Source organism: Kribbella pratensis (genome assembly GCF_004366075.1).
GTDB lineage: Bacteria > Actinomycetota > Actinomycetes > Propionibacteriales > Kribbellaceae > Kribbella > Kribbella pratensis.
The window spans coordinates 510,360-737,107 of the sequence record NZ_SODU01000003.1; the positions used below are offsets into that span (position 1 = coordinate 510,360).

Annotated in this window: 223 protein-coding genes, 2 tRNA genes and 3 pseudogenes (2 of these 228 cut by a window edge); 97 read left to right on the top strand and 131 right to left on the bottom strand. The window is 68.5% G+C overall.

Annotated features, from left to right (window positions below; genetic code table 11):
- A protein-coding gene (locus tag EV137_RS26520) for an aromatic ring-hydroxylating oxygenase subunit alpha (protein WP_134131213.1) crosses the window boundary here: on the top strand, positions 1-487 show its 3' end. Its footprint begins 629 nt before the window's first position; only the last 487 of its 1,116 coding nucleotides appear in the window; the start codon falls outside the window, past its left edge; it ends in the stop codon at positions 485-487.
- A gap of 69 nt (positions 488-556) precedes the next feature.
- Here the strand turns inward: EV137_RS26520 and EV137_RS26525 are convergent, their stop codons facing one another.
- The gene (locus EV137_RS26525; RefSeq protein WP_134131214.1) at positions 557-1,165 is read right to left on the bottom strand and encodes an NAD(P)-dependent oxidoreductase; all 609 of its coding nucleotides are present in this window, start codon (positions 1,163-1,165) and stop codon (positions 557-559) included.
- Between the two features lie 77 nt (positions 1,166-1,242).
- Between EV137_RS26525 and EV137_RS26530 the strand changes: the two genes are divergently transcribed.
- The 3 genes from EV137_RS26530 to EV137_RS26540 all read left to right on the top strand — a co-directional run bounded on the left by EV137_RS26530 (position 1,243) and on the right by EV137_RS26540 (position 3,021).
- The gene (locus EV137_RS26530) at positions 1,243-1,605 is read left to right on the top strand and encodes a winged helix-turn-helix transcriptional regulator (protein WP_134006705.1); all 363 of its coding nucleotides are present in this window, start codon (positions 1,243-1,245) and stop codon (positions 1,603-1,605) included.
- Between the two features lie 81 nt (positions 1,606-1,686).
- A complete protein-coding gene (locus EV137_RS26535; RefSeq protein ID WP_134006703.1) occupies positions 1,687-2,205 on the top strand; it encodes a SigE family RNA polymerase sigma factor in 519 nt (172 codons plus the stop codon).
- A gap of 3 nt (positions 2,206-2,208) precedes the next feature.
- Positions 2,209-3,021, top strand: coding sequence for a hypothetical protein (locus EV137_RS26540; RefSeq protein WP_134131215.1), 813 nt, complete (start codon positions 2,209-2,211; stop codon positions 3,019-3,021).
- Here the strand turns inward: EV137_RS26540 and EV137_RS26545 are convergent.
- Together EV137_RS26545 and EV137_RS26550 are read right to left on the bottom strand one after the other, a co-directional pair.
- The gene (locus EV137_RS26545; protein WP_134131937.1) at positions 3,014-4,054 is read right to left on the bottom strand and encodes a 4-hydroxy-3-methylbut-2-enyl diphosphate reductase; all 1,041 of its coding nucleotides are present in this window, start codon (positions 4,052-4,054) and stop codon (positions 3,014-3,016) included. The genes EV137_RS26540 and EV137_RS26545 overlap by 8 nt on opposite strands.
- Before the next feature lie 120 nt (positions 4,055-4,174).
- The gene (locus EV137_RS26550; protein ID WP_134131216.1) at positions 4,175-4,681 is read right to left on the bottom strand and encodes an HAD domain-containing protein; all 507 of its coding nucleotides are present in this window, start codon (positions 4,679-4,681) and stop codon (positions 4,175-4,177) included.
- Positions 4,682-4,726: 45 nt separating this feature from the next.
- Between EV137_RS26550 and xseA the strand changes: the two genes are divergently transcribed.
- The 3 genes from xseA (at position 4,727) to EV137_RS26565 (ending at position 6,767) form a co-directional block, all read left to right on the top strand.
- A complete protein-coding gene (xseA, locus tag EV137_RS26555) occupies positions 4,727-5,941 on the top strand; it encodes an exodeoxyribonuclease VII large subunit (protein ID WP_134006697.1) in 1,215 nt (404 codons plus the stop codon).
- A 17-nt stretch (positions 5,942-5,958) separates the two neighbouring features.
- Positions 5,959-6,153, top strand: coding sequence for an exodeoxyribonuclease VII small subunit (locus EV137_RS26560; RefSeq protein ID WP_133783368.1), 195 nt, complete (start codon positions 5,959-5,961; stop codon positions 6,151-6,153).
- Between the two features lie 92 nt (positions 6,154-6,245).
- Positions 6,246-6,767 (top strand): GNAT family N-acetyltransferase, encoded by a 522-nt coding sequence (locus EV137_RS26565; protein ID WP_166680024.1) that lies wholly within the window; start codon positions 6,246-6,248, stop codon positions 6,765-6,767.
- Between the two features lie 93 nt (positions 6,768-6,860).
- On the opposite strand, the gene EV137_RS26570 is transcribed toward EV137_RS26565, so the two are convergent.
- Positions 6,861-7,436 carry a TetR/AcrR family transcriptional regulator gene (locus EV137_RS26570; protein ID WP_238175566.1) on the bottom strand — a complete coding sequence of 192 codons (576 nt, stop codon included), beginning with the start codon at positions 7,434-7,436 and terminating at the stop codon, positions 6,861-6,863.
- Positions 7,437-7,529: 93 nt separating this feature from the next.
- On the opposite strand from EV137_RS26570, the gene EV137_RS26575 reads away from it, so the two are divergent.
- Complete coding sequence (locus EV137_RS26575) at positions 7,530-8,123, top strand: flavodoxin family protein (RefSeq protein ID WP_133783117.1); 594 nt, start codon at positions 7,530-7,532, stop codon at positions 8,121-8,123.
- Positions 8,123-8,443, top strand: coding sequence for a DMT family transporter (locus EV137_RS26580; RefSeq protein ID WP_134006692.1), 321 nt, complete (start codon positions 8,123-8,125; stop codon positions 8,441-8,443). The genes EV137_RS26575 and EV137_RS26580 overlap by 1 nt, the downstream gene beginning before the upstream one ends.
- 31 nt (positions 8,444-8,474) lie before the next feature.
- Here EV137_RS26580 and EV137_RS26585 read toward each other — a convergent pair whose 3' ends face one another.
- Together EV137_RS26585 and EV137_RS26590 are read right to left on the bottom strand one after the other, a co-directional pair.
- Positions 8,475-9,128 carry a nucleotidyltransferase family protein gene (locus tag EV137_RS26585; RefSeq protein ID WP_134006690.1) on the bottom strand — a complete coding sequence of 218 codons (654 nt, stop codon included), beginning with the start codon at positions 9,126-9,128 and terminating at the stop codon, positions 8,475-8,477.
- Between the two features lie 188 nt (positions 9,129-9,316).
- Positions 9,317-9,967: a DUF4245 domain-containing protein gene (locus EV137_RS26590; protein WP_134131218.1), complete on the bottom strand. Its 651-nt coding sequence runs from the start codon at positions 9,965-9,967 to the stop codon at positions 9,317-9,319.
- A gap of 98 nt (positions 9,968-10,065) precedes the next feature.
- Between EV137_RS26590 and glpX the strand changes: the two genes are divergently transcribed.
- From glpX to EV137_RS26605, 3 genes are read left to right on the top strand one after another with little or no spacing between them, the layout of a single operon-like run.
- Positions 10,066-11,100, top strand: coding sequence for a class II fructose-bisphosphatase (gene glpX, locus EV137_RS26595; protein ID WP_134131219.1), 1,035 nt, complete (start codon positions 10,066-10,068; stop codon positions 11,098-11,100).
- Positions 11,097-12,044 carry a carbohydrate kinase family protein gene (locus EV137_RS26600; RefSeq protein ID WP_134131220.1) on the top strand — a complete coding sequence of 316 codons (948 nt, stop codon included), beginning with the start codon at positions 11,097-11,099 and terminating at the stop codon, positions 12,042-12,044. Before glpX ends, EV137_RS26600 begins: the two co-directional genes overlap by 4 nt.
- Entirely contained in the window at positions 12,032-12,517 is a 486-nt protein-coding gene (locus EV137_RS26605) for a hypothetical protein (protein ID WP_134131221.1), read from the top strand. The genes EV137_RS26600 and EV137_RS26605 overlap by 13 nt, the downstream gene beginning before the upstream one ends.
- Here EV137_RS26605 and EV137_RS26610 read toward each other — a convergent pair.
- Positions 12,514-13,182 carry a FadR/GntR family transcriptional regulator gene (locus EV137_RS26610; protein WP_238175567.1) on the bottom strand — a complete coding sequence of 223 codons (669 nt, stop codon included), beginning with the start codon at positions 13,180-13,182 and terminating at the stop codon, positions 12,514-12,516. The genes EV137_RS26605 and EV137_RS26610 overlap by 4 nt on opposite strands.
- 183 nt (positions 13,183-13,365) lie before the next feature.
- Between EV137_RS26610 and EV137_RS26615 the strand changes: the two genes are divergently transcribed.
- Both EV137_RS26615 and EV137_RS26620 read left to right on the top strand, forming a co-directional pair.
- Positions 13,366-14,694, top strand: coding sequence for a 2-isopropylmalate synthase (locus tag EV137_RS26615; RefSeq protein WP_238175568.1), 1,329 nt, complete (start codon positions 13,366-13,368; stop codon positions 14,692-14,694).
- A complete protein-coding gene (locus EV137_RS26620; protein ID WP_134006678.1) occupies positions 14,682-15,470 on the top strand; it encodes an ABC transporter ATP-binding protein in 789 nt (262 codons plus the stop codon). The genes EV137_RS26615 and EV137_RS26620 overlap by 13 nt, the downstream gene beginning before the upstream one ends.
- On the opposite strand, the gene EV137_RS26625 is transcribed toward EV137_RS26620, so the two are convergent.
- Positions 15,412-16,221 (bottom strand): DUF3592 domain-containing protein, encoded by an 810-nt coding sequence (locus EV137_RS26625; RefSeq protein WP_134006676.1) that lies wholly within the window; start codon positions 16,219-16,221, stop codon positions 15,412-15,414. The two genes, EV137_RS26620 and EV137_RS26625, sit on opposite strands and share 59 nt — an antisense overlap.
- 63 nt (positions 16,222-16,284) lie before the next feature.
- Between EV137_RS26625 and EV137_RS26630 the strand changes: the two genes are divergently transcribed.
- Both EV137_RS26630 and EV137_RS26635 read left to right on the top strand, forming a co-directional pair.
- Positions 16,285-16,818, top strand: coding sequence for a hypothetical protein (locus EV137_RS26630; protein WP_134131222.1), 534 nt, complete (start codon positions 16,285-16,287; stop codon positions 16,816-16,818).
- The gene (locus EV137_RS26635) at positions 16,790-17,293 is read left to right on the top strand and encodes a hypothetical protein (RefSeq protein ID WP_134006672.1); all 504 of its coding nucleotides are present in this window, start codon (positions 16,790-16,792) and stop codon (positions 17,291-17,293) included. The genes EV137_RS26630 and EV137_RS26635 overlap by 29 nt, the downstream gene beginning before the upstream one ends.
- A 92-nt stretch (positions 17,294-17,385) precedes the next feature.
- On the opposite strand, the gene EV137_RS26640 is transcribed toward EV137_RS26635, so the two are convergent.
- Entirely contained in the window at positions 17,386-18,075 is a 690-nt protein-coding gene (locus EV137_RS26640; protein WP_134131223.1) for a DUF1707 SHOCT-like domain-containing protein, read from the bottom strand.
- A 288-nt stretch (positions 18,076-18,363) separates the two neighbouring features.
- Here EV137_RS26640 and EV137_RS26645 point away from each other — a divergent pair, with 288 nt between their 5' ends.
- Together EV137_RS26645 and EV137_RS26650 are read left to right on the top strand one after the other, a co-directional pair.
- Entirely contained in the window at positions 18,364-20,028 is a 1,665-nt protein-coding gene (locus EV137_RS26645) for a fumarate hydratase (protein ID WP_134131224.1), read from the top strand.
- A gap of 132 nt (positions 20,029-20,160) precedes the next feature.
- Positions 20,161-20,583, top strand: a complete 423-nt coding sequence (locus EV137_RS26650) for a nitroreductase/quinone reductase family protein (protein WP_134131225.1) — start codon at positions 20,161-20,163, stop codon at positions 20,581-20,583.
- Positions 20,584-20,586: 3 nt separating this feature from the next.
- On the opposite strand, the gene EV137_RS40745 is transcribed toward EV137_RS26650, so the two are convergent.
- The 6 genes from EV137_RS40745 to EV137_RS26675 are packed head-to-tail and all read right to left on the bottom strand — an operon-like array spanning position 20,587 to position 25,463.
- A complete protein-coding gene (locus tag EV137_RS40745) occupies positions 20,587-20,745 on the bottom strand; it encodes a hypothetical protein (RefSeq protein WP_166658517.1) in 159 nt (52 codons plus the stop codon).
- Between the two features lie 57 nt (positions 20,746-20,802).
- Complete coding sequence (locus EV137_RS26655; protein ID WP_134131226.1) at positions 20,803-21,489, bottom strand: ribonuclease FAU-1 family protein; 687 nt, start codon at positions 21,487-21,489, stop codon at positions 20,803-20,805.
- Positions 21,490-21,497: 8 nt separating this feature from the next.
- Positions 21,498-22,901, bottom strand: coding sequence for a class II fumarate hydratase (locus EV137_RS26660; RefSeq protein WP_134131227.1), 1,404 nt, complete (start codon positions 22,899-22,901; stop codon positions 21,498-21,500).
- A gap of 45 nt (positions 22,902-22,946) precedes the next feature.
- Entirely contained in the window at positions 22,947-23,600 is a 654-nt protein-coding gene (locus EV137_RS26665) for a spermine/spermidine synthase domain-containing protein (protein ID WP_238175569.1), read from the bottom strand.
- Between the two features lie 2 nt (positions 23,601-23,602).
- Positions 23,603-24,271 (bottom strand): response regulator, encoded by a 669-nt coding sequence (locus tag EV137_RS26670; protein ID WP_134006660.1) that lies wholly within the window; start codon positions 24,269-24,271, stop codon positions 23,603-23,605.
- A complete protein-coding gene (locus EV137_RS26675) occupies positions 24,255-25,463 on the bottom strand; it encodes a sensor histidine kinase (protein ID WP_134131229.1) in 1,209 nt (402 codons plus the stop codon). Before EV137_RS26675 ends, EV137_RS26670 begins: the two co-directional genes overlap by 17 nt.
- Before the next feature lie 131 nt (positions 25,464-25,594).
- Between EV137_RS26675 and EV137_RS26680 the strand changes: the two genes are divergently transcribed.
- Positions 25,595-27,172, top strand: coding sequence for an alpha-L-fucosidase (locus tag EV137_RS26680; RefSeq protein ID WP_166680025.1), 1,578 nt, complete (start codon positions 25,595-25,597; stop codon positions 27,170-27,172).
- A 4-nt stretch (positions 27,173-27,176) separates the two neighbouring features.
- Here EV137_RS26680 and EV137_RS26685 read toward each other — a convergent pair whose 3' ends face one another.
- The 3 genes from EV137_RS26685 to EV137_RS26700 all read right to left on the bottom strand — a co-directional run bounded on the left by EV137_RS26685 (position 27,177) and on the right by EV137_RS26700 (position 31,613).
- Positions 27,177-27,878: an aggregation-promoting factor C-terminal-like domain-containing protein gene (locus EV137_RS26685; RefSeq protein ID WP_134006654.1), complete on the bottom strand. Its 702-nt coding sequence runs from the start codon at positions 27,876-27,878 to the stop codon at positions 27,177-27,179.
- Between the two features lie 172 nt (positions 27,879-28,050).
- Positions 28,051-29,382, bottom strand: coding sequence for an RNA 5'-3' helicase PhoH2 (phoH2, locus tag EV137_RS26690; protein WP_134006652.1), 1,332 nt, complete (start codon positions 29,380-29,382; stop codon positions 28,051-28,053).
- A 1,451-nt stretch (positions 29,383-30,833) separates the two neighbouring features.
- Entirely contained in the window at positions 30,834-31,613 is a 780-nt protein-coding gene (locus EV137_RS26700) for an isoprenyl transferase (protein WP_134131231.1), read from the bottom strand.
- A gap of 258 nt (positions 31,614-31,871) precedes the next feature.
- Here EV137_RS26700 and trhA point away from each other — a divergent pair, with 258 nt between their 5' ends.
- Positions 31,872-32,567: a PAQR family membrane homeostasis protein TrhA gene (gene trhA / locus EV137_RS26705; RefSeq protein WP_134131232.1), complete on the top strand. Its 696-nt coding sequence runs from the start codon at positions 31,872-31,874 to the stop codon at positions 32,565-32,567.
- Positions 32,568-33,233: 666 nt separating this feature from the next.
- Here the strand turns inward: trhA and EV137_RS26710 are convergent.
- Positions 33,234-33,677 carry a MarR family winged helix-turn-helix transcriptional regulator gene (locus tag EV137_RS26710; RefSeq protein WP_134131233.1) on the bottom strand — a complete coding sequence of 148 codons (444 nt, stop codon included), beginning with the start codon at positions 33,675-33,677 and terminating at the stop codon, positions 33,234-33,236.
- Between the two features lie 53 nt (positions 33,678-33,730).
- Here EV137_RS26710 and EV137_RS26715 point away from each other — a divergent pair, with 53 nt between their 5' ends.
- Both EV137_RS26715 and EV137_RS26720 read left to right on the top strand, forming a co-directional pair.
- Positions 33,731-34,885: a phosphotransferase gene (locus EV137_RS26715; protein WP_134131234.1), complete on the top strand. Its 1,155-nt coding sequence runs from the start codon at positions 33,731-33,733 to the stop codon at positions 34,883-34,885.
- 64 nt (positions 34,886-34,949) lie between these two features.
- The gene (locus EV137_RS26720) at positions 34,950-35,462 is read left to right on the top strand and encodes a hypothetical protein (protein WP_238175570.1); all 513 of its coding nucleotides are present in this window, start codon (positions 34,950-34,952) and stop codon (positions 35,460-35,462) included.
- On the opposite strand, the gene EV137_RS26725 is transcribed toward EV137_RS26720, so the two are convergent.
- The 3 genes from EV137_RS26725 to EV137_RS26735 all read right to left on the bottom strand — a co-directional run bounded on the left by EV137_RS26725 (position 35,459) and on the right by EV137_RS26735 (position 41,251).
- Positions 35,459-36,874, bottom strand: a complete 1,416-nt coding sequence (locus EV137_RS26725; protein ID WP_134131235.1) for a M28 family metallopeptidase — start codon at positions 36,872-36,874, stop codon at positions 35,459-35,461. The two genes, EV137_RS26720 and EV137_RS26725, sit on opposite strands and share 4 nt — an antisense overlap.
- Positions 36,875-36,958: 84 nt before the next feature.
- On the bottom strand, positions 36,959-39,043 hold the full coding sequence (locus EV137_RS26730) for a M4 family metallopeptidase (protein WP_238175571.1): 2,085 nt from the start codon (positions 39,041-39,043) through the stop codon (positions 36,959-36,961).
- A 225-nt stretch (positions 39,044-39,268) separates the two neighbouring features.
- Positions 39,269-41,251: a thioredoxin domain-containing protein gene (locus EV137_RS26735; protein WP_134131236.1), complete on the bottom strand. Its 1,983-nt coding sequence runs from the start codon at positions 41,249-41,251 to the stop codon at positions 39,269-39,271.
- Between the two features lie 58 nt (positions 41,252-41,309).
- Between EV137_RS26735 and EV137_RS26740 the strand changes: the two genes are divergently transcribed.
- Positions 41,310-41,837: a nitroreductase family protein gene (locus tag EV137_RS26740; protein ID WP_134131237.1), complete on the top strand. Its 528-nt coding sequence runs from the start codon at positions 41,310-41,312 to the stop codon at positions 41,835-41,837.
- On the opposite strand, the gene EV137_RS26745 is transcribed toward EV137_RS26740, so the two are convergent.
- The 5 genes from EV137_RS26745 to mca form a co-directional block, all read right to left on the bottom strand.
- A complete protein-coding gene (locus tag EV137_RS26745) occupies positions 41,834-42,712 on the bottom strand; it encodes a nucleotidyl transferase AbiEii/AbiGii toxin family protein (RefSeq protein WP_134131238.1) in 879 nt (292 codons plus the stop codon). The genes EV137_RS26740 and EV137_RS26745 overlap by 4 nt on opposite strands.
- Entirely contained in the window at positions 42,709-43,266 is a 558-nt protein-coding gene (locus tag EV137_RS26750; protein ID WP_134131239.1) for a type IV toxin-antitoxin system AbiEi family antitoxin domain-containing protein, read from the bottom strand. Before EV137_RS26750 ends, EV137_RS26745 begins: the two co-directional genes overlap by 4 nt.
- A 77-nt stretch (positions 43,267-43,343) precedes the next feature.
- The gene (locus EV137_RS26755; RefSeq protein WP_238175572.1) at positions 43,344-44,339 is read right to left on the bottom strand and encodes a CopD family protein; all 996 of its coding nucleotides are present in this window, start codon (positions 44,337-44,339) and stop codon (positions 43,344-43,346) included.
- A gap of 168 nt (positions 44,340-44,507) precedes the next feature.
- On the bottom strand, positions 44,508-44,810 hold the full coding sequence (locus EV137_RS26760) for a hypothetical protein (RefSeq protein ID WP_134006634.1): 303 nt from the start codon (positions 44,808-44,810) through the stop codon (positions 44,508-44,510).
- Between the two features lie 31 nt (positions 44,811-44,841).
- On the bottom strand, positions 44,842-45,705 hold the full coding sequence (gene mca / locus EV137_RS26765; protein ID WP_134006632.1) for a mycothiol conjugate amidase Mca: 864 nt from the start codon (positions 45,703-45,705) through the stop codon (positions 44,842-44,844).
- A gap of 59 nt (positions 45,706-45,764) precedes the next feature.
- Between mca and EV137_RS26770 the strand changes: the two genes are divergently transcribed.
- Positions 45,765-46,193: a DUF4307 domain-containing protein gene (locus tag EV137_RS26770; RefSeq protein ID WP_238175573.1), complete on the top strand. Its 429-nt coding sequence runs from the start codon at positions 45,765-45,767 to the stop codon at positions 46,191-46,193.
- Here EV137_RS26770 and EV137_RS26775 read toward each other — a convergent pair.
- Entirely contained in the window at positions 46,190-47,509 is a 1,320-nt protein-coding gene (locus tag EV137_RS26775) for a hypothetical protein (protein WP_238175574.1), read from the bottom strand. The genes EV137_RS26770 and EV137_RS26775 overlap by 4 nt on opposite strands.
- Positions 47,510-47,779: 270 nt before the next feature.
- Here EV137_RS26775 and greA point away from each other — a divergent pair, with 270 nt between their 5' ends.
- Positions 47,780-48,292 carry a transcription elongation factor GreA gene (gene greA, locus EV137_RS26780; protein ID WP_130384156.1) on the top strand — a complete coding sequence of 171 codons (513 nt, stop codon included), beginning with the start codon at positions 47,780-47,782 and terminating at the stop codon, positions 48,290-48,292.
- Positions 48,293-48,346: 54 nt separating this feature from the next.
- On the opposite strand, the gene EV137_RS26785 is transcribed toward greA, so the two are convergent.
- Genes EV137_RS26785 through EV137_RS26800 form a run of 4 tightly spaced genes read right to left on the bottom strand, consistent with a single transcriptional unit; the run spans position 48,347 to position 51,236 of the window.
- A complete protein-coding gene (locus tag EV137_RS26785) occupies positions 48,347-48,781 on the bottom strand; it encodes a VOC family protein (protein WP_134131241.1) in 435 nt (144 codons plus the stop codon).
- Complete coding sequence (locus EV137_RS26790; protein WP_238175575.1) at positions 48,778-49,392, bottom strand: TetR/AcrR family transcriptional regulator; 615 nt, start codon at positions 49,390-49,392, stop codon at positions 48,778-48,780. Before EV137_RS26790 ends, EV137_RS26785 begins: the two co-directional genes overlap by 4 nt.
- Before the next feature lie 33 nt (positions 49,393-49,425).
- Positions 49,426-50,262 (bottom strand): ABC transporter permease, encoded by an 837-nt coding sequence (locus tag EV137_RS26795; RefSeq protein ID WP_134131242.1) that lies wholly within the window; start codon positions 50,260-50,262, stop codon positions 49,426-49,428.
- Positions 50,259-51,236 (bottom strand): ATP-binding cassette domain-containing protein, encoded by a 978-nt coding sequence (locus tag EV137_RS26800; RefSeq protein ID WP_134131243.1) that lies wholly within the window; start codon positions 51,234-51,236, stop codon positions 50,259-50,261. The genes EV137_RS26795 and EV137_RS26800 overlap by 4 nt, the downstream gene beginning before the upstream one ends.
- A 149-nt stretch (positions 51,237-51,385) precedes the next feature.
- Between EV137_RS26800 and EV137_RS26805 the strand changes: the two genes are divergently transcribed.
- Positions 51,386-52,618 (top strand): MFS transporter, encoded by a 1,233-nt coding sequence (locus tag EV137_RS26805; RefSeq protein ID WP_134131244.1) that lies wholly within the window; start codon positions 51,386-51,388, stop codon positions 52,616-52,618.
- A 140-nt stretch (positions 52,619-52,758) separates the two neighbouring features.
- On the opposite strand, the gene EV137_RS26810 is transcribed toward EV137_RS26805, so the two are convergent.
- A complete protein-coding gene (locus EV137_RS26810; RefSeq protein WP_134131245.1) occupies positions 52,759-53,892 on the bottom strand; it encodes a PT domain-containing protein in 1,134 nt (377 codons plus the stop codon).
- Between the two features lie 181 nt (positions 53,893-54,073).
- Positions 54,074-55,537 (bottom strand): MFS transporter, encoded by a 1,464-nt coding sequence (locus tag EV137_RS26815; protein WP_134006618.1) that lies wholly within the window; start codon positions 55,535-55,537, stop codon positions 54,074-54,076.
- Positions 55,538-55,655: 118 nt separating this feature from the next.
- Here EV137_RS26815 and EV137_RS26820 point away from each other — a divergent pair, with 118 nt between their 5' ends.
- Together EV137_RS26820 and EV137_RS26825 are read left to right on the top strand one after the other, a co-directional pair.
- The gene (locus EV137_RS26820) at positions 55,656-56,117 is read left to right on the top strand and encodes a MarR family winged helix-turn-helix transcriptional regulator (RefSeq protein ID WP_134006616.1); all 462 of its coding nucleotides are present in this window, start codon (positions 55,656-55,658) and stop codon (positions 56,115-56,117) included.
- A gap of 31 nt (positions 56,118-56,148) precedes the next feature.
- Complete coding sequence (locus EV137_RS26825) at positions 56,149-57,354, top strand: phosphotransferase family protein (protein ID WP_134131246.1); 1,206 nt, start codon at positions 56,149-56,151, stop codon at positions 57,352-57,354.
- A 379-nt stretch (positions 57,355-57,733) separates the two neighbouring features.
- Here the strand turns inward: EV137_RS26825 and EV137_RS26830 are convergent, their stop codons facing one another.
- From EV137_RS26830 to EV137_RS26860, 7 genes are all read right to left on the bottom strand, one after another.
- Positions 57,734-58,480: a hypothetical protein gene (locus EV137_RS26830; RefSeq protein WP_134131247.1), complete on the bottom strand. Its 747-nt coding sequence runs from the start codon at positions 58,478-58,480 to the stop codon at positions 57,734-57,736.
- 68 nt (positions 58,481-58,548) lie between these two features.
- Positions 58,549-59,592 (bottom strand): hypothetical protein, encoded by a 1,044-nt coding sequence (locus EV137_RS26835; protein WP_134131248.1) that lies wholly within the window; start codon positions 59,590-59,592, stop codon positions 58,549-58,551.
- A 76-nt stretch (positions 59,593-59,668) separates the two neighbouring features.
- Positions 59,669-60,745 carry a hypothetical protein gene (locus EV137_RS26840; protein WP_134131249.1) on the bottom strand — a complete coding sequence of 359 codons (1,077 nt, stop codon included), beginning with the start codon at positions 60,743-60,745 and terminating at the stop codon, positions 59,669-59,671.
- Positions 60,746-60,902: 157 nt separating this feature from the next.
- On the bottom strand, positions 60,903-61,706 hold the full coding sequence (locus EV137_RS26845; protein WP_134131250.1) for an ABC transporter permease: 804 nt from the start codon (positions 61,704-61,706) through the stop codon (positions 60,903-60,905).
- A 118-nt stretch (positions 61,707-61,824) separates the two neighbouring features.
- Entirely contained in the window at positions 61,825-62,607 is a 783-nt protein-coding gene (locus tag EV137_RS26850; protein WP_134131251.1) for an ABC transporter permease, read from the bottom strand.
- A gap of 120 nt (positions 62,608-62,727) precedes the next feature.
- On the bottom strand, positions 62,728-63,675 hold the full coding sequence (locus tag EV137_RS26855) for an ABC transporter ATP-binding protein (RefSeq protein WP_134006602.1): 948 nt from the start codon (positions 63,673-63,675) through the stop codon (positions 62,728-62,730).
- Between the two features lie 22 nt (positions 63,676-63,697).
- Positions 63,698-64,483, bottom strand: a complete 786-nt coding sequence (locus EV137_RS26860) for a MerR family transcriptional regulator (RefSeq protein ID WP_166680026.1) — start codon at positions 64,481-64,483, stop codon at positions 63,698-63,700.
- 58 nt (positions 64,484-64,541) lie between these two features.
- On the opposite strand from EV137_RS26860, the gene EV137_RS26865 reads away from it, so the two are divergent.
- A complete protein-coding gene (locus tag EV137_RS26865) occupies positions 64,542-66,131 on the top strand; it encodes an amidohydrolase family protein (protein ID WP_134131252.1) in 1,590 nt (529 codons plus the stop codon).
- Here EV137_RS26865 and EV137_RS26870 read toward each other — a convergent pair.
- On the bottom strand, positions 66,113-66,841 hold the full coding sequence (locus EV137_RS26870; RefSeq protein WP_134006597.1) for an SDR family oxidoreductase: 729 nt from the start codon (positions 66,839-66,841) through the stop codon (positions 66,113-66,115). The genes EV137_RS26865 and EV137_RS26870 overlap by 19 nt on opposite strands.
- Before the next feature lie 154 nt (positions 66,842-66,995).
- On the opposite strand from EV137_RS26870, the gene EV137_RS26875 reads away from it, so the two are divergent.
- The 9 genes from EV137_RS26875 (at position 66,996) to EV137_RS26915 (ending at position 73,490) form a co-directional block, all read left to right on the top strand.
- A complete protein-coding gene (locus EV137_RS26875) occupies positions 66,996-67,598 on the top strand; it encodes a MarR family winged helix-turn-helix transcriptional regulator (RefSeq protein ID WP_134006595.1) in 603 nt (200 codons plus the stop codon).
- Positions 67,595-69,205 carry an MDR family MFS transporter gene (locus EV137_RS26880; RefSeq protein ID WP_134131253.1) on the top strand — a complete coding sequence of 537 codons (1,611 nt, stop codon included), beginning with the start codon at positions 67,595-67,597 and terminating at the stop codon, positions 69,203-69,205. The genes EV137_RS26875 and EV137_RS26880 overlap by 4 nt, the downstream gene beginning before the upstream one ends.
- 168 nt (positions 69,206-69,373) lie before the next feature.
- Entirely contained in the window at positions 69,374-69,967 is a 594-nt protein-coding gene (locus tag EV137_RS26885) for a hypothetical protein (protein ID WP_134131254.1), read from the top strand.
- Positions 69,964-70,281 (top strand): hypothetical protein, encoded by a 318-nt coding sequence (locus EV137_RS26890; RefSeq protein WP_134006589.1) that lies wholly within the window; start codon positions 69,964-69,966, stop codon positions 70,279-70,281. Before EV137_RS26885 ends, EV137_RS26890 begins: the two co-directional genes overlap by 4 nt.
- Positions 70,282-70,387: 106 nt before the next feature.
- Positions 70,388-70,960, top strand: coding sequence for a hypothetical protein (locus EV137_RS40750; RefSeq protein ID WP_238175576.1), 573 nt, complete (start codon positions 70,388-70,390; stop codon positions 70,958-70,960).
- 8 nt (positions 70,961-70,968) lie between these two features.
- Positions 70,969-72,147, top strand: a complete 1,179-nt coding sequence (locus EV137_RS26900; RefSeq protein ID WP_134131255.1) for a hypothetical protein — start codon at positions 70,969-70,971, stop codon at positions 72,145-72,147.
- A gap of 73 nt (positions 72,148-72,220) precedes the next feature.
- A complete protein-coding gene (locus EV137_RS26905; RefSeq protein ID WP_134131256.1) occupies positions 72,221-72,883 on the top strand; it encodes a nucleotidyl transferase AbiEii/AbiGii toxin family protein in 663 nt (220 codons plus the stop codon).
- Positions 72,880-73,236, top strand: a complete 357-nt coding sequence (locus EV137_RS26910) for a hypothetical protein (protein WP_134131257.1) — start codon at positions 72,880-72,882, stop codon at positions 73,234-73,236. The genes EV137_RS26905 and EV137_RS26910 overlap by 4 nt, the downstream gene beginning before the upstream one ends.
- Positions 73,236-73,490, top strand: coding sequence for a hypothetical protein (locus EV137_RS26915; protein ID WP_134006581.1), 255 nt, complete (start codon positions 73,236-73,238; stop codon positions 73,488-73,490). The genes EV137_RS26910 and EV137_RS26915 overlap by 1 nt, the downstream gene beginning before the upstream one ends.
- On the opposite strand, the gene EV137_RS26920 is transcribed toward EV137_RS26915, so the two are convergent.
- From EV137_RS26920 to EV137_RS26930, 3 genes are all read right to left on the bottom strand, one after another.
- Positions 73,487-74,779 carry an AI-2E family transporter gene (locus EV137_RS26920; RefSeq protein WP_134131258.1) on the bottom strand — a complete coding sequence of 431 codons (1,293 nt, stop codon included), beginning with the start codon at positions 74,777-74,779 and terminating at the stop codon, positions 73,487-73,489. The genes EV137_RS26915 and EV137_RS26920 overlap by 4 nt on opposite strands.
- 31 nt (positions 74,780-74,810) lie before the next feature.
- Positions 74,811-76,181, bottom strand: coding sequence for a glutamate mutase L (locus EV137_RS26925; RefSeq protein WP_134131259.1), 1,371 nt, complete (start codon positions 76,179-76,181; stop codon positions 74,811-74,813).
- A 309-nt stretch (positions 76,182-76,490) separates the two neighbouring features.
- Positions 76,491-77,645, bottom strand: a complete 1,155-nt coding sequence (locus EV137_RS26930) for a cystathionine gamma-synthase (protein ID WP_134131260.1) — start codon at positions 77,643-77,645, stop codon at positions 76,491-76,493.
- A 161-nt stretch (positions 77,646-77,806) separates the two neighbouring features.
- Between EV137_RS26930 and EV137_RS26935 the strand changes: the two genes are divergently transcribed.
- Positions 77,807-78,421 carry a hypothetical protein gene (locus EV137_RS26935; RefSeq protein WP_238175577.1) on the top strand — a complete coding sequence of 205 codons (615 nt, stop codon included), beginning with the start codon at positions 77,807-77,809 and terminating at the stop codon, positions 78,419-78,421.
- Between the two features lie 11 nt (positions 78,422-78,432).
- Positions 78,433-80,139, top strand: a complete 1,707-nt coding sequence (locus EV137_RS26940; RefSeq protein WP_134131261.1) for a hypothetical protein — start codon at positions 78,433-78,435, stop codon at positions 80,137-80,139.
- A gap of 54 nt (positions 80,140-80,193) precedes the next feature.
- On the opposite strand, the gene EV137_RS26945 is transcribed toward EV137_RS26940, so the two are convergent.
- Entirely contained in the window at positions 80,194-80,490 is a 297-nt protein-coding gene (locus EV137_RS26945) for a DUF1905 domain-containing protein (RefSeq protein ID WP_134006571.1), read from the bottom strand.
- The gene (locus tag EV137_RS26950; protein WP_134131262.1) at positions 80,487-81,068 is read right to left on the bottom strand and encodes a TetR/AcrR family transcriptional regulator; all 582 of its coding nucleotides are present in this window, start codon (positions 81,066-81,068) and stop codon (positions 80,487-80,489) included. The genes EV137_RS26945 and EV137_RS26950 overlap by 4 nt, the downstream gene beginning before the upstream one ends.
- Positions 81,069-81,162: 94 nt before the next feature.
- Between EV137_RS26950 and EV137_RS26955 the strand changes: the two genes are divergently transcribed.
- The gene (locus EV137_RS26955) at positions 81,163-83,322 is read left to right on the top strand and encodes an MMPL family transporter (RefSeq protein ID WP_134131263.1); all 2,160 of its coding nucleotides are present in this window, start codon (positions 81,163-81,165) and stop codon (positions 83,320-83,322) included.
- 70 nt (positions 83,323-83,392) lie between these two features.
- On the opposite strand, the gene EV137_RS26960 is transcribed toward EV137_RS26955, so the two are convergent.
- Together EV137_RS26960 and yczE are read right to left on the bottom strand one after the other, a co-directional pair.
- Positions 83,393-83,809 carry a YbjN domain-containing protein gene (locus tag EV137_RS26960; protein ID WP_202871163.1) on the bottom strand — a complete coding sequence of 139 codons (417 nt, stop codon included), beginning with the start codon at positions 83,807-83,809 and terminating at the stop codon, positions 83,393-83,395.
- A 31-nt stretch (positions 83,810-83,840) separates the two neighbouring features.
- Positions 83,841-84,515 carry a membrane protein YczE gene (gene yczE / locus EV137_RS26965; protein WP_134131264.1) on the bottom strand — a complete coding sequence of 225 codons (675 nt, stop codon included), beginning with the start codon at positions 84,513-84,515 and terminating at the stop codon, positions 83,841-83,843.
- A gap of 63 nt (positions 84,516-84,578) precedes the next feature.
- Here yczE and yczR point away from each other — a divergent pair, with 63 nt between their 5' ends.
- Together yczR and msrA are read left to right on the top strand one after the other, a co-directional pair.
- Positions 84,579-86,021 carry a MocR-like transcription factor YczR gene (yczR, locus tag EV137_RS26970; RefSeq protein ID WP_134131265.1) on the top strand — a complete coding sequence of 481 codons (1,443 nt, stop codon included), beginning with the start codon at positions 84,579-84,581 and terminating at the stop codon, positions 86,019-86,021.
- Between the two features lie 299 nt (positions 86,022-86,320).
- Entirely contained in the window at positions 86,321-86,959 is a 639-nt protein-coding gene (gene msrA / locus EV137_RS26975; RefSeq protein ID WP_134006561.1) for a peptide-methionine (S)-S-oxide reductase MsrA, read from the top strand.
- A gap of 71 nt (positions 86,960-87,030) precedes the next feature.
- On the opposite strand, the gene EV137_RS26980 is transcribed toward msrA, so the two are convergent.
- Entirely contained in the window at positions 87,031-87,654 is a 624-nt protein-coding gene (locus tag EV137_RS26980) for a lysylphosphatidylglycerol synthase domain-containing protein (RefSeq protein WP_202871164.1), read from the bottom strand.
- A gap of 70 nt (positions 87,655-87,724) precedes the next feature.
- Positions 87,725-88,009, bottom strand: a pseudogene (locus tag EV137_RS42060) (hypothetical protein); the annotation flags it as partial.
- A 125-nt stretch (positions 88,010-88,134) separates the two neighbouring features.
- On the opposite strand from EV137_RS42060, the gene EV137_RS26985 reads away from it, so the two are divergent.
- Positions 88,135-90,417 carry a CDP-alcohol phosphatidyltransferase family protein gene (locus tag EV137_RS26985; RefSeq protein ID WP_238175578.1) on the top strand — a complete coding sequence of 761 codons (2,283 nt, stop codon included), beginning with the start codon at positions 88,135-88,137 and terminating at the stop codon, positions 90,415-90,417.
- Here the strand turns inward: EV137_RS26985 and EV137_RS42065 are convergent.
- The 7 genes and pseudogenes from EV137_RS42065 to EV137_RS27020 form a co-directional block, all read right to left on the bottom strand.
- Positions 90,414-91,067 carry an alpha/beta fold hydrolase gene (locus EV137_RS42065; RefSeq protein WP_134131266.1) on the bottom strand — a complete coding sequence of 218 codons (654 nt, stop codon included), beginning with the start codon at positions 91,065-91,067 and terminating at the stop codon, positions 90,414-90,416. The genes EV137_RS26985 and EV137_RS42065 overlap by 4 nt on opposite strands.
- A 133-nt stretch (positions 91,068-91,200) precedes the next feature.
- Positions 91,201-91,653: pseudogene (locus EV137_RS42070) on the bottom strand (class I SAM-dependent methyltransferase); the annotation flags it as partial.
- 13 nt (positions 91,654-91,666) lie between these two features.
- Positions 91,667-92,104 carry a VOC family protein gene (locus EV137_RS27000; protein ID WP_134006557.1) on the bottom strand — a complete coding sequence of 146 codons (438 nt, stop codon included), beginning with the start codon at positions 92,102-92,104 and terminating at the stop codon, positions 91,667-91,669.
- Between the two features lie 135 nt (positions 92,105-92,239).
- The gene (locus tag EV137_RS27005; protein WP_134131268.1) at positions 92,240-93,001 is read right to left on the bottom strand and encodes a class I SAM-dependent methyltransferase; all 762 of its coding nucleotides are present in this window, start codon (positions 92,999-93,001) and stop codon (positions 92,240-92,242) included.
- Between the two features lie 68 nt (positions 93,002-93,069).
- Complete coding sequence (locus EV137_RS27010; RefSeq protein ID WP_134131269.1) at positions 93,070-93,363, bottom strand: hypothetical protein; 294 nt, start codon at positions 93,361-93,363, stop codon at positions 93,070-93,072.
- A gap of 250 nt (positions 93,364-93,613) precedes the next feature.
- Positions 93,614-95,464, bottom strand: a complete 1,851-nt coding sequence (locus EV137_RS27015; protein WP_238175579.1) for a heparinase II/III domain-containing protein — start codon at positions 95,462-95,464, stop codon at positions 93,614-93,616.
- Positions 95,465-95,813: 349 nt separating this feature from the next.
- Positions 95,814-96,338: a DinB family protein gene (locus tag EV137_RS27020; RefSeq protein ID WP_134131271.1), complete on the bottom strand. Its 525-nt coding sequence runs from the start codon at positions 96,336-96,338 to the stop codon at positions 95,814-95,816.
- Between the two features lie 200 nt (positions 96,339-96,538).
- Here EV137_RS27020 and EV137_RS27025 point away from each other — a divergent pair, with 200 nt between their 5' ends.
- The 4 genes from EV137_RS27025 to EV137_RS27040 all read left to right on the top strand — a co-directional run bounded on the left by EV137_RS27025 (position 96,539) and on the right by EV137_RS27040 (position 100,342).
- Positions 96,539-97,363, top strand: coding sequence for an alpha/beta fold hydrolase (locus tag EV137_RS27025; protein ID WP_134006548.1), 825 nt, complete (start codon positions 96,539-96,541; stop codon positions 97,361-97,363).
- Positions 97,364-97,434: 71 nt separating this feature from the next.
- Positions 97,435-98,247, top strand: a complete 813-nt coding sequence (locus EV137_RS27030) for an alpha/beta fold hydrolase (RefSeq protein WP_134131272.1) — start codon at positions 97,435-97,437, stop codon at positions 98,245-98,247.
- Between the two features lie 468 nt (positions 98,248-98,715).
- Complete coding sequence (locus EV137_RS27035) at positions 98,716-99,309, top strand: GNAT family N-acetyltransferase (RefSeq protein WP_238175580.1); 594 nt, start codon at positions 98,716-98,718, stop codon at positions 99,307-99,309.
- Between the two features lie 10 nt (positions 99,310-99,319).
- Positions 99,320-100,342, top strand: a complete 1,023-nt coding sequence (locus EV137_RS27040) for an NADPH:quinone reductase (RefSeq protein WP_134006542.1) — start codon at positions 99,320-99,322, stop codon at positions 100,340-100,342.
- Here the strand turns inward: EV137_RS27040 and EV137_RS27045 are convergent.
- Positions 100,339-101,187: an AAC(3) family N-acetyltransferase gene (locus tag EV137_RS27045; protein WP_134131273.1), complete on the bottom strand. Its 849-nt coding sequence runs from the start codon at positions 101,185-101,187 to the stop codon at positions 100,339-100,341. The genes EV137_RS27040 and EV137_RS27045 overlap by 4 nt on opposite strands.
- 100 nt (positions 101,188-101,287) lie before the next feature.
- Here EV137_RS27045 and EV137_RS27050 point away from each other — a divergent pair, with 100 nt between their 5' ends.
- Positions 101,288-102,184, top strand: a complete 897-nt coding sequence (locus tag EV137_RS27050; RefSeq protein WP_134131274.1) for an SDR family oxidoreductase — start codon at positions 101,288-101,290, stop codon at positions 102,182-102,184.
- Positions 102,185-102,197: 13 nt separating this feature from the next.
- On the opposite strand, the gene EV137_RS27055 is transcribed toward EV137_RS27050, so the two are convergent.
- From EV137_RS27055 to EV137_RS27065, 3 genes are all read right to left on the bottom strand, one after another.
- A complete protein-coding gene (locus EV137_RS27055) occupies positions 102,198-102,593 on the bottom strand; it encodes a nuclear transport factor 2 family protein (protein WP_134131275.1) in 396 nt (131 codons plus the stop codon).
- Positions 102,590-103,840 carry an MFS transporter gene (locus EV137_RS27060; RefSeq protein WP_238175581.1) on the bottom strand — a complete coding sequence of 417 codons (1,251 nt, stop codon included), beginning with the start codon at positions 103,838-103,840 and terminating at the stop codon, positions 102,590-102,592. Before EV137_RS27060 ends, EV137_RS27055 begins: the two co-directional genes overlap by 4 nt.
- A 91-nt stretch (positions 103,841-103,931) precedes the next feature.
- Positions 103,932-104,411: an NUDIX domain-containing protein gene (locus tag EV137_RS27065; RefSeq protein WP_134131277.1), complete on the bottom strand. Its 480-nt coding sequence runs from the start codon at positions 104,409-104,411 to the stop codon at positions 103,932-103,934.
- A gap of 18 nt (positions 104,412-104,429) precedes the next feature.
- Here EV137_RS27065 and EV137_RS27070 point away from each other — a divergent pair, with 18 nt between their 5' ends.
- Complete coding sequence (locus EV137_RS27070) at positions 104,430-105,176, top strand: hypothetical protein (protein WP_134131278.1); 747 nt, start codon at positions 104,430-104,432, stop codon at positions 105,174-105,176.
- Here the strand turns inward: EV137_RS27070 and EV137_RS27075 are convergent, their stop codons facing one another.
- On the bottom strand, positions 105,177-106,556 hold the full coding sequence (locus EV137_RS27075) for an FAD-binding oxidoreductase (RefSeq protein ID WP_134131279.1): 1,380 nt from the start codon (positions 106,554-106,556) through the stop codon (positions 105,177-105,179). It abuts the gene before it with no gap.
- A 184-nt stretch (positions 106,557-106,740) separates the two neighbouring features.
- Between EV137_RS27075 and EV137_RS27080 the strand changes: the two genes are divergently transcribed.
- Together EV137_RS27080 and EV137_RS27085 are read left to right on the top strand one after the other, a co-directional pair.
- The gene (locus tag EV137_RS27080) at positions 106,741-107,967 is read left to right on the top strand and encodes a lactate racemase domain-containing protein (RefSeq protein WP_238175582.1); all 1,227 of its coding nucleotides are present in this window, start codon (positions 106,741-106,743) and stop codon (positions 107,965-107,967) included.
- Positions 107,968-108,115: 148 nt separating this feature from the next.
- Entirely contained in the window at positions 108,116-109,567 is a 1,452-nt protein-coding gene (locus EV137_RS27085) for a flavin-containing monooxygenase (protein ID WP_134131281.1), read from the top strand.
- A 216-nt stretch (positions 109,568-109,783) separates the two neighbouring features.
- Here EV137_RS27085 and EV137_RS27090 read toward each other — a convergent pair whose 3' ends face one another.
- Complete coding sequence (locus EV137_RS27090; RefSeq protein WP_134006521.1) at positions 109,784-111,157, bottom strand: cystathionine beta-synthase; 1,374 nt, start codon at positions 111,155-111,157, stop codon at positions 109,784-109,786.
- Between the two features lie 76 nt (positions 111,158-111,233).
- Between EV137_RS27090 and EV137_RS27095 the strand changes: the two genes are divergently transcribed.
- Positions 111,234-112,262: an SGNH/GDSL hydrolase family protein gene (locus EV137_RS27095; protein ID WP_134131282.1), complete on the top strand. Its 1,029-nt coding sequence runs from the start codon at positions 111,234-111,236 to the stop codon at positions 112,260-112,262.
- 114 nt (positions 112,263-112,376) lie between these two features.
- Positions 112,377-112,607, top strand: a complete 231-nt coding sequence (locus EV137_RS27100; protein ID WP_130384213.1) for a DUF4287 domain-containing protein — start codon at positions 112,377-112,379, stop codon at positions 112,605-112,607.
- A 33-nt stretch (positions 112,608-112,640) separates the two neighbouring features.
- Here EV137_RS27100 and EV137_RS27105 read toward each other — a convergent pair whose 3' ends face one another.
- From EV137_RS27105 to EV137_RS27115, 3 genes are all read right to left on the bottom strand, one after another.
- On the bottom strand, positions 112,641-113,744 hold the full coding sequence (locus tag EV137_RS27105; RefSeq protein ID WP_134131283.1) for a VOC family protein: 1,104 nt from the start codon (positions 113,742-113,744) through the stop codon (positions 112,641-112,643).
- Between the two features lie 96 nt (positions 113,745-113,840).
- Positions 113,841-114,671: a Bax inhibitor-1/YccA family protein gene (locus EV137_RS27110; protein WP_134006515.1), complete on the bottom strand. Its 831-nt coding sequence runs from the start codon at positions 114,669-114,671 to the stop codon at positions 113,841-113,843.
- Positions 114,672-114,816: 145 nt separating this feature from the next.
- Entirely contained in the window at positions 114,817-115,584 is a 768-nt protein-coding gene (locus EV137_RS27115) for a DUF4118 domain-containing protein (RefSeq protein WP_238175583.1), read from the bottom strand.
- Between the two features lie 56 nt (positions 115,585-115,640).
- Between EV137_RS27115 and EV137_RS27120 the strand changes: the two genes are divergently transcribed.
- The 4 genes from EV137_RS27120 to EV137_RS27135 all read left to right on the top strand — a co-directional run bounded on the left by EV137_RS27120 (position 115,641) and on the right by EV137_RS27135 (position 119,547).
- Positions 115,641-116,141, top strand: coding sequence for a DinB family protein (locus tag EV137_RS27120; RefSeq protein ID WP_134131284.1), 501 nt, complete (start codon positions 115,641-115,643; stop codon positions 116,139-116,141).
- 164 nt (positions 116,142-116,305) lie between these two features.
- On the top strand, positions 116,306-117,499 hold the full coding sequence (locus EV137_RS27125) for a GNAT family N-acetyltransferase (RefSeq protein WP_134131285.1): 1,194 nt from the start codon (positions 116,306-116,308) through the stop codon (positions 117,497-117,499).
- 194 nt (positions 117,500-117,693) lie between these two features.
- A complete protein-coding gene (locus tag EV137_RS27130; RefSeq protein WP_133782922.1) occupies positions 117,694-119,001 on the top strand; it encodes an NAD(P)/FAD-dependent oxidoreductase in 1,308 nt (435 codons plus the stop codon).
- Positions 119,002-119,100: 99 nt separating this feature from the next.
- The gene (locus tag EV137_RS27135) at positions 119,101-119,547 is read left to right on the top strand and encodes a nitroreductase/quinone reductase family protein (RefSeq protein ID WP_134131286.1); all 447 of its coding nucleotides are present in this window, start codon (positions 119,101-119,103) and stop codon (positions 119,545-119,547) included.
- Here EV137_RS27135 and EV137_RS27140 read toward each other — a convergent pair.
- Positions 119,544-120,203, bottom strand: a complete 660-nt coding sequence (locus tag EV137_RS27140; protein ID WP_134006507.1) for a response regulator — start codon at positions 120,201-120,203, stop codon at positions 119,544-119,546. The two genes, EV137_RS27135 and EV137_RS27140, sit on opposite strands and share 4 nt — an antisense overlap.
- A 43-nt stretch (positions 120,204-120,246) precedes the next feature.
- Complete coding sequence (locus EV137_RS27145) at positions 120,247-121,368, bottom strand: sensor histidine kinase (RefSeq protein ID WP_134131287.1); 1,122 nt, start codon at positions 121,366-121,368, stop codon at positions 120,247-120,249.
- A 104-nt stretch (positions 121,369-121,472) separates the two neighbouring features.
- Here EV137_RS27145 and EV137_RS27150 point away from each other — a divergent pair, with 104 nt between their 5' ends.
- The 3 genes from EV137_RS27150 to EV137_RS27160 all read left to right on the top strand — a co-directional run bounded on the left by EV137_RS27150 (position 121,473) and on the right by EV137_RS27160 (position 122,622).
- Positions 121,473-121,979: a glycine cleavage system transcriptional repressor gene (locus EV137_RS27150; protein ID WP_134131288.1), complete on the top strand. Its 507-nt coding sequence runs from the start codon at positions 121,473-121,475 to the stop codon at positions 121,977-121,979.
- Positions 121,976-122,518: a peptide deformylase gene (gene def / locus EV137_RS27155; protein ID WP_134131289.1), complete on the top strand. Its 543-nt coding sequence runs from the start codon at positions 121,976-121,978 to the stop codon at positions 122,516-122,518. The genes EV137_RS27150 and def overlap by 4 nt, the downstream gene beginning before the upstream one ends.
- 18 nt (positions 122,519-122,536) lie before the next feature.
- A tRNA-Leu gene (locus tag EV137_RS27160) sits at positions 122,537-122,622 on the top strand.
- Positions 122,623-122,716: 94 nt separating this feature from the next.
- On the opposite strand, the gene EV137_RS27165 is transcribed toward EV137_RS27160, so the two are convergent.
- Positions 122,717-122,926, bottom strand: coding sequence for a tyrosine-type recombinase/integrase (locus tag EV137_RS27165; protein ID WP_134131290.1), 210 nt, complete (start codon positions 122,924-122,926; stop codon positions 122,717-122,719).
- 37 nt (positions 122,927-122,963) lie between these two features.
- Positions 122,964-124,043, bottom strand: coding sequence for a hypothetical protein (locus EV137_RS27170; RefSeq protein WP_134131291.1), 1,080 nt, complete (start codon positions 124,041-124,043; stop codon positions 122,964-122,966).
- 626 nt (positions 124,044-124,669) lie between these two features.
- Here EV137_RS27170 and EV137_RS27175 point away from each other — a divergent pair.
- On the top strand, positions 124,670-125,254 hold the full coding sequence (locus tag EV137_RS27175; RefSeq protein ID WP_134131292.1) for a hypothetical protein: 585 nt from the start codon (positions 124,670-124,672) through the stop codon (positions 125,252-125,254).
- 301 nt (positions 125,255-125,555) lie between these two features.
- Here the strand turns inward: EV137_RS27175 and EV137_RS27180 are convergent, their stop codons facing one another.
- The gene (locus EV137_RS27180; RefSeq protein ID WP_134006473.1) at positions 125,556-126,149 is read right to left on the bottom strand and encodes a TetR/AcrR family transcriptional regulator; all 594 of its coding nucleotides are present in this window, start codon (positions 126,147-126,149) and stop codon (positions 125,556-125,558) included.
- Between the two features lie 75 nt (positions 126,150-126,224).
- Here EV137_RS27180 and EV137_RS27185 point away from each other — a divergent pair, with 75 nt between their 5' ends.
- On the top strand, positions 126,225-126,740 hold the full coding sequence (locus EV137_RS27185) for a P-loop nucleotide/nucleoside kinase family protein (RefSeq protein WP_134131293.1): 516 nt from the start codon (positions 126,225-126,227) through the stop codon (positions 126,738-126,740).
- A 24-nt stretch (positions 126,741-126,764) separates the two neighbouring features.
- On the opposite strand, the gene EV137_RS27190 is transcribed toward EV137_RS27185, so the two are convergent.
- Positions 126,765-127,439 (bottom strand): J domain-containing protein, encoded by a 675-nt coding sequence (locus EV137_RS27190; RefSeq protein ID WP_134131294.1) that lies wholly within the window; start codon positions 127,437-127,439, stop codon positions 126,765-126,767.
- Positions 127,436-128,113 carry a hypothetical protein gene (locus tag EV137_RS27195; protein ID WP_134131295.1) on the bottom strand — a complete coding sequence of 226 codons (678 nt, stop codon included), beginning with the start codon at positions 128,111-128,113 and terminating at the stop codon, positions 127,436-127,438. The genes EV137_RS27190 and EV137_RS27195 overlap by 4 nt, the downstream gene beginning before the upstream one ends.
- A gap of 176 nt (positions 128,114-128,289) precedes the next feature.
- On the opposite strand from EV137_RS27195, the gene EV137_RS27200 reads away from it, so the two are divergent.
- Positions 128,290-128,691, top strand: a complete 402-nt coding sequence (locus tag EV137_RS27200) for an ester cyclase (RefSeq protein WP_134131296.1) — start codon at positions 128,290-128,292, stop codon at positions 128,689-128,691.
- On the opposite strand, the gene EV137_RS27205 is transcribed toward EV137_RS27200, so the two are convergent.
- Positions 128,662-129,489: a uracil-DNA glycosylase gene (locus EV137_RS27205; RefSeq protein WP_134131297.1), complete on the bottom strand. Its 828-nt coding sequence runs from the start codon at positions 129,487-129,489 to the stop codon at positions 128,662-128,664. The genes EV137_RS27200 and EV137_RS27205 overlap by 30 nt on opposite strands.
- Before the next feature lie 73 nt (positions 129,490-129,562).
- Entirely contained in the window at positions 129,563-130,990 is a 1,428-nt protein-coding gene (locus tag EV137_RS27210) for an MFS transporter (RefSeq protein WP_134006461.1), read from the bottom strand.
- Between the two features lie 130 nt (positions 130,991-131,120).
- Here EV137_RS27210 and EV137_RS27215 point away from each other — a divergent pair, with 130 nt between their 5' ends.
- Positions 131,121-131,696: a TetR/AcrR family transcriptional regulator gene (locus EV137_RS27215; protein ID WP_130384234.1), complete on the top strand. Its 576-nt coding sequence runs from the start codon at positions 131,121-131,123 to the stop codon at positions 131,694-131,696.
- Between the two features lie 170 nt (positions 131,697-131,866).
- Here EV137_RS27215 and EV137_RS27220 read toward each other — a convergent pair whose 3' ends face one another.
- From EV137_RS27220 to EV137_RS27245, 6 genes are read right to left on the bottom strand one after another with little or no spacing between them, the layout of a single operon-like run.
- Positions 131,867-132,799 carry a Ppx/GppA phosphatase family protein gene (locus EV137_RS27220; protein ID WP_238175584.1) on the bottom strand — a complete coding sequence of 311 codons (933 nt, stop codon included), beginning with the start codon at positions 132,797-132,799 and terminating at the stop codon, positions 131,867-131,869.
- The gene (locus EV137_RS27225; RefSeq protein ID WP_134131298.1) at positions 132,792-133,274 is read right to left on the bottom strand and encodes a DUF501 domain-containing protein; all 483 of its coding nucleotides are present in this window, start codon (positions 133,272-133,274) and stop codon (positions 132,792-132,794) included. Before EV137_RS27225 ends, EV137_RS27220 begins: the two co-directional genes overlap by 8 nt.
- Before the next feature lie 41 nt (positions 133,275-133,315).
- Positions 133,316-133,924: an FtsB family cell division protein gene (locus EV137_RS27230; protein ID WP_134131299.1), complete on the bottom strand. Its 609-nt coding sequence runs from the start codon at positions 133,922-133,924 to the stop codon at positions 133,316-133,318.
- A 27-nt stretch (positions 133,925-133,951) separates the two neighbouring features.
- Positions 133,952-135,232, bottom strand: coding sequence for a phosphopyruvate hydratase (eno, locus tag EV137_RS27235; protein ID WP_134006455.1), 1,281 nt, complete (start codon positions 135,230-135,232; stop codon positions 133,952-133,954).
- Between the two features lie 60 nt (positions 135,233-135,292).
- Positions 135,293-135,817, bottom strand: coding sequence for an RNA 2'-phosphotransferase (locus tag EV137_RS27240; protein WP_134006453.1), 525 nt, complete (start codon positions 135,815-135,817; stop codon positions 135,293-135,295).
- Positions 135,814-136,656, bottom strand: coding sequence for a LysR family transcriptional regulator (locus EV137_RS27245; RefSeq protein WP_202871168.1), 843 nt, complete (start codon positions 136,654-136,656; stop codon positions 135,814-135,816). The genes EV137_RS27240 and EV137_RS27245 overlap by 4 nt, the downstream gene beginning before the upstream one ends.
- Positions 136,657-136,726: 70 nt before the next feature.
- Here EV137_RS27245 and EV137_RS27250 point away from each other — a divergent pair, with 70 nt between their 5' ends.
- Positions 136,727-137,191: a hypothetical protein gene (locus EV137_RS27250; RefSeq protein WP_134131301.1), complete on the top strand. Its 465-nt coding sequence runs from the start codon at positions 136,727-136,729 to the stop codon at positions 137,189-137,191.
- Here the strand turns inward: EV137_RS27250 and EV137_RS40755 are convergent.
- The 10 genes from EV137_RS40755 to EV137_RS27295 all read right to left on the bottom strand — a co-directional run bounded on the left by EV137_RS40755 (position 137,159) and on the right by EV137_RS27295 (position 159,046).
- On the bottom strand, positions 137,159-137,992 hold the full coding sequence (locus EV137_RS40755) for a phosphotransferase enzyme family protein (RefSeq protein WP_166680028.1): 834 nt from the start codon (positions 137,990-137,992) through the stop codon (positions 137,159-137,161). The two genes, EV137_RS27250 and EV137_RS40755, sit on opposite strands and share 33 nt — an antisense overlap.
- 43 nt (positions 137,993-138,035) lie before the next feature.
- On the bottom strand, positions 138,036-148,670 hold the full coding sequence (locus EV137_RS27255; protein ID WP_134131302.1) for a calcium-binding protein: 10,635 nt from the start codon (positions 148,668-148,670) through the stop codon (positions 138,036-138,038).
- A gap of 130 nt (positions 148,671-148,800) precedes the next feature.
- Complete coding sequence (locus EV137_RS27260; RefSeq protein ID WP_134131303.1) at positions 148,801-149,811, bottom strand: nucleoside triphosphate pyrophosphohydrolase; 1,011 nt, start codon at positions 149,809-149,811, stop codon at positions 148,801-148,803.
- Between the two features lie 14 nt (positions 149,812-149,825).
- Positions 149,826-150,446 (bottom strand): SurA N-terminal domain-containing protein, encoded by a 621-nt coding sequence (locus tag EV137_RS27265; protein ID WP_134006442.1) that lies wholly within the window; start codon positions 150,444-150,446, stop codon positions 149,826-149,828.
- Positions 150,447-150,506: 60 nt separating this feature from the next.
- A complete protein-coding gene (gene mfd / locus EV137_RS27270) occupies positions 150,507-154,136 on the bottom strand; it encodes a transcription-repair coupling factor (RefSeq protein WP_134006440.1) in 3,630 nt (1,209 codons plus the stop codon).
- Positions 154,133-154,708, bottom strand: coding sequence for an aminoacyl-tRNA hydrolase (gene pth, locus EV137_RS27275; RefSeq protein WP_131468239.1), 576 nt, complete (start codon positions 154,706-154,708; stop codon positions 154,133-154,135). The genes mfd and pth overlap by 4 nt, the downstream gene beginning before the upstream one ends.
- Before the next feature lie 45 nt (positions 154,709-154,753).
- Positions 154,754-155,398 carry a 50S ribosomal protein L25/general stress protein Ctc gene (locus EV137_RS27280; RefSeq protein WP_133782881.1) on the bottom strand — a complete coding sequence of 215 codons (645 nt, stop codon included), beginning with the start codon at positions 155,396-155,398 and terminating at the stop codon, positions 154,754-154,756.
- A gap of 267 nt (positions 155,399-155,665) precedes the next feature.
- On the bottom strand, positions 155,666-156,427 hold the full coding sequence (locus EV137_RS27285; protein WP_134131304.1) for a DUF1932 domain-containing protein: 762 nt from the start codon (positions 156,425-156,427) through the stop codon (positions 155,666-155,668).
- Positions 156,428-156,451: 24 nt separating this feature from the next.
- Entirely contained in the window at positions 156,452-156,880 is a 429-nt protein-coding gene (locus tag EV137_RS27290) for a response regulator transcription factor (RefSeq protein ID WP_445991796.1), read from the bottom strand.
- 198 nt (positions 156,881-157,078) lie between these two features.
- Complete coding sequence (locus EV137_RS27295) at positions 157,079-159,046, bottom strand: sensor histidine kinase (protein WP_134131305.1); 1,968 nt, start codon at positions 159,044-159,046, stop codon at positions 157,079-157,081.
- Between the two features lie 138 nt (positions 159,047-159,184).
- Between EV137_RS27295 and EV137_RS27300 the strand changes: the two genes are divergently transcribed.
- Positions 159,185-159,865 (top strand): hypothetical protein, encoded by a 681-nt coding sequence (locus EV137_RS27300; protein ID WP_134006432.1) that lies wholly within the window; start codon positions 159,185-159,187, stop codon positions 159,863-159,865.
- Here the strand turns inward: EV137_RS27300 and EV137_RS27305 are convergent.
- On the bottom strand, positions 159,862-160,842 hold the full coding sequence (locus EV137_RS27305) for a ribose-phosphate diphosphokinase (protein ID WP_130384252.1): 981 nt from the start codon (positions 160,840-160,842) through the stop codon (positions 159,862-159,864). The two genes, EV137_RS27300 and EV137_RS27305, sit on opposite strands and share 4 nt — an antisense overlap.
- Before the next feature lie 30 nt (positions 160,843-160,872).
- On the bottom strand, positions 160,873-162,336 hold the full coding sequence (gene glmU / locus EV137_RS27310; protein WP_134131306.1) for a bifunctional UDP-N-acetylglucosamine diphosphorylase/glucosamine-1-phosphate N-acetyltransferase GlmU: 1,464 nt from the start codon (positions 162,334-162,336) through the stop codon (positions 160,873-160,875).
- Positions 162,337-162,552: 216 nt separating this feature from the next.
- Here glmU and EV137_RS27315 point away from each other — a divergent pair, with 216 nt between their 5' ends.
- Complete coding sequence (locus tag EV137_RS27315; RefSeq protein ID WP_134131307.1) at positions 162,553-162,888, top strand: VOC family protein; 336 nt, start codon at positions 162,553-162,555, stop codon at positions 162,886-162,888.
- Here the strand turns inward: EV137_RS27315 and EV137_RS40760 are convergent.
- Both EV137_RS40760 and EV137_RS27320 read right to left on the bottom strand, forming a co-directional pair.
- Complete coding sequence (locus tag EV137_RS40760; RefSeq protein WP_166680029.1) at positions 162,878-163,036, bottom strand: hypothetical protein; 159 nt, start codon at positions 163,034-163,036, stop codon at positions 162,878-162,880. The two genes, EV137_RS27315 and EV137_RS40760, sit on opposite strands and share 11 nt — an antisense overlap.
- Before the next feature lie 28 nt (positions 163,037-163,064).
- Positions 163,065-163,535 carry a hypothetical protein gene (locus EV137_RS27320; protein WP_134131308.1) on the bottom strand — a complete coding sequence of 157 codons (471 nt, stop codon included), beginning with the start codon at positions 163,533-163,535 and terminating at the stop codon, positions 163,065-163,067.
- 39 nt (positions 163,536-163,574) lie between these two features.
- On the opposite strand from EV137_RS27320, the gene EV137_RS27325 reads away from it, so the two are divergent.
- The 7 genes and pseudogenes from EV137_RS27325 to EV137_RS27355 all read left to right on the top strand — a co-directional run bounded on the left by EV137_RS27325 (position 163,575) and on the right by EV137_RS27355 (position 168,320).
- Positions 163,575-164,393: an alpha/beta fold hydrolase gene (locus EV137_RS27325; RefSeq protein WP_134131309.1), complete on the top strand. Its 819-nt coding sequence runs from the start codon at positions 163,575-163,577 to the stop codon at positions 164,391-164,393.
- Between the two features lie 172 nt (positions 164,394-164,565).
- Positions 164,566-164,727, top strand: a pseudogene (locus tag EV137_RS42075) (nucleotidyltransferase domain-containing protein); the annotation flags it as partial.
- 511 nt (positions 164,728-165,238) lie between these two features.
- Complete coding sequence (locus tag EV137_RS27335; protein WP_134131311.1) at positions 165,239-166,207, top strand: threonine ammonia-lyase; 969 nt, start codon at positions 165,239-165,241, stop codon at positions 166,205-166,207.
- Positions 166,207-166,644, top strand: a complete 438-nt coding sequence (locus tag EV137_RS27340; protein WP_134131312.1) for an NUDIX domain-containing protein — start codon at positions 166,207-166,209, stop codon at positions 166,642-166,644. The genes EV137_RS27335 and EV137_RS27340 overlap by 1 nt, the downstream gene beginning before the upstream one ends.
- Positions 166,645-167,082 (top strand): GNAT family N-acetyltransferase, encoded by a 438-nt coding sequence (locus EV137_RS27345; RefSeq protein ID WP_134131313.1) that lies wholly within the window; start codon positions 166,645-166,647, stop codon positions 167,080-167,082.
- A 126-nt stretch (positions 167,083-167,208) separates the two neighbouring features.
- Complete coding sequence (locus EV137_RS27350) at positions 167,209-167,529, top strand: hypothetical protein (RefSeq protein WP_134131314.1); 321 nt, start codon at positions 167,209-167,211, stop codon at positions 167,527-167,529.
- A gap of 32 nt (positions 167,530-167,561) precedes the next feature.
- Positions 167,562-168,320 carry an MBL fold metallo-hydrolase gene (locus EV137_RS27355; protein WP_134131315.1) on the top strand — a complete coding sequence of 253 codons (759 nt, stop codon included), beginning with the start codon at positions 167,562-167,564 and terminating at the stop codon, positions 168,318-168,320.
- 249 nt (positions 168,321-168,569) lie between these two features.
- Here the strand turns inward: EV137_RS27355 and EV137_RS40765 are convergent.
- Positions 168,570-168,641, bottom strand: a tRNA-Gln gene (locus EV137_RS40765).
- A 123-nt stretch (positions 168,642-168,764) separates the two neighbouring features.
- On the opposite strand from EV137_RS40765, the gene EV137_RS27360 reads away from it, so the two are divergent.
- The 6 genes from EV137_RS27360 to EV137_RS27385 all read left to right on the top strand — a co-directional run bounded on the left by EV137_RS27360 (position 168,765) and on the right by EV137_RS27385 (position 175,726).
- Positions 168,765-169,763 carry an acyl-CoA desaturase gene (locus EV137_RS27360; RefSeq protein ID WP_134131316.1) on the top strand — a complete coding sequence of 333 codons (999 nt, stop codon included), beginning with the start codon at positions 168,765-168,767 and terminating at the stop codon, positions 169,761-169,763.
- 58 nt (positions 169,764-169,821) lie between these two features.
- Complete coding sequence (locus EV137_RS27365) at positions 169,822-170,463, top strand: TetR/AcrR family transcriptional regulator (protein ID WP_133782853.1); 642 nt, start codon at positions 169,822-169,824, stop codon at positions 170,461-170,463.
- Between the two features lie 74 nt (positions 170,464-170,537).
- Positions 170,538-171,716, top strand: coding sequence for a sensor histidine kinase (locus EV137_RS27370; RefSeq protein ID WP_238175585.1), 1,179 nt, complete (start codon positions 170,538-170,540; stop codon positions 171,714-171,716).
- Positions 171,716-172,384: a response regulator gene (locus EV137_RS27375; protein WP_134131318.1), complete on the top strand. Its 669-nt coding sequence runs from the start codon at positions 171,716-171,718 to the stop codon at positions 172,382-172,384. Before EV137_RS27370 ends, EV137_RS27375 begins: the two co-directional genes overlap by 1 nt.
- Positions 172,385-172,482: 98 nt before the next feature.
- Positions 172,483-173,262 carry an ABC transporter ATP-binding protein gene (locus tag EV137_RS27380; protein WP_134131319.1) on the top strand — a complete coding sequence of 260 codons (780 nt, stop codon included), beginning with the start codon at positions 172,483-172,485 and terminating at the stop codon, positions 173,260-173,262.
- A gap of 1 nt (position 173,263) precedes the next feature.
- On the top strand, positions 173,264-175,726 hold the full coding sequence (locus EV137_RS27385; RefSeq protein ID WP_134131320.1) for an ABC transporter permease: 2,463 nt from the start codon (positions 173,264-173,266) through the stop codon (positions 175,724-175,726).
- Positions 175,727-175,770: 44 nt separating this feature from the next.
- Here the strand turns inward: EV137_RS27385 and EV137_RS27390 are convergent, their stop codons facing one another.
- On the bottom strand, positions 175,771-176,118 hold the full coding sequence (locus EV137_RS27390) for a VOC family protein (RefSeq protein WP_202871169.1): 348 nt from the start codon (positions 176,116-176,118) through the stop codon (positions 175,771-175,773).
- A gap of 2 nt (positions 176,119-176,120) precedes the next feature.
- Positions 176,121-176,906 carry a methyltransferase domain-containing protein gene (locus tag EV137_RS27395; RefSeq protein ID WP_134131322.1) on the bottom strand — a complete coding sequence of 262 codons (786 nt, stop codon included), beginning with the start codon at positions 176,904-176,906 and terminating at the stop codon, positions 176,121-176,123.
- 97 nt (positions 176,907-177,003) lie between these two features.
- Between EV137_RS27395 and EV137_RS27400 the strand changes: the two genes are divergently transcribed.
- Positions 177,004-177,501 carry a MarR family winged helix-turn-helix transcriptional regulator gene (locus EV137_RS27400; RefSeq protein ID WP_134006396.1) on the top strand — a complete coding sequence of 166 codons (498 nt, stop codon included), beginning with the start codon at positions 177,004-177,006 and terminating at the stop codon, positions 177,499-177,501.
- Positions 177,502-177,895: 394 nt separating this feature from the next.
- Here the strand turns inward: EV137_RS27400 and EV137_RS27405 are convergent, their stop codons facing one another.
- Positions 177,896-179,716 carry an ABC-F family ATP-binding cassette domain-containing protein gene (locus EV137_RS27405; protein ID WP_134131323.1) on the bottom strand — a complete coding sequence of 607 codons (1,821 nt, stop codon included), beginning with the start codon at positions 179,714-179,716 and terminating at the stop codon, positions 177,896-177,898.
- 60 nt (positions 179,717-179,776) lie between these two features.
- On the opposite strand from EV137_RS27405, the gene EV137_RS27410 reads away from it, so the two are divergent.
- The gene (locus EV137_RS27410) at positions 179,777-180,625 is read left to right on the top strand and encodes a fructosamine kinase family protein (RefSeq protein ID WP_166680031.1); all 849 of its coding nucleotides are present in this window, start codon (positions 179,777-179,779) and stop codon (positions 180,623-180,625) included.
- Here the strand turns inward: EV137_RS27410 and EV137_RS27415 are convergent.
- The 7 genes from EV137_RS27415 to EV137_RS27445 form a co-directional block, all read right to left on the bottom strand.
- A complete protein-coding gene (locus tag EV137_RS27415; protein WP_202871170.1) occupies positions 180,609-182,498 on the bottom strand; it encodes an elongation factor G in 1,890 nt (629 codons plus the stop codon). The two genes, EV137_RS27410 and EV137_RS27415, sit on opposite strands and share 17 nt — an antisense overlap.
- 160 nt (positions 182,499-182,658) lie before the next feature.
- Positions 182,659-183,591: a 4-(cytidine 5'-diphospho)-2-C-methyl-D-erythritol kinase gene (locus tag EV137_RS27420; protein ID WP_238175586.1), complete on the bottom strand. Its 933-nt coding sequence runs from the start codon at positions 183,589-183,591 to the stop codon at positions 182,659-182,661.
- Positions 183,592-183,774: 183 nt separating this feature from the next.
- On the bottom strand, positions 183,775-184,653 hold the full coding sequence (gene rsmA, locus EV137_RS27425) for a 16S rRNA (adenine(1518)-N(6)/adenine(1519)-N(6))-dimethyltransferase RsmA (protein WP_134131326.1): 879 nt from the start codon (positions 184,651-184,653) through the stop codon (positions 183,775-183,777).
- A 15-nt stretch (positions 184,654-184,668) separates the two neighbouring features.
- Complete coding sequence (locus tag EV137_RS41550; RefSeq protein ID WP_134131327.1) at positions 184,669-185,802, bottom strand: resuscitation-promoting factor; 1,134 nt, start codon at positions 185,800-185,802, stop codon at positions 184,669-184,671.
- 215 nt (positions 185,803-186,017) lie between these two features.
- Complete coding sequence (locus tag EV137_RS27435; RefSeq protein WP_134131328.1) at positions 186,018-186,632, bottom strand: nitroreductase family protein; 615 nt, start codon at positions 186,630-186,632, stop codon at positions 186,018-186,020.
- A gap of 9 nt (positions 186,633-186,641) precedes the next feature.
- The gene (locus EV137_RS27440; RefSeq protein WP_134131329.1) at positions 186,642-187,553 is read right to left on the bottom strand and encodes a TatD family hydrolase; all 912 of its coding nucleotides are present in this window, start codon (positions 187,551-187,553) and stop codon (positions 186,642-186,644) included.
- Positions 187,554-187,723: 170 nt separating this feature from the next.
- A complete protein-coding gene (locus tag EV137_RS27445) occupies positions 187,724-188,146 on the bottom strand; it encodes an SRPBCC family protein (RefSeq protein ID WP_134131330.1) in 423 nt (140 codons plus the stop codon).
- Between the two features lie 165 nt (positions 188,147-188,311).
- Between EV137_RS27445 and EV137_RS27450 the strand changes: the two genes are divergently transcribed.
- A complete protein-coding gene (locus EV137_RS27450; RefSeq protein ID WP_134131331.1) occupies positions 188,312-190,459 on the top strand; it encodes a discoidin domain-containing protein in 2,148 nt (715 codons plus the stop codon).
- On the opposite strand, the gene EV137_RS27455 is transcribed toward EV137_RS27450, so the two are convergent.
- Entirely contained in the window at positions 190,431-191,348 is a 918-nt protein-coding gene (locus tag EV137_RS27455; RefSeq protein ID WP_134006378.1) for a helix-turn-helix domain-containing protein, read from the bottom strand. The two genes, EV137_RS27450 and EV137_RS27455, sit on opposite strands and share 29 nt — an antisense overlap.
- Before the next feature lie 76 nt (positions 191,349-191,424).
- On the opposite strand from EV137_RS27455, the gene EV137_RS27460 reads away from it, so the two are divergent.
- The 5 genes from EV137_RS27460 to EV137_RS27480 are packed head-to-tail and all read left to right on the top strand — an operon-like array spanning position 191,425 to position 196,647.
- Complete coding sequence (locus EV137_RS27460; protein ID WP_202871171.1) at positions 191,425-192,741, top strand: glycoside hydrolase family 36 protein; 1,317 nt, start codon at positions 191,425-191,427, stop codon at positions 192,739-192,741.
- On the top strand, positions 192,734-193,648 hold the full coding sequence (locus tag EV137_RS27465; RefSeq protein ID WP_238175587.1) for a carbohydrate ABC transporter permease: 915 nt from the start codon (positions 192,734-192,736) through the stop codon (positions 193,646-193,648). Before EV137_RS27460 ends, EV137_RS27465 begins: the two co-directional genes overlap by 8 nt.
- Positions 193,645-194,454 (top strand): carbohydrate ABC transporter permease, encoded by an 810-nt coding sequence (locus tag EV137_RS27470; RefSeq protein ID WP_134006376.1) that lies wholly within the window; start codon positions 193,645-193,647, stop codon positions 194,452-194,454. The genes EV137_RS27465 and EV137_RS27470 overlap by 4 nt, the downstream gene beginning before the upstream one ends.
- 13 nt (positions 194,455-194,467) lie before the next feature.
- Positions 194,468-195,739, top strand: coding sequence for an ABC transporter substrate-binding protein (locus EV137_RS27475; protein ID WP_134131333.1), 1,272 nt, complete (start codon positions 194,468-194,470; stop codon positions 195,737-195,739).
- Positions 195,736-196,647, top strand: coding sequence for a phytanoyl-CoA dioxygenase family protein (locus EV137_RS27480; RefSeq protein WP_134131334.1), 912 nt, complete (start codon positions 195,736-195,738; stop codon positions 196,645-196,647). Before EV137_RS27475 ends, EV137_RS27480 begins: the two co-directional genes overlap by 4 nt.
- 107 nt (positions 196,648-196,754) lie before the next feature.
- On the opposite strand, the gene EV137_RS27485 is transcribed toward EV137_RS27480, so the two are convergent.
- The 7 genes from EV137_RS27485 to rsmI all read right to left on the bottom strand — a co-directional run bounded on the left by EV137_RS27485 (position 196,755) and on the right by rsmI (position 202,695).
- On the bottom strand, positions 196,755-197,654 hold the full coding sequence (locus EV137_RS27485) for an NADP-dependent oxidoreductase (protein ID WP_134131335.1): 900 nt from the start codon (positions 197,652-197,654) through the stop codon (positions 196,755-196,757).
- Positions 197,655-197,683: 29 nt separating this feature from the next.
- Complete coding sequence (locus EV137_RS27490) at positions 197,684-198,973, bottom strand: RNA polymerase sigma factor (RefSeq protein WP_202871172.1); 1,290 nt, start codon at positions 198,971-198,973, stop codon at positions 197,684-197,686.
- A complete protein-coding gene (locus EV137_RS27495; protein WP_238175698.1) occupies positions 198,970-199,350 on the bottom strand; it encodes a YciI family protein in 381 nt (126 codons plus the stop codon). The genes EV137_RS27490 and EV137_RS27495 overlap by 4 nt, the downstream gene beginning before the upstream one ends.
- A 16-nt stretch (positions 199,351-199,366) precedes the next feature.
- Positions 199,367-199,777, bottom strand: coding sequence for a hypothetical protein (locus EV137_RS27500; RefSeq protein WP_134131337.1), 411 nt, complete (start codon positions 199,775-199,777; stop codon positions 199,367-199,369).
- On the bottom strand, positions 199,770-200,174 hold the full coding sequence (locus EV137_RS27505) for a DoxX family protein (protein ID WP_134006370.1): 405 nt from the start codon (positions 200,172-200,174) through the stop codon (positions 199,770-199,772). Before EV137_RS27505 ends, EV137_RS27500 begins: the two co-directional genes overlap by 8 nt.
- An 83-nt stretch (positions 200,175-200,257) precedes the next feature.
- Positions 200,258-201,823, bottom strand: coding sequence for a methionine--tRNA ligase (gene metG, locus EV137_RS27510; RefSeq protein ID WP_134131338.1), 1,566 nt, complete (start codon positions 201,821-201,823; stop codon positions 200,258-200,260).
- A gap of 29 nt (positions 201,824-201,852) precedes the next feature.
- Positions 201,853-202,695 (bottom strand): 16S rRNA (cytidine(1402)-2'-O)-methyltransferase, encoded by an 843-nt coding sequence (gene rsmI, locus EV137_RS27515; RefSeq protein WP_134131339.1) that lies wholly within the window; start codon positions 202,693-202,695, stop codon positions 201,853-201,855.
- A 195-nt stretch (positions 202,696-202,890) separates the two neighbouring features.
- On the opposite strand from rsmI, the gene EV137_RS27520 reads away from it, so the two are divergent.
- Positions 202,891-204,441: a dolichyl-phosphate-mannose--protein mannosyltransferase gene (locus EV137_RS27520; RefSeq protein ID WP_311136391.1), complete on the top strand. Its 1,551-nt coding sequence runs from the start codon at positions 202,891-202,893 to the stop codon at positions 204,439-204,441.
- On the opposite strand, the gene EV137_RS27525 is transcribed toward EV137_RS27520, so the two are convergent.
- From EV137_RS27525 to EV137_RS27570, 10 genes are all read right to left on the bottom strand, one after another.
- Entirely contained in the window at positions 204,425-204,895 is a 471-nt protein-coding gene (locus tag EV137_RS27525; RefSeq protein WP_134131341.1) for a GNAT family N-acetyltransferase, read from the bottom strand. The two genes, EV137_RS27520 and EV137_RS27525, sit on opposite strands and share 17 nt — an antisense overlap.
- Before the next feature lie 45 nt (positions 204,896-204,940).
- Positions 204,941-205,612 (bottom strand): DUF1707 SHOCT-like domain-containing protein, encoded by a 672-nt coding sequence (locus EV137_RS27530; RefSeq protein ID WP_134006365.1) that lies wholly within the window; start codon positions 205,610-205,612, stop codon positions 204,941-204,943.
- 137 nt (positions 205,613-205,749) lie between these two features.
- A complete protein-coding gene (locus EV137_RS27535; protein WP_238175588.1) occupies positions 205,750-206,970 on the bottom strand; it encodes an MFS transporter in 1,221 nt (406 codons plus the stop codon).
- Complete coding sequence (locus tag EV137_RS27540; RefSeq protein ID WP_134131342.1) at positions 206,967-207,776, bottom strand: Rossmann-like domain-containing protein; 810 nt, start codon at positions 207,774-207,776, stop codon at positions 206,967-206,969. The genes EV137_RS27535 and EV137_RS27540 overlap by 4 nt, the downstream gene beginning before the upstream one ends.
- 156 nt (positions 207,777-207,932) lie before the next feature.
- Positions 207,933-208,991 (bottom strand): pyridoxal-phosphate dependent enzyme, encoded by a 1,059-nt coding sequence (locus EV137_RS27545; protein ID WP_202871173.1) that lies wholly within the window; start codon positions 208,989-208,991, stop codon positions 207,933-207,935.
- Positions 208,988-210,535: an ABC transporter ATP-binding protein gene (locus EV137_RS27550; protein ID WP_134131343.1), complete on the bottom strand. Its 1,548-nt coding sequence runs from the start codon at positions 210,533-210,535 to the stop codon at positions 208,988-208,990. Before EV137_RS27550 ends, EV137_RS27545 begins: the two co-directional genes overlap by 4 nt.
- Positions 210,532-211,371, bottom strand: coding sequence for an ABC transporter permease (locus EV137_RS27555; protein ID WP_238175590.1), 840 nt, complete (start codon positions 211,369-211,371; stop codon positions 210,532-210,534). The genes EV137_RS27550 and EV137_RS27555 overlap by 4 nt, the downstream gene beginning before the upstream one ends.
- Positions 211,368-212,306, bottom strand: coding sequence for an ABC transporter permease (locus EV137_RS27560; RefSeq protein WP_134006359.1), 939 nt, complete (start codon positions 212,304-212,306; stop codon positions 211,368-211,370). Before EV137_RS27560 ends, EV137_RS27555 begins: the two co-directional genes overlap by 4 nt.
- Positions 212,307-213,839: an ABC transporter substrate-binding protein gene (locus EV137_RS27565; RefSeq protein WP_202871174.1), complete on the bottom strand. Its 1,533-nt coding sequence runs from the start codon at positions 213,837-213,839 to the stop codon at positions 212,307-212,309.
- A 219-nt stretch (positions 213,840-214,058) separates the two neighbouring features.
- On the bottom strand, positions 214,059-214,940 hold the full coding sequence (locus EV137_RS27570) for an RNA polymerase sigma-70 factor (RefSeq protein WP_202871228.1): 882 nt from the start codon (positions 214,938-214,940) through the stop codon (positions 214,059-214,061).
- Positions 214,941-215,173: 233 nt separating this feature from the next.
- Here EV137_RS27570 and EV137_RS27575 point away from each other — a divergent pair, with 233 nt between their 5' ends.
- Complete coding sequence (locus tag EV137_RS27575) at positions 215,174-216,028, top strand: SDR family NAD(P)-dependent oxidoreductase (protein ID WP_134006353.1); 855 nt, start codon at positions 215,174-215,176, stop codon at positions 216,026-216,028.
- A 91-nt stretch (positions 216,029-216,119) separates the two neighbouring features.
- Here the strand turns inward: EV137_RS27575 and EV137_RS27580 are convergent, their stop codons facing one another.
- From EV137_RS27580 to EV137_RS27605, 6 genes are read right to left on the bottom strand one after another with little or no spacing between them, the layout of a single operon-like run.
- Positions 216,120-216,602, bottom strand: a complete 483-nt coding sequence (locus tag EV137_RS27580) for a MarR family winged helix-turn-helix transcriptional regulator (RefSeq protein WP_134131346.1) — start codon at positions 216,600-216,602, stop codon at positions 216,120-216,122.
- 43 nt (positions 216,603-216,645) lie between these two features.
- On the bottom strand, positions 216,646-217,632 hold the full coding sequence (locus tag EV137_RS27585; protein ID WP_238175591.1) for a CopD family protein: 987 nt from the start codon (positions 217,630-217,632) through the stop codon (positions 216,646-216,648).
- The gene (locus EV137_RS27590; protein ID WP_134006349.1) at positions 217,629-218,135 is read right to left on the bottom strand and encodes a copper resistance CopC family protein; all 507 of its coding nucleotides are present in this window, start codon (positions 218,133-218,135) and stop codon (positions 217,629-217,631) included. Before EV137_RS27590 ends, EV137_RS27585 begins: the two co-directional genes overlap by 4 nt.
- A 2-nt stretch (positions 218,136-218,137) precedes the next feature.
- Positions 218,138-218,821, bottom strand: a complete 684-nt coding sequence (locus EV137_RS27595; protein WP_134131347.1) for a YcnI family copper-binding membrane protein — start codon at positions 218,819-218,821, stop codon at positions 218,138-218,140.
- Between the two features lie 47 nt (positions 218,822-218,868).
- Positions 218,869-219,384 carry a hypothetical protein gene (locus EV137_RS27600; protein WP_134131348.1) on the bottom strand — a complete coding sequence of 172 codons (516 nt, stop codon included), beginning with the start codon at positions 219,382-219,384 and terminating at the stop codon, positions 218,869-218,871.
- Between the two features lie 52 nt (positions 219,385-219,436).
- Positions 219,437-220,270 carry an alpha/beta fold hydrolase gene (locus EV137_RS27605; protein ID WP_202871176.1) on the bottom strand — a complete coding sequence of 278 codons (834 nt, stop codon included), beginning with the start codon at positions 220,268-220,270 and terminating at the stop codon, positions 219,437-219,439.
- Positions 220,271-220,348: 78 nt separating this feature from the next.
- Here EV137_RS27605 and EV137_RS27610 point away from each other — a divergent pair, with 78 nt between their 5' ends.
- The 6 genes from EV137_RS27610 to proS form a co-directional block, all read left to right on the top strand.
- Positions 220,349-220,870, top strand: coding sequence for a SigE family RNA polymerase sigma factor (locus EV137_RS27610; RefSeq protein WP_134131349.1), 522 nt, complete (start codon positions 220,349-220,351; stop codon positions 220,868-220,870).
- Positions 220,867-221,640: a hypothetical protein gene (locus tag EV137_RS27615; protein ID WP_134131350.1), complete on the top strand. Its 774-nt coding sequence runs from the start codon at positions 220,867-220,869 to the stop codon at positions 221,638-221,640. Before EV137_RS27610 ends, EV137_RS27615 begins: the two co-directional genes overlap by 4 nt.
- Positions 221,641-221,660: 20 nt before the next feature.
- Positions 221,661-222,497 carry an ROK family protein gene (locus EV137_RS27620; protein WP_134131351.1) on the top strand — a complete coding sequence of 279 codons (837 nt, stop codon included), beginning with the start codon at positions 221,661-221,663 and terminating at the stop codon, positions 222,495-222,497.
- 123 nt (positions 222,498-222,620) lie between these two features.
- Positions 222,621-223,301: a pentapeptide repeat-containing protein gene (locus EV137_RS27625; RefSeq protein ID WP_134131352.1), complete on the top strand. Its 681-nt coding sequence runs from the start codon at positions 222,621-222,623 to the stop codon at positions 223,299-223,301.
- A gap of 58 nt (positions 223,302-223,359) precedes the next feature.
- Complete coding sequence (locus EV137_RS27630) at positions 223,360-225,576, top strand: NADP-dependent isocitrate dehydrogenase (RefSeq protein ID WP_134006340.1); 2,217 nt, start codon at positions 223,360-223,362, stop codon at positions 225,574-225,576.
- Between the two features lie 166 nt (positions 225,577-225,742).
- Positions 225,743-226,748 carry the 5' portion of a proline--tRNA ligase gene (gene proS / locus EV137_RS27635; protein WP_134131353.1) on the top strand. 407 nt of this gene lie beyond the right edge of the window, so 1,006 of the gene's 1,413 nt are visible here — the first part of the coding sequence; it begins with the start codon at positions 225,743-225,745; its stop codon lies beyond the right edge, outside the window.

The following is a 226,748-nucleotide window of genomic DNA, read 5'->3' on the forward strand; positions in this document are numbered from 1 at the left end:
CCATCCCGAGCTGTGCAAGGTGTCGCCGCCGACCTCGGGCGACAACTGGAACCTGCCCGGCGCGTGGGTCGGCGGACTGATGGACCTGCGACCGGACGCCGAGACGATGTCGCTCGACGGCCGGTCACTCGGGGTCCCGATTGCCGGCGTAGACCCGCGCCAGGTCAACTACCTCGGCCTGTTCCCGAACCTGCTGATCTCACTGCACCCCGACTATGTGATGACCCATCGCCTCGAACCGCGCACCCCGGGCCTGACCGCGATCGAGTGCTCCTGGTACTTCCGGCCCGAGGTGACGGACCCGTCGTACGCCGTGGAGTTCTGGGACATCACGAACCGCGAGGACTGGGCCGCCTGCGAGTCGGTCCAACGCGGCGCCGAGTCCCCGCACTTCCGCCCCGGCCCGCTCGCACCCGCCGAGGACGCCGTCTACCAATGGGTCACGATGCTCGCCCGCGGCTACCTCGGCAAGTCGCTCAGCACCTGAAGCGGGAACACCCTCCGGTGACTGGGCATAGGCAATAGCCAGTTCCCAGTCCCCAACGCCTATCCCCAGTCAGTAGCCGAGCGTGAAGCGGCGGCCGTTGTGGGCGGGGGTTTCCACCTCGTTGATCAGGGCTACCGCGTAGTCCTCGGCGGAGATGTGGTCGCCGACGGGCTCGTCCTGGCCCAGGCGGAAGACGCCGGTGCGCTCGCCGGGGGCGATCACGAAGGCCGGGGACAGCATGGTCCAGTTCACGTCGCTCGCGCGCAGGTTCTCGAGCGCCTGCGAGACGGTCAACGACTCGCCCTTGTACTCGGCCGGGAAGTCCGGGCCGTCCACCACCCGGTTGCCGTTGACAACCAGGCTGCCGGCGCCACCAACCACGAGCAGCCGGGTCGCCGTCCCCCGCACCGCGGCGATCAGGTTGTCGACCGCGTCCAGGTACTCCTGGTGGTCGCCGCCGGTCCGGCTCGGCCCGATCGCCGCAACCAGCACGTCCGAGTCCACCGCCAGCTCCTTGACCACCGCGGCGTCGTTCGCACTCCCCTGCACCGCGCGGACGCCGTCCGGCAGTTCGCCGCCGGAGCGGGTCACGCCGGCCACCTCGTGCCCACGGCTGACCGCCTCGGCCGCCACCCGGCTGCCGACCATCCCACTCGCGCCGAACACCGCGATCTTCATCTCTGCTCCTTGTCTCTTGACCTGACCTCGACGGTATCCATTGGTAACTGGCTACTTCAACGTGCTATAAGTACCTTGTGGTAACCAAAGGCAACGCGTTCGACCCGAACTGCCCGACCCGCACGATCCTGGACCGGATCGGCGACAAGTGGACGGTGCTCGTCGTCCTGAGCCTGCGCAGCGGCCCGCTCCGCTTCACCGAGCTCCGCGACGGCATCGGCCGGGTCGCACCCAAGGTCCTCACCCAGACCCTGCGCCGGATGGAGCGCGACGGCCTGATCACCCGCGAGGTCTACCCGGAGATCCCGCCACGGGTCGTCTACACCCTGACCCCAATGGGCGCGTCCCTGATCGAGCCGATCAGCGTGATCACCGACTGGGCGGAGACCCATGTGCCCGCGATCACCAAGGCCCAAGCGGCGTACGACGAACTCGCCTGAGATCATCCAGCTCACTGCTCAACCTTTCCTTCGGGTCACGCCATCTCAAGGCTGACCGAGTTGAGTGAGATGGGGGTTGGAATGGATCCAGGACGCGACCACGAATTCGCTGAGTTCGTGGACGGGCGATTCACCGCACTGCAGAAGTTCGGCTACCTGCTGACCGGTGAATGGCACCTGGCCGAGGACCTGGTGCAAACCGCACTGACGAAGGTGTGGTTCCACCGGAACTCGTTGCGCAGCAGCAGCGCGCTGGAGAGCTACACCCGGACTGTGATGGTGAACACCAGCACGCAGTGGTGGCGCCGGAAGTGGCGCGGGGAGACGCCGACCGAACAGTTGCCGGAGCCGCAGGCGCGCGAGCAGTACGGCTCGGTCGACGACCGTGACCTGTTGCTGCGGGCACTCGCCGGACTCCCCCGCAGGACGCGCGCGACGCTGGTCCTGCGGTACTTCGAGGACCTTCCGGAGGCCGAGATCGCCCAGATCATGGGCTGCTCGGTCGGCACCGTGAAGTCGAACGTCTCCCGCGGACTGGCCAAGCTCCGCGAACACCACCTGGTCGCCGCCGTTTCCGCTCCGGCCCAGAAGGAGGGCTGACCAATGACCGACGATCTCAAGCAGCAGTTCGAGCGACTGGTCGCCGACCCGCCGCCGCCCACCGCGATGCCGAGCGAGTCCGTGTTCGCCCGGGTCCGGACCGCCCGGCGCCGTCGTACGGCCGGCGCACTGACCCTGGCCGCGGCCGCGGTGGTCGCCGTCGCTGTTGCCGCTGGCAACCTCGCGGACGTCAACAGCAGTCCGCCGATCACGAACACCCCGAGCGCACCCGTGACGATCGTCACCGGCCCGCCGACCAGTACGCCGTCAGCGACGCCACCGGCCTCGACCGGCGCGACCAGCACCACGACGGGCACCACAACCGGCACGACAACCGGGACGACCACCGGGACGACCACGGGGACAACCACCGGGACGCCGAGAAGCACTGAGCGGCCGACCGGTACGACGACAACGGGAGGCACCAAGAACACGCCTCCGCCGGTTCGGCCGATTGCGGTCGACGTCGTACTCAAGCCGACCGTCACCGGCCGCACGGTCTCGGTGAAGGTGACGCTCTCGGGCACCGTCATCGTTCCCACGGAGAACGGACGGAACCTGCCCGCCGACACCTCGTTCCTCAACCTCTCCGGCGGAACGAACTACTACTGGGGCGACGGCACGCAGGGCGGTTCGGACGGCGGTTCGCCTGGGTGTGGAGGCACGACGCGGAAGACCGGTCGTGAGACGTACTCGATCGAGACGCATACCTACGCGCAGCCGGGCACGTACACACTGCGCTATGAAGTGCGGTACTGCAACGCCAAGAACAGTGCGTTCACGACCACCAAGACCGTGAAGGTGACGGTCAAATAGTCCAGGCGTGGTCGGAGGTGCCGGTGGTGGGGAGGCCGGCTGCCTTCAGGTCGGTGCGGAGGTCGCGCGGGAGGGCGAACGTCAGGCTCTCCTCCGCGGTGGTGACCTCCTGTACGTCGCCGTACCCGCGCTCGGCGAGCCAGCGCAGGACGTCGCGGACCAGCACCTCCGGCACGCTCGCGCCACTGCTGACACCGACCGAGTCGACGCCCTCCAGCCAGGCCTCGTCGATCTCCTCGGCGTAGTCGACCAGGTAGCCGGCCCTCGCGCCGTGCTCGATCGCGACCTCGACCAGGCGCACCGAGTTCGACGAGTTCCGGGAGCCGACCACGAGCATCAGGTCGGCTTCCGCGGCGAGCTTCTTGACCGCGGCCTGGCGGTTCTGGGTGGCGTAGCAGATATCGTCGCTCGGCGGGTCCTGGAGGTGCGGGAACCGCTCGCGCAACCGCCGTACCGTCTCCATCGTCTCGTCGACCGACAGCGTGGTCTGGGACAGCCAGACGACCTTCTCCGGGTCACGGACGGTGACATTCGGTACGTCGTCCGGACCGTCGACGAGCGTGACGTGCTCCGGGGCCTCGCCGGAGGTGCCGATGACCTCCTCGTGGCCCTCGTGGCCGATCAGCAGGATGTCGTAGTCGGTCGCGGCGAACCGCTTCGCCTCGTGGTGCACCTTGGTGACCAGCGGGCAGGTCGCGTCGATGGTCTTCAGCTGCCGCGCGGCCGCCTCCTCGTGCACCACCGGGGCGACGCCGTGCGCGGAGAAGATGACCGTCTCGCCCTCGGGTACTTCGTCGGTCTCGTCGACGAAGATCGCACCACGCTTCTGCAGCGTCTGTACGACGTACTTGTTGTGCACGATCTCCTTGCGCACGTACACCGGCGGCCCGTACAGGTCGAGCGCCTTCTCCACCGCCACCACGGCCCGGTCGACACCCGCGCAGTACCCACGGGGCGCCGCAAGCAGCACCCGCTTCGTCTTCGTCGCGGTCGTCGCACCGGTGTCGTCAGGCTGAGAGGTCACGGTCCCCATGGTACGGGCCGCCGTGCACACGCCCGGATCCAGCACCGTGAGCCATGTCACGACGAACGTACATCGGGGAGCCGTCCGCCCTGTCCGGACGGCTCCTCCGTGGGAGGTGTTACCAGCACGTCAAGAATCACCTGGAAACGCCTTGTGCGCAAAGGATTTTCCGGACGCCCACGCCCGCAGCGTCCCGAAGTCCGCAGCGGTCAGACCGACCCGCGCGTCGGCCGGATGAATCAGCTGATGCGCACCGGGGAACCGGGTTCGCTCGGTCTCCCCCACCTCGTCGTCCACCCAGGCAAACGGACGATCACCGACCCAGTCCGCGACGTACGGCGATTTCCAGGAACCCCGGCGTACCGGCGTGCGATCGGGCCAGAGAATCGTCGGCAGCTCAGGCAGCCCGAGTAGGGGCCCGAGCAGACGATTGGCGCCGTGCTCCCAGCTACTGGCCCACACCAGCTCGAAACTGTCCGCGAGCGCGTTGAGCTCCACCCCGTGCAGCGGATTGAGCAGAACCCGCCAGGTCCTCGCACCCTCAACGATCTCGTGCCGCTCGTACCCCGGCGGCACCCCCACGGCCCGGTGCGGGTTGAGCGGACCGTCGAAATCCAGCAGCAGGAGCAGGCGCATTACTCAACGTTAGGGAATGTCGGTGCGGGGTCGTAGGGTCTGGGGGTGGCTTTGGAGACCTCGCCGGAAGCGCCTGCGGCCGTGCGGACGATCGCGAACGGGATCGCGAGCTGGATCAACCAGCTCGGTGCCGTGTGGGTCGAGGGGCAACTGACGGACGTCTCGATCGGGCGCGGTACGACGACGGTCTTCGGGACCCTGCGCGACACCGACGCGGACATCTCGTTGCGATTCACCTGCAACCGGCGGGTGTTCGAGGCGGTCGAGGTCCGCGACGGCTCGCGGGTGCTGGTGCACGCCAAACCGAACTTCTTCGCCCGCCGCGGCACGCTCGCCCTGGCCGTCAACGAGATCCGCCACGTCGGGATCGGCGAGCTGCTGGCCCGGATCGAGCGGCTGAAGCAGCTGCTCGCGGCCGAGGGCCTCTTCGAGCCCTACCGGAAGAAGAAGCTGCCATTCCTCCCGCACACGATCGGGCTGATCTGCGGACGCGACTCCGCGGCTGAGCGCGACGTACTGGAGAACGCGAAGCGGCGCTGGCCGGCGGTCGCGTTCCGGATCGAGTACGCGTCGGTGCAGGGCCCGTCGGCGGCCGGTGAGGTGATGACCGCGCTGCGGAAGCTGGACGCCGACGACGCGGTCGAGGTGATCGTGATCGCGCGCGGCGGCGGGTCGCTGGAGGATCTGCTGCCGTTCTCCGACGAGGGTCTGATCCGGGCGGTGTCCAAGACGGGTACGCCGGTGGTGAGCGCGATCGGGCACGAGCCGGACTCGCCGCTGCTCGACCTGGTCGCGGACCTCCGGGCGTCGACACCGACCGACGCGGCGAAGCGGATCGTGCCGGACGTCCGCGAGGAGCTGGACGGCGTACGGCAGTTGCGCGAGCGCGGCCTACGAGCGATCCGGTCCTGGCTGGATCGCGAGGCGCACGCACTGGCGGCGATCCGTTCGCGGCCGGCACTGGCGGCGCCGGTGTCGGACCTGCAGCGGCGGTCCGACGAGATCACGGCGCTGGTCGAGCGCAGCCGGCGTACGCTCACGCATCGGCTCGACCGGGCGAGCGACGACATCGCGCACCGGTTGGCGAGCGTGCGGGCGTTGTCCCCGAAGGCGACGCTCGAGCGCGGGTACTCCGTACTCCAGTTGGCCGACGGCACCGCCGTACGGGAAGTGGCGCAGGTGGCGCCGGGTGACCTGCTGCAGGCGCGGGTCAGTGACGGCCGCTTCGCGGTCGAAGTCAAGTCCGAGGAGGACAAGTGAGCGGCGACCGACCCGAGATGACCTACGAGCAGGCCCGCGAGGAGCTCGTCGACGTGGTCCGCAAACTCGAGGCCGGCGGCACCAGCCTCGAGGAATCCCTCGCCCTGTGGGAACGCGGCGAAGAACTCGCCGGCACCTGCCAACGCTGGCTGGACGGCGCCCGCGAACGCCTCGCCAAGGCCCAAGCCGCCCACGAGGAAAAGCCCAACTGACCACCGCGGAACCGATGCCCGGCCCGCCCGGACCGCCTGCCCAGCCCGGACCGCCTATCCAGCCCGGACCGCTCGTCCCGCCCGGCAGCCTCGTGACTCGACCGGCGCGGCCGGAGGATCTGCTCGGGGCCGCCGAAGCCCGCGTGGCAAGCTGGCGAGCCGCGTTCACCGGCCTGGTCCCGCAGGACTTCCTGGACTCCATGGACCCGGCCTCGATCGCCTCCTCCTGGGCGGACAGCATCGCTGCCGGACGGTCCCGCCTGTACGTCGCAATCGCGGATGAGCACGTGATCGGGTACGCCGGGGTGGGCCCGGAGCGTGACGCCGAAGCACCACCGAACACAGGCGAGCTGTATGCGCTCTTCGTCCACCCCGACCACTGGGGAACCGGCGCCGGCCGCGCCCTGACCGACGCCGCCTGCACCGACCTCCGCGACGCCGGCTGCACCACAGTCCGCCTTTGGGTGCTCGAGGCAAACATCCGCGCGCGCCGCTTCTACACCCGCTACGGCTTCACGGAAACGCCCGACCGCACCCACTCCTCGCTCGGCAACCTCCCCGAGATCAGGCTGACCGCACCCCTGGCAGGTGTGCGTAAGAACAGGAGGTACTAGAGCCGGCCCTAGTGCACCTGAGCGTGGCGGGGTTCGCGCGTACGGCGTCTCACCGGTGCACTACCTGTCCTTCTGCACATCCACCACGGTCAATCACGCGGACAACAGGCTTGTCGCTACCGCTCGGAGGCCGGTTTTCATGCGGTTGAGGTCGTACCCCTGTTCGCAGAGGGCGTTGTGCAGGTCGGCTGCTAGCGGTGCCAGTAACACGTGAGCCGTGTAGTCCGCGTCCAGATCAGGGCGCGCGGCTTCGAGCAGGTGGGACAGGTGGCGGTGCCAGAGGTGGTACGAGCCGATGCGGTAGCGCGCGCCGTCCGAGGCGTTCTCACTGTCCATGAACAGGGCGACGTGCCGATCGAGTAGGTCGAGGTACGCGTCGAGGAACGCCAGCACCCGTACGTCGGGCGGCGCACCCGGCCCGAGCGGCGGAGGCCCGCTGATGATCTTCGCCTGGAGCTCCTGCTCGCGCTCGTCGAGCAGCGCGACCGCCAGGCCGGCGCGATCGCCGAACCGCCGGAACACGGTCCCCTTCCCGACGCCCGCCTCCGCGGCGATCGCATCCAGCGAGACGTTCTTCACGCCGCGCTCGGTGAACAGCCGGTCGGCAGCCTCCAGCACCCGGAGCCGATTGCGTCGCGCATCCGCCCGCTCCGGCCGCGGCTCCCCCACGACCGGAAGACTCCGTTGTAAAGCGGACCGTGGTCCGGTACTGTCGTTCATAAGACGGACTGTAGTCCGCTAAAGACTCTGGAGGAAGAAGACATGAGCAACGCTCGGATCGCGATCGCCTACCACTCGGGCTACGGGCACACCGCGAAGCAGGCCGAGGCGGTGGCCGCAGGCGCCGCGTCGGTACCGGAGACGACGACCGATCTGGTGCCGCTGGACGAGCTGACCGAGGACGTGTGGGAGCGGCTGACGGCCGCCGACGCGATCATCTTCGGCGCACCGACGTACATGGGGAGCCCGAGTTGGGTGTTCAAGAAGTTCGCTGAGGAGAGCGTGCGGATCTGGGCGGCCGACCTCGGCTGGCGCGACAAGATCGCGGCCGGGTTCACCAACTCGAAGGCGATGTCCGGCGACAAGCTGAACAGCCTGGTCGACCTGGCCGTGTTCGCCGCGCAGCACGGGATGATCTGGGTCGGCCTGGACATCTACCCGGGCTGGGCGGACAGTACGGCGAGCATCGAGGACCTCAACCGGCTCGGCAGCTGGCTCGGCGCGATGGCGCAGTCCGACGCGGACCTGTCCGCGGAGAAGGCGCCGCCGGCCACCGACCTGCGGACCGCGGCCGCGCTCGGCGCGCGGGTCGCGACCGTCACGCACCGGCACCTGAGAGGAGCACTGGCGGCCTGATGGCATGGCTCATCCTGCTCGCCGCGGCGGCGTTCGAGATCGCGTTCGCGCTCAGCCTGAAACCGAGCGAGGGCTTCAGCCGGCTGTGGCCGACGCTCGGAGTACTGGTGTTCGGCGTGATCTCGGTCGCCCTGCTCGCGAAGACACTCGATCGCCTCCCGGTCGGTACGGCGTACGCGATCTGGACCGGCATCGGCTCGGTCGGCGTGGTCATCCTCGGCATCGTCCTGTTCCACGAGCCGATCACCCCGATCCGCCTCGCCTGTATCGCCCTGATCGTCATCGGCGTCATCGGCCTCCGCCTGGCCGGCGCCGAGTAGGCGAACTGGTGGCGGTCGCGCGGGGATGAGGTCAGGTGGAGGTGCGGCGTCGGCCGCGGGCGTGGGGGCCGGTGGGGAGGTGGGTGCCCAGGGGGAGATCGTGGGTCGAGGCGGGGTCGCCGGCCAGGAGCTGGTGGTAGGCGGACCAGGTGGTGGCGCGCGGCGGGATGTTGCCGATGGCATCCACTCGGGTGACGGGGTGGGTGCCTTCGCGGATCGGGTCCCAGAGGTCGGCGTCGCTGCGGAGGCCGCGGAGTTCGCCGAAGAGCTCGCGGCCGAACCAGCACGGGTAGCTCTCGCCGTCGTCGTACCGGCTGACACCGATCGGGGTGGAGGCCTCGGCGACGAGCGACCAGACGCTCGCCGACGTGATCCCGGGCTGATCACCGAGCAGTACGACGATCCCGTCGGCCCGCCGGTCGACCGCGTCCAGGGCCGGCACGATCGACGAACTACCGGTGTCGGAGTGCGGCGACTCGACCACCCGCACCCCGTCGAGATCGATCCGGTCGTGGACCTGCTCCGACGCGCTGCCGAGCGTCACGACCAACTGGTCGAACGAGCATTCCCGCGCGCTCTGCAGCGCGGCGCCGAGCAATGTGCCGCCGCGATAGGCCAGCAATTGCCAAGGAGATCCGAGATGCGGCGAACTGTCCGCGCCCAGCAACAGCCCCGTGATGAACATCTGCGGGTCAACTCCCTGCCCGGGACGGCGTGACCATTCGACGACCCTTCTGCTGGTCCCCGAGCGTACGCAAGCCGAGCCTCGATCGAACCCCTTGCCGTGGGCAGGTGTCAACGACCGTCCGGAAAGTGGTCGGAATTGACCGGAAAATGGGCAGTCCGGTGGTTACCGCAGGTCAGCACAAATGTTCAGCGCAGCACCGAAGCGAACGCTTCAAGCGCCGGATATCCGGCATTTCCGGCGACGATCGTCGTCACCCCGGAACCCACCAGGAGCAAGGCGTTCTCGTTCTTCCGGTCGAGCAGCACCTTGCGATGCCAGGTCACGCCACCGACCGACGCCGTACCGTCGTCCGAGGTCCGGCCGAGCTTCTCGGCGACGTATTTCCCGCCGGTGACATTGGACTGCTCGAGGCCGACGTATTTCTTCTCGTTCGTCACGACTCCGAGATGCCAGGTGATCGGCTCCTGCTGCGGGGTGCGGAATTCCACGCTGGTCGCGGTCCACCCGGACGGCATCGGCTCCGGCCCGCGGACCCAGGCGGCGGCCTTCCGGGCGTCCTGCAACTGGGCGGTGTACTCGACCGGGTTGGGCTGCGCCTCCTTCTTCGGGCGCCACGTGACGGTGATCAGGAACGCGACCACGGCCAGGCAGATCACCAGCGCGAACACCATGTTCCCGACGGTCTGCGACCTGCGCTTGTCCCGCCGGTACGCCTGCCGGTACTCGTTCGCCTCCGCCTGAACCTGCGCCCGCTCCCGCGCCCGCTGCTGTGCCTTCACGTCCGCCTTCTCCTGGGCGGCGGCGTCGCCGGAAGCGTCCTGACCTGTGGAACTCATGACCACAGTGTCTCGCGAGGTGCAATCCGCCCGAACAGCGGCCAAGGCCGTTGGCTACGATCCGTTGGCATGAGCGAGCGCAGCGAGCGAACAAAAGCATGACCGACCCGACCACGCCACCTGCCCATCTCGAGGTCGATGCGCACGCGCCCGACCGTAACCTCGCCCTCGAACTGGTCCGGGTCACCGAGGCCGCGGCGATGGCGGCGGGCCGCTGGGTCGGCCGCGGCGACAAGAACGGCGCCGACGGCGCGGCGGTGAACGCGATGCGGACGCTGATCGGCACGGTCGGCATGGACGGCGTGGTGGTGATCGGCGAGGGCGAGAAGGACAACGCCCCGATGCTGTACAACGGCGAGCAGGTCGGTTCCGGCGAGGGCCCGGAGTGTGACGTCGCGGTCGACCCGGTCGACGGTACGACGCTGGTCGCGAAGGGCATGAACAACGGCATCGCGGTGATGGCCGTCTCCGCTCGGAACTCGATGTACGACCCGTCCGCGGTCTTCTACATGGAGAAGCTCGTCGTCGGCCCGGAGGCCGCCGAGGTGGTCGACATCCGGCTCCCGGTCGCGGAGAACATCCGCCGCGTCGCGAAGGCGAAGGGCAGCTCGGTCGACGACGTCACCGTCGTACTGCTGGACCGGCCGCGGCACGACGAGCTCGCCACCCAGATCCGGGCCACCGGCGCGCGGATCAAGTTCATCTCCGACGGCGACGTGGCGGGCGCGGTCGAGGCTGCCCGCCCGGACACCGGTCTGGACATGTTGCTCGGCATCGGCGGTACGCCGGAGGGCATCATCGCCGCCTGCGCGATGAAGTGCCTGGGCGGGAAGATCCAGGGCAAGCTCTGGCCCCGGGACGACGCGGAACGGCAGAAGGCGCTCGACGCCGGGCACGACCTGGACCAGGTGCTCGACACCGACGACCTGGTGAGCGGTGACGACTGCTTCTTCGTCGCGACCGGCATCACCGACGGCGAACTGCTCCGCGGGGTCCGCTACGGCCGCTCCACGGCCCGCACCCACTCGCTCGTCATGCGCTCCCGCAGCGGCACGATCCGCTCCATCGAGAGCGTCCACCAGCTGGAGAAGCTCCGCGCGTACTCCGCCATCGACTTCGAGCACGCCCGATGAGTACACCTGTCCTCGTCATCGGCGAGGCTCTCGTGGACATCGTCGGGCCGGCAGCGAAGACCGCCCGCAACGGCAATGGCAAGGCCAAGGCGATCCCCGGCGGATTCGCCGCCAACGTCGCGGTCGGCCTGGCCCGGATGGGTCTGCCGACCGAGCTGGTGGCCCGTTTCGGCACCGATCCGTACGGCGATCTCCTCGGGTCCCACCTGTTCGGGAACGGCGTCCAGCTCGCGCCCGGGACAGTGGACCCGGGGTTCCGGACCAGCACCGCCACCGCGACCCTGGATTCCGACGGGGTCGCGACGTACAAGTTCGACATGACCTGGGATCCGCCGGAGCTGTCGCTGCCCCGGGGCTGCCCGGCGATCCATACCGGGTCGATCGCGATGATGCTCGAGCCCGGGGCGACCGCGATTCGCGAGTTCCTGAAGTCAGTGGCCGACCAGCCGGTGACGGTCACGCTCGACCCGAACGCGCGGCCGGCGATCACCCCCGATCCGGTGGTGGCATGGTCCGCCGTTCGAGAGCTTGCCGCCCTTTCTGACCTGGTGAAGTTGAGCGACGAGGACTGCGAATTCTTCCGGCCCGGGGTGTCGCTCGACGACATCGCGGAGGAGCTGCTGACCGCCGACCGGACGCAGTGCGTGGTGATCACACGCGGCGGACACGGCGCGCTCGGCGTCGGCCGGGGCGTCCGGGTAGAGGTGCCGGCGCCGGCGATCGAGGTGGTCGACACCGTGGGCGCCGGCGACTCGCTGATGGCGGCGCTGATCGCGGGGCTGCTGGCGCGCGGGTTGCTCGGCGAGCGGCGGCTGGCCGGACTCACCTCCGAGGAACTGCGGGACGTCGTGGACTACGCGGTGAAGGCGGCGGCGATCACCTGTACCCGGCACGGCGCCGACCCGCCGACCGCGGCCGAGCACACGGAGAAATGGGGTTCCTGAGGGTGTCGGCCGAAACATGGACCTCCGAACTGGAGTCCAACGGCAGCGTGAACTTCCGGCCGCGCCGCAGCAGGCTCGCGGTGCGGCTGGTCGGGTTCGGTCTGCTGATGGTGTTGTCGGCCTGGACCAACGTCGAGCATCTGCGCACGGACGGGATCTCGGGCGCTCTCGGCGTCCTGCGGCTGACCGCCCTCGCGGCGTTCGTCTACGGCACCGGCTGGACCGCGTGGCAGCTGATCACGAACCGCCCGGTCATCACCGTGGACGCCGAGGGCGTGACCCGGGGCCGCAGCCTGCAGTGGTCGGGCATCACCAGCATCGACGAGCCGGCCGGATGGCCGCTGGCTCGCGCGGTACAGATCAACCCGGCAGACCGTCGTACCCGACCGATCTCGATTCCGCAGGACCACGTCGGCGACCTGGACGCCCTCGCCCCCTGGCTGCGCTCACTCCACGAACAGCACCGGGACTAGTTCATCGAACTGCGTACTGCGCTGAGGTGCTCTCGGGAGCGCGCTGCGGCCAGGTCCGGGTCCTTGGCGCGGATGGCGTCCGCGATCGCCTCGTGGGCGGCCTGGTCGTGGCGATGCCGGTGCTCCTCGTCGAGCTTGAGCATGTCGATCATCGCCCGCCGGATCCGCGGCACGAACGTGTCGAACAACTCCGTGAGTACGGCGTTGTGCGCGGCCGTCACCACCGCGCGGTGGAACGCGAGATCGGCCTCGATGTACCAGTCGTCGGGCGCCTTCACGGCGGCCCGTCGGCGATCCGCGAGCGTGTAGCGGAAGTTCTTCAGGTCGGCCGGCGTACGACGGGTCGCCGCCAGCCGGGCGCCCTCGGTCTCGATCGCCAGCCGGCCTTCCAGTACGTCGGTGATGTCGGCCTTCCGCAGCACCTTGTCCCAGTCCTCGGCGGCCTGTAGCGCGATCACGAACACGCCCGCGCCCTGGCGGCTCTCCAGCACCCGCCGGCCGGCCAGTTCGCGCACGGCCTCGCGGATCGTGGACCGGCCGACGCCCAGCTGCGCGGCCAGCGTGGTCTCACCGGGAAGCTTCGCGCCGAGGGCCCATTCACCGCTCCCGATCCGGCGCAGCAACTCCTCGGCTGCCTGCTCGGCGAGCGGATGACGGCGAATCATGGAGGACAGTCTAGAGGTGGTCAGGTTGTCAGCTTGTCTGAGGAGTTGATACGGTGCTCGGCATGCGCAAGCTCTCGGGTCTCCTCCTTCTTGGCCGCCACGGCGGGAGCTGATTCGACCGGCGCTCCCTCCGTGGAGTGCAGTCGTCCGCCGGTCCTCCCCCGCTCCCCGGAAGGACCAGTCATGAATCGTCAGCAGCCCTCCCCCATGCCCAGCCACCGCTATCGCGACATCTTCGCCAGGGTCCCGGTCGCACCCGTCGACCGCACCTGGCCGGACCGCCGGATCACGACAGCCCCGCTCTGGGTACCGGTCGACCTCCGGGACGGCAACCAGGCGCTCGCCGACCCGATGGACCCCGAACGCAAGCGCCGGTTCTTCGAGCTGATGGTTGCCATCGGCTACAAAGAGATCGAGGTCGGCTACCCGTCGGCGTCCCAGACCGACTTCGACTTCGTGCGACTGCTGGCCACGTCCGACCTGGTCCCGGACGACGTCACGATCGTGGTGTTCACACCGGCCCGCCGCGACCTGATCGAGCGGACCGTGGAGTCGGTCGCGGGGATGCGCGGCGACGTGGTGATCCACATGTACGCCGCGACCGCGCCGGTCTGGCGGGACGTCGTACTGCGTCGTACCCGGGACGAACTGGCGTCGATGATCTACGCCGGCTCCGAGGAGATCCTGCGACTGGCCGGGGACTCGGTGCGGTTCCAGTTCTCGCCCGAGGTCTACAACCTGACCGAGCCGGACTACGTACTCGAGCTGGCGGATCACCTCACCAAGCAATGGGACGCGACGCCGGAGCGGCCGGTGATCCTGAACCTGCCCGCGACGATCGAGGCCGCCACGCCGAACGTGTACGCCGACCAGATCGAGTACATGCACCAGAACCTGCCGCGCCGCGACGGCGTCATCCTCTCGGTGCATCCGCACAACGATCGCGGTACGGGCGTCGCCTGCGCGGAGCTAGCAGTGCTAGCGGGAGCGCAGCGCGTCGAGGGCTGCGTCTTCGGCAACGGCGAACGCACCGGCAACGTCGACATCGCCACCCTCGCGCTCAACCTGCACGCGCAGGGCGTCGACCCGATGATCGACTTCTCGGACATCGACGGGATCCGTGAAGTGGTCGAGTACTGCACGCGGATGCCGATCCATCCGCGGCATCCGTACGTCGGGGAGCTCGTCTACACCGCCTTCTCGGGAACCCACCAGGACGCAATCCGGAAGGGTTTCGCCGTACAGGGGCCCGGTGTCTGGGAAGTGCCTTATCTGCCGATCGATCCGGCGGACGTCGGACGCGGGTACGAGGCCGTCGTACGGGTGAACAGCCAGTCCGGTAAGGGCGGGATCGCGCATGTGCTGGAGTCTGTGTACGGCATTCGGCTCGCTCCGGAGCAGGAGCGGGAGTTCGCGGGGCACGTGCAGCGGCATACGGATGCGACCGGGCGGGAAGCGAGTGCGGAGGAGTTGAAGGCGTTGTACGAGGAGGTTTACGGGTGCTCGAACTGAAGGACGTCGACTTCGTCCGGGACGGCAAGGCGTTGCTGTCCGGGGTGTCGCTGACCGCGGGCGAGGGTGAGCGGTGGGCGCTGCTCGGGCCGAACGGCGCGGGGAAGAGCACACTGCTCGGGTTGTGCGGCGCGGTCGCGCATCCCACCCGCGGTACGGTCGAGATCCTCGGACGCCGGCTCGGTACGGTCGACATTCGCACCCTGCGGGAGTCCATCGGGCACGTGAATCCGCGGCACCCGCTGCGGTCGCCGTTGAGCATCCGGGACGTCGTACTGACCGGTCTGACCGGGACGATCGAGCGCATGCCGCGTTGGGAGCCGACTCCTGCGCAGGAGGCTCGCGCTCTCGAGCTGATCGACCTGCTCGGGATCGGCGGGTTGGCCGGCGCGCACTGGACCACGCTGTCCCAGGGTGAACGGGGACGCGCGTTGATCGCGCGGGCGCTGATCTCGGACCCGCAACTGCTTCTACTGGACGAGCCGTCGACCGGCCTGGACGTCGCGGCGCGCGAGCAACTGCTGGAGACGCTCGACCAGATCCACCTGAGCCACCCGCACCTGGCGTGGGTCCTCGTCACCCATCACCTCGAGGAGCTCCCCACCTGCACCACCCACGCCGCCCTCCTCCGCGAAGGCCGCGTGCTGTCCGCCGGCCCGGTCGACGACGTGATCACCACCGAGCTGATCTCGGCGACGTTCGACCATCCGATCGAGATCAACCGCCACGCCGGCCGCTGGACCGCAACCGCCCACCGAGCCACCCCGCACCACTGAGCAGTCCCAGTACGCCGCACCCGCCGCCGAGCCACAACCAGAACGTGGCGTCCGACCGCGCGGACTCGACAGCCCAGGTACTGCGGGCCTTCGCCGGCTCGGCGACGTCGTACTCGACGGGTACGACCTCGCCGAGCGCGAGCACGTGCTCACCGGGATCCCTGCCGGTCTCGATCACGTGCTCCACTCCCGCGACGGTGTACCGGATGTCGACCGACCCACTGCCCTTCTCGAACCATGCCGGCTCGTGCACACTGACGACCGTCCCGCTGGTCGTTGCCGTCGGCCCGTCCCACGGTCTCGACACCTGTCGCGCGTGCAGCCCGAGACTGCCGAACGCCAAGGTCATCAGTGCGAAGAACAGCACGAGACTTCCTGGCACCAGTGGTTCCCCGGGCCGCCGCCATCCGTAGCCTCGCGCGGCATGCCGCCCGGCTAGCTTCTCGCCGCTCGCCGCGTCGGCCGGGCTGAGGCCGCGGACCCAGAGAACAGCCACGACAACCACCATCAGCACCAGCCACGCCATGAAGATGCCGATCCCGATCATCCCACCGACGAAGACCGCGTCGCCGACCGGACGGTGAGCGATGAGGCCGACCAGAGCACCGATGCCGGAGCCGAGCGCGGCGAGCACGACCAGGACGAGCACGCCCCCGATCCCGAACAGCGACGAGCCGGAGTCGGCCAGCTCGTACGCCGCTGCCGGACCACGTACGAACGCCCAGCTCAGCACCACACGAAGCCGCCCCATGCGCTAAGTGTCGTCTACAGTGAGTCCAGCTCCGGGGGTGGAGTCGTGAGGGCTGGGGGCGACATGACTGTGATGGGCGAACGACTGCCCGAGGCCTGGATGGTCGAGTGGCATCGCAACAGCCGCGTCGAGTTCCCGCTACGCCGCTGGTCGTTCCTGCAGTTCCCGGGGTTTTTGCTGGTGGGGTACTCGGCTTTGACGCTTGGCCGGCTGCCGGACATGCTCGACGACGGCGGCTGGCGCTTCCTCGCCTATCTGCTGATCGCGACGTACGTCGGCATTGTCGCCATGTTCGCCTGGCAGTTCGTCACCCAGCGCCCGATCCTCGTCGTCGACCACCGAGGCATCCACCAAGGCCGCCGCCGCTTCATGCCCTGGACCGAGATCGGCTCCATCGGCCCCGTCTCCGGCCCCAAACTGGCCCGCCAACTCCATGTCTACCCGAAGAACATCTGGGCCAAGCACCTCATCCTCACCCAGCAACACGTCAACGACCTACAAACCTTCCAAACCTGGCTCCAAGAGGTGCTCGACGAGCAGCGCCGTACGGAATCCCCGCGGGACGACAATGACAGCGACCGGCGACGGACCCACTGAGCTGTGGACCGCGGACCTGCGGCGCACCGGCCGAGTCGCGTTTCCGCTGCGGCGCCAACCGCTTCTGCGGCAGACCTGGTCTACCTTCGGTCTACTGGGCTTGCTGGCCGTCGCCGGACTACCCCACGCGCTGAAGATCAGCGGCGTGCAGCTCATCGTGGTCATCGTCGTCACGACGGCGGTCGTGATCGGATTGTGCTTCAGCATCTGGCAGCTGCTCACCCGGGGTCCGGTACTGACGATCGACACGGGCGGCGTCCGGCTTGGGCGCAGGCGGTTCATGGCTTGGAGCGAGATCGACGCCATCACCGAGCTGGACGGTCCGCCCGGCGACCGCCGGTTCGCCGTCGTATCAAAGGTCCACCGGAGGAAGCTCTGGATCGGCCCGGAGTACGTACGCAATGTGGTGGCGTTCAGGTACTGGCTGCTCGACCTACTCGAGGAACACCGCCGCACAGTAGCCTCCCCCGGCTAGGCCAAGGGAGTCGTCCCACAGACCGTGGATGCTTCCAACCTGGGGAGGGTTCTGCACCCGGATCGGGCAGTTATCCTCCCCAGCCCGGCCCGTCAGGTGAGGCCGAGGCGTTTGGTGAGGCGGGGGCCTCGTTTGATTTTGATTTCGCCGAGGATGGCGGTGCCTCGGATGTGGAAGCGTTTGGGAGTGGCGGGCTGGGTGTTCGGGTCGGGGACGGCTTTGAGGCCGGTTTCCTGTTCGGAGACGGAGCCGAGGATCGGGTTGCTGTCGAGGAGGACGATCGCGTTCTGCGGGACCCGGATCTTCACGTCCGCGAGGATCGACTTCACGTCGATCGTGATCTCGTCGAACGGGATCTGCGCCTCGGTGTAGTCGAGCGTGACGTCGCCGAGGACCGCGTTCACCTCCTGGCGCTGCGGGACCAGCCAGTTCCCCATCCGCTTGGAGTCGGACAGGAACACGTTGATCACCGGCCCGGTTTCCACCAGTGCGCCGCCGTACGGCGGGGTGGTGGTCGGCACGCTCTGCGTGCGCGGGCCGTTCGGCAGGTCGGCGGTCAGCTCGACCAGTTCGCCGTACGTCTTGGAGCTGTACAGCGTCTCGAGCCGGTCCTCGAGCTCGGTGTACGACAGCCGGCCCTCGCCCGCGGCGTCGCGGAGGATGTCGGCGACCTCCTCCCGCTCGAGATCGGACACCCGGCGCCGCAGCACCGGATCGTCACCGCCCTGCGCGGGCACGACATCCTGCGGGCGGTTCTCCTGGGGAACGTCATCCTGAGCCACCCCAAAACCATACGCGCGCCCACCCCCGCCCGCAGACCCGTTTCCTCCCCGATTCACCCCTGATCCCGCCCCTGAGCCGCGTACTGTCCGCCATGAACTGGGGTGGGGCACCGAGCGGAGACTGCTGGCAGGCCTGGCGCGCCATGCGAGGGTGAGTCGCGGGGAAACTATTCGTCACCGGGCGACGATTTCTTTCCCCGCCGCGATGAGACGGAGGTCCCGTCCGCGGGCGGGGCGGGGAGAACTAGGCTTTGGGGGTCCAGTCCAGCTTGTGTGGAGGTATGCCCGGTGTCTGCCGACTTCAACTACTCCGATCTGTTGCCGTTGGGTGCCGACGAGACGGAGTACCGGCTGCTGACGACGGAGGGTGTCAGCACGTTCACCGCGGGCGACCGGACGTTCCTGCAGGTCCAGCCGGACGTGCTGCAGGCGCTCACCGCGGAGGCGATGCACGACATCTCGCACTATCTGCGGACCGCGCACCTCGCGCAGCTGCGGCGGATCATCGACGACCCGGAGGCGTCCGGGAACGACCGGTTCGTCGCGCTCGACCTGCTGAAGAACGCGAACATCTCGGCCGGCGGCGTACTCCCGATGTGCCAGGACACCGGCACCGCGATCGTGATGGGCAAGAAGTCCGAGGGCGTCCTCACCGGCGCGGTCGACGAGGAGTGGATCAGCCGCGGCGTGTACGACGCCTACACCAAGCTGAACCTGCGCTACTCGCAGATGGCCCCGCTGACCATGTGGGACGAGAAGAACACCGGCTCCAACCTGCCCGCCCAGATCGAGCTGTACTCCACGCCGGCCAAGGGCGACCCGGCGTACAAGTTCCTGTTCATGGCCAAGGGCGGCGGCTCCGCCAACAAGTCGTTCCTCTACCAGGAGACGAAGGCGGTCCTGAACCCGTCGCGGATGATGGAGTTCCTCGACGAGAAGATCAGGTCGTTGGGTACGGCGGCCTGCCCGCCGTACCACCTGGCCATCGTGGTCGGCGGCACGTCGGCCGAGTTCGCGCTGAAGACCGCGAAGTACGCCTCCGCGCACTACCTCGACACGCTGCCGACCGCGGGATCGCCGGTGGGGCACGGGTTCCGGGACGTGGAACTGGAGGAGGAGGTCTTCAAGCTCACGCAGGAGTTCGGGATCGGGGCACAGTTCGGCGGGAAGTACTTCTGCCACGACGTCCGGGTGATCCGACTGCCGCGGCACGGCGCGTCCTGCCCGGTCGCGATCGCGGTGTCCTGCTCGGCGGATCGGCAGGCGCTGGCGAAGATCACGCCGGAGGGCGTGTTCCTGGAGCAGCTCGAGCGCGACCCGGCGCGATTCCTGCCGGACACCACCGACGAACACCTGGCCGACGACACCGAGGTCGTGCGGATCGACCTGAACCGGCCGATGAGCGAGATCCGCGACGAGCTGTCCAAGCTGCCGGTGAAGACGCGGCTGTCGCTGACCGGTCCGCTGGTGGTGGCGCGGGACATCGCGCACGCGAAGATCAAGGAGCGGCTGGACGCGGGCGAGCCGATGCCGTCGTACTTGCGGGATCACGCGGTGTACTACGCGGGGCCGGCGAAGACGCCTGAGGGTTATGCGTCCGGATCGTTCGGGCCGACGACGGCGGGGCGGATGGACGCGTACGTCGATCAGTTCCAGGCGGCCGGTGGATCGTTCGTGATGCTTGCCAAGGGCAACCGGTCGGCGAAGGTGACGGCGGCGTGCAAGGAGCACGGCGGGTTCTACCTCGGGTCGATCGGGGGGCCGGCAGCGCGGCTGGCGCAGGACTGCATCAAGTCGGTCGACGTGATCGAGTACCCGGAGCTCGGCATGGAGGCGATCTGGAAGATCCAGGTCGAGGACTTCCCGGCCTTCATCGTCGTCGACGACAAAGGCAACGACTTCTTCACCGACACCAAGAAGCCAGTCCCCCTCACAGTCCGCCCGCGCAGCTGAAGCGGTGGGTTGCCCGCTGAAGTGCAGTGTCGCCCACTGAGATTTTGAGTGGGCAAGCCTGCAGCTCAGGGGGCATCTGCCACTTGACGTGGCTGATCGGCCGCCCGACCCTCTGAGGTGGGGGTGGTGGCGATGGGCAAGCGGATGTTGCGGGTCGGCGGCCGGATCGGCGTGTGGATGTACAAGACGCTCAACGGGCGCCTGGCCAGTGGGAGCAAGGACGTGCATGTCCTGATGCTCACCACCCCGGGCCGCCGCACCGGCGTACTGCGGTCTACGTGTGTGCGGTACGTCGAGACTCCCGACGGACTGCTCGTCTGGGGCACGGGATCGGGCTCCCGCCGGGACCCGGACTGGTTCCGCAACCTCCGCGCCGCGCAGACCACCGACGTACAGATCGGCGCCGTGCACACAACCATGCACGCACGGGAGCTGACCGGTCCCGAGCGGCACACGGTGTGGACCGATATCATCCTGCGCGAGGATCTAGGGATCGGCCGGTACGCGACGAAGGCCCAGCGGACGATCCCCGTCGCCGTACTGAAACCGGACTGACTCTCAGCCGGCCTTGCTGTCGACGACTTCAGGCAGTTTGAGCATGAGAGTCTTCGCGGCCTGGACGAGATCGGCTTCGTTGTGGCCGAACGCCTGGAGGTAGCTCCTGAGTGCGGATCGCAGTAGCTGGAGCTCCTCTGCCTGCAACTCGATGGTGTACATACTTCCAAGCTAAGTCCAAACCGGTCAGTTGCAACCGCTCGTGACCCACCTGTGTTGTCAGCCGCTGTGGAGCTCCTCCGCGATCAGGTCGGGCTGGTGGGTCGTCGGCGCGACGGGCAGTCGCCAGGCCGCCGGCGCGGACCAGGTCTGCCAGTCGTCGGAGAACGGTGTAGTCCAGGCCTCGATGTCGCGGATCGCCGCATGCGCGTCGGCGACGATCTGCTCCGCCTCAGCGGCGGTGAAGCGCCCCGCGGTGACGGCACCCTCCAGCTCGTCCTCGTCCTTCCACTCGATGCTGCGGTCCGGATTGATCCAGAGGTCGAGCACATGATCGACAGTGCTGGTACGGCGGGAAGCCCAGTCGCGCACATGCTCCCGCTCGAGGTTCACGTACCACCCGCGGAAGGTCCCGTCGGCGCCCCAGAAATACCAGACCGACCACGGCTTCCCGGGCGGTGACACCTTGAGGATCCCGGTCCCGTGCCACACGTCGAGCTTCAGCGCCCGGTCCGCGGTGAACATCGCCACCGGTCCGGCGTGCCGCATCTCACGTCCGTCGGTGAGCACCGGTCTGAGCAGCGGCGTACCCGGCGCGAGCCAGGCGACCAGCCCGTCCGCGTCGTCACGCACCACTGTCATCGGCCGCACGTTCGGCTTGTCCGCATGCTTCCCGGTGCCCTGGTACACCCACTCGATCGTCGTACCCGGCTCCCAGTACCGCGTCACGCCATCGCCATCGGTCATGCCTTCTGTCACGACTGCGCCGGCCGGGTCATGGACAGTACGTCGAGGGCCGCGTCCAGCTGCTCCTCGGTCAGGTCTCCCTTCTCGACGTGACCGTTCTCGATCACGACCTCGCGGATCGTTTTCCCTTGTTTCAAGGCACTCTTGGCGACGGCGGCCGCGTTCTCGTACCCGATGTAGCGGTTCAGCGGCGTCACGATCGACGGCGACGACTCGGCCAGCGCGCGGGCGTGGTCGACGTTCGCCGTGATGCCGTCGACGCAGCGATCGGCGAGCAGGCGCGAGCTGTTCGCCAGCAGGCTGATGGACTCGAGCAGGTTGCGCGCGATCACCGGCAGCATCACGTTCAGCTCGAAGTTGCCCCCGGCACCGGCCACGGTGATCGCGGCGTCGTTGCCGATCACCTGGGCGGCGACCATCAGCGTCGCCTCGCAGATCACCGGGTTCACCTTGCCCGGCATGATGCTCGATCCGGGTTGCAGGTCCGGCAGCGCGATCTCGCCGAGCCCGGCGCGCGGCCCGGAGCCCATCCAGCGCAGATCGTTGCAGATCTTCGTCAGGCTGACAGCGATCGTCTTCAGCTGCCCGGACAGCTCGACCAGCCCGTCACGAGCACCCTGGGCCTCGAAGTGGTCCTCGGCCTCGGTCAGCTCCAGCCCGGTTCGGCGGTTCAGCTCGGTGATCACCGCGGCCGCGAACCCGGGTGGCGTGTTGATCCCGGTCCCGACCGCGGTCCCGCCCAGCGGCAACTCGGCGACCCTCGGGAGCGTCGCCCGGACGCGCGCGGCACCGCGCCTGATCTGCTGCGCGTAGCCGTTGAACTCCTGGCCGAGCGTCACCGGGGTCGCGTCCATCAGGTGTGTCCGCCCGGACTTCACCACCTCCGCGAACTCGGATCCCTTACGGGACAGGGAATCCGCGAGGTGCTCCAACGCCGGCAGCAGCTCCTGCACCACGCCGGCCGTGGCCGCGACGTGGATCGCCGACGGGAAGGTGTCGTTACTGGACTGCGACGCGTTGACGTGATCGTTCGGATGCACGTCCGCGCCGAGCGAGCGGGTGGCGAGGGTGGCCAGAACCTCGTTGGCGTTCATGTTGGTCGACGTACCCGAACCGGTCTGGAAGACGTCGATCGGGAACTCCGCGTCGAACTCCCCCGCCGCCACCTGGTCCGCGGCGGCCACGATCGCGGCCGACCGCTCCGCGTCGAGCACTCCGAGCGAGGCGTTCACGACCGCGGCGGATGCCTTGATCTGCGCGAGCGCGTGCACGAGCGCCGGCGCCAGCGGCCGCCCGGAGATCGGGAAGTTCTCCACCGCACGCTGCGTCTGCGCCCGCCACAACGCGTCGCGAGGCACCTTGACCTCGCCCATCGTGTCGTGCTCGATCCTGAATTCCACGTCGTCACCCATACCAAAAGAGTACGTCGCTGAGCGTTGCCGGATCAGGCCGATCGCCTACCTGTGGACAACGCCACAGCCCTGATAGACGAAGTACGTCTCGGCGCGGCCCTGGAGCTCGACGGGCACCGGTTTGACGACACAGGCACCGAACACCGAGGCGACGGCGGACTCGAGCGCCTCCGAGGACGACGATGACCAGACGGTCAGTACGCCGTCGGCGCGCAGCTTCGCGCGACAGGTGCTGAAGAAGTCCGACGAGTAGATGGCCGAATTCTCGTTGTAGACAAGGAAGTCCGGGCCGTTGTCGACGTCGAGCAGGATCGCGTCGACGGACGCGTCGGGCAGATCCGCGACGACAGCCCGCACGTCACCGACCACCACACCGACGCGAGGGTCGTCGAGGACCGATGGGACGAGGCCGGAGCGCATCCAGGACACCACATCCGGCTCGATCTCCGCGACGATCACCTGCCCTAGGCGGGAATCGGCCAGCAGCGCGCGGACCGTGTACCCAAGTCCGAGCCCACCGACAAGCACCCGATCCGGATGCCGCACCGCCTCCAGCGCAGCTGACGCCAGCAGCTCCTCGCTCGACGTCTCCTGATCGTCCATCACGAAGACCCCGTTGACCCGCAGCTCCAACGCCCCGTCGTCGCGTCGGCGCAGCACCAACTCACCGCGCTCACTCACTGCCCGTGCCAACTCCACCGTCACACCAGTCCGGCGTCGTGAGCCAGCAAAGCGAGCTGCACGCGGTTGGTGAGCTGGAGCTTCGCGAGCGAGTTCGTCAGATGCGTCTTCACCGTGGCGACCCCGACCTCCAGCACAGCGGCCGCTTCCGCATTGCTCCTGCCTTCGGCCACGGCCAGTACGACGTCCCGCTCCCGCTCCGTCAACTGCGCCAGCGCCGCGAGAGCCGTCGTACGGCGGCTGTGCTGGTCGACCGCGCCTACATGGTCCATCAGCTGTCGCGTGGACTGTGGTGACAGCACAGACTCACCAGATGCCGCCTTCACCACAGCGGCAACGATCTCAACCGGTGCAGCGTCCTTGAGCAGGTAACCCGACGCACCGGCCCGCAGCGCGCGTAGCAGAGCCTCATCCGACCCGAACGTGGTCAGCATGACCACCTCCGGCGCGCCGGCCCGCCTACGGATCGCAGCAGTCGCAGCAACCCCGTCCAGCACCGGCATCCCGATGTCCATCAGTACGACGTCCGGCCGCAGGTCACGCACCGCATCGACCGCCTGCTGCCCGTCGGAGGCCGCACCGACCAGCTCCAACTCCGGGGCACCGGACAGCATGCTGGACAGCCCTGCCCGCACGAGTGGGTCGTCGTCGACCAACAGCAGTCGGACCGGTTCACTCACGCCCGTCATCGTAGGCCACCCACGGCAACCAGCACGCGAGCCGGAACTCACCGTCCGCCGTCGGCCCGTGCTCGAACCGCCCACCAGCCAGGGACGCCCGCTCGGCCAGCCCAATCAGCCCCACGCGCGAACCGGGACCCTCCGCACCAGGCTCCAACCGGTTCGAGACCTCCACCGACAGGCCGGTGCCTACCGCACCGCTCACCGCCACCCGAACCGCCTGGTGAGGAGCGTGTTTCCGCGCATTCGTCAGCCCCTCCTGGATAATCCGGTACGCGTGCCGCCCGATCGAGTCCGGCACCGCACTGAGCTCAGCCGCCACCTCTAGCTCGATCTGCGTGCCGGCAGCCCGTGACTCGGCCACTAGTTCGTCCACCTCGGCTATGCCTCGTCCCAACTCGTCAGCGGTGTGCTGAGACCGCAGTACGCCGACAATCTCGCGCAGGTCGTCCACGCAGTCGCGTGCGCTGGACCGGATCACGCCAGCGGCACGTGACAGGTCGGCGGACGGCATGTCCGGCCGGAACTCCAACGCACCCGCATGCATGCTCAGCAACGACAAGCGATGCCCGAGCGCGTCATGCATCTCCCGGGCGATCCGCTCCCGCTCCCGCCGCTTCCCCTGCTCAACACGCAACTGCTGCTCCGACTCGGCCCGGACCGCACGCTCGGTCAGTGACGCCATCAGCTGCCGCCTGGTCCGAATCACGATCCCCCAGGCGACCAGCACCAGACGGGCGAGCGCTGTGAGCGTCACAGCGATCCAGTAGCCGTTCGGGACGTCAGCAACCGGATAGAGCCAGAACTGAACCATGCAGGACGCCATCGCCACCGCACCCAGCGAGAGGCTGACAGCAGGCCGACGGTGCACAGCAACGTTGAACAGCGCCAGACCGCCCGCTGCACCCACTGACGGCACCAGAGTGGACGCCAGGATCATCAACACGGCCAGACCGGTCGGCCAGCGCCTACGGAGCAGCAGCGACAGGGCACCGGCGATGCACAGCGACACGTCCAGCCAGTGCGGCAGCGGACCGATCCGGGGCGGCGGCTCCACATCCCCCACCGCGATCAGCCCGAGCAGGAGCGCGATCAGCACGCAGGCGACGTCCACCACCCGGTCCCGCGGGGTCAACCGTCCGTAGCCCGGCGCGGTCCGCGAACCGGGCGCGATCAGCGCGGCGAAGATCCCCGTGTCCACTCGACCGACGGTAGCGCCTGAACGGCCCACAGCAACGATACTTTCGGTGGAGGCGCAGGTCCCCCGAACGACGGCAACGACGTACGGCGGGCTGATCCGCGGGATCGCCGTACGACGGCAGGATGGCCGGCATGATCCTTGCCAAAAGCACCCTCCGAGGGATCGGCAGGTTCCTGCTGCGGCTCGCCGTGGTGGCCGTCGTACTGGTGCTGGTCTTCGCCGGCGGTTCCGTGGTCTGGAGGTGGCAGGACGACCGCAAGGCCGAGATGACGACCGACGGGCCGTACGAGGCCACGGTGGAGTCGCTGAACAAGCATCCGCTGCCGAAATGGTTCGCCGACGCGAAGTTCGGGATCATGATCCACTGGGGCCTCTACTCGGTCCCCGGCTTCGCGCCGAAGGGCACCACGTTCAGCAAGCTGCTCGAGACGCAGTACGGGCACGCGATGACCCACAACCCGTACGCCGAGGATTACGCGAACGCGATGAAGGACCCGAAGTCGCCGACCGCGAGCTATCACCGCGAGCACTACGGCGACGCGCCGTACAGCGACTTCACCAAGCAGTTCGACGCCGGTCTGGCCAACTGGAACCCGGACCGGTGGGCTGCGCAGTTCAAGGCGGCCGGAGCGTCGTACATCGTGGTGACGGCCAAGTACGCCGACGGGTACTCGCTGTGGCCCACGAAGGTCCGCAACCCGCACGCACCGGACTTCCACGCCCAGCGGGACCTGATGGGTGAGCTGGCCGCGGCCGTCCGAAAGCAGGGCCTCAAGTTCGGCGTCTACTACTCCGGTGGGGTCGACTGGACGTTCCAGCGCAAGACCGTGAAGACGTTGGGCGACTACGCCTATCTGCACTACGGCGAGGACTACCGCGAGTACGCCGTGGCGCAGGTGCGCGAGCTGATCACGCGGTACAAGCCGGACATCCTGTGGAACGACATCGCCTGGCCGACCGGCTCCAAACGGCTCTACTCGGTGCTGGCGGACTACTACAACACCGTCCCGGAGGGAGTCGTCGACGACCGCTGGAGTACGGCGTCCTTCGGCCGGCAGGTGATGAGCCCGAAGCCGATGCGTTGGGGGTTCGACCAGTTGATGAAGGGCCTGTTCAAGCTGCCTGGTGTGGCGGACAGCATCAACACCCAGAAGCCCGCTCCGCACAGTGACTTCCGGACGCCGGAGTACACGGACTTCGACACCGTCCAGGACAAGTTCTGGCAGCAGGACCGCGGTATCGGCGGCTCGTTCGGCTACAACCGCGAGGAGAACGACCAGGACTACGCCAAGTCGACCGATCTGATCGCTTCACTCGCCAAGGCGGCAGCCAACAACGGTGCGCTGCTACTGAACGTCGGACCGAGCGGTGGCGACGGTGTGATCGTCCCGGAGCAGCTGAGCAGACTCACCGACATCGGAGCCTGGCTGAAGGTTAACCGGGAGGCACTGGACGGCACCCGGCCGTGGATGCGCTCGTCAGCGACCACTACCGCCGGAGACCAGGTGATGTTCACCCAGAAGGGCGAGACGGTGTACGCCGTCGTACTGGGCCGGCCGAAGGGGGACATCGTCATCAAGGACGTCCGGCTGAGCGGTCCGGCAGCACGTCTGGGCGGCGACCCGATCACGCTGACAACTGCCGGTCAGGGCACCCTGCTGAAGAGAGCCGGTGACGGGAGCTACGGTCCGGTGTTCCGCGTCGGGTGACGGGTCAGTACCAGCCCTTGGCCTGGGAGTGGCCCCAAGCGCTGCAGGGGGAGCCATAGGTGGCTTCGATGTAGTCCAGGCCCCACTTGATCTGGGTGACCGGGTTGGTCCGCCAGTCCTTGCCGTACGCCGCCATGCGGTTACCGGGGAGCGCCTGCGGGATGCCGTAGGCCGTGGACGTCGGGTTGTCGGCGCTGACCTTCCAGCGGGACTCCTTGTTCCAGAGCTTCTCCAGGCAGCTGAACTGGCTCTGGCTCCAGCCGTGGTCGGGGAGGAGGTTCATCGCGACCTCCTTCGGCGTGCCCTCGTACTTCTTCCGCTCGGCGTCCCGGCTGGCCCGCTCCTCGCTCGACGAGCGCTGGGCCTCCCGAAGCGCCTCATAGCGCTTCAGAGCGGCGTTCTTGGCCTTCATCTTCACCGCGGCCGCGTCCTGCAGAGCGGTGCGCTGCTGCTCGATGGCCTCGACCTGGTTCCGCATCCGGACCGCCTCGGCGGCGAGCTCGGCGGCCGACTGCGGATTGACCGACGGCGTGGTCGCGGAAGGGATCGCCTTCCCACTGTTCAGCACGGCCATCTCGGCCCGCCCGGACACCTTCTCCGACGCACTGCTGCTCCCAGGAGAGCTGAAGAGGTCGATACCGGCGACAACGGAAACCACGGCGATTCCGGTCACTGCGAGAATCGCGACGGAGCGCTTCGCTTTCATCTGTCCTTCCGAGAAAACCCGACCCCCGTCGGCTGCAACGAGAACATACTCTGACGTAAACCGTCCGTGATCACAAGCAGGTCACGGACGAACGGTGCGGTCGCCGCGTGGCGACCGCACCGTTCTTACCTCTGCTTTACAGACGTTTATTACCTAACTGTATGAACGCTCCTTACAACTGCAGGTCATCGAGCATCTCGGTGACCAGCGCCGCGATCGGCGACCGCTCCGAGCGGGTCAGCGTGACGTGCGCGAACAGCGGGTGCCCCTTCAACTGCTCGACCACCGCGACCACACCGTCGTGCCGGCCGACCCGCAGGTTGTCCCGCTGCGCCACGTCGTGGGTGAGCACCACCCGCGAGTTGGCACCGACCCGGGACAGCACCGTGAGCAGCACGTTCCGCTCCAGCGACTGCGCCTCGTCGACGATCACGAACGCGTCGTGCAGCGACCGCCCGCGGATGTGGGTCAGCGGCAGGACCTCGAGCATGCCCCGGTCGATCACCTCGTCGATCACGTCACCGCTGGTCAGCGCGCCGAGCGTGTCGTACACGGCCTGGGCCCACGGCTGCATCTTCTCCGACTCGCTGCCCGGCAGGTACCCGAGCTCCTGGCCGCCGACCGCGAACAGCGGCCGGAACACGACCACCTTCTTGTGCTGCCGGCGTTCCATCACCGATTCGAGGCCGGCGCACAGCGCGAGCGCGGACTTACCCGTACCGGCCCGGCCGCCGAGCGAGATGATCCCGACATCAGGATCCAGCAGCAGATCGAGCGCGACCCGCTGCTCGGCGGAACGACCGCGGATCCCGAACGCCTCCCGGTCGCCCCGGACCAGCCGGATCCGCTTGTCCGGCATCACCCGGCCGAGCGCGCTGCCCCGGTCGGACAGCATCACCAGCCCGGTGTGGGTCGGGAACTCACCGGCCTCCGTCAGCTCGACCGCGCCGTTCTCGTACAGGTCGTCGACGACGTGCGTCTCGACCTCGAGCTCCGCCATACCGGTCCAACCGGACTCCAGCGTCAGCTCGGCGCGGTACTCCTCGGCGATCAGACCGCACGCCGACGCCTTGACCCGCATCGGCAGGTCCTTCGAGACCAGCGTGACGTCCTTGCCCTCGGCCATGAAGTTGCAGGCCACGGCCAGGATCCGGCTGTCGTTGTCGCCGAGCCGGAAACCGGCCGGCAAGGTCTCCGGGTCGGTGTGGTTCAGTTCGACCCGAAGAGTTCCACCCTTCTCCCCCACTGGCAGGGGCGCGTCCAGTCGTCCGTGCAGTATCCGGAGCTCGTCGAGCAGGCGGAGCGCCGTCCGCGCGAAATAGCCGAGTTCCGGGTGATGCCGTTTGGCCTCCAATTCGGTGACGACGACCACCGGGACGACCACCTCGTGCTCGTCGAACCGCAGCATCGCGTGCGGGTCCGAGAGAAGCACCGAGGTGTCCAGCACGAAGGTGCGCTGGTCCGGTGTGGATGAGGTACTTGACGCCTTGGCGTGGATGGCCATGTCGCACGTCCTCTTCTAGGCCGTGACGTACACCCTCGCCCCGGCCCGCCAGTGGTTAGGTGATGGGTCGGGTGCCGCCCTCGGGGCCTGGTGTTGGCCCCTTCCGCGCCGCCGCGCGAGCGGCAACGGCGATCAGTGAGCTCGAGACCCTAGGTCTCGGGTACTCCGTTCGGCCCCTCATGGGGCAACCGGCTGGAACGAGATTCTCAAACTGATCGGGCCTCCCGTGACAGCCGGCTTCCCCTCCGACCGTCAATGTCAGGGTAGGAGGCTCCTGCAAACGGCGCAGCCCGACACGCCCGGCCACGGGGTTAACACGGTGTTACGCCTTCCCCACCCACGCGGGGGAGCCGTGTCACTCCGCAGGGTGATCCGGTACGCCGGGCCGCCGGGCGAGGCTCGGTGCATGACGAAGAACTGGCCGACGTGGACCGGGTACGCCACCGCGCTCTGGTCCCTTGTGTACGGCGTACTAGGGCTCTACTGGACCCTTGGCGGCGCCGGATATCCGTTCGCGCGGGTCGCCGACGATCAGGCCTCGTCATCGATCCTCGAAGGTACGCCGGTATACGTCGTCGCTCCCCTGATGGCGGCGATCGGGCACGGCGGCGCCGTACTCGCGCTCGTCATGACCCGGATGCGACCGCGCGGATCGATCCTGCAGGCGGTCGCCGCCGTACTCGCGGTCGGTCTGGCGCTCGTCGTCCCCGACTACACGCTGATCGCGGTGGTCGCGATGGCCCCGGCGCTGATTGTCTTCGCATTCACCGGCGTACCGGGACCGCAGGACGGCGTCGGCGACATCCTGTACTGGCACCGGGTGAACCTGATCATCCTGTTCGTCGGCGGCATCCTCTGGGCGGCGACGGCGCTCGCGTACCACCGGCGCAGCCGCAACGCCTGCGTCTCCTGCGGCCGGGGCTCCCACGATCCGGCCTGGATCCGACCGGAGGCTGCGCTCCGCTGGGGCAAGTGGGCGGTCGCGGTCGCGGTGGTGGCGAACCTGCCGTACGAGTTCACCCGGATCGCCTGGTACCTCGGCTGGCCGGTCGGCATCACCGACGAGTTCCACCAGATGATGGCCGACACACCCGGAATGCTCGAGATGGGCCTCGGCCTGGCTGTGATGGGCCTTGGCGGAGGCGTGCTCACGCACGGCCTGGTGCACCGGTGGGGCGAGGTCTACCCGCGCTGGATCTGGTTCAAGGCCGGCCGGCGCGTGCCACCGCTGCTCGCGATCATCCCGGCCTCGATCGTCGCCGTCGTACTGATCCCAGCCGGTCTGATGAACACCCAGGCCCCACTCGGCGGCGACATGTGGGCAGCCAACGCCCCGGGCATCCTCTGGATCCTGTGGGGTACAGCGCTGGGCGTGGCGACGTACGGGTACTACCTCAGGCGCCGTACCACCTGCACACGCTGCGGCCGAGGAGCCCCGCCGGTCGTGCAGATCAGGTCCCGAAGCGGCGCTCGCGTTGGGCGTAGCTTCGGATGGCGCGGAGGAAGTCGACGTGGCGGAAGTCCGGCCAGAGCGCCTCGCAGAAGTAGAACTCGCTCAGCGCGCTCTGCCAGAGCAGGAAGCCGCCCAGGCGCTGCTCACCCGACGTCCGGATGACCAGATCGGGGTCAGGCTGGCCCTTGGTGTAGAGGTGCCGCGCGATGTGTTCGACGTCCACGCGGTCGGCCAGCTCCTCGATCGAGATGCCCTTCGCGGCCTCCTCGAGGAGCAGGGAACGGACCGCGTCGGCGAGCTCGCGACGTCCGCCGTACCCGACCGCGACGTTGACCAGCATCCCGTCGACGTCATGGGTCGCTGTCTCCGCCGCTTTCAGCGCCTCGGCGGTGGTGCCGGGCAGCAGGTCGAGCGCGCCGACCGGATGGATCCGGTAGCGGCCGATCGCGGTCAGCTCCTCGACCGTCTGCTCGATGATCCGCAGCAGCGGCTCCAGCTCGTCGGCCGGGCGGCTCAGGTTGTCGGTGGACAGCATCCACACCGTGACGACCTTGACGCCGACGTCGTCGCACCACTCCAGGAACTCGGAGATCTTGTTCGCCCCGGCCTCGTGACCGCGCGACACCGGGTCGCCGACCTGCCGGGCCCAGCGCCGGTTGCCGTCGATGATGACGCCGATGTGCCGCGGGATCCGGTCCGGCGACAGGGACCGGCGGACCCGGCGCTCGTACAGGCTGTAGAGGGCGTTGCGCAGCTTCTGCTTGCCAGGTGTCCGCATGGGTAGGGTGCTCTCCTCGAAGACTCTCGGTCACGAGGCTAGCCCAGAAACGCCAGGCACGAGAGGCTCCGGAGCGGCTTACAGAAACCTGCCGGAAAGGTCGAACTTTCTGCGAAGTTCGTGCATCGTAAACGTGGGCGTGCTGCATCACCCGGGTGACTTCGCCTACATTTCATCCTTCTGAACCATTGAACCTACGGTTGCGTAGGTTACGGTTGCGTAGGTATGGACCGCCCGGACACCCCCGAAAGGACGGCGATGACCGTTTCCAGCGCACAACCCCAGGAAGCCGGTCACCGGCTCTCCGGGCGACTCGGGCCACTCAAGCCCAAGCTCCGTGGATGGTTGCACGCCGGAACGTTCCCGTTCGCCACCGCCGCCGGCATCGTACTGATCTGCCTGGCACCGCACGCGAACGCGCGCTGGGCGGCCGCGGTCTACACCGTCGGTTCGATGCTGCTGTTCGGCATCTCCGCGCTGTACCACCGGTTCTACTGGGGCCCGAAGGGCGAGGCGATCCTGCGCCGGCTCGACCACAGCAACATCTTCCTGCTGATCGCCGGCACCTACACGCCGCTCGGCATGGTGCTGCTGCACGGCAACGACCGGCTGCTGATGCTCGGCCTGGCCTGGGGCGGCGCGGTGCTCGGCATCCTGTTCCGGATCTTCTGGCTCAGCGCGCCGCGCTGGATCTACACGCCGCTCTACCTGGCGCTGGGCTGGGTCGCGATCTTCTGGATGGGCGACATCTACCACGCCGGCGGCGCGGCAGTCGTCACCCTGATCGCCGTCGGCGGCGGCCTTTACTCGATCGGCGCGGTCGTCTACGGCACCAAGCGCCCGAACCCGTCCCCCCGCTGGTTCGGCTTCCACGAAATCTTCCACGCCTTCACCGTCGCCGCCTTCATCTGCCACTACATCGCCGTAAGCATCGCGACCTACCGCGCCGGCTAACCCTCCTCACCCGGGGCCCGAACCACGCCAGCGGGGCCAGCGGGGCCAGCGGGGCCAGCGGGACCAGCGACACCTTGTCGCCAGCCCATCGCCCGCCCCAGCCCGGTACTGCGGAACTCTTCTGCAACATTTCTTCCGCAAAGCGGCCGGTCGATCCCCAGGCGCCGAGCGCACATCCACCCACCAAGCACCTCCGCTCGCCCCCACGCCCGCGCACGCCGGCGAAGCCGGCCAACAAGCAGCCACGCCGAAGGCGTGACCGCTGCGTATCCCCACCACCACACGCTCACCGAGCGCATGAACCCCGCACGCCGTTCGCGCACCGCGCACACCCGCCGGGGACTGGGAATAGGCAATTGCCTATCCCCACACCCCATCGGCTAACCCCACTCAAGTCCAGTAGCCCGAGCGCACATCCGCTCGCCAAGCACCCCCGAGCGCCTACACCCCGCGCGCGCCGGCGGAGTCGGTCGACAAGCTGGCGCGGCGGAGGCGTGACCGCTCTGCATTCACCACCCCACGCTCGCCGAGTGCGTGAACCCCGCACGTTCGCGCACTGGGCACACCCGGCGGGGACTGGGGACAGGCAATTGCCTGTCGCCACACCCCATCGCCTATCCCCAGTCTGATCCGGTCGAGTAGGTCGGACTCGTCGCGTCGGGGCGGTTAGGGCTCGTTGCCTAGTTCGTGGAGGGTTTGGCGGAGGTGGGTGTAGCGGGTGGGGCCTAGTTGGGTGGACCAGGATTGTTCTACGCGGGCTATGGCGGCTCGGCTGAAGGCGACTGCCTGGTCGCCCAGCGGCGTACGGCGGACCAGGCGGACTCGGCGGTCGGTGGGGAGGCGGGCGGACTCGGTGTAGCCGAGTTTCTGCAGGTAGTCGACGTGCTGCCCGAGGCCCTGTTTCGTCATTGCTGCGACCTCCGCCAGGTCGGTGATCCGGGCGCCGTCGGGCGGGATCAGTTCGAGCAGGCGGTAGTGCGAGACCCGGAGTCCGGGGTACTGCTCCTCGGACGTGGCCAGGATCTCCGACCGGATCCGTTCCAGCGCCGACCCGAGCAGTGCGGCGATGTGATCGGTCCCGACCCGGGGATCGTCGTTGACGGAAGTCATAAAGCAACTTTACTATCACATCAGTAAGGTGACTTTACTTCCGTGGGGGGAACATGATCACCGGACTCGAACCGTTGGGCCGGGACGCGTTGGGGGAGGAGGACCTGACCGCGCTCGTGCGGACGATCACCGGGGAACCGGCGGCCGTCGCGGGCGCGGTCCGGGTCGAACCTGTCGACTACCCGATCGGTACGCCGAGCACCGAGTCGCTGCACCGCGTCTTCGGTACGACGCTCGACGGCGCCGACTGGTCGTGCTTCGTGAAGAAACTCCAGTCCGTCCGGCACTCGCCGATCATCGAGTTCGTGCCCATGGAGTACCGGCAGAGCTTCATCGACTACATGCCCTGGCAGTTGGAGATCGCCGTCCACCGCAGCGGCGTCGGCGACCTGATGCCGCCGGGCCTGCGACTGGCGCACGCCTATCGCATCGACGTGTACGACGACGACCGCGCGACCCTGTGGATGGAGAACGTCGTCCAGGAATGGGGCCCGTGGCCGATGGACCGCTTCGAGCGGGCGGCGTACCTGCTCGGACGATTGTCGGCTCGCCGGCAACCGCATCTCGTACAGCCCCTGCTCGACCGGGTCGTCTCCAGCACACCCGGTACGGCGCTGCGGTACTACGCAGACGGCCGCGTCATGAAGTCTGCGCTACCCGTGCTCGCTGATCCGCAGACCTGGCGGCACCCCCTGTTGAGCGCAGCGGTCTGCCACCTCGGCGACCACGCACTACGGGACGACCTGCTCGCACTGGGCGAGCGCGTCCCTGCCGTACTCGATGCGCTCGAGGCGTTGCCGCAGTGCTACCAGCACGGGGATGCGAGCCCGCAGAACCTGCTGGTGCCGCACGACAGCCCGAACGAGTTCGTGGCGATCGACTGGGGTTTCGACTGCCCGCAGGCGGTTGGGTTCGATCTGGGGCAGTTGCTGATCGGACTGGCGCACGCGGGCGAGTTGGCGCCGGAGGCGTTGCCCGCAGTACACAAGGTGATCTTGAAAGGGTTCCGGGAAGGGCTTGCGGAGGACGGCCTGCAAGTGACCGAGGAGGAGGTCCTCTACGGGTACCTGGGCTCGCTGCTGATCCGGGCCGCGTTCACCGCACTGCCGCTGGAGATGTTCGGCACGCACAACGCTCCACTGGAGCTGTTCGAGCAGCGGGTCCAGCTGACCCGTGCGCTGATCGACCTGGTCTCCCCTGTCGTTTGACGCGATCACATTTCAGTCGTGTCACAGCTGCAACGAACGGCACCCCTGCGTGTATCCATGATGCGTGAGGAACCTGAGCAGATACGCAGCAGCAACCGTCATCGCAGGCTTCGTGCTGACCGGATGCGGAAGCGAATCCGGCACCGGAAGCCCAAGCACACCGTCGACCAGTGCGCCGACCCTGCCGACGGCGTCGGTGACGCAGTCGACGCCGGTGGGCACCGGTCTGCCGCTCACCGTGTCGAGGACCGGTGGGTTCGCGGGCTTCGACGACCAGGTGCAGATCGGCACCGACGGTGTCGCGACCGTGAGCAAGAGCGGCAAGGGAACCATCCGGTGCAAGCTCGACCCGAGCCTGCTGACGACCATCACCACGGCCGCGCAGCAGGTCGACTGGGCGAGCCTGACGGCGACCAAGCCGGCCACGAAGCACCCCGACGACATGATCGTCGCGGTGAGTGCGAACGGCCGGACGGCGCGCATCGAGGACCCGAAGGTGAAGCCGCTGGCGGCCCCGGTGACCCAACTGCTCACCGAGGCCGCCATCCCACCGGGCAAGCTCTGCAAGCAGATCTAACCCGCGGTCAGGGCTACGTCGTCGATCACGAAGCTGGTCTGCAGGGAGGAATCCTCCTGGCCGACGAACTTCACAGTGACCGTCTTTCCCTTGTACTGCGTGACATCCAGCGTTTTCTGCACGTACGACGTGCTCTTGTTCAGGTTCGAGTACGTCGCCAGCGTGGTCGTGGTCGACCCGTCGACGATCTGCACCTTGACCGTGTCGTACACCGTGGAGCCCGTGGTCTCCGCGGTGTCGATCCGGATCCACAACGACAACGACGCCGCTGTCGCCGTACCAGGGATCGCGACCGACTGCCCGAGGTTCTCGGTGCTGCTCCGGCCGTTCCCCTGCAGCCACGCCTTGTACGAGCCGGTGTGCGCCGGGCGTGAGGTGCTGTTCGTGATCACGCCGGTGTTCCCGGTCCAGTTCGCAGTACCAGACTCGAAGTCTGGATTTTGCAGGAGGTTGTCGCCGGTCGGGGGCGGTCCGCCGGCGTAGTCCTTCTGCGCGTACATCCAGATCATGTGGCCGATGGCATCGATCTGGCGGTCCAGCGAGGTCAGGTCCAGGTTGTTGATGGTGTCGCAGGACCGGTGGTAGCACGGGTCGAACGCGCTCCCCGCCGTACCTCCCCACCTCGTCGCCTGGGCGGACGTCTTGGTGCCCTCGGCACCGGAGAACGTACCGGCCGTTGGGATCCCCAACGAACGGAACGCCGCGTGGTCCGAGCGGCCCTGGACGTCGATGAACTCGGTCTGCACGCTCTTGCCGGTGAAGTACGCCACCAGGTCGTCACGGGCGCCGTTGCCGGCCGGGTTGTCGTCGTACACGAAGTACCCCGGGTTCGGCGACGCGATCATGTCGAAGTTCAGGTACAGCTCGACCTTGTCCCGCTCGGCGGCGGGCAGGTTGTTCACGTAGTACTTCGAGCCGAGCAGCCCGAGCTCCTCGGCCCCCCAGAATCCGAACCGCAAGCGATTCTTGGGGGTCTGACCACTGGCAGCGTAGGCGAGGGCGGTTTCGAGTACGCCGGCGCTACCAGAGCCGTTGTCGTTGATCCCCGGACCGGAACTGACGCTGTCCAGGTGCGAGCCGGCCATCACCACGTGGTTCGCGTCGCCGTGCGGCCATTCCGCGATCACGTTGTACGACGTACCCGCCGAGGTGCTGAACGACTGCAGGGTCGTGGTGTACCCGGCCGCGTCCAGCTTGGCCTTCACGTAGTCGGCCGAGGCCTTGTACCCGGCCCGGCCGGTGTACCGGTCACCACCGTTGCTGGTGGCGATGGACTGCAACTTGTCCAGATGGGCCTTCGTGTTGGTGACTGAGATATCGGGTGAATCGGCCGCTTCCGCACTGTTGCCAGTAGCAAACAATGCGCCCGCGGCGAGCACTACGCCGAGCCCTGGGACGAGGGACTTGCGCATGGTGGATCTCCTTCAGGCAAAGGAATCCGGGGCGCGCGGGCCTGGGCGGGAGGCCGCGCACGCCCCGGACGATTCACCGTGAGCTCAGCTCGCGGTCAGAGAGGTGTCGTCGATGACGAAGCTGGTCTGCAGGGAGGAGTCCTCCTGGCCGACGAACTTCACCGTGACGGTCTTCCCCTTGTACGCCGTGACGTTCAGGGTCTTCTGGACGTACGACGTGTTCTTGTTCAGGTTCGAGTACGTCGCCAGCGTGGTCGTGGTCGACCCGTCGACGATCTGCACCTTCGCCGTGTCGTACACCGTCGAGGCAGTCGTCTCGGCGGTGTCGATCCGGATCCAGAACGACAGGGTGGCGCTGGTCGCCGAGGCCGGGATCGCGACCGACTGGCCGACGTTCTCGGTGGTGGCGCGACCGTTGCCCTGCAGCCACAGCTTCCAGGTGCCGGTCCGCGCCGGGCGATCGGCGTTGTTGGTGATCGGGCCCGAGGTGCCGGTCCAGTTCACCGCACCGGACTCGAAGCCCGGGTTCAGCAGCAGGTTGTCACCCGTCGGCGGCTGCGGGTCGGTGCCACCGCCACAGGCGGCCGCGCCGGCCGGGACCGAGATGCCGCTGAACGCGGCCTCGATGCCCTTGCACTGCGCCGAGTCCGCGCCGTACAGCTCCTTCGCGGAGTTGATCGCACCCTCACGGGCGTCCTTGTACGTGCTGCCCGAGCTCAGCTTGGTGCTCAGCGTGCGGTACCAGACCTTCGCGGCCACGTCGCGGCCGACGCCGGTGATGGTGGCGCCGTTGCAGGCGGTGCTGCTGTGCGTCACGCCGCCGATGACCTTGCTCCCGGTGCCTTCCGACGCCAGGTAGAACCAGTGGTTCAGCGGGCCGGACGAGTAGTGCGGGTCCAGGCCGCCGGTGCTGGTCGACCAGCAGTCCACGCTGCGGCCGTCCTTCGAGGGCTTGTCCATGTAGCGCAGCGGCGTGCCGTTGCCGTTGATGTTGATCTTCTCGCCGATCAGGTAGTCACCCGGGTCGGACGAGTTGTTGGCGGAGAACTCCACCGCAGTACCGAAGATGTCGGAGGTCGCCTCGTTGAGGCCGCCCGCGTCACCGGAGTAGTCCAGGTTCGCGGTCGCCTCGGTGACACCGTGGCTCATCTCGTGACCGGCCACGTCGATCGACGTCAGCGGATGCGTGTTGCTGCTGCCGTCGCCGTACGTCATCTGGGTGCCGTCCCAGAACGCGTTCACGTAGGCGTTGCCGTAGTGCGTGCGCGAGCGGGCGCCCTGGCCGTTGTTGAAGATGCCGTTGCGGCCGTGGACGTTCTTGTAGTAGTCCCAGGTCAGCTGGGCTCCGTAGTGCGCGTCCACACCGGCGGTCTGGCGGTTCGACGCGGCGCCGGTCCCCCAGGTGTCGTCGGCGTCGGTGAACGTCGTGCCGTTACCGGAGGTCGAGCCGTTCAGGTCCGTGGTGTAGTTGCCGCCGCGGTTCGGGTCGGTCATCGTGTAGCTGCCCGACGTACCGATGCTGACAGTGCCGGAGTACATCGAGTTGCCGGTACCGGTCTTGACCTCGTCGTCCTGCGCGAGCACCGCACCGGACTTGGCGTCGACGAACGAGTGCAGCACCGACGGGGTCTGGTCGGGCTTCACACCGGTGGTCACCACCTCGTACGCGAGAACGGGCTTGGCCGGCGTCACAAAGACCACCAACTCGCCCTTGTTGCCGGTCGCCTTGAACTTGGCCGCCTGCGCGCCCTTGGTGAGCGCCGCCGACTGGGACAGGGTCGGCTTGGTGCCGACGGCAACCACCTTCGCGCCGCGGTTGTACGTGACCTGCCCGATCGTTTCGCCCTTGCGCTTGACGATCAGGTCACCTCCGACGACCTTGAGGCCGTTGAAGGTACGGTCGTAGCGGACGTACTCCGTACCGTCCGGGTCCTTGACCACGTCGCGGACCTTGAGCTGCTCTCCGGTGCCGAGACCGAGAGCGGCGGCCGTCTGCGCGGTCAGCGCCTGCTCGGCCTGGACGGCGGCCGGCTGGTTGAAGCCGGATGCCGGGAGCGGAGCCGTCCGGTCGGCGGCACCCGCGTTCGAAGCGGTGAGCCCCGTCATACCAGCGGCAAGACCCGCTGCCGCGACGACGGCCACCGCCCCTGCTGATGTCAGTCGTTTCAAGACAACATCTCCTCACGGTGTGGTCGCTGTTTGGGCGCAGCGACCGAATTCAGTTGGGGACGCGCCGGATGCTGACGCAACAGTGCCACTGCCTCATTTGTGACACTTCGTGTCGATGCATGCGAGTTCTGTTACATCCAGCTGAGGATCGACTGTCGCCGTCCGCTCGCCGCGCGTCAAGGGATCCGGCCGAAAGCGCAGGGAAAACCCGCACCCGGCGCGGCCTCAGTCCGTGGGGTGCAACTCCCGGCGAAGGTGTTCCGGCAACGTCACGGGTAGCCGGCAGGTGAATTTCTGACACACATAGGCCGCGGGCAGCCCGCCTATGAGCTCCCGTCCCGCCATCAGCGGTACGGCGGAACCGGGCACGCCGGACGCGATCGGCGTACCCCAAGGCGCGTCAGTAAAAGCAACTCGCAGCAAATCCCCCGCGCCGGTCTGAGTGGCGGGGCCGGTGACGATCGCGATCTCCAGGGGGCCGGTGGCAATGGTTTCGGCGACCGCGAGGGCACGGCCGGCGAAGCGGGGCGCGCGGTGGGCGATGGCGGACGACGCCTGCAGCGCCTTTTTGGCCGCGGTCTCATACCGGTCTGATCCCGTCAGGCTCGCGAGCGTGGCGAAGGCCTCGGCGGCGAGGCTCACCCCCGACGGGGTCGCGTTGTCCGTCGCGTCCTGCGGCCGCCACACCAGCTGCTCGGCGTCCGCGGCCGTGTCGAAGTAGGAGCCATCAGCAACAAACTGCTCCAGAACCCTGTCCAGCAAGGCCTCCGCGACCTGGTACCACTCGACGTCACCGGTTGCACCCAGCAACGTCAAGCATCCTTGGGCGACCGCCGCATAGTCCTCGAGTACGCCGTCCGCACTCCCCCGCACACCGTCCCGCGACGTCCGGTACAACCGCGCGCCATCCAGATGCAGGTCCCGGACCAAGCGGGCGGCTGCCTCCGCGGCCTCGACGTACGGCGGCTTCTCGAGCACGATCCCGGCGCGAGTGAGTGCCGTGATCGCCAGACCGTTCCACGCGGCCACCACCTTGTCGTCGCGCCCGGGGTAGGTACGATTGCTCCGCGCCTGCTTGAGCGTTTCGCGGACCCGGCTCCATCGGTGCAAGTCATCCGGGTCCTGCCGAAGCTGGAGGACCGACGTACCGTGCTCGAAGGTTCCGGTCACGTCGCAGAGGTCGATGAGCCAGTCGGCGTCGTCCCCGACGGCTTCACGGAGTTGCTCCGGCGTCCAGGCGTAGTACTTGCCTTCCTCTCCGTCGGTGTCGGCGTCGAGGGCGGAGGCGAACCCACCTTCCGGTGTCCGGAGCTCGGCGAGCAGGAAGTCGGCGGTCTCCTCGGCGATGCGCTTCGCGAGGGGGTCGCCGCTGATCGTCCACCAGTGCGTGTAGACGTCCAGGAGCAGCGCGTTGTCGTACAGCATCTTCTCGAAGTGCGGGACGATCCACTGGCCGTCGACGGAGTACCGCGCGAAACCGCCGGCGAGCTGGTCGTACATCCCGCCTCGGGCCATCCGGTCGCAAGTATGGGCGACCATCGCGAGCGCGTCCTGGTCGCCGGTACGGCGGTGATGGCGGAGCAGGAAGTCGAGCACCATCGACGGTGGGAACTTCGGAGCTCGCCCGAACCCGGCGTCGACCGGATCGAAATCGACCTTGAGCAGCTGGACCGCCTGCGCCAGGTCGAACGCCTCCTGGCCCGCGGGTTGCTGCGCGCCGAGCTGCTCGACGACCCGCTTCCCGATCCCGTCGAGCTGCTCACGCCGGTTCTCCCAGGCGTCGGTGATTGCCTCCAGCACCTGCCGGAACGACGCCATCCCGCCGCGGGCGTCCTTCGGGAAGTACGTCCCGCAGAAGAACGGCTCCCCCGCCGGCGTCAGGAACACCGACATCGGCCAGCCGCCCTGCCCGGTCATCGCGACTGTCGCCGCCATGTAGATGGCGTCGACGTCCGGCCGCTCCTCCCGGTCCACCTTCACGCTCACGAAATGCTCAGCCAGGTACGCCGCCGTCTCGGCGTCCTCGAACGACTCGTGCGCCATCACATGACACCAGTGACAAGCGGAGTACCCCACTGACAGGAAGAGCGGCACGTCCCGCTCCCGGGCCTCGACGAACGCCCGCTCAGACCACTCCCGCCACGCCACCGGGTTGCCCGCGTGTTGTCGCAGGTACGGACTGGTCGACTGTCCGAGCTCGTTCGCCATGCCCCCACCGTATGCGTCCCGCGGAATGACCCCGCACGGGCGGCAGTTGAATGGGAACATGCCCGTCCATCCACTGCTCGCCAGCCGCTTCAGCCCCTTGCAGTTCGATCCCGGCTGGACGGTCACCGAGGAGGACGTCGAACTGCTCCTCGACGCGGCCCGCTGGGCACCGTCCGCGGGCAACTCGCAACCGTGGGCGTACTTCGTAGCCCGCCGCGACGAGCCTGACCACAAACGCGTCGTCCGGCACCTCGCCCGCAGTTCGGCCCGCTGGGCACCGAGCGCCTCGCTGCTGATCGTGACGATGGCCCATCGGTACGTCGAGGACACCGACTGGGCCTACTCCGACTTCGCGGACTACGACCTCGGGCAGTCGGTCGCGCACCTCACCCTGCAGGCCCACGCCATGGACCTCGCCTGCCGCCAGTTCCGCGCCTTCGACCTCGAAACCCTCACCACCGACCTGAACCCCAGCCCCGGCTGGGGCATCGTCTCGATGATCGCCGTAGGCCGCCCCGCCGAACCACCCCCACCAGCCCGCGACCGCCGCACCACCACCGACCTACAAACAGCCCCCTGGTCCTAGGCCGGGCCGAGCGGCCGGGCATCTGTCGCCTCGTGCACAAACACCGGATCGAGCACCGCGACAACCTTTGCCATTTGGTCGTCAAGGTCGGGTTCGCTGATCGCTTCGACGCGTTCTTTGCGTCGCCATGCTGCCCACTTGGCCTGCGCGACGGCGCCGTACCCCGCGACCACGGGCGCAACTGGGCCAAGTTCGACCTTGCGATAGCTGGCGACGGCGCTGACTGCCTCCAGGAGTTGCCGCTCGTCGATATCATGCTGACGGGCGAGCTGAACGATGTCGACGTAATCGCGCCAGCGCGTGCTGGTGATACCACGCTCCAGGATCGTGACGCCCTTCTCGGCGATCGTCGTCTCCGGCGCGTAGCCGAGGATCTCGATCTCGCCGCCGAGCAGACGGCGGACCTTTACGGACCGCGGAGGCGGAACGATCGGGTCTCCTGCCGAGATGTCCCAGGCGACCACGACTTTCTGCGGGCCGATGTAGCTGTCGACACGCATCCGCAGCCCCGGGTATTCGGCCTCGTCGCGAATCTCCTGGAAGCTGATCGTCCCGAGGTCGAACCGGAGCCCGTCCGCGACGTCGACCGCAGCGATGTCGCGTACCACCTGAGCGATTCGCTCTGCGGTCAGGTCGCCGCCGACCACCTCGGCGTCGACATCCTTGGTCGGCCGCCGTACGCCGTAGGTCGCCAGCAGGAAGCCTCCCTTCAGCACGAAGCCGTCCTTGTGCTCGGTACGCGTCAGCCGATCCAGGAACGAGTCCAGCGCATGCCGTGTCAGATACTCGGCCGTCGGTGTCGGCCGGCCCTCCTTGGCGCCATCCGAGCGCGCCTTGTTCTGGATCTGCCGGAACACCGCCTCACCTTCGGTCATGCGAGGAGCTCCAGTGCTTGCAGGATTGGGCCTTTGGCCCGGGGAAGACGGGCAGCGATCACCATGAGTTGGGCCGGTTTGCCGCCTCGGCGAAGCCACTCCCGCAGCGCCTCGCGGCCGAGTTCGTGTCCGACATCGCCGCGCAGGCGGAAGGCGTCCACGATGCATCGCTCGGGAGAGTAGAGCCCGATCTGAAGCTCAGCGCCGGGAATCGGGACCTGCGTTCGGCCGAGATCGAAGGTCTCCTTGGCGAACAGATGCCAACTGATGGCAGCCTGCGTCGCTGGGACACGGGCACCTCGCGGGATCGCGACGTCGAGCGTCTCGGGAATCGTGTCGGTGAGGTCGTGGATCGCGAGCGCGGAGGTGAGGCAGATCGTCGCATCTGCGCGGCGGGCTGCTGCCTCGATCCAGTCCCAATCGGCGGCCGGGGCATCCGCCGGACGGTAGATGCCGCGAGCGATCCGGTCATACTCTCCCGCGCGAACCGCGCGGTAGAGAGCGCTCTTGGACAGGCCGGCGTCAGGCGCACCTTTGGGTCGCAGCGCCTCCATGACTCACATCCGATCCGATTCGTCTACAGATAACTCTACCTGTATACGCTTTCTTCCGTCGGATATCCAGCGGGACGTCAGGCGGTCTGGGAGAGGGCTACTGAGAGGCCGAGGGTCAGGGCCATGACGAGGAGTTCTACGCCTACGACGCGCCAGAAGGGGCGGCTCGAGTCGAGTAGGTCGGTGTCGGAGCGGCTGCGGTGGACGGCGGCGAGGATGACGAGGAGCAGGAAGGCGGCCACCTTCACCAGCAGCAGAACGCCGTACGCGTCCTCGGTGGCGGCGTCGATGATCGAGTCCCAGCCGCCACCCATCGCGGCCAGGCGGCTCGCTGCGCTGAGCAGGCCGCTGACCAGGACGGCGATCGCCGAGATGAGTGCGACCTGGCCGTACCGTTCCAGCACGATCGGCAGCCCGGTCCGGCTCGCCCGCCCGTAGCGGACAAGGCCCGCGAGCCCGCCGACCCAGGTCGTGGCCGCGATCACGTGGATCACCAGGGCCGCTCCGGCAAGTACGACGTACGCCTCGTTCCTCGGGTACGCCGTGACCGCGGTCGGGACCAGTGCGGCGATGGCGACGAGTACGCCGAGCCCTGCCGCCGAGGAGGTCTGCACCCGGCGGATGCCGATCGCCAGTGCGACGACGAGGATCCCGGTGATCAGCAGCGCCTTCACCTCGGGTACGCCGAGTGCGTCGTCGAGCCGTAGCCGCAGCAGCAGCACCGGGGTGTTGAGTATGAGCGCCGCCGTCACGACCGCGCCCGCGAACGCGCACACCGCCCAGATGATCGCCGAGTTGCTCGCGTCCCGGACCGCCCGCCGGCCCTGCACTCCGAGCGGTCCGCCCTCGATCCGCAGCAGCACGACCGCCGCGAGCAGCGCGCCCGCGCAGCCGACCGTGGCCAGCGTGGAGATCAACCGGAACAGCGGCAGCAGCCAGGACACGAAGGCACCCGGCCCGCCGATCCCACCGACGTCATGCGGCTCGCTGTCGGCGGCGTACAGCGCCACTACCAGCGCCGCCGAGGCGATGAGGACAGCACCGACCCCACCCGCTACCAGGCGTCCGGGCATGCGGTGCCTGGCCGCGCGGGTCGCGGTCACCGGAGGGACAGGTCGTGGGCACCATTCAGCACGCGGCTCACTATAGGGTCAGCCGAAGGTGGGCAGCCCAGTCCGACACCATCTCGTGACCAGGGTGTTTCCGAGTTCCCGGGAATCAGTTACAGCACCGACATGGACTCAGTGCTCTAAGTGTTCCTTGTGTTCCTTGGCGTCACTCGGAGTCTGGCTCGGGGCCGAAGTCTTCGGCTCCGCATCGCCAGCCGGGGACTGCGAGTCGGCCGGACTCGCTGGGCCGGCGGACGGTGCTGGGTCGTCCGCACCAGCGTGGTCCACGTCGATCCGCTTCAACTGCTTGCCCATGTTGCGCCACAGCAGCACCGTGGCGGCACCGAGAGCGAGCACGATGAGCAGCGCGACCCATCCCGGCTTCACGACGTTGGGGTCGATCTCGGCCGTCTGAAGGGAGATCATCGCTGTCACGCCACCATTCTCTCATTGTCCGCAGCCCCCGTCAGCGCAGCCCCGCGAACAGATCGTTCTCGGGCAGCTCGGACTCGACCAGACTCCGCGCCAGCTCGTAGTCCTCGGTCGGCCAGACCGCCTGATGCACCTCCAGCGGTACGGCGAACCACGCACCGTCCGGGTCGATCTGCGTGGCGTGCGCGAGCAGCGCCCTGTCCCGCACCTCGAAGTACTGCGCGCACTCGACCCGCGTGGTGATGCGGCGCTCGTTCTCCGGGTCAGGCTTCCAGTCCTTCAGGCGCTCGGCGTACGGCGACTCCAGGCCGCGCGCCAGCATCCCGTCGTGCAGCGCCTTCATCCGCTCGTAGTGGAACGTGTGGTGGTAGTACAGCTTGAGCGGCTGCCACGGCTCGCCGAGCTCCGGGTAGGCATCCTTGTCCCCCGCAGCCTCGAACGCGGCGACGGTGATCGTGTGGCACATGACGTGGTCCGGGTGCGGGTAGCCGCCGTTCTCGTCGTACGTCGTGACGACCTGCGGGCGGAACTCGCGGATCAGTTTCACCAGCGGGGCGGCGGCGTCCTCGACCTTCTGCGCCGCGAAGCAGCCCTCCGGGAGCGGTGGCAGCGGATCGCCCTCCGGGAAACCGGAGTCCACCCAACCCAGCCACTCCTGCCGGATCCCGAGGATCTCGCGCGCCGCGTCCATCTCCTTGCGGCGGATCTCGGTGATGTTCGCCAGCACCTCCGGGCGGTCCATCTTCGGATTCAGGATCGATCCGCGTTCCCCACCGGTACAGGTGGCGACCATCACTTCCACGCCTTCAGCGACGTACCGGGCGGTCGAAGCGGCGCCCTTGCTCGACTCGTCGTCCGGGTGGGCGTGCACATGCAACAACCGAAGATCTCCACTCACAAGACACAATGGTCCTCCAACGCCCGCGAAAACCCACGACCGACCCCCTGGACACGCTTGTGACCGAGTCTTCTGCCGCCACTCCGGCCTCCGACCTGAACGCCCGCTACGGCCGCGGCGGGCGGTCCCGGCGGCCGCTGCTGATCGGCGCCGTGGGAGTGGTCGTCCTGGCCGGACTGACCTGGCTGATCTGGGTGGCCTGGGTGCAGTCGAACCCGCCGGTGACCTCGCAACTGCAGGGATTCGAGATCGTCTCGCCGACCAGCGCGAAGGCGACGCTGAAGGTGGACCGCAGCAAGTCGGTGGAGGCGAACTGCCGCCTGCAGGCGAAGTCCGCGGACTTCTCGATCGTCGGCGAGGTGACGGTCACAGTCCAGGCAGACGCACCCCGTCACCAGGTCCTCCCGGTAACCCTGACAACGCAACGGTCGGCAACCTCGGTCGTCCTCGTCGGCTGTACGACGGCAGACCAGCACCGCCCGCGCTAGGCCGGGCCGTCGTACTTCTTGAGCGCCGCAACCAGAGCCGTCTCGCTCACCTTCAGATGCTTGCGCAGTACCTGCTCCCGAACGGCGGGCGCATCCGGTCCGCGCGCGAGATCGGCGTACAGCGAGTTCACGGCCGCCTGCCCATAGGTCGTCACCAGGTACTCGACGATGATCCAGCTGACGCCGTAGCTGTCCTCGTCGTAGTCGCCGTGGAAGACGCCGTCGATCGGGAGCACCACCAGCGCCGGGATCTTCTCGCGCAGCAACTCACGGCGCTCGTCGGCGAGCTCCCGCTGGTACCCGCTCTGCGCGGCGAGCCGGTACTCGACGTACCTGGCGAATCCTTCGACCAACCAGATCGGCGCACGACCGCCCAGCGGCCCCATCGCCGCATGAGTGAACTCGTGCGCGAGCAGCAGCCGTCCGGCCTGGGTGCGCTGGTCGGGGTTGATCACCACCCGGCTCCCGGTGACCTTGAACTCGCTCGCCTCCGGATTCGCCGGAGCGTAGTTCTGCGCGGCGACAGCGGCCGCCGGATGCCCGCCGGTTCGCCACTCGGGATCCATCGAACGGCTGTCGGCCATCGCGATCACCGCGATCCCTGCCTGGGCACGCCGGGTGACGGAGCGCACCATCGGGATCGCCGACTGCGACTCTCGCGCAAGTCGTTCACCGTTGCGTCGTTCGCCCGCCGGGACGATGACGAGTACGCCGGGCCGGCGAGCCACCTCGATCGCGCCGAGGTCCCAGGGTTCGCGGTACGCCTTGAGGTCCGTCTCGGCCGCGAGATCGTCGTCGTCGACCAGCAGCCAGTGACCGTCACGCTCGGCAAACGTGTAGCCGAGCGCGGTGGCGCGCGGAGTCGAGTCGATGCCTGCGATCTGCACCAGCATCAGAACGCGGACCGCGCGTGCACTCGGTCCATGCTGCGCTTGCACTTCCGGGGCCCAATTGGCATCTACCTGATAGCTCAGCCGGGAGAGGCCGAGCTTGCGCAGGTTGGCGAACACCTGCTGGTCGCGTTGCCGGAGCTTCCGGTTCGCCGGGTCGACGTACTGAAGGTACTGCGCCAGGTGCCCGGACAGCACGGCCGAGGCCCGAGTCTTCAGGATGGCGCCGGCACCGGCCAGTATCCGCTCCTCGACCGACGGTCCGGCCGACGTCTGCGTGGGAGTGGCCACTGATGGACTGGGTGGGTCCCCCCGACCGGCGACCGCCCAGGTCGCCGCAGCCGCTGCGATCGCGAGTACGACGGCGCCCGCGATCCACAGCCGCATGCGCCGGCCGCGGGTCGCGCGCTCGCCATCCGTTGTCACGTCCACCACATCCCCCCAAACCCCCGTCGGTCTCCGGGAGCGTAGGAAAGTCCAGGTCAGCGGTCAATCGAGGGCTTGATGGCAACCGATTGCCGGGAATCTGCTCAGAGCGGACGAAAAGCCGTGCAGCAAGCGTTTTCCAAGCGCTTGTGACCGGTGAGAGCCCCTGCGTGATCGGCGGTCTCTTGCTACGCTCGTTTGATTGGTCGCCGTCGACGACGGCGGCCAGCAGTATTTTCCTGCCCATCCCACCGACACAAGGAGCAGCCCGTGACGCAGAAGATCGACGAGGACAGCGTTGTCTGGCTGACGCAGGACGGTTACGACCAGCTGAAGTCCGAGCTCGAGCACCTCAAGGGCCCTGCCCGTGCCGAGATCACGCAGCGGATCAGCGAGGCCAGGGACGAGGGCGATCTCAAGGAGAACGGCGGCTACCACGCCGCCAAGGACGAGCAGGGCAAGATCGAGGCGCGGATCCGGCAGTTGGAGGACATGCTCCGCCGGGCCCGGGTCGGCGAGACCCCGAAGGCCGGCGGCAAGATCGAGCCCGGCATGAAGGTGTCCATCAAGTTCGCCGGTGACGACGACGTCGAGACGTTCCTGCTCGGCTCCCGCGAGCTGCTCGCCCTGGACGCGTCGGTCGACATCGACGTCTACTCGCCGCAGTCTCCCCTGGGCGCCGCGATCCTCGGCAAGAAGAAGGGCGACAAGGCCAAGTACGAGGCCCCGAACGGCAAGGACGTGACCGTCGAGATCGTCGCCGCGGAACCCTTCACCGGCTGACCCACCAAGCTTCCGAAGCGCCCCGGTGGACAGCCACCGGGGCGCTTCGTCGCTTCAGTGCGCGGCGGGAGCGAAGAGCTCGAGCTGGATGTTGTCCTGGTCGCGGAACACCAGGACCGACGCGTACGGCTCGTCGGCGATCGGCGACTGGGTGAGCGGCTTGTCGGCGGTGCCGGCACGGATCACGCCGTGCGCCTCCAGATGGTCCTGCCACTGTTCGAGGTCGGCACGCGAGCCGACCGCGAAGCCGGCATGGTCGAGCCCGGTGACGGTCTCGTCGGACAAGGCACCGTCGTTGGTCTCGTGGCGGTGCAGCGCGATCATCAGCTGATGGTCCGCGTCGGCGAGGATCCGTCCGACACCGCCGGGATGCGGTACGTCGATCACCGGGTGGACCCCGAAGACCTCGCCGTACCACTGGACGCTCGACTCCAGGTCGGTCACGGTCAGGGCCAGATGGTGAAGCTTGAGCTGGGTGACTGCGGTCATGATTCCCCCTTGCTGTGCGTGGATCCCCTGCCCGCGTACTGGGCGAGGAACATCCGGGTCACGTCCTCGACGAGCCGGGTCCACCGGTCGCCGTCCGGGTCGTTGGAGATCTGCTGGCCGACCAGGCCGACGGTGATGGCGGTCCAGATGTCGAGGTGCCGTGGATCGCGCACGCCGTTGCGTGCGAGGAGCTCACGCGTCACCGCCAGGGCGCTGACCGCGAGCTCGTACGACTCGGGCGACGGCGTGAAGCCGGGCACCGAGTGCTGGAAGAGCAGCTGGTACCGCGGGACGTCGGACACGCAGAACGTGACGAACGCCCGGGCTTCGGTCAGCAGGTCCTCTTGTGGGTCGTCCGTCGCCGGCAGTGACGCCTTCAGCTCGACGAACGACTGTGCGGCCTGCGCGAACATCGCGTCCAGGATGGCGTTCTTGGATTCGAAGTACGCGTACAGGGTCGGCGTGGTGATGCCCGCCCGGCGAGCCAGCTCGCGTAAGGACAGGGCGGCCAACCCGTCCTCGCGCACCAACTCCCACGCGGCGGTGAGCACGTTCGCCCGCGCACTCTCCCGTCGCGCCTCACGCCAGTTGCCAGCCGGCTTCTTTAACACAGTTCGAATTATTTGCACGCCGTATAAGCCTTGTCAATGCCCAGTGGCACTCCGGTATTTGCGGACCGCGAGCGGCGCGAACACGACGATGATCGCCACGCACCAGATCAGCGACAGCCAGACCGGATGCTGGGCCGGGAAGCCGTCCGGGCTGGCGAACGGGGACGGGTTGCCGAACAGGTGCCTGCAGGCCGCGACGATCGACGAGATCGGGTTCCACTCGGCGACCGGTTGCAGCGCGCTCGGCAACTGCGGGGTCGGCACGAACGCGTTCGAGAGGAACGTCAGCGGGAACAACCAGATCAGTCCCGCCGACGAGGCCACCTCGGGTCCGCCCACGGACAATCCGATCAGCGCGCCGACCCACAGCATCGCGAACGCGAACAGCAGCAGGATCGCGAACGCCGCGAGCGCCTGGCCGAATCCGTTGTGCCAGCGCCAGCCGACGATGAAGCCGCAGAGCACCATGATCAGCATGACGAACGCGTTGAACACCAGGTCTCCGACCACCCGGCCGGCGATCACCCCGGACCTTGCCATCGGCAACGACCGGAACCGGTCGATGAGGCCCTTGGACATGTCGTCGGCCAGCCCCACGCTCGCCGACGCGACCGCGAACGCCATCGTCTGCGCGAAGATCCCGGACATCAGGAACTCCCGGTACGCGCGCGGCCCGGGGAAGCCCGGGATCGGGATCGCGTTCCCGAACACGTACGCGAACAGCAGCACGAACATGATCGGCTGGATGGTCGCGTAGATCAGCATGTCCGGCGTCCGCGGGATCCGTTTCAGGCTCCGCCACGCGAGCACCCCAGCGTCCGACAACGCCCGGCCGATCGGGTTCACCCGGGCCGGCAGCTCCGCACTCACAGCGACTCCTTCTGTTCGGCCTCGTGCCCGGTCAGGGTGAGGAAGACGTCGTCCAGCGTCGGGCGCCGCAGCCCGATGTCGGCGATCCGGATGTCCGCGGCGTCGAGCGTCCGGATCACGTCGACCAGCGCACTCGAGCCGCCGGGCGCCGGCACGGTGATCCGCCGGGTGTGCTCCTCGAGCGTCGTCGACTCCGGATCCGCGATCCTGAGCGCGCCGGTCAGCAGCTCCAGCGCCCGCACGGTGTCGCCCGGATCGTGGACGACGACCTCGATCCGCTCGCCGCCGACCTTCGCCTTGAGCTCGTCCGCCGTACCGCGAGCGATCACCGAGCCGTGATCGACGACCGCGATGCTGTCGGCCAGCTCGTCGGCCTCTTCCAGGTACTGCGTGGTGAGCAGGATCGTGACGCCCTCGCGGACCCGGTCGCGGATGATCTGCCACAGGTCGAGCCGCGAGCGCGGGTCGAGACCCGTGGTCGGCTCGTCGAGGAACAGCACCTTCGGGTGCGCGATCAGCGACCCGGCGAGGTCCAGCCTGCGCCGCATGCCACCGGAGTACGTCTTCAGGATCCGGTCCGCCGCCTCGGTCAGGTCGAACGTCGCGAGCAGTTCCTCCGCCCGCTGCTTGGCCTGCTGACTGCTCAGCCGGTACAGCCGGCCGAACATCCACAGGTTCTCCCGGCCGGTGAGCAGCTCGTCGACCGCGGCGTACTGCCCCGACAGCCCGACCAGCGACCGGACCGTGTCCGCCTCGGTGACCACGTCGTGGCCGAGCACGCGGGCGGTGCCGGCGTCCGGCTTCATCAGTGTGGTGAGCACCCGGACCGTGGTGGTCTTGCCCGCCCCGTTCGGCCCGAGGAGGCCGAGGACGGTCCCTTCCGGTACGTCGAGATCGATGCCGTCGAGCGCCTTGACGGTGGTTTTCCTGCCCTTGAACGTCTTCACGAGGCCGGTCGCCTCGATTGCAGCCATCCGCACTTCCCCCTTCTGGATGTGACGCAGGCCACCCATCCTGCCCGAGAACGCCGACAATTTCACCCGCAAATTATATTGAGTCCATTGGACTCAACTTTCTTGATAGTTGAGTCGACATGACTCAACTCGGGGTTTACGGTCGCGGAATGGGCATCCTCCGTCACCCCGATTTCCGCCGGCTGTGGGCCGCCGACCTGCTCAGTCAGCTCGGGTCCCGCCTGAGCATGGGCGCGATCCCGCTGCTCGCCGTACTCACCCTCAACGCGTCGACGCTCCAGGTGTCGCTGCTCCGGACCTGCGAGACCGCCGCCTGGCTCGTCCTCGGCCTGTTCGCAGGCGCCTGGGCCGACCGGATCCGCTGCCGCCCGGTCCTCGTGTACGCCGACCTGCTCCGGGCGCTCCTCTTCGCGTCGATCCCGATCGCCTGGTGGTTCGACGTACTCACCCTGACGCAGGTGTACGCCGTACTCGTGCCGGCCGGGATCCTCACGGTCCTGTTCGACGTCGCGCACACGTCGTACCTGCCGAGGGTCCTCGAGCGGGACCGTCTCCTGCCGGGCAACGCCAAACTGGCCGCGAACCAATCGATCGCCGCGGTCATCGGCGCCGGCGCGAGCGGACTGCTCGTCCAATGGCTCGGCGCGGCGCTGACGATCGGCCTGGACGCACTCAGCTTCCTGTGGTCAGCGCTCTGGCTCCGCTCGATCCGGACGCCCGAGGCTGAACCGGTGCGGCCCGAGCTGCCCAATCTGCGCCGCGAGATCGGCGAGGGCATGCGCTACGTCTTCCGGCATCCGGTGCTCCGGCCGCTCGCCCTCAACACGATGACGACCATGCTCTTCCAGGCCGCGGCCGGCGCGATCATGGTCGTCTACCTGGTGCGCGGCGTCCATCTGCAGCCGGCCACCATCGGCGTACTCGGCATGATCGGCCTCCTCGGCGCGATCGTCGCCTCCGCGGTCACCGAGAAGCTCAGCAGCCGGTACGGCGATGCGCGCACGCTGCTGCTCTCGTCGACGGGTATCGGCGTCGCGTTCACCGTGCAGGCGCTGACCGCACCGGGCTGGATGGTGAGCTGGTTCGTCGTCGGCACACTGCTGGCCGGCTTCTGCATCATCGTCAGCTACATCCTGCAGGTCAGCACCCAGCAACGCCTCTGCCCGCCGGAGCTGCAGGGCCGGATGAGCGCCACCATGAGCTTCGTCAGCTGGGGAGCCGCCCCGGTCGGCAGCCTGTTGGGCGGCGCGCTGGGTACGGCGTTCGGCCTGCACACCACCTTGTGGATAGCAGGCCTAGGCACCTTGGCCGGAAACGCCTTCCTCTACCTCTCCCCCATCCGCACGCTGCACACGATCCCCGCCGAGGAGGTTGCCCACTGACCTGGAGGGTTGCCCACCGAGCTAGAGGGTTGCCCACCGAGCTGGAGGCTTGCCCACCGAGCTGGAGGCTTGCCCACCGAGCTGGAGGGTTGCCCACTGCGATTTTCAGTGGGCAACCCTTCAGGTGCGCGGGCAAGCGGTCAGTCCGAGGTGATCTGGGCGGTGCCTACGAGGACCTCTACGTCGAGGGCGGCACGGCCGCGGCCGATTTCCACGTCCTTGGACTGGCCGGAGACGGCGCCGCTCCAGGTGACGCGGCCGAGCTGGGACTCGGTGTGGACATGGACGTCGGAGCCGCGGCGGAGCGAGACCTGCGCCGTACCGGACTCGACGCGGACGCGGGAGCGGCCCTTGGTGATCTGCGCGTCGAGGCTGGCCGAACCGGCCTGCACGAGTACGTCGATCGGCCCGTCGACGTCGGCGACCTTCGCCGTACCGGCGGTGACGCGGACCCGGGTCAGGCCGGGCAGCCGCTCGGCGTTCACGCTGCCGCCGGTGACCTCGACCTCGACCTGGAGGTTCGGGTTGACGCGGATCGACAGCTCCCTGGCGAGGCCGTTGACGTGAGCCTTCAGGTCGGTCGGGTTGCGCAGCATGCTGAACCCATCGATCGAGACGCCCATGTCGCCTTCACTGCTGATCGCGAGGGTGTCGCCGTCCCGCTTGATCACGTGCGGGCCGTCGACCGCGACACCGTTCACGGCAGGCTCACCGATCAGCCGGACCCGCCGCCCGATCGCGCGCACGGTCACCCGCTGCACCCCGGACGGGATCGGCACGTTGCTGTGCTCCTCCTCGACCGGCTCCGCAGCGTCGCCGACCACGTCATCGACCACGTCATCGACCACGTCATCGACCACACTGTCCCGCACCACCGACGGCTCGCCGGCAGCGCCGGCCACCGGCTCAGCAGTCGGCTCAGCGGTCGGCTCAGCGGTCGGCTCAGCGGTCGGCTCCCCGGTCGGCTCCCCGGTCGGCTCAGCAGTAGGTGAGTCGACGGCGTCCGCCCAGACGGTCGTGGACGGGACGTCGTCGCCGGACGGCCACGGCCAGGGCGGCTTGCCTTCGGACCCTGCGCCCGCGTCATCGGCAACCGGCTCCTGCGCGCCCGGCCCGTCAGTGGCCGTGTCAGCAGCAGTGCCGGCGGCGTCCGCGGCCGCGGTCGGCTTGAGGGCCGCGATCAGGGTGGTGGCTTCCTCGGTCGAGAGGTGCCCCTTGGCGACCCGGTCGAGGATGTCCTTGACCCGCCGGTCGTAGTCGCTCTGGTTGCTCATGCCCCCAGTCCAGCACCCCGATGGGCCGAAACCAATCGGGGAATCCCCCCAACCCCCGCCCCCGGCACCCTGACCCCGGCTGACACGAGCGCCGCGAGCGCCAGCAGCGCGGGTCCCGAGAGTAGTCCGGGACCCGCGCTGCGTTCTCATATCCGAACAGCTCCAGTGGAGCTGGTTGTTGTCAGGCGGCCGGCGTCATCTCCTCCGCCGCCAGCTCGTCCTGTACGGCGGCCAACTCGGCAGCCTCTGCTTCTTCGGCGGCCCGGCGGGCCCGCAGGCCGTAGAGACCGGTCAGTGCGATGACCAGGCCGAGAGCCGCGATCCCCGTCACGACGCCGAGGCCCGACTTGTACGCCGACAGCACGCCGCTGGATGCGGTGACGCCGACGGTCTGGCCGCTGATCACCGCGGTCACGATCGCGAGGACGACCGCGCCGCCCACCTGGTTGGAGGTGTTGAACAGCCCGGAGGCAAGCCCCTGCTCGTGGTCCGGGACCCCGGACACCGCCTGGATGTTCAGCGACGGGAACCCGATCGCGAACCCGAGACCGAGCAGCATGATGGTCGGGAACACGGTCGAGAAGTACGCCGACTCCGGGCCGATCCGCAGCGACAGCGCGTACCCGGCGACGAACAGCGCCATCGCGACGATGATCATCTTCTCGGTGCCCACCCGGTCGACGATCTTGCCGACGTTCGGGGACAGCGTGGCGACCAGCAGTCCGGCCGGGAGGAACCCGAGCGCGGTCTCGAACGACGACCAGCCCAGCAGGTTCTGCAGGTACATGGTGCCGATCAGCTGGAAGGCGACGTACGAACCGAAGACGGTCAGGATGGCCAGGTTCGCCCGCCGCAGCGACGCGTTGCGCAGGATGCCGAGCCGGACCAGCGGGTGCTTGGTGCGCAGCTCGATCGCGACGAAGCCGGCCAGCAGGACGGCGGCGAGCACGAACAGGCCGATGGTCTGCACCGAGGCCCAGCCGGCGTGCTCGGCGCCGACGACCGCGTAGACGAGAGACAGCATGCCGGCGGTGACGGTGATCGCCCCCGGCACGTCGTACCCGCCGGCGGCGTTGTCCCGCGGGCTGTTCGGGATCAGCTTGATCGCGAACAGCAACACGATCAGGGCGACCGGGCCGGGCATCAGGAAGGTCCAGCGCCAGCCGACCTCGGTCAGCGCGCCGCCGAGAATCAGGCCCATCGAGAAGCCGCTGGCGGCGCAGGTGGTGAAGATGCTGAGGGCGCGGTTGCGATCCGGGCCCTCGTGGAAGGTGGTGGTGATGATCGAGAGTGCGGCCGGGGCGGTGAACGCCGCGGCGACACCCTTCACGAACCGCGCGGCGATGAGCAGTTCGGGGTTGCTCGCCAGTGAGCTCAGCATCGAGACCACGGCGAAGACGGCGAGGGCGATCAGGAAGACCCGGCGCCGGCCGAGCAGGTCGGCGGTCCGTCCGCCGAGCAGCAGCAGACCGCCGTACCCGAGCACATAGCCGGTCACGACCCACTGGAGAGAGGCAAGGGAGACGCCCAGGTCGGCGCCGATGGACGGCAGGGACATGCCGACCATGGACACGTCCAGGCCGTCGAGGAAGATCACGCCGCAGACCACCAGGAGCGCTCCCCAGAGGCGCGCGTCCCAAGTCATGCGAGCTGGCGATGTGGTTTGCGTAGTCACGAGAAGAGACTATTGCATGCGTGTGCATCTAATGTCTAGGCATTAAATGCGCTTGCATTGAATGCGCATGCATGCTATGGTCGGTGACATGACCGTGACGAAGGTCAGCGCTGGACCTGGTGAGACCAGCGCCGATGTGCGCGAATGGCGCGAGCTATTGGCTCGCCACGCCGATCTGACCTGCGCCTTGGACCGGGCGCTGCAGGCCGGTCATGCACTCGGGATGAGTGAGTACGAGGTGCTCGAGCGGCTCGCGGAGCTGCCGGAGCACTCCGCGAAGGTGGCGACGATCGCCAAGTCCGTGCATCTGAGCCAGAGTGCGCTGTCCCGCGTGATCGGCCGTCTGGAGGTCGCCGGCCTGGTCGAGCGGCACATGTGCCCCGAGGACCGTCGCGCCGTGAACGTCCGGCTGACCGACGAAGGCCTGCGACGCCAGACCGAGGCGCAGCCGACCCAGCGCCAGGTCCTCGCGCAGCGACTCCACGCACCACTGGTGAAGTCCTGCGAACCTGCACCTTCTGTGGATAGCGGGCAGTTCCCGGTCAGTTAAAGCAGTTGCACGGTTACATACGCTTCAGCACGTGAAGGTTACGGCTGTCGTAGTGCGCCCGTCCGACCAAGCGGTCCTGATGCTGCCTTCGGGGCTCCCCCAGGTCGAGCAATCGGACGACGTCTGGTTCCCGGACGTCGAGCCGGTGCTGCGGGCGCTGCGGGACCAGCACGGCATCGAGGCCGTCGTACTCACGTGTGTGTCCGACGATCCGCGCACCTACCTGATGCTTCCGAGCGGTGAGCCGCCGGCCGATGCGCGCTGGGTCCACGACCGTCCCGTCAGCTCGTCCGATCTGCCCGATTGGACACGTCCGGAGTGGTACGGCGAGGCGCCGCAGTGGATCGCTCATCGTCTGAAGGCGACCGGCCCGTGGACGCAGGTGAAGTCGTGGGGGCTGTCGAACGTCCTGCGCATCCCGACCGCCGACGGTGACGTGTACTTCAAGGCGCTCCCACAGGCGTCGATCGAGCCGGCCGCGTTGCCGTTCCTGTTCGCCAACGAACCGCTGTTCCTGCAGCGCGCCTCCACCGACCGTCCCGGCGCGGTACCGGCGCCGTTGGCGATCGACGAGCAGCGGGCGTGGATGCTGCTGCCAGACCTCGGTACGCCGTTGGAGGGCGAGAGCGACGTCGCGGTGTGGATCGATGCCGTGCGCAACCATGCCCGGTTGCAGCGCAGCTATGTCACCGAACCCGAACTGCTGCTGGAGTACAGCTGCGCCGACCGGCGGCTCGCCGTCCTCGACGCGGAGCTGGATCGCCTGCTCGAACCGAACTCGTTGACGGCACGGCACGACCCGAACGAGCTGTCCCGGTTGCCGGAGCGCGCGAAGCAGTTGCGCGAGGCAATCGTCGAGCTGGCGGAGATCGGCGTACCGGAGACCTTGCTGCACGGTGATCTGCACCCGCGGAACCTGGCGGTACGCGACGGTCAGGTGCTCGCCTTCGATTGGACCGATGCGGCGCTCGCGCATCCTTTCCTGGACCTGGTGACGTTCGTGGAGAAGCAGTCGACGCTGTCGAGCGACCCACGCGTGCTGGACGCGTATCTGCACGAGTGGGAGGAATACGCCGACCCGTCCGACTTGCGCCGCGCGCTGACGCTCGCCGAAGAACTAGGCGCCCTCTACCAGACGATCACCTACCTGCACCTCGTCGACCACCTGACCGGCCCGAGCAAAGCGTCCATGCTCCGCGGCGGCACAAGCTGGCTGCAGAGGTTGCTCGAGCCCTAACGGTCGAACGGCCGCCAGAAGGCGGAGGAACTTGCCGGCCAACTGCCGCCGTGTCCGTCACAAACCCCAGTACTTCCTTCGCCACCCGAACTACCTCGTCCAGGTTGAACAGATCCTCCGCACCCGAAGCTCCCCCCTCGGTACACCCAGGTTCTCCTAGTGCAGCAGCACCCTTGGCCCGAGTTCGTTCAGCCGAGAGGTACGGGGGTCCGGCAGCCGTGCACCAGTGCGCGTCACCACGGTCCGCTCGGTGACATGGGCTGATGTGCGCAGTCACTCGCGCGCCAAGCGCCTAGAGTGCGGGCGGCAGCCCGCAACTCGCCGGCGGTAGCCGTGGGCGCGTGGGGCTTCCACAGTCCGTTTCACCACTCATGACTGATCAGCGGTGCAGGATTGCTAGTTGGTTGTGGAGGCCGCGGCGGACGGGTGGGTCGAGGTAGCGAACCCATTCCGGATGCCGCTCGCCGCGGAGTTTCGCGTAGTGCGCGAGTGCTTCGGCAAGTGCGGCCTCGCGGAGGTATCCGCGGGCCAGCGGCTGCTTGCCGCGGCCGCTCGGCCGGGGGCGGCGCTCGTACGCCGCGTTCGCGGTGAAGATCCCGAGTCCGTAGAAGACCGTGATGAGGTCGGTGAGCGGCTCGTGGTCGGGCCGGCGCGCGAGCGAGATCCGGCCGCTGCCGAGCAGCAACTCGTGGCCGGCCTCATGGGCGTAGATCGCGATCAGCGCGACCGGGTCGGTCGTCAGCGCCGGCGCGAGCTGGATCTGGTTGCCACCGTTCCCGCGGATCCACCGCCCGGACTGTTCCTTCACCATCATGCTGTTCACCGAACGCCGTACGCCGTTCAGCTCGAAGCTCAGCCCGCACTGACCGGGGCGGAGATCCATCCGCTCGGCGACCCGGTCGCACAGCTCGGTCGCGGCGGCGATGCTGCCGTCGTACCCGTCCGGGATCAGGTCGGCCGGCAGCGCGATCGGGCGCAGTAGGACATCCCGGCCGAACTCGGCCACCAGCCAGTCCATCGATGTACGGATCCAGCGCCGGCTGCCGCCTGGCAACCGTTCGCGGGGCGCCTTCAGCTGGGAGCGCAGCTGCTGACTTCGGCGGATCATTCCGATCGGATTCCTCACCCGCCGGATCATGCCTGTCGGACGCCGCCGCAAACCTCTCGGTTCCACTGCGTCACCGCAGGTTGACATCAGGTCAGCGGTGCACCCTCTTGGATCGACGCGATCTCGGCGTCCTTCACCAGCGACGCAAGCCGGGCGAAGGTCCGGATCCGGACCGCGGGGTCGATCTCGGTCGGCATCACCGGGAGGATCGATTCCGGAAACAGCAGATGCCGCCGGAAGCAGTACGCCGCCAGCGCGTCGGAGGCACCGCGCTCGCCCAGGTACCCGAGCGTCTGCAACGCCGAACGCCGTCCGGGGACCCGCTCGACCGCCTGATTGGCGAGAAAGATCCCGAACCCGTGGAACACCGCGAACAGGTCGGTCAGCGCCTCGGCGTCCGGGCGGGTCCGGTCGATCAGGTGATACCCCCAGAGCACCTCGTGACCGAGTTCATGGGCGGTGGCGGCGACCACAGCGGCCGGGTCGGCCAAAGTGCTTGCCGACAGCATCACCGCGCTGCCCTCGAGGCCGCCGGACCGCAGATCCAGCCAGGCCGCCCGCGACCCGCTGCCGGCCGGCGAGGACCAGATTGCCTCGGCGCGGCCGCAGAGCTCGGCCCGGCGGTCCGGATCAGTCTCCTGGAGGATCGCCGTACTGCGTTTCACCTCGGCCCGCAGCTCGCGCTCGGCGAGCACGTTGATCTCCGGCGCGAACCCGGTCGCGGCCAGCGCGTCCACCTCGGCCGCCGTCATCGTTGCCCGCAGCCCCGAGATCGCGATCAGGTCCCTGCCCTGCTCGGCGTTCAGCCGGTGCACGGCCGCGCTGCGGGCAGCAGCTCGGACGTCTTCCATCCGGAAGCTGAACCGGATCCGGTCGTCGGGGACCTCCATCCACGCACACACCTGCAGACAGAGTTCGCGTGCTGCACGCTCGGAACCGTCGTACCCGGCAGGCACGAACTCGCTGGGCAGCACCGGCCGCCGGCGCAGCGGCTCGACACCGAACCGGCCGATGAGCCAGTCCAGCGAGTCCTCGATCCACTGCTCCGGTCCACCGGGCAGCAGGACCTTCGGTCCGTACAGCAGCTCTCGATGTCGTTGCCGGCGGCGCCAAGCACCGATCAGATTCATACCGAAACTGACGCCATCGACGGCCGGACCGTTCCACCATGAACGTTGCAGTTGGCCCGCAACCATTTCGGTCGGATCACCACCCGAGCACGGTTGGCGGCCCACCGACCAACTCGTCCAACCGGGCCAGGAACCTGGCACGTGGTTCGGGGTCGAGAGCCTGATGCCACTCGGGGAGGAGCGGCCCATCCCGGATGAGCCGGTGCTGCCGGACGCGGTACACAGCAAGGGCTTCGGCGACGGCACGTTCGCCGAGGTAGCCGAAGGTTTCCACGGTCGGTGTGCCGAGCGTGGTCTCGTCCAGAGCAGCGTTGGCGTGGGCGATCCCGAATCCGTGCAGTACGGCGTACAGGTCGGTCAACGGCTCGCGGAGCGGACCGGTGCCGCCGGGCATGTCGGAGGACATGAGGACCTGGTGGCCGAGTTCGTGCGACGCCGCCGCGATCAGCACAGTCGGGTCGGTGAGGATGTCGGAGCCGAGCATCACCGCGGTGTACCCGGGGAGCAGCTCGACACCCGGCAGGCAGTAAGTGAGGTCCGTCCAGCGACCGGCCGAGGACGCCTCGCTTCCGGCAGTCCGAGGTTCCGGACGATCCGGCTGCTGTTCGAGCTCGGCCTGCCGCGCCGGGTCCGGCTCGGCCGCGATCTCCCGGCAGCGAACCAGCTCGGTGAGGAAGTCGAGGAAGGCGAACCGCTGGATCTCGGGCAGCAGCCCGTCGTCCTCCAGCAGCTCTTCGAGCCGGTCGTCGGACGTGGCGCCGAGCAACCTCGAGTGCTTCCGTACGGCGGCGATATCCTCCGGTGCCGCGCCGCGGAGCGCGGGATGGGTCTGCGCGACGTACGCGTCGACGATCGTGGCGCCGAGCAACTGACCGGCCTCGACGACCTTCTCCAGCTGAAAGCTGAACCGGATCCGCTCGGACGGGATGCCCATCCGCTCACTCACCTTCAGGCACACGTCGCGAGCAGCCGCCTCCGACCCGTCGTACCCGGCCGGCACGAACTCCCCTGGTACGACGGCCGGCCGCCGCAGCGGGTCGGTTCCGAAATGACCGATGAGCAGCCGCAACGACTCGTCGACCCACCGCACCGACCCACCGGGCAACTCAACCCTCGGCGCACGTACCAGATCACGGAAGGACAAGCCGGTCATGGGGCCTCCCGTCCTGGACTGAGGAGCGGAGGGAGCGAAGCGACCGGAGCGACGAGGGAAGGACGGGAGTTACAGCCCCATGACCCGCCGCGCCGGAGGCGTGGCATCAATACCGTCATGCCAGGTCCGACGAGTCCGCGGTCCTCTGCGGTTCCGCCTACTTGAGGAGGAGTTTGCCGAGGCGGCGGGAGGCGATGTACATGCCGAGGGTCCCCATGGCGGCCAGGTAGAGGGCGTGGACGATGAGGAGCCAGCTGACGTTGCCGGTGCTGAAGGCACGTTCGAGTACGACGCCCTGGTAGAGCGGGGTGATCTCGACCAGCCACCGGATCGCGCCGGGATACGTCTCGACCGGGTAGAACGTGGCCGAGAACAGGAACATCGGCATGATCGCCAGCTGCACGAACTCGAAGTCCTGCCAGCTGCGCATGAACGTGGTCAGCGCCATCCCCGCGCCCGCGAACGCGAACCCGATCAGCACCGCGGCGGGCAGCGCGAGCAGCGCCCACCACGACGAGATCAGCCCCAGGATCAGCATCACCACGATGAACATCGCCGAGTAGATGCCCCCGCGCAGCAGCGCCCAGGTGATCTCGCCGGTCGCGACGTCCCACGGCCGCAGCGGTGTCGCGAGCATCGAGTCGTAGAGCTTGGCGTACTTCATCCGGAAGAAGATGTTGTACGTCGAGTCGAAGATCGCACCGTTCATCGCGGAACTGGCGAGCATCGCCGGCGCGACGAACGCGGCGTACGCGATCTTCGTGCCGTCGGACAGGGTGAAGTCGCCGACCAGGTGGGCGACGCCGATGCCGATCGAGAGCAGGTAGAACACCGGCTCGAAGAAGCCGGACAGGAACACCACCCACGACCGCCGGTAGAGCAGGAAGTTCCGCTCGACGATGTGCCGCCCACCACGGAGCCGCACCGGGACGGGGACAACCCGCGCTGCGATCGTGGTCATGGGGCCTCCCGGCCTGGACTGAGGAGCGGAGGGAGCGAAGCGACCGGAGCGACGAGGGAAGGACGGGAGTCACAGCCCCATGACCCGCCGCGCCGGAGGCGTGGCATTAGTAGAGCCATCAGCCGATCAGCCTCTTCGTGAAGCCGCGGACGGCGAGGTGGGTGCCGACGAGGAACCAGGCCAGCAGGTAGGCGAGGTTGCCGAGGGCCAGCAACGGGTCGACCGTGCCGAGACTGAGGTTGCGGGACAGGTCGACCGCGTGCCACAGCGGACTCACGTACGCCAGCCACTCGATCCAGTCCGGCAGTTGCGAGACCGGGAAGAACGCCCCGGAGAACAAGAACGCCGGCACGACGCCGAACCGGAACACCATCGCGAAACCGGAGTCGTTGTCCAGGATCGTCGCGTACGCCGCGATCGGGCCGGCGACCGCCATCCCGACGAGCAGCGCGACCGGCAACCCGAGCACGCCGAGCGGAGACTTCAGCCCGCCGAACAGCGTGATGATCACCAGGAACACCGCGCACGAGGTGAACACCCGGAACGCGATGAAACCGAGCTGCCCGTAGACCACGTCCGCCGGCCGCAGCGGCGTCGCGATCATCGAGTGGTAGAACTTCTGCCACTTCAGCCCACTCATCACCGGGTACGTCGCCTCGCCGACCGCGATCTGCATCGCGGTGGACGCCAGCAGCCCCGGCGCGATGAACTGCAGGTAGCTGACCCCGCCGAGCGCACCGGTCCCGTTGCTGTCCACGAACGACCCGAGCCCGATCCCCATCGCGGCCAGGTAGAGCATCGGCAGCAGGAAGCTGCTGATCATCGTGCCCTTCCAGGTCCGCTTGTAGACGGTCAACCAGTAGTCGAACATCCGCCGACCGTTCTCCACCGCGATGGTCATCGGGCCTCCCGTCCTGGACTGAGGAGCGGAGGGAGCGAAGCGACCGGAACGACGAGGGAAGGACGGGAGTTACAGCCCGATGACCCGCCGCGACGGAGTCGCGGCATCAGTACTGCCATGTCAGTCCACCAGCGTTCGGCCGGTCAATCTCAAGAAGACATCTTCGAGAGTGGAGCGGCGTACGAGGACGGCGGCCGGTTCCAGGCCGCGCTCGTGGACGGCGGCGACTGCGCGCTCGCCGTCGTCGGTGTAGAGCAGCAGCCGGTCCGGCAGTACTTCGATGCGCTGGGCGAGGTCCTCGACCTTGCCGGCCAGGGCGTCGTGGTCCGCGAGCATCACGTCCGGCCCGAACCGCAGCTCGGTCACCTCACGCGTCGAGTAGTCGCGGATCAGGTCGGCCGGGGATCCCTCGGCCGCGATCAGGCCGCCGTCCATCACCACGAGCCGGTCGCACAACTGCTCGGCCTCGTCCATGTAGTGCGTGGTGATGATCAGCGTGACGCCGGCCTGTTTGAGCCGGAACAGCTTGTCCCACAGCAGGTGCCGGGCCTGCGGGTCGAGTCCGGTGGTCGGCTCGTCCAGCAGCAACAGGTCGGGTTTGCTGACCAGGGAGCGCGCGATGGTCAGCCGGCGCTTCATCCCGCCGGACAGCTCGTCGACCTTGACCTTCGCCTTCTCGGTCAGCGCGACGAACTCGAGCAGCTCGTCCGCGCGCTCGCGGCACTCGGCCCGGCTGAGACCGAAGTACCGCCCGTAGATCGTCAGGTTCTCCCGGACGCTGAGCTCGGTGTCGAGGGTGTCGTCCTGCGGGCAGACGCCGAGCCGCGCGCGGATCGACGGCCCGTCGGTGGCAGGGTCTAGACCGAGGATCTTCAGGGTGCCGCCGCTGACCGGTGAGACCGCGCCGATCATCCGCATCGTCGACGACTTGCCCGCACCGTTCGGCCCGAGGAACCCGAAGGCCTCACCCCGCCATACGTCCAGGTCGATGCCACGAACCGCCTCGAAGTCGCCGTACGACTTGCGCAGCCCGCGGACGTGAACCAAAGACTCCCGCTGCTCACTCACCTGACAGACACTAGACGGACCGTCAGACAGTTTCCTCTGTGTTTGGGCAGAAACCGAGCCGCTGGACCGCGTACGCCCGGACTCCGGCTGCCAGCCACTCGGGCAGGTCCCGGTCCACCATTTCGATGATCGCCCGCTGGTCCGCGTTCTCCACCAGGAGATCCCCGAGCGCGTAGTAGGACGAAGGTGTGGCCGGCCACAGTTCCAGCACGCCCTGGTGGTGTTGTTCGATCAGCTCGAACCCCTCCGGAGAGTCCGGCCGTACGCCGCGATCCCGCGAGGCCGCCATCCGCAGCAGCAGCCGACGGCCCTCGTCGCCCAGCCGCTCGTAGTCCTCGCGGGTCCAGCCGTCGGTCTCCCGGACGGCCTTCTCGAACCCTTCCGCGGTGGCCTCGCCGAACCGCTCGGCCAGGTCCTCCCGCAGCCGTGCCCGCGCCTCCGACAGTCCGCTGAAGAACTCGTCGTCGGTCACCGTGTCGTCGCCGGACAGCCCTGCGATGGTCCGCTCGATCGCGCCGAGCATCACGTCGAGCCGCTTCCGCTCCTGCAGCAGTTGCTCGCGGTGTCCCTGCAGCGCGGTCACCTCGTCGTCCTGCTCGTCCAGGATCCGCGCGATCGACGGCAGCGGTACGCCGAGCTCACGGAGCAGCAGGATCCGTTGCAGGCGGAGCAGTTCGGGCCGGCCGTAGTACCGGTAGCCGTTCGTGGCGACGCGGCCGGGCGGAAGCAGACCGATGGCGTCGTAGTGCCGCAGCGTCCGCACCGAGACACCGGCGAGCCGGGACACCTCGCTGACCGTGCGCTCCACGATACCTCCGGAAAAGGGATTGGAGTATGACGTTACGTCAGCCTTTAGCGTCCACGACATGGCATTTACGATCCTGCACACCCGTCTGGCCGACCGAGGCGCGGCGCTGCCCGCGGACTGCCTACGGGTCGCGAACGGTCGCATCACGGCGATCGGCGGCCCGGAGATCGCGCAGCCGGGAGACACCCTCGTCGACGGATCCGGTACGACGCTGCTTCCCGGCCTGATCGACTCGCATGTCCACCTGGCGCCGGGGTGCACCCAGCTCGCGGCGACGTACGGCGTGACCACGCAACTCGACCAGTTCAGCATGCCCGAGGTGATCGATCAGGAGACACCGCGGTCTTCGTTCTTCACGTCAGGTATCGGAGCCACTGCGCCGGGCGGTCACCCGACGATCGCATTCCCGCCGATCCCTTACGTCACAGGGCCGGAGGACGCGAAGCAGTTCGTCGCGGACCGGCTCGCCGAGGGCACCGATCACCTGAAGTTGATCTACGACGACGGCTCCGGCGCGCGGCTGAACCTCCCGACGCTAGAGCCGCGCACCGTGCAGGCCTTGACCGACGAGGCACACGCTCACGGGCTCACGGTGGTAGCGCACGTGTCGACGGCAGCTGGTGCGGTGACGGTCGTCGAGTGCGGCGTCGACGTACTCGCGCACGTACCGGCTGACCTCATGTCCCCGGAGGACATCGCAGCCCTGGCGGACGTCGCTGTCATCGCGACGCTTGGCGTTGTCGTAGACGGGTTCAACGGTCCGTCTGGTCGTTTGCCGTTGCTGGACGAGCCAGAGCTGATGGCACGCATGCCCGCGCGCTGGCGGCGGCTGCTGGACCAGCAGTCCCGTCGTTGGATGCCCCCGGTGCCGCCAGACGGTACGACGGCTCGCGCCAACACGCTGGCGTTGCACCGGGCCGGCGTACGCGTGCTGGCCGGGACAGACGCACCGAACCCGGGTCTGGTGTTCGGAGCTTCGCTACACCGGGAGCTGGTTCACCTGGTGCGTGCTGGGCTCACGCCGGCCGAGGCGGTTGTGGCTGCAACCAGTGCGCCCGCTGAGGTGTTCGGACTGGCGGACCGGGGCCGGCTGACGGTCGGTGCGCGTGCTGACCTGTTGCTGGTCGAAGGGGATCCGCTGGTCGATATCACTGCCACACAGCGGATTCGTCACACCTGGGTCGGCGGCGAGCAGGTCAGGCCGGACGAGTACGCAGGTAGCGAGCGGGAGCTGGCCAGCATTCGCTTCCTGGGTGAAACGACAGGCCGGATCGTCGCTGCGTTGAAGGAGATGTTCCCAGGGTTCCCGTCGCCGGAGGACGTGGTGCGGGAGGACGGGGAGGTCCTGGGTCGCGTGGTGCCGGTCACCGGCGGATGGTTGCCGACCACCGTTTTCGGAGCACCACTCGGCCCAGTGAGTGACCGCGACGAGGCGGTCGAGACGGTTGAGCAGGAAGGGCTGGCAAGCCTGGCCGAGACCTGGTGGGCGCGGACGGACGGTCCGGACTGGCAAGAGGTCGTGCTGATGGAGGCGCAGCCGGAACGCGTCCGACTGCGCTGGAACGACCCGCTGCGGGACCAGCCGCCGTCAGGTCGCTGGTACGACCTCACGGACATCGACCTGTCTCGTCAGCCTCTTCCTACATAAGGCATCCCGGCGGCCATGACCGTCAGGGTCGGGACTGCGACGGACGTCGGCAGTTCCGCGATCCGCACCACGAAGTCGGCCACGATCTTCGGATCGAACGTCGGCTCGACCGCGATCGAACCGTCCGGCTGCAGCACGCCCTGCTCCATCCGGGCGGTCATCGCGGTCGATGCGTTCCCGATGTCTATCTGGCAGGCGGTGATGCCGTGCGCGCGCCCCTCCAGCTCGAGGCCCTTCGTCAGACCAGTGATGGCGTGCTTGCTCGCGGTGTAGGCGATCCCCTGCGGCCGCGGTACGTGCGCCGAGATCGACCCGTTGTTGATGATCCGCCCACCCTTCGGGTCCTGCCGCAGCATCACGTCGTACGCCGCCTGCGCGCAGAGGAACGACCCGGTCAGGTTGGTGTCGACCACCTGCCGCCAGTCCTCCTCCCGCACGTCCTGTACCGCCACGGCCGGGGACCCGGTGCCCGCGTTGTTCACGAGGACGTCGACCCGCTCGAGCCCTCCGAAGAACCGCCGTACCGCTTTCCCGTCGGCAACATCCAGTACGGCGAGATCGACGCGGCCCTCGCCGAGCGCGACCGTCTCGCGCAGCTTGTCCTCCGTCCGCCCGGTCACCCACACCTGGAACCCGGCCTCCGCCAACGCCAGCGCCATCTCCCGCCCCAGCCCTGACCCACCACCGGTAACCACCGCAACCCGCGTCACAAATCGCACCCTTCCGCCGTCGAAGACATGAGGCAGATTCTCCTCCACTGCGGACAGTGACCATCCGGCGACTGAGAGCAAATGAGTGGCGGCGCACTTGAAGATCTTGGAAACTCATTTGCGTGTATCACGCAAGCATGTATATGCTTGCAGCATGCAAGTAAACGACGCGTACACCCCACAGACCCCCATCGAGGGCGTCATGCACGCGTTCACCCGGATCGGGCGCCGCCTGAAGGCCAAGCAGCCCGGCGACCAACTCGACCACAGCGCGCACGTCGTGCTGTTCGCGCTGCGGTGCAACGGCGCCCTGCGGCTGTCCGACCTGGCCGGCAAGCTGGAGCTCGACGCCTCCACCGCGAGCCGCCATGTGCGCTCCCTGGAGCAGCTCGGACTGATCCGCCGCTCCCCCGACCCGGATGACGGACGCGCGTTCCGCGTCGAGCTCACCGAGCAGGGCATCGAGCAGTGGGAGGCCAGTGCCCGGCACCGGATGGAGCTGCTCAGCGCGGCCATGGAGGGCTGGTCCGAGGAGGACGTGCAGACCTTCGAGCGGCTGATGACCCGCTTCGCGGACGGCGTCGCCGCCCGCACCGAGGCCCCCAGCAGCTCTGCCTGGGCCGACAAGGGCTGGGCCGCGGTCGCCCCGCGACTGCAGTCCGCCGCGGCACAGCGCCGTACCGAACCAGACTCCGCGACCGGCAGCGACCCTGCCGCCCGCGAGAACAACGACGACAACCTGGAGAGCACCAGATGAGCACCACAGAACCCGCCACCGCCGGCGGGGCTGCACCGACCGACGGTGGTCCCAACTACCTGTCCCACAAGCAGATCCTGGTCGTCCTCGGTGGACTGATGGCCGGGATGTTCCTCGCCGCCCTGGACCAGAGCATCGTGGGTACGGCGCTGCCGCGGATCGTCAGTGAGTTCAACAGCCTGGACAAGCTGTCCTGGGTGGTCACGGCGTACCTGCTGACGTCGACCGCCTCCACGCCGCTGTGGGGCAAGGTCTCCGACCTCTACGGCCGGCGGCCGCTGTTCATCGCGGCGATCGTCACCTTCCTGGCCGGTTCGGTGCTGGCCGCGCTGTCGCAGAACATCGAGATGCTGATCGGCTTCCGGGCCGTCCAGGGCCTGGGTGCCGGCGGTCTGATGTCGCTCGCGTTCGCCACCATCGGCGACGTGATCCCGCCGCGCGAGCGCGGTAAGTACATGGGGTACTTCGGTGCCGTCTTCGGCCTGTCCTCGGTGGCCGGCCCGCTGCTCGGCGGTCTGCTCACCGACGGTCCCGGCTGGCGCTGGATCTTCTGGATCAACCTGCCGATCGGTCTGGTTGCCCTGGGCATCGTCGGCGCGGTCCTGAAGCTGCCGCACGTGAAGCGCTCGCACAAGATCGACTACCTCGGCGCTTCCACGGTCGCCGCCGCCGTCACCTCGCTGCTGCTGGCCGTCTCCTGGAGCGGCCCGACCAACGGCTGGGGCACCGCCACCACGATCGGTCTGCTGGTCGCGGCCGTCGTACTGGCCGTCGCGTTCGTGCTGATCGAGCTGCGGGTGGCCGAGCCGATCATCCCGATGGACCTGTTCAAGGGCCGGATCTTCTCCGGGTACGCCGGGTTCGCGTTCCTGCTCGGCTTCGCGATGTTCGGTGCGCTGATCTTCCTGCCGCTGTACCTGCAGGCGGTCAAGGACATGTCCCCGACCCGCTCCGGCCTGGCACTGCTGCCGATGATCGTCGGTATCTTCTCCGCGTCCATCCCGAGCGGTCAGCTGATGAGCAAGACCGGCCGGTACAAGATCTACCCGATCATCTCCGCGGTCATGGTCGGCGCCGCGATGGTGCTGCTGTCCACGCTGAGCCTGAACACGCCGTACTGGCAGCTGGCGATCTACATGTTCGTGATGGGCGCCGGCCTGGGCCTGTCGATGCAGATCACCGTCACCGCGGCGCAGAACAGCGTGCCCCGGCAGCACATGGGCACCGCGACCTCGTCGATGACCTTCTTCCGCTCCATGGGCGGCGCGATCGGTACGGCGGTCTACGGCGCCGTACTGACCACCCGGCTGAAGGACCACCTGACCGACATCGTCCCGAACGCCACGCAGGGCATGGTCGACGGACTGGCGAAGGCAGCCAACTCCGTCCAGGCCCTGCACGGGCTGAAGGAGCCGATGAAGGGCTGGGCGCTGCACGGTCTGGTCGACGCGATGGGCGACGTGTTCCTGGTCTCGCTGCCGTTCCTGGCGATCGCGCTGATCCTCGCGATCATCACGCCGGAGCAGCGGCTGGCCGGCCGCAACGACGGCCCGAAGGCCGAGGGCGAGGCCTCGGTGGAGTCCTCCGCCGCAGCAGCGATGCACTGAGTCGCGTCACCGAACTGAGACCGAACGACGGTTGACCTACCCGACAGCCGCCCTGGGAAGCTTCCCAGGGCGGCTGTTCTTTTGTGCCGTCCACGAGCAGGACGTCCGCCTGACCCCACCGGGGACTTAGTTTCGACACGTACCGCAACGACAGGGACTGCCGCACGGATGAAGACACTTGACCGGCCGCTGGACGACGACGACCGCGCGATGGCCGACATCGCCGAGGTCCGCGACTGGCGGCGCCTTGCCGGCCCGCAGGCGGGCGAGACCGGGCCGCTCCCGGTCCGCCGCCTGATCCGTCGCGTGAAGTCGGGGACGAGCTGGAAGCCGTGGCCGATCAACCGCCGTACGGTGATCGACGACCAGCTCGACGGCTGGGGCTTCCTGACCCGCCGCAACACCGAGCTCGCGGTGTACGACGACCAGGTGCTGCCGCACAGCCCGTTCAGCGGCTGGGTCGCGTTCGCGATCGAGCCGGACGACGTGGACGCCGCGGCCGCCGGCCTCGACGAGCACTGGCCCGCGAAATTCGACCTCGCCTGCCGGCACTGGGGACAGCCGTCGTACGTCGGAATCGAGACCAAGACCGGTTTCGAGGACGACTGGGCCCCCGGCGCCGGCACCGACCGCCGCCACCTGGCGGTCTGGACGCCTCCGGGCGCCGAGATCCACCTGTACAGCAACAAACCAACAGCGAAACCACTGTCGGTATCGGTCGGAATCAACTACGTGGTGTACCTCAACGAGGAGGGCTCATGACAGCACTCGACGGGCGCCGGGCCGCCCGGCTCACGCTCCGCGACCAGATGGTGAACGGCGACACACCGCCGCCCGCCGGAGCGCAGAGCAGCGTGTCGCAGGAGGCGCTGACGCAGACCTCCCGTCAAGTCACGGCGATGGTCGGGAACGGGCCGGCCGGCCTGTCTTCCGACCTGACGAAGAGCGTCCAGGCCGCGACGCTCCCTCCGGTCGCCCCGGGGCAGGCGCGCGCCGCGGACACCTCCGGCGTACGGAACGAGTCCAGCCGGTTCGAGCGCGGCACCGGCACCGGCAAGAACACGCCGGAACGCTAGACCAGAACACCCGAATCAGCAGGTCGGCAGACTGACCTCGTCGCGCCCTACGGTGGCCGACGACGGCTTGAGCACTGACGGAAGGAACAAGCCCGGAATGAAAACCATGGACAGGCCACTCGACGAGGACGAGGCGGCATTCGCCGACTTCGCCGAGATCAGCGACTGGCGTGCCATCGCGGGCCCCAACAACGACGCCAGCGGGCCGGACGTCGTCCGGGCGATCGTGCAGCGCGTCACCGCCGCGACCGACTGGAAGCCGTGGCCGCTCGCGCCGGGCGAGCAGATCGACCGGGCGGTCGCATCGTGGGGCTTCACGACCAAGCGCAACAGCACGATCATCGTGTTCCCGGGCTTGGCGTTCGCCGATGCCCCGAACAGCGGATGGTGCGCGTACGACCTGGGGCCGAACGACGTGGCGGAGGCCGCGGCCGGGCTCGACGCCCACTGGCCGGGCCATGTGGCACTGGCCCGCAAGTACTTCGGTGAGCCGGTCTACGTCAGTGACGACAGCAACCCGAACTTCCTCGACGAATGGGGGCCGGGAGCGGGCGCGGACAAGCGTCACCTGGCCACCTGGATGCTCAACGGCGCACATCTCCGGCTGTTCAGTACCAAGCCGAGCCGGGACCCACTGACCGCAGCGGTCGGTGTCAACTACGCGGTCTACATCGACTAGGAGACACGATGACGACACCATCAGAAGGCCGCCCCGGTTGGGAGCAGGGCAGCTGGGGCCAGTCCATGGACTGGCTGAGCAACCTGTCGCCGGAACAGCAGCAGAACCTCCAGGCATTCGTCGGGATGACGCCGCAGCAGCGCGAGACCGCAATGGCCTTCGTGAACCTCGACGACCGCCAGCAGACGAACCTGATGCGGGCGGCGAACACCGACCCGTTGCGGGACCGTGTGAACAACGCGATCCGAGGCGCGGTCGCACGAGTGCACCTGGCGTACGACAACACGCGCGGCCGGATCAGCGAGATGGCCACCTCGCTGGCCTCACAGGCGCGGGACTATCGCGACGTCGCAGTTCAGGGTGCGCGCGACGCCCGGGACACGGTGGTGCAGGGTGCGCGGGATGCGCGTGACACGGTGGTGCAGGGTGCGCGCGACGCACGGGACACCGTCGTACAGGGCGCCCGGGACACCCGCGACGCGGTGGTGCAGGGCGCACGCAACGTCGGCGACCGGGCGACCGAGCTCGGCCAGCAGGCCGTCGGTGCATACGAGACCGGCCGGGACCGGGTTGTGGACGCGGCCCAGCGCGGGCAGGTCCGGCTCGACCAGGCCTGGCAGAGCGGCGCCGACCGCGTCGGCGAGATGCGCGACTCGGTTGTCCAGGGTGCCCGGGGCGCGCGGGACACCGTGGTGCAGGGCGGGCGTGACGCGCGTGACGCGGTCGTCGGCGGTGTCAGGAACGCCGCCGCTGCCGGACGGGACGCGATGAACCGAGCCGGCCGATGGTTCGAGGGCAAGTTCAACGGGACGATGCTCAAGGCCGAGAGCGCGCTCGCCAACTACAACGCCGGGCGAAACAACCCGTCCTTGCAGGCGGACATGAAGCAGATCATGCCCGACAAGAGCCGGCTGGAGATGATCCAGCAGGTGAGCGAGAACCTGACCAGTGGCAACGGCCCGGTCACAGCAGCGGAGAACGAGGCCATCCAGAACCTCGCCAAGGCGTCCCAGACCAGGCTGGAAACTCAGACCGCGATGCGGGCCGGCCTGACCGGCGTCGCGCCGTTGGGCCAGCCCGTCCAGTCTCAGGGTGCGACCGGCCAGCAGGCCGGTGAGCAGGGTGCCCAGGAGAAGCCGGCACTCAACGTCACCAAGAACAACGACAAGGGCGGCCTCAAGCGCTGACCCCGATCACCTGAGGACGCCGCCGAGCCTGGCTCGGCGGCGTCTTGTGTTCGCAACCCGGCAGACTGACCCCATGAACCCGCTGCAGACCAGAATGGCCACCCTCGGTCTACAGGCCCTTGCCCCGCGGGGCTTCGTGCTGGCCGGTGGCTACGCACTGCAGGCACACGGCTTCGGGAACCGCGAGTCCGACGACATCGACCTGTTCACCAACGACCTCGACACCACCAACTTCACTGAGTCCGTCGACCAGTTGCTCACCGCCTACCGATCCGCCGGCCTCCGCACCGACGTGACCAGGCAGGTCGCCAGCTTCGCCCGGATCGTGGTGAGCGACGTCGACGGAGTTTCCGCGAAGGCAGACCTGGGGACGGACCATCGGCAGTTGCCCCCGGCTACGACCGAGGTCGGGCCGGTGCTCTCCGAGGAGGATGCGATCGGGAGCAAGGTCGGCGCCCTCTACTCACGGCTCGAGCCGCGCGACCTCATCGACGTACAGGCGGTACTGGACAGCGGCCGGTACGACGCCGACGCGTTGCTCGCGCTGGCGGACCAGCGTGAGGTCACCCCGCTGGACCGGGAGATGTTCGCCGGCCAACTGCGCGCCGGCGCCCGGCTGCCGGATTCGGGCTTTCTGCAGTACGGCGCGACGCCCGAACAGACCGCCCACATCCGGGACACGGCACACCACTGGGCCGACCGGCTGGACCGGTCGTCAGGGAATATGGACGAATGAACGAGCCGCGCTACACCCAGCCCGGGGACTCCTATGCCTCCCGGATCCCCTACGTCGTCCCGGTGTCGCTGGACCAGCTGACCGGGCCGCGCAGCGGGATGGTGGAACTGCCCGTCTCGATCGTCTGGGGCGCGCAGCGGGTCTTCGATCTCGGCAACGCCGACGACCGGCTGTCCCTGTACAAAACCGTGCTCAGCGAGGCCTCGACGATCGACCAGCTCACCAGCCTGGTGAACAAGGACCTGCTGATCGAGCTCTGGCCCCAACTGCACCTGCCGCGGTACTGCGTCCGCCGCTGGCACACGGCGTTTCCGCAGTTGGCCGAGATCGGCGCCGGCGGAATCTGGCAGTGATGGACGCCGAACACGCTCAGGTAGCCCGGATCGGGCTCGCCGCGACCCGCGAAGACGGGTTCGCACTGGCCGGCGGTCAGGCTCAGCAGCTCCGGACCCGCGCGGCGAACCCGGACATGGACCAGGCGATGCGGCTCACCGAAGCCGGGCAGTCTCGGGCCGGCTCCGGGCCTGCCGGTCTGACGCAAGGCGCGGCCGGCCGGACGGGAAAGTCGTTGAGCCAGGAACGGACGAAAGGCGAGCGGGGTAGCTAGTCGGTAGTTGTTGCCGGTGTGGGGGCGTCCTCGGTCGGCGTTGGATGTTGGGGGCGGCGTCTGGGGAGGGGTCTGGGGAGGGGTCTGGGGGGTTCGGGGTCTACGTCGTGACCGGCCAGGTGGTTCACGATGGCGTTCAGGACGGCGGCGGTGGGGACCGCGACCAGGGCGCCGACGATGCCCGCGATCACCACGCCGGTGGCGATCGAGAGGATGATCGCCAGCGGGTGGACGCTGACCGCGCGGCCGAGCAGGAACGGCTGCAGGACGTGCGCCTCCAGCTGCTGTACGCCGATCACGACGGCGAGCATGATGATCGCGACGAGGGGGCCCTTGGCAACCAACGCGACGAGGACCGCGACGGCGCCGCTGATCAGCGCGCCGACGACCGGGATGAACGAGCCGACGAACACCAGGATCCCGATCGCGCTCACCAGCGGCAGACCGAGGATCGCGGCGCCGAGCGAGATGCCGACGGCATCGACCGCGGCGACGATCACGGTGGCGCGGACGAACGCCGTCAGCGAGACCCACGCCTTCCGGCCCGACGAGTCGGCCTTGTCGCGGGCCCGGCGCGGGAACAGCCGGACCAGCCACGACCAGATCTGCTCGCCCTGGTACAGGAAGAAGAACAGGCAGAACAGCGAGATGAACAGCCCGGCCACCACATGCGTCGCCGTCGTACCGACCGCTGCCGCCTGCTGACCGAGCGCGCCGCCGGCCGTGACCAGCTCCCGCAGCTGCTTGTAAAGGTTGGTGATGTCCGCGTCGGTGAGGCCGAAGTTGATCCGGGCCATGTCGCGCAGCTTCTGCACACCTTCGCCGACCTGGTTGGACAGGTCCTCGAACTGACCGGCGATCTGTGTCCCGACCAGTGTCAGCAGACCCGCGATCACCACGAGCGTCGCGAGCACGGTGACGCCGGCCGCTGGACCACGCGGCAGGCGGAGCTTCTGCAGGCCGGTGGTGATGGGGATCAGGAGGGCGGTGAGGAGTACGCCGACGGTGACCGGTACGACGACCTCGGACAGATACCGCATCCCGTAGCCGATGACGGCGATGGCCGCGACGATCACCAGGAACCGCCAGGCCCACGCACTGGCGATCTCCATCGCCGGCGTCACGCCGTGGTCCACCTTCCTAGGCGCGCCGCCTGCCGCGGGCTCCGCGACCGCGGGTTCGGCCGCCGCCTCGGCTACCGGCGCGCTGGACGACTCAAGCACGTCGTTGTCCGCAACCGGGCTCTGCTCATCGTGCTCTCCGGTCTCGTCCCGCCCCGACTCGCTCATCCCACCTCCGCAAGCTGATGTGCTGATGAGACTAGTGCCCGCCGCGGCTCGTTCCATGAATATGGGCGGCCAGGCCTTCGGCAGCCTTCGGGGCGTCGTCGGCGAGCAGCCCGACCGCGGCGAGCACGTAGTCCGCGTCGACACACACCTCAGCGCGCTGCGGGACGAGCCAGCCCTCCTCCTGCGCGTTGGTCCCGATCGAACCGAGGATCCGCGCCGCGACGTCCGGCGGGTTGTGCCGCAGCACTCCCCCGGACCCGACCAGCAGATCGACCTCGCGCAGATCCTTCCCGGAACGCTCGATCACCCGCCCACCGGGCCCGAACACGATCCGCTGCCGCCCCGCATGCCGCCGGAGCGCGACCGTCGCGGCAACGGTCGCCAACGTCTCGTCGTACGACGCCTCACGTCCACTGTCCGGAAGGTACGACGGGTCCACTCGCCGGCGTTCGGCCGCCGCACGCACCTCGTCGACGTCCGCGATCAGCCCCGCCTCGGCGCCGGCCGCCACAACAGGTACGGCGCTCCAGCGCATCCCGAGATCGCCTTCGACGGTCCGGGTCACGGGATGCGGCGCGACCACTTCGCGGCCGAGGTTCGCGTCCTCGGGGTCGAGCTCGATCACCGAGTGGACGTCGGTGGTGGCGCCGCCGATGTCCACGACCGCCACGTCACCGTGGAGCGCGGCGAGTACCTCGACACCGCGCAGTACGACGTCCGGCGTCGCGGCGCGGACCATCCGCGCGAAGGACGGGTCCCGTGACAGGTTCTTCCCGCCGATCACGTGCTCCAGGAACATCTCGCGGATCGCGGCCCGGGCACTGTCCGGCGCGAACACGCCGATCTCCGGTACGACGTTTTCCGCCAGCACATGCGGTACATCCGCCGCGGTCAGTGTTTCCGTGATTTCCGTCTGCGCATCGATGTTGCCTGCGACAACGACCGGTTTCCGCCACTTGTACTTCGCCAGCGTCTCCGCGGCCTTGAGCAGTACGGCGGAGTTCCCGCCGTCGGTACCGCCGAGCAGCAGCACGACGTCCGGGCGATCCTTGCGCAGCTCCTTCTGGCTCGTCGCGCTCAGCCCACCGCTGACGACCGCCACGACGCGCCCGCCGCTCGACAACGCCACCCGCTTCCCCGCCTCCGCGGTCACGAGCTCTTCGTTGCCCACGACACCGATCCGCAGGCCGCCGCCCGCACTCGAACAGGCGAGCACCTCGGCGTTCCGCACGCCCCGGTCGGCCGCTTCGAGTACGACGCGACAGGCCTGCCACCCGTCCATGACGTCGGTGTCGATCGTCGTACGGTGCTCGGCCCGGGCCACGAGCTCGCCCGAACCGGAATCCACCGCAACCGCCTTCGTGAAGGTCGACCCGAAGTCAACGGCAACCACCAGGCTCACCAACACTCACCCCACTCGCCCCATCGTCCACCGCCATATCCCCCGCCCGTCCTCCACAACCCGTTCCCGCCCGCGCCGGCCCGTTCCCGCCCGCCGGCCAGTCTCCGCCCGCGCCGGCCCGTTCCCGCCCGCCGGTCAGTCTCCGCCCGCGCCGGCCCGTTCCCGCCCGCCGGTCAGTGCGCATTTGGTGGGTCGACCCAGCAAGTTGGGGGTTCGTCACCCTGGTTGTGGGTCACAAACCCCCGAGTTCGCTGGCCGACCCAGCAATTTGCCTGGCCGGCCAGGCAAATGCGCGGGGTGGTGGGTGGGTCAGGCGAGGGCGCGATCGAGGTCGAGCAGGAGGTCGTCGATGGTCTCGATGCCGACGCTCAAGCGGATCAGGTCCGCCGGCACCTCGAGTGGGGTGCCGGCGACCGAGGCGTGGGTCATCTTGCCGGGGTGCTCGATCAGGGACTCGACGCCGCCGAGTGACTCACCGAGAGTGAAGACCTCTGCCTTGTTGCAGATGTCCAGTGCCTGCGCCTCGCCACCTGTGACGCGGAAGCTGACGATCCCGCCGAACCGCTTCATCTGCTTGGCGGCGGTCTCGTGACCCGGGTGCCCGTCGACGCCCGGATACAGCACCTGGCTGACGGACTTGTGCCGCTGCAGGAACTCGACGACCTTCTCGGCATTGTCGCTGTGCCGGTCCATCCGGACGCCGAGCGTCTTGATGCCACGCAGCACCAGCCACGAGTCGAACGGCCCGGCGACGGCGCCGATCGCGTTCTGGTGGAAGGCGATCTTCTCCGCCAGCTCGGCGTCCCGCACGATCAGCGCGCCGCCGACCACGTCGGAGTGCCCGCCCATGTACTTCGTCGTCGAGTGCACGACCACGTCCGCGCCGAGCTCCAGCGGCTGCTGCAGGTACGGCGAGGCGAACGTGTTGTCGACCACCAGCAGGGCGCCGGCGTCGTGGGCGATCTGGGCCACGATCGCGATGTCCGCGACGTTCAGCAGCGGGTTGGTCGGGGTCTCCAACCAGACGACCTTCGTCTTCCCGGGCTGGATCGCGGCCCGGATCGCGTCCGGGTGCGTGACCGCGGCCGGCGTCATCTCCACACCCCAGGTGCCGAGAACGCGGGCGAACAGGCGGAACGTGCCGCCGTACGCGTCGTCAGGGAAGACCACGTGATCACCCGGCACGCACAGCGAGCGGATCAGGGTGTCCTCGGCGGCGAGACCGCTGGCGAAGGCGAAGCCGCGGGTGCCGGCCTCGATCGCGGCCAGACACTCCTCGAGCGCCGTCCGGGTCGGGTTCGCCGAGCGGGAGTACTCGTACCCGTTGCGCAGCCCGCCGACGCCGTCCTGCTTGTAGGTGCTGGTCGCGTAGATCGGCGGCACGACCGAGCCGGTCGTCGGGTCGGGCTCGTTCCCGGCGTGGATCGCGAGCGTTTCGAAGCCGTAGTGGTGTTCCGTGTTCACCGGACCAGCGTACGGCCTGGTCTGCTCAGGTCCCGCAGGACGTCCGCTACTGGGATGATCCGGCGGATCCTGGTTGTCCACAGGCACGTCGTACTGGCTGGCGAATGACCCGTTGGGCCGCCTACGGTTGCGCACAGAGGGTCATCTAGAGGGTTGCGGTCATGGAACCGGGCAAGGAAGGACGACGGCGCCGGATGAAGACGCAGGACAGGCCGCTCGACCAGGACGACCTGGCGATGGCGGATCTCGCCGAGATTCCGGACTGGACCGTGATCGCGGGACCGGACGGCGACGAGGCCGGGCCGGAGGTGGTGCGCGCCCTGGTGCACCGGGTGATGGGTCAGACCTCCTGGCAGCCGTGGCCGCTGCAGGCCGGCGAGGTGATCGGCGCCGACATGGTCTCGTGGGGGTTCACCACGCGCCGCGGGACCACGATGATCGTGTTCGACGGCCTGGCGTTCCCGGACTGCCCGGACAGCGGCTGGTCGGCGTACGAGATCGGTCCGGACGACATCGCCGCCGCGGAGTCCGGGCTCGACGAGCACTGGCCGGACCACCTCGCGCTCGCGACCAGGCACTGGGGACAGCCTGACTACGTCGGTGACGAGAGCAGTCCGACGTTCGCCGACGAGTGGGAGCCCGGCGCCGGGACCGGCCGCCGGCACCTGGCCGTCTGGCTACGTCCGGGCGCCCAGATCCACCTGTACAGCACGAAGCCCAGCAAGGACCCGCTGACGACGTCTGTCGGGGTCAACTACGCCGTGTACATCGACTAGGAGACCCCGCCGTGAGCGATTCCTACCCGGAGAATCCGCGGGGCGTTCGTCAGCGTGTCTCCCGCTGGAGCACGACCCATCGTGGCACGAAGACGCTGAAGGCGGCGTACGCGCAGGCAGCCCGCGACGTGAAGCGGATGGATCCTGCCGTCCGCGAGGCCATCGGCCGCTCGAACATGACCCGCTCCGACCTGCAGCAGATCGCGAGTCGGCACGTCGACGCCCAGTTCCGCCCGGACCGGTACGCGGGCGTCTCGCGGAACCTGGGCCAGGAGGTGCAGGGTCGGCTGGCGGAGTCCGGGCCGGCGCCGAGCAGGGGCTGGATCGCCCGGAAGAACCCGTTCTCGCGGTGGAACAGAAACCAGCGGCAAGGGACGAAGGCGCTCAAGGCCGCGTTGACGCAGGCGGCGCGGGACGTGAAACGCACGGATCCGCGGGTTCGGTGGGAGATCGGCCGGTCGCACGTCAACAGCGCGGACCTCGCGGCGCTGGCGTCGAGCCGGATGGATCATCTGTTCCGGCCGGAGGGCCGGTTCCAGGGGGTGCCGGGGCAGCAGCAGAACGGCGCTGGGCGGCAGGGGCAGGGGCAGGGTATTCAGTCTCGGGACGCGGTTCTGCAGGCGCCGTCGCCGCAGCAGTCCGAGCAGTTGAACCAGCGGATTGCGACGCTGCAGCAGGCGATTCTGGAGGCGCAGCAGCAGACGCTCACGCTGATGGAGGAGAACAACCGCCTCCAGGGTGAGATGCGACAGTTGCTCGAGGCCCGCGTTCAGCAGCTGCAGCAGGAGAACGCCGCGGACCCGGCTCAGGAGCCCGCTCAGCAACGAGAAGGCGACAACCAGCTGGTGGCAGGCGACCAGCAACCAGACGAACGCCGCACCGAAGGCGAAGCCCAGCGCGGCGAAGCCCAGACCGGCGAACCCCGCGCCACAGGCGAAGCCGAGGTCGGCGAACCCCGCGCCGATGGTGAAGCCGAGGTCGGCGAAGCCGGTGAACCTCGTGCCACGGGTGAGGCCGAAGTCGGCGAGGCTGGCGAGCCTCGTACGGCGGGTGAAGCCGAGGTCGGTGAAGCGGGTGAGCCTCGTGCCACGGGTGAAGCCGAAGTCGGCGAGGTCGGCGAGCCTCGTACGGCGGGTGAAGCCGAGGTCGGTGAGCCTCGGGCTGTGGGTGGGGCCGAGGTGGGCCCGGAGGTCGAGGGTGCGGGGGTGCAGGCGCCCGCCGGGGGCTGGGCTGACTCGGCCGCAACCCAGGGTCAGTCCGTCAGGGATGCCGAGGCACTGGCGAGCCGGCAGTCCACCGGCGAACTGGACGCACCGGCAGCCACCACCCAAGATCCCGCAGCGACCCCAGCGACAACTGTCGACCCCCAGCAATCCGGCACCAACCCCCAGCAGCCCAGCACCAACCCACAACAACCCGGCACCAACACCCAGCAAGCGGGTGCCAGCCCGCAGCAACCTCGGTTCGACGTGCAGCCGCAGCGGGGGCCGGCTGCTGGGGAGAAAACGTCGGCGGAGCTAGATTCCAAGTTCGCGCGGGACATCGCGTTCAACGGCAGCACGCCGCTCAACAGCGTGTCGTCTCAGAAGACCGAAGAGGCCGTCAAGGCAGGCGGCGACAATGACGCCACCAAGCGGCAGCAACGTGGCGGCCAGGCACCCCAGAAGCCCGCGACCGGGAATACCCAGAAGCCCCCGACCAAGAGAGACGGTCGCTGACCTCCAACTACACGTACGCCGTCGCTCCCCGCGGCGGCGAACGTCGTACCGGGGCTAGAAGTCGACGAGCTCCAGCTGTGTCTCGACGGGGCTGCCCTCGAGGAGGTCTTCGGCAGTCCGGATCGCTTTCTTGACCGGGAGCATGTAGGTCCCGTTCTTGGTCGGGAAGACCGAGGTCTGCCACGTGCTGCCGCCGACCGTGACCGAGACCCGCACCGACCCGAAGCCCTTCCGCCGTCCTTCGGTCAGATCGGTGATCTCGTCGCTGATGTCCTCCGGCACCGTGACGAAGTACCAACTGCCTTCGCCCGGGTAAAGCCACAGCGGCGCCGTGAACCGGTAACCGGTCACTCGACGACCGGGCTGCCGCGGCGAGCAAGAACCGCGGTGGCAGCGTCCAGCAGCACCGCGCGGATCTCCGCATCGCCGGCCTGGAGATCGAGCTCGATGGACATCGCGGCCCCGACCGCCTCGACCGCGGCCGCGGCACGCAGCCGGTCGGCGGCCGTCGGATCGGGGCCGGCCAGCCACAGCTGGAAACGGCGGCTCTGCGCGATCAGCTCGTCGAGGTCGTCCCCGAAGGCCGCGAGTACGGCGGCGATGTCGCGGAGAAGCGTCGGCCCGGTCGCCCGGTGCGCGATGATCACGTCGACGTACGCACCGAGGACCTCGCGCTCCGTCTCCGGCGACCACGGCAGCGTCTCCGGGAGCCGCAGTACCTGGAAGATGTCGTCCAGGAAGGTGCCGACGATCGCGCGCAGCAGCTGCTGCTTCGACGAGTAGTGGTAGTACAGGGACGCCTTGGTGATGCCGACCTGCTCCGCGATCTCGCGCAGGCTGGTCTTGTCGTACCCCTGGGTCGAGAACAGCTCGACCGCGGCGCGATGGATCTCCGCCTTGGTGTCCCGGGAACTCGTCGCGTGCTGCACGTCACCACCCTCTCACCTTCACCAGCCTACCGGTCGGCAGGTAGGCTACCTACCGACCGGCAGGTAAAGACAACCCGCAGAGAGGGGTCTCGGGGTGTTCACCAAACTCGGACGCTTCGTCGTTCACAACCCGTGGAAGGTGATCGCCGCCTGGGTGGTCGCGGCGGTGGCCGTGATCGCGTTCGCGCCGACGCTCGCGGACGTCACCACCAAGGATCAGGCGGCGCTGCTGCCTGACAAGTACGAGTCGGTACAGGCGCAGAAGCTGGCCGCCGACGCCTTCGGGCAGACCAACGATGCGACCGCCAGCATCGTCGTCAAGCGGAACGCGGGCGGCGAGCTGACCGCGGCCGACCAGGCCAAGGTCACCGAGGTGGCGGCCAAGATCACCGCGGCGAAGATCGACCGGGTCACCGCCGCGATCACCGGCCCGCAGGCGGTCTCGCCGAACAAACAGGTTCAGATCATCAGCGTCGGCCTCAAGGGCGCGCCGGACGAGCAGGCCGTGCTGGACGCCGTACAGAAGATCCGTGACGTGACCGGCTCCACGCTCACCGGCGCCGATCTCGAGTACGGCGTGACCGGCGACGCGGCGCTGATGCTCGACAACCAGGACGCGTTCAACAACGCCTTCATCGTGGTCGGGATCGCGACCGTCGTGCTGATCATCGGCCTGCTGCTGGTGATCTACCGCAGCCCGGTCGCCGCGTTCCTGCCGATCCTGACGGTCGGTCTGGTGTCGGCGATCGCGCCCGGCCTGATCGCGCTGGTCGCAAAGGCGACCGATCTGCAGGTCACACAGGACCTGCAGACGATCCTGACGGTTGTGCTGTACGGCGTCGGCACCGACTACATCCTGTTCCTGCTGTTCCGGTTCCGCGAGCGCCTGCGCGCCGGCGAGGCGCCGAAGGAAGCGCTCGTGAACGCGGTCGCCCGGGTCGCCGAGGTGATCGTGTCGGCGGCGGGCGCGATCGTCGTCGCGTTCAGCGCCCTGCTGCTCGCGGTGTTCGGCGGGTTCAAGAGCCTCGGCCCGGGGCTCGCGATCGCGGTCGCGGTGATGGCGTTCGCCGCGATCACCCTGGTCCCGGCGGTCGTCTCGCTGCTCGGGCCGAAGGTGTTCTGGCCGTCGAAGTCGTGGCAGAAGACGCCGAAGGGCGCGATGTTCAAGCGGTTCGGCACGTTCACTGCGCGGCGCCCGGCGGTGGTCGCCGCGATCTCCGGCGGCGTGATGGTCGTGCTCGCGCTCGGCTCGCTCGGGATGAAGGTCGACTACGACGCGTTCAGCCAACTGCCGGACGGCACCGAGTCGTCCCGCGCGATCAAGGACCTGCAGGCGGGCTTCCCGGCCGGCGCGCTGAACCCAACCACGGTCTACGTCAAGAGCACCGACGGTACGCCGCTGGATCCGGCCGAGCTCACGGCGTACGCCGGGAAGCTGGCAAAGGTCGACGGTGTCGGCGGAGTGCTTCCGGCCGGCGCGGACGGCAGCATGGCATTGCTGAGCAAGGACAAGACCGTTGCCCAGCTCAACGTCGTACTCAAGGATGCGCCGTACGCGAACGCCTCGCTGGATCTGGTCGACGGGAAGCTCCGGGAGGCCGCGCACGCCGAGGCGCCGGCCGGGACGACCACGCTGCTCGGCGGCGTGACCGCCAGCTACACCGACATCCGGGACGCCAACAGCCGGGACCTCTCGGTGATCTTCCCGGTCGCGGGCGGGCTGATCGCGATCATCCTCGCGCTGCTGCTGCGGTCGCTGATCGCGCCGCTGGTGCTGATGCTCGCGGTGGTGCTGAGCTTCTTCAGCTCGATCGGCGCGACGGTGTTCGTGTTCCAGGGCGCCGCCGGGCATGCGGGCGTCACGTTCTCGCTGCCGATCATGCTGTACCTGTTCGTCGTTGCCATCGGCACCGACTACAACATCCTGATGATCGCCCGGTTGCGTGAGGAGGCCGAACGCGGGACGGATCCACGGACCGCGGCCGACCGCGCGATCGAGCACGGTGGCCCGTCGGTGGCAGCGGCCGGACTGATCCTGGCCGGCACGTTCTCGTCACTGATGCTGGCCGGTATGGCGCTGCTCACCGAGATGGGGTTCTCGGTCGCGGCCGGCATCGTGATCTCGGCGTTCGTGATGTCGAGCTTCCTGGTGCCGAGCGTGATCGCCCTGCTCGGCCGCCGCGCCTGGTGGCCGCGCCGGATGAAGGTCGGCTCGCCTGCCCCCGAGGAGCGCGAACTCGAACCGGTCGGCTGACAAGACCCGCAGGCTGAGGGGTCCTGCGAGAATGACGGGTCCCGGACCACCTGGTCCGGGACCCGTTGTTCTAGGGCTGGTCCGCCAGCCAGTTGTTGAAGTCGACACCGGCACGGACCCAGCTGACCATCGAGTGCGCGAACGCCTCGGGTGAGATCGCGACACCGACCAGGTAGTGGCTCTCGGCGACGACGTGCACGGTCCCGTCGTCGCTCGTCTCGCTGTACGCCTTGGGCCAGAGCGTGCCGCGGTTCCAGTCGTCGAGAATCTCGAGCAATCGCGGCTTCTGTTCGACGGAGTACCGCCGCTCGTAGAAGCTCCGCACGGAGAAGACCCGCTGGTCCCCTTCACCGCGGAACACGAAGTACATCCGCAGCGACTCCCACGGCACGACAACATCGCCCTGGTCCTCGACGTACTTCAGCTCCATCTGCTCCAGGAGCTGTTTCACCAGGTCGTAGCCGATCTCGGGTGCTTCGAGAGCCAACGTCGTACTCCTAGCCGGGCGCAGGGTCGGCTCATCGTACGGCGTGGTTCGGGTCCTTCAGGCGGACGGTGAAGATCGGTAGGAGGACGTGGACGAGGGGGCCGATCGAGAGGGCGTAGACGACGGTGCCGACGCCGATCGAGCCGCCGAGCAGGAAGCCGGTGGCGAGGACGGTCAGCTCGAGCGACGTCCGGACGAGGCGGACGCTCAGACCGGTACGGCGTACCAGGCCGGTCATCAGGCCGTCGCGGGGACCGGGGCCGAACTGGGCGCCGATGTAGAGGGCGCCGGCCAGCGCGTTGAGGACGACACCGGACAGCATGAACGCGATCCGCAGCCAGAGCGCGTCCGGGCGGTCGACCGTCGCCAGGGTCAGGTCGGTGACCAGGCCGATCACGATCGCGTTGCTGATCGTGCCGAGGCCGGGCCACTGGCGCAGCGGGATCCAGGCGAGCAGTACGACGAAGCTCATCGCGATCACCACGGTCCCGAAGCTGAGCGGGAGATGCTTGGTGATGCCGGAGTGGAACACGTCCCACGGGTCGAGGCCGAGGTTGCCCTGGATCATCAGGCCCATCGAGGCGCCGTACAGGGTCAGGCCCACGTACAGCTGCACCAGGCGGCGCGGGAGGTGGCCTGCCTTCAGCTGCTGGATCGGGTTGAGGGGCGCGAGCTGACGCGGCGGGGCATCGGAGGTGGCGGTCACGAGATCCAGTGTGCGGCGTAAGTGGCCTGGCATTCGATAGCCAGTTGCGCGATAGTGGACTGCATGCGAGCCCGTTACCTTCCCGCCAGCACGTTAAGCGGCCTGCTCGGCGAGTGGGCCGACGGGACCGGCCCGGCGTACCGGGTCCTGGCCGAGCGGCTCCGGCTGCTGATCGCGGACGGGCGGATCATGCCCGGGTCGCGGCTGCCGAGCGAGCGCGAACTGACCGAGGCTCTGGGGGTCAGCCGGACGACGGTGGCCTCCGCTTATCGCTCGTTGCGCGACAGTGGCTATCTGACGAGCCGGCGTGGTTCAGGGAGCGTCACGGCACTGCCGTCGAAGATCGAGCCGGAGCTCGGGCGGCACCACGCGCCCGGGATCGACACCGAGGGTTTGTACGACTTCACCTGCGCGGCGCCGGCCGCGGTCCCGGGAATCAGTACGGCGGTCGCGTCGGCGGCCGGTGAGCTGCCGATGCACCTCGCGACGCCCGGGTACCACCCGCAGGGCCTGCCGGTACTGCGTTCCGAGATCGCGGCGGCGTACCGCGCACGGGGGTTGCCGACGTCGGCGGATCAGATCATCGTCACCGCCGGGGCGCTCGCCGCGACGTCGATCGCGGTACGGGCGATCACGCAGATCGGCGACCGCGTCCTCACCGAGAGTCCGACGCATCCGAACTCTGTGGATGCGATCCGGCGCAGCGGTTGCCGCGTGGTCGCCGTACCGATGTCGCCCGGCGGGTGGGACCTGCCTTTGCTGGAGGCAACGATTCGGCAGACTGCGCCGCGGGCGGCGTGGATGGTGGTGGACTTCCAGAATCCCACCGGTTTCCTGATGTCCGCGGCGGATCGGCAACGGCTGGCGCGGGCGTTCGCACGGTCGCGGACGACGGCGATCGTGGACGAGACGCTGTTCGAGCTGTCGCTGGACGGGCAGGAGATGCCGCCGCCGTTCGCGTCGTACGACCCGGACGGCGTGATCACGGTCGGGTCGGTGAGCAAGTCGTTCTGGGGCGGGTTGCGGATCGGGTGGATGCGCGTGCCGGAGGCGCTGGTCGCTCGCGTGCTGGACGCGCGGGCGTCGATGGACCTCGGCGCGCCGGTGCTGGAGCAGTTGGTGGTCGCGGACCTGCTGCGGCGGCGCTCCACCTTGCTGCCGGAGCGCCGGGTGTCGCTGGCACAGCGGCGGGATGCTTTGGCCGCCGCGTTGTCCGCCGAGCTTCCGTCGTGGAGGTTCCGGCTGCCTTCGGGTGGGTTGTCGCTGTGGTGCGAGCTGCCCGAACCGGTCGGCTCCAGCCTTGTTGGTGTCGCCCAGCGCAACGGCGCGCTCCTGGTCGCCGGGTCCCGCTTCTCCCCCGACGGCGGCCTCGAGTCCTTCATCCGCCTCCCGTTCACCCTCGACGAGGACTCCCTCCGCGACGGCATCACCCGCCTAGCCGCGTCCTACGCCTCCCTGACCACCGGCGCCGCCTCGACCCGGCGGACTGGGGTGATGATCGCGTAGGGCGGACGCGTGCCACTCACCAACCTCCCGCGGACGGGCCGGCTCGCGCTCAACCGCTCGCTCCGATCAGCCCGGGACGGCCTTTGATGAGTGGCTCAGGTCCGCGTCTCCGCGGCAGGCGGACGCCCAGGCCATCACAATTGGCCCCGACCGCCGCGCGCCAGCGGGGAGCCGTCGGAATCGCGCGATTGTGATGGCGTGGCGGTCCGCACGTCATCGCGCCGTAAGGGGTGTGGGGAAGGTTCACCTGGGCGGGGGCGTTGGGAGACTATGAGAGTCACACTGCGAGAGGCGTGAGAATGTCGTTCTTCACCCGCAACACCGCCATGGTCGAGCCGGAGGCCGCGCTGCCCGGCCGGCCCACCCCTGGCTTCGCCGTACCGGACGAGAACATCGTCCTGCACACGCCGCAGACCGCTGCCGCCCCCGAGGGCTTCGAGGAGGTCTGGTTCGGCACCGGATGCTTCTGGGGCACCGAGGAGATCTTCTGGCAGCAGCCAGGCGTGTACACCACGGCCGTCGGGTACGCGGGCGGTTACAGCCCCAACCCGTCGTACGAGGAAGTCTGCACCGGGCGCACCGGTCACGCGGAGGCCGTCCGGGTCGTCTACGACCCGACCAAGACCACCTTCACGGACCTGCTCAAGGTTTTCTGGGAGACCCACGACCCGACCCAGGGCATGCGGCAGGGCAACGACCTCGGTTCGCAGTACCGCTCGGCGATCTACTACACCACCGACGCCCAGCGCGCCGAAGCCGAACGCACCCGCGACCTCTACGCCCCCGTCATCAAGCCCCTCGGCTACGACGACATCACCACTGAAATAGCCCCCGCCACCACGTTCTACTACGCCGAGGGCTACCACCAGCAGTACCTCCACAAGAACCCCAACGGCTACCGCTGCCACAGCAACACCGGCGTACCGTTCCCGGCCTGAAGCTCTCCTGAAGGCGGCCTCCACCGTTTGGTGGGGGCCGCTTTCCTGGCTGTACGGCGAATAGCCTTGGCCTAGGAGCACGCACCTCGCCACACGCGCCGCCGGTGCGTGACCACGAGGACGACGGCTCCGGGCAGGGTTGCGAACAGCGCTAGTACGCCGTACACCACCGCGACGGTGAGGCCGAGTGTCGCGCCCAGGCCGACCGAGCTGAACGCCCACGCGGCTGCGCCCTCGCGCGGGCCCCAGCCTGCGATGTTCGTCGGCACCGCCGAGGCCGTCAGCACGACCAGTGCCAGAGGCAACAGTCGAGCCGGCGACACGTCCGCTCCGGTCGCTCGCACTGCGATCAGGAAGACGGCGGCGTGGCCGAGTACGGCGACGGTGGAGGCGAGCAGGATGCCAGGCCAGGCCCGCGGCGCGAGGACCGCGTCGCGGAGGTCGCTGGTGAAGGCGCGTCCGATCCGCGTGGAGAGGCGGCGTCGGTTCAGGCAGAGCGGTACGGCGATCAGCGCCGTACAGGCGACGACCACGACCGTCACGGCGATCGAGGGCACACGGAAGCCAGCGGGCCGGGGCAGCAGGAACAGCACGCCAAGCGTCAGCACGATCTGTACCGCAAATCCCGACGCCCGCTCCCACGCGACGGCCCGCAGGCTCCGCCCCAGGTCGCCGACCTCGCGCCCATGGCGCACGGCGTGGGTGTACGTCGCCCACCACTCCGCCGGGCAGCGTGGCGTTGAGGAACTGGGACCGGTAGTACGCAGCCACCGCGGTCCTCAGCGGCATCTCGACGCCGAGCCCGCCGGCGACGAGCCTCCACCGCCAGGCACAGCACAACGTGGTCAGCGCCGTGATGGCGAGGGCGGCGGCGAGCGGCCAACAGGTTGTCAGTCGGAGCCCGTCCACCAATGGGCCCGTGCCCACCCGCCACACCAGAACGGCGAGGATCGCGGCGCCGCCGGCGACTCGCGCCCAGGTCCAGATGCTTCGGCTGATGGCAGTTCCGATCTCTTGGTTGGGGCCTCGCACCACTAACACGGCTGCCACCTACCGCTGGTTCATCCGGCGACTTCCGACAGTACGGCGGATACTCGCCCTCTCCCGCCCGGATGAACCGGTGCGACGCTGTCCTCGTATGACTGTCGTACCCGCAGATAAGGAGGCATTGTCGAGTGCGCAGCCGCATCCTGACCGGCCCGCTCGTCGGATTCGCTTGTCTGCTCGTGCTCCTCGGTGTCCTCGCAGCAGCCACCGGCCTCGATGTCGCCGGCTGGGCGACCGGCATCGCCTCCGGAGCCGGCCTTGCCACGCTGGTCGCTCGCGCGATGACGCATCATCGTCGTGACGGGCTGGGGCCCGCGGACAGAGTGACACTGGCTCGCGCGATCCTCGCCTGCGGGGTCGCGGCGCTCACGGCGGACTCGTTCGGCGGCCACGCGCCGGTGGCGATCCTCGTCGCGATCTCGACGGTCGCGCTGATCCTCGACGGGGTCGACGGTAAGGTCGCTCGGCGTACCGGCACCGCTTCGGCGTTCGGGGCGCGCTTCGACATGGAAGTCGACTCGTTCCTGGTCCTGGTCCTGAGCGTGTACGTCGCCGCTCACACGAGGGACTGGTGGGTACTCGCGATCGGTGCGGCCCGCTATGTGTTCGTGGCCGCCAGCTGGGCGTTGCCGTGGCTGCGCGGTTCGCTTCCGCCTCGCTACTGGGCCAAAGTGGTCGCCGCGATCCAGGGCATCACCCTGACCGTCGCGGTGGCCGGCATCCTGCCCGAGGCCGTGACCACAGTGGTGCTGCTGATCGCGCTGGGGCTGCTGGCCGAGTCGTTCGGCCGTCATACCTGGGGACTGTGGCGCCAGGCCGGAAGCCCGCCCGGCACTCGTGCCACCGTGACGTCGGCGCTGGCGGTGCTCCTGGTCTGGACTGCGCTCCTCGTGCCGGACCACACCGGCGACCTGTCCCCGGCCGCCTTCCTCCGGATCCCGCTCGAGGGCCTGGTGTTCGTCGTCCTCGTCTGCGTGCTGCCATCGAGGCTGGCGCGGGTCCTCGCACTGATCGGCGGTCTCCTCGCCGGGGTGCTGATGATCATGCGGCTGCTCGACAGAGGCTTCTACTTCGCCTTCGACCGCCCCTTCCACCCGGTGTACGACGCGGCGTACGCGGGCTCCGCGCTGGACCTGCTCGGCGACTCGATCGGCCGCATCGGCGCCCTCGCAGTCTTCATCGGAGCCGGAGTCCTCTGCCTGGCCCTGCTCGCCCTGCTGCCGCTGTCGGCAGTCCGGGTGACCCGGCTCGTGGCGAGACACCGGCGACCGGCGATCCGGATCGTGGCCGTCCTTGCCGCGATCTCGATCGTGCCTGCGCTGACCGGTATCGGGCCGAAGCCTGTACGACAGCTCGCCTCATCCTCCGCGGCTCGGCTCGCCACACAGGTCCGTGACGACCTCCGCGACCAGCGCGAGTTCGTACGAGCGCTCGAGCAGGATCCCTTCCGCGACACCCCAGGCAACGACTTGCTGACCGGCCTGAGGGGCAAGGACGTGCTCCTGGTCTTCGTCGAGAGCTACGGACGTACGGCGCTCGACTCTCCAGTCGTCACGTCGGCTCTCGAGGCCGGAGACCGGCGGCTGCAGCAGGCCGGCTTCTCCTCGCGCAGCGGCTTCCTCACCTCTCCGACCTTCGGCGGCATCAGCTGGCTGGCGCACTCCACCCTGCAGTCCGGGCTGTGGGTGGACAACCAAGCGAGGTACGACCACCTCGTCACCCTCGACCGGCTCACTCTCACCGATGCCTTCGGCCACGCGGGCTGGCGGACCGTCGCCGACGTACCGTCCAACGACAAGGACTGGTCGGTGGCGAAGACCTACTACCACTACGACATGGTCTACGACCGCCGGAATGTTGGGTACGCCGGGCCGTCCTTCAGCTTTGCCTCCATGCCTGACCAGTACACGCTGGCCGCCCTCCAGCGGCTGGAGTTGGACAAGCCGAACCGCGCTCCCGTCATGGCCGAGGTCGACCTGGTTTCCAGCCACACGCCCTGGGCACCGCTCCCCCGGCTCGTCGACTGGAACCGGGTGGGTGACGGCTCGATCTTCGACCCGATGCCGGTCGAAGGCGACTCGCCGGAAGACGTATGGCGGCAGCCGGACCGTGTGAAGGCCGCGTACGCGCAGTCGATCGCCTACTCGCTCGACGCCCTCACTTCGTTCGTACAGCAACTCCACGACCGCAACCTGGTGCTCGTCGTCCTCGGCGACCATCAGCCGGCCAGCATCGTCTCGGGCAACGGGGCGAGCCACGACGTGCCGGTGAGTATCATCGCCGCCGACCCAGCCGTGACGGATCGGGTAGCGGACTGGGGCTGGCGGAACGGCCTCCGGCCGGACACCGGCGCACCGATCTGGCCGATGGACGCCTTCCGAGACCGCTTCCTCACCACCTACGGCCGCTAGTGTCGCTGAGGTGCGGGTGGGTCCGCCGGTGGCAGTGCATGGAGAACAGCCGCGAGGCTCTGGGGATCTCGGCGGGCGATGTTGTGACCAACGGGAATCTCGTGAACCTGCCAGCCTGAGTCGTTGCGTAGCCGTTCGGTCAGGGTCAGGAACGGACTACCCGGCCACGCACCACCGCTGATGAACGTTCGGCGAGGTGCGCCGCTGGGATTGGCTTGCAGCCTGATCGACTGGACGAAGCTCGCCAGTGGGTGCGGTCGCGCGCGAGGGTCGAGTCCATCGGGGACCGCGACCCATCGGCCGTCGGCACGAGCGCCGGCTATGAACATCTCACGGAAGCTGTCGCTGGTCAGCGACCAGCACGAATCGCCGTCGTCCGGAACGTAGGCATCAATGAAGACGAGCTGATCGAGGCGGTCGCCGAGCCGAGCCGCGACACCGGCGATCACCATCCCGCCGTAGCTGTGCCCACACAGCGCGAGGGGTGTTTCGTTGCTTCGGTCAATGATCTCGGCGACCTGGTCGATATGGGTGTCGAGGTTCGGTGGACGGTCTCCATCGGCTGGGCCGTCCAACTCCAGCCCTGACAGGGTCACCGCCTCGACGAGATGACCGTTGCGACGGAGCTCGGCGGCCACCGCGTCGAACACCCATCCGCCTTGCCGCTGCGCACCGAAACATGTTCGGTCCGTCCGGGTCGGGCGGGGCCAGCACCGCCTCGGTCGCGATGGCCTGCATGGCGATCGCCGTCCACGGGTTCTCGTCGGGCTTGACCCAGACCGACGAGCAGAGGCGTCCGCCCGGCTTGAGCACGCGCGTGAACTCGGCCGTCGCCTTGGCCACGTCGGGGAAGAACATGTACCCGAAACGCACAGAGACGCTGTCGAACGTGGCGTCGTCGAACGGCAGATCGTCGGCGCTGCACACCTTCGTCTCGATGTTGGTGACGCCTTGCACCCTGGCTCGCCGTACGGCGATGTCCAGCATCTCCGGCGCGAGGTCGGTGAGTACGACGCGTCCCTTCGGCACCAGTCTCGCGATGGTGAGACCTGGCTCGCCCGTGCCCGAGGCGATGTCGAGGTGCCGCTGATCTTCAGCGAGGTCGAGTCGCTCGATCATCGCTGCGCCGACCGGGCCGAGCTGATCCATGATGACCGAGTCCCACTTCTCCCAGCCCGCGGAGAGTCCTGCCCACGTCGCTCGCTGACCGTCCCGGACGTCATCGGCACTCGGCATTACCCCTCCCCCGCTACACCGTGTGGGCGTGGCCCGGCTGGTTGGTGCGATCCTCCGCGTCGTCCCCTGTGCTGTACAGGCGAACGGTCAGCCCATCCGGGTCGTAGACGTCGACCACCCAGCCGCGGGTGCCGGCCTTGATTCCGGAGTGTCGTACGTCGAGCGCGTCGAAGTGCGCGATCCACGCCTCAGCCGCCGTACGATCGGCAATCGCGAAGCTCACCGGGTCGAATCCAGCGTTGCCGACCGCAGCCTGCGCGTTCTGCCGCAGGGCTACCGGAACGCCTGCACCGGGCAGACGTCCGCCGACGCCGCGTACGACACCATCGTCGTCGGGAAACTCCAGCTCGACGGTGTAGCCAAGCACCCGTTCGTACCACTCGCGGCTGCGGGCCAGATCGCTGACCGGCAGCTTGAGGTGATGGATACCGGTGAACCGCACGTCTGCCATCGCTACCCCCACTCGTTTGCCCCCGAACATCGAGAGCCCCTGTCGTCGTACCGACCATCGTCTCCTGGCTCCGACGAACCCACCTCGAGCGTAGCAACTGCAACTGCGGCTGGCGTGGGGCTGCTCGCGGGCCGGCTAGGGGATGCGGCGGGCGAGGTGGGCGGTGATCTGGGCGTCGATCTCCACGGTTTCGGTGAGGACCTGGAGGGTTCGACGGAAGACCTCGGCTCGGTCGGCGGGCGGGAGCATGACGTACGCCGAGACCGTCGAGAGCTGTCCGACGTAGTCGTCGGCGCTCATCATCAGGCGCCGTTCGATCACCGCCTGCCGTACGTCGGTGAACCACTCGGACTGCTCGAGTTCCGTGCCGGGCCATTGCATCGGGCGATCCGCCGGAGTGCCGTCGGGTGACGGTACGCCGTCGTCGTCGAGGTACGGCGTACGGGCTGCGCGCACGGCCTCCCTGAGGGCCAGGTCTGCGAGCTGGATCGGCACACCGAACGAGGCGAACACCCCACCCGGTCGGACGAGTTCGGCCATGCGCGCCCACCGGCCGTCCGGGTTGGTCCAATGGAGCGCAGCGGCCGAATACACCAGGTCGTACGACGAATCCAGCGGCAGGTCCTCGAATGCGGCCTGCACAGTTGAGACGTTTGCCGGCAGGTGTTTGCGCAACTCCGCGAGCATGGCCGCGTCGGGCTCTGTCGCCGTGACCGCGATCCCGCCCTGCGCGAACAGGCGTGTCGCCTTGCCTGTCCCGGCGCCGATCTCGAGGGCGGTCCCGATCGGCCCACCGGCGTACGCCGTCACCAACTCGAGAACTTCCACTGGATACCCAGGCCTGAACCGCTCGTAGGCCTCCGCCACCGTCCCAAAGCTCAACGCACGCTCAACCATCCCGGCATCCTGACACCTTCCCCGCCACACTGCTCGCCATTTTCGGTAGATCACCTGCGGTCAACCTGTCAGCGGATGCCCGTCCAGACGCGCAGTGCGTCGAGGTACTCGTCGCCCAGCATGCTCTCGTTCACCCATCGGCTCGTGCTCGCGCCGTGCACATTCTCCGCCCAGGCCAGTGCCTGTTCGGGGTCCTCGAAGCTCCGGACCGAAGGATCCTCCCCTCGATAGTTGCCATCGTCATCCATCGGATCCCACTCCTCGACGTCAGGGAACTCACCGAGGTCAGCGAACCGGCCGTCACCGATGTCGAACTTGTAACTCAGAAAGACCTTCACCGGCCGTACGCCGTATACCTCCACGTACCGCAGGGTGCGAGGACATTCGCTCCACGAACCCTCCTGATTCGCGGTTCGGTCCTCGAAACCGAGGAACTGTCCGACTCCGGCCCCCCGCCGAACCGCCGCCAGCGCTTCGCCCCGAGTCAAATACCTACGCATACCGCGAGTATCCCCGACCGCCGCAGCACGCGCAGCGATTCGCCAGCTTTTCGAGCGGCTCCGAGTGGGCTGAGCGAGGGCGCCTCCGGAGGATGGAGGCGCCCTTTCGAGTTCAGCCGGCTCGGTAGAGGGAGCCGCCGGCGGAGATGGCTATGGCGGTGGCTGTGCCGCCGACCTTGAGCGACACGATGAAGGTTGTGCCTGACCAGTACGTCTTGTAGGTCACGCTTCCCGAAGCGCGGACCGGGACGACGAACGACAGGATCGAGGCTGACTTGCCGGAGCGGGCCAGCATCAGGGTCGGGGCGGACTTGCGGACGAAGCTGCTCGGGTACTGCCAGCCCTGGATCGGGTTGGTCTGGGCCTGCTTGACCAGGATCGCCCCGGCGGGCAGAGCTTGTTTGAACGGGACCTGGAACAGGATCGTCTTCGTCGTGTCCCCTGGCGCCATCGCGACCGCGGTGGTCCGCGAGTACACGCTCGCCCGCTGGTCGGCCGGCAGGTGCCACAAGGTCTGGAACGCCTGCGCAGTCGTCGCCGAGGCAGTGTCCCAGGTGACGAGCAGATCCGGGTCCTTCAGCACCAGGACCCGCCGTACCCGGCTGATCCCCGAGCCCGGTGCGTCGGCGAACACGTACGACTCCGCGTTCGACTTCACCGACGACGCGGTCAGCCGGGTCACCGGATTCAGGTACGGCGACAGCGGCGTCGTCATCACACTGTGCGCGCTCGGACTGACGGCCCACGTGCGATAGGCGCCGGCGTTGTACGCCGCGTACCCGCCGTCGACGATGATGTCCCGGCCACGTGACGTGTACGTGATGCTGGTGTGGTCGAGATGCCCGTGGAACGCCCGCACCGGACCGTACCTGATGCTGTACGACGACTCGCCCGTGAAGCCCCTGACGGGATCAGTTCCCCACCCGGTGCGACCGAAGATATATCCGGCCGAGTAGGCCCCGACCCGCCACAGCGGCGCCGTGCCCGACGTACCCTTCGAACCGGCGTACTCCAACGGCGTGCCTGTCCACGGATACGTCGACTGCACCTCGGTGTCACCGAGCTGGTGGAGCTTGCCTAGCGAGTTCGTTGCCAGCGTCAAGAACTTTGCCAGCAACGCGCGCCGGGTGGCGATCGTCGTACCGGGGTTGACGCCGCAGTTCTGCATCACGGCGATCGCGCGGCCCCAGAGCGAGTAGTTGAAGGACGCGTACCCGGTCGACTGTTCGTTGGTGCCACCCTCGGCGTCGATCGAGGTCGTGATACCGGCCGCGAATCGTTGCTGTGCGAGGTTCTTGTAGTCGGTCCGGCCGAGAACGCAGCCGACTCCGAACAGCGCGATGCTCTCGTCGGTGCCGTGGTTCCAGGCACCACTCCAGTTGTACGTCAGGAATCGCGCGTGACTCAGCAGCGCCGCGTCCACCCACGCATACCGGGCCGGCACGGTGCTCACGTGCAGTCCGGTCAGGATCGCCTGACGCAGGCAGTTCAGCACGTTGGTCCGGTGCATGGTGGACTCCCACGCGCCGACGTTGCCCTTCCACGAGTACGGGTTGTCGCGGTACCAGTCGTACGCGATCGTGTTCACCCGCGTCATCGCGGTCAGATCACCCTTGCCTGCGGCAATGATTCCCTGCCCGAGCCAACGGAGCGAATGGAACCACATGTACCAACTGGCGTTCTTGTACGGATTCGACGCCCAGTTGATGTTGCCCGCACCGCTGCCGACCTTGTACGCCGCGTACGGTCCCCACTGGAACGTGTCGGCGTACAGGTTCGCCAACGGGTTCGTCTTCTCGATCCCGCTGAACCCCGGACACGCGTAGAACGGCGCCACGAGCGACTGGCTCTTGTTCGTGGCCGTACCGACGTCCGTCGCCGGCGCGGCTGTCGGCGGTACGACGTTGCTCGCGCCCGGCACGAATTGGGACTCGCTCGGATCCTCCGGCCCCGGGACGATCAAGATGCCCGGTTCCTCCGCCGATGTACGAGTTTCTCCTGCAGCCGTTCCAGCCCCCAGAACCAGAACAACGATTCCCACGGCAGTACCTGCCGTTCCCCTGAATCGCATGAAGTTGTACCTCTCCCCCACCGTCTCCGGACACCGGCGACGGTCTTCTGACCAGCCTGGCGCACCGGCGGTACGCCGTACCTCGGGCGGCCCGCGAGATCCGCGGGGGCGGTCAGCTCACCGAGGTGTAATTCCCCTTACCTGCCTTGATGCGCCAATACCCCGAAATGTTTCGTTTCCTGGGCACAAGAAAGCGCCAGGACCCCCTGGGGGGAGGAGTCCTGGCGCTCAGGTAATTGGTTCAGCCCATGGTTTTCTGGCCGTCGATCGCTTCCCGGATGATGTCGGCGTGACCGGCGTGCTGGGCGGTCTCGGCCCCGATGTGCAGGAAGACCCGGCGGACGGACCAGAACACACCCGGCGGCTGCCAGGGCGCGGCCGGGAGCTCGTAGGCGGTGTCCAGGTCGAGAGTGCGGACGAGCTCGTCGGTGGCGGCGGCGACCTTCTCGTACTCCGCGAGTACGCCGGCCAGCGTCTCCCCCTCGGTGAGACGGAACTCGTCCCGCCGCGCCGCGATCATCTCCGGGGTGAACTCGGTGATCGGCTCGGTGGCCCCCTTGCCCTGGGCGAACTCGGCCCAGTGCCGCTCGACCGCCGACACGTGCTTGATCAGGCCGCCGACCGTCAGTTCGCTGACGGTGGGGCTGGCGCTCGCCTGCTCGTCGGTCAGGCCCTGGGCTGTGTACCGCAGGAAGAACCGGTGCTTTCCCAGGAGGTCCAGGATGTCAGCCCGCTCACCGGTCAAGCTCTGCTCGTTTGTCGTCATGCCAGGAACTCTAGAAGCTGTAGCGGTCAGATACTGACCTCTATCGACAGTTGTACCGGAGGGCCGTGGTCAGCGCGTGGTTCGTGCGTAGTTCTGCAGTAGTTGGCTGAGATACGGCTTCTCACGGCAGACGCGGGCGGCTAGCGTGACGCGGGGGGCGGCGCCAAGGCCGGACCCCGTTGCGGACCTAGGGGGTTCACGTGGGAACGATCACGACCAACGACGGTACGGAGATCTTCTACAAGGACTGGGGGACGGGCCAGCCGATCGTCTTCAGCCACGGATGGCCGCTGTCGGCCGACGACTGGGACAACCAGCTGCTGTACTTCTTGTCGAAGGGGTACCGCGTCGTCGCGCACGACCGCCGTGGACACGGCCGGTCGACGCAGACCGGTGACGGACACGACATGGACCACTACGCAGACGACCTGAAGGCAGTCGTCGACCACCTCGACCTGCGCGACTGCATCCATGTCGGCCACTCGACCGGCGGTGGCGAGGTGGTGCACTACCTGGCCCGGCACGGTGAGGACCGGGCCGCCAAGGCCGCGCTGCTCTGCGCGGTCCCGCCGCTCATGGTGAAGACCGACGCGAATCCCGAGGGCTTGCCCAAGGAGGTCTTCGACGACCTGCAGAACCAGCTCGCCGCGAACCGTTCGGCTTTCTACCGGGCGCTCCCGGAGGGACCGTTCTACGGTTTCAACCGGCCCGGCGTGGAGCCGGTCGAGGCGATGATCGCGAACTGGTGGCGGCAGGGCATGATGGGCGGCGCGAAGGCGCACTACGACGGCATCGTCGCCTTCTCCCAGACCGACTTCACCGAGGACCTGCGGTCGATCACGATCCCGGTCCTGGTCGTGCACAGCGAGGACGACCAGATCGTCCCGTACGCCGACTCCGGCCCGAAGGCGGCCGCGCTGCTCAAGAACGGGGTCCTGAAGACCTACAAGGACCTTCCGCACGGCCTGCCCACGACGCACGCCGACGTGGTCAACGCCGACCTCCTCGAGTTCTTCCAGTCGTAGCCCACATCCCTGGCTTCGTCACGCATCAGCGCGCCCTCCCGGCGACAGCCGCCTGACGAAAGGCACCACCGATGCAGCACTACAGAACACGTTTTCTGGCGGTACTGGGGGCCGTCCTCGCCGTCCTGCTCGCGGCCGTGACACCCGCTGCCGCGTCGTACTCGAGCGGCCCGAGGCCCACCGTCGTGCTGGTTCACGGCGCGTGGGCCGACGGATCCGGCTGGGCGAAGGTCACCAACCGGCTGCTCGACGACGGGTATCAGGTCCGCGTACCACCGAACCCGTTGCGCAGCCTCCCCACCGACGCCGCGACCATCCGCAACTTCCTCTCCACCCTGTCCGGGCCGATCGTCCTGGTTGGGCATTCGTACGGCGGCGCGGTGATCACCAACGCCGCCACCGGCAACCCGAACGTCAAGGCGCTCGTGTACGTCGACGCGTTCGCACCTGCGGAAGGCGAAGCCGTCCTCCAGTTGGCGGGTGCGGGCTCCGCTCTCGCCGTCCCGCCGGAAACCGTTTTCGACTTCGTTCCGTATCCCGGAGCGCCGACCGATGACGTCGATCTCTACCTGAAGCACGACACCTTCGTGACGTCGTTCGCGTCCGGCATGCCACGCTCGCAGGCCGAGCGGCTCTACCCGGCGCAGCGCCCGCTCGCCCTGGGCGCGGGCCTCAACCCGTCCGGACCACCTGCCTGGGCGACGATCCCGTCCTGGTACGTACTCGGCACGAAGGACCTGATCATCACCCCGACCGCCCAGGAGTTCATGGCCACCCGGGCCCACTCCACGATCACCCGCATCCCGACCGGCCACCTCGGCCTGATCACCGCTCCCGATCCGATCACGTCGGTGATCGAGAAGGCGATCCGCGCTACCAGATGAGCTGCGTGACGGCTTGCGTACGACGGTACGCAAGCCGTCATGACCTGCTGCGAGGTGTTGTGCGGGCGCAGGTGCTAGGTCGGTTACGTCCAGGCGGGCCGGGAAACACGCGGCCTGGTCGGCGAGGTCCGGCACGCGAACGTGGCGGGCGGCGTACCGTCCGGCTGGACCACGCTCGAACGGACTCTGGGCGGTGACCCACGGGGCAGCAGTGCGAACGCGCTGACCTCGGAGTTCCTCGGCGACTACGTGTACGCCGCCGCGACCAACGACCGCGCCGTCGCGGTTGGAACGACGCCGGCAACGCGGGCGTCTGCCCGGCGATCAACAGCTACCGGGCGTCGCTCTACACCGCGGCTCCCGGCGCACCGGCGAACGTCCTGGCCGCCTGCCCGGCGACCTTCGGCAACACCGACATCCTCGGAGGCAGTTACGCGGACCCGACCCCGTGACCCGAGGTGACCCGAGGTGACCCGAGGTGAGGGCGTCGTCCGCGTGGCGGCGCCCTCGCCGGTAAAACGTTTGCGCCCCCGCGGGCGCTCCAGCCAGGCTGACCTCGTGGTGGACCTGGCGATTCGGCCGTTGCGCGACGGCGACCCTGAAATCATCTCCGCAGCGATGGCTGCGCTCGGCTGGAACAAGCCGGTGTCGCAGTACGAGAACTACCTTGCCGAGCAACGGGCCGGCGTGCGGAGCGTGCTCGTGGCGACGGTCGACGGCGAGTACGCCGGGTACGTCACGGTGCGCTGGGAGTCGCCGTACGAGCCGTTCGAGGGCATCCCGGAGATCCAGGACTTCAATGTGCTGCCGAAGCTCCGTCGGCGCGGGATCGGCGGCGCGTTGATGGACGCCGCCGAGGCGCTGGTCGCGGAACGGTCCCCGGTCGTGGGGATCGGAGTCGGGCTGTACCCGGACTACGGTCAGGCGCAGCGGATGTACGTCCGCCGCGGCTACCTCCCGGACGGGCGCGGCCTGATCTATGACGGTCGCCAGGTGCCGCCGATGGAGACGATCCGCAACGACGACTCCGCGACGCTGATGTTCACCAAGCAACTGAGGTAGCGTCGATCGCGTGCGTGCCATCCAGTACTCCGTGACCGGTGAGCCCGATGTCCTGACCCTCGTGGACAGGCCGATGACCGAGGTAGGTCCCGGAGAGGTGCGGGTGCGGATCCACCGGTCTGGCGTCAATCCGACCGACTGGAAGTCGCGCCGCGGCAGTGAGGCCGGTACGCCGGTACACCCGGCGCAGGTGCCGAACCAGGACGGATCCGGTGTCGTGGACGCCGTCGGCCAGGGCGTCGACGCGGCCCTCACCGGCCGCCGGGTCTGGCTCTGGGAAGCCGCCTACCAGCGGCCTGCGGGAGGTACGGCGCAGGAGTACGCCGTGGTCCCGGTGCGTCATGCGGTGCCGCTGCCCGACGACGCGTCGTACGACCTCGGCGCCGCGCTCGGCGTACCGTTCCTGACCGCTCATCGATGCCTGACAGTGACCGAGGACGGCCCTGATCGCCTCGGTCCAGGCAAGCTCGCCGGCCGCACCGTGCTGGTGGCCGGCGGCGCCGGAGCGGTCGGCAACGCGGCGATCCAGTTGGCCCGGTGGTCCGACGCGACCGTGATCACCACCGTGAGCAGTCCGGAGAAGGCCAACCTGGCGGCCCTGGCCGGCGCCGATCACGTCATCGACTACAAGCAGCAGGACGTGGTCGGGGAGGTACGCGCGATCGCACCGCACGGCGTGCACACGATCGTCGAGGTGTCGCCGGCGGCGAACGCGGCCATCGACGCCGCCGTGATCGCGCCGCACGGCTCGGTGGCGGTCTACGCGACCGACGGGGGCGCGACGATGGAGCTTCCGGTGCGCGCCTCGATGGTGCCCAACGCCCGCTGGCAGTTCGTCCTGCTCTACACGGCTCCGGAGTCCTGGCGCCCGCGCGGGCTGGCCGATGTCTCGGCCGCGGTCGAGGCCGGCGCCGTCCGCATCGGTCCCGACGCCGGTCTCCCGCTCCACCACTACCCACTCGACCAGGCCGCGGACGCTCACGCCGCCGTTGAGGACGCCGTGGTCGGCAAGGTTCTGATCGACGTGATCTAGGCCTTGCCTGCGAGGGAAGCCAACCGCTGCTGCAGGGCTGCGGCGCATCGGCAGGTGGGGTCGTCGGTGCAGAGGAGGGCGGCCGGGTCGCCTTCGACGAGCTGACTGGTCGCTGCTAGCACCGCCTGCTTGGGGATCCTGCGGATGCGGGCGTTTCCGATCTGGATTTGCTTGGTCGCAGAGCGCAGTACCGGTTCGATCAGGTCGAACTGGTGGCTTTCGCCGGGAATGTTGGGGAGCTCGACCCACAGGCCGTCGGCGGACTTCGCGTAGCGGTAGAAGCGCGAGCGGCCGAGGTACTGCTCGGCGAGGTGGATCGTGGTGTTCGAGGTGTGGGTGACGCCGAGCAGCAGGACGTCGCCGTCGAGGGCCTCGAGCGGGCCGAGCGGCCAGTCGGGGCGCTGGGCCTCCAGGAGGCGTTCGGCCGCGGGACCGGCGGCCTGGTAGGAAAACAGCGGATGCTCGGTGCGGAACGGCGAGCAGGTCAGGCGGAAAGTTTCCGGAATCGTTCCGAGCCAGCGATCGATCGGCAGCTCGGGGCGGAAACTGGTTGCCTCCGACACCCGTTTGTCGAAGTCCGGCCAGCTTTCCGCGTTCCAGTAGGCGTTGTGCGGCCGGACCAGTCCGGGCGGTGCCGGGATCCCGGTGAGGTCCCAGGTGCCGGCGGGCATCAGCACGGTCCCGCAGACCTCGGTCAACGCCGAGCACACCGCCTCCGCGCCGCCGTCGACGTACCCGAAGGAACTGAGCGACGAGTGCACGATCACCTCGGACGTCCGGTCCAGCCCGAGTTTCCGCAGGCCGTCGACGAGGTCCGCTCCGGTCACGACATCCGTTCCGCGCATCCGGGCAATATGCCATCCGCAGCCTGAGCCCGCCTCGCATTTCGCCGCTTCTTGCGCGAAACGGCGGCAAGGAGGACCGTCGGAGACGGGGGTGGCTCCGATGATTCTGGTCGTTGGTGGAACCGGGGAGTTGGGTGGGCGGGTTGTCCGGCTGCTGCTGGAGCGAGGGCTCGGGGTACGGTGCCTGGTCCGGCCGGCGAGTGACGCAGCCGGGCTCGAGAAGGCTGGTGCGGAGGTCGCGCGGGGCGATCTGACGGACGCCGCGAGTCTCCGCGCGGCGTGTCAGGACGTGGACACGGTTGTCTCGACCGCGACAGCGATCACGCGGCTGCTCGGCGGCGCACGTGGTCCCTCGATCCACGAGATCGACGAACTCGGGACGGCCGCGCTCGTCGACGCCGCCGAGGAGGCCGGCGTACGGCGGTTCGTCTACGTCTCGTACGCCGGGATCAGCTCGACGGTCGGGACACCGCTGGAGCACGCCAAGCGGGCGATCGAGGACAGGCTGCGGCGATCGGCGATGCGCAGTGTGATCGTCCGGCCGGACGCGTTCCAGGAGGTTCACCTTGCCCCGTTGGGCCGCTTCGATGTTGCCAACGGCAAAGTTGCGCTGATCGGGTCCGGCGACGCAAAGGTGCGCTGGGTGAGCACGGACGACGCCGCGGCCCTGATCGCCGCGGTCGCGGTGGAGCCCGATCCGCCCGCCGTGATCGAGTTCGGCGGCCCGGAGGCGCTCAGCCGGAAGGAGGCGGTCGCCGTCGCCGAGGACCTCACCCATCGCCGGATGAAAGTACAGCGGATGCCGGCACCGGTCGCCCGCCTCGCGGTCCGACTGCTGAGCCGGCGCAACGACGCGCTCGCATCGGTCTTCGGCGGCGGCCTCCTCCAGTCCGGGCCGGACGCCACCTGGACCGACGAACCGCTCCGCAGCCGCGGCATCACGCCCCGCTCCGCCACCGACTACCTCCGCGACCAGGTGAACCACCTGCCCCGATAGGCGATGGCAGGACCTAATCCATCCGGTCGGCGTGGCGGTGGAAGACCTTCCAGCTGCCGTTTTCGCGTCGGTAGAGCTGCGTGACACGCAACGTGTAGGAGGTCGATTCGGCCTGCCAGGTCGTGGACGTGTGCTCGTAGCCGATCGTGTAGGCCAGGTCGTGGTCGACGTCGGCCGAGACCAGCTCGAACTTGTACGACGTGCAGTCGGAGAAGTTCTCCTCGAGCCGTCGGAAGACGATCTCCGCGTCGGCGGCCGTCGTAGCGGTCAGCCAGGCTCCGAAGACGGTGACCGGATCACGCGTCGACCAGATGGCTCGTCGCGGATCGGCATCACCGTTGTGGATTGCCAGCTCGGCATCCCGGAGCTCGGTCTCGACCCACCGTAGGAAGTCTGTTCGTTCGCTCATGATTCCCTCCCTTCCTCCGAGGGAACCTCGCTGAGCGCCGCTCCGCCAGGGTTCGTGTTCCCGCCGGCCCGGGAAATCGCCGCGTAGACCGGGAGCCAGGAGATTGCGATCAGCCCGCCGGCGATCAGGAGGGTCGTCCGGGCGCCGAACGCCGTACCGAGGACGCCGCCGAGCAGTGCGCCCACCGGGAACAAGCCCATCAGCAGGAAGCGCATCGTCGCGTTGACGCGGCCGAGCAGTTCCTGCGGTACGACGCGCTGCCGAAGCGTCACGCTGGTGATCGCGTAGATGAGCTGACCGAACTCGCCGGCCGCGAGCCCGATCACCGCCAGGACCGTCAACCCGCCGGGCTGGGCGAACGGAGTCAGCAGGCCCAGTACGCCGGCGAAGACGAGCGACACCCAGATGATCCGCTCCGGACCGAACCACCGCGCCAGCCGTGGCGTCGCCGCGGCCCCGAGCATCGCCGCCACCGACCCGATCGCCAGTACGATCCCGACCCACGTGGGGGTCAACCGCAACGTGCGGACCAGGAAGACCAGGTTCACCGCCGACGCGATCGCGAAAGCGAAGTTGTTCACCGCGCTCGTGACCGCGATCGCCCGGATCGTACGGTGCCGCGCGACGTACGCCAGCCCCTCCCGGATCTCAGGCCACAGCCCGCGCGACTCACGCCGTACGACGTGCTCCTCCGAGCGGATCGCCAGCAGCGACACCGCCGACACGACGAACGAGACGGCTTGGATCAGTACGACGTTCGCCGCGCCGATCGCGGACACCAGCCACCCGCCGGCGCCCGGACCCGCGACCTGGCCCGAGGCACGGATCGTCTCCAGCGCAGCGTTCCCGGCCAGCAGCCGGTCCTTGCCGACCACCGCGGGCAGATAACTCTGGTAGCCCACATCGAAGAACACCCGTGCGAACCCGGCCAGCAGCGACACCACCATCAGCTGGAGCAGCGACAGTACGCCGAACGCCGCGGCGACCGGGATCGAGACGAGCAGCCCGGCGCGGACCAGATCGCTCGCCACCAGGATCGGGCGCCGACGGCAACGATCCACCCAGGCCCCGGCCGGCAACCCGATCAGCGCGAAGCCGATCGTGCTCGACGCCGACACCATCCCGAGCTCGAACGGCGTGGCGCCCAGACCCAGCACCGCCAGCAGCGGAATCGCCACGCCACTGACCTGCGCCCCGAACTGACTGGTCGTCTGTCCGACCAGCAACCACCGAAAATCCCTCGTCACGACAACCTCCACAGAACCGGATGGGAATCCCACCCGCCTGCAGAAATTCGTCGCTAGGGGTGGGGCACATTACCGGCCCCGCAGCACGAGGTCAATGAGCCTGGAACAAGCCGGTCTCCCGGAACGCGCCGTACAGTCGCAGGACGACCTCGGTCGGCGGATGCATCGGTCCAGGCGGAGCCGCGAAGAATCCGGCCTCGACGACCTCGTCCTCGCCAGGTCGCAGCGTGCCGGTCCAGCTGCGCGCCTCGAAGCAGAGCGCGAAGCACTGGACGACATCGCCGTTCGGATAGGTCAGCGTGTGTACGTCGGCACGCGACAGGCTCGCGAACGGGACCAGCTCCTCCTCCGCAACAGTCAGCCCGGTCTCCTCGGAGAACTCGCGGGCCGCCGTACGTCGGAAGCTGTCGCCTGGTTCTGCTCCGCCTGCTGGGAGCTCCCACAGACCGGAGTCGCGACTCCTCTGGAACAGGATGCGATCGTCCGCATCGATCGCGAGGACCTGCGCCCCAGGCAGCAACAGCAGGCGGGAGCCGACGTCGCGGCGGAGCTGGGCGAGGTAGGAGTCCACGGGTGAGAGGGTAGAGCCGTGGACTGGGTGAGGCGGCGGGCGGGATCGCTGCTGGGGTTGGGTTTGGTCGGCGGGCTGGTGTGGACGACGGTCGTCACATTGTCGATGCCCGGCTGGTACGCCCCGGGTGAGGACTGCGCACGCAAGGTCGGCGCGGTGGACGCGGTCGCGCGCACCAGCTGGTTCCCGCCGTCGGCGAGCTGCGTGTCCGGCGACGAGGTCCGCCAGTACATGTCGACCACCCGCTCCGTGGTCCTGTCCGTCGTCGGCGTACTGCTGCTGCTCCTGATCGCGACCGGCCTGATTCTCACCGTACGACGACTCACCGGCGAGCCCGGCCCGATCAGGACCGGCGACAACGTCAAGCGCCGTAGGCGGTCGCACCTGACGTTCGGAGCACTGGACGTGGGTGTCGCGTTCGCGTTCGTCACGTTCCTGAACGCGGTCGCGATCGTGTTCGGCGGACTCCCCGGCGCGATCCTGTTCATCCTCACCGCACTCGTCGGCCTGAGCGCGTTCGGCACGATGCTCGACCGGCACATGGGTCCGCTCCCGAGCAGTGCGCTCGAGTCCCGCCGCCGCGGCACGGTCGCCGGTCTCGTGACGTTCGGCATCGTCTTCGCCGCAACCGCCGTCTCAGGCCAACTTCCCTTCTTCCGCTTCTGGGCAGTCCCCCTCAGCGCCATCGCGTACGCCGCGATCGCCGCAGCCCAATGGTCGCGCGCCACACGCCCCGCCGAGGTCGCGCAGCGCGAGGACGTGTGATCAACAAGGCCAGCCGGGCTCGATGTTCTGGTTCAGGTGGAAGACGTTCTCGGGGTCGTACTGGCACTTGACCCGTGACAGCCGCCGGTAGTTCTCCTCACCGAAGCCCGCGATCACCCGGTTCTGTCCCTCGTTGCCGATGAAGTTCAGGTACACGTACCCGGTCGCCCACTCGTCCAGGTCCGAACACACGTCCCGCGCCCACCTGATGCCGCGTGCATCGTCGGCCGGATCGGACCACATCCCGAACGGGTGCACGACCCACGCCGCCTGGCGATGCGGCTGCGGCCACTTCTCCGCACCCCGCTGTACGGCGCCACCCCACGGCACGATCGCCTGTTGCGACGGTGACGGCGAGATCATGTCCGCCGCGCGGCCGGCGAACGCCTCGACCGCGGGATCGGGCAACGACGCCAGATGTTCCGCGGACCAGTAGTTCCGGAACCCCGGCGGATCGTCGAGCGCCGATTGAATGTCGGCGTACGGCATCTCGGCGACCAACTCGGCCTCCGGTTCCAGCGCGAAGAGCGGTGCGAACACGTCACGCAACTCCGCTTCACTGCCGGCGTACACCGCCGCCGCACCCACGATCAACTGCCCCTGCAGGTGCGCGGGCACGAACTCCTCCGGCGGCCCGGTCAGGTAGATCACGCCACCACCGAGCTCTTCGGGCGCGCCCGACTCGATCAGGTCCCGGTACGCGCGCAGTACCGTGGGACCCGCCGACGCCGGCCACATCAGCAGCGCCAACGTTGTCGAGGGCAACTGCTGGAGATGGAACGTCAGCGACGTCGCGACCCCGAAGTTCCCGCCGCCGCCGTGCAGCGCCCAGAACAGCTCGGTGTTCTTCGTCTCGTCCGCGATCAGCAGCCGTCCGTCCGCGGTGACGAGCTCCACCGAGATCAGCGCATCACAGGCGAGCCCGTACTTGCGTTCCAGCCAGCCGGACCCGCCGCCGAGCGTCAGGCCCGCGACACCGGTCGTGGACGCCCGCCCACCGGTCGTCGCCAGCAGGTACTTCTGGCAGGCCCGATCGAGGTCGCCCCAGGTCGCGCCCCCGCCGACCCGCGCGATCCGGGCGAACGGATCGATCTGAACGCTGTTCATCCGCCGCAGGTCGACGACCAGGCCGCCGTCGGTGACCGCCGTCCCGGCCACCCCGTGACCGCCGCCCCGGACCGCGATCTCCAGCCCCTGATCGGCGCCGTACCGCACCGCCGCCTGGACGTCGCCCACCGATTCGCACTGGGCGATCATCGCGGGCCGCTTGTCGATCATCCCGTTGAAGACCGTGCGCGCCTCGTCGTACGCCGGGTCGGTGTCGCGCAGCAGCAGTCCGCCGAAACCCGGTGGCCGCAGCTGTTGGACGAGTTCGGACATGGTGGATCTCCCCCCTGCTCACTCCCCCAGGCGATCCACCGATAGTCCACCGCGACACCCGCCGGGTCAACGTCCGGCCGGTTACCGCGTCATCACACGATTCGGCTGTCCACCAAGGGCTTTCGCGCGATCACGCCCCGAGACGATCTGGGCTCACTCGCCGTACCTCGGTAGGGTGCGAGATGTGACTGATGCGGCGGTGATCGGTGGTGTGGGTCAGGTCCTGACCGAGGACGAGGTGACGGCGTTCGTCGGCGGTGTCCTGGCCGGCGCGGGTCTGGAGGGCCGCAGCGTCTGTGTGATCGTCCCGGACGCCACCCGCAGCTGCCCACTTCCCCTGCTCCTGAAGGCGGTCACCGAGGCCCTGAAGGACAGTCAGGTCACGATCCTGGTTGCCCTGGGCACTCATGCGGAGATGACGCCGGATCAGCTCCGCGAGCACCTGGGCGGCGACTACCCGAACGTGATCAACCACGAGTGGTGGAAGCCCGACACGTTCGCCGATCTCGGCACGATCGGTCCCGACCGGGTCGGTGAGATCTCCGACGAGATGCTCCGCGACGAGGTCCCGGTCCGGCTCAACCGCGCCGTCGTCGAGCACGACGTTGCCCTGGTCGTCGGGCCGGTCTTCCCGCACGAGGTGGTCGGCTTCTCCGGCGGCAACAAGTACTTCTTCCCAGGGGTCGCGGGGCAGGAGGTCATCGACTTCTCGCACTGGCTCGGCGCCCTGATCACCAGCGCGAACATCATCGGTACGCCGGGACTCACCCCGGTCCGCGCTCTCATCGACGAGGCCGCCGCACTCATCCCGGCCGAGAAGCTCGCCCTGTCGGTGGTCGCCCAGTCCGGGACGGGCGCGCTGCACGCGGTCGCGTTCGGCGACACGATCTCGTCCTGGCGCGCGGCTGCCGAGATCTCCGCGCAGACCCACGTCCGCTACCTGGAGCATCCCGTCCGGCGGGTCGTCTCGGTGATGCCACCGAAGTACGCCGACATCTGGACCGCGGCCAAGGGCTTCTACAAGGTCGAGCCGATCGTCGCGGACGGCGGCGAGGTGATCCTCTACGCGCCGCACGTCACCGAGCTGGCCGCGATGCACCCCGAGATCGCGGAGATCGGCTACCACTGCCGCGACTACTTCATCGGCCAGTGGGACAAGTTCCGCGACCTGCACTGGGGCGTCCTCGCGCACTCCACGCACCTGCGCGGCGCGGGCACCTGGGACCCGGTGAACGGCGAGCACCTCCGTGTCCGGGTCACGCTCGCCACCGGCATCCCCGAGGACGTCGTACGCCGGGCCAACCTCGCCTACCTCGACCCCGCGACGGTCGACCTGGCCGCGTACGAGTCCGACCCGGAGACCTTCGTCGTACCCAACGCCGGCGAGACCCTGTACCGGCTCAAGGTCTAGGCGGACGCCAGACACTCACCAACCGCTCCAATCACGCTCCGGCATCGCCGCTCCACGCTCGTCCGCTGCTCGCGGATCGGGTTGGTGAGTGGCACAGGTCCGCGGACATCTTCCGCCGCGGGGTGACTCGCCGGTAACCTGACCCGCTATGGCTGAGGTCGTGATCATCGGGTCCGGGTTCGCCGGGCTGTGCATGGGTATCAAGCTGCAGCAGGCCGGGTGTGAGGACTTCGTCATCCTCGAGAAGGCGGACGACCTCGGCGGCACCTGGCGGGACAACACCTATCCCGGCTGCGCCTGCGACATCCCGTCGTACCTGTACTCGTTCTCGTTCGAGCAGAACCCGCGCTGGACGCGGATGTTCGCGCCCTGGGACGAGATCCTCGCGTACCTGCGGCACTGCGCGGACAAGTACGGCATCGCGGACAAGATCCGGTACGGCGCCGAGGTCACCGAAGCCGTCTTCGACGAGGCGACCGGCCAGTGGACCGTCACGGTCAACGGCGACGAGACGATCGAGACCCAGTCGCTGGTGGCCGGCGTCGGCAGCCTGCACCGGCCCAAGCTCCCGGACTTCCCAGGCGTCGACTCGTTCGCCGGTACGACGTTCCACTCGGCCGTCTGGGATCACTCGGTGGACCTGCGCGGCCGCAACGTCGCGGTGATCGGGACCGGTGCGTCGGCGATCCAGTTCGTGCCGCAGATCGCTCCACAGGTCGCCCAGCTGGACGTGTACCAGCGGACGCCACCGTGGGTGACGCCGAAGCCGGACCGCGCGATCGGCGGCTGGGAACGCAGGCTGCACCAACGATTCCCGGCCGGCCAGCGGGCGATCCGCAACGCCATCTACTGGGGTCTCGAGGGTCGCGGCGCCGGCTTCGCGGGGAGTCCGAAGTTGATGAAAGGCCTTGAACTACAGGCGAAACGGCACCTGCACAAGCAGGTCACCGATCCCGAGCTGCGGGCGAAACTGACCCCGGACTACCAGATCGGCTGCAAGCGGATCCTGATCTCGAACGACTACTACCCCGCGCTCGCCCGGCCGAACGTCGACCTCGTCACCACCCCGATCACGCGGGTCACCCCGACCGGCGTGGTCACCGCCGACGGCACCGAACGGGCCTGCGACACGATCGTGCTCGGCACCGGGTTCGACGTCTCGGCGAACCTGACCCGGATGCCGATCCTCGGCAAGGACGGCGTCGACCTCGCCGACCACTGGAAGCGCAACGGCATCGGCGCGCACCTCGGCATCACGGTCGCCGGGTACCCGAACCTGTTCCTGCTGGTCGGCCCGAACACGCTCCTCGGCCACTCCTCGATGGTCTTCATGATCGAGGCCCAGGTCCGGTACGTCATGCAGGCCCTGCACCTGCTGCGACGGCGCAACGCGTCGTACGTCGAGGTCCGCGAGGAGGTCCAGGAGCGGTTCGTCGACACCGTCCAGGGCGAGCTCGGCTCCACGGTCTGGCAGTCCGGCTGCACGAGCTGGTACCTGGACGCGGCCGGGCGGAACTCCACGATCTGGCCGGAGTGGACGATGTCGTACTGGCGCCGCACCCGGCGGCTCGATCCGTCGGACTTCGCCGTAGTCCACTAAGGGAGAACCCGGACTCCTTCAGTAGGAGTCCGGGCAGTCCGGCGTACGACCTTGGGATGAAGGAAAGACCGATCCGGAGGCCGATGTCCACCGGCCGGTGCTGAAGGACTCTTGAGACATGGAAATCCTTCAGATCGCCGGAGCGGCAGCCATCGTGATCGGCATCGTGATCACGGCGCTGATCGCCATCATCCCATCAGTTGTGGACCGATAAGGTCAGTCGGCGGACAGATGGACCAGTAGGTCCTGCCGGGTCAGCACGCCCACCGGCTTGCCGTCGTCCAGCACCATCAGGGCGTCCCTACCCTCGAGCAGCTCGACCGCCTTCGTGACCGGTTCGCCGGCGCCCAGCGACGGGAGCGCCGCGTCCATGTGCTGCTCGACCATGTCGGCCAGCCGGGCCTTGCCGGAGTACAGGGCGTCCATCAACGTCCGCTCCGACACCGCGCCGGCCACCTCGGCCGCCATCACCGGCGGCTCCGCACGGACGACAGGCATCTGCGAGACGCCGTACTCACGCAGGATCGCGACCGCCTCGGCGATCGTCTCGTGCGGGTGGGTGTGCACCAGCGGCGGCAGGCTGCCGTCCTTGCCGGCCAGCACGTCACCGAGCGTGGTGCCCTGCCGGCTGTTCGCCAGGAAGCCGTACTGCGCGAGCCAGTCGTCGTTGAACACCTTCGTCAGGTAGCCGCGGCCGCCGTCCGGCAGCAGGACCACGATGACAGCGTCGGGGTCGTCGAGCTCCTTCGCCAGCTTGATGGCCGCCGCGGCTGCCATCCCGGCCGAGCCGCCGACCAGCATCGCCTCCTCGCGCGCGAGCCGCCGGGTGAGCGCGAACGAGTCCGCGTCCGACACCTCGATGACGCGGTCACAGATGTCGCGGTCGTACGTCTCCGGCCAGAAGTCCTCGCCGACACCCTCGACCAGGTACGGCCGGCCGGTGCCCCCGGAGTACACCGAGCCCTCCGGGTCGGCGCCGATGATCTGCACCCGGCCGCCGGAGACCTCCTTCAGGTACTTCCCGGTGCCACTGATCGTGCCGCCGGTGCCGACGCCCGCGACGAAGTGCGTGATCTTGCCCTCGGTCTGCTCCCAGAGCTCCGGGCCGGTGGTCTCGTAGTGCGAGCGCGGGTTGTTCTGGTTCGCGTACTGGTTCGGCTTCCAGGCGCCCTCGATCTCGCGGACCAGGCGGTCGGAGACGTTGTAGTACGAGTCCGGGTGCTCGGGGGCGACCGCAGTCGGGCAGACCACGACGTCGGCGCCGTACGCCTTGAGCACGTTGCGCTTGTCCTCGCTGACCTTGTCCGGGCAGACGAAGACACACTTGTAGCCCTTCTGCTGGGCGACCATCGCGAGCCCGACACCGGTGTTGCCGGACGTCGGCTCGACGATCGTGCCGCCGGGCTTGAGCTCGCCGGAGGCCTCCGCGGCTTCGATCATCCGGACCGCGATCCGGTCCTTCACCGAGCCGCCCGGGTTGAAGTACTCGACCTTGGCGAGCACGAGGGGCTTGGCACCGTCAGTGGTCTTGGACAGCCTCACCAGCGGGGTGTTGCCGACGAGGTCCAGGAGAGAGTCTGCGTAGCGCACATCTTTACTGTAGTGATGCTCGTGTCTTTCCCCTATTTTCACTTGCGTCGTCGTAACGCCGTGTAATGCTTAACTCATGAGTAGAGCCCGGGCAGCCAAGAAACTGGCCCAGGCCGCAGCCTACGGGGGCGGGGGACTCGGACTCATCGGTGCCACGTTGTACGGCGTACTGACCGCGGAGGCCGAGTACGCCAAGCGCGTGATCGGACCGACGAGGTACTACCCCACTCCGGGCAACGGCCTGTACGGCCGGTATCCAGGACATCCGATCACCTTCGCCATGATCGGCGACTCCAGTGCCGCCGGATACGGCACCGAGACGCCGGACGAGACTCCCGGGGTGCTGCTCGCCTCCGGCCTGGCCGAGCTGGCGGAACGGCCGGTGCGGTTGGTCGACGTGTCGAAGACCGGGGCGAAGTCGACGGATCTGGCCGGCCAGGTCGACGCCGCGTTACAGGCCGGTCCGCACATCGCCGTCATCCTGATCGGCGTCAACGACGTGAAGGCGAAGATGCCGCCGTCGACCTCGGTCCGGTTGCTGTCGGCCGCCGTACGCCGGTTGCGCGCCGCGAACTGTGAGGTGGTGGTGGGCACCTGCCCCGACCTCGGAGTGGTCCGGACGATCATGCCGCCGCTGCGACAGGTCGCCCGGTCCTGGAGCCACCGGCTGGCCGCCGCTCAGACCATCGCAGTCGTCGAAGCAGGCGGCCGCTCCGTGTCGTTGGGCTCGTTGCTCGGCGAGGTGTTCGCCTCCAACCCGTCGATGTGGGGCCGGGACAACTTCCACCCGTCGGCCACCGGATACACCGCCGCGTCGGCCGCCCTGCTGCCGTCGGTGGCTGCCGCGATGGGCGTCGGGACCGAGTCGTTCGTGCACCCGGAGCAGTTCCGCGGCGAGGCGATCCTGCCGATCGCGGAAGCCGCCGTACAGGCTGCTCGCCAGGCCGGCACCGAGGTCGCGGCCACTGAGGTCGCCGGGCGTTCGCGTGGTCCCAGCGGCCGGTGGGCCGCGTTGCGCCACCGCCGCCGGCACCCGAAGGCCGAGGTCGATCGGGTGGACGAACCGACCGAGGGCAGTCCCGACGCCGTGCCGGTGTGCCAATAGTTGCTGGCTTGTGCGTCCGCTGAGCGGCGACTTTCATGTCGGGAGTCTTGCCTCCGGGCGGCCACGTGGTGCACAGTCGATAACTACGCGGTACCCCGATAACGGGAGGCGAAGATGGGCTTGAACCACTCCGAGGAGACGCATCAGCGTTTGGTGGAGGCCGTGCCCAGATGCACCGGACGCGCAATGACCGAGTGGTTCCAGCTGATGAACGACGGACCGTCGTTCCTGCGCTTCGACGACAGAGTGAGATGGCTGGCCGGCGAGTACGCACTCGCGCACGGGCACGCTACCGCCATCGTCCATGAGTTCGATCTCGTCAAGGCGCATCGGCGAATGGGCTGAGCCGCAAAGGAGACAACTCGAAGACCTGCCCTTTCAGGTGGAGGGGCAGGTCTTTCGCGCTCCGATGACCACCTCGTTGCCCTCCGGATCGGCAACCAGGTAAGGCTTCTCGTCCAGCAGCCGCCCACCCGCTCGCAACGCTGCCTCGACCCGTTCCGGCACCGCGTCCTGCAGTACGTCGAGCTCGAAGTGGATCCGGTTCCGCTGCCGCCGGGGCTCCTCCATCTGCTGGAAGAACAGCACCGGGTTCAAGCGCCGCGGGTCGTAGATGTCCGTGAGGTGCGGCCGGTCGTCCTCGGCGTAGCCCAGCAGCGTCAACCAGAACGCCCGGACCGCCGGTACGTCGACCGCGTCGATCCCGAACTGCACGAACCGCAACCGCGCGGGGTCCGCGCGCAACCCGAGATCCTTCGCCGCGGCCTCGACCTGCGTGGCCAGAGCGACGAAGTTCGGATCCGCGCTGTCGCCGTCCTCCCACTGGTCCTTGCCGCTGTCGAGCACGACACCTTCCGCTCGTACGTCGATCATCAGCGGAATGCCCGCGGCGTCTGCCAACTCGGCCACCTTCGTCACCAGCTGCGCCGGTGACGAGGTCGGGTAGAACGTCATCGCGGCGAACAACGCCAGCCAATCGGTCGTCCCCGGCAGCGGATCCCCCGGCACCAGATCGACCTCGTTCCCCTCGTCGTCGGGCAGCATCACGCCGTACGCCCCGGACGGTTCACGCCCCGTCACCGCGCGCGCCTCGTCCACCGCCGCCGACGGCCGGACCACGTCGACGTGGATCCGGTTGCGGAGCGGCCGAGGTTCTTCGAGGCGTCGTACGGCGAATTTCGGATCCCGCCGCAGCGGATCGTCGAGACCGTCCGGTCGTTCGTAGCCCAGTGCGGTCTGCCAGAACGTCCGCACCGCGGCCGGTTCGGCCGCCTCAATCACCACGCCGAGGGACTGCGCACCAGCAGGATTCGCCACCAACCCGAGCTCTCGGGCCACACCGGCGATCCCCTCCGCCGTCGGCACCCGCACCCCACGGGCCCGCAGGTCGACATCGGGCGTCCCGCCCGGAAACTCAGCCAGCCGGGCCACGAGTGCGGCGCCTGCGGCGTGCGAGGGAGCGTCGTACCAAGCAGTGGTCATGGGACCACCGTAGAGCGGGAACCGGACGACCAGCGTCCGGAAAGCCGGAAGGGCCGGCCCACCTGGACCGGCCCTTCCGTTGTTCGGTACCCGCTGTCAGTCGCCGCCGCGCAGGATGGCGAGGATCCGCAGGATGTTCCAGTACAGCCAGACCAGGGTGACGGTCAGGCCGAACGCGGCCCGCCAGGCCTCGTTCTGCGGGGCGCCCTGGCGGACGCCCTGCTCGACCATGTCGAAGTCGAGGATCAGGTTGAACACCGCGAGGCCGGCGCCGAGCGCGGCGAACAGCAGGCCCATCGGGCCCATACCGCTGATGCCGGTGCTGATCCCGAACAGGCTCAGCACCAGGTTGATCAGCAGCACGCCGGCAAAGCCCGCCGTACCGATGATCACCATCTTGGTGAACTTCGGCGTCACCTTGATCGCGAAGTACTTGTACGTCGCCAGCGTCAGGCCGGCCGTCACCATAGTGGCCAGCACGGCCTGCACGATGATGCCGGAGTCACCGACCCAGGCGGCGATGAACTTGCTGCCGATCCCGAGGAACACACCCTCGGCCGCGGCGTACAGCATCACCAGCGCCGGGCTCACCTTGCGGGAGAACGACAGCACCATGGCCAGCGCGAACCCGACCAGCGCGCCGGCCAGGAACGCCGGCTTGACGAACTCGACCGGGATCCGCCACCACGCCAGCGCGGCGGCCAGCACGACCACGCCGAGCGTCACCGCGGTCTTGACGATCACGTCGTCCAACGTCATGGGGCGGCTCGAGGCCGGAGCCCCTGGGTACTGCTGCTGCGGCGGCATACCCGATCCGCCGTAGCCGTATGGGCTCTGCTGACCGTACGGAGCGGCCCCCGGATAGGCCTGGCCGTGGCCAGGCGCGAACGCACTCGACCGGTTCAGCACCGGGTTACTGCTCTGCATCTCTTCCTCCTGATGACCCACATCCGGGGCCGTATCGAGATACTACGGTCCCACCCTTAACAACATCTGAGAATCCATCGACCATTCCGCACCAAAAAAGGCGAATATCCATCGCTCCCCGATGTATTCGCCTGCAATACAAGGCTCAGACGTGCGGGCGGACGGGGTCCTGGGTGGTGAGGGCGGCGCCTACCTGGTCGGCGAGGGCTACGGCTACCAGGCGTTGTTCGAGGTCGGGGCGGGCGATCCGGCTGGCGGCGGTGAGGAGGAAATGGCCGCGGGTCTCGCCGGCGTGCTGGACGGTGAGCTCGATCTCGGCGTTCGTCGGCAGGCCGTCGCGTTCGACCTTCAGGACGTGCGGTCCGCGCGTCACGGAGCCGTCCGGATTCAACCGCGGCGCCTGGGTCTGCTTGCTGCCGGCAACGAACTTGGCGCCGTCGATGCCCAGTACGGCGGTCAGTTCGGCGCGCACCTGCTCGATCAGATCGTCGGTGGACCCACCGGTCGCGACCGCCTGCGAGACCGTGATCACGCCGTCCAGGTAGCCACCCCGCCGGGACGCTTTCGCTTGTTGCTCACGGCCCCAGATCGCGATCTGCGTGACCGCGATCCCGATCACCAGCAGCAGTACGGCCTGCTCCACGTCGTTGCTGCTGTCGATGGTGAAGCTGTCGTACGGCACGGTCAGGAAGAAGTCGAACCACACCGCGCTCGACACCGCCGCGATCACCCCGGCGAGCCGGATCCCGAACACGGTGACCGCCACGATCACGACAACGAGCAGCAACGCCGCGTTCGCGTTGTCGAAGTGCTCCCGGAACGGCGTCAGCAGCAAACACACCACCGGAGGGACCAGCACCGACGCCGTCAGGACCGGAGTCCGATAGTTCTCCACCTCTCCATTGATGCGCATGACCCCCACCGGATCAACAGTTCTCACAAGGTCTGTTCATCCGTACCGTGGGTCGCATGCCCGAGATCGCCCGCATCCGGCCTGCCGAGGACACCGACGAACGCGGCACGCTGACCGGCTTGCTCGACTTCCTCCGTGCAACCGTCGAACTCAAAGCCACCGGCCTGACCGACGAGCAGGCGTTCGCCCACCCGGTCCACCCGTCCGCGCTCACTCCGGGCGGAATCGTCAAGCACCTGACCGGGGTGGAGCGCTTCTGGTTCGCGATCGACTTCGCCGGACAGGACGTTGAATGGCCCTGGACGGAGGAGGATCCGCACGGCTGCTTCCCCATCGAGCCTGGAGACACGATCGACGGTGTGCTGGCGGCGTACCGCGCCGAATGCGCGCGTTCCCGCGAGATCACCGCGGCTGCCTCGCTCGACGAGCGGGCGCACTCGGAAGGGATGACGTTCACCCTGCGCTACGCGCTCGCGCACCTGATCGAGGAAACCGCCCGCCACCTCGGCCACCTCGACCTTCTCCGCGAGTCCACCGACGGCCTGGTCGGCGAATAGTTGAGGTGTGCTTTTGGACAGGAGGTGTCGGGTGGCTGGGTAGTGCACCTGAGCGTGATTGTGGTCCTGCGTACGGTGTCTCGGTGGTGCTCTACCTGTCGAGCCGGCACACCAGCTGAATAACCGGTGGCTGGTCGGATATTCGTCTGCGTAAGTTGCTTCGCATGCACCGGATCCGACTGGCTACCGACGCTGACATCATCTTTCTGGCCGACGTGACGCTGGCCGCTACCGGCGCGCAGGGGCGTCTGCCGGCCGACTTCGACGAGGCTGCTTGGCGGGCCCGGTTCGCCGAGTGGAGCCGGGAGTCGATCGAGGATCCCGCGACCGAGCTGTACGTCGTCGAGGTCGACGGGCGTCGCGCCGGTCGCCTGCGGGTCAGCCGTACGCCGGAATTCGTCGAGGTGAACGGCATCCAGCTCCACCCGGACGTCCAGAACCGCGGCGTCGGTACGGCGATCCTCACCGCGTTGCAGTCCGAGGCCGCGAGGTCCGGCGTACCGCTGAAGCTGAACGTCGAGCGGGACAATCCGGACGCGCGCCGCCTGTACGAGCGCCTCGGTTTCACGAAGACCGGCGAGGACAAGGGCGAGGATGTGCTGCAGTGGTCGAAGGCCGCGGAGCAGAATCGGTTGTGGAACGCGGACGTCGCGGAGCGGTACGACACTCCCGGCGACGGGATGTTCTCGGCGGATGTGCTCGGGCCGACAGTGGAGCGCCTGGCTGAGCTCGCCGACGGTGGGCGGGCGCTCGAGTTCGCGATCGGCACCGGGCGGGTCGCCGTACCGCTGTCGGAGTACGGCGTACCTGTGAGCGGGATCGAACTGTCGGACGCGATGCTCCAACAGCTGCGGAAGAAGGCCGACGCCGAGACGATCCCGGTCGTCGCGGGCGACATGGCGACGGCTCGTGCACCTGGCGAGTTCACCCTCGTCTACTTGGTCTTCAACACGATCTCGAACCTGCTCACGCAGGAGGAACAGGTCGAGTGCTTCCGGAACGCCGCCCGCCACCTCACCCCCGGCGGCCGTTTCGTGATCGAGCTCTGGGTCCCCGAACTGCGCCGCCTCCCACCCGGCGTCCCCGCCACCGTCGGCGTCGCCGATCCCGGCTACATCCTGCTGGACACGTACGACGTACTGAAGCAACACGTCGTCTCGCACCACTTCCACTTCGGCGAAGGCACCGAGGCACGCCTGGGACGAACCCCGCACCGCTACATCTGGCCCGCCGAACTGGACCTGATGGCCCAACTGGCCGGCTTCACCCTCGAGTCCCGCCACGCCGACTGGACCAACACCGAGTTCACCGCCGACTCCCCCTCCCACGTCTCCGTCTACCGCCTGTCCACCGCGTAGGACTGAGCTTGCGGTTGTGGGTCGGGGGTGGTGGGTACTGGCCGCGGGATCCACCATGAGGGGATGAGAGCTCCCTCGGGTGGGGGATGTTCGGTGGGTGAGATCACTCGCGAGAGGGTTTGTGAAATCTTTCACGAGCGTTTAGCGTTGAAGTGAACATGAAGTCGGAGATCCACTCAGGGAGAGTGAACCCCATGACAGCCCAGGTGCCGCACATCCTCGTCGTCGGAGGCGGTTACGTCGGGATGTACACCGCGTACGGCCTGCGCCGCGCCGCCCGTAAGGGCCGGATCCGGGTGACTGTGGTCGACCCGCGGTCGGTGATGACCTACCAGCCGTTCCTGCCGGAAGCCGCGGCCGGTTCGGTGGAGCCGCGGCACGTCGTGGTGCCGCTGCGCAAGACCCTCAAGGGCTGCCGGGTGGTGACGGGTCGCGTGACGGGGATCGATCACGCGAACAAGGTCGCCAAGGTGATGCCCGAGGAGGGCCCGGAGTACGAGCTCGCCTACGACCAGATCGTGGTCGCGCTCGGCTCGATCGCCCGCACGCTGCCCATCCCCGGCCTGGCCGAGGAAGCGACCGGGTTCAAGAACGTCGAAGAGGCCATCGCCCTGCGCAACAAGGTCCTGGACCGGCTCGACGTCGCGTCGTCGCAGCCCGACCCCGCGCTGCGCAAGTCCGCGCTCACGTTCGTCTTCATCGGCGGCGGGTACGCCGGTGTGGAGGCGTTCGCCGAGCTCGAGGACATGGCCCGCTACGCCACCCGCTACTACGACAACATCAAGCCCGAGGACATGCGCTGGGTCCTGGTCGAGGCCACCAACCGGATCCTCCCCGAGGTCGGCACGGATCTCGGCAAGTACACCGTGGACCAGCTCCGCAAGCGGAACATGGACATCCGGCTGGAGACCCGGCTGGAGTCCTGCGAGAAGGGCCATGTGATCCTCAGTGACGGCGAGGAGTTCGACGCCGACACGATCGTCTGGACCGCGGGCGTGAAGGCGAATCCGGCGCTTGCCGCGACCGACTTCCCGCTGGACGAGAAGGGCCGGGTCAAGACGCTGCCGAACCTGCGGATCGAGGGTGTCGACGACGCCTGGACCGCCGGCGACAACGCCGCCGTACCGGACCTGACGAGTGAGACCGGTGCGTACTGCGCCCCGAACGCGCAGCACGCCGTACGGCAGGCGCGTCGGCTCGCGGCGAACATCCTCCGGGTGGTCGACGGGCAGCCGCCGCAGGACTACGAGCACAAGTACGTCGGCTCGGTCGCGAGCCTCGGCCTGCACAAGGGCGTCGCGCAGCTGTACGGCGTGAAGGTGAAGGGCTGGCTGGCCTGGTTCCTGCACCGGACCTACCACGTGTCCCGCGTACCCACCTTCAACCGGAAGGCCCGCGTGATCCTGGACTGGACCCTGGCGCTGTTCTTCCGCCGCGAGGTCACCAGCCTCGGCAGCCTGCAGACCCCGAACGAAGAGTTCCGCCGGGCAACGCAGTCGTAGCGAAACACCTGATCGGCCGGGCCCCCAACTCGCCGGGGGCCCGGCCTTCTTTTCGCCGTCCCGCTCTGCGACGCTGTGCGCGAGTGTCTGGAGGGGGACATGAGTAAAGCGATGCTGCCACCGCGCTGGTTCGTCCGCGCGGCCTGGAAGTTCCATCGAGGTCTCTACAACGCCAGCAAGGGCCGCAAAGGTCTCTCACGACCGCGGGACAAGAAGTACGGCCTGTTGCGGCTCACCGTGATCGGCCGGCGGACCGGGGAACCGCGGAGCGTGATTCTCGGGTACGTCGAGGACGGGCCGAACCTGGTCACCCTCGCGATGAACGGCTGGGGCGCACCCGAACCGGCCTGGTGGCTGAACCTGCTGGCGCACCCGGACGCCGAGGCGGTCCTCGTCGACGGGCAACGACCGGTCCGCGGCCGCGCTGCGGAGGGCCCGGAACGCACGCGGCTGTGGGGCCGCTGGCAGGAGCTCGACAAGAACCTCGACGAGTACGCCGATCGCCGCCCGAGAACGACCGCGGTGGTGGTGCTCGAACCGCGTTAGTCGCGCAGCAGGTCCGCGTCGTGGACGAGGAGGGCGATCTGGACTCGGTTGTTCAGGTCGAGTTTCGTGAGGATGCGGGAGACGTGCGTCTTCACGGTCGGGACGCTGAGGTAGAGCGTCGCGCTGATCTCGGCGTTCGACTTCCCCTCGCCGACGGCGACAGCGATCTCGCGTTCACGGTCGTTCAGGTCCGCGAGGCGGGCGGCGGCCTTGGTCTTGCGGTTGTCCTGGCCGGAGTCGGCGACGCGGGTGATGAGGCGTTTGGTGACGGCCGGCGAGAGGACGGGATGTCCGGCCGCGATCCGGCGTACCGACTCGACGATCTCGGCGGGCGGGGTGTCCTTCAGGATGAACCCGGCGGCGCCGGCGCGGAGGGCGCGCAGGACGTGCTCGTCGGCGTCGAAGGTGGTGAGGATGACGACCTCAGGCGCGCCCGGGCGGCGCCGTACCGCTTCCGTCGCGGTCAGGCCGTCGGTGCCGGGCATCCGGATGTCCATCAGGATCACGTCCGGAGCGAGCCGGTCGATCAGGCCCTGTACGCCGGACCCGTCACCAGCCTCCCCGACCACACGGATGTCCTCTGCGCCGCCCAGCATCAACTTCAGCCCGGCCCGCAACAACGGATCGTCATCCACGATCAACACCCGAATGGTCATGAGCCACAGCCTCCTGACCCTGGAGGCGCGCCATTCAACACCGTCATGCGGGCCACGGTAGCCAGGCGTGGAGGCGGAAGTCGCCTTCGGGGGTGCGGCCGTGTTCGACGCGGCCTTCGACCAAGGCGGCGCGTTCGCTGAGGCCCTTCAAACCTTGGCCGTCGCCGCGCCGGCGGTTCGGCGCCGGGTTGCGCAGCTCGACCGACAGTCCGTTGCCTGGGGCACCGGTCACGCTGATCGTCACCGGCTCCCCCGGCGCATGCTTGACCGCGTTCGTCAGACCTTCCTGCACGACCCGGTACGCCGTACGCCCGACGTGCTCCGGCATCGCGCCCGGAGCATCCAGCGTCAACTCGACCGGAATGCCCGCCTCCCGCGAACCCTCCACGAGCGCAGGCAAGTCAGCGAACGCAGGCTGCGGGAGCTCGCCGACAGGAGCGCGCAGTACGCCGATCACCTCGCGGAGATCCTGCAGCGCCTGGTGTGCGCTCGCCCGGATGATCTCCGCGGCACCCGCGACCTCGGCCGTGGACACGTCCGGGCGGTACGCCAACGCACCGGCATGCACGCTGAGCAACGACAGCCGATGCCCGAGTACGTCGTGCATCTCGCGAGCGATCTCCTCGCGCGCCCGCAGCTGCGCCTGCTCGGCCTGCAGTGTCGCCACGGTCTCGGCCCGATCCGCCCGGTCCCGCAGCGTCTGCAGGAGCTGCCGCCGGGACCGGATGTAGAACCCCCAGCCCGCCATGGCGGCGTACAGAGTGATGCCGATGAGGAGCTGAGTTTTCCAGTCCTCCTTGTGCCGCACCTGGAGATAGCTGAGCGTGGCGACGAAGTTCAGCGCGAAGACCCAGATCGAGGTCCGCCACGGCTTGTGGACGGCGACGGTCATGACCAGCACGAGCGTCGGCCCGGCCGCGGCGTCGGAGTACACCGAGACGGCGGCCGCGATAATCGCCAGTGGGACGGGCCAGCGGCGCCGGAACCACAGGGTCAGGCACAGCGCCATGCCCGACCAGAAGTCGATCGCGATCAGCGTCCGCGGCACCGCATCGCCCTCACCCTCGCTGTAGGCGAGCAGCGCGAGGCACACCGCGAGCACGAACGACACACTGTCCACGACCCAGTTCATGGCCGTACGACGCGGACGCTTGCGCTCACTCATGACTTGAATGTAGCGGTGGGTAAGCGATCTCCGGGGTGGATGCGGGTGTCCGGATACCGAAGTCGGTGCGATCAGGTACTTAGGTCGGCGGTAGGTTGCCGGGCATGAGTCAGCTCGCTGTCACCGTCATCGGCCCGGACCGCCCGGGGATCATCGCCGACGTCACCGAGGCCCTGGTCGGTATCGGGGTCAACCTCGAGGACTCGACCATGACGCTGCTGCGCGGCCACTTCGCGATGATGATCGTCTGCGCCGGACCGTTCGACGAGGTGAAGTCGGCGCTCGAGCCGCTGCGCGGCGAGCTGGTCATCACGGTCCGCAAGATGGGCCCCGAGCACGAGCATGCGCCGATCGGTGCGCCGTACATGCTGAGCGTCCACGGCGCGGACCGGCCGGGGATCGTGGCGGCGGTGACGCGGATGATCGCGGCCGCCGGAGGCACGATCACGGACCTGGCGACGCGGCTGAGCGGCGGGCTGTACGTACTGACCGCGGAGGTCGAGCTGCCGCCGACCGCGGAGCTGGAGATGCTGGACCGGGCGCTCGAGATCACCGCCGAGGAACTCGGAGTGGGTGTCACGCTGCGCCCGGCCGAGAGCGACGAACTGTGATCACGGACTGGTCCCCTGCACGTCTGGATGTCCAGGGCGCCGTACTCGAGGTCGTCCGCGCACCGCACCCGGTGCTCGCGACGGAAAGCGCGGAGGTGGACCCGCTCGATCCGGACATGATCCAGCTCGCCGCTGACCTCGTGGCGACCATGCGGGTCTCCCCCGGGTGCGTCGGACTCGCGGCGCCGCAGGTTGGTGTCGCTGCGCAGATGTTCTCGCTCGACGTGACCAATCACCCGAAGACGCGTACCTGTCACGGCGTCTTCGTTCTGTGCAACGCGGTCGTCGTCGAGGCCTCACGCAACGAGAAGGCTCGCGAAGGGTGCATGTCGGTGCCGGACTTCACCGGCGACGTCAAACGTGCGACCCGGCTCACGGTCGCCGGCGTCCTGCCCGGTACGACGGACCAGGTCACGATCACCACCGACGCGTTCGAGGCCCGCGCACTCCAGCACGAGATCGACCACTGCAGCGGAAAGCTGTTCCTGGACCGAGTAGCCGGCGCCCACGCCGTGTACCCCCGAAAGACCTACCTGTAACGAGTACCCTCGTCCCGAGCCCGGGTGGCGGAACGGCAGACGCAGCGAGCTTAAACCTCGCGGCCCTAACAGGCATACGGGTTCGAATCCCGTCCCGGGCACCATGAACTGACCTGCAAAGATAACCAAGTAGGAATATAAGCAGCGGTTGCAGCAGTCGTGCGATGGTTGCACTAGCGGTTGCAGTTGCCTGCCCGATCATGCCCACAGCGCCTTTCCGATCTTGGCCGCAGCGTCCTCAGCCAGCTTGCTCGTCACATGCGTGTAGCGCTTGGTCACTGCCAATGTCGAATGTCCGAGGATCTCCTGCACCACGCGGATGTCGACACCCTGCTCCAACAGCAGCGTCGCCGCCGTATGCCGTGCATCGTGAGGACGAGCATCCCGAAGGCCGGCCGCTTGAAGCATGCTCTTGAACTGGCCCAGTCGCGCCGCGGCATCGGTCCTACTGTCGACCGTTGATTACCTTGCTCCACAGCCCCTGAGCGACGTCGTCTTCATTGGGCGCGTCGTCAGCGCCTCGGTCGGCCGTGTAGACCAACAGACCGAACTTGTGCAGGACTTCGTCTGCCATCTCTGCGGGCAATCGCTGCACAAACGCATCGATCGAGCTTGATCGAAGGAAAGCGAGTTCTGACCATTCAGCGAGAGATCGATTCCGACTTGCTTGCCGCCCTGCATATCCGGTTAGGGCAAGCAGGGGAATAACCAGCGCCCACTTAGAGATCTCGGCCGAGACGCTAACCTGTGCCTCACTGTTCAGCCCGGTATAACTCGCCCCGATGGTCGCCAGCAGAGAACATGCTACGACTAGAGACCACAATCGGTAAGACCATCGGCGACTCTTCGCGTATGAGTCAAAGAACAATGATATCTCAACATCGGCGACGCGCCCTGCCGCCTTTTCTGTCGCCTCTTGAACTTCTAGTACCTCGCGCTGCACTTTCTCTGCATTCTGGCGAACCGCTTTAATTTCCTGCAGCTGCTCGTAGCTCTCGATGATGGGGATTATCGAATTCACTTTGGTCCGAGTCGCCCTCACCACACCTTGGAAATTCTGCGACATCCCTGGCCGAGCAAACGTTCGGATGATCGGCGAAGCGTCTTCGAGCGAAATGACCATGTTATCTAATGCGCGCCCCGCAATTTGCCAAGGCGCGGCCTCTACTACCGCAGCGAACGCCCCAGCGGTCGCTGAAATCGAAGCTAGATCGATCGCCTCCCACGGGATCTTTCCAGTCTCTCTAACTTCTTCGTACCACTTCGACGATTTTGGATATCGAGCCGCCACATCGGGCCCAACGGGAAGAATCCGAGCGAGAGCACGAAGGATATCTCGACCCGCCTCCAGGATCGACTGTCTGACCTCCGGCTCACCAGCCGAGAATTGAACGGAAGCGACCTGCTCAATCGACTCCATCAACTCTCGGATCGCCTTGGCCGTCTCTATCGTTTCGGAAGAGTACCTTGAGTCCGGCGAGTCGGCCGGTTCGGACTCCCCCGCTTCCCCTTGTGCTGAACTCACAACCGCCCCCTTGCGCGCCCCGTTCGACCTTGAACCGATCAGCTACTTTGCCGCCGGTTGCAACCGTGGAGGCAATCGTGCCCTAAAGATAGCGGCAGCGCCATCCGCCGCAATCCGGTCTGACAACTTTCTCTACGTCTTCAAGACGGGCCCCTCCAGGCCCGAAAGCGCGCCGCCACCGCAGGGCGGGACGCCTGCCTCCCACTCCGCTGCGCTGCGCTCCCGGCGCGTCCCTTGGCTTGGCGCGCACGCGCCAAAGGGTGCCGGGCCGAAGACAGCAGAACTCGCATCAACGCTCGGCACCCTGTCGGTGGTACTGCCCGAAACGGGCCAGCTGCGCGCCGCCCGCGCTTGATGCAAGCTCCCGTCTGCCGGTGGGCTCCCGCATCGCCCCGTTAGCAATCATCGAAGGGATGGCCCGGCGCGGCACGCGTCAAGGGCGCCTGGGGCGTCCCTTCGGGACCTTCGGCCCTTGACTCGCACCGCACCGCACCTAAAGTCGCAGCTATCGGGGCGATGCGGGAGGACTGCCCGTCCGCTTCTCACGTAATCGTCAACTATGGCCTTCGCACAAATCGCGAGGTAACGCTCGCTGGGGGGCGCGATCTACATACAAGGGGGGAACCATGCGAGTGAAGAAGTTCCTAGCAACACTGTCCCTGGCAGCACTTGCTGTCGCGGGATGCGGCTCTACAGGAGGCAGTCCTTCTGCTTCAACACCTACTGGGACCAACGCAGCAACACCAACCGAGACGTCGTCGCAACCAACTACATCGAACGAGACAGAAACAGAGGCACCGACACCTACATCGACAGAGCCAGCCACGTTGAAGTGGAACGAGACCAATGAGTGGGAGGACCATCTCTCAGTAACTGTCAGTGCACCCAAGGCGGCGAAGCGAAGCGAGTATGCATCGGGTGGCGAGAAGTTCAAGTACGCCGTGCAGTTCACTATCACGATCGTGAACAAGACAGGGAAGGCATTTGATCCTTCATCCTTCTACATGACCATTCAGAGCGCAGACGTTGAAGGTGACCAGATCTTCGACGAAGGCTTCACGGGAGGCCCCGAGACCAAGCTCCTCAACGGTCGACAGGCCAAGTTCAAGGTGGCCTTCGGTGTCGCCAACCCGAAGGACATTGTCCTCGAGGTCTCTCCTGGGTACGCCAGCGACGACTCAACGTACGACCCCGCAATCTGGACCAGCTAAGTCTGGCAACCCAGTGCTCGACGCGGTCCAGGAGCGTCCAACCTGCGGGTCCTGACGAGCTGACCGACGCCCATGGGGTTGAAGTAGTCAGCCCGCGGTCGTAGTTGCACCGGTAGTTGCAGTTCACCCCGATCCGCGCACGTTCCCAGGGATACAACAACCAGGTGACGAGCGCGGTCCGGACCGTGACGAACCACTCCGGACAGAGGCTGGTCGAACCTAAACCTCGCGGCCCTAACAGGCATACGGGTTCGAATCCCGTCCCGGGCACACCCTGGTCGCCCCCCGCGTCGGGCGGAGGTCAGCCGGTTAGGCTGATTACCAGGTGGTTGATGACTTTTGCGGCCGCGGCCGGGTCGTCTGCCAGGTCGCCCAGGGCGTCGTACGTGGGGAAGGAGGTCACCGCGACGACTCCGTCGAGCAGGGTTGGGCGGTCGAACGGCTTGATGGTCGGCGCCTCCTCGACCAGCCTGTCGATGAGGCGCTGCCACTGGTTGCGCCGCCACTGCTCGCGTTCCGCAAGCATCCCCGCCACTTCCCGATCGATGGCAGCCAGGCCGAAGAGCGGGCGAAGCACGTCGCGCTCGACGTGCCAGAAGCGACAGGTCTGTTCGACGATCGCCAGGCGGGCCGCCGCGGCGTCCAGCTCGCTGGTGTTGGTGAGCAGCTGGTCCATGCCGGCGCGTTCGCTGAGTTCGGTCAGTACCGCGTCCAGGAGTCCGTACTTCGACTGCATCTGGTTGTAGACCGTCACTCGGGTCACGCCGGCGCTGGTGGCCACAGCCTCCAAGGTGAAGTTCCGCCACTCGCGCGTCGCCAGCAGTTCGCGACCGGCCTCGATGATTGCGTGCCGGGTGGCGGCAGTCGATGCCGCCCGCCTGCCGTCAGTCTTCATGCGGATCCCCTTCGCTTGACACGCTGTAAAGTGAGTCGGTATACATACTGTCAACCGAAACCTTAGGCGGTCATCATGCGCAAGGGAACACTGATCGAGTTCGGCGGCCTCCCCGGAACCGGTAAGTCGACGCTGGCCAGGCACCTGGCCGATCGCACCGACGCGATCTGGCTTCGCATCGACGAGATCGAGGGCGCCATGCGCCGCAACGGTCTGACGGCCGAACAGACCGGCATCACGGCATACAGCGTGGCCCACGACATCGCGGGCGGTCACCTACGCCGGGGGCTGACCGTGATCGCCGATGCGGTGAATCCGGTCACCGAGGCCCGCGACGGCTGGCACCACCTCGCCGATGCCAGCGATGCCCGGCACGTGGTGATCGAGACGGCCTGTCCCGATACCGAGGAACACCGTCGGCGTGTGCTCAGCCGGGTGAGCGACCTGCCCGGGTGGACATATCCGGACTGGGAGCAGGTGGAGCAGTCAGCCGGCGACTACCAGCCGCGCACCGACGTCCGCCTCGTGGTGGACACCACCCGGCCGATCGAGGACTGCCACCGTGAGATTGCGGCGTACCTCGCGCGCTGAGCCAAGAGCCCGTTGCATCTCCGGTCAGGTGCCGCGTAGTAGGCCGCCGAAGATCGAGAAGCCGAGAAGGCCTACGTTGATCAGGATTGCGAGCCAGGCGAGGGGTCTGCCGGGGCGGTTGTTGCGGAGGACTGAGATTGCCAGGTAGATCGAGATCGGCGAGCAGATGAACGCGGTGAGCAGCGCGCCGACTGCCTGCCCGCTCACGCCGCCGCGACGCTGGGTGCGGTACGTCGGAGCCGTGTAGGAATCGCCGTCCGGCGGGGTGGTGTACGAATCACGGTGGGGCGGGTCGGCGTACGGCGACTCGGTGTACGGATCCCGATATGCCTGGTCGTACGTGTCCTGCCGCGGCGGGGTGCTGGTGGGGCCGGGGCCGGATGCCCAGTCGAAGGGGTCGGCGCTGGGCTCGTCGGGTTCGGGCTCGGTGGGGCGCGTCGGGCGGACGAAGTCCTGGGGGCGCTCCTTGCGCTGCAGCAGGAGCGCATAGTCGGCGCGCCGGGTCGGGTCGGTCAGGATCTCGTAGGCGCGGTTCAGCTTGACCTGTTGCGTGGAGTCGCCGCCGACGTCGGTGTGGTGGCTGCGGGACAGGCGGCGATAGCTGCGCTTGATCTCCTCGGCGCCGGCCGACCGTGTAACCCCGAGCAGCTTCCAGGGATCGGCTCCGTCGAGGTCCCGGAAGTCCCGGCTCGAGCTCATCGAGCGACGTCCGCCTGGTAGCAGGTCAGGCGCCAGGAGGCGTGCTGCGGATCGACACCGTTGGGCAGCGTGCGATGCCCGGTTGCGAACGTGAGTGTCTTGTCGCCCGCGAGGTAGCACCACAGGTCGAGCTCTTCGTCGTTCCCGTAGTAGTAGAACCGGTAGTGCGTGATGGCCTGTGCACCGAGGAACGGTGTCTGCAGGCGCTGCTGCGCCTCCAGCGGCAGGTTGCCCAGGACGCCGCGCATCTCCTGCGTGAGGTTCAGTTGCGGCGGGACCGGCTGCTGGGACTGCTCGTCCTTGCCACGCGAGACGAGCGAACGCAGACCACCGCGCGGCTTCGTGGCCTGCTGCAGTACGACGGCGTGCTTGATGCTCGCCGGCACGAACGGATCGAGCCGCACACTCTGCGTCCGCTGACCCTGGTTGTTGACCCGTGGCGTCGTCACAGCGAGCCCGTTCGGCCCGAGTACGACGGCGTACGGCCGGTCGCGCTCGCGCTCGTGGAGGTCGGCCCACCACTCGATCGCCGGTCCGACCTTGCGCTCGACGTATGCCTTCACGTCGTCGTGGAGCTCGCCCCACCAGTGGAACCGGTCCGGGCTGGAAACGAACCCCAGCGGTGCGGCCTCGTGCGCGGCAGGCATCGACGGCGCGGCCGGTGCGCGCTCCACGCCACCACTTGCGGGCCGTTGCGCGGCCGGGCGCCCCCGAGATTGCTCGGGCAGGTTGTCACGAGCCATTGGGGCGGCGGCAGCGTGGGGCGGCGGCATGCATAGTGGGCAGCTTCCAATACCTCGCGCGTCCAGGTCAACTCCGGTGCCGCGAGCCTGTGGACGACAATGGGCCAATGGGGCATGCGGAGTTCTACCGGCACTACATCGAGCGGTGCAACGAGCGTCGGTGGGAGGAGCTCGGTGCGTTCGTCGCGGAGAACGTGCAGGTCAACGGCACCGTTGAAGGCCTCGAGAGCTACATCGCAGGCCTGCGCGCGGTGATCCAGGCGTTTCCCGATTTCCGTTGGGAGATCCAGGAGCTTGTGGTCGACGGCGACGTACTCGCGGCTCGTTTGACCAACGTGGGCACGCACCATGGCACGTTCCTCGATGTACCGGCGACCGGGCGGCGGATCTCGACCACCGAGCTGGCGATGTACCACGTCGACGGTGGGAAGATCAGCGCCTGCTGGGGCGACCTTGGCTCCACCGTCCGCAACGAGTTGCTATCCGGAGAGGGTCTTCGCGCGGAGTAGAACGGCGTCGAGCATCCGCTCGGTGAGCTTGCCGGTGAACGTGTTCTGCTGGCTGGGGTGGAAACAGCCGAGGACGGTGACCTCGCCGTACGGGGTCGGGATCCGGTACTCGACCGCGTGGCCGAACTTCGGGCGCGGTCGCGGTACGTCGGCCCCGAGGGCGGTCAGCGCTGCGAGCAGAGCGTCGTACGCGAACTTGCCGAGGCAGACGATCGAGCTGGCGCTGGGGAGGGTGAGTTCGAGTTCGCGGCGGTACCAGGGAGCGCAGGTGTCGCGCTCCTCCGGGGTGGGTTTGTTGGCGGGCGGGGCGCAGCGGACGGCGGCGATCATTCGGGTGCCGATCAGGTGCAGGCCGTCGCCGGCGTGCTCGCTGGTTGCCTGGTTGGCGAGGCCGACGCGGTGCAGGCTCGCGAACAGCCAGTCGCCGGAGCGGTCGCCGGTGAACACGCGCCCGGTGCGGTTCCCGCCGTTCGCCGCGGGCGCCAGCCCGACGATCAGGATCCGCGGCTCGGCGACGCCCCATCCCGGGATCGGCCGTCCCCAGTACGGCTGATCCGCGAAGGACTTTCGCTTGCCGACAGCAACGTCTTCCCGCCATTCGACGAGCCGCGGACAGGCGCGGCAGACGGACACGCGGGCTTCCAGCTCCGCCAGCTCACCGGTCGCCGCGAGTTCGACCACCTCGCCCGCATCCCGCGCCACCGGAGTACGCCGTACCGCCGGGTCCTCGGGCCACCCGGCCCCTGGCGGCACCGGACTCTCGAACAACTCCCCGGTCAGCGGATGCGGAAGCTTCACCCACCCAGCCTAGACGTGAGGTTGGGGAGGGTTGTTGCCCGATTCGGCACAAAACCCTCCCCAAGCCCGCTGGTCAGGCGGCGAGCTGCTCCTCGGACGGTTGGGTGATGGGAGCTACCGACGTACGACGTGTGCCTGGGATGGCCAGGGCTAGTACGACGGCCGCGGCGGCGAACGCGGACAGGAGGAGGAACGTGTCCGTGAAGCCGGCCTCCGCGGGGAGCCCCGACGGCTGGATGTGGCCGGTGATGATGGAGCTGGCGAGGGCGGTGCCGATGGAGCCGCCGATGGTGCGGATGTTGGCGTTCATGCCGGTGGCCGCGCCGGTTTGCTCGCGCGGGACGTTCTGCACGATCAGGCTGGTCATCGCCGCGTAGGCGAGACCGAGTCCGACACCGAACAGGGCCGTCGAGAGCGCGACCTGCCACTGCGCATCGTGGAACTCGGCGAAGATCAGCGCCGCGACCAGGCTCAACGCCGACCCCGAAACGACCTGCGCCTTGGCGCCGAACCGCGGCGCGAGCGGGCCGCTCAAGGACCCGACGACCGCCATCGTCACCAGCATCGGCAACATCAGCAGCCCGGCCTTCGTCACGCTCGCACCGAACCCGAACCCGGCAGCCTTCGGGATCTGCAGGAACTGCGGAACGAACGCGTACACCGCGAACATCGCCGCCCCGAACAGCAGCGCCACGAGGTTCGTCGTCCACACCGCCGGACGGCGCATCATCCGCATGTCGATCAGCGGGTTCCGCGAGCGCAGTTCGACCGTGATCCAGCCGGCGAACAGTACGACGGCCAGCCCGAAGAGCCCCGTCGTACGCAACGAGCCCCAGCCCCACGACCGGCCCGTGCTCAGCGGGAGCAGCAGTGCGATCAGCCAGCCGGACAGGAACGCGGCGGCCAGCCAGTCGATCCGGCCGGGGACGCGGTTCGGTGACTCCGGGACATAGCGCCGTACCATCGCCGTCGACACCGCGACGACCGCCATCGGGATCCAGAACAGCCAGCGCCAGCCGAGCAATTCCACGATCGGGCCGGCCAGGACGATCCCCAGGCCGCCGCCGGCCGCGATGATGGCCGACACCACGCCGACCACGGACGGGACGCGCTCGGCCGGGAACTCGTCCCGGATGATCCCGAACGCCAATGGGAACACGGCTCCGCCGACACCCTGGAAGATGCGGGCGGCAATCAGTACGCCGATGTTCGGCGCGAGCGCGGCGACCAGGCAGCCGATCGCCAGGGCGGCCAGCGCGATGAACAGCGTGCGCTCCTTGCCGACCATGTCGCCGATCCGGCCGAGCAGCGGGGTCGCGACCGACACCGACAGCAGGAGTGCGGTGAACACCCAGGTGACCGTGCCGGGGGTGGTGTGCAGGTCGTGCTGGATGACGGGCAGCGCCGGGCTGACCAGCGACTGCAACATGGAGAAGGAGGCGACGACCGTGGCGAGGACCGCCAGGGTCACGCGAGGGTTTCCAGACCTGATGGCAGGCATGCAGAAGTCCTTCGAAAGGGGTTGGGACGCGCCAGAGCTTTGGGCGCGGATTCCCCGGCCTGGTAAAGTCGAGGTATGCCTCCACTATAGCGGAGGGCTGCCTCCGCTATCAACTGGCTAAGGTGAGCGAATGGTGACCGGTGAGAGCAGGCCCGCGTTGCGGGTCGACGTACGGCGGCCGCAGCGGGCGGATGCGCGGCGGAACTTCGACGCCCTGCTCGGCGCCGCCCGGGATGCGTTCGCGAGCAAAGGGGTCGACGCCTCGCTGGAGGACATCGCGCGCCAGGCCGGCGTCGGGATCGGGACGCTGTACCGGAACTTCCCGCACCGCCAGGACCTGCTGAACGCGGTCTACTTCGGCGAGATCGAGGAGCTGTGCATCGCGGCGGAGGAGGCGGCCGACCTGCCGCCGTGGGAGGCACTGACCACGTGGCTGCACCGCTTCGTCGGGTACGCCGCGACGAAGCGCGCGATCTGGGAGTCGCTGAACCGGGAGGCCGACAGCTTCAAGGCGGCCCGAGAGGCGATGTACGCCGCCGGTACGCCGCTGTTCGAACGTGCCCAGGCCGCGGGCGAGGCACGCAAGGACGTCTCCTTCGACGACCTGCTCCGCATGGTCAGCGGCCTCACCGCCGCCGGCTTCGTAGACCAGGCCCAACGCGACCGAGTCCTCACCATCGCCCTCGACGGCGTCCGCGCGCACTAACCGCCCGAACGGCGCGCCTGAGTTGCTCCGCGCCGTTAGCTCATCGGGGGGTGTTGTCGGCCGCCTTGGTGGTATGGGGAGCCGGCAAGCGGGGTAACTATGCGTCGCTGGGTGACGATTTCTTTCCCCGCCGAGGGTTGCGTCGGCCATTTGCGCACACGATTGGCGCCTCAGGCCAGGCTTGCTGCGACTCCGTCGAGGATGTCGTGTTCGGAGACTGTTAGTTCGGTGACGGGTAGGCGGTTGTAGAGGCGTTGGAGGATCAGGGCGCCGGCGCCGATCACGTCTACTCGGCCGGGGTGGATCGACGGTACGGCGGAGCGTTCTGCGCGGGTGGTGGTTGTCAGCCAGGTTGTCGCGGAGCGCAGTTGGTCCGTGGTGAGGCGAGCGTGGTGTACGGCGGTGCGGTCGTACTCGGCGAGGTTCAGCGCCACCGCGGCGACGGTGGTACAGGTGCCGGCGACTCCGATGAACGCGCGGGCCTCGTCCAGCGGGACCGTGGTCGCGTCCAGCAGGGCGTCGATGTCCTTGGCGATCGCCGCGAGTTCTGTTTCGGACGTTGGGTCGGTGGTGACGTGGCGTTCCGTGAGGCGGACGGAGCCGATGTCGAGGGATTCGGCCGCGATGACACCGGTTGCGTCGCCGAGGACCAGTTCGGTGGAGCCGCCGCCGATGTCGGCCACCAGGTACGGCGCCGGCAGGTCGAGCGAGGTGGTGGCGCCGCGGAAGCTGAGCTCGGCTTCTTCCGCACCGGAGATGATTTCCGGACGTACGCCGAGGCGCTCCTGGACGCCCGCGAAGAACGCATCCCGGTTGCTGACGTCGCGGGCGGCGGAGGTGGCGACGAAGCGGAGTCTGGTGACGTCGCTCGACTGGATGACGGAGGCGAAGTCCTCACAGGCGCTGAAGACGCGGGCGAGCGCCTCGGGGGCGAAGGCGCCGGTGGCGTCGACGCCCTGGCCGAGGCGCACGATGGTCATCCGGCGGTCTATCTCGACGAGGTGAGCGTCGACCAGATCCGCGATCAGCAGCCGAATCGAGTTAGTGCCACAGTCGATCGCAGCGACCCGCACCGCGCCGCCGGACGCGCTGCCCTCAGACACACGGGCCTCGGCGACCCCAGTCGTCCAACGCCTCCAGGGCCTCGTCGCCGAGCGGGTTCACGCCGGGCCCGGCCGCCAGCGAGTGGCCGGCCAGGACGTGCAGGCATTTGACCCGCGTCGGCATGCCGCCGGCGGTGATCCCGGCGATCTCCTCGACGTGCTCGATCGACTCCCGGTGCGCGAGGTACGACTCGTGGGCGGCGCGATACCGAGCAGCCAGGTCCTCGTCGTCAGCCAGACGGTCCGTCATTTCCTTCATCATGCCGGAGGCCTCGAGCGTGCCGATCGCGGACGCGAGCCGCGGGCACGTCACGTAGTACGTCGTGGGGAACGGCGTACCGTCCGGCAGTCGGGGCTCGGTCTCGACCACGTCGGGGAGGCCGCAACTGCACCGGTGCGCGATCGACCGGATGCCGCGGGCCGTCCGGCCGAGTTGTTTACTGACTGCTTCTTGGTCGGAAGGGCTGACGCTCACCTGGTCACCTTAGAGGTCGGGCGGCGCGCAGCAGGCGCCACCTATCCGCCCGACCTCTCGGGTGACGGTGTGATGATCGGCTTCGGGGTGGGCTTGGCGGGGGTCGGTGCCGCGGTCACCGGCGGCGTGCCGGCACCTTCGACGCTCCCCCACAGCTTCGTGTACCAGGTCGGCTTCTGCGTGTCCGTCGTACCGTCCGCCGGCGCCGACGGCTCGGGCGGGGCACCCACCGGCTTCCCGTCCGCGCCGATCACGCGGTACCCGACCTCACCGGGCATCACCCAGCCGAGCCGCTGCCGTGCCTGCGCCTTCACGTACGCGTCGTCGTCCCAGCGGGTGATCTCGTCGTTGAGCTCCGCGACCCGTTTCTCCCGGTCGCGGATCTCCTGCTGCAGCGCGTTGACCTGCTGGTGCTGGTCGAACCACACCCGCAGGCTCTGCGCGTAGGACACGATCAAGGCCCCGAGCACCAGCAGTACGACGGCCGCCCGTCCGGTCAGGTTGCGGGACCCGCGGGTCCGCGCCGGGTCCGCCTGGGTTCCCGTCGTACGCCGTTTCGGCTGGTCGCCCCGCCGGGCCGGTGGACGCGACTGGGTCCGGCTCGACGGACGCGAGCCGGGGCGTGCACCGGAATCCCGACGGGACGGCATACAGACGACCTCCTGATCAGGCCAGCGTCAGCCCTGGAAGCGCGGGAAGGCCGAGCGACCGGCGTACGTCGCCGCGTCGTCGAGCTCCTCCTCGATCCGGAGCAGCTGGTTGTACTTGGCGGTGCGGTCGGACCGGGCCGGGGCGCCGGACTTGATCTGGCCGCAGTTGGTCGCGACCGCGAGGTCGGCGATCGTGGTGTCCTCGGTCTCGCCGGAGCGGTGGCTCATCATGCAGGTGAAGCCGCTGCGGTGCGCCAGGTCGACGGCGTCCAGGGTCTCGGTCAGCGAGCCGATCTGGTTCACCTTGACCAGCAGGCTGTTCGCCGACTTCTCGTCGATACCGCGCTGCAGCCGCTCGACGTTGGTGACGAACAGGTCGTCGCCGACCAGCTGGATCTTGCTGCCGAGCTCACCGGTGATGGCCTTCCAGCCGTCCCAGTCCTCCTCGTTCAGCGGGTCCTCGATCGACACGATCGGGTACGACGCCACCAGGTCGGCGTAGTAGGCGATCATCTCGTCGGCCGACTTCTTGCCGCCCTCGAACGCGTACACGCCGTCGGTGAAGAACTCGCTCGCGGCCACGTCCATCGCCAGCGCGATGTCCTTGCCGAGCTGCAGGCCGGCCTTCTCGACCGCGACCGCGATCAGGTCCAGGGCGGCCCGGTTGCTGTCCAGGCTCGGCGCGAAACCGCCCTCGTCGCCGAGGCCGGTGGACAGGCCCCGCTCCTTCAGCACCGCCTTCAGGGCGTGGTAGACGCCCGCACCCTGCATGACGGCTTCGGCGTACGTCGCGGCGCCGATCGGGGCGATCATGAACTCCTGGACGTCGACGTTGCTGTCCGCGTGCGCGCCGCCGTTCAGGATGTTCATCATCGGCACCGGCAGGACGTGCGCGTTCGGGCCGCCGACGTACCGGAACAGCGGCAGGCCGGAACTCTCCGCGGCCGCCTTCGCGACGGCGAGGCTGACGCCGAGGATCGCGTTCGCGCCCAGCTTGGCCTTGTTCGGGGTGCCGTCCAGGTCGAGGAGCGCGCGGTCGATCAGGCGCTGCTCGTGGACGTCGTACCCGACGATCTCCTTGTCGATGTCCTCGAGGATCGCGGTGACGGCCTTCTGCACGCCCTTGCCGCCGTACCGGTCCTTGTCCCCGTCACGCAGTTCCACGGCCTCGAACTGGCCGGTGGAGGCACCGGACGGGACGGCTGCGCGGGCGATGGTGTCGTCGTCGAGCAGAACCTCGACCTCGACAGTGGGGTTGCCGCGCGAGTCGAGGATCTCGCGCGCGCCGACGGCCTCGATGGTGGCCACATTGACTCCCAAGTTCTCGATGACGAATCGCTGCTGAGCCTAGTCCCCAGACCAGCAAGCTCAGTGGACCGCGTCACACCTAACGATCGCATCCGCAGGTACCTCCCGCGTCAGTAACACTCCGTTGGGCGCCCGATACACCGCCAAATCCGCGCAATCCACGCCCAGCAAGACTTCTACGGAGGTACGACGACCCACGCGACTGTCCTTCGCCGGCGCCAGATGGACATGCGTACGCCGTCCCGCGCGCAAACCTTCCCGTTGAATCGCAGGCAATGCCTCGCGACTCGTCCCGTGCCACAGCAGATCGTCGGGGTACACGCGTTCCCAACTGTTCTCCAACGCTTCACGTGTCACGGGCATCCCCTCGAGGGAATGCCCCTGACACGCGCGGATCCGCTCCCCGTCGACCTGGAGCCGTTGCTTGTCGTTCTCCCGCACCGCGGCGTCCAGCCGCTCGCGGGTCAGTCCGAGAACCCGCAGTACGTCGGGGATCGCAGCCCACCCGTCAGCACTCATCGTGAGGCCGCGCTCACCCGCCGTATGGCGCAGCAGTTTGGAGAGCGTCCTGCTGTCGCGGCTCACGTCAGCGCCCTCCTCAGCCCATCCACCCTGTCGTCGCGTCCCGGTCGTGTGACGACGTAGTACCGGACCGGCGGCAGGTCCTTGACCGGGATCTTCCGGACGGCGCTCGTCGTACGGACCGAACCGTTCACGACCGCCGGCCCGATACCGAGACGCACGAACTGGACCAGCAGTTCCCACCCTTCCGCTTCCACCGCGACGGACCACCGGAGGCCCTGGTCGAGCATGCTCCGCTCCAACTGCTGCCGATGCGGACGATCCTTCGGCGGTACGACGAGCGCCTCGTCCTGCAGGTCCCTCAACCGGACGGTACGACGTCCCGCGAGGCGGTGATCGCTGCGCACGATGAGCGTTTGCGGGAACTGTGCGAGTAGTTCGCAGTCGAGATCGTCGGGCGGGATGCCCAGTGCGGTCACGCCGACGTCCGCCGTACCGCCCCGGACTGCAGTCAGCGTCTCGGCTGCGTCGCCGGTGAGCAGGCGGAGTTGGCGGCCGCGGGTGAGGTAGCGGCGGAGCGGATCAGCCAGTAGATAGAGGTACGACCCGGAGCCGGCGATCAGCACGAGCGGCCGCGGTGGAGCGGTATCCAGCGTGCGGAGGAAGTCAGCCGTGCGGTCGCGGGTGTCGTTGGCGAAGGCAGCCAGCCGTTCGCCCGCGTCGGTCAAGTGCAGCTGTCGTCCGTGCTTCACGTAGAGCTGCGTTCCGAGGCGGGCCTCCAACTTGCGGATGCGGGCGTGCAGCGCGGGCTGACTGACGTGCAACTCCTCGGCCGCACGCGTGAAGTTGCGGTGCCCAGCGAACACCGCGAACGCCTGCAGATCCTCCGCCACGAGATCCATCACCAGAAACTATAGCTATGTCGACAAGAACTAGTTCTGCTGGATAGTTGGTCGTGTCGACGATGGAGACATGAACAGATTGGGAATCGATATCGGACGCGTGATCATCGCCGGAGGGTCCGGCCCGGGCGACACGTCGTTCTTCTCCGGCGACACCACGGCCATGCTGCGAACCCCCGCCGTACCTGGTGCCTTTGCGGCGATCACGCGGCTCGTGCCTTTGTTCGGGGACGCGTGGCTGGTTTCGAAGTGTGGGCCGCGGGTGCAGGAGCGGTCGCTGGATTGGTTGCGCCATCACCGCTTCTTCGAGCGGACCGGAATCCCCGCGGCGAACGTGCGCTTCTGCCTTCGGCGGCCGGAGAAGGCGATCCACTGTGCTGAGCTCGGGATCACGCACTTCATCGATGACAAGGCGGACGTGATCGCCGCAATGACGTCGGTGGTGCCGTATCGCTATCTCTTCAAGGAGTGGGGGACGACGGAGGCCGCCGTACTGCGTGACCTACAGGTCGAACGAGCGGCGGGCGTCGGCTAGGCCCTTCAGGTTTTCGGTGGGGTCGGAGATGCCGGTCAGGATGTTGTTGGTGATGCGCCAGGCGAAGTAGCCGGCCTGGAGGGCGTAGCGCACGCGCAGGAACGTTGGCAGGCCGCGCTCGAGTTCGTCGGCCAGGTCGGGGCGTCGACGCAGGTACGCCGGGACCACCGGGTCGCCGTTGTACATCACGGCGGACGCGACGTCGTACAGGATCGGACCCTGCATCGCGCTGCCCCAGTCGATGAGGGCAACCTCGCCGTCATCCTGCTGCCGGAACGCTTCCGCGGCCGGATCCCCGTGCAGCCAGGCCCATGACACCGGCCCGAGCGCGACTGCGTCAGCGACGGCGCCCTCGACCACCGGGCGAATCCACGGCTCGAGATCCAGGCAATCCTCGAACGGCAGCAGGAACTGCAGCCAGTCGGCGACATCACCGCTGCCGACGGCGGCGGCCGAGTGCACGCGCCCGAGGAGGTCACCGATGGTCGCGTGATCCGCTACGGTCAACTGCACGCCGTCGATGTACTCCAGTACGGCGACCTGCCGCCCGTCGACGCGCTCGACCAACCGGCCGTGCTTGCTGGGACGCGGGCACCCGGTACGGATGCCGGCCTCATCAAGACGGAAAGCCAGCCCCAGACCGGGCTCGAACGCCGCGTCCGACGCGTCGACCGACTTGAGCACCAGCCTCCACTCACCACCGGACGCCAGCCAGACAGCCGAATTCATCCCACCCGTCAGCACCTCCAGGCGTGACGGCTTCAGGTTCCAGTGCTCCCGTAGTACCTCGGCGACGTCCACCCCGACCACCCTGCCAGTTGGGTGGTCGGGGTTGCAGCCGGTTTTACGGCGCGCAGGCGTTCGGGTCGTCGAAGTGGCCTGGGGTGGACGGGAAGGCCGGTCCGGAACCGTGTACCTGCAGGTCCGCCTGGTAGACGAGGGCGAGCTCGTCGTACGCCGACGTGCCCGCTGTGGTGACGTCCGTGGTGATCTGGCCCGCGCCGAGCGAGCCGGCCCAGCGCTGCAGGAAGTCCTGCATCGACGGGCTCCACTGCCGGACGTCGTTGTAGCCCCCGTACGCCGCGTTGCAGTGCGTGTAGAGGTTGTACGCGCCGGTCCAGTCGAGCATCCGGTCGCCCAGGTTCGGGCCGTTGTCCGCGACATCGCCTTGCAGGACGTCGCGGTCCCAGCCGCCGTACATCCAGTCGATACCTTGGTGGTGCTGGTTGTCCGCGACTCCAGCATCGGTCAGGTTCGTCATCTCGAACCACGAGCACGGATCCACGGTCACCGCGTTCTTGCCGTTGCCGAATGTCTGCGGCCACGGGTTCGCCGTACAGGTCGTCGACCCCGGTACACCGTACGTCCCGCGCGGGTGCCAGTCGATGATGTCCGACCCCAGTGCGCCGGTGTCAGGTGTCACCGACGGACCCGACGTGGCGCCCTTGCCACCGAGCAGGTAGTCGACCATGCGATCGTTCGTACCCCGGGCGTTCGGGTCGAAGACACCGCTTGTCCGGCAGTCCGGGGTAGCTGCGTCCACCGAAGCGTCGCATCCCTTGCCACCCCAGAGCAGGTCGGCCCCGTCGTCGCCGAAGACAATGTCGCCGCCGCTGTCACCGTTCGCCAGGTCGTCGCCGAACCCGCCGTGCACCGAGTCGTGGTCGTCCCCACCACGCAGGCGGTCGTCGCCGCCCTCGAGGTCGCCCCGGTGCGGCATTGCGGTCGCGGTGCCGCTCGCTGCGAAGACGTCGCCGTTGACGTCGTGCTGCAGGTCGACCTTGCGGGTCACCGAGCCGGCCAGGAATCCCTCGTAGTGGATCTGCGGGACCTGGTTCTGATCGACGACGAAGTGGTTCGAGCCGTTCTGGAACGTGTCGACGACGCCACCGCGGTCGCCGAGCATCGCGTCCTCGCCCGATTCGCCCCACAGCCGGTCGTTACCCAGCTCGCCGTACATGTCGTCGTCGTTGCGGGCGCCGGCGCTCAACGTCCCGCCGTCGCCGGCACCGGCCGTGGAGCCGGTGTCGCCGTACATCAGGTCGTCGCCGTCCTGGCCGTACATGGTGTCCTCGCCGATACCGCCCCAGAGCTGATCGTTGCCCGAGGCACCGGCTGCTTCGCAGGTGGCCTGCGCCGTCGTACAGAACCTGGTCGACGCGCCACCCACTCCGTGCCGGACGTACGCCGCGTCCGCCGGGATCTGCGACGGGTTGTAGCGGCCCGTGTAGATCCGGTTCGTCAGCGGCAGGCTGACCGTGGCGAGATCGTCGCCAAGGGCAACCGGTTTGCCGGTCTGGTCGACCACGTCGCGGACCGCGGTGCCGTTGTCACCGAGCACGAAGTCCGCCGCGCCGTCGCCGTGCACGTCGTCGCCGGTGTCCCGGAACGTCGCCAGCGAACTGCCGCCGATCAGGTCGTCCTGCCCGTGCGGCGCGCCGAGGTCGCCGAGCGCCGCCGGACCCGACGCACTGCCGGGCCAGGCCGGTACGGCCCCGGGGATCGCGATACCGGCCTCGGCCAGCGTGCGGTCGCCGTACTCCGTGTCGTGCCCGCCGTTGCCCTCCGCGTAGTCGTCGCCGGCGCCGCCGGAGATCGCGTCGTCGCCGTCCTGGCCGAACGCCACGTCCACGCCACCGCCGCCCGACAACTGGTCGCCGCCGGCCACCGCGCGCGTCGGCGCGCCGAGGAACCCGTTGCTCCACGACAGGTCGAGCAACCGCAGCGATCGCTGCGCCTCGAACCTCCCGTCGCTGCCGACCCGCAGCAGGTACGGCGACGGCGTACCGACCCGGGTGGTCACCGCGTTGTCTCCGGTGATCACGTCGTCGCCGAGACCACCGAAGACCGCGTCGCTGACGTCGGGCTGGCCCTGCGTGGTATTCGCGGTGTCCGCGCCGAAGATCGTCGAACTGCCGCCGATCAGGTCGTCGGACCCGGCGTTGCCCTCGACCCAGTCGCGGCCGGGCCCGCCCTCGGAGTAGTCGGCGTCGTCGTTGCCCTTCAGGCGGTCGTTGCCGCCCTGACCGAGGATCGCGTCGCATCCCCCGTCACCCGTGACGTCGTCGCCGCCCGAGGTGTTCGCCACCGGGCTGTCACCGAGGTCGTACGGCTGGATGCTGCGCTCGGCCATCTGGCCGGCCGCGTCGGTGTTCGCCCGGCCCTGCGTGATCGGGCTCTTCGCGATCCCGGCGTCTCGGGTCAGCAGGCCGTTGTCACCGAGTACGACGTCGGCGTCGTCACCACCGGAGATCGTGTCGCCGGAGTCCAGCTGGCCGGCGGTCGCCTGCCCGCTGCCGCTCTCGACGTACGACGAACCACCGGCCAGATCGTCCTGCCCGGCGTCGCCGTACACGAAGTCCGCGGCCTGGTCACCTTCCGCGTAATCGTTGCCTGCGGCGCCGTGAATGGTGTCGCCACCGTCCTGTCCGTAGACGACGTCGTTCTCGGCGCCACCGTCGACGGCGTCCGCACCCGAGTTGGCCGCGGCCGGGCTGTACCCGAGATCGAACAGTACGACGTGCCGCCCGAACGACAGGCCCCGCCCGCGAGTGACCGGGTCGCCGCTGTCCGGCCCGACAGTGTCGGTGATGGACGCGTTGTCGCCGGCGATCACGTCGTCGTTGCCACCACCTGAGATCGCGTCCCCGGTGTCCGGGTAGCCGGCCGCGTGCTTCGCAGCCGGGTCACCCGGAGTCTGGTGGCTGCCGCCGATCAGGTCGTCGGCACCCGCCTCGCCGTACACGTGGTCGGCACCCGGGTTGCCTTCGGCATCGTCGTTGCCGGTGCCGCCGAAGACCTGGTCGTCGTCCAGGCCGCCGAACAGCGTGTCGTCGTCGGTGCCGCCGTACACCGTGTCCGGACCGCCCCGCGACGCATCGCTGCTGCCCAGGTCGAACACCGGTCCGCTCGTCGCGGACGGGTCGCCGTTGTCGCCGATGATCTTGTCGGTGCCGATGTCGCCCCGAATGATGTCGCCGCGCGCCGCGGACTCACCGGCGGGGGTGGCCGCCGCATCGTTGCGACCGGCCGTGGTGGTACCGCCGATCAGTACGTCGTTGTCCTCGCCGCCGAACAGGGTGTCCGCGCCCGCGTTGCCCTGCACGTGGTCGGCCCCGCCGTTCCCGTACGCCGTGTCGTTCCCGAGGTTCCCGTACAGGTGGTCGTCCTCGGAGTCACCCTGGAGAACATCGTTGCCGCTGCCACCGAGAACGGTGTCCGGGCCGGAACCGCCGTACGCGTGGTCGTCGCCGCCCTCGGCGCAGACCAGGTCACCGGAACCCGCCGTGAACGCCCAGTCGTTGCCGCCACCGGCCTGGACCGTGTCGACCCCGTTGCCGCCGAGGATCAGGTCGGCGTCGTCGTAGTTGGCCGGGTCCGTCTCGTTGCCCGCGTCGCGCGGATGCTCCGCGGGCGGGTCGGACGGATCGGGTCCCGGACTCGCGCAGGTGTCCGGCGTCGCCGTACCCGGGATGGTCGAGTGGTCGCCGTAGATCGTCGATTCACCGTCACCGCCGTAGATGCGGTCCCGGCCACCGCCGCCGACCAGCGTCTTCTTCGACGCCGGGTTCGGATCCGGCAGCGGGGTCACCCGGTAGGCGCCCGCGCCCAGCTGGTCGGTCACGGTGTTGCCGGTGTCCACGGACGACGGCTGCGCGATCACGTAGTCGTCGCCGCGGCCACCGTAGATCTCGTCGGCACCGTCCGCGCCGACCAGGACGTCGTTGCCGCCCAGGCCGAACAGGTGGTCGACCGTTCCAGTAGCGGAGTGACCGATGACGAAGTCGGTGGAGTTCGAACCCCAGACCCAGTCGGTGCCCTTTCCGGTGTCGACGTGGTTGACGTCGGTGTGCCGGACATGCGGGTCCTCGGTCGCCTCCTTCTTGTTCAACGGGTCGTTCGGGTCGTACTTGTCCCCTGCTCCGGCGTTGTCCTGGTCGTGCGCACTCGGTACGTCGCCGGTGTAGATGGTGTCGTTGCCGCTGCCACCGGACACCGAGTCAGCTCCGGCGCCGCCGACCATCAGAACGCCCGCGGAGCTGAGGCCCTTGGGGTCCTGGCCCGGCGTACCCAGCAGCGGGCTGTCCGCCGCGACCGCGAGGTTGTCGTCTCCGGCACCGCCGTACGCCTCGCTCTTGCCCAGCCCGAGGACGACGGTGTCGTTGCCCGCCTCCGACTCCGACGGCGTGACCTTCTCGGCCAGCTTCGCGGACTGGACCGCGGCGACGTCGACCACGTCGGCGAACGGGACCGGGTCGACCTGGCCCTTGCCGGTCGCCGGCGAGGCGAGCGCGAGTGAGGTCTTGGCCGCGCTCAGATGACCGTCGCCCGCCACCACGTCGATGTCGTTGCCGACCGTGATGCGGTCCGCGCCACCGTTGCCGGCCACCACAACACCCGGTACGGCGGCGTTGCCGAGCTTCGGCCGGTCGCCGGTCGTGATGGTGTCGTCGCCGCCACCGCCGTCCACGAACGCCGGCCCGCTGCCGGTCCGGATCACGTCGGCGTTGCTGCCGCCGTACACGATCGCCTTCGCGGTGAAGTCGGTATTCGCGTCCTTGCCCTGCAGCAGGACCTTGAGCTGACCGCCGTACTTGCGTCCGTCCAGGACGACCGTGGTGATGCCCCCGAACGTCTGGGTGATGCCCAGTGCCTGCACGGTCATCGTCGTACCGGCCTGGCGGACGACCCAGGTCTCGTCGGCGTTGCCGGCGTTCCACAGGTCGTCGCCGCGGGCGGTCCCGGTGCCCAGCTTGCCGGCGAACAGGTACAGCACGCCGTCCTTCGTACCGCCGAGCCGTGGTGGTGGCGGTGTGCAGTTCGGGCTGATCGAGAAGTCGAGCAACTTGATGTTCACCAGAGTGAAGTCGAACGACACCGAGAACGGCGAGAAGCCGATCGTGATGAACACCTTGAGGAACAGCGACAGCTCGCCGCCCACGTTGAACAGGCAGATCGGATTCTTCAGGGCCGTGGCGAGGAACTCGCTGAACCGGAACTTCCCGTCGTTGTTCGGATCGTTCCAGGTGAAGTTCACGGTCAGCGCGATACCGCCGACCACACCGGCCTTGATGATGACCGCGCTGACCTCCGCACCGGCCGCCAGCTCGCCGCGGAAGGTGATCACCGGGATCGGCGCGCCCTTCTCGTCGACCGTGACGAAGAACAGGCTGTTCAGGATCTGCACCGGCTTGCCGGTCTCGACCGCCTGCCGGATGCCGTACGTGTCGAAGCCGGCCACCACGTGCAGGCTCACCGACGCGCTGCCAGAGATCACCACAAGCACCGGCGGCGGCGCATACACCGGGCCGAACGACTCGCTCATCGAGAAGTTCACCGACAGGGTGCTGCTGTCGAACTGCGCCAGCGTCGCATCACCACCGGCGATCAGGCTGAACAGCTGCCGCGGGTCCTTCAGTGCGGGGAAGGTGATGCCCGGACCGCTGTCCTTGTCCGACAGCTGCGCCTTGTCCGGATCGAGGCTCTTGTTCAGGTCACCGATGATCGAGGCCGGTTTGCCGTTGCCGATCACGGCGCCGTCCTTGTCCTTGACCTCGCCGATCAGTCCGTCTGCCGACGCCGGGGAGGTCGCTGTGTTCTGCACCTTGTCCCCGAGCAGCTTGAACGAGCCGAGCTTGATGCCGCCGGCACTGCTCAGCGATTGCAGCGCGTCGGACAGGCGCTTCACCGTCGTGATGATGTCGGTGACGGTCTTGACGCTCTGGTAGCCGGAGCCGAACGCCTGCGCGAGGGTGAGGATCGTGACGTCGCCGCCGCCGGCCAGGTGGGACAGGTCGCTGAGCACCGGGATCGGTGCGGTGATCGTGTCCAGGATCGGCTGGACCGGCTTCAGCGTGCTGACGATGTCGTCGACGATCGGCTTGATCGTGCTGGACAGGAACGCGCCCGGATCCACCGTGACGTCGTCGAACTCGAGCGTGCTGATCCCGATCTGGTCGGGCGCCGAACCGTTCCACGCCGCGGCGAACTTGAAGGTCGCCGTCAGCCCCGGCAGGAGGCGGGTGGTGTCACCGGCCAGGCCGGTGTCGACACCGATGTCGAGGTCGAGCTTGGCCTTGAGCGACGGGTGGAACAGGCTCGCCGGATTCGATCCGAGCAGGCTCGCCAACGGCAGGTGTCCGCCCGGGCCGCCCTGGAGATCGATCGAGAACAGCGCCGCCAGCTGACTCGCGCCCGGCTTGTTGTTCGTCAGCTTCACCTGCAGGAAGGCCAACTGGGCGTCCAGCTCGGCCGGCAGCTTGATCGCCGCACCGACCTGAAGCTCATCCTTCGGCGCGGTCTCCAGCAAGACGCCCTTGGTCTTGTCCAAGGTGATCGTCAGGTTGAGCTTCCAGCCCACCTTCGCCTGGATGCCCTTGGCGATGCTGCCGTCGTCGTTCTTCTTGGCGTGCAGGGCGAGGCCGGGCAGGCCGAGGTCCAGCGGCAGGTCGGCCGTCGGGCACACGTCGGAGCCGTCGTCGGCGCATCCGTCGTCTCCGACCTTTCCGGTGGAGCCGAAGTTCGCGTTCAGCGTGACGCTCTGGATCTCGCTCGCGGTCTCCGGGCCGGCGCAAGGTCCTCCGGAGCACTCGCCCGTCACCCCGACCGGTCCCTTTGTCAGCGACTTCAGCGGCTCGGCCGCGAACGCGTTCTGCAGCGCCGTCTTGAGTTCGGCGAACGTCGTGTAGCCGCCGACACCGTTGACGCCGTCGGACAGGCTCTTCTGCAGCTGACCGAGGAAGTCCTTGCCTGCCTGCAGGTCCTTGCCGATCAGCGGCACCTTGCCACCGGCACTGGCCAGGTCGAGCGCGCTCTTGGAGTTGTCGAGGTACTTCGTCAGACCGTCGGCGAGCGGTTTCAGGCTGATGGTGTTGGCGGCCAGTGCTGCGTCGAGGCCTGGCAGCGCGGACAGTCGCGGTCCGCCGCCGAAGTCCGGGGTGAGCGCCAGCGCCTCGGCCGGGCTCGAAGCACTCTGCGGAAGCCGGAGCGTCATGGTGTCGAGGACGGCAGCGTCGCCGTGCTTGTGCAGCGGGATCCGCGCGCACAGCGACATCGGTTCCGAACTCGAAACGCCCGTACACGTCTGCGCCGCCGTGCCGCCGTTCAGCGTCGTCGCACTGAGACCCGTCCACCAGGCACCGAGCGGGCCCGCCGGGCCCTTGGCGGCCAGCGCCAGGTCGCCCGCAACCTGCAGGCCGGTGTCGTCGCCGGCGTTCCCGAGGTCAACCGGCAGCGCGCCGACGGAACCGGTGAGCTGCGCGGGCGGCGTACTGACCTTGGCGCGTGCCGACACCGTCGAGCTCGGGTCGATCGTCAGCTCGGTGGCCGGGCCGGCGAGACCGGCCTCGTCGAGCGGGATGTTCAGCTTCGCGACGGTTTCGCCGCTCGCGTCGATGTCGAGGGCGCCGCCAACGGTGTTGCCGGACAGGTCGACCGCTCCGCTGCCCGGCAGCGTGACGTGCAGACTCGCCGGAGCTCGGGTGTGGAACGCGCGCTTCCAGTCGATCGTCAGGTGCAGGATCTTGGTGGCGGTGTCGACGGTGAACGACACGTCGCTGCCGTTGCCGAGCCGCTTCTCCAGATCGGCGAGCAGCGCGCCGAGGTCGGGCGGCTGCAACGCGGTCAGGGCGTCGACAGCCCACAGCAGCTCGTCGCCGATCCGGTATTCCGTACCGGTCGCCGGCGCGGCGGCCGGTGGCGCCGCCAGCTTCAGGGTGTGCCCGTCCGGGGTGACACCGGCGACCGGGAACTGGGCGCTGCCGACGAACACGCGGCGGCCGACGTAGCGGTTCGCGTCGAACGTCCGCGTCGCGTCGGTCAGCTCCAGGAAGCCGGCGTCGATCGCGTACGCCGCGGTGCCCCGCTCGCGGTCGACCATCAACTGGCCGAAACTCGTTCCCAGCAAGGGGATCTGGGTATCGAGACCGCCCGCGGCCGGTGCCGTCGACATCTGGGTCGACAGCGCAGACAGGTCCGCCAGCAGGATGCCGAACAGTGCGTTCGCGTAGGCGTCCTTGGCGTCCGGCTTGACGTCCAGCGGCACCAGCTTCGCGAGATCGCCCGCGGCGTCGGTCACCGTCGGCGTCGCCGGAGTACTGGCCACGTCGGCGTCCAGCGTCGCCACTCCCGGCGTACCGTCGTCGTGGAAGTACGTCGTCGTACCGGCGACGTCGAGCAGCTTCAGGTCACCGTGAGCGCGGGCGATCGTCGCGGCGGGCAGGCCGGTGAGTACCTGGTCGGGATTGTCGCGGGCGCCGTCGAACAACTGGCCGACCGGGACCGGCGTGCCCGTTCCCTTCAGCGTGAGCTGCTGGATCGGACCCGGCGTACCGGTCTTCGCGCACGCGGCGTCGTACCCGGTCGTCGGGCAGAGCGCGATCGTGCCGCCGATGCGCACCGGTACGTAGCCGACCGCGGCGGTCAGGTCTACCGGTGTGCGGAGCTTCGTCGACGCGGTCAGGATCTGGCCGCCGGTGGCGAGCATGATCCGGTCGGCGCGCACCGGGAGCTCGGTCACGACCCGCTGCGGGCCGTTGCCGTCGGCACCGGTCTTCTCGACGTACGGGCAGGCCTTGCCGTCGGTGTTCAACGGCTTGCAGGCGTCCAGGGTCGCGGCCGGCTGCAGGTCGAGGACGACCGGGAGCGTCAGGTTGTAGTCGGACGTGATGGTGGCCTGCGGGCGGACCGCGTTGGCGTCACGGAGGTGGGACTTGTCCTTCAGCACGTTCGCGAGCTCGACGTTGCCGGCCTTGGAGTTGCCGGCCGCGATCGAGTACCCGGTCTTGCCGTCACCGTTCGTCGGCGTACCGCCTGTCCACCACGAGGCGGGGACCGGCGTACCCAGCGGTGCCGGGTCGAGGACGATCGCGTGTTTGTCGGCGCCGCCGACGCTCTTGATCGCGGCCGTGTGGCTGCCGACCGTGATCTGCCGTCCGGTCAGGCCGTCGACGAACGCCGGGTCCTTCGTACGCAGCGCGTTCCAGTCCTTGCTGCTGTCCGTCAGCTGCGTGGGTCCGTACGTCACGCCGTCCGGGCCGCCGGACAACAGGTCCGCGACCGGATCCGCCGGTTGGTCGGACGGCTTGCGCTGCACGCCGATGGTGAACTCGAGCCGCGGGTGCAGAGGATCGGTGGCGCTGAACGCCGCACCGCTGATCGCCACCGTGTAGACGGAATTCGACTGGCCCGCCAGCTTCTCGAGGAACTGCTGCACCGACGCGAAGTCCGGTACGCCGGTCGCGCCCGGCGTCGACGGCTTCGTCACGTGGTCGATGAGGAACTGCTGCAACGCCTCGGTGGCCGGCACGACGTCGGCGACCGTGCCGTGCAGGAAGGGCAGGTCGACGTCGACCGTGGACCCGGTCGGGCGCGCGTGCTGGAGCTTCGTCAGCGTGCTGATCAGCTGGTTGACGCCCTGCGCGAGGTCGAACGGTGTGAGCATCTCGAACGCCGCCACCGGATCCAGCTCGTGATCGGGGTACTCCACGGCCGGTTCGCCCGCGGCCGGGTCACTCGGGCCGACCGTGACGTCCACCTCGACACCGGGCAGCCCGGTGATCGCCGACGAGGGCCGGGGCACGATGTGCAGCACGCCGGACAGGCTGCCGCCCGGTACCAGCGCCACCGTCGTCAGGCCCGCGGCGGCACCCTGGGCACCGAGCTCGCTGTTCTGCTGCCCGACGGAGAGCCGCCCGTCGTTGTTCGGGTCGCGGATCGTGGCCTTGATCGTCACGTCTTCCGCGTAGGTGCTGGTGTCCTTCAACGTGACACCGAGGATGCCGATCGCGGCGTCCACCGCGGGCAGGGTTCCCTCCGCGTTCGGCGGCGCCGGCTTGACCAGCTGTACGCCGTTCACGCGCAGGGTGACGGCCGGGTCCGCGTCCAGCCATGACGACTTCGCGGTGTCGTCGTAGTTGACGACAAAGGTCGCGGTGAACGTCAGCGTGGCCTGCAGACCCGACGCCGACGTGAAGTCGAACGGCTTCGTCTTGCTCGACACCCGGATGCCGGTCGTGACCGTGCGGGTGACCAGCGCGGTCAGCTTCACCCGCGTGATCGAATCGTCCGGCAACTGCGCAGCAGTCCACTTCACGTGCCGCTTGGGCCCACTGTCCGTTGCGTAGTCGGAGTCGGTCGCGTTGAACGCGTCCACGAGGGCGCCGACGGACGCCGCCCCGGCGTACCCGTCGACCTCACCGAGCCCGCCCTGCAGGAGGTTGCGCAGCCCGATCGCGGCGTCGCTGCCCGGTTCGAGCGTCAGGCCGTTCAGCTGCTTGCCGAAGGCACCGACCGTGGCGAGGTCGGTGACCAGGTCCTCCAGTCCCCGCGCGCCCGGCCCGCCGGTGAGCGCCGCGCGGATCCCGTCGACCGCGGGATCGGCGAGCGGACCGGCGGACGCCGGCGGCGCGACCAGCACGGAGGTGCCGAGAACGAGTGTCGTCACCGCTGCGACGGCGCGCCTGCCCTGACGTGTACGCATCACGAAGCCCCCACCCCTCGCGATCTGGATGGCGCGGCACCCCCGCCGCGCTGCTCGACCCCCCAGTCGCGTCGCTACCAGACGGTAGACCTAGGTACGTGTCTGTGGCAACAAGTTCACGGTGTGTAATTCAGCTGGGAGTCTCGGCCGCGCGGATCTCGGTCATCAACTGGTTGAGGGCGGCGCGGAGGGCCTGTTCGGCGTCGACGTTCAGGGCGCGGGCCTCGTGCACGAGGCCGAGGAGTTGCTGCCCGATCCGGTCGGCGTCGCTCGAGGGCTCGGGCAGGGCGGGCTCGGCGGGGAGGACCTTGCCGGCGCGGCCGAGGACCTTGTCGGCGAGGGCGAGGGCGGGCAGGGCGAGCGGGATGCCTTCGAGGACCGAGGAGCGCTGCTTCTCGGTGGCCTTGATCGCTTCCCAGTTGGCCTCGACCGCGGCGACGTCCGTGGCGTCCACAGTGCCGAAAACGTGCGGGTGGCGGCGAATCAGCTTCTCGACGATGCCGCCGGCCACGTCGTCGATCGTGAACCCTTCGTCGGGGTCCTCCTCGGCGATCCGCGAGTTCAGCGCGACCTGAAGGAGCAGGTCGCCCAGTTCCTCACGGAGATGGCTGCGATCGCCGGTGTCGAGCGCCTCGAGGGTCTCGTACGTCTCTTCGAGCAGGTACTTGGCCAGGCTCTCGTGCGTCTCCTGCTGCGTCCACGGGCAGTCCCGCCGGATCCGGTCCATCACGCGGACCAGGTCGATCAGCCTGGCTCCGGGTACGTCGTACGAGCCGTGCTGGATCTCCACCTCGTACGCCGGGCGCGGGTCACGCGCCACCTGATCGGCGACGACGCGCAGCAGACCCGGCTCGCCGTCGTCGCCGACGAGCCAAGCGACGTCGCGGCCGGCCTCGACCGCGGACGACAACCAGGTCCAGTGCTCGCCGATACCGCCCTCGACCTGAGTGACAGCAAGCCCGGACCCGACAACCGCCTGTACGTCGGAGCGCAACACGTGGCCGTCAGCGCCCGACGCGGCGCCGATCTCGTCGGCGTCGGTCAGGGACTGCCAGGCCGCCCGCGTGAGCAGGCCCGGCGCCACCCGTGGGCTGGTCAGCAGGACAGTGATCCGGCCGGAGCCCTCACGTACGTCGGTCACCGGGCTCGGCTGTCTCAGCCCTGGCCTTGCTGCTGGGCGGCCTCGGCTGCCTTGCGCTTGGCCTCGGTCTGGTCGGACTCCTTGGACAGCGACCCGGAGATCGCCGTGTCGAGCCGGCCGTCGCTCCACTGACCGAAGCGCGGCGCGACCGTGACCTTGATGTCCTTGGAGGCGGCGTTCAGGGCCTGCAGGCCCTCCTGCGCCTTCTGCTGACCGTCCGTGTCGTGGATGCCCTTACCGCCGGCGAGCTTGATCGTGACGATCAGTGTCGCGGCGAGGTTGTCCAGGAAGGCGCGGGACGCCGGATCGGCCTGCAGCTTCTGGTACGCCTCGGGGCTCGGCGCGACGGCATTCTTGGCCGCGTCGGCGATCTCCGCGTCGGTGACCGGGATCGCCTTCTGCTTCCCGACCTGCGCCGCCAGCTCGTTGCTGACCATCCCGTTCAGCGCGGCCTGGTCCGGGTAGGCCTCACCCAGCGCCGCGCCGACAGCGCGCGAGGTCTTGTCGACGTCGCCGATGCTGATCTCGGTGTCACCGATCACCGCCGCCGCGCCCGGGTGGGTACCCGCCGCACAGCCGCCGGTCAGCAGCACCGTCGCCACCACCGCACCGAGAGCCCGAAGCCGTGTGCTCACCGAATCTCCTCGCAAATCGCCATGTTGTTCTGCCCGCCCCGCCGCCCCGGTCGGGCCTTTTCACGCCGGCACCACAATAGGTTCGGCGATCACGTCGTCGATCAACCGGGTGCACCATTGCAGCAGCTCCTGGTCGCGGAGCGGCTGACCGCCGACCGGCCTGGTGGCTGGTCTCGGCACCAGAATGGTATGCAGTTGCGGCTTCACCAGACTCTTCGGGTACAGCCTGTTCAGCCGGAGGACCTTCGAGTCGGGCAGTTCGACCGGCCCGAACCGGATCAGGTTCCCTTGCAGCGTGACGTCGTGCAGCCCCGCCCGGCGGGCGTGGTTGCGGAACTTCGCCACCTCGATCAGGTTCAGCACCGGCTGCGGAATGTCGCCGTACCGGTCGTGCAGTTCCTCGACCAGTTCGGCGATTCCGTCGGCGTCCCGTACGGCGGCCAACCGCTGGTACATCTCCAGGCGCAACCGCTGGGACGGGATGTAGTCGTGCGGCAGGTGCGCGTCGATCGGCAGCTCGATCTTGACCTCGGGCTCCTCGGCCTGGGTGTCGCCGCGGTACTCCGCGACCGCCTCGCCGACCAGCCGGACGTACAGGTCGAAGCCGACGTCCGCGATGTGCCCGGACTGCTCGCCGCCCAGCAGGTTGCCGGCACCGCGGATCTCCAGGTCCTTCATCGCGACCGCCATACCGCCGCCCAGGTCGGAGTGCTGCGCGATGGTGGCCAGCCGGTCGTGCGCCGTCTCGGTCAGCGGCTTCTCCGGCGGGAAGAAGAAGTACGCGTACGCACGCTCCCGGCCGCGACCGACCCGGCCGCGGAGCTGGTGCAGCTGGGACAGGCCGAGCAGGTCGGCGCGCTCGACGATCATCGTGTTCGCGTTCGAGATGTCGATCCCGGACTCGACGATCGTCGTACACACGATCACGTCGAACTGCTTCTCCCAGAAGCCCTGGATGACGTTCTCGAGGGTGTGCTCGTTCATCTGGCCGTGCGCGACGCTGACGCGCGCCTCGGGCACCAGCTGGCGGATCCGCGCGGCCGCCTTCTCGATCGTGTTCACCCGGTTGTGGACGACGAAGACCTGGCCCTCGCGGAGCAGCTCGCGCCGGATCGCGGCGGTCACCTGGCCTTCCTCGTAGGCACCGACGAAGGTCAGCACCGGGTGCCGCTCCTCCGGCGGGGTGGCGATCGTGGACATCTCGCGGATGCCGGTGATCGACATCTCCAGCGTCCGCGGGATCGGGGTCGCGGACATCGTCAGTACGTCGACCGCGGTCCGCAGCCGCTTCAGCTGCTCCTTGTGCTCGACGCCGAACCGCTGCTCCTCGTCGACCACGACCAACCCGAGGTCCTTGAACGCGACCTCGCCGCTGAACAGCCGGTGCGTCCCGATCACCACGTCGACCGACCCGTCGGCGAGACCGTCGATCGTCGCCTTGGCCTCCTTGTCGGTCTGGAACCGCGACAGTGGGGCGACGTTCACCGGGAAGGCGGCGTACCGCTCGGCGAAGGTCGCGTAGTGCTGCTGCACGAGCAGCGTCGTCGGGACGAGTACGGCGACCTGCTTGCCGTCCTGCACCGCCTTGAAGGCCGCGCGTACGGCGATCTCCGTCTTGCCGTAGCCGACGTCGCCGCAGACGATCCGGTCCATCGGCATGACCCGTTCCATGTCGTGCTTGACGTCGTCGATGGTGGCGAGCTGGTCGGGCGTCTCCACGAACGGGAACGCGTCCTCCAGCTCCCGCTGCCACGGGGTGTCCTTGGCGAACGCGTGGCCCTTGGTCGCCTGGCGCGCGGCGTACAGCTTGATGAGCTCGCCGGCGATCTGCCGGACCGCCTTGCGGGCGCGGCCCTTGCGCTTGGCCCAGTCGCCGCCGCCCATCTTGTCCAGGCTCGGCTGCTCGCCACCGACGTACCGGGTGACCTGGTCGAGCTGGTCGGTCGGCACGTACAGCCGGTCGCCGGGTTGTCCGCGCTTGCTCGGCGCGAACTCGATCACGACGTACTCGCGGGTGGCCTTCTGCGAGCCGGAGCCGACGGTCCGCTGCATCATCTCGACGTACCGGCCGACGCCGTGCTGCTCGTGCACGACGAAGTCGCCCGGCTGCAGCTCGAGCGGGTCGATCGTCTTCTTGCGGCGCGACGGCATCCGTTGCTGGGAACGGCGTTCGGCCGCCGAGCGCTGGCCGGCCAGGTCGTTCTCGGTGAGCACCGCGAACTTGATGCCGTCGGCAATGAACCCGTGCTCGAGCTGCCCCTGTGAGATCAGTACGACGCCGGGCTCGGGGATCTCCTCGATCCCTTCGACCGCCCGCGCCGGCAACTCGGCCTCGGAGAACACTTCGGCCAGGCGCTGTGCGGGACCGTGACCCTCGGTGACGCAGACGACCCGCCAGCCGTCCCGCAGCCAGCCGCGGATGTCCTCGGCCGCCGCCGCGGTCTCACCGCGGTACGGGGTGACCTCGTGCGCGGCGAGGATCCTGCTGGTGACAGCACCGGCCTCGGTGTCGATGTCGAACGCGACCCGCTCCCCCATCGAGTCCCGGAGCTCGGGCGCGTCGGTCGGCGCGGCCGCGAACGGCGACAGGCTCCACCAGGCCAGGCCTCTGCCCAGGGCCTGCGACCGAACGTCGCCGAGCGACATGTACGCCGCCGCACCCAAGTCGATCGGGGCTTCGCCACCACCGGCAGCCGCGGCCCACGACGCCTCCAGGAACTCCTGGCTGGTCGCCACCAGGTCGTGCGCCCGTGCCCGCACCCGCTCGGGGTCGCTCACAACCACGTGCGTACCGGCCGGCATCAGGTCGACCAGCAGCTCCATCTCGTCGACGAGCACCGGCGCCAGCGACTCCATGCCCTCGACGGCATGCCCTTCGGCGAGCTTCTCGAACAGCTCGGCCAGCTCGGGGTGGTCCTTCGCCAGTTCGGCGGCCCGCGCGCGGACCTCGTCGGTCAGCAGCAGCTCGCGGCACGGCGGGGCCCACAGACCGTGCTCGGCGATCTCGAGCGAGCGCTGGTCGGCGACCGCGAAGTACCGGATCTCCTCGACGTCGTCGCCGAAGAAGTCCACCCGCAGCGGGTGCTCCTCGGTCGGCGGGAAGACGTCGATGATGCCGCCGCGGACCGCGAACTCACCGCGCCGCTCGACCAGGTCCACCCGGTGGTACGCCGCGGCAGCGAGCCGCTCGACGACGTCCTCGAGCTCGACCGTGTCGCCGACGTGCAGCTGCACCGGCCGCAGGTCCGCGAGTCCGGCGACCTGCGGCTGCAGCACGGACCGCACCGGCGCGACCAGGATCCGGATCGGACCGGTCGTCTCGTCGGACGGATCCGGATGCACGAGACGACGCAGTACGGCGAGCCGCCGGCCGACCGTGTCCGAGCGGGGCGACAGGCGCTCGTGCGGGAGCGTCTCCCAGGCCGGGTAGTAGGCGACGGTGCCGGGCTCCTCGACGAGGCACTGGAGGGCCTCGGTGAGCTCCTCGGCCTCGCGGAAGGTGGCGGTGACGGCGAGCACCGGGCGGCCGGCGCCGTTCTGGGCCGCGGCCAGCGCGGCGAGCAGGACCGGGCGCACCGGTGTGGGTGCGCTCAGGTCGAGGGTCGTGACGCTGTCGCCGCGGGCATCACGAACGGCCTCGGCCACCACCGGATCGGTGATCAGGGTGTCGACCAGACCGCTGAGCTTCACGAGTTGTACTTCCCTTGAGTTGCTTCGAGGCCGTCGGTGAGCAGGGACTCGACAGCGTCCGCGGTCCGGTCGACGGCGAACGGGAGGTCCTTGCGTTCGGTCGAGGAGAACTCGTTCAGGACGAAGTCGGCGGGCGCCTGCCGGCCCGGCGGACGACCCACACCGAACCGAACTCGATAGTACTCACCGGTGCCAAGCGATTTCCGCAGCGATTTCAGCCCGTTGTGGCCGTTGTCGCCGCCGCCGAACTTGCACCGCAGCACCCCGAAGTCGATGTCCAGCTCGTCGTGCAGCACGACCAGGTTGGCCGGGTCGAGCTTGAAGAACTTCAGCAACCCGGAGACGGGCCCGCCGGACTCGTTCATGTACGAGCGGGGCTTGGCCAGGACCGTCCGCAGGCCACTGATCCGGGTCTCGATCACCTCGGACTTGACCTGCTTGCTCTGCTTCCACTTCGCACCGGTCCGGGCCGCCAGCTCGTCGGCGACCAGGTGCCCGATGTTGTGCCGGGTGCGGGCATACGAAGGGCCGGGATTCCCCAGTCCGACGACCAACCACACGTCGTCCGCCACGGATCCCGGCCCTCCTGAAGTTCAGCTGCTGCTGCCGAGTGCAGACTACTCGGCCGCGGCGGCCACCGGCTCCTCGGCGGCGGTCGGCTCGTCCCGCTGCACGCCCGCCTCGGCCTCGGCCTCGGCCATCTCCGCGTCGACCTGCTCGGCGGTCGGCTGCGCGGTGACGTTCACGACCAGGGTGTCCGGCTCGATGGCCAGCGTCGTACCGGTCGGCAGCTGCAGATCCGACGCGTGGATCTGGGCGCCGACCTCCAGGCCCTCGATCGAGACGGTGACACCGTCGGGGATGTGCGTCGCCTCGGCCTCGACCAGGATGCTCTGCGCCTCCAGGACGACCAGGGCGTCGCTGACGGCCTCGCCCTCGAGGTGCACCGCGATGTCGACCTGGACCTTCTCGCCGCGGCGGACGATGACCAGGTCCACGTGCTCGATGAAGCCCTTGATCGGGTCGCGCTGGACCTGCTTCGGCAGCGCCAGGTGGGACTCGCTGCCCTCGACCTCGATCAGCAGCAGGGCGTTGGCGGTCTTCAGGGCCAGCATGGTGTCGTGACCGGGCAGCGTGATGTGCACCGGGTCCGTGCCGTGGCCGTAGAGGACGGCGGGCACCTTGTTGTCCCGGCGGATTCGGCGGGCAGCTCCCTTACCGAACTCCGTACGCGATTCGGCGTGGATCTTGACCTCGGCCACGAGATGAACTCCTCAAAAGCGTTGCGGTGATCTGTTGGCTGGATGGAACTCGGCTGCGGCCTCAGCGGGCGCCTGCTGACCCCGAGAAGGCGTCAGGCAACGAACCACCGCGTCGATCACGGAGCCGCGCCCAACAGTTCCGGGGGGCGTCCCTCGCCGAGGCAACCAAAACAGTCTACCCACGAGCCCGGCCAGACGGGAAATCCGTCCGCCCGAGGCACTTTGCTCCCGGTACGACAGGCTTGCGGTGACCGCTTTTCCGGAGGTTCAGCTGAGTCTGGTCCAGACCTGTCGGAGGGCTCGGGCCGCGTCGCCTTCGAGTCCTGCGGCGTCCAAGGTCTCGGCCAGTTCGTCGAACTCGGGGCCCCAGCGCCAGGCGACGCTGCGGAGTTGTTCCGGGAGGGCCGGGTCCTTCAGGGAGCCGGCATCGGCGCGGGTCTGCTGGGCGATCAGCGCCTCGGTGACACCGTGCTTCTCGGCCAACTGGAAGGCGAGCACGGCCAGCGCCGCTTTGCCCTTGTTGTACAGCGCGTACGACGATTTCGCCGCGCTGGCCGCACCTGGTTCGGAGCCGACCACCATCGGGGTGACCGCGGTACCGGCCCACAACGTGGCGACCTGGTCGGCCGCCGTACCGGACAGCATCAGATGCGTCGGGCTAGGGCCACCAGTCGGCGGCGGCCCGACCACGCCGGCGTCGACGAACGTCGCATCAGGTACGGCGGACTGGGCCTCACGCAGCGATGCCGGGGACAGCGGATTCGCCTCGACGTACAAGCCGGCGAAGCCCGCAGCGCCGACCTGCTTGGCGATGTCGACCGCCCCCTGCGGCGCACAAGAACAGAGCACCGCCTCGGCGCCACCGACCGCATCGGCGAACGATGCACCGATCAGCCCGGCCTCCTCGGCCCGCGCCTTCGACGCGGCACTGCGACCGTCCGGCACCCAGCGCACCTCGCGGCCGGCGGCGACCAACTGCGCCGCGAGCTTCGAGCCCATCGCTCCTGGGTGGAAGACAGCGATTCGCATGGCGCCAGTCCTTCGGGAGAGCGGTCAGTGCCCTCCAAGATAGGCGAGGACCGCGAGCACCCGGCGGTGCTGTTCGTCGTTGGTGAGCAGGCCGAGCTTCGCCAGGATGCTGCCGACGTGCGTTTCGACGGTCCGCTCGGTCAGGAACAGCCGCCGGCCGATGCCGACGTTGGTGCAACCCTCGGCCATCAGCGCGAGTACCTCGCGCTCACGCGGGGTCAGCGGCGCGAGGCGGTCGTCGGCCTGCCGCCGGCCGATCAACCGGCTGACGACCTCCGGATCGAGGGCCGACCCACCGGCCGCGACCCGGTCCAGCGCGTCCAGGAACTCGTCGACCGCCAGCACGCGGTCCTTGAGCAGGTAGCCGAAGCGGCCGGTCGCGACCAGTTCGACGGAGTGCCGGGTCTCTACGTGCTGGGAGAGCAGGACGATCCCGAGCTCTGGGTTCAGCACCCGCAGCCGGCGCGGCCCGTGCGCCGTCGTCGGTCCCGTCGGGCGGCATCCGGACGTCGATGACGGCCAGGTCCGGACGGGTCTCCGCCACCACGGTCACCAGGCTCGTGGCATCCGCGGCCAGGCCTGCGATCTCGTGCCCCGCATCGGCCAGGAGACGCGCGAGCCCCTCCCGGAACAACGCCGAGTCCTCGCCGATCACGATTCGCACGGCAGCACCGCCTCCACCGTCGTACCGCGGCCGGCCGGACTCCTCAGCTCCAGCGCACCGCCGACCGCCGCAACCCGATCCAGCAGTCCGCTCAGGCCGGAACCCGGCCGCGGTACGGCTCCCCCGCACCCGTCGTCCTCGATCCGGACCCGCATCGCATCGGCCGACCGCGCCACCCGGACCACGATCGACGTGGCATTGGCGTACTTCGCCGCGTTCGTCACCGCCTCGGCGGCCACGAAGTACGCCGTCGTCGCCAACTCGTCGGGAAGATCGGCCGGGATCTGCAACTGGACCGGTATCGGCAGCGACTGGGTGATCGCGCTCAACGCGGCGTGCAGCCCGTCGTCCAGGCTGGTCGGGCGCAGGCCGTGGGCGATCTGCCGCAACTCGGCGACCGCCGTACCGAGCTCGGCGACGCCTTGGTCGAGCAGCCCGTTCACGTCGACCGTCCCGTCGTCCAGATGCCGCTGAGCAAGCCGTAGCGCCATACCCAACGCGACCAGCCGCTGCTGCGCGCCGTCGTGCAGATCACGCTCCAGCCGCCGCCGCTCCTCGTCACCGGCCTGCACCAGCCGCGCGCGGCTCGCGGCCACCTCGCGCAATGCACCGGCCAGCTCCGCGCGCAACCGGGTCACCTCCACCAGACTGGCCGCCGCGGCGGCCACAGCCTTCAGTACGGCGGGAGACGTCGTGCCGGATGCGAGTACGCCGATCTGCTCGCCGCCCAACAGCACCGGGACCAGCCGCGGCCCGGCCACCGGTGCACCTGCTGCGTCGACGAAGCCGGACGCGCCCGGGACCAGCAGACCGACGCGAAGAGCCGGATCGCGAAGCGCGCCCCGCAACGCGGACTCGAGGTCCTCCGGCTGGGCCTGCTCGGTGTGGATCCGCCGCTGCAGATCCTCGATCGCCAGCAGGGCAGCCCGTCGCGGCGGGTAGAGCCGCCGATCGACTGCGCGCTGCAGCCGGGTTCGCAACGGCGCCAGGATCAACGCGCAGACGGCAGTCGCTGCGGCGGCGACCAGGGCCGAGTCGCGCCCCAGTACCAATCCGAGTGAGACGGCTGCGACGGCGTACGTGCCCAGCAGGACGACCATCACGATGCTGTAGCTGACGGTGTCAGCCAGCACCCGGTCGACGTCGTACAGATCGTGCCGGAGCATGGCCACGGCGACGGAGGCCGGGATGGACACCAGTGCGAGGATCCCGAAGGCGGTTGCCACGATGCCGCTGCGACCGGTGACCAGGATCTCGGCCAGGCACACGAGCGGGTAGACGACGGCGGCCAGGCCCGCGAGCAGCAGCCATTTCAGCTGCGCACGGACTGCGCCGGTCGAGCCGCGGTACCGGATCGCCACGGGAACGACCGCGGTGAGACAGAGCGCCAGGAATCCGAAGAACACGACCTCGCTCAGCACGGCAAGGACGCCGGACAGCGGGAGGTACGGCCGAGGCACATCCTGGAGTGGCGACAGGAACGGTTCCGAGGCGAACGCACCGAAGGCCTGCTGGCCTACGCCGAGCACCAGCAGCGCCAGGGGAACCGCTCGCCACCGACGACTCACCAGCTGACCCGTCGGGAAGTAGAGCAGCAGGAACGCGACCGCGACCAGCAGCCACCAGCCGCTTTCGTCGAGCCAGGCGACCACCCGGCTGTCGAGTGGCAAGCGCCCCGGATCGTGTACGACGGCGTTGTAGTAGACATCGCGCGCGGTCAGGAACACGGCGATCGCGCCGATCCAGCCGAGGATCGCCCCGACCGGGTTGGCCGGCTGCCGGCGGGTGACCGCGAGCCCGATTGCCGCGATCGCGGTTCCGATCGCGGCCAGGCCGATGAAGTTCCGCAGCGTGTGCGGGCCGGTGCGGTACGCGACCAGCAGCCAGGAGCTTCCCGCTACCAGCGTCAAAGCCAGCAGGAAGGAACCGAGCGCGACCCACCGCGGCCACCGCATGTCGTCAGGGTAAGGCCGGTTTCGGCCGGATCGACTCCGAGCTGGCACGGAGATCCGGGTCCGTGCTCCCTGCGATGTGCCGACCGGCCCTGAGGACGTTCGCTGGAGCTGTCCGAATTACTCGCGGGAGGGGTCCCGATGTCCACCACAACTGTCCGGCCGAACGTCGTACCTGCCGATCCTGTCACCCGCCGGCGCATCGGCGCGATCGGCCTCGTACTCACCATCAGCAACGTCATCGCGACGCCTGGCGGCGTGCTCTGGCCCGAACCGTCCGGCGGCGGCGAGACCTACTCGTATGCCGACATCCAGCCGCTGCGGGACCGCTGGTGGGGCCTGCTGGTCGTCCTGAGCGTGAGCGCGCTCCTCGGCGTACCGGCTCAGGCCTTCCTCACCACCTACCTCGTCCGCGAGCGCGGTGCGGCCTGGGCCACGACCGGCGGCTTTCTGATGTGGATCGGGATCGCGTTCCAGGCGGTCGGTGTCGGCGTGCTCGCAGCGACGTACTACGTCGCCACCGGGGTCGATGCCACGACCGGCGGCGCGGTGATCGACAACGCGAACGACGACCTGCTGCACCTGTTCGGTCCGCTGCTCGCCGGCGCGCTGGTGGTCGCCCTCGGAACAGTGATCCAGGTGGTCGGGTTGTGGCGGTCGCACGCCGTACCGCGCTGGGTTCCGCTGCTGGTGCTGTTCGTCGTGATCAGCTTCGTGGTCCCGGGGAACGGGTGGATCGGGCTGGCCGTGCAGATCCCGATGGCGGCCGGCGGGATCGCCATCGCGTACTACGCGTGGCGCCGGGCCGCCGCCGAAAGTTAGGCGCGGCCGTCGAAGAGGCTGGTCACCGAGCCGTCCTCGAAGACCTCGCGGATGGCTCGGCTGATCAGCGGCGCGATCGACAGTTCGGTGAGCTTGTCGAAGCGGCGCTCCTCGGCGATCGGCAGCGTGTTGGTGACGATCACCTCGCTGGCCTGGCAGTTCTTCAGCCGGTCCACCGCGGGGCCGGACAGGATCGCGTGCGTCGCGGCGATGACCACGCCCGCGGCGCCCTCGGCGTACAGCGCGTCGGCCGCCTTGGTGATGGTGCCGGCGGTGTCGATCATGTCGTCGACCAGGATGCAGACCCGGCCCTTGACCTCACCGACGACCCGGTTCGCGACCGTCTCGTTCGGTCGGTCGATGTCGCGGGTCTTGTGGATGAAGGCCAGCGGCGCGTTGTTCAGCCGCGCCGACCACTGCTCGGCCACCTTGATCCGGCCGGCGTCCGGCGACACCACGGCCAGTTGCTGGTCGCCGTACTTCTGCCGCACGTAGTCGCTCAGGATCGGCAGTGCCATCAGGTGGTCGACCGGGCCGTCGAAGAAGCCCTGGATCTGCGAGGTGTGCAGGTCCACGCAGATCAGCCGGTTCGCGCCCGCGGTCTTGAACAGGTCGGCCATCAGCCGGGCCGAGATCGGCTCCCGGCCGCGGTGCTTCTTGTCCTGCCGCGCGTACCCGTAGAACGGGAGCACCACGGTGATCCGCTTGGCCGACGCCCGCTTCAGCGCGTCGACCATGATCAGCTGCTCCATGATCCACTCGTTGATCGGCGAGGTGTGACTCTGGATCACGAACGCGTCACTGCCCCGGACCGACTCCTCGAACCGGACGTAGATCTCGCCGTTGGCGAAGTCGTACGCCTGGGTCGGGACCAGGCCGGACCCGAGCTCGGTGGCCACCTCCTCGGCGAGACCGGGATGCGCCCGGCCGGAGAAAACCATCAGGTTCTTCTCGGTGGTTCGTTTCATCCCGCTCATCGCCCGCGCCTCCCGTTGATCCTGTACCGCTCAGGCCTGCTCGTCCGGCTGGTCCACCGGCTGCTGGTCGGCGAGTGCCGCCTCGGCCGCCGCGGCGGTCTTGGTGCCGGGCCGCTTGCGGGCGACCCAGCCCTTGATGTTGCGTTGCCGGCCGCGTGCGACCGCGATCTCGCCCGGGCCGACGTCCTCGGTGAGCGCCGTACCGGCCGCCAGGTATGCGCCGTCCGCGATCGTCCGCGGGGCCACGATCACCGAGTGGCTGCCGATGAACGAGTGCTTGCCGATGTGCGTCGGGTACTTCTTGAGGCCGTCGTAGTTCGCGAAGATCGTGCCGGCGCCGATGTTCGTGCCCTCACCGATCGTGGCGTCGCCGGCGTACGTCAGGTGCGGGACCTTGGCGCCGTCGCCGATGGTCGAGTTCTTGGTCTCCACGAAGGTGCCGATCTTGCCCTTCACGCCGAGCTTGGTGCCCGGGCGCAGGTACGCGAACGGGCCGACCGACGCGCCGTCCCCGATCACCGCGAGCGTTCCGTGCGTCCGGATGATCGTCGCGTTCTCGCCGATCTCCACGTCCGTCAGCGTGGTGTCCGGGCCGATCGTCGTACCGCTGCCGACCGTGGTGGCGCCGTGCAGCTGGGTGTTCGGCAGCAGGGTGACGTCCCGGGCGACCTCGACGGTCTGGTCGACCCAGGTCGTGTTCGGGTCGACGATCGTGACGCCCTCGCGCATCAGGCGAACGAGGGTACGGCGGTTCAGCTCGGCGCGGAGCGTGGCGAGCTGGAGCCGGTCGTTGACGCCCTCGGTCTGCATCGCGTCGCCGGTGACATGCGAGCCGACCCGCTTGCCGTCGGTCCGGGCGATGCTGATCACGTCGGTCAGGTAGAGCTCGCCCTGGGCGTTGTCGGTGGTGAGCCGGCTGAGACCGTCCCGCAGGGTGGCCGCGTCGAAGACGTAGATGCCGGCGTTGATCTCGTCGATCGCCCGCTGCTCGGGGGTGGCGTCCTTGTGCTCGACGATCGCCGCGACCGTGCCGTCCGCGCCCTGCACGATCCGCCCGTACCCGGTCGGGTCGGGGACCCGCGCGGTCAGGACGGTGACCGCGTTGCCGTGCTTGTCGTGCTCGGCGACCAGGTCGTGCAGCGTCTCCGCCTCGAGCAGCGGGACGTCGCCAGACGTCACGATCACCGAGCCGTCGAAGTCGGCCGGTACGGCGGTCAGCCCGGCGCGGACCGCGTCGCCGGTGCCCAGCTGCTGCTCCTGGACGGCGGTGCGGGCCTCCGGGTCGACGACCTTGAGATGTTCCTCGACCAGTTCGCGGCCGTTGCCGACCACGACCACGAGGTGTTCGGGGCTGAGCGCCCGGGCGGTCAGCACGGCGTGCCCGACGAGACTGCGCCCGCCGATCTCGTGCAACACCTTCGGGGTCGACGATTTCATCCGGGTGCCCAGACCGGCGGCCATGATGACGACCGCCGCGGGGCGATGGGAAGTCACGCGGTCTTCTCCTCGAGTTCCCTGCGAGTTCTTTCGACAAGTATCAGCATGGGCACCCCAAGCAGCGCCCGCGCAAGCCTACTTGCTTATCGGATACCCACTCGCACGGGGACTGCGAGATCGATGTCACCCCCGCCGGGACAGCAGACGGTGAGGTCGGTAACTCTCAGTGATCTTCTGCTGCGTTACGCCTCCATTTCTGCAAGCCTGGGAGGCATGGCCCTCAGACTCGGAGCAGTCATCCTGAACGTCCCGGACACCGGCCCTGCCGCCGACTTCTGGCGCCAGGCCCTCGACCTCACTCCCGATCCAGACAACGGGGATTTCCTCGCCCCAGCACCCGGCACCCCGGCCACCAGAGTTCACCTGGACAGCACCGACCGTACCCATCTCGACCTCTGGGTGGACAAAGAAACCTCAACCGCGGAAGCCGAGGTAGACCGCCTCATCGCCCTCGGCGCTGAACGGGTAGAAGACTGGACCTACCCGCCGGACGCCGACTTCGTCGTCCTGAAAGCCCCCGACGGAACGGTCTTCTGCGTCATCGGCTGAGCAACGCCGCGACCCGAGGACTGTTGAAGAGCTTCGCAGTCAGTGGGACGTCGGTGTCGCGGTTGTAGGGGTCTTCGTCGTGGGCGTTGGCGATGATCAGGGAGTAGGCGCAGCTGGCGGCCGCGTCGAAGACCGGGTCGCCGGGCATGGTCAGGAGGCCGAAGTCGAGGAGCGGCTCAACCGTACGAGCGTTCGGCGAAGCTGAGGCCGCCGCGTTCGGGGTGGGTCAGGTACTGCGACTTGCTGTGGACGGGTGGTGTGCGGACGTACTGCGTGAAGCCGGGTGCTCGGAGGCGGAGGTCGAAGTTGTGGCCCTCGAGGTGCCACAGCGGGTCCGGGCGGTCGTCGGGTGGGTCGAGCCGGTGCAGGTCGGCGATCTCGAGCAGGTCGTTCGCCGGCTCGAGCTCGCCCAAGACGTCCCACGCCTCGTCGAAGACCAAGGTCGACGGCGCGATCCAGAACGTGAAGTGCCGCTGCGCGAACGCCGGATCCACCCACCGGACGATGTAGTCGAGATCGAGCAGTACGCGCTGCCAGGGAAACCCGTCCTCGCGGACGCCGATGCTCACCGCGTGCACGCGGCAGTCGTGCCAGCCCATCACCTCGAAGTCGGCCGCCGTCCAGGTCGACTTCTCCAGTTCCGCCATCGCACCAGTATTGTCGGAAGGGCCTGGAATCCTTGTGCTATGGGTGATTCGCTGGTGGATGTCGGAGGCGTCACGCTGTTCGTCCGGGAGCTCGGGCGGCGGAGCGATCGGCCTTCTGTGGTGGTGCTGCACGGCGGGCCCGATGTCGGGCACGGGTACCTGGTGCCCGGGTTCGAGCCGTTGGCCCGGGATCACCACGTGGTGATGTTCGACTTCCGCGGGTGCGGGCGGAGCAGCAGGGGGCTGCCCGACGACGATCTGCAGCCTGAGTACGTCGTACAGGACACGCATCGGCTGATCGAGAGACTCGGGCTCGGGGCGGTCGACCTTGTCGGGTTCTCGACGGGTGGGCGGGCGGCGATGGAGTTCGTGCACAAGCATCCGGAACAGGTACGGCGGTTGGTGCTCGCGTCGACATCGGCGTACTCGTCCGCGGAGGCTGCTGCCTACCTCGTGGACTGGGACGAGTACCAGCGCCGCCAACGGGTCGAGGACGAGGCGAACGGTGCCCTGCGCAACTCGACGATCTTCGTGTGGGACCTCGCCCGCGCACCGGCGTACCTGCAACTGCTCGAATCCCTCGACACCGACCAGGGCGACTGGTCGTACGAACGCGCGATGAACGGCCTCATGCACCCGTGGATCACCGCCGATCCCGAACAGATCCTCCGAGCCTTCGCGAAACCCATCCTCATCCTGCACGGCGAGAAGGACATGGGCTTCCCCGTCCAATTGGCCCACCGCCTCCACGAAGCCGTCCCCAGCCAACTGGCCGTCATCCCCGACACCGCCCACATGTGCCACTTCGAACGACCCGAAGTCTGGGCACAACACATCCGGGACTTCCTGGACGGCTGAAAAGCACGTGCTCGACTCTCGTGGCGTCGCTACGATCGTGCGCTGAGTGTCAGGGCGAGGAGGAGGTGGTTGCTGTGCGCGTTTCCTGCGCGGTGCCGCCTCGGATCTTCTTCTGGCGGCTCTGACTCTCACCGGGGCTCACCGCATCCGACCTCATGCGAGGGAGTCCCCGATGCATCTCGAAGTATTGAACGCCGTACGGGCGTTGTTCGCCGCCTACCCCGGCCGCTACTGGATCGCCGGCGGGTGGGCGCTCGACCTGTTCGCCGATCGGGTACGGCGTCCGCACACCGACGTCGACGTACTCGTCCTGGCCCGCGACCTCGACCTGGTCGCCGCCACGTTCACCGACCCGCGTCCCACGGTCGAGAACCCGAACACCGGCGACCAACGCCCTTGGGAACCAGGCGAGACGTTGAAGCCAGGCCCCGATGTACTGGCGTTCCCCGACGACCTGTTCGCGGCCCCGGTCCGCATCATCCTCGCTGCGTCCGACGGCGACGACTGGATCTACCACCGCGGCCGCGGCACCATCCGCAAACCGCTCGACGAGATCACGCTCACGACCACCGACGGCATCCCGTACCTCGCGCCGGAACTCGTGCTCCTGTTCAAGTCCCGCAGCGACCGCCCGAAGGACACCGACGACTTCAACGACGTCGCCGCCAACCTGGATCCGACCCGCCGCGCCTGGCTCCACGACCACATCGCCCCCCGCCACCCCAACCACCCCTGGCTGCCTGCCTTGGCCTGACATCAGCGGGGTCTGGGCGGGCGGTGAACAAGTATTACCCCGGCGGGTGTTCACAGACCATCCATCCGCGCGATTGCGTAAGCTGCGGGTCGTGCAGGCGACGCGGCTCGACATGGATCGGATTCGCGCGGCCCATGAGGTCATCGATCCGGTGTTCCTCGACAGTCCCTTGTATCGCTGCGAAGCGCTGGAACCGCTGCTCGGCTGCGCGATCGACATCAAGCTCGAAACGGCCAACCCGGTACGCAGCTTCAAAGGCCGAGGCACCGAGGTCGTCGCAAGTCAACTCGCCCACAGCGACTCACGAGCCGTGGTGTGCGCGAGCGCCGGCAACCTCGGCCAAGCTGTCGCCTGGTCGAGCCGCGACCGCGATCTCGACGTCACGGTCGTCGCTTCACGGTTCGCGACCACGACCAAACTCGACCGGATCCGCGCGCTCGGCGCCAAACTCGAACTCGTCGACGGCGACCACGAACTCGCTCGCGAACGGGCTGCCGCAATCGCGCAGTACGACGGGATTCGGCTGCTCGAGGACAGCCTGGACCTCGAGACGTGCGAAGGCGCGGCAACCATCGGACTCGAACTGGCGCCGCGGATCGAACCGGGCGATCGCCCCGCGGTGCTGATCGCGCTCGGCGGCGGCGCATTGGCGACGGGGGTGGGGTACGTGCTGAAGACGCTCACGCCCGCGGCCGAGGTGATCTGCGTTCAGCCGTTCGGCGCACCGGCGTTGACGCACTCCTGGCATCAGCGTCGCGTCGTCACCACCGACGCGACGAACACGATCGCCGACGGCGTCGCGGGCCGCATCCCCATCCCGGAGGTCCTCGACGACCTCCTCGTCGTCGCCGATGACGCCGTACTCGTTCAGGAATCGTCGATCGTCACCGGCCTGCGCATGTTGCTCGACCACGCCGGCCTCGTCGTCGAACCGTCGGCCGCGCTCGGCATCGCGGCGATCCTCGAAGACCGCGACCGCTTCGCCGGACGACAGGTGTTCACGATCGTGTGCGGCAGCAACGTCGACCTGGACAAGTACCGGCGCTGGGTCAGCCTCTGATGGTGAGGCTCGCGGTCAAGCTTCTGCTGCTGGACGAGGAGGATCGCGTGCTCCTCATCCACGCCAAGGACCCGAAGACCCTGGCGGAATGCTGGTATCCGGTCGGCGGCGGCGTCGAGGCAGACGAGTCCCTGCAGGCCGCCGCCGCGCGCGAGGCGTACGAGGAGACCGGTCTGCGCGATCTGCCGACCGGGATCCACGTGTGGACGCGGGATCACACGTACGAGTTCAACGGCGAGACCGTCGACGTACACGAGGAATGGCTCCTGCACCGCGTCGCGCACTTCACGCCCGCACCGGCACAGCTGAGCGAGTACGAAACCACCACGATCCTCGGGTTCCGTTGGTGGACCGCGCTGGAACTGATCGAGACCATCGACACAGTTTTCCCACCACAACTCGGCAAACTACTGACCGACCTACCTACAGGAGACTGAGTGCCTGATCCATCGGTGGTCATCCGTCCAGCCCGTCTCGAAGACGGCGAGCACGTCTGGCCGCTCGCCAAGGCGTTCGCCACCTCGTTCACTCCCGAACGGTCCGCGTTCGACGCGACCTGGAAGCAGCTGGTCGACGTACCCGACACCCTGCTACTGGTTGCCGAGACCACTGACGCTGGAATCGTCGGCTACCTGCTGGCCAACAGTCACCTCACGTTCCTCGCCAATGGTCCCGTCGCCTGGGTCGAGGAAGTCATGGTCGACGAAACCCTGCGAAAGTCCGGAATAGGCCGCCTGCTGATGGAACACGCCGAGCAATGGGCCAAGTCGAAAGACGCCGCCTACCTCGCCCTAGCCAGCCGCCGAGCAGGCCCGTTCTACCTGGCCCTCGACTACGAAGACTCCGCCACCTTCTACAAGAAGCCCCTGACCTGAGCTGCAGTCAGGTGTCTGCTGGTTGCGTTGGCCGGGTGTGGTGCGGGTTCGGGGAGGCCCGCTGCCGACCTACAACACGCCACCGGTAAAACAACCTGTCAGCCTGTTGGTCTGCACACTGGGGTTGTGGGGACCGTTCCGTTGGTGCTTGGGCTGGTGGTCGCGGTGGTGATCAGCGCGCAGATCGTGCTGCTGATGGGAGGCCGCCGTCCGCTCGACAAGCGGCTACGCGATCTCGGTACGGGTGGCGATGCGTTCGCACTGCTGTGGGCGGCGGTGCTGCCCCTGGGCGCGATGGGCGCCGTCCTCGGGAGCCTTCTCGACGTACCAGGAGCCGGCGGTGCGGTCGGCGTCGTACTGGCGTTTCTGACCTGGACGGCCGCCGTCATCTGGGCCCATCGCCGGCCACAACCACCCGCACGACACCAGTCATCCCACGACCAGTAGATCTGGGTGGGGACAGCTGACACAGTGAGCGGATGTTGACTGAGGTGGCTGACGGCGTTTGGGTGCGGCAGAGCGAGTGGGTTTGGAGCAATGCCGTTGTGGTGCGTGGGGAGGGCGGGTTGGTGCTGGTCGATCCCGGGATCGACGGGGCCGATCTGAGCGAGCTCGCCGATGACGTGGACCGGCTCGGGGTTCCGGTGATCGCCGGGTTCTCGACGCATCCGCACTGGGATCACCTGCTCTGGCATTCCCGGTACGGCGACGTGCCGCGGTACGCCACGCTCGGCTGTACGACGGTTGCCGCTGAAGCGCGCGAGCGGGCGCAGGCGATGGCGGCGGAGAGCGCGGAGGGCGTCCCGCTCGAGCTGATCGGACTCCTAACCCCACTGCCCGCGGACGGGGGACCCATACCGGGCGAGATCGTCGAGCATCAGGCGCATGCCATCGGCCACGCCGCCGTACTCCTCGCCGACCGCGGCGTCCTGATCGCCGGCGACATGCTCTCCGACGTCCTGATCCCGCTCCTCGACGCCCGCCGCCCCGACCAGGTCAGCGCCTACGAAACAGCACTCGACCGCCTCGCCGAGGCCGCCCGCGACGTCAACATCCTGATCCCCGGCCACGGCGCAGTCGCCAAGGGTCCCGAAGTGGCAGCCCGCCTGAACGCCGACCGCGCCTACATCAACGCACTACGCCAAGGAGAAGACCCACCCGACCCCCGCCTGTCACAGGACTGGCTCGCAGGCCCACACCAATCGAACCTGAACCAGGCCCGGCACTCGTCCGAATAGAAAACGCCCCAGTTGCACTGCTCGAGGGCCAAAGAATCCCGGGAGCGGCGTAGTTGGCGGTCGCGGGTGGTTCGGCGCTTGGTTCACGAGTCGGCACCAGTACCAGGCGGTCGCGCGCGAAGCGCTAAATGGCGCGTTGAGCGCCGGGTGGGTGGGGGCGGCGCGTAGCACGGCGACGGAGGAGCACCGCGTCGGGTTGCTACATCCACCTCAGCCCACCATCTGGCGGGCATACGCCGTACGTACTAGCTCCCCCGCCAGGTTTCGATCCTGGTCTTCGAGATTCAAAGTCTCGCGGGCTGCCGATTACCCCACGGGGGATCGTGGTTGCCGGGACAGTTTGCCATGAGTGGGGTGGATGACACGCTCAGGGGTTCCTTACCTACGGTCCCGTAGGTTACGGTGGCGTAGGTAAGGACACGCTGAGCTGAGGGATTGACCGATATGACTCCACCCGCCGTTGCCACCCCGGATGCGCCCACCCGTACCGTGCCGGTCGACGAGGACGTGAACACCGGAACGCTCGGCGGTGAGCAGAAGAAGCTCTGGGAGCAGGTCGCGCTGGCGCTGTTCATCGGCGTCCCGTTCCTGGCGGTGCTGGCGGCGGTGCCGATCGCGTGGGGCGGGCTCCTCGGCTGGCGGGACGTCGTACTCGCGGTGGTGTTCTACACGATCGCCGGTCACGGGATCTCGATCGGCTTCCACCGGTTGTTCACGCACAAGTCCTTCAAGCCGAACCGCCCGCTCAAGTATGCCCTCGCGATCGCCGGCTCGCTGGCGATCGAGGGCCCGGTGATCCGCTGGGTGGCCGATCACCGCAAGCACCACAAGTTCTCCGACCGCGACGGCGACCCGCACAGCCCCTGGAAGTACGGGAACACGCTGGGCGCGCTCACCAAGGGCTTCTTCCACGCGCATGTCGGCTGGCTGTTCGACACCGAGCAGACCCCGCAGCGGCAGTACGCGCCGGATCTGCTGAAGGACAAGGACGTCGTCAGGGTGTCCCGGATGTTCCCGATGCTGGTGGCTGTAAGCCTCCTCGCGCCCGCCGTCATCGGCGGCCTCTGGTCCTGGTCGTGGACCGGCGCGCTGACCGCGTTCTTCTGGGCCAGCCTGGTCCGGATCGCGCTGCTGCACCACGTCACCTGGTCGATCAACTCGATCTGCCACACGATCGGCGACCGGCCGTTCAAGAGCCGCGACAAGTCCGGCAACGTGTGGTGGCTGGCGATCCTGAGCCAGGGCGAGTCGTGGCACAACCTGCACCACTCCGACCCGACCTGCGCGCGGCACGGCGTACTCAAGGGACAGCTCGACACGTCCGCCCGCTGCATCTGGTTCTTCGAGAAGCAGGGCTGGGCGTCCGACGTCCGCTGGCCGGTCAAGGAGCGGCTGGAGGCCCGTCGTGTGGACTCTTCGCCCCGTACGCTCAAGGCTGCGTGACCGTAAAACTCCCACCCGCAATACCCGAAGTGCGGCATGATGCTGACGTGATCACGACGTGACGGAACCCAAACCGCGGCGGTCCGGCCGGATCCGGATGACCAGTGCCGAACGTCGCGAGCAGCTCATCACCATCGCCCGCGGCCTGTTCGCACAGAAGGGCTACGAGGCGACCTCGGTCGAGGAGATCGCACATCGTGCCGAGGTCTCCAAGCCGGTGGTGTACGAGCACTTCGGCGGCAAGGAAGGCCTGTACGCCGTCGTCGTCGACCGCGAGGTACGGGCGTTGCTCGACGGCGTCACCGGCGCGCTGACGGCCGGCCGGGCGCACGAACTCGTCGAGCAGGCGGCGCTCGCGCTGCTCGACTACATCGAGAACAACTCCGACGGGTTCCGGATCCTGGTCCGCGACTCGCCGGTCGGGTCGGCCACCGGCTCGTTCATCTCGATCCTCAGCGATGTCGCGACCCGGGTCGAGCACATCCTGGCCGAGGAGTTCAAGCGCCGCGGGCTGGAGCCGAAGAACGCCCCGATGTACGCGCAGATGCTGGTGGGCATGGTCGCGCTCACCGGCCAGTGGTGGCTGGACGCCCGCAAACCGAAGAAGCAGGACGTCGCCGCGCACCTGGTCAACCTCGCCTGGAACGGCCTGTCCGGCCTCGAGGTCAAGCCGGTTCTCGCGACCCGCCCGCACAAGTAACAGCCTCTGGTCGTACGCCGACATCCGACTGTGGAATGACCCCCGCCAAGTCCGGGCCCCGTACCCTGGCCAGCATGACGGGGATGTTGACCGCGCGGCCGCTGCCTGCCCGGAGCAGGGCGTTCGACCTGCTGCTGGCCGGCGGCCTCTGCATGATCTTCGGCTTCCTGTCGCTCGCCCAGGCGCACCTGGGCGGCATCCTCGCGTTCGGCATGCTGATCCCGCTGATCTGGCGCCGCACCCACCCCGAACTGGTCTTCTTCGCGGTCTGCTCGGTCGCCGTCCTGCAGTGGCTCATCGGCATCGAGCTGATGCCCGGCAACGTCGGCCTGCTGGTCGCGTTGTACGCCATCTCCGTGTACGGCGACGTACGGCTGAGCCGGATCGCGCTGGGTATCGGCGGTCTAGGCGTCCTGATGGCGACCTCGCGGTACTGGGCGAACTCGGACTGGAAGCAGCAGGTCACGATGATGGTCGCGCTCGGCGCGCTAGTCTTCGGCGTCTGGGCGTTCGGCGAGCGTCGCCGTACCCGCGGCCTGTACGTCGCTCAGCTCGAGGAGCGGGCCGCCCAGCTCGAAAGGGACCGCGACCGCGAGGCGAAATTGGCCGTGAGCAACGAACGGACCCGGATCGCCCGCGAGATCCACGACGTGGTGGCGCACGGCCTGTCGATCATGATCGTCCAGGCCGACGGTGGGCTGTACGCCGCGGACCAGTCGCCCGAGGCGGCGAAGAAGGCCCTCGCCACGATCGGCGACACCGGCCGCGCGAGCCTGACCGAGATGCGCAAGATGCTCGGCCTGCTCAAGCAGGACGAGCAGAACGAGCTCGACCCGAACCAGCCCCGCCCGCAGCCCGGCGTCTCCAGCCTGCCCGAGCTGATCGAGAACGTCCGGGAAGCCGGTCTCAGCGTCAGCTACGAGGTCACCGGCGAACCCCGCGATCTCCCGGCCCTGCTCGGGCTGACGGCGTACCGGATCGTGCAGGAGGGGCTGACGAACACGCTGAAACACGCCGGGCCGGGGGCACGCACCTCCGTCAGCCTGGACTTCGGGCGCGAGATGCTGACCGTGGTGGTCACCGACGACGGCCGCGGCGCCGGCGTCGCGCCGAGCTCGGACCCGGGTCACGGCCTGGTCGGGATGCGGCAACGCGCCTCGGTCTCGGGCGGTACGGTAAGCGCCGGACCGAAGGCGGGCGGTGGTTACGAGGTGATCGCCAGACTGCCGTACAACCTGCCGACTGGAGAGTAATGGAAGACGACGTGATCCGGGTGTTCCTCGTGGACGATCAGGAACTCGTCAGAGCGGGCTTCACGATGCTCGTGGACTCGCAGGCCGACATGCGGGTGGTCGGCCAGGCGGGCGACGGCGGTGAGGCGCTCGAGAAGATCCAGGTGACCGCGTGCGACGTGGTTCTGATGGACGTCCGGATGCCGCGGCTGGACGGCGTCGAGGCCACCCGCCGGCTGCAGTCGTTGCCCGAGGCACCAAGAGTGATCGTGCTGACCACGTTCGACCTGGACGAGTACGCGTTCGCCGCGATCAAGGCCGGCGCGTCCGGCTTCCTGCTCAAGAACACCCCGCCCGCCGACCTGCTGAACGCGATCCGGCAGGTGCACTCCGGCGACGCCGTCGTCTCCCCCAGTACGACGAGACGTCTCCTGGAGCACTTCGCCGGCGCCCTGCCCGACGAGCAGACCGAGCGACCGGACCTTGCCGACCTGACGGCCCGCGAGCGCGAGGTGCTCGTCGAGGTCGCCCGCGGCCTGTCGAACACCGAGATCGCCAGGCTCTTCACGTTGTCCGAGGCAACGGTCAAGACCCATATCGGGCGGATCCTGGCCAAGACCGGCCTGCGGGACCGGGTCGCCCTCGTCGTCCTGGGGTACGAGACCGGGCTCGTCCGCCCGACCAAGTAATACCCAGGTCGTACGCATACTGCAGTCTCCGGTCCGACGAGATCCCGCCGCGCGCTGACTAACTTCTTCACCAACGTTCAGTTGAGTTGAGGAGTGACATGAGCTTGCAGACCGGAGAGCTTGCGGCCGGGCGGTTGCCGCAGGACGGGGAGCCGCGGACCGCGATCCGGGCGCACGAGCTGCGCAAGGTGTACGGACAGGGCGACACCGCGGTCGCCGCGCTCGACGGGGTCTCGGTCGACTTCGGGGTCGGCCAGTTCACCGCGATCATGGGCCCGTCGGGGTCCGGCAAGTCGACGCTGATGCACTGCCTCGCCGGGCTGGACACCCCGACCGAGGGTCAGGTGCTGCTCGGCGAGACCGAGCTGACCCGGCTGCCGGACGCGGAGCTGACCAAGATCCGCCGGGACCGGGTCGGCTTCGTGTTCCAGTCGTTCAACCTGCTCCCGATGCTGTCGGCGAACGACAACATCCTGCTCCCACTCGAGCTCGGCAACCGCAAGCCGGACCAGCAGTGGCTGAGCACGCTGATCGAGGTCCTCGGGCTCGGCGACCGGCTCACGCACCGCCCGTCGGAGCTGTCCGGCGGCCAGCAGCAGCGGGTCGCGGTGGCGCGGGCCCTGGTCGGCCGGCCGGAGGTCGTGTTCGCCGACGAGCCGACCGGCAACCTGGACTCGCGGTCCGGCGCCGAGGTGCTCGGCTTCCTGCGCCGCTCGGTCCGCGAGTTCGGCCAGACCGTGGTGATGGTGACGCACGACCCGCTCGCGGCGTCGTACGCCGACCGCGTCGTGATGCTTGCCGACGGCAAGCTGGCCGGCGAGCTGCGGGAGCCGACCCCGGAGAGCGTTCTCGACGCGCTGCGTCAGCTGGGGGCCTGACGTGCGACGTTCGCTCCTCTCCTCGCTGCGCGCCCACATGGGCCGCTTGGTCGCCGCCTGTCTGGCGATCGTCCTCGGGGTCGGCTTCGGCTCGCTCGCGATGATCGTGCACGCGTCCGCGTCGCACGGCGTCGACGAGACGATCGGCGCGCAGTACAAGGGCGTTGACGCCGTCGTCTACCCGGACAACGCGACCATCTCCCCCGCCGACATCGCCAAGGTGCAGAAACTGCCGCAGGCCGCAGCGGTCGTCACACTGACGACCGCGTACATGGATTTCGCGTTCCCCGACCTCGTCCGCGGTACCACGGTCCCGATCGACGCGCTCTACAGCACGGCGCAGATCGCCGGCCCCGGCACCTCGTCCGGACGGTTGCCGACCGCAACGAACGAGATTGCCCTCCCGGCACGGATCGCAGCCAAGCACAAGATCGGCGTCGGCCAGAGCTTGCGGATCAGCTCGTACGACGACAAGTCGTGGACCGTCACCGTCGTCGGACTGGTGGACGACTCGAAGTACGTCGGAAGCGCTTCCGCGGTCGCGACTCCGGCCGCGGTGAAGATCTTCGACCCGGGCGCATTCACCCGGGGAGTCGCCTTGGCCGCGAAGCCCGGCGTCAGCCAGCAGCAACTGACCGACGCCGCGCAGGCCGTCGTGGCGAGCGGTCTGACCGTCTTCACCGGTGAGGCGTTCATCCAGCACGAGGTGGAGGGTCTGACCCACGGTATCGACGTCCTCGGCGGCGTGTTCGGGATGTTCGCCTTGATCGCGTTGTTCGTGGCCTGCCTGGTGATCGGCAACACCTTCACGATCGTGATCGCCCAGCGCACCCGCGAGATGGCGCTGCTGCGCTGCGTGGGCGCCTCCCGCCGGCAGGTCTTCTCGTCTGTCCTCGCCGAGGCCACCGTGGTCGGCGTGATCGCGTCCGCGATCGGTGTCGTCTTCGGTGTCGCCCTGTCCGCGCTGGGCCTGGCGCTGTCCCGCGAGTTCGACTGGGGTATTCCGCCCGTACCACTGCACCTGGACCTGGTGTCGCTGTTCCTGCCGCTGGTCATAGGTGTCGCAGTCACGCTCCTGGCAGCCGTTGTACCCGCCCGGCGGGCAACCAAGGTAGCGCCGTTGGCAGCGCTTCGTCCCGAGGTGGCTCCGGCGGCCACGACCAAGGCCGGCGTACTGCGGTTGGTCCTGGGCTTCCTGCTCCTCGCCGGCGGCGGCCTACTGCTGGCGGTCGGGGCCAAGCAGCACCAGGTGCTGATCGGTGTCGTGGGCGGCACCATCTCGTTCATGGGCATCCTCGCGGTCGGCGCGCTGCTCGTCCCGGCACTGATCCGCGTGATCGGCGCACTCCCCGCCCGCAGTGGCGGCGTACCCGCCCGGATCGCCGTCGCGAACGCGGTCCGCAACCCCCGGCGTACGGCTGCCACCACGTCGGCACTGCTCATCGGCGTGACCCTGATCAGCCTCACCTGCGTCGGGATCGCCTCGGTACGGAAAACGTTTGATGTATCGATGGACGGCCAGTACCCGGTCGATCTGATGGTGACGACGTACAAGGAGAAGATGCCGGCGAGCGCCGAGCAGCAGCTCCGCGACATCAAGGGCATCACCCAGGTCGTCCCGATCAGCACGGTGACCGTGAAGGCCGGCGGCGAAGAGATCGACGTGACCGGTATCGACGCGGGCAAGGCGCGCTCGGTGATCCACAACGCGGCGCTGAGCGAGAAGCTGAAGCCGGGTACGGCGTTGGTCACCTACCCGGTGATGCAGCAGCTGAAGCTCGAGGACGGCTCGCCGGTGACGATCGTGTCCGGGCAGCACAAGGTCACGCTGACCGCCCGGCTGGCGATCGGGGTCGACCCGATCACCGCGACCTCGGCCGATCTCGCGAAGCTGGTGCCGAGCGCGCCCGTGACCGGGTTCTGGCTGGCGTCGGACCCGAAGGCGGACGGCGCCGACGTGGTCGACGCCGTCGAGCAGTCGATCCCGACCGTCAAGGATCTGTCCGTGCAGGGCGGCTTGGCCGAGCGGACCAGCTACACCAAGGTCTTCGACGTACTGCTGATCGTCGGCATCGGTCTGCTCGGGGTCTCGGTGCTGATCGCACTGGTCGGGGTCGGTAACACGCTCAGCCTGTCGGTGCTGGAGCGGACCCGGGAGAACGCGCTGCTCCGGGCGATGGGGCTGTCCCGCCGCCAGTTGCGCGGGATGCTCGCGGTCGAGTCGTTGCTGATGGCACTGGTCGCGGCCGGTCTCGGGATCGCGCTCGGTCTGATCTACGGCTGGACCGGGACGAGCGCGCTGATGGGCGGCCAGACGGTCGAGGGCGGCGTGGAGTACGCCGTACCCGGGACCCTGCTGATCACCATCGCCGCCGTCGCCGCCGTCGCAGGCCTGCTCGCCTCGGTGCTACCCGCCCGCCGCGCGGCCAAGGTCGCACCAGCCGGCGCACTGGCGACCGAATAAGCCAGCGGCTCGCCCAGCTTGAGGGGGCCGGGCGGGCCGCTTCCTTACACGATCTCCACCCGGTTCCCGTGGCCGTCGGCGGTGTGGAAGCGGCGGCGGCCCGGGATTGTGTCGTTGTCCCAGGTCACCGGGAAACCCAGATCTGCCAGCCGGGAAGCCAACGCGTCCATGTTGTCGACGGCCAGCGCGGGATGCGCCTTCTTCGCGGGCGTGAAGTTCTGCTCCACGCCGACGTGGATCTCCGCAGCACCGGCCTTGAACCAGCACCCGCCGCGCGGCTTGAGCAGCTCCGGCTTCTCCACCTCGGTCATCCCGAGCGCATCGCGATAGAACGCCCGCGCCACGTCCTCACCACCGGGCGGACAAGACACCTGCACGTGATCGAGCCGCATGGTCATCCCTTCTTGTGCGCAACCGCGAAGATCCGCCGGAACGGAAGCAGCGTCCCGTACTCCCGCTGCGGATACGCCTCCGCCAGCCGAGCGCCGTACTCCGCCTCGAACTTCGGACGTACGTCGTCCGGCAGCGACTGCAGCACCGGCCGCGCGCCGGTCCCCTTCACCCACTCCAGTACGGCGTTGTCGCCCGACAGCAGGTGGAAGTACGTCGTCTCCCACGCGTCCACCACGCAACCTTCCGCGCTGAGCGCGTCGACGTACTCGGCCGGACCAGGTACGTCGGGACGCAACGACGTGTCCCTCGCGTACTCCGCGTACGGCTCGCGGCCGGCCAGCTCTCGCAGGATCGCGTGCGACGGAGCATCACCGTTGCCCGGGATCTGGATCGCCAACCACCCGCCCGGCCGCAGCGCCCGGACGAACCCGGGCAGCAGGTCGAGCTGCTCCGGGACCCACTGCAGCGTCGCGTTCGTGACGATCACATCCAGCGAACCGGGCTCGACGCTCCACTCGCGGACGTCACCGAGCTCGAAGCTCAGGTGGTCGTCGGCGTACTGCGCGGCCGCCTCGAGCATCTGCGGCGAGCTGTCGATCCCGCGGATCACGGCCTCCGGCCAGACCTGACGCAGCGTCGCGGTCAACGTGCCCGGTCCGCAGCCGAGGTCGACCACGGTCCGTACGTCGGTCGCCCGGACCCGCTCGACCAGGTCCCGGAACGGCCGGGCACGCTCGTCGGCGTACGTGCCGTACTGCTCTGGACTCCACACCGGTGACGTGCGCATCGGGCTGCCCCTCTCAGATGATTTATCTTGACGTCGAGATACTCTAGCCCTCCGACTTGTCTTGATGTCAAGAGTCTTGATGGGTACTCTCGAACGCATGGAGGACGAGGTCGATCGGCTGATCGAGGCCTGGCGCCGCGAGCGCCCCGATCTCGACGTGGCACCGATGGAGGTGCTGTCCCGGGTCAGCCGGCTGGCGCGGCATCTCGATCGCGCCCGCAGCCAGGCCTTCGGCACCCACGGCCTGGAGTCCTGGGAGTTCGACGTCCTCGCGGCCCTGCGTCGAGCGGGTACGCCGTACCAACTGTCCCCCGGCAAGCTGCTCAAGGAAACCCTGGTCACGTCCGGCACGATGACGAACCGGGTCGACCGGCTGGCCGCACGCGGCCTGGTCGAGCGGCTGCCGGATCCGCATGACCGCCGCGGCGTGCTGGTCCAGCTGACGCCCGCCGGCCGGGACAAGGTCGACGCCGCGATGGCCGACCTGCTCACCCACGAGCGCGCGCTGCTCGGCGGCCTCAGCGACGGCGACCAGCAGAAGATCGCCCGGGCGTTGCGCGAGCTGGTCCGCCCGTTCGACCTGGAAAAGCACTGACCGAAACAATCGTTTGCGTCGCCTGCAAAGCCGCTTGTTCGTACGGACAAAGCACGGCCGAAATACCCCGGAATTATCCGAAAAGACGACCCGTCACTTCGGCCCGGGTCCGATCGTTGCTAGTTGCAACGAGATCGAGAGATTGCTGTAGCCGACCACTATCGACACCGGCTGGGCCCACTACTAGGGTCGTCACCGTCGGTGGTTGATCGACTACAAAATGTCAGAACACGGTGACTTCGGCGGCAAGAGGTGGTCCGCCGAAAGTGGCCGCGCGGTGTCCGGGGCTCGGGGCTCGAACAACGCCGGCCGGCACGGGGCCCGCTCACCCACGAGCTCGGCGCCCCCTCCGAATGACAGGGGATCGGAGGGGCGCCGCAGCTCGAAACCCCTGCTACTCCGCGCGTTCCGCCGCTTCGAACCACGCCGTTTCCAGCTCGCCGCGCTCGTCGGCCAGCATGCGGAGCTCGGCGTCCAGCTCGGAGAGCCGCTCGTAGTCGCTCGCACTCGCAGCCAGCTGGTCGTGCAGTTTCGTCTCGGCCTCGGTGATCTTCGCGAGCTGCCGCTCGATCCGGTTCAGTTCTTTCTTCGCCGCCCGGGCCGCTGCCGCATCAGCCGTCGGGCGTTCAACTACCTGGCCGTTTTCCGCCGTTGACAAATCGGTGGACACTTCTGTGGCCGGCGTCAACGCATTCGACGCCGGCCGCCGCGGAATTCCGGCCGCGAGTTCGTCGAGATACTGATCGACACCGCGCGGCAGATGCCGGACCCGGGCGTCACCCATGATCGCGTAAACCATGTCGCTGACCCGCTCCAGGAAGTACCGGTCGTGGGTGACGGTGACGACGACGCCGGGCCAGCTGTCCAGGAAATCCTCGAGCACGGTCAGCGTCTCGACGTCCAGGTCGTTGGTCGGCTCGTCGAGGATCAGCACGTTCGGCTCGTCGAGCAGGATGCGCAGCACCTGCAGCCGGCGCCGCTCACCACCGGACAGGTCCGAGATCCGCGTCGTCAGCTTGTCGCCGGTGAACCCGAAGCGCTCGAGCAGTTGCGACGACGTCAGCTCACCGCCCCGGCCCGCGAGCGCCGCCGTACGACGGATCGCGGTGATGTGGTCGAGGACGGTGACCGTGCCGTCGATCTCCTCGAGGGTCTGCGACAGGTTGGCGATCCGGACAGTCTTGCCCCGCTTGACCAGGCCGCGGTCCGGCGCGAGCTGCCCGGTCAGGACCTTCAGGAACGTGGTCTTGCCGGCGCCGTTCGGGCCGAGCAGCCCGATCCGGTCGGCCGGACCGAGCCGGAACGTGACGTGGTCGAGCATCTTCCGGTCGCCGAAGCTCAGACTGACGTCCTCGACGTCGAACACGTCCTTGCCGAGCCGCGCGGTCGCCAGCTGCGACAGTGCGAGCTTGTCCCGCGGCGGCGGCACGTCCTCGATCAGCGCGTTGGCCGCCTCGATCCGGAACTTCGGCTTGGTGCTGCGGGCGGGCGCGCCGCGACGCAGCCAGGCGAGCTCCTTCTGCAGGAGGTTCTGCCGCTTGGCCTCGGTGACCTGCGCGGTGCGGGCCCGCTCGGCCTTGGCGAGGACGTACGCCGCGTACCCACCGTCGTACGACGTGACGCGGCCGCCCTGCACCTCCCACGTGTCGGTGCAGACCTCGTCGAGGAACCAGCGGTCGTGGGTCACCACGATCAGCGCGCCCGCCCGGTCGACGACGTGCTCGGCGAGCCAGCTGACGGCTTCGATATCGAGATGGTTGGTGGGCTCGTCGAGAATCAGCAGGTCGACCTCGGTGAGCAGGAGTCTGGCCAGGGAGGCCCGGCGGCGCTCACCACCGCTCAGGCTGCCGACCTGCGCCTGGTGGTCGACTTCGCCGAGCAGGTGCTCCATGACGGAGCGCGCCCGCGGGTCGGCCGCCCAGGTGTAGGTCTCGACATCGCCTAACACCGCGTGCAGGACGGTCTGGTCCGGGTCGAGGTCGTCGCTCTGACCGAGGTACCCGAGCCGTAGCTCGCGGTTGTGGGTGATCCGGCCGCTGTCGGGCTCCTCACGCCGGGCCAGGACCTGCAGGAGCGTCGACTTGCCGTCGCCGTTGCGCCCGACCACGCCGATGCGCTCACCACGGCCTACGCCGAGACTGACCGAGTCGAGCAGTGTGCGGGTCCCGAAGCCCTTCGAAACAGCTTCCAGATTGACCAAGTTAGGTGCCGCCATAACGCGCCCAAGGGTAGCTGACGCGGACACCGTTCCCCGGATCGTGCCAGGATCGTCCAGGTGTTGACTACCGCCTGGCTCGAAGGACTGTCCCTCGGCGACGCGATCGCCGCCGATCCGCTGGAAGGCGGCTACGCCAGCAAGACGTTCCGCGTGCGGACGACGCTCGGCGAATCGGTGGTCGTGAAGACGCAGGACGGCCTGCCGGCGGACCTGTACGCGCTGGAGGCCGACGGTCTCGACGCGCTGCGTGCACCCGGCGGATTCGCCGTACCAGAGGTCCTTCGGGTGACGCCGGCGTTCATCGTGCTGTCTGACCTCGGTACGTCGGAACCGTCGCCGACGTACTGGGAAGACGCCGGGCGGGCGCTGGCGCTGCAGCATCAGCAGACCGCGGACAAGTTCGGGTACCACCAGGACAACTACCTCGGCACTCTCCCGCAGCGGAACCCGTGGACAAGCGACGGGTACGCGTTCTTCGCCGAGCACCGCCTGCTCCGCTACCTGGAGGAGCCGAACTGCCACAACCAGCTCCCGGAAGCCGATCGCCGCCGCCTCGAACGCGTCGCCAACCGCCTCCCCGAGCTGATCCCGCCACAGCCGCCGTCCCTCCTCCACGGCGACCTGTGGCACGGCAACCTCCTCCCGGCGCCCGACGGCGGCCCGGCCATGATCGACCCTGCCGTCCACTACGGCTGGCCCGAGGCCGACCTGGCCACCCTCCTCATCTACGGCCATCTCTCCGAGACGTTCTTCGACGCCTACGAGGAGGTCCACCCGCTGGCCGCTGGTTGGCGTGACCGCCTCCCGCTCCTCCACCTCCGAGAACTCATCTGCATCACCGCCCACTGGCCGGACCGCCCCGAAGCCGTCGCCGAAATCTCCACCATCCTCAAACAGCTCGACTGAGGTTCAGGACGTACTGCTTCTCGTTGAGGGGGTTGCCGTCCGTGCGGGCGCGGCTGGGGGCCGGACCTGGGACAGGGCTGTAGCTGTCGAAGCTGGTGGCGAGGAGGGCCTCGCCTCGGCCGAGGGTCGGGAGCATGGACTCGAAGGGGTGTGTGGTGGCGGCCGGGATAGTGCCTTCGATGTGGGCCTGTGTCTCTGTGAGGCTGGTCTGCGTGACGACGCCGCGGTGTTCGGCCACGTGCGCGAGGACCCGCGAGACGGTGTCGGACGGAACATCGAGCTCGAAGTGGTTGACCGGCTCCAGGACCGTCGTGCCGGCCTCGGCGATCGCCTGCAGGAGGACGAGTGGCACCAGGCGGCGGAAGTCGGCCGCCACGGTGACCGGGCTCCAGTACGCCGTGTGCGTGAGATCCACCCGGATGTCCGGGATCTCCCACCCGAACAGCCCCTGGTGCAGGGTCTGCCGGACCGTCTCCTCGATCGCCGTGTGGAACGCGCGCGGCAACGCGCCGAGCTCCACCTCCAGGTTGTACTCGATGCCCTCGGCGACCGGTGAGACCCGGAAACCGACACCCGCCGCCCACGGACCCTCCGTGATCTCGCGGGTCGCCGTACCGGTGCCGATCAACCGCTCGACATGGATCGGGGTCGTCTCGCTGAAGGTGACGTCGACGCCGTACTCGGACTCGAGCAGTGACGCGATCACCTCCTTCTGCACCTCGCCGTACAGGCTCACGGTGATCTCGTCGGCCTTCCGGACCCGGATCAGCGGATCCTGCTCGGCGAGCTGCGTCAACGCCTGGAACAACTTCACGCGGTCCCGCGCACTCACCACGGTCTCCAGCGTCGGCGGCGCGAACAGCCGCCCCACGTCCGCCGTCCGTACGCCGAGCTGATCGCCGATCCGGATGCTCTTCAGTCCCCGCAACGCCACGATCTGACCGGCCTCGGCCCGATCCACCGGGTGCCGGCCGCCGTCGCCGAACACATCGATCCCGCTCGGCCGGACCTGGTACGCCGGACCGTCCACGGGATGCACCGCGACCGAGGTCCGCGCGGCCAGCGTCCCGCTGACGATCCGCGCGGACGCGATCTTCTGCCCGGCCGCACCCCGCTCGACCTTGAACACCCGCGCCCGCAGCTCGTCCTCCGGCGCCGCGATTGCTCGCGGCAACCACGTACGAATTCCCTCGATCACCTCGGCGATCCCGACTCCGGTCATCGCAGATCCGAAGTACACCGGATACATCTCGGCCTTCGCGACCTGACGCCGCAGCTCTGCCGCATTGTCGGCCGCCGCGCCTTCGAGGTACAGCTCGAGGAACGAATCATTGCGCTCGGCAAGCATCTCGCTCACTTCGGCGCGCTGCACCGGCAGGGGTACGACGGACGCCGTACGCAGGCCGAGCTCCGCCACCGACTCCATCGGTACGGCGGCCGGCGTCAGCAAGCGCCGGATGTCGGCGAGCAACTCGTCGTACCGCGCACCCACCCGGTCGATCTTGTTCACGAACAGCAGCGTCGGGATCCGCAGCCGGTCCAGCGTGCGCATCAGCAACCGCGTCTGCGGCTGCACGCCCTCGACCGCGGAGATCACCAGCACCGCGCCGTCCAGCACGGACAGCGCGCGCTCGACCTCGGCGATGAAGTCGGAGTGCCCGGGAGTGTCGATCAGGTTCACCGGCAGGTCGCCGAGCGCGAACGACACCACCGCCGAGCGGATCGTGATGCCGCGTTTCCGCTCGAGGTCCATCGAGTCGGTATGCGTGTTCCCGTCGTCGACCCGGCCGACCCGGTCGATGACGCCGGCGGCGTACAGCAGCCGCTCGGTCAGGCTGGTCTTACCGGCGTCGACATGCGCCACAATACCCATCGTCAGAGAGTTCAAGAGTCCTCGCGAATGCGTCGAAACGATCAGTACCCATGGGGTGGATCGATCCGCGGCGCATCCCGGTCTCCTGTCGGTGTCTGTCTCTGTGTCGATGGATTCTCTCGGACGGTAACACCACCAGAGCCCGAGGACGAGCGATTTTCTAGCGGCTGATGGTGGCGGGCAGGATCCGGGCGCCCGGGACCGGGCCCTCGGCCTGGCGGACCATGCGGCAGCGGCCGGATTCGGCGAGCTCCACGGCCAGGTCGACAGCGCTGCGGCTGTCGGCGGCGAGAAAGAGGCACGTGGGGCCGGAACCGGAGATCTGCGCGGCCAGAGCACCCTGGTCGAGGCCGAACTGGAGCGTCTCCCCCAGCTCGGGACGCAGCGACAACGCCGCGGCCTGCAGGTCGTTGCTGAGCGCAACGGCGAGTGCGCTTGGCTGCCCGGACAGCAGGGCGGACATCAGCTCCGGACGGACCTGCGGCGCCTCGACGCGACGCAGCGGACGCATCCGGTCCAGCTCGCGGTAGACGTCCGGCGTCGACAACCCGCCGTCAGCGATCGCGAACACCCAGTGGAACGTCCCGCGGGACATCACCTCGGTGACCTGCTCGCCACGGCCCTGACCGAGCGCCGTGTGGCCGACCAGGCAGAACGGTACGTCGCTGCCGAGCTCCGCAGCGTGGTGCTGCAGCTCGGTCTGGGTCAGCTGCAGGCCCCACAGCCGGTTGCACGCCACCAGGGTCGCTGCCGCGTCAGTCGATCCGCCGGCCATCCCGCCGGCCACCGGGATCGTCTTGCGGATCGTCAGGTCGACGCCCTCGTCGACGTCGTACTCCGCCTGCAGCAACTGCGCCGCCCGCACCGCGAGGTTGGTCTCGTCGGTCGGCACGTCGTCCGCGAAGTCGCCGGAGATCTCGACCGAGACCTCGCCGTCGCCGTCCCGCAGTACCGCGGTCACGTCGTCGTACAGGGCAACGGCCTGATACACCGTGGCGACCGGGTGGAACCCGTCCGGGCGCGGCGGACCGACCGACAGACCGAGATTGATCTTGGCCGGCGCCCGCACCGTGACCTCAGCAGAAGGTGGCACGTCGGACAGGCTAGGGCATGCCGAGGTTTTCCGCGCCGTCGCGAGCAGGTGCTCGGCGGAGTGCCTCGGGGTGCTGGGGTGGAGGTCGCGATGCGGAGCATCGTGGCCTTCGCCACAGTGCCGCGAGGTGCCCGCCGAGTGCCGCGCAGTAGGCGCGGAAGACCTCGGCATGCCCTGGGGGCATTACACCGTCCGACCTGCACCGGCGAGGGCGGCGAACTCTGTGATCCCGAGCATCTCCCCGCGTACTCGCGGGTCGATTCCTGCGGCGCTGAGCACCTCGTCGAGCCGTGCGCGGTCCGGCATCCAGCGGGCCAGCGCGGAGCGGATCGTCTTACGGCGCTGCGAGAACGCGGCCTCGATCACGGCGAACACCTCCTCGCGGCTTGCCTCCGTCACGGGCGGTTCGCGGCGCTCGAACGCGACGAGCCCGGAGTCCACGTTCGGCGCCGGCCAGAAGACGTTCCGTCCGATCGGCCCAGCGCGCCGTACGTCGGCGTACCAGGCGGCCTTCGCGGACGGTATGCCGTACGTCCGCGAACCCGGTCCGGCCGCCAGGCGGTCCGCGACTTCGGACTGCACCATCACCAGGCCGTGCCGCAGCGAGTCCGAGACCCGGAGCAGGTGCAGCAGGACGGGGACGGCGACGTTGTACGGCAGGTTCGCCACGCAGGCGGTCGGCTCGCCGATCTCCGCGGGCGTCACGTCCATCGCGTCGGCCTCGACCACGGTCAGCCTGTCGGCCTGGTGCGGCGCGTACGACGCGACGGTCGACGGCAGCGCCTGCGCGAGCAGCGGGTCGATCTCGACCGCGGTGACCCGGTGCCCTTCCGCGAGCAGTGCGAGCGTCAGCGACCCGAGCCCCGGGCCGACCTCGAGAACCGTCTCGCCCTCCGTCAGGTCGGCGGCCCGCACGATCCGGCGCACCGTGTTCGGGTCGATGACGAAGTTCTGGCCGCGCTGCTTGGTCGGACGCACCCCGAGGGACGCGGCCAGCGAACGCACATCAGCCGGACCGAGCAGTCTCGGTCCGGCTGATGTGGATGAATCAGACGAGGTCACCTCGTCAGTCTTGCACTAGGCGCGCTTGCCGCAGACAGGCCATGCGCCGTAGCCGCCGCGGTCGGCCTTGACCTTCTCCGCGATCGCGATCTGCTGCGCCTTCGATGCACCGTTCGCGTTGTAGGCGTACGCCGTACCGCCGTAGGCAGCCCAGGTGCCGTGGTCGAACTGCAGACCGCCGTAGTACCCGTTGCCGCTGTCGATGGACCAGTTGCCGCCCGACTCGCACTCGGCGATCCGGTCCCACGCACCGACGTTGCTGCTCGCCGGCGTGTCGGTCTCGGTGGTCGTGGTGGTCGTGGTCGGCTCCGCCGGCTTCGGCTTGGTGCCGACCAGGACCTGCTCGTCGACCGCCTTGGCCACCAGCTTCGACCCGACCACCTTGGTGGTCGACAGCTTGCCGTCCAGGTAGGTGTACAGGTACGTGACGGTCTTGGAGCCGTCGGTGCCCTTGGTCGTGGTCTTCTTGGTGCCGACTTCCAGCGTCGCCGACTTGGTCTCGTCGGTGCCGTGCGCGACCGTCTCGGTCTTGGTGACGGTCTTCTGCAGGACCTGCACGAAACCGATCTTGTTCACGCCGAGCTTCAGCGGGGTCGCGGCGGCCGGGGTGATCTGGTCGTCGGAGTCCCAGCGCAGCTTCGCCTCGGTGAGGGCCTGACCGACGGTGCCGGCCAGCGACTTGATCGTCACGGTCTTGCCGAGGTGCACGATCTGCACGGTCTTCGGCGTCGTGATGGTCAACTCCAGGCCCTGGCGGCCGAGCGGCGCGCTACGGCTCGTGGAGAGCTGCGCCCCGTCGTACCGCAGACCCAGGTCGGCGAGCGCCTCGTTCACGCTGTCGGCGGTGGTCCAGTAGGCCTTCTTGGTGCCGTCGGCGTTCACCGTCAGCTGCCGGCCGTACTGCACGGCGATCTCCTGGCCGTCCTTCAGCTTCGAGTCCATGCCGGGCGCGACCACGTCGTGCTCACCGACCTGAACTTTCTCGGCCTTCAGGGCGTCTGCCACGGTGGAGCCGAAGGTGTGCACCTTCCGCACCTGGCCGTCGACGGAGACACTGACCGTCTTGCTCTTCGCGGCATATGCCACGGAGCCACCCGCGACGGCGAACGCAGCCGTCGCACCGACGGCCACGATGATGGACTTACGCACTAAAGCTCCCAGGTAGGGCTACCCGGGCACGGGGTGGGACAGCACAGGCACCGATCGCGACGCCGGACTGGCTGCCCGGAGCTTCTGATCCCGCCGAGGGGTTGTGCTGCCCGGAATCTTCCCCGATCCCGGCCAACATCACGGGACCATAACGAAGAAGTCGCGGAAGCGCCAATCCCCTGGTCGGCGAGTCGGAAAAAGGTGTAACGGCGTACTCACACCGTGTGATGGCCCCACTGCCCCCGATGCACCACTTCGGCGGTCGTCCGGCGCCCCCGTTTCAGCGACGGCGAGCGCTTGTCCGGGGCCCGGTGACCGACCGACAACACCCCCACCAGATCGAACCCCTCGGGTACGCCGAACTCCTTGAGCAACCGGCCCACCTTGTCCGCGGGAGGCCCGAAAAAGCAGGCTCCCAGGCCTTCGTCGACGACCGTCTGCAACATCAGCAGGACCGCCATCCCGGTGTCGACGTACCAGTACGGCGCGGTCCAGCGACCCTCGTCCCGATCGGTCCAGCCCTTGTCCGGTTCGGTGTACCGATCGAGGTACGCGTCCTTGTGCGCGAAGGCCAGAATCAGCAACGGCGCCCGGCGCAGCCCTGTGATCCATTCAACATACTTGGGATCCGGATCCTCGGCCGAAATCCGCCAGTACCGCTCCCGCTCGTCCCCCTCCAACGTCAGGAACGCCCACCCCTGACTGAACCCACCCGAAGGCGCCCGCAACCCGTTCCCCAGAATCCGCTCCCGGACGTCGTCCGGCACCACCCGATCCGGGTCGTAGTTCCGCACCATCCGCCGCCGCCGAACCACCTCACTGAACTCCATAGGGCTTGTCTACCAGGCCCCTCCGAAGGCGCGATTCGCGTTGTCGTTCAGGGATGCGCAGAGTTCTGGGACGGAGATGTTGAGGACGTCGGCCATTTTGCGGACCGTGTGCGGGATGAGGTAGGACGCGTTCGGTTTGCCGCGGTACGGCGATGGCGTCAGGTACGGGGCGTCGGTTTCGACGAGGATGCGGTCGAGGGGGGTCACGGCCAGGGCGTCGCGGAGGGACTGGGCGTTCTTGAACGTTACGACGCCGGCGAAGCTCAGGTAGGCGCCGCGGTTCACGCATTCGCGGGCGAACTCGGTGTCGCCGGAGAAGCAGTGCATCACGACCCGGTCCGGCACGCCTTCGCGGTCGAGGATGCGCAGGATGTCGTCGTGCGCGTCCCGGTCGTGGATCATCAGCGTCTTGCCCAGGCGCTTCGCCAGCTCGATGTGCGCGGCGAACGACTCGTGCTGCGCGGCCCGGCCGTCTTCACCGGTGCGGAAGTAGTCGAGCCCGGTCTCACCGATCACCCGGACCTTGTCCGAGCTCGCCGCGAGCTGCTCGATCTCGGCCAGCGCGCTCTCCAGCTCACCGGCCGCTTTCAGCTTCGGCGCCTCGTTCGGGTGCAGGGCGACGCCGGCGACCAGGTTCGGGTACTGCGTGGCAGCCTCGACAGCCCACACCGCGCCCGGCAGATCGCAACCCACCTGGACGATCCGGGTCACGCCGACCGACTTGGCCAGCCGGATCGCCTCCGCCGGACTCAGCCAGTCCCCGTCCTCGCCGTCGGCGATATCAAGATGGCAGTGCGCGTCGACCACACTCATCGGCAACGGATCAGGCACCGCCGGCCGGCTCCGGTCCCGCGACCGCCCGTCCTCCCCCACCGCAGCCCGCTCCCGAGTCGGCCGACCCACCTCCACACCATCAGACATGTCCCCCAGATTACTGAGTCACCGACCGCCTCACCGGCGCGAGGGGCGGGGCCGGCGGTGGGGAGTGGGGACAGGCGCTGGTGACTGGGGACAGGCAACAGCAGGTGCCGACCCACCATTACCTGTCGCACGTCCCCGGATCGCGCTCCCCGATCTACCGGAACAACCCGCTATTCGGAGGATTCGGCGGACTGTTTGACCTTGGCCAGGAGTTGTTCCCACATCCCCTGGGAGTGCTTGGCCTCGTCCTCGCTGCCGTTGTTGTCTTGTTCTAGTTTCAGGTGGGTGTTGGCGGTCAGCGTGTAGGTGAGGGTGTGGTAGTTCTCCGGTACGTCGGGTTGGCCCGTGAGGGGGCTGAAGTGGGTGAACTTCAGTAACCGGCCGGGTTCTACGGCGAGGATTTCGCCTTTGTCCTGGTAGGACTTGCCTTCCCATTCGCCGGTCCAGGTGATGGGACTGCCTACCTTCCAGTCGGTGTCTACCTTCGCCCCGAACCACAGCTGTTTCAGCTGCTCCGGACTCGTCAGTACGTTCCACACTCGTGCGGTCGGCGCGTCGATGTCGATCTCGGCTACTGCCACGATCCCAGTCATTGTGAAACTCCCTTCTGCCCCGACAGTACGGTTCCCCTCCGCCATGCGCTTGTAGAAAAGCGTCAGCCGGATCGTGCAGGAAGTCAGCATTCGAGGCCATGTCCTCCGGCGTACGGCGGCCAGTACGTTGCAGCGAGGTCCCGCCCGACCGAACAGGAGCAGCCGATGCCCGTAAGAACCAGGATCAGCTCAGTTCTCGCCCTCCTCGGCCTGGTGGTGGGAACCACCGCGCTGCCGGCCGAGGCCGCCGCACCGATCCCCGTGCAGATCCTCAGCCTGACCGACCTGCACGGCTACCTGTCCGAGACCGAGAACCTGACCATCGCCGGCCCGTCCGGCACCCAGCAGGTCGGCGGCGCCGGGTACCTCAAGGCCCACCTCGACCGGCTCCGGAAGCCGAACAGCTTCCTGATCGGCTCGGGTGACCAGTTCAGCGGCTGGCCCGACTACACGCAGGCGTTCGCGAACGAGCCGACCATCGAGGTGCTCAACGCGTTCGGGATGGACTTCGATGTCGCGGGCAACCACGAGTTCGACCGCGAGTTCCCGTTCCTGCGCCGGATGACCACCGGCGCCTGCTACGGCAAGCCCGGTTTCGACAGCTGCTTCAAGGACTCGACCGGCCGGAACTTCCACGGCACCGACTACGCGTACCACGCGGCGAACATCGTCGACCCGCGGACGAAGCGCCCCGTGCTCCCGCCGTACTGGATCGGGCAGGCCGGCTCGCAGCGGATCGGGTTCATCGGGCTCGGCTTCCCGGGGACGCCGACCGAGACGCTGTCGATCGAGGGGTCGGGGTTCGAGTTCCAGGGCCTCGTCGACGCGGCGAACCGGGCCGCGGCCGAACTGAAGGCCCAAGGCGTGAACGCGATCGTGGTCAGCATGCACGAGGGCGGTCAGCAGGGCGGCCTGTACGACGAGTGCAAGAACCCGACCGGTCCGATCTTCGACGCCGCCCGGGCGATGTCCCCCGATATCGACGTGATCCTCGGCGGCCACTGGCACACCGCGTTCAACTGCATGATCCCGGACCCGAACGGCGTACCGCGGCCGGTCCTGGAAGCGAGCAATCACGGGCGCGTGCTCGGCGAGGTGAACCTGGAACTCGATCCGGCGACCGGTGACGTGATCCGCTCGAAGACCACTGCCACCAACCACGCGGTCACCAAGGACGTCACGCCGGACCCGGGAGTCCAGAAGATCGTGAAGTACTGGATGGACAAGTGGACCGCCCGGCAGCAGGAGCCGCTCACCAAGCTCGATGGTGACCTCGATTTCGCGCGGACCGCCGAGAGCCGCACCGGCAACCTGGTCGCGGACCTCTACAAGGCCGAAGCCGACGGCGACTTCGCGCTGGTACCGGCCGATCTCGGCGTCGACGTGATCGCCGCGGGGCTGGAGGCCGGCACGGTGACGTACGGCGAGGCGTGGCCGGTTGCCGGGATCTCGCCGATCACCACGCTGGCGATGAAGGGCTCGACAGTCGAGGCCGTCCTGGAGCAGCAGTGGATCCCGCCGGCGTACGGCTGCAGCAGACTGTCCGCACTCGCGACCTCGGCCAACTTCCGCTACACCTACGATCTCGGCCGACCGGTCGGCGACCGTGTCGATCCGGCCAAGGTCCTGATCAACGGCGAGCCTCTTCAACTCGACAGGACCTACCGGGTTACGACCAGCGCGGCGATGCCCTTGCACGGAACGCAGTACGGCTATCCGGGCTTCCAGCAGTACACGAACCTCGAAAGGGCGCCGCGGATGGGTCAGGAGGTCTTCCTCAACTACCTGCGGACCCATCCGTTGCTCAAGGCACCAGATCTGGGACGGGTGACCGCGATCCCGGGTACGCCGCCACCGGCCGACGGACCGTTCGGCCCGCTGACCCTGCTTCCGCAGAACGAGATGACGGCGACCGCCACGAGCCAGGGATCGTCCGCGTACAGCGCATCCGCCGCGATCGACGGCAGCTGCACCACCATGTGGCACTCGAACTGGAGCCCACATGCCCCGCTCCCGCAGTACATCACTCTCGATCTCAAGACGCCACGTGCGATCGAAGCGCTCGTCTACACACCGCGCCAGGACGCCGACGTACCGAACGGCCGCATCTCGTCGTACGACGTCCAGACGAGCACCGACGGCACTACGTTCACGTCGGTGACGAAGGGAACCTGGGACGGCACGGTCGACGCGAAGATCGCTCGCTTCCCCGCGGGTACGACGGCACGCTACGTGCGGCTCGTAGGACTGGCCGGCGGGGCGGACTACGCGGCGGCGACCGAGCTCAATATAGCTCTAGCTCCGGCTTCCTGACCGCGGCGCGATGGGCCGTCGGGGACATGCCGTACCGACGGCCGAACTGGCGGCTCAGGTAGTGCGGGGAGTCGAAGCCGACCGCGGCCGCGATCTGTGCGACGGACATGTCGGTGGCGCCGAGCAGTTCGGCCGCGCGCTGCAACCGGAGCGCGAGGACGACGTTCATGATCGAGTCACCGACCTGCTCCTTGAACAGGTGGGCGAGGCGGGACACCGAAACCTGCGCGAGCCCGGCCAGTGACGTCAGGGTGTGCGGCCGGGCCGGGTCGGCGGTGATTGCCTCGAGCACCAGGTGTACGCGGGCGTCCAGGTGCTGCGTCTCCCGGCGCAGGCTCGCGACCGCGGTCAGCAGCACCTCTTCGATGCCGTTCATGGTCAGCTCGGTGGCAACACTCTTCTCGAGCAGGTGCAGCTCGGTGTCGCCGGTCGGGGACAGCCCGGCGCGTTGCGCGTCGCGATGCAGCCGATCGAACGCGGACACCACGCGGTCCGTCTCCGAGGACCTGGTCAACCGCACGTAGGACAGCCCGGGCATTGCCTGTGGCAACGACAACCAGGAGTGCCACTCGCGGCGCGGTTGGAAGTGCGCCCACCACGACTCCCAGTACGTCCCGACGGTCCCGTAGTCGTGCGGTGTCCCAGGACTCACCAGTACGACGTCCCCGTGGCGCAGCATCAGCTTGTTCTGGCCGATCATGTACCGTCCCGTGCCGGAGGCGGTGTAGAGCAGGTACCAACTGCCCACACCGTCCGGCCGTACGACGCGATAGTCGCCGCCGCTGTGGAAGTGGCCGGTCACCAACTTGCTCGGCGGCGGGATCTCGCTGTACAGCTCGATGAGCACCTGGGTAGCAAGATCGTGCTCGAAGTCAGCAGGCTCCGTCATGGTGGATCTCCTCGTAGGCACCCCAAGATTAGCGGAACGTCAGCAAGATCCTGCACCCCAGGGAAACGAGGGATCCGTGCCTTTCAGCCCCGTCGCCGAGCTCGAGTACGACGCCTCCACGCTGGTCTTCGAGCACGGATGGCAGTCGTGGAGCCCGAGTGGCTGGTACCGGCTCGACGCGCGTCCACCGCGTCCGACGGCGCCGAATCATCACGTGATGGCGTACCGTCCGGGCGTCGACGCCGGCCGCTTCCAGGGTGAGGGCCTGCTCGCGGTCGCGACGGCCGGCGAGGTCACGGTCATCGCGGCGACGAGTCCCGACCAGGTCCCGTCGATCCGCGCGGACCTCCACGGCGACCGGCTGGTGATCTCGGCCGATGGCGCCGTACAGCAAACAACCTCGACGCAGGCCAACGCCAATCAAGCACTCGCCGACTGGGCCGACGCCTTCGCGGCCGGTGCCCCGCCGGTCCGCGTGTTCGGACCGTCCTGGTGCAGCTGGTACGCGTACTGGGGCAAGGTCACCGAGCGCGACGTGATGACCGACGTACGCCAGTTCGACCAGCATGACCTGAGCGTCGATCTGGTCCTTCTCGACGAGGGGTACCAGGCCGCGATCGGCGACTGGCTGACACCGCGGGACGACTTCGGGTCGACTGTCACGCTCGCCGCCGACATCCGCTCGAGCGGTCGTCGCGCAGGCATCTGGGTCGCACCGTTCCTGGTCGCGAGCGGCAGCGAGACCGCGCGTCACCACCCGGAGTGGCTGGTCCCCGGGATCAGCGCCGGCACCAACTGGGGCCAGGAGCAACTGGTTCTCGACGTGACGCACCCGGGCGCCGCACACCACATCCAGGACGTCTTCACCGAGCTGTGCCGCCAGGGGTACGACCACTTCAAACTCGACTTCGTGTACGCCGGGGCGATCGACGGGCCGCGCCACGAGCAGGTCGACGGCGTCACGGCGTACCGGCACGGAATGCGCCTGCTGCGCGAGGCCGTCGGACCCAACCGGATCCTGCACGGTTGCGGCGCTCCGATCCTCCCGAGCCTCGGACTCGTCGACTGCATGCGGATCTCGCCCGACACCGATCCGTTGGTCGACCCACCGTCGGGCGACATCAGCCAGCCCGGCCAGCGTGGCGCGCGGTCCACCTCGGTGGCGCGCGAGTTCCTGCACGGCCGGTGGTGGGCGAACGACTCCGACTGCCTGATCGTGCGGCCCGACGTGCAGGAGCGCGAGCTCTGGGCGCAGCACATCGCGACGGGTCCAGGTTTGCGGATGTCGAGCGACCCGATCGGCGCGCTCGACCGGTGGGGGCTCGATCGCACCCGCGAGCTGCTCGTCCCGAGCTCGCCGCGCCCGCACCCGCTGAAGGATCCCGATGCTTAGGCGAGCGCCCCGGCGTACTCGCCGGATCGGAGGCGGACGGCAGGCGGCCGTCGCGTACGCGCTGCTGGCGCCGAGCCTGGTCGGCGTCCTCGGCTTCCTGCTCGCGCCGGTCGTGATCGTACTGGTGCTCAGCCTGTTCGACTGGAAGTTGCTCTCGACTCCCGAGTTCGTCGGGCTGGCCAACTACCAACGGTTGTTCACCGACTCCGACGTCTGGCACTCGCTGCTGGTCACCGTGTACTACGTGGTGATCTGTGTGCCCGGTACGACGATCCTCTCGCTGCTCCTGGCGCTCCTGGTCGACCGGAAACTGCGCGGAATGAAGTATTTCCGGGCGTTGCTCGTGATTCCGTGGATGGCGACGCCGGTGGCGCTCGGCCTGGTCTGGAGCTGGATCTTCGACCCGGGCCGGGGTGCGCTGAACCAGTTCCTGGGTGTGTTCGGGATCGACGGCCCGGCGTGGCTGTCGTCACCGGTGCTGGCGATGCCGAGCGTCGCGGCGGTCCACATCTGGCAGTTCGCCGGGTACAACATGCTGTTCTTCCTGGCCGGTCTCCAGAACATCCCGCGGTCGTTGCGCGAGGCCTCGTCGCTGGACGGCGCGTCCCCGGTCGCGCACTTCTTCACGATCACGCTGCCGCTGCTGCGGCCGACGATGCTGTTCGTGCTGATCACCAATGTGATCGGCTCCTTCCAGGCGTTCGACACGATCTTCGTGATGACCGAGGGCGGGCCCGGTGACAGCACCGAGGTGGCGACGTACCTGATCTACGACGAGGCGTTCCGCAAGTTCGACTTCGGCTACGCGTCCACGATCTCGGTGCTGCTGTTCGCGGTGGTGCTGATCGCGACGATCTCCCAGTTCGTCTACTTCGAACGCCGTACGACCTATGAGGTGTCCGGATGAGACTGCGCATCTTCACGTACGCCGTCCTGGTGGCCGGCTGCCTGTTCGCGATCTTCCCGTACTTCCTGACCGTGCTCACCGCGTTCAAGGGCCCCGGGCAACTGTCCGAGACGATGCCGTGGGAGCCAGGCCTGCCACCGAGTACGGCGGCGTTCGAGCGACTGTTCAACTCGGGCTTCGGCGGCTACCTGGTCAACACCGCGCTGGTCACGGCCGGGATCACCCTCGGCCAGGTCGTGTTCGCGATCTTGGCGGCGTACGCCTTCGCACGGCTCTCGTTCCCCGGCCGGGACGCGTTGTTCTGGGTGTACTTGTCGACACTGATGGTGCCGCCGGTGGTCACGATGATCCCGCTGTACCTCATGATGCAGAAGCTCGGCCTGGTCGACACCTGGGCCGGGCTGATGCTGCCGACGATGCTCGGTACGCCGTACGCGATCTTCCTGCTCCGCCAGTTCTTCCGCGGCATCCCCGCGGATCTCGAGGACGCGGCCCGGATCGACGGCGCCGGGCGGGTCCGGACGCTGCTGTCGATCGTGCTGCCGTTGTCGAAACCGATCCTGGTCACCGTCACCACCCTCGCCGTGGTGGCGAACTGGAACAGCTTCCTGTGGCCGCTGATCATCACCAGCAGCGAGGACAAGCGGCTGCTCTCGGTCGGGATCGCCTTGTTCAAGGGGGAAATCGGCGTCGACTACAACGCCGTGATGGCCGGCAGCCTGATCGCGCTGGCGCCGCTGCTCGTGCTGTTCATCGTCTTCCAGCGCTTCATCGTCCGCTCGGTCGCTGTTACCGGGCTCAAGTAGTACGGAGGCTCTCATGTCCTTGTCCAGGAGGACTTTTCTGATCGGCGCCGGCAGTGTGCTCGCGCTGGCCGGCTGCGGCTCGTCGGACAACAAGGCGAGCAGCGGCGGCAAGGTCGAACTCGTGTACCGCTTGTGGGACGAGCAGCAGGAGGTCGGCTACAAGGCGGTGTTCGCGGAGTTCACCAAGCAGAACCCGGACATCACCGTCCGGATGGAGGTCCTGCCGTGGGACCAGTACTGGACCAAGCTGACCACCGAACTCGCCAGCGGCAAGGCGCCGGACGTGTTCTGGCTGACCGTCGACTACTTCCCGGACTTCGCGAGCAAGGGCGTCCTCGCACCGCTCGACGACCTGATCTCGAAGGCCGGCCTGAAACTCGACTCGTACCACCCGAACGTGGTGCAGTCGTACAAGTTCGAGGACAAGCAGCTCGGGATGCCGAAGGACATGGGCATCGTCGGCCTGCTCTACAACAAGGACCTGGTCGCGAAGGCCGGGATCACGATGCCGGCCGAGCTCACCTGGGCGCCGGACGGCTCGGGCAGCTTCCTCGAGGTGGCGCGCAAGCTGACCGTCGGCAGCAAGCAGTGGGGTTTCTGCTCCTGGAACCACAGCCAGACCCAGTGGCTGAACTGGATCGCGTCGAACGGCGGCCACGCGATGGACAAGCCGTACGGCGCCTTCGACTTCGCGAGTCCGAAGTCGGTCGAGGCCCTGCAGTTCGCGCGCGATCTGGTGTTCAAGTGGAAGGTGTCTCCGGACGGCACCCGCACGAACCCGCCGACCGGGCAGGCGACCGAGATGTTCTACCGCGGCGAGGTCGCGATGTTCCCGGCGAACAACGCGCTGCTCCCGTTCGCGCTGCCCGAGGTGAAGTTCCCGATCGGGGTCGCCGCGATGCCGGCCGGCCCGGCCGGGCGGACGGTGGTGATCAACGGACTCTCCGAGGCGATGTTCGCGAAGACGAAGCACCCCGACGAGGCAGGCAAGCTCGTCGCCTTCCTCGGCTCGGAGAAGGCACAGAAGCTGATGGGCGACGCGGGCTACATCATCCCGGCGCTCAACAACGCGGGCGCCGGCTACCAGGCGTTCTGGAAGCAGAAGGGCATCGACGTCCAGCCGTTCCTCGACTCGGCCGCCGGCAGCACCGTCAACCTCCCGATCGCCGAAGGCTGGACCGCCAAGTCCCCCGAGATCAACAAGACCGTCAACGACCTGTACCTCGACAAGATCGCCGTCCCTGACATCGCAGCGGCCATGGACAAGATTGGCAATGACAAGTGAAAGAACTGACGGACTCGTACGACGACTTGAAGGACGCCGCCGTACTACGGTCTCGCCTCGCGAGCGATGGTTATCTGTTCTTCCGGGGGTTGCTGCCGCGTGAGGTGGTGGCGGACGTTCACGAGCAGTTGGCGCGAATCCTCTACGACAGCGATTGGCTGGCGCGCGATGCTGATCCGCGGGAGTTGGTCGCGTCGGGGCGGGCCGTGGAGGAAGGATCGGCGGGGTTCTTCGGGGCCTACACGGCGATCCAGAGCACCGAGGCGTTTCATCGGTTGGCCGTGCGCCCGGAGTTGCTGGAGCTCGCCGGCCGGTTGCTGGGTGAGGACGCGTTCGCGCATCCGGCGCACATCTGCCGGATCGCGCCGCCGTCGCCGGGAGCGAATCCGACCCCGATCCATCAGGACTACCGGTTCATCCAGGGGTCTGTCGACACGCTCACCACCTGGTTGCCGTTGAGTGCGGCGCCGCCGGAGATCGGTGGGTTGCGAGTGCTGGCCGGGTCGCCGCGGCTCGGCGTGCTGCCGGTGAAGGCGTCCGACGGGCCGGGAATGATGCGGGCCGAGGCCGACGAGAACCATCCGGAGTGGCGTACGACGTCGTACCAGCCTGGCGATGTGCTGCTGTTCGGGAGTCTGACCGTGCACGGCGCGATGCCGAACCGGACGAAGCAACTGCGATTGTCGGCCGACTTCCGGTACCAGGCGCTGAGCGCGCCGATGGCCCGCGACCTGCTCGGCACCGGGAAGCCGCATTACCACCCGGAAGTGCCGGACTTCGGAACCCTCACCCGCGGCTGGACCTCGACGGAGTGCGTCGAGGTCCCGGCCGGGGTGACCTTCGTGGACCGCTGGGATCCGCGCGTGGACGACGTACCGACCCCGCCGTCCCGCTTCGCGTACGCGTAAGCGCCGGACCTCCGCCACTCACCAACCGGCGGCGGCCGCGTGCGGCCACGCGTAGGCCGCTGTGGCAGGCCCACGCGGGCGCGGGTTGGTGAGTGCGGGGGGTCCGCCTACGGACGGAGGACGATCTTGCCGCGGGCGTGGCCGGACTCGCTCAGCTCTTGAGCCTTGGCCGCGTCCGCGAGCGCGAACGTCTCGGCGATCCGGGTAACGAGCGTGCCGTCGGCGGCGGCCTGCAGCTGCGCATCCAGCCCCGCCCGGATCCGCTCGGGGTTCCCACCGCCCCCGGAGGTCTGGATGCCGAGCTCACCGGCCGCGGCGTAGTCCGCGATCGTGACGATCCGCTCGGTGCCGCCGCGCAGCTCGACCGACTCGTGCAGCCCGCCCTTCCCAGCACTGTCGAACACGGCGTCGACGCCCTGCGGGGCGGCGGCGCGAACGCGCTCGACGAGCCCGTCGCCGTACGCGACGGGCATCGCCCCGATCGCCTGCAGGTACCCGTGGTTCACCGCCGACGCCGTACCGATGACGGTCAGGCCCGCCGCCTTGGCGAGCTGTACGGCGATCGCGCCGACCGCACCCGCGGCGCCGTGGATCAGGATCGTCTCGCCGGACTTCACCTCGAGCAGATCGAGCACCCGCTGCGCGGTCTCACCGGCCACCGGGATGCTGACCGCCTGCTCCCAGCTGACGCCGGCGGGCTTGCGCGTCACGGTGCCGGCGATCGCGTACTCGGCGTACGCACCACCCACCGCCCAGCCGACGACCTCGTCACCGACGGCGAACTCCGCGCCGTCACCGGCCTCGTCCACCACACCGGCGACCTCGAACCCCGGGATCAGCGGCAGCGCAGCGTTCGTCAGACCGCGGCGAACCTTGTAGTCGAACGGATTCACCCCCGCCGCGCGTACCTGGATCCGCACCTGCCCGGGCCCGGCCTGCGGCTCAGGAACGTCCCGGACCTCCAGCACCTCGGGACCGCCGAACTCCTCGAACACCACAGCCCGCATACCGCTGCCTCCGTCATTTGATGATCTGTTCATTCGAAGGCCGGCGGCTGCTCGCGCATTCCCAGACGCGCCGCCCGAGAGTGAAGATAGCGCTGCTCCGGGGCGCTGACGGTCAGCTTGGCAGCGGTGAGGTAGGCCTGGCGCGCGGCATCCAGGGAGCCCGACTGTTCCAGGAGGTGTGCGCGGACGGCGGCCAGGCGGTGGTGGTCGGCCAGCTTCGGGTCGGCGGCCAGGCTGTCGAGCAGCTCCAGGCCGGCTGCCGGTCCGCGGTGCATGGCGACGGCGACCGCCGAGTTCAGCCGGACCATCGGATCCGCGGACATCCGGACCAGGACGTCGTACAGCGCGACGATCTGCGCCCAGTCGGTGTCCTCGAACCGCTCGGCCTCGGCATGGACGGCGGCGACCGCGGCCTGCAGCTGGTACGGGCCGGGTCGTCGTCGCGGCAGCACCTCCTCGAGCAGCGCGACACCTTCGGCGATCAGGTCGCGGTCCCAGCGGGTCCGGTCCTGTTCTGCCAGCGGGATCAGGTCGCCGGTCGGACCGGTGCGGGCGCGGCGGCGCGCGTGCGTCAGCAGCATCAGCGCCAGCAGGCCTCCGACCTCGGGCTCGGACGGGAGCTTCTCGCGCAGCATCCGGGTCAGGCGGATCGCCTCCGCGGCGAGCTCGACCCGCTGCAACGTCGTACCCGACGAGGCGGTGTAGCCCTCGTTGAAGATCAGGTACAGCACCTGCATCACGACGTCGAGCCGTTGGCGGCGCTCCTCCGGCTCCGGCAGCCGGAACCGTGCGCCGGACTGGCTGATCCGCTGCTTCGCGCGGCTGATTCGCTGGCCGACGGTGGCCTCCGGTACCAGTAGTGCTCGCGCGATCTCGGCCGTCGTCAGACCGCCGACGGCCCGCAAGGTCAGCGTCAGCTGGCTGGCCGGTTGCACATCCGGATGGCAGCACAGGAAGAGGATCACCAGCGTGTCGTCCTGGTCGGCAGTGCTGATGCTGTCGCTGCCGCCGTCGAGCAGACTCTGCGGCAGGCTGCGGGTCGCGTCCAGCTGCTCCCGCCGGCGCCTGGCCTGCTCGCTGCGCAGCATGTCGGTCATCCGGCGTACGGCGACCGTCGTCAACCAGGCGGCGGGATTCGGCGGTACGCCGTCCTCGGCCCAGCCGGTCACCGCCGCCAGCAACGCTTCCTGGACGGCGTCCTCGGCGAGATCGAACCGGCCGAACCGGCGCGTGACAGCGGCGAGGACCCGCGGCGCGAGCTCGCGCAGCAGGTCCTCGATCCGGAGGTCTCCGGGGAGCTCCTCGGCCGGCCCGGTCACATCTCCTGGCCGCCCTGCTCCATCACCGGCCGCAGCTCGACCCGGGTCTCCACCAGCGCCGAGAAGCGCGCCGCCAGCTCGACCGCCCGGTCGTGTGAGTCGACCTCGATGATGCCGAAACCGGCGAGCACCTCCTTCGCCTCGGCGTACGGACCGTCCGAGGCGACCGGGCGGCCGTCGACGATCTCGATCGTCATCGTGTGCGACGGATCGGCCAGGCCGAAACCGGTGACGAGCTCACCGTTGGCCGCGAGCTCGGCGTAGAACTCGCCCATCGCCTGGAAGTGGGCGTCCACCTGTTCCTGCGACCAGGTGGACTCCCGGCCGCCGAGCCCGAGGGTGTCCCAGGCCGACTCGTCCCCGAACGTCATGATCATGTACTTCACTGCCGAATCACCCCACCCGCGTCATGGTCGACTCGTACCCGCCGCCCGGCCACTCCCAGGCACCGGTGTTCACCGACTGGTCCGCGTTGAACTCCCCGACGAACTTGGCCGGCGAATCGGTGTCTCCGAACCAGATCGTCAACGTGTTGCCGGCCAGCTGGTAGGTGTACTCGAGGATCTTGCCGGTGTTCGAGAAGTAGTGGGACCGGAGTGTACCGGTTTCGGTGTCCAGGCCGATGTACTCGACGCCGCGGCTGGTCTCGCCGTCGCTGACCAACTCGATCCGCTGCACGACGAACGCGCCGTCCTCGAACCATTCGTAGCTGACGGTCCCGTGATGCCCGGGCCCCTCGACGGTCCAGGTCCCGATCAACGGTGCGAGACTGCGCAGCGCCTCGACAGGTGACTGCTCAGACATGGCGGCCTCCCCGGCTGTCCTGGTGCCGCCGGGAGTACGCGACCACCGCGGCCAGCACACCGAACACCAGCGGCACGGTCGGCGCGATGCCGAGAACCGCGACGTTGGTGACCACCGCGCCGGCCATCAGTGCGACCAGCCCCAGGGCCGCGGCCGCCGCCAGACGCGGGACCAGCAGCCCGATCGCGCCGGCGATCTCGAGGACGCCGACGAACACCCGCAGCCACTGACCGGCGCCGATGTCGTCGAACATCCGCACCATCTGCTCGGAGCCGGCGACCTTGCCGGCGCCACCGGCTCCGAACTGCACGGCCAGGGCCACGCGCACGGCCCAGACGGCGATCGTCCGGATCCGTGCGGCGGACCGGCCCACTCCAGGAACTACACGCTCACTCATCGTTCGCTCCGATCGATCAGGGTCACTTTCACCCCGTTATCGGAGCCACCACCGCGCCTTCGACAGCGCGGCCGAACTTTTTCTCAGCTTTCTTCGAGACGCGGGAACAGGGGCTCGCCCTTGGTCAGGGTCGCGCCGGCCGGGAGCTGGCACCAGGTGCCGGCGTCCTGTACCCGCTGGTCGTTCAGGGCGCCGAGCTTCTCCTCCGCGCCGAGCAGCTCCCACAGCTTCGCGGACGTCTTCGGCATCGTCGGGTTGTGCAGTACGGCGACCGCGCGCAGGACCTCGGCGGCGGAGTACAGGATCGTCGCCAGGCGGTCCCGCTTCGTGTCGTCCTTCGCGACCTTCCACGGCTCCTGCTCGGTGACATACCCGTTCACCGCGCCGACCAGTTCGTTGATCGCGGCCAGGGCGTCCTGGAATGCGAGAGTGTCCAGGGCCTTGTCCGCGGTCGCCACGGTCTGCGCGAGCTTGTCCGCGAGCGCCTGCTCGGCCGGTCCGTGGTCGGTCGGCTCCGGCAGCGCGCCGTCGAAGTACTTGCCGACCATGGCCGCGATCCGGCTGGCCAGGTTGCCGAGACCGTTGGCGAGCTCGGAGGTGTAGACCGCGCTCAGGTGCTCCCACGAGAACGAACCGTCCGACCCGAACTGGATCGTGCGCAGGAAGTAGTACCGGAAAGCGTCCGAGCCGAAGTGGTCGGTGATCTCGTGCGGCGCGATCGCGGTGAGCTTCGACTTGCTCATCTTCTCGCCGCCGACCAGCAGCCACCCATGGGCGAACACCTGGCGCGGTACGGCGACCTCGGCGGCCATCAGCATCGCCGGCCAGATCACCGCGTGGAACCGGAGGATGTCCTTGCCCACCAGGTGTACGTCGACCGGCCACAGCTCCTCGAACCGCTCCGGGTCGGTGCCGTAGCCCGCGGCCGTCACGTAGTTCAGCAGGGCGTCGATCCACACGTACAGGACGTGGTCCTCGTCCCACGGGACCGGGATGCCCCAGTCGAACGTCGATCGCGTGATCGACAGGTCCTGCAGGCCCTGCTTCACGAACGCGATCACCTCGTTGCGGGCACTCGCGGGCGCGACGAAGTCCGGCTGCGACTCGTACAGCTCCAGGAGCTTGTCGCCGTACGCCGAGAGCCGGAAGAAATAGTTGGTCTCGGAGACCGTCTCCAGTTCGGTGCCGTGGATGATGCACCGCTGCGTGCCGTCCTCGTCGGTCCGGATGTCCGCAGGGAGCTTGAACTCCTCACAGCCGACGCAGTACAGGCCCTCGTACTCGCCCTTGTAGACATCGCCCTTGTCGTACAGCTTCTGCCAGAACTCGCGGACCCGCTCGGTGTGCCGCTGCTCGGTGGTCCGGATGAAGTCGTCGTACGCGATGTCGACGTCGACCCAGGCCGGCTTCCACGACTCCTCGACCAGCTTGTCCGTCCAGGCCTGCGGCGACATCCCCTGCGCCTCGGCGCTGCGCATCACCTTCTCGCCGTGCTCGTCGGTACCGGTCAGGTACCACTTGCGCTCGCCGCGCTGCGCGTGCCAGCGCGTCAGGACGTCCCCGGCCACCGTCGTGTAGGCGCTGCCGATGTGCGGCGGGGCCGTGACGTAGTAGATCGGGGTGGTGACGTAATAGGCCTTCTCGGACATGTAATTAAGGGTAGTGCCGGGCGCCAGTGTTATTTACCAGGGTCCCGAGCAGCGAGTACGGCGTCGTACACCGTCCGTTTCGGGACGTTGAAGCGCTTCGCGACGTCAGAGATCGCCTGTTTGCGCGGCGTACCTGCCTCCTCGTCCTTCGCCACCTCCCGGGCCAGGTCCTCCGGGGTCATGACCTTGTGCGGGTCCGCCCCGGCCACCACCACGGTGATCTCACCCCGGACGCCGTCCTTGGACCAGGTCACGAGTTCGTCGAGCGGGCCGCGTTTCACCTCTTCGTACGTCTTGGTGAGCTCCCGGCACACCGCCGTACGCCGGTCCGCGCCGAACGCCTCGGCCATCGCCTCCAGGGACTGCGTGAGCCGGTGCGGCGCCTCGAAGAACACCATGGTCCGCGGCTCGTCCTTGAGCTCGCCGAGCCGTCGCGCGCGCTCCCCCGGCTTGCGCGGCAGGAACCCCTCGAACGTGAACCGGTCCACGGGCAGCCCGCTCAACGCGAGCGCCGTCAGCACCGCCGACGGTCCCGGTACCGCGGTCACATGGACGTCGGCCTCGATCGCCGCCGCCACCAGCCGGTACCCCGGGTCCGACACGCTCGGCATCCCCGCGTCCGTCACCACCACCACGGTCTGCCCGTCCAGCAGCGCCTGCAGCAACTCCGGCGTACGCTCCCGCTCGTTTCCCTCGAAGTAGCTGACCACCCGCCCGCTCAGCTGAATCCCCAGCTCGGACGTCAACCGCCGCAACCGCCGCGTATCCTCCGCGGCCACCACATCCGCCCCCACCAACACCCGCCCCAACCGCGCCGAAGCATCCGACACGTCCCCAATAGGCGTCCCCGCCAACACCAGCCGCCCGCTCATCAGGTCATCATCCCAGCCGCTCGCACAGACGCGGGGAGGCGGTGGTACCGGGGCGTCCGTACGATGGCGGGCGTGGCTGCTGTGATCGAGGACGGGACGGTACGGCGGAGTGACGCCGGCGCGGAGCGGGAGACGCTCGGGCGGGACGTGCTCGGGAGACGGCTGCCGCCGCTCAAGGAGCGGTTGTACCCGGCGATGCCGCGGGACTTCGACGGCGGCTGGATCGCCACGCTGGTGATCACCGTGCTGGCCGGCGTACTGCGGTTCTGGCACCTCAGCAACCCGGTGAAGTTCGTCTTCGACGAGACGTACTACGCCAAGGATGCGTACAGCCTGCTCAAGTTCGGCTACGCACGGCAGTTCATCGACCAGCCGGAAGGCGCCGCGGACAAGGCGATCCTGGCCGGCAACCTGGACGTCTTCAAGGACACCCCGAGCCTGACCGTGCACCCCGAGGTCGGCAAGTGGATGATCGCCGCCGGCGAGCAGCTGTTCGGGATGACCCCGTTCGGCTGGCGGTTCATGCCGGCGCTGTTCGGCACGCTGACTGTGCTGCTGCTGATCCGGACGGTACGCCGGATGACCCGGTCGACCCTGATCGGCTGCATCGCCGGCCTGCTGCTCGCGGTCGACGGCCTGCACTTCGTGATGTCCCGGGTCGCGCTGCTCGACATCTTCCTCGCGTTCTGGCTGGTCGCGGCGGTCTCCTGCCTGGTCGCCGACCGCGATTGGACCCGCCGCCGGCACGCCGAGACCCTCGACAAGCCGGTCACCGACGGCGAGCGCCGTACGATCGGCCGCTGGCTGCTGATCCGGCCGTGGCGGATCGCCGCTGGTATCTGCTTCGGCCTCGCGCTCGGCACCAAGTGGTCGGCGGTCTGGGTGCTCGCCGCGTTCGGCGTGATGGCGTTCGCCTGGGACTTCGGGGCCCGGCGGGCGCTCGGAGTACGGTTCGCGTTCGTGAAGTCGGCCCTGGTCGACGGCATCCCGGCGTTCGTCAGCCTGGTGCTGGTCGCGGTCGTCACGTACGTCGCGACCTGGACCGGCTGGCTGCTGCACGACAACGCCTACGACCACAACTGGGCCGCGAGCAACCCGGCGCACGGCGTGATGAAGGTCGTGCCGGACGACTTCCGGTCGCTGCTGGCATACCACAAGGAAGTGCTCGCCTTCCACACAGGCGACTACATCAAGCACGCCACCCATCCCTACGCGTCGAACCCGGCCGGCTGGCCGATCATCGCCCGCCCGATCGGTTTCGACGCGGTCAACGACATCAAGCCCGGTACGCCGGGCTGCAACGCACCGGCCGGGACCAACTGCCTGCAGGTGATCTCTGCCCTCGGTACGCCGCTGTTGTGGTGGGGAGGTGCGCTCGCGCTGATCGCGGCACTGGTGCTGTGGATAGGCACGCGTGACTGGCGGCTCGGCATACCGATCGTCGGGTTCGTGACGTGCTGGGTGCCGTGGTTCGCGTTCGACGACCGGCCGATCTTCTTCTTCTACGCCGTCACGATGATCCCGTTCACGGTGATGGCGCTGGCGCTGATCCTCGGCAAGGTCCTCGGCCCGGCCCGGGAGGCGATGAGTACGGCGACCCCACGCCGGCTGATCGGCACCGCGGTGGTCGGCGCCTTCACGGTCCTCGTGGTGCTGAACTTCGCCTACATCTGGCCGATCCTGACCGACGAGGTCCTCCCCCACCCGGCCTGGCTCAGCCGCATGTGGTTCAAGACCTGGATCTAGGGCGTGACGCGTAGTCGATCGAGTCGAACGGCCAGTGCGTCGTCAGCCAACTGCTCACGGCGTCGTACAGGACGATGTCCAGCTCGGCCCGGTCGCCACGTACCCAGGAGCGAACGTCGGTGATCCGTGCGTCCCGGCGGGCGGGATAGATGTACACGCACCCGATCACCTCGTCGCTCCCCGACTCGATCACCGTGTAGGTGAATCCACGGCGCCCGGCGAAATCGTCGGCGTGACGTCGTAGATCGCCGAGGTTCGCCTCGAGAGACATCCCGTCGACCGGCGGCCAACTGCCCTGGAAGCCCGGCGTCGCACGGATGTGGTCGATGCTGCCGGTCCACGCGGCGTAGTCGCGAGCGTTGTGTTCAGGCCCGAGCGGTTCCAGCCGGAACCGAGGCGTGATCAGCTCGGTGGGCACGTCGAAGTCGGCTGGGACGAAGGACTGGTCGGCCATGGCCGAAGGTTATGAGCCCGGAGCGCCGTACCGCACCCGAATTGCTCAGTGACCCAAGTGCCCGTGTCCCTTGGACTTCTTCTTGCCATGGCGTTTGGCCGAGGACTGGCCGCCGACGCCGCCGAACAGTGCCAGGCCCTTGACCACGACGACGGGTGCGTTCGGGTCGGGGTTGTCGCTGCCGCGGGCGCCGAAGCCGCCGAAGATGCCGACGCCCTCGTTGCGTACCGTCACGCCTTCCGGGACGGTGATGTCGATACCGCCGAACACCGCGAACGCCCAGATCGTCACCTCGCGGCCCTCGAAGACCGCGTTGGTCATGTCGAGGTCGTGCCCGCCGAACACCGCGAACGCGTTGGTACGGCGCTTCACCCGCCAGCGGCCGTTCCGCTCGCCGCCGCCGAAGATCGCCACCATCGTGTCGAAGCTCTGCTCCGGGTCGGCCGGCTCCTCGATCGGCACCAGGCTGGTGGACGCGGCCGCGGCGGGTTGCGCCGCGGGGGTCGGCTGACCGGGTACGACGAGGTCGCGGGTGATCGGTTCGAGCTCGCCGAGGGTCTTCGCCTCCAGCGTCTGCTCGAGGCGCTCGGCGTGCTCCTCCTGCGTCAACCGGCCCGACATCAGGGCCTCCCGCAGTACGTCGACCACCTGATCACGATCAATGTCGGACGCCCGCAGATGCGCGTGCGGGTGCGGGCGGTCGGGCAGGTTCTCCATGAAACGGAACGATATATCGCAATCGGCTCGCTGAGGACCCCGATAAATCCCCGAATCGCCCCTGATCCACGTCGTCCTTGAGCACCCGTCAACCGTTTTCGGGGTGCCCAAATGGTTGATGGGTGCTCAAGGATGCTTCACTCCGGCACGCGGTGGATGCGGAGGGCGAGGAGGAGGGCGGTGGTGGTGATCGCCGCGAAGGTGATCGCCGTACCGGGGTAGCCGCCGAGGCCTAGGCCGAGGCCGCCGATCGCGGCGCCGAGGAACGTGCCGAGGCTCATGCCGGCCGCGTTGACGCTGAGCGCGGATCCGCGGAGCTCACCGCTGCGGCGGACCAGCAGAGTGGTGACACAGGCCGCGACCGTTGCGTGGCTGGCGCCCATCAGTGCGGTGAGGAGCAGCGTGAGCGGGAGCGTCGGAGAGAAGTAGAACGCGGAGACTGCGAGCAGGGCGACGGTGATGCCGCCGGCGAGGAGTCGTTCGGGGGAGATCCACGGGCGATCGGTGGCGAGGTACCGGCCGGAGAGGAGGTTGCCGAGGAAGAACGATGCGCCGCTGAGCGACCAGACCAGCGCGAACCAACCCGGCGCAAGGTCGAACTTCTCGTCGTAGAACGCCGCGAGGTAAGCGAGGTAGCCCATGAAGGCCGCGGTTCGCAGCATCGCGATGGCAAGCAGCGGGAGCGCGCCAGGGATCCTGGCAAGCTCGCGGTACGTCGCCAGGTAGCTCATCCGCTCCCGGTTGGTGATCGGCGCCTTGCGCCCGCGCCCGCGCCAGAAGAAGGCGCCCGCCAGGACGAGTGAGATCGCTGCCGCCGCCAGCAGGTTGCCCCGCCAGCCCCAGACCAGTCCCGGCCCGGCGAGCACCGGAGCCGCGAGCATCGCCATCGCCGACGTCGTCGCGGACACCAGCGTCGCCGCACGGCCCGCGGCGGCCGGCGACCTGAACCGATCCGCGGCCGCGGCGCCGATCGACGGCGCCAGGATCGAGGTCGACGCCCCGATCAGCAGGCAGAACGCGGCCAGCGCAAACACGTTGCCCACGGCCCCCAATGCGGCCGAGACACCCAGCAGCGCGAGCCCGCCCGCGGCGACCAGCTCACGCGGCACGCGATCCATCAGCGGCGCCAGCACAACGCCGACGGCTAGCGCTGCCAGCCCACCGAGCCCGCGCAGTCCACCGATCTCCGCAACGCTCCCGCCGGCGGCCTCGGAGATCGGCACCAGATACATCCCGAACACCGTGAACGGGATCAGACTCACCGTCGACGCCAGCAGGAAAGGCCACAGCCTGCGGGCCATCCGAAGATCGCCCGGGACTGCTGCCGCGGGTGCGGTGAGGTTCTGCTGGGTGCTCATGTATCCGTCCTGTAGCGATAGAGGCTGCTCGGGCGGGAGCTGAACTGGGAAAAGGGAAAGGGTTCCGCGGACAGCGCGGTAACGCCGGCGCCGAGGAAAGCACGGGCGACCGCACTACCGGTCTGAGCGTAGACGGCGAGCGGCTTCGATTGCTCACGGCAACGAGCAAGGAGTACGTCGAAGCTGCCGTTGGACAGTGTCATACCGGTGGCGACGACTGCGTCGGCCGCGTCGATCACCTCGATCATGTCGCGGGAAACGGGCAGGCCGGAGGCGGTCTCGCGGAGGTTGAAGTCGCACGGAAGGCAGACGCCCCCGCGTTCCGTGATCGCGTCGACGAGCGGGTTGACGACTCCGATCAAGGCAACTTTGGTGCCTTCGGCAACGTCCAGGAGTCCGGCGACAGCGGCGTCACGGGCGCGGGCACGAACATCCGGCGTACCAGCGGGAAGGACGACTTCCTCGGCGTACGGCACTGTGTGGTGCGGCTCGACCGCGGCCAGGTAGGCGTCCAGCGCGGCGATCCGGACGGGGAGCGGGTCGTTGGAGGAGAGTACGTCGGCGAGCGTGCGGCCGGAGGTGTCGGCGCAGTACGCCGGGTCGAGCTCACCCGACTCGAAGGAGCAGGCACCGAACACCTCTTCTACTCGCAACAGCACGTAGTAGTTCCGATAGGTGACGTCGGCACCAGGCAGGCGCGTCGTGTGGTGCAGCCAGAACGCACTGGTGATGTCGAGGTCCGCCGGTGCCGGACCACGCGCTCCGGCGAGAACCTCTGCGGTCAGATCAGCCACGGAACGGGTCATGGGGCCTCCCGGCCTGGACTGAGGAGCGGAGGGAGCGAAGCGACTGGAGCGACGAGGGAAGGCCGGGAGTCACAGCCCCATGACCCGCGCGCCGGAGGCGCGCATTCAATAGAGTCATGGGAGATCAGCCAGCCTTTCGGGTTGTCGTGCCTCACATTAATGCGACGGAGTCGCAGATGGAAACTCCTCGCGCTGAACCTGTGCGGAGTCCCGCCGGTCCCACGACATCGCCGACCAGGGCACCGCGAGTTCGTCCAGCGAGTCGATCTCCCGCGGCCGCATCGACGCCATCGGCCGCGCCTCGGCGTGCCGGGCGAAGGCGGACTCGACGTACCGCGTGCCGGTGTCCGCGGCCAGGAAAACGTGTTTCCGGCCGCGGTCGCAGTTGTGCTCCCACAACGCCGACAGGTACGCCGCCCCGGCGGACAGCCCCGCGAAAACGCCGGACGTGCGGAGCAGATCCACCGCCGCCGACATCGCATAGTCGAACGAGACCCAGTGCAACCGGTCGTACAGCTCGTGCCGCACGTTCCGGAACTCGATCGAGCTCCCGATCCCCGCGATGATCATCTCCGGGTCCTGCGTGTGCCCGGCCCCGAACGTGATGCTCCCGAACGGCTGCACGCCGACCAGGTTCACGTCCCGGCCGCGCTCCCGCAGGTACGCCGCGATCGCGCCGGTCGAGGCGCCCGTACCGACACCGCCGACCAGGCACAGCGGACCGGTCGGCACCAGCTCCGCCACGAGATCCGCGATCGCGCCGTACCCGAGGTAGTGGATGTCGTCGTGGTACTGCTGCATCCAGTGGTACGTCGGGTTGTCGCGGAGGATCTCGCCGATCCGGCGGACGCGCAGGTTCTGGTCGAGCTGCAGGTTGTTCGACGACGGCACCTGCTCGATGGTCGCGCCGAGGATCTCCAGCTGGATCTTGAGCGTCCGGTCGACCGTCGTGGAGCCGACGATGTGGCATTTCATCCCGTACCGGTGGCAGGCGAGCGCGAGCGCGTGCGCGTAGATCCCGCTCGAGCTGTCGATCAGCGTGTCACCGGGCCGGACCTGCCCGGTCTCCAGCAGCCGGCGGACGGCGCCGAGCGCGGAGTACACCTTCATGGTCTCGAACCGCAGGCAGATCAAGTCGTCCCCGGTGCCGGAACTGACGCGGATCGGGTCCGGGTCCTTGATGGCCTCCGCCAGGTGGTCGTGCAGTCGCGTCATCGGCGCGGTTCGCTCCTCGAGTCGGTTGTCAGCACGGGCGGAGTCTCTGCGGGCGGGGATTGGGGGTTGCCGATCCGGGTGGCTGCGACCAGCCGCCGGGTCAGCTCGTGGTGTGGCTCGGTCGTGATCGTCGCGGGCGGGCCTTGCTCCACCACCCGGCCGGCGTCGAGGACCAGGACCCGGTCCGCGACGGCCGCGACCAGGCGCAGGTCGTGGCCGATCCAGATCAGCGCCGTACCGCGGTCCTTGAGCTCGGTCAGGAGGTCGAGTACGAGCGCCGTACCGTGGTCGTCGAGGGCGGTGGTGATCTCGTCGCAGATCAGTACGTCGGGGTTCGCCAGCACTGCTCGCGCGAGAGCCGCTCGTTGCAGCTCGCCGCCGGACAGCCGGCTCGGCGGGCGGGCGGCGGTGATCGCGGCGACCCCGAGACGGGCCAGCGTGGCGACGGCTTCGGCGTGCGCCTTGTCCGGCGCGAGTCCGCGCAGGCGTTGCGCCGTACGGGCGACCTGCTGGTCGACAGGACGGCGTTCGTCGAAGGAGCCACGGACCTCCTGCCAGACGTACTGGACGCGGCGGTGCTGGTCGCGGGTCCGCTTCCGGAGGACCGGGAGCGGTTCGTCGTCGAGCAGGATGGTGCCGGTGTAGCGCTCGTGCAGGCCGGCCAGGCAGCGGGCCAAGGTGGTCTTGCCGCTGCCGGAGCGGCCGACGACCCCGAGACAGGCGCCGGCGCGGACGGCGAGGTCGGCCTCGTGCAGGACGACGTCGCGCCCGCGGGGGCGCAGCGAGGCAGACAGGTTCATTGCCGTTAGCAACGGTTGTCCGGCAGCAGAGGTTCCCGTGACCTTCAGGTCCGGTGCAGGTGGGAGTACATCGGTGGCGATCACCTGACCGGCATCGAGGACGACAACACGGGATGCGAGGGCGCGGACCAGGTCGAGATCGTGACTGAGCAGCAAGATCCCGAGACCGGTGGCGGCGAGGTCCCTGAGTTCGTGGACGAGTTGCAGCCGGGTGATCGAGTCGAGACCGGTGCTCGGCTCGTCGAGCACGAGTACCTTCGGCCGGCAGGTGAGCGTTTGCGCGAGCGCCACTCGTTGCCGCTGGCCACCGGAGAACTGATACGGAAAACGTTTGAGGGTTGAGCGGTCTCCGGGCACCTGCGCCGCGCGGACGGCCTCGCGGGCGTCGCCGTCGTGCAGCTTCGCCAGCTCCTGCAGCGTCGTCCCGATCCGCCGGGCGGGGTTCAGCGCACTGCCGGGATGTTGCGGCATGTACGCGACGACGCGGCCGCGTATCGATTGCGCGGCGGCAGTCACTCCGTTGCTGGCGACAACCAGCTGACCGTCTACCTCCACGTAACCGCCCAGTTGTACGCCGTCGGCATGTTCTCCTAGCAGCGCCAGCGCTGAGGTGGTTTTCCCCGACCCGGAGGCGCCGACGAGAGCGGTCACCTCCCCCGCGACGACCTCGAACGAAACCCCGTCCACCAGCACCGCTTCCCCGGCGGTCGCGGACAACCCGGTCACGCGCACCACCGGCGTCATCGCGCGCTCTCCACGAGACGGCGCGACCTGTGCACGAGTCGGTCGGCGAGGAGGTTGAAGCCCAACGTGAACGAGACGAGAAGGAGCGCCGGGGCGAGGACCGACCAGGGTTGGAGGAGCAGTCCTTCGCGGTTGCGGGACACGCTGACCGCCCAGTCCGGCGCGGTCGGGCTCAGACCGAGCCCCAGGAAGTTGACCGAGGCGACGAGGAACACCGCGAGCGTGATCCGCGTGCCGAGATCCGCCGCGACCGGACCGAGGACCGAGCGTCCGACGTACCCGAGCTGGATCGTGAACCACGACTCCCGTTGCATCCGGAGCGCCTCGACCACCGGCCCGCTGGCCGCGTCCAGGGCAGCCGCTCGGACGAGTCGCGCGACGGTCGGGACGTTCACCATCGCTACGGCCACGGTGATTGCGATCGCGGACGCGCGCCAGCCGACCGCGACCACGCTGATCACGAGGAGGGACGGGAGCGGCAGCAGTACGTCGAGAGGCCGCATCATGCCTTCGTCCAGCCACCGATGCCGGGTCGACGCGGCCGTGAGTCCGATCAGTCCACCGATCAGATACGCCAGCACCACCGCACCGATCGCCATCCCCAACGCCGACCGCCCGCCGACGAGCAACAACCCCAGAACATCCCGGCCCAACCCATCCGTCCCCAACACGCCCTCGGGCGAGTAGGGCAGGCCGGGCCGAGCGTCGTACGGCAGCAGCGGCCCCAGCACTGCAACAACCAACGGCACCGCAACCAGTCCCACCGACACGCCGACTGACACGCCGCGCGGCATCCGCAGGCGTCGACCGCTGGCGACACGCTCGCGCGGACTCATCGGAGCAGCGCCGTTCGGGGGACCAACCGGTTGCAGACGAGGTCTGCGCCAAGGTTGATGAGGAGGGCCGCGACGGCCAGTACGAGCGTCAGGCCCTGGACGGTCGGTATGTCTCGGGTCTCCACGCCGTCCACGAGCGCTGTGGCGAAGCCGGGGATGGCGAAGATGGCTTCGACGACCAGGACACCACCCAGGAGGGTGTCGCCGGTGCGGGCGAGTTCTTGTACGCCGGGAACGGCCGCGTTCGGGAGGACGTGGCGGAGCAGGAGTTGACGGCGTGGGATGCCGAGCCGTCGGGCCTGCGTCACGTACTCGGCGTTCAGAGCGGCAACTGTCCCGGCGCGGACCTGACGCGACAGCAGGCAGACCGTCCGGCCGAAGAGTACGGCGATGGGAAGGATCAACAGGGCCGGCGAGGACAGGAGGTTGCCGCCGATCCACGTCGCCGGCAACCAGCCGAGTTTCAGCGAGAACACGGCGACCAGGACGACCGCGATCACGAAGTCCGGGATCGCCGACAACGCCAACGTGATCGACGTGATCGCACGGTCGACGCGTCCGTTCTCACGGGTCCCCATCACGATGCCCAGGGCGACGGCCAGCGGTACGACGATCGCTAGCGTTGCTAGCGTGAGGACGAGTGTCGCGCCGATCGAGTGCCGCACGATGTCGACCACAGGTCCCCCGCTGATCAACGACGTACCCAGATCGCCGGTCAGCACATTGCCCAGCCAGTGCACGAACCGCTCGACAGGAGGCTGGTCGAGACCGAGCTCGGCGCGAAGCGCAGCGACCTGCGACGGCGTCAGCGTCTCGGTGAACCGCAGGTCCGCCGCATCTCCCGGCAGCAACGACGTCAGGACGAACACGAGCACCGAGAGCACAGCCAACTGAACGATCGCGAGCCCCGCCCGTTGGGCGGCGTACGACCGCATTCAGGCCAGCCACACCTTGTCGAACCGGCCCTGGTCCAAGGTGTTCGGCGGCACCGCCTGCACCCCCTGCACCTTCGACGACACCGCGATCAGGTAGTCCGGCAGCCCCCACGCGAGGATCCCGCCCTCGTCCCGCACGGTCCTCTGCAGTACGCCGTACTTCGCCGACCGCTCCTCCTCCGACGTCACCGCCCGCGCCGCCGCGAACGCGGTATCGAACGCCGGCCGCCGCCAATGCGTCACGTTGAACGGCGAATGCGACAGCAACCGATCGGTGACGTACTGCGGAATCGGCATCGCTCCCGACCGATGGTTGCCAATGGCCCCCTTCGTGAGCAGGTCCTTCGCGTAGGTCTGCGGGCTCCCGGTCGTCACCTTCAACCGCACCCCCGCCTCCGCAACCTGCTCCGCGAACAGCGTCGCCGCCTCCACAAATCCGGCCGACGCGTCCGCGGTGAAGATCTCCACCTCTTTGCCCGCCAGCCCCGCCTTCTTCAGCAAGCTCTTCGCCTGGTCGACATCACGCTCGCGGGCCGGCAGATCGGCCGGATAGTACTGATACCCCTTGCCGAACAGGTCGTTCCCCACCTCACCCCGCCCGGCGAGGACCACGTCCACCAGCCGCTGCCGGTCCGCGACCAGCTTGAACGCGAGCCGTACGTCGGGATTGTCGAACGGCGGCCGGTCGACCTTCATCACGAACGCCTGCATCGTGCTGGCCTTCGCCGCCACGATCCGCACCGTCTTGCCGGCCTCCGCGGTCCGCGCGAACGTCGCGGTCATGTCGTTGGCGTACTCCGCCTGACCACCCTGTACGGCGTTCGCCCGCGCCTCGGAGTCCGCCGAGAGAATGTGCAGCTCCTCGATCCGCGCGGGCTCGTCCCAGTAGCCGTCGTACCTCGAAGCGACCATCGAGCGGCCGGCCTCGAACGACACGTACCGGAAGGCTCCCGTGCCGACGGGCTTGGTGGGATCCTTGAACCCGTTCCGCACGATCTGCGTGCCGATTCCGGCCAGCAGCGCGGGGAACTCCGCGTTCGGCTGGTTCAGCACCAGCTCGACCGTCGACGGGCCGATCGCCTTGCTGCGCTTGAGATCCAGCGTCGCGAGCGACGACTGCGCGACCCGCTCCGGTACGGCGGGATCCACGATCCGGGCGATGCTGTACAGGACGTCCTCGGCGACGAGTTTCGCGCCGTCGTGGAAGGTCGCGTCGCGCAGACTGAACCGCCAGGTGGTCGCGGTCCCGTCGTGTTCCCACTTCGACGCGAGCCGCGGTACCGGCTTCAGATCCGGGCCGAGTTCGACCAGCTTCTCGTAGATCGCCTTGTGCCGCGCGATGTCCACGAACAGGCTCTGCACGTGCGGGTCGAGCACCTCCTTCGCCCCGCCGCCGGCGTACACGGCCCGCAACCGTCCGCCCTGCCTGGGTTGCGCGGCCGCACCCCCGTCCGCCCCACATCCGGTGATCGCCGCCAGCCCGGCAACCCCGGCCATCCCCAGGAACCCACGCCTACCCAAAGCCTCGGACACGCGCCACATCCTCACCTTTAGTGAAAACGATTGTCAAATCCAGCGCGCATCCGAACCCGACGCGATCATTCTTTCGGGCACACTCCACCCAGCGCCCGCCGTAACGGCGTGTCACCACCGCCTACCCCCGAGTACCTGGAACGACCCCCAGCCATGAGCACTCGAATCGCAGATCGGATGGTTAGACGCTGACCGGAACGCCTCGGCGGACCGGTGTGCTCATCGCAGGGTGAGTGGGGTTGTGGAGGCGACGCGGGTCAGCTTCTGTGGGTTGCGGACGTAGTAGAGGCCGGTGATGTGGTTGTTCTCGACGCGGATCGCCAAGATGCCGTCGAACTCGCCGTTCACGTGGACGAGCAATGCCGGATTGCCGTTGACCACGGTGGCCTCGCAGGTGATCGCGGCTTCCGCCTTGGCGGTGCCGCCGAGGTAGTAGCGGGCCACCTTCTCGGCACCGATGACCGGCTGTGGCGCGGCCGTCTTCACGCCGCCACCGTCGCTCACCAGGACGACCTCGGGGGCGAGCACATCGAGTAGGCCCTGCAGATCCCTGGTTTCCAGTGCGCGCTGGAACGTCTCCAGAGCCGCCCGAGCCTGGCCGGCAGAAATGGTCTCGCGCGGGCGACGGGCGTCGACATGCCGGCGGGCGCGGTGCGCGATCTGACGGACGGTCGCGGGACTCTTGCCGACGGCGGCCGCCACCTCGTCGTAGCTGACACCGAAAACCTCGCGCAGCACGAACACGACACGTTCGGTCGGCGAGAGGCTCTCCAGGACGAGCATGAGCGCCATCGACACGCTCTCGGCGAGCTCGGCGTCCTCCGCCACGTCCGGCGTGGTGAGCATCGGCTCGGGAAGCCAAGCGCCGACGTACGTCTCCTTGCGACGCTTCATGGTGCGCAGCCGGTTGAGCGACTGCCGGGAGGTGATCCTGACCAGGTAAGCACGCCGGTCGGACACCTCGCTCACATCGACCTTGATCCAGCGCAGCCAGGTTTCCTGGAGCACGTCCTCGGCGTCGGCTGCCGAGCCGAGGATCTCGTAGGCGACGGTGAACAGCAGGTTGCGGTGGGCAACGAAGGCGTCGGTGGCGGAGTCCATCTGGCAGCCGTCGAGAGGCGGTCCGCCGGAACCCGACGCTACCTCGCTGTGCTCGTTCATACCTGCTCCCGGTTGTTGCTTCTCAGCCTGCTTTGCCACAAGACACCGGCCCTCACCTCCGCGTGACACGCCTGCCGGGTGGGCTGCGTCACACCTCTGCGGTGTCACAAAGCGCGGGTTTGCGGTGCCTCATGGTCGTCAGTTCGGCCAACGCAGGTAGGAAGGTAAACATCATGAGCAAGGTCTGGTTCGTCACTGGATCGTCCCGCGGCCTCGGCCGCGAATTCGTCGAGGCGGCCCTGTCGCGCGGCGACAAGGTCGCCGCGACTGCCCGCAGTACCGCGAGCTTCGACGAGCTGGTTGGCAACTACGGCGACGCGGTGCTCCCGCTCGCGCTGGACGTCACCGACAAGGCGGCCGTCTTCGGCGCGGTGGAGCAGGCCGTGGCGTACTTCGGCCGCCTCGACGTCATCGTGAACAACGCCGGCTACGCCCAGATCGGTGCGGTCGAGGAACTCGCCGAGCGCGAGCTGCGTGACCAGCTCGAGACCAATCTGTTCGGTGCGGTGTGGGTGATCCAGGCCGCGCTGCCCTTTCTGCGCGGGCAGCGCTCCGGGCACATCATCCAGCTGTCCTCGGCCGCCGGTCTCGTCGCGATGCCCCTCGGCGGCGCCTACCACGCCTCCAAGTGGGCCCTGGAAGGTCTGAACGAGGCGCTCGCCGGTGAGGTCGCCGACTTCGGCGTCAAGGTCACCATCGTCGAGCCCGGCGGCTTCGCCACCAGGAACGGCAAGAACCCCGATCCACTCGCCAACGGTCACATGGCAGACAAGGATCCGGCGTACGACGGCCTCCGCCTCCGACTCGGCGCGGCCACCGGCAAGCAGCCCGCTGGTGATCCCGCCGCGGCGGCGCAGGCACTCCTCAAACTCGCCGACTCCGACCACCCGCCGTTGCGGGTGCTGTTCGGGCAGGGCTTCTACCCGATGATCCAGCAGGCCTACGCCGATCGGCTCAAGACCTGGGCCGACTGGCAGGACCTTTCGGCGGAAGCTCAGGGCGATCTCGACCAAGCAGCCTCACGGTGAACAACCGCACCGATCACCCTCGGACGGCCGATGGGATCCTGCAGACGGTCACCGAGAAGGCGGTCGCGTAGCCCTCCGGCGCGTGGCCGGGTTACTCGTCGCAGTCGGGGCTGGCGCAGGTGGTGGGGAGGTTGGCAGCGATGCGGTTGAGGAGGATGGTGAGCTGGGCCTGCTCGTCCGCGGTCAGGTGGTCGAGGAAGTAGGTGCGGACGGCGGCGACGTGGTCGGGGGCGGCGGATTCGATCGCCTTGCGGCCGAGTGCGGTGAGGCGGACCATCGAGCCGCGCGCGTCCGAGGTGCATTCCTCACGGGTGACCAGGCCGCGCTTCTCCATCCGGCTGACCTGGTGCGACAAGCGGCTGCGTTCCCAGCCGACCGAACGGCCGAGGTCGCGGGTGCGGAGCAGGCCGTCCTCGGCCTCGGACAGCGGGTGCAGCAGCGCGTAGTCGGCGCCGGACAGGCCCGAGTTCGTGATCATCCGGGCCTCGAGGGCACGCATCAGTTCGCGATGCGTGTCACGGTACGACTGCCAGAGCCCCGCCTCCTGCGCCCCGAGCCATTCCGGTTCCTTCATCCATCCATTGTACGGACGGACGTTGACATGTCACCGACTCACGTCAAGGGGTGCGCGACAGGGCGACGGCGAGGCCGATCGTGCCGGCCATCACCGCGAGTTCTAGCACTGCTAGCTGCCGGAACGCCCCCGCGTCGCCGGTCGCCACCCGCGGGATCGTGCTCTGCCGATGCAGCCGGCCGATGAACACCAGGAGCGCGAACGCGAGCGTCTTCCCGAGCACCAGAACGCCATACCCGGATGTCGCCCATTGCGTGATCAGCCCCCAGCCGTCCTCGCGACCGCCCAGGTGGATCTCGGCGGTGAGGAGTCCGGTGATGCCCATCGTCACCGCGCAGACGAAGGCGAGCGTGCTGAACAGCTCGACGGCCTCGCGAGAGCGGGTGTAGCGCAGTACCGCACCCAGGCCGCCGATCCACGCGGTCGCGGCGACGACGTGGACGACGAGCGATGCGGTGGCGAGGACGGACCACAGGCTGGTGCGATCGATCGCGCCGTGGCCGGTGAGGAGCGGTCCGATAAGCGCAGCGATCGTGAGTACGGCGGCCAGTCGGGCCGTGCGCAACGTCTTGGCGCCGCTCAAGATCAGGGCGAGTACGGCGGTCAGCACGACGGCGACTGCCAGCGCGCGGACCTGACTCAGTTGGCCGGCCGCGTTGGCGTGCTCAGCCAGATGGGACAGCGGGATCCCGAGAATCACGGTCGCCGTCGCAATCAGTCCGCCGATGCTCGCCACCGCCCAGATCCCGGCGGCCGCTGCGGCATCCTGACAGGCGCGGATCGCCTTCTTTCCGAGCTTTCCGTCCTTCGCGGGCAGGAACAGTACGACGGCCAGCACAGCTCCCCCGGTTGCTACCGCGGCCGCATCCGCGAGAATCCGCAGTACCGGGACCGCCCAGGAAACAGCCAGTCCGGCGCCGAGCAGGCCGTCCGGCGCCCGCTTCGGCGCACCACCGGCGGCGAACAACGCCGCCACCATCACAACGATGCCGGTAGCAACTATCCCGGCCGGGACGAAAGCACGTTTCACGAGGCCGGCCGGCGGCGGACGATCACCACGGCCAACGCCACGACCACGAGCATCACCAAGCACATCGCGACGATCGTCACCGTGTTGGAGTTGCCCTCGGGCTGCGCCGGAGCATCGGCCGGTTGGGTGGCCGGATGGCCGGCGTGCGTAACGGTGAAGGCGCCGCTGACCGTGATCGGGTGACCGTCGGACGAGACCACGCGGGCCTCGACCGTGTACCTGCCGGCCTCGATCATCGCGCCGACCGGCTGGGTGACCGTGTTGTCGACCACCTGGACGGCACCATTCGCGACGTTCGTGCCGCTAGGCGATTTCACCTGCACCTGCGTCCCGTTGGACCCGACCGGCTCGTTGAAGGTCAGGATGACCTTCGTCGGCGGCGCGGCCATCGACGAACCGTCGGTCGGCGTCATCGACTCGAGCTTGGCGTGCGCCACTGCCACGCCGGCGGAAGCCACCAGCGTGTACAGCGACGCGACCAGTACTGCGATCAATCGGCGCACGGCTACTGCTTCTCCACAACAGCTGCGGCACGACGAGGCCGCAGCCCGAAGGCCAGACCGAGCAGCCCGACCAGCAAACCACCGCCGCCGAGCCAGCGCGCCAACGTGTCAGAAGAATCCACAGAGGTCGTCGCCGCAACCGGCGTGATCGCCGCCGCCAGCTTCAACGTGGGCGCCGGATGTTCGGCCTCGGCACCGTCCTTGGCGACATCGGCCCACTTCACCACCTCGCCGTCGCTGTAGGTCTGATCCGCCGGAAAGCTCAAGGCGTCCACGCCCTCGGGCAGCTTCCCGACCGACAGCGAGAACTCGTCGAAGTCGTTCGGCGGGATCCCGGCCGCGGTCGCGGTCCAGGTGACCGTCGTGATCGCCTTGGTCAGCGTGACGTCACCGACCTTCACCGCGGCCGGCAGCTTCTCTTCTTTCTTCTCCACCTTCCATCCGTCCTTCACCTGCGCACCCACGTGCGCGAACGGATGGTCCTTGGGCAACGAGACGAGGAGCTTCGTGGTGCTGGTGTTGTCCGACTCGGTCGGCACGCGGAACACCAGCTTGGCGTACCCGCCGGGCTTGGCGTCCGGCGACGACACCGTGACGTGCGCCGACGCCGAGCTCGCGGCGCCGATCACGACGAGCGCGGAGGCCGCGACGATCGCGCCGGCGCGCAGGGCGAATCTCTTGGGCATGAGTGAACCTTTCAAGGCATACGAGTAGTCCGGCGCGATCGGCCGGCTCAGAAAGCAGTTACTCGTACGCCGGGAGGCCCGCGGCCGGAGACGCTCGTGCCGAGCCGGGATCCGCTCGGCGTCCACGCCGCGAAGAAAACGTGTTCCGCGTCGACCCGGCGTACCGGACGCGACATCGGCAGTTCGGGCAGCAGCCGCGCGAACACCCGCCGTACCCGATGGACCCACCGGTGCGCCTGGCCGATCAGGAGGACGCCCGCCAGCAACGCACCCAGGTGGGTCCCCGTCATCATCAGGCTGCTCGCGATCGACATCCCGTGATGCATGGTGACCGAGTCCAACGCGACATGCACGAACAACTGCGCCCCGGCCAAGACGAGCCCCGTCAGCAGCAGCTCCCCCGCCAGGTACTCGCCGAGCAGCCAGCAGACGGCGGCCAACGCCACCAGCGGAGGTACGACGCCCAGCGGCACGCCGCCGCCCCCGACGAGCGCATGACCGACCACCGCCACCGCGACGCTCAGCGCCGCGACCGCGGACGTCGTCCTGCTCTCGGTCGGCATGTGTATCCCCTCGCTCCAGTCACTCTACGGACCGGGGCGCCGCCTGGTTCCCTCAGTGCTGCGACGTGAACCGCAGTACGGCGTCGCGGAACGCGTCCGGCTCCTCGACGTGACCGAAGTGACCGCTCTCCTTCAGCACCACGAGCTCGGCGCCGGGGATCCCGTCGGCCAGCTCACGGGCCGAGTTCTCCGGGCAGATGAAGTCCGCGGTCCCGACGAGCACCAGCGTCGGTACGGTGATCTCACCGAGCCGTCCGCGGATGTCCCAGAGCGTGTCCTGCCGGTTCGGGTCGACGGTGAGGTCGACCGTCTGCTTCCACTCCCCGATCCGCGGGTCGATCGCCTCGAAGTCGTTGAAGTACACGGGCAGCAGCCGCTCGAGCGCGTCGAGCTCGGCCTCGCGACCGACCGGCTGCTCCTGCCACGCCGCGAGCACCTGCGCCGCGATCGGATCGCCGGCCGGCCGCGCCGCGACGTACGCCTCGAGATTCTTGAACGCCTGCGCCCCGAGCTCCGGGCCGTTGTAGGCCATCGAGTCATAGGCGATCACGCCGCGCAGCCGCTCGGGGTGGTCGAGCGCGGTCTGCAACGCGACGAAGCCGCCGTGCGAGTGACCGAGCAGGAAGACCGGCTCGGCGCCGAGATGTCGAGCAAGCTGCTCGACGAAGGACGCGTATCTCTCCATCGAGTAGTCGCCGTCCGGGAGCAGGTCCGAGTTCCCGGTACCGACCGGTTCGACGTACACCATCGTCAGGTGCTGCTCGAGGTCCGGCATCCGCAGGTACGGCCAGTGCACCCCCGGTCCACCCGGATGCGCGATACACACCGGCCCACTGCCGTACATGTGGTAGCTGACCCGGACACCGTCGAGCATGACTTGAGGCACGGAAAAAGTGTGCCGTAGTCGTGCAACCATTCATGCGGCCCACCACGTTTGACTCGGCATGACTGGGGAGCGCCGCGCGTGAGAGCGGAGACGGAGCAGGACTACGTCGAGTTCGTGACGCATCATGCCAACTCTCTGTGCCGGACCGCTTACCTTCTGTGCGGCGATTGGCGGCGGGCGGAGGACGCGACCCAGGAGGCCCTGATCCGGCTGTACCGGGTCTGGGGCCGGATCCAGCGCAAGGGCGCGGTCGGTGCGTACGCGCGGAAGGTCGTGGTCTCCACCACCCTCGACGCGCTGCGCCGCAAGTCCAGCCAGGAGGTCGTCGGCGGCGACGAGTACTTCGCCAACGAGGCCGACGCCGACGCGTTGGGCGTCGTCGAGAACCGGATGGTGATCACCAAGGCCCTCGCCGAGCTACCGCCCCGGCAGCGAGCGTGCGTCGTACTGCGGTATTTCGACGAACTCTCCGTCGACGAGACCGCGATCGCCCTCGACTGCCGACCCGGAACCGTGAAGAGCCAGACGTTGCGCGCCCTGGAGAAGCTGCGCGCCCATCCGTCCCTGGCCGAACTCTCCGACCTGGTGGGGATGAAATGACGGGCGAACTGAAGACCTTGATGGACCAGGCCACCGACCGCGGTACGTCGTTCGCACCCGACGTGACCGAACTGGTCGCGGCCGGTCGGCACCGGACCCGGCGCCGTCGCGCGATGCTGGGCGCAGCCACGGTCGTCGGCACCGCGACTGCTGTGGTCGCCGTACTGCTGGTGGGCCGGATCGGAGACCCCCGGACGAAGCCGCAGCCGGCGACCGTCTCCCAGCCGGCTGCGATCACCGACCTGTGCGCGAGGTCCGACGACTTCTTCCGGACCGCGAACGACGACGCCTGGCGACGGCAGGTGGTCGCCAACTGGACCGACAAGGTCGTCGAGGTGAGCGATGCCGACGGCGCGATGACGGTCCGCCGGTCGCCCGACGGATCGCAGTACGCGTACTGCGTGGCGGGGGTGCCGATCCAGAAGCAACCGCTGGGCGGGTTCGGCGCGACGCTGCTGAACGTCGGCATCGTCACCCGCGAGTACCAGATCCAGCGCTACTGGAGCATGGGGTGCGGCAACGAGCCGGTGGAGAGGGATTACCGGCAGACCAGTTGCACGGGTGTGCGGTACAGCTACGCGGGCCGGGTGCCGGAGGGAGTCACCCGGATCGCGTTCACCGGCCTCGGGCAGCAAGGCGACGCCACCGTCAAGGACGGGTACTGGGTGCACCGCGTCTACACGGACGACATCAGGAAGGGGAACACCGACCCGATCTACATCACGATGTACAACGACTCCGGACAGGCGGTGTTCAAGGAGCGGTACTGACGTCCTGCGATGATGTGCGGATGGACGTAGCTGTGCTGGAGATCGGGGGAAGCCACGTCACGGCGGCCGTGGTGGCGCCCGGCACGTGGGACGTGACCGAGGTGGACCGGGCGAAGCTCGAGTCGCAGCAGGCGGCCGAGGTGGTGGTCGAGCAGCTCGCGGAGACGGCCCGGAAGTTGCCGCTGGCAAACGGTCTGGCGGTTGCGCTGCCCGGTCCGTTCGACTTCGCCACCGGGGTCGCGTGGTACCGCGGGCAGGGCAAGTTCGACCAGCTGTACGGGTTCAACCTCGGCGCCGCGCTGAGCGGCGAACTCGGGATCGAGCGGTTGCTGTTCATGAACGACGCGGAGGCGTTCGCGGTCGGCGAGTGGACCGCGGGCGAGGTCCGCGGCGTCGAACGCTGCGTCGGCGTCACGATCGGCACCGGCATCGGTACGGCGTTCCTCGCCGACGGCCGCGTGGTCCGCGAGGGCGACTGCGTCCCGCCGGGCGGTGAGCTCTACAAGACGACGTACGCCGGGAAGCCCCTGGAGGACTCGATCTCCGCGCGCGCGATCCTCCGCAGGTACGCCGAGAGCACCGGAACCGAAGCCCCCGGCGTCAAGGAGATCGCCGACCAGGCCCGCACCGGCGACACCGCCGCGCAGGAGGTCCTGACAGCCTGCTTCACCGACCTGGCCGCCGCCCTGAAGCCCTGGCTGGACCGCTTCGGCGTAACAAGAACCGTTCTCGGCGGCTCGATCTCAGGAGCCTTCGACCTGGTCGAATCGGTCCTCGACTTCCCCGCCTCCGCCACGCGCGACACCGAGCACTCGGCCCTCGTCGGGGCGGCCGCCCACTACCTGCGGAGCGAATGACGGATCGCCAGGCCATCACAATCGCCCGAATCCGGCGACGCCCCGCGGGCGACCGCTCCAACGCCGCAATTGTGATGGCCTGGGCGTCCGCCTGTTGTCGGTGGACGCCGCTAGGTTGACGCCATGCCACCCCGGAAACCCGCCGCGATCGCAGCGCCACGACTACGCGCCGAGCTCGAGTCCACCCTGCCCGACGAGATCGAGGACGAGGAGCGGTTGCTCGATCTGGGGCTGGAGGACGTGGATCTGAGTGATCTGGAGGCCGAGCACCTCGAGATCAGCGGTTGCCGGTTCACGCGGAGCAAGCTGGCCGGATCCGATCTGGAGAAGCTGATCCTGGTCGACACGGAGCTCACCCAGTGCGACCTGGCGAACTCCCGCTGGTCCGACGCGGCCCTCACCCGGGTCGCGATCACCGGCTCCCGGATGATCGGGTTCGCCGGACCGGGCGCGAACCTCCAGCACGTGACGATCCAGGACACCGTGCTCGACTTCGCGTCGTTCCGGTTCGCGAAGTTCTTCAAGGTCGAGCTCACCGACTGCCGCCTGCAGAGCGCCGACTTCGTCTCCGCCGACCTGACGGGCGCCCTGTTCCGGCGCTGCGACCTGTCCGGCGTGGAGTTCTCCCAGGTCAAGGCGGCCAAAGCGGTGTTCGTGGACTGCACCTGGGACGGCGCCAAGGGCCTCGCCTCGCTGTCCGGCGCGACAGTTGCAGCCTCCTCCCCGATCGACACTCTGGCATTCACCAGCGCGGTCACCGTCGCGAGCGGCATCACCCTGGCGCATCCCGACGACCTCGAGTAGGTCCTGGGCGTGATCCGGCCCACGTAGGAGTACGACGTACGCCGGATAAGGTGGGCCCGTGACTGACTCGACGATCATCTACACCCACACCGACGAGGCTCCGGCGCTCGCCACGTACTCGTTCCTCCCTGTCGTCCAGGCGTACGCCGGCCAGGCCGGTGTCGGCGTGGAGACCCGGGACATTTCACTGGCCGGCCGGATCCTGGCGCTCTTCCCGGAGTACCTCAAGGAGGACCAGCGGATCGCGGACGCGCTCGCCGAGCTCGGCGAGCTGGCCAAGACGCCCGCGGCGAACATCATCAAGCTGCCGAACGTCTCGGCCTCGGTCCCGCAGCTGAAGGCAGCGATCGCCGAGCTGCAGTCCCAGGGTTACGCGCTGCCGGAGTACCCGGACGAGCCGAAGACCGACGAGGAGCGGGAGATCCAGGCCCGCTACGACAAGGTCAAGGGCTCCGCGGTGAACCCGGTGCTGCGCGAGGGCAACTCGGATCGTCGCGCCCCGGCCTCGGTGAAGAACTACGCCAAGGCCCACCCGCACCGGATGGGCGCCTGGAGCGCCGAGTCGAAGACCAACGTCGCGACCATGGACAACGACGACTTCCGCGCGACGGAGAAGTCGGTCGTGATCGAGTCCGCGGGCTCGCTGCGGATCGAGCTGGCCGGTGACGACGGCACCACGACGGTGCTGCGCGAGTCGGTCCCGGTGCTGACGGGCGAGGTCGTCGACGCGTCCGTCCTGCGCGTGGCGGCGCTGCGCGAGTTCCTGACCGCCCAGGTCGCCCGGGCGAAGGCCGAGGACGTGCTGTTCTCGGTGCACCTGAAGGCCACCATGATGAAGGTGTCGGACCCGATCATCTTCGGTCACGTCGTCCGCGCCTTCTTCCCGGAGACGTTCGCGCAGTACGGCGACGTGCTCGCGAAGGCCGGCCTGACCCCGAACGACGGCCTCGGCGGCATCCTGCACGGGATCGCGAACCTGCCGGAAGGTGCCGAGATCAAGGCCTCCTTCGACGCCGAGCTGGCCGCCGGCCCGAAGCTCGCGATGGTCGACTCGGACAAGGGCATCACCAACCTGCACGTCCCGTCCGACGTCATCGTCGACGCGTCGATGCCGGCCATGGTCCGTACGTCGGGGCACATGTGGGGCCCGGACGGCGAGGAGCACGACACCCTCGCCGTACTGCCGGACCACAGCTACTCCGGTATCTACCAGGTCGTACTCGACGACTGCCGCGCGAACGGCGCGTTCGACCCCGCCACCATGGGCTCGGTGCCGAACGTCGGCCTGATGGCGCAGAAGGCCGAGGAGTACGGCTCGCACGACAAGACCTTCGAGATCCAGACGACCGGCACCGTCCGGCTGGTGAACCAGGCCGGCGACGTCGTGCTCGAGCAGGCGGTCTCGGCCGGTGACATCTTCCGCGCCTGCCAGACCAAGGACGCCCCGATCCAGGACTGGGTCAAGCTGGCCGTCAACCGGGCCCGCGCCACCGGCGACCCGGCGGTGTTCTGGCTGGACGAGACCCGTGCCCACGACGCCCAGATCATCACGAAGGTCCAGAAGTACCTGTTCGACCACGACACCGAGGGTCTGGACATCCGGATCCTGGCGCCCGTCGACGCGATCAAACTGTCGCTGGAGCGGATCCGCCGCGGCGAGAACACCATCTCGGTGACCGGCAATGTGCTGCGTGACTACCTGACCGACCTGTTCCCGATCCTCGAGCTGGGCACCAGCGCGAAGATGCTGTCGGTCGTCCCGCTGATGGCCGGCGGCGGCCTGTTCGAGACCGGAGCGGGCGGCTCGGCGCCGAAGCACGTGCAGCAGCTGGTCAAGGAGAACTATCTGCGCTGGGACAGCCTGGGCGAGTTCTTCGCGCTGGCCGCGAGCTTCGAGCACCTGGCCCAGGCGACCGGCAACGCGCGGGCGCAGGTCCTGGCCGACACCCTGGACCGGGCGACCGCCACGTTCCTGAACGAGGACAAGTCCCCGACCCGTCGCGTCGGGGGCATCGACAACCGCGGCAGCCACTTCTACCTGTCGCTGTACTGGGCACAGGAGCTGGCCGCGCAGACCGACGACGCGGACCTGGCCAAGGCCTTCGCCCCGCTCGCCGAGACCCTGGCCGCGAACGAGCAGACGATCGTCGACGAGCTGATCGCTGTCCAGGGCAGCCCGGCCGACCTCGGCGGCTACTACCAGCCGGACCCGGCCAAGGCAGCCGCAGTCATGCGCCCGTCAAAGACCTGGAACGACGCTCTGGCTTCCCTGTAACCACCACACCGCACAACCGCCAGGGCGAGCCGACCAACTTCGACCCCAGACCTCGCGTCGGCTCATCTCTCTCCCAGCTCCCGGTGCCCGCCAGGGCGCCGGGAGCTGCTTGTTCTGCTGAGGAAATGCGTGGCCGCCACCGGATCGCGTTCCTACACTGGCGGGCATGACAGCTTCCCGATCCGTGCTTGCCGCGCAGGCAACGGACTTTCCGCGATGGTTCCAGGATGTGATTGCCAAGGCCGAGCTCGCTGACAACGGGCCGGTGCGGGGGACCATGGTGGTGCGACCGTACGGTTACGGGATCTGGGAACTGTTGCAGGAGGCAATGAATCGCCGGATCAAGGCGACCGGGGCGCAGAACGCGTACTTTCCGTTGCTGATTCCGGAGAGCTACCTGCAGCGCGAGGCCGAGCACGTCGAGGGCTTCAGCCCGGAGCTCGCGGTCGTGACGCATGCCGGCGGCAAACAACTCGAGGAGCCCGCCATCATCCGGCCGACCTCGGAAACCGTTGTCGGCGAATATCTGGCCAAGTGGATCCAGAGCTACCGGGACCTCCCGCTGCTACTGAACCAATGGGCGAACGTCGTCCGCTGGGAGCTGCGCCCGCGCCTGTTCCTGCGCACCACCGAATTTCTTTGGCAGGAAGGGCATACCGCGCACGCCTCCGTCGAGGACGCCCGCGCCTTCGCGACGAAGATCCTGTACGACGTCTACCGCGAGGTCATGGTCGACGTGCTGGCGATCCCGGTCGTCGTCGGCCGCAAGACGCGGCGGGAACGGTTCGCAGGCGCTGTGAACACGATGACGCTCGAAGCGATGACGGGTGACGGCAAGGCCCTGCAGATGGGTACGTCGCACGAACTCGGGCAGAACTTCGCGCAGGCGTTCGGCATCGGATACCTGTCGAGCGAGGGACGGCGTGAGCTCGCGTGGACCACCTCCTGGGGCAGCAGTACCCGGATGGTCGGCGGCCTGATCATGGTGCACGGCGACGACGCGGGCCTCCGGGTCCCGCCTGCAGTCGCTCCGGTGCAGGTCGTCGTACTCGCCGTCAAGGATGAGGCGATCGCGGCGGCCCGCGGTATCGCCGACGAGCTGACAGCGGCCGGACTGCGCGTCACCGTCGACGACCGCGCCGACCAGCCGTTCGGGCGACGCGCGGTGAACT

What these genes read in the sequence shown, in the direction of transcription:
- EV137_RS26525 (WP_134131214.1), bottom strand. Translation starts at nt 1,165, where the DNA reads ATGAAGATCGCGGTGTTCGGCGCGAGTGGGATGGTCGGCAGCCGGGTG.
- EV137_RS26535 (WP_134006703.1), top strand. Translation starts at nt 1,687, where the DNA reads ATGGATCCAGGACGCGACCACGAATTCGCTGAGTTCGTGGACGGGCGA.
- EV137_RS26540 (WP_134131215.1), top strand. Translation starts at nt 2,209, where the DNA reads ATGACCGACGATCTCAAGCAGCAGTTCGAGCGACTGGTCGCCGACCCG.
- EV137_RS26545 (WP_134131937.1), bottom strand. Translation starts at nt 4,054, where the DNA reads ATGGGGACCGTGACCTCTCAGCCTGACGACACCGGTGCGACGACCGCG.
- EV137_RS26550 (WP_134131216.1), bottom strand. Translation starts at nt 4,681, where the DNA reads ATGCGCCTGCTCCTGCTGCTGGATTTCGACGGTCCGCTCAACCCGCAC.
- EV137_RS26560 (WP_133783368.1), top strand. Translation starts at nt 5,959, where the DNA reads ATGACCTACGAGCAGGCCCGCGAGGAGCTCGTCGACGTGGTCCGCAAA.
- EV137_RS26575 (WP_133783117.1), top strand. Translation starts at nt 7,530, where the DNA reads ATGAGCAACGCTCGGATCGCGATCGCCTACCACTCGGGCTACGGGCAC.
- EV137_RS26580 (WP_134006692.1), top strand. Translation starts at nt 8,123, where the DNA reads ATGGCATGGCTCATCCTGCTCGCCGCGGCGGCGTTCGAGATCGCGTTC.
- EV137_RS26585 (WP_134006690.1), bottom strand. Translation starts at nt 9,128, where the DNA reads ATGTTCATCACGGGGCTGTTGCTGGGCGCGGACAGTTCGCCGCATCTC.
- EV137_RS26590 (WP_134131218.1), bottom strand. Translation starts at nt 9,967, where the DNA reads ATGAGTTCCACAGGTCAGGACGCTTCCGGCGACGCCGCCGCCCAGGAG.
- glpX (WP_134131219.1), top strand. Translation starts at nt 10,066, where the DNA reads ATGACCGACCCGACCACGCCACCTGCCCATCTCGAGGTCGATGCGCAC.
- EV137_RS26600 (WP_134131220.1), top strand. Translation starts at nt 11,097, where the DNA reads ATGAGTACACCTGTCCTCGTCATCGGCGAGGCTCTCGTGGACATCGTC.
- EV137_RS26605 (WP_134131221.1), top strand. Translation starts at nt 12,032, where the DNA reads ATGGGGTTCCTGAGGGTGTCGGCCGAAACATGGACCTCCGAACTGGAG.
- EV137_RS26610 (WP_238175567.1), bottom strand. Translation starts at nt 13,182, where the DNA reads ATGATTCGCCGTCATCCGCTCGCCGAGCAGGCAGCCGAGGAGTTGCTG.
- EV137_RS26615 (WP_238175568.1), top strand. Translation starts at nt 13,366, where the DNA reads ATGAATCGTCAGCAGCCCTCCCCCATGCCCAGCCACCGCTATCGCGAC.
- EV137_RS26625 (WP_134006676.1), bottom strand. Translation starts at nt 16,221, where the DNA reads ATGGGGCGGCTTCGTGTGGTGCTGAGCTGGGCGTTCGTACGTGGTCCG.
- EV137_RS26630 (WP_134131222.1), top strand. Translation starts at nt 16,285, where the DNA reads ATGACTGTGATGGGCGAACGACTGCCCGAGGCCTGGATGGTCGAGTGG.
- EV137_RS26635 (WP_134006672.1), top strand. Translation starts at nt 16,790, where the DNA reads ATGACAGCGACCGGCGACGGACCCACTGAGCTGTGGACCGCGGACCTG.
- EV137_RS26650 (WP_134131225.1), top strand. Translation starts at nt 20,161, where the DNA reads ATGGGCAAGCGGATGTTGCGGGTCGGCGGCCGGATCGGCGTGTGGATG.
- EV137_RS40745 (WP_166658517.1), bottom strand. Translation starts at nt 20,745, where the DNA reads ATGTACACCATCGAGTTGCAGGCAGAGGAGCTCCAGCTACTGCGATCC.
- EV137_RS26655 (WP_134131226.1), bottom strand. Translation starts at nt 21,489, where the DNA reads ATGACCGATGGCGATGGCGTGACGCGGTACTGGGAGCCGGGTACGACG.
- EV137_RS26660 (WP_134131227.1), bottom strand. Translation starts at nt 22,901, where the DNA reads ATGGGTGACGACGTGGAATTCAGGATCGAGCACGACACGATGGGCGAG.
- EV137_RS26670 (WP_134006660.1), bottom strand. Translation starts at nt 24,271, where the DNA reads ATGACGGGCGTGAGTGAACCGGTCCGACTGCTGTTGGTCGACGACGAC.
- EV137_RS26680 (WP_166680025.1), top strand. Translation starts at nt 25,595, where the DNA reads ATGATCCTTGCCAAAAGCACCCTCCGAGGGATCGGCAGGTTCCTGCTG.
- EV137_RS26685 (WP_134006654.1), bottom strand. Translation starts at nt 27,878, where the DNA reads ATGAAAGCGAAGCGCTCCGTCGCGATTCTCGCAGTGACCGGAATCGCC.
- phoH2 (WP_134006652.1), bottom strand. Translation starts at nt 29,382, where the DNA reads ATGGCCATCCACGCCAAGGCGTCAAGTACCTCATCCACACCGGACCAG.
- EV137_RS26700 (WP_134131231.1), bottom strand. Translation starts at nt 31,613, where the DNA reads ATGCGGACACCTGGCAAGCAGAAGCTGCGCAACGCCCTCTACAGCCTG.
- trhA (WP_134131232.1), top strand. Translation starts at nt 31,872, where the DNA reads ATGACCGTTTCCAGCGCACAACCCCAGGAAGCCGGTCACCGGCTCTCC.
- EV137_RS26710 (WP_134131233.1), bottom strand. Translation starts at nt 33,677, where the DNA reads ATGACTTCCGTCAACGACGATCCCCGGGTCGGGACCGATCACATCGCC.
- EV137_RS26715 (WP_134131234.1), top strand. Translation starts at nt 33,731, where the DNA reads ATGATCACCGGACTCGAACCGTTGGGCCGGGACGCGTTGGGGGAGGAG.
- EV137_RS26725 (WP_134131235.1), bottom strand. Translation starts at nt 36,874, where the DNA reads ATGCGCAAGTCCCTCGTCCCAGGGCTCGGCGTAGTGCTCGCCGCGGGC.
- EV137_RS26735 (WP_134131236.1), bottom strand. Translation starts at nt 41,251, where the DNA reads ATGGCGAACGAGCTCGGACAGTCGACCAGTCCGTACCTGCGACAACAC.
- EV137_RS26740 (WP_134131237.1), top strand. Translation starts at nt 41,310, where the DNA reads ATGCCCGTCCATCCACTGCTCGCCAGCCGCTTCAGCCCCTTGCAGTTC.
- EV137_RS26745 (WP_134131238.1), bottom strand. Translation starts at nt 42,712, where the DNA reads ATGACCGAAGGTGAGGCGGTGTTCCGGCAGATCCAGAACAAGGCGCGC.
- EV137_RS26750 (WP_134131239.1), bottom strand. Translation starts at nt 43,266, where the DNA reads ATGGAGGCGCTGCGACCCAAAGGTGCGCCTGACGCCGGCCTGTCCAAG.
- EV137_RS26755 (WP_238175572.1), bottom strand. Translation starts at nt 44,339, where the DNA reads ATGCCCGGACGCCTGGTAGCGGGTGGGGTCGGTGCTGTCCTCATCGCC.
- EV137_RS26785 (WP_134131241.1), bottom strand. Translation starts at nt 48,781, where the DNA reads ATGACCGCAGTCACCCAGCTCAAGCTTCACCATCTGGCCCTGACCGTG.
- EV137_RS26800 (WP_134131243.1), bottom strand. Translation starts at nt 51,236, where the DNA reads ATGGCTGCAATCGAGGCGACCGGCCTCGTGAAGACGTTCAAGGGCAGG.
- EV137_RS26805 (WP_134131244.1), top strand. Translation starts at nt 51,386, where the DNA reads ATGGGCATCCTCCGTCACCCCGATTTCCGCCGGCTGTGGGCCGCCGAC.
- EV137_RS26810 (WP_134131245.1), bottom strand. Translation starts at nt 53,892, where the DNA reads ATGAGCAACCAGAGCGACTACGACCGGCGGGTCAAGGACATCCTCGAC.
- EV137_RS26815 (WP_134006618.1), bottom strand. Translation starts at nt 55,537, where the DNA reads ATGACTTGGGACGCGCGCCTCTGGGGAGCGCTCCTGGTGGTCTGCGGC.
- EV137_RS26820 (WP_134006616.1), top strand. Translation starts at nt 55,656, where the DNA reads ATGACCGTGACGAAGGTCAGCGCTGGACCTGGTGAGACCAGCGCCGAT.
- EV137_RS26835 (WP_134131248.1), bottom strand. Translation starts at nt 59,592, where the DNA reads ATGAATCTGATCGGTGCTTGGCGCCGCCGGCAACGACATCGAGAGCTG.
- EV137_RS26840 (WP_134131249.1), bottom strand. Translation starts at nt 60,745, where the DNA reads ATGACCGGCTTGTCCTTCCGTGATCTGGTACGTGCGCCGAGGGTTGAG.
- EV137_RS26845 (WP_134131250.1), bottom strand. Translation starts at nt 61,706, where the DNA reads ATGACCACGATCGCAGCGCGGGTTGTCCCCGTCCCGGTGCGGCTCCGT.
- EV137_RS26850 (WP_134131251.1), bottom strand. Translation starts at nt 62,607, where the DNA reads ATGACCATCGCGGTGGAGAACGGTCGGCGGATGTTCGACTACTGGTTG.
- EV137_RS26865 (WP_134131252.1), top strand. Translation starts at nt 64,542, where the DNA reads ATGGCATTTACGATCCTGCACACCCGTCTGGCCGACCGAGGCGCGGCG.
- EV137_RS26875 (WP_134006595.1), top strand. Translation starts at nt 66,996, where the DNA reads ATGCAAGTAAACGACGCGTACACCCCACAGACCCCCATCGAGGGCGTC.
- EV137_RS26880 (WP_134131253.1), top strand. Translation starts at nt 67,595, where the DNA reads ATGAGCACCACAGAACCCGCCACCGCCGGCGGGGCTGCACCGACCGAC.
- EV137_RS26885 (WP_134131254.1), top strand. Translation starts at nt 69,374, where the DNA reads ATGAAGACACTTGACCGGCCGCTGGACGACGACGACCGCGCGATGGCC.
- EV137_RS26890 (WP_134006589.1), top strand. Translation starts at nt 69,964, where the DNA reads ATGACAGCACTCGACGGGCGCCGGGCCGCCCGGCTCACGCTCCGCGAC.
- EV137_RS40750 (WP_238175576.1), top strand. Translation starts at nt 70,388, where the DNA reads ATGGACAGGCCACTCGACGAGGACGAGGCGGCATTCGCCGACTTCGCC.
- EV137_RS26900 (WP_134131255.1), top strand. Translation starts at nt 70,969, where the DNA reads ATGACGACACCATCAGAAGGCCGCCCCGGTTGGGAGCAGGGCAGCTGG.
- EV137_RS26905 (WP_134131256.1), top strand. Translation starts at nt 72,221, where the DNA reads ATGAACCCGCTGCAGACCAGAATGGCCACCCTCGGTCTACAGGCCCTT.
- EV137_RS26910 (WP_134131257.1), top strand. Translation starts at nt 72,880, where the DNA reads ATGAACGAGCCGCGCTACACCCAGCCCGGGGACTCCTATGCCTCCCGG.
- EV137_RS26915 (WP_134006581.1), top strand. Translation starts at nt 73,236, where the DNA reads ATGGACGCCGAACACGCTCAGGTAGCCCGGATCGGGCTCGCCGCGACC.
- EV137_RS26920 (WP_134131258.1), bottom strand. Translation starts at nt 74,779, where the DNA reads ATGAGCGAGTCGGGGCGGGACGAGACCGGAGAGCACGATGAGCAGAGC.
- EV137_RS26935 (WP_238175577.1), top strand. Translation starts at nt 77,807, where the DNA reads ATGGAACCGGGCAAGGAAGGACGACGGCGCCGGATGAAGACGCAGGAC.
- yczR (WP_134131265.1), top strand. Translation starts at nt 84,579, where the DNA reads ATGCGAGCCCGTTACCTTCCCGCCAGCACGTTAAGCGGCCTGCTCGGC.
- msrA (WP_134006561.1), top strand. Translation starts at nt 86,321, where the DNA reads ATGTCGTTCTTCACCCGCAACACCGCCATGGTCGAGCCGGAGGCCGCG.
- EV137_RS27000 (WP_134006557.1), bottom strand. Translation starts at nt 92,104, where the DNA reads ATGGCAGACGTGCGGTTCACCGGTATCCATCACCTCAAGCTGCCGGTC.
- EV137_RS27005 (WP_134131268.1), bottom strand. Translation starts at nt 93,001, where the DNA reads ATGGTTGAGCGTGCGTTGAGCTTTGGGACGGTGGCGGAGGCCTACGAG.
- EV137_RS27020 (WP_134131271.1), bottom strand. Translation starts at nt 96,338, where the DNA reads ATGACGACAAACGAGCAGAGCTTGACCGGTGAGCGGGCTGACATCCTG.
- EV137_RS27030 (WP_134131272.1), top strand. Translation starts at nt 97,435, where the DNA reads ATGCAGCACTACAGAACACGTTTTCTGGCGGTACTGGGGGCCGTCCTC.
- EV137_RS27045 (WP_134131273.1), bottom strand. Translation starts at nt 101,187, where the DNA reads ATGCGCGGAACGGATGTCGTGACCGGAGCGGACCTCGTCGACGGCCTG.
- EV137_RS27050 (WP_134131274.1), top strand. Translation starts at nt 101,288, where the DNA reads ATGATTCTGGTCGTTGGTGGAACCGGGGAGTTGGGTGGGCGGGTTGTC.
- EV137_RS27055 (WP_134131275.1), bottom strand. Translation starts at nt 102,593, where the DNA reads ATGAGCGAACGAACAGACTTCCTACGGTGGGTCGAGACCGAGCTCCGG.
- EV137_RS27075 (WP_134131279.1), bottom strand. Translation starts at nt 106,556, where the DNA reads ATGTCCGAACTCGTCCAACAGCTGCGGCCACCGGGTTTCGGCGGACTG.
- EV137_RS27085 (WP_134131281.1), top strand. Translation starts at nt 108,116, where the DNA reads ATGGCTGAGGTCGTGATCATCGGGTCCGGGTTCGCCGGGCTGTGCATG.
- EV137_RS27095 (WP_134131282.1), top strand. Translation starts at nt 111,234, where the DNA reads ATGAGTAGAGCCCGGGCAGCCAAGAAACTGGCCCAGGCCGCAGCCTAC.
- EV137_RS27100 (WP_130384213.1), top strand. Translation starts at nt 112,377, where the DNA reads ATGGGCTTGAACCACTCCGAGGAGACGCATCAGCGTTTGGTGGAGGCC.
- EV137_RS27105 (WP_134131283.1), bottom strand. Translation starts at nt 113,744, where the DNA reads ATGACCACTGCTTGGTACGACGCTCCCTCGCACGCCGCAGGCGCCGCA.
- EV137_RS27110 (WP_134006515.1), bottom strand. Translation starts at nt 114,671, where the DNA reads ATGCAGAGCAGTAACCCGGTGCTGAACCGGTCGAGTGCGTTCGCGCCT.
- EV137_RS27115 (WP_238175583.1), bottom strand. Translation starts at nt 115,584, where the DNA reads ATGCGCATCAATGGAGAGGTGGAGAACTATCGGACTCCGGTCCTGACG.
- EV137_RS27120 (WP_134131284.1), top strand. Translation starts at nt 115,641, where the DNA reads ATGCCCGAGATCGCCCGCATCCGGCCTGCCGAGGACACCGACGAACGC.
- EV137_RS27125 (WP_134131285.1), top strand. Translation starts at nt 116,306, where the DNA reads ATGCACCGGATCCGACTGGCTACCGACGCTGACATCATCTTTCTGGCC.
- EV137_RS27130 (WP_133782922.1), top strand. Translation starts at nt 117,694, where the DNA reads ATGACAGCCCAGGTGCCGCACATCCTCGTCGTCGGAGGCGGTTACGTC.
- EV137_RS27135 (WP_134131286.1), top strand. Translation starts at nt 119,101, where the DNA reads ATGAGTAAAGCGATGCTGCCACCGCGCTGGTTCGTCCGCGCGGCCTGG.
- EV137_RS27140 (WP_134006507.1), bottom strand. Translation starts at nt 120,203, where the DNA reads ATGACCATTCGGGTGTTGATCGTGGATGACGATCCGTTGTTGCGGGCC.
- EV137_RS27145 (WP_134131287.1), bottom strand. Translation starts at nt 121,368, where the DNA reads ATGAGTGAGCGCAAGCGTCCGCGTCGTACGGCCATGAACTGGGTCGTG.
- EV137_RS27150 (WP_134131288.1), top strand. Translation starts at nt 121,473, where the DNA reads ATGAGTCAGCTCGCTGTCACCGTCATCGGCCCGGACCGCCCGGGGATC.
- EV137_RS27165 (WP_134131290.1), bottom strand. Translation starts at nt 122,926, where the DNA reads ATGCTTCAAGCGGCCGGCCTTCGGGATGCTCGTCCTCACGATGCACGG.
- EV137_RS27175 (WP_134131292.1), top strand. Translation starts at nt 124,670, where the DNA reads ATGCGAGTGAAGAAGTTCCTAGCAACACTGTCCCTGGCAGCACTTGCT.
- EV137_RS27180 (WP_134006473.1), bottom strand. Translation starts at nt 126,149, where the DNA reads ATGAAGACTGACGGCAGGCGGGCGGCATCGACTGCCGCCACCCGGCAC.
- EV137_RS27185 (WP_134131293.1), top strand. Translation starts at nt 126,225, where the DNA reads ATGCGCAAGGGAACACTGATCGAGTTCGGCGGCCTCCCCGGAACCGGT.
- EV137_RS27190 (WP_134131294.1), bottom strand. Translation starts at nt 127,439, where the DNA reads ATGAGCTCGAGCCGGGACTTCCGGGACCTCGACGGAGCCGATCCCTGG.
- EV137_RS27200 (WP_134131296.1), top strand. Translation starts at nt 128,290, where the DNA reads ATGGGGCATGCGGAGTTCTACCGGCACTACATCGAGCGGTGCAACGAG.
- EV137_RS27210 (WP_134006461.1), bottom strand. Translation starts at nt 130,990, where the DNA reads ATGCCTGCCATCAGGTCTGGAAACCCTCGCGTGACCCTGGCGGTCCTC.
- EV137_RS27215 (WP_130384234.1), top strand. Translation starts at nt 131,121, where the DNA reads ATGGTGACCGGTGAGAGCAGGCCCGCGTTGCGGGTCGACGTACGGCGG.
- EV137_RS27230 (WP_134131299.1), bottom strand. Translation starts at nt 133,924, where the DNA reads ATGCCGTCCCGTCGGGATTCCGGTGCACGCCCCGGCTCGCGTCCGTCG.
- EV137_RS27245 (WP_202871168.1), bottom strand. Translation starts at nt 136,656, where the DNA reads ATGGATCTCGTGGCGGAGGATCTGCAGGCGTTCGCGGTGTTCGCTGGG.
- EV137_RS27250 (WP_134131301.1), top strand. Translation starts at nt 136,727, where the DNA reads ATGAACAGATTGGGAATCGATATCGGACGCGTGATCATCGCCGGAGGG.
- EV137_RS27255 (WP_134131302.1), bottom strand. Translation starts at nt 148,670, where the DNA reads ATGCGTACACGTCAGGGCAGGCGCGCCGTCGCAGCGGTGACGACACTC.
- EV137_RS27285 (WP_134131304.1), bottom strand. Translation starts at nt 156,427, where the DNA reads ATGCGAATCGCTGTCTTCCACCCAGGAGCGATGGGCTCGAAGCTCGCG.
- EV137_RS27295 (WP_134131305.1), bottom strand. Translation starts at nt 159,046, where the DNA reads ATGCGGTGGCCGCGGTGGGTCGCGCTCGGTTCCTTCCTGCTGGCTTTG.
- EV137_RS27300 (WP_134006432.1), top strand. Translation starts at nt 159,185, where the DNA reads ATGTCCACCACAACTGTCCGGCCGAACGTCGTACCTGCCGATCCTGTC.
- EV137_RS27305 (WP_130384252.1), bottom strand. Translation starts at nt 160,842, where the DNA reads ATGAGCGGGATGAAACGAACCACCGAGAAGAACCTGATGGTTTTCTCC.
- EV137_RS27315 (WP_134131307.1), top strand. Translation starts at nt 162,553, where the DNA reads ATGGCCCTCAGACTCGGAGCAGTCATCCTGAACGTCCCGGACACCGGC.
- EV137_RS40760 (WP_166680029.1), bottom strand. Translation starts at nt 163,036, where the DNA reads ATGCCCGGCGACCCGGTCTTCGACGCGGCCGCCAGCTGCGCCTACTCC.
- EV137_RS27320 (WP_134131308.1), bottom strand. Translation starts at nt 163,535, where the DNA reads ATGGCGGAACTGGAGAAGTCGACCTGGACGGCGGCCGACTTCGAGGTG.
- EV137_RS27325 (WP_134131309.1), top strand. Translation starts at nt 163,575, where the DNA reads ATGGGTGATTCGCTGGTGGATGTCGGAGGCGTCACGCTGTTCGTCCGG.
- EV137_RS27340 (WP_134131312.1), top strand. Translation starts at nt 166,207, where the DNA reads ATGGTGAGGCTCGCGGTCAAGCTTCTGCTGCTGGACGAGGAGGATCGC.
- EV137_RS27355 (WP_134131315.1), top strand. Translation starts at nt 167,562, where the DNA reads ATGTTGACTGAGGTGGCTGACGGCGTTTGGGTGCGGCAGAGCGAGTGG.
- EV137_RS27360 (WP_134131316.1), top strand. Translation starts at nt 168,765, where the DNA reads ATGACTCCACCCGCCGTTGCCACCCCGGATGCGCCCACCCGTACCGTG.
- EV137_RS27370 (WP_238175585.1), top strand. Translation starts at nt 170,538, where the DNA reads ATGACGGGGATGTTGACCGCGCGGCCGCTGCCTGCCCGGAGCAGGGCG.
- EV137_RS27375 (WP_134131318.1), top strand. Translation starts at nt 171,716, where the DNA reads ATGGAAGACGACGTGATCCGGGTGTTCCTCGTGGACGATCAGGAACTC.
- EV137_RS27380 (WP_134131319.1), top strand. Translation starts at nt 172,483, where the DNA reads ATGAGCTTGCAGACCGGAGAGCTTGCGGCCGGGCGGTTGCCGCAGGAC.
- EV137_RS27390 (WP_202871169.1), bottom strand. Translation starts at nt 176,118, where the DNA reads ATGCGGCTCGATCACGTGCAGGTGTCTTGTCCGCCCGGTGGTGAGGAC.
- EV137_RS27395 (WP_134131322.1), bottom strand. Translation starts at nt 176,906, where the DNA reads ATGCGCACGTCACCGGTGTGGAGTCCAGAGCAGTACGGCACGTACGCC.
- EV137_RS27400 (WP_134006396.1), top strand. Translation starts at nt 177,004, where the DNA reads ATGGAGGACGAGGTCGATCGGCTGATCGAGGCCTGGCGCCGCGAGCGC.
- EV137_RS27405 (WP_134131323.1), bottom strand. Translation starts at nt 179,716, where the DNA reads ATGGCGGCACCTAACTTGGTCAATCTGGAAGCTGTTTCGAAGGGCTTC.
- EV137_RS27415 (WP_202871170.1), bottom strand. Translation starts at nt 182,498, where the DNA reads ATGGGTATTGTGGCGCATGTCGACGCCGGTAAGACCAGCCTGACCGAG.
- EV137_RS27435 (WP_134131328.1), bottom strand. Translation starts at nt 186,632, where the DNA reads ATGGAGTTCAGTGAGGTGGTTCGGCGGCGGCGGATGGTGCGGAACTAC.
- EV137_RS27440 (WP_134131329.1), bottom strand. Translation starts at nt 187,553, where the DNA reads ATGTCTGATGGTGTGGAGGTGGGTCGGCCGACTCGGGAGCGGGCTGCG.
- EV137_RS27445 (WP_134131330.1), bottom strand. Translation starts at nt 188,146, where the DNA reads ATGACTGGGATCGTGGCAGTAGCCGAGATCGACATCGACGCGCCGACC.
- EV137_RS27450 (WP_134131331.1), top strand. Translation starts at nt 188,312, where the DNA reads ATGCCCGTAAGAACCAGGATCAGCTCAGTTCTCGCCCTCCTCGGCCTG.
- EV137_RS27455 (WP_134006378.1), bottom strand. Translation starts at nt 191,348, where the DNA reads ATGACGGAGCCTGCTGACTTCGAGCACGATCTTGCTACCCAGGTGCTC.
- EV137_RS27465 (WP_238175587.1), top strand. Translation starts at nt 192,734, where the DNA reads ATGCTTAGGCGAGCGCCCCGGCGTACTCGCCGGATCGGAGGCGGACGG.
- EV137_RS27470 (WP_134006376.1), top strand. Translation starts at nt 193,645, where the DNA reads ATGAGACTGCGCATCTTCACGTACGCCGTCCTGGTGGCCGGCTGCCTG.
- EV137_RS27475 (WP_134131333.1), top strand. Translation starts at nt 194,468, where the DNA reads ATGTCCTTGTCCAGGAGGACTTTTCTGATCGGCGCCGGCAGTGTGCTC.
- EV137_RS27485 (WP_134131335.1), bottom strand. Translation starts at nt 197,654, where the DNA reads ATGCGGGCTGTGGTGTTCGAGGAGTTCGGCGGTCCCGAGGTGCTGGAG.
- EV137_RS27495 (WP_238175698.1), bottom strand. Translation starts at nt 199,350, where the DNA reads ATGATCATGACGTTCGGGGACGAGTCGGCCTGGGACACCCTCGGGCTC.
- EV137_RS27500 (WP_134131337.1), bottom strand. Translation starts at nt 199,777, where the DNA reads ATGTCTGAGCAGTCACCTGTCGAGGCGCTGCGCAGTCTCGCACCGTTG.
- EV137_RS27505 (WP_134006370.1), bottom strand. Translation starts at nt 200,174, where the DNA reads ATGAGTGAGCGTGTAGTTCCTGGAGTGGGCCGGTCCGCCGCACGGATC.
- metG (WP_134131338.1), bottom strand. Translation starts at nt 201,823, where the DNA reads ATGTCCGAGAAGGCCTATTACGTCACCACCCCGATCTACTACGTCACG.
- rsmI (WP_134131339.1), bottom strand. Translation starts at nt 202,695, where the DNA reads ATGAGCGGGCGGCTGGTGTTGGCGGGGACGCCTATTGGGGACGTGTCG.
- EV137_RS27520 (WP_311136391.1), top strand. Translation starts at nt 202,891, where the DNA reads ATGCCGCGGGACTTCGACGGCGGCTGGATCGCCACGCTGGTGATCACC.
- EV137_RS27525 (WP_134131341.1), bottom strand. Translation starts at nt 204,895, where the DNA reads ATGGCCGACCAGTCCTTCGTCCCAGCCGACTTCGACGTGCCCACCGAG.
- EV137_RS27530 (WP_134006365.1), bottom strand. Translation starts at nt 205,612, where the DNA reads ATGGAGAACCTGCCCGACCGCCCGCACCCGCACGCGCATCTGCGGGCG.
- EV137_RS27535 (WP_238175588.1), bottom strand. Translation starts at nt 206,970, where the DNA reads ATGAGCACCCAGCAGAACCTCACCGCACCCGCGGCAGCAGTCCCGGGC.
- EV137_RS27540 (WP_134131342.1), bottom strand. Translation starts at nt 207,776, where the DNA reads ATGACCCGTTCCGTGGCTGATCTGACCGCAGAGGTTCTCGCCGGAGCG.
- EV137_RS27545 (WP_202871173.1), bottom strand. Translation starts at nt 208,991, where the DNA reads ATGACGCGACTGCACGACCACCTGGCGGAGGCCATCAAGGACCCGGAC.
- EV137_RS27550 (WP_134131343.1), bottom strand. Translation starts at nt 210,535, where the DNA reads ATGACGCCGGTGGTGCGCGTGACCGGGTTGTCCGCGACCGCCGGGGAA.
- EV137_RS27555 (WP_238175590.1), bottom strand. Translation starts at nt 211,371, where the DNA reads ATGAGTCCGCGCGAGCGTGTCGCCAGCGGTCGACGCCTGCGGATGCCG.
- EV137_RS27560 (WP_134006359.1), bottom strand. Translation starts at nt 212,306, where the DNA reads ATGCGGTCGTACGCCGCCCAACGGGCGGGGCTCGCGATCGTTCAGTTG.
- EV137_RS27570 (WP_202871228.1), bottom strand. Translation starts at nt 214,940, where the DNA reads ATGGACTCCGCCACCGACGCCTTCGTTGCCCACCGCAACCTGCTGTTC.
- EV137_RS27575 (WP_134006353.1), top strand. Translation starts at nt 215,174, where the DNA reads ATGAGCAAGGTCTGGTTCGTCACTGGATCGTCCCGCGGCCTCGGCCGC.
- EV137_RS27580 (WP_134131346.1), bottom strand. Translation starts at nt 216,602, where the DNA reads ATGAAGGAACCGGAATGGCTCGGGGCGCAGGAGGCGGGGCTCTGGCAG.
- EV137_RS27595 (WP_134131347.1), bottom strand. Translation starts at nt 218,821, where the DNA reads ATGCCCAAGAGATTCGCCCTGCGCGCCGGCGCGATCGTCGCGGCCTCC.
- EV137_RS27600 (WP_134131348.1), bottom strand. Translation starts at nt 219,384, where the DNA reads ATGCCGACCGAGAGCAGGACGACGTCCGCGGTCGCGGCGCTGAGCGTC.
- EV137_RS27615 (WP_134131350.1), top strand. Translation starts at nt 220,867, where the DNA reads ATGACGGGCGAACTGAAGACCTTGATGGACCAGGCCACCGACCGCGGT.
- EV137_RS27620 (WP_134131351.1), top strand. Translation starts at nt 221,661, where the DNA reads ATGGACGTAGCTGTGCTGGAGATCGGGGGAAGCCACGTCACGGCGGCC.
- EV137_RS27625 (WP_134131352.1), top strand. Translation starts at nt 222,621, where the DNA reads ATGCCACCCCGGAAACCCGCCGCGATCGCAGCGCCACGACTACGCGCC.